Origin of the sequence: Burkholderia sp. MSMB0856 (assembly GCF_001524645.2) — a bacterium.
GTDB classification, from domain to species: domain Bacteria; phylum Pseudomonadota; class Gammaproteobacteria; order Burkholderiales; family Burkholderiaceae; genus Burkholderia; species Burkholderia diffusa.
Genome location: NZ_CP013428.1, coordinates 1,089,679 through 1,320,364, shown reverse-complemented (window position 1 = coordinate 1,320,364; position 230,686 = coordinate 1,089,679). Strand labels below are relative to the sequence as shown.

Annotated in this window: 176 protein-coding genes, 3 pseudogenes and 1 riboswitch (2 of these 180 running past the window's edge); of the genes and pseudogenes, 75 read left to right on the top strand and 104 right to left on the bottom strand. The window is 66.9% G+C overall.

Translation table 11 applies throughout. From position 1 onward, the window contains the following. Both WS87_RS23420 and WS87_RS23415 read right to left on the bottom strand, forming a co-directional pair. A protein-coding gene (locus WS87_RS23420) for a TonB-dependent receptor domain-containing protein (RefSeq protein ID WP_059819154.1) crosses the window boundary here: on the bottom strand, positions 1–1,295 show its 5' portion. Its footprint begins 634 nt before the window's first position; the window shows 1,295 of its 1,929 coding nt (coding positions 1–1,295); its start codon is at positions 1,293–1,295; its stop codon lies beyond the left edge, outside the window. A 316-nt stretch (positions 1,296–1,611) separates the two neighbouring features. After that, a riboswitch (cobalamin riboswitch) is annotated at positions 1,612–1,804 on the bottom strand. Between the two features lie 114 nt (positions 1,805–1,918). Beyond that, a complete protein-coding gene (locus WS87_RS23415; RefSeq protein WP_059819153.1) occupies positions 1,919–2,962 on the bottom strand; it encodes a helix-turn-helix transcriptional regulator in 1,044 nt (347 codons plus the stop codon). Between the two features lie 169 nt (positions 2,963–3,131). Between WS87_RS23415 and WS87_RS23410 the strand changes: the two genes are divergently transcribed. The 5 genes from WS87_RS23410 to WS87_RS23390 are packed head-to-tail and all read left to right on the top strand — an operon-like array spanning position 3,132 to position 6,889. Beyond that, positions 3,132–3,476: a hypothetical protein gene (locus tag WS87_RS23410; protein WP_059819152.1), complete on the top strand. Its 345-nt coding sequence runs from the start codon at positions 3,132–3,134 to the stop codon at positions 3,474–3,476. Further along, positions 3,466–4,098 carry a Dabb family protein gene (locus WS87_RS23405; RefSeq protein WP_059819151.1) on the top strand — a complete coding sequence of 211 codons (633 nt, stop codon included), beginning with the start codon at positions 3,466–3,468 and terminating at the stop codon, positions 4,096–4,098. The genes WS87_RS23410 and WS87_RS23405 overlap by 11 nt, the downstream gene beginning before the upstream one ends. A gap of 54 nt (positions 4,099–4,152) precedes the next feature. Continuing rightward, positions 4,153–5,145, top strand: coding sequence for an NADP-dependent oxidoreductase (locus WS87_RS23400; RefSeq protein WP_059819150.1), 993 nt, complete (start codon positions 4,153–4,155; stop codon positions 5,143–5,145). 42 nt (positions 5,146–5,187) lie between these two features. Next, positions 5,188–6,063, top strand: coding sequence for an SDR family NAD(P)-dependent oxidoreductase (locus tag WS87_RS23395; RefSeq protein WP_059690163.1), 876 nt, complete (start codon positions 5,188–5,190; stop codon positions 6,061–6,063). A gap of 1 nt (position 6,064) precedes the next feature. Beyond that, positions 6,065–6,889, top strand: coding sequence for an SDR family NAD(P)-dependent oxidoreductase (locus WS87_RS23390; RefSeq protein ID WP_059450361.1), 825 nt, complete (start codon positions 6,065–6,067; stop codon positions 6,887–6,889). Positions 6,890–6,935: 46 nt separating this feature from the next. On the opposite strand, the gene WS87_RS23385 is transcribed toward WS87_RS23390, so the two are convergent. The 4 genes from WS87_RS23385 to WS87_RS23370 form a co-directional block, all read right to left on the bottom strand. Further along, positions 6,936–7,184 carry a hypothetical protein gene (locus tag WS87_RS23385; protein WP_059819149.1) on the bottom strand — a complete coding sequence of 83 codons (249 nt, stop codon included), beginning with the start codon at positions 7,182–7,184 and terminating at the stop codon, positions 6,936–6,938. Positions 7,185–7,314: 130 nt separating this feature from the next. Next, positions 7,315–8,289, bottom strand: coding sequence for a threo-3-hydroxy-L-aspartate ammonia-lyase (locus WS87_RS23380; RefSeq protein ID WP_059690160.1), 975 nt, complete (start codon positions 8,287–8,289; stop codon positions 7,315–7,317). A 54-nt stretch (positions 8,290–8,343) separates the two neighbouring features. Further along, positions 8,344–8,982: a helix-turn-helix transcriptional regulator gene (locus tag WS87_RS23375; RefSeq protein ID WP_059819148.1), complete on the bottom strand. Its 639-nt coding sequence runs from the start codon at positions 8,980–8,982 to the stop codon at positions 8,344–8,346. Then, the gene (locus WS87_RS23370) at positions 8,979–9,500 is read right to left on the bottom strand and encodes a YbaK/prolyl-tRNA synthetase associated domain-containing protein (RefSeq protein WP_059819147.1); all 522 of its coding nucleotides are present in this window, start codon (positions 9,498–9,500) and stop codon (positions 8,979–8,981) included. Before WS87_RS23370 ends, WS87_RS23375 begins: the two co-directional genes overlap by 4 nt. A 414-nt stretch (positions 9,501–9,914) precedes the next feature. Here WS87_RS23370 and WS87_RS23365 point away from each other — a divergent pair, with 414 nt between their 5' ends. Then, positions 9,915–11,501: an isocitrate lyase gene (locus WS87_RS23365; RefSeq protein ID WP_059819146.1), complete on the top strand. Its 1,587-nt coding sequence runs from the start codon at positions 9,915–9,917 to the stop codon at positions 11,499–11,501. Between the two features lie 53 nt (positions 11,502–11,554). Here WS87_RS23365 and WS87_RS23360 read toward each other — a convergent pair whose 3' ends face one another. Together WS87_RS23360 and WS87_RS23355 are read right to left on the bottom strand one after the other, a co-directional pair. Beyond that, the gene (locus WS87_RS23360; RefSeq protein ID WP_059819145.1) at positions 11,555–12,271 is read right to left on the bottom strand and encodes an EthD domain-containing protein; all 717 of its coding nucleotides are present in this window, start codon (positions 12,269–12,271) and stop codon (positions 11,555–11,557) included. A gap of 50 nt (positions 12,272–12,321) precedes the next feature. Next, positions 12,322–12,843 (bottom strand): nuclear transport factor 2 family protein, encoded by a 522-nt coding sequence (locus tag WS87_RS23355; protein ID WP_059819144.1) that lies wholly within the window; start codon positions 12,841–12,843, stop codon positions 12,322–12,324. A 210-nt stretch (positions 12,844–13,053) separates the two neighbouring features. On the opposite strand from WS87_RS23355, the gene WS87_RS23350 reads away from it, so the two are divergent. The 5 genes from WS87_RS23350 to WS87_RS23325 all read left to right on the top strand — a co-directional run bounded on the left by WS87_RS23350 (position 13,054) and on the right by WS87_RS23325 (position 18,502). Then, positions 13,054–13,554 carry a nuclear transport factor 2 family protein gene (locus WS87_RS23350; protein WP_059819143.1) on the top strand — a complete coding sequence of 167 codons (501 nt, stop codon included), beginning with the start codon at positions 13,054–13,056 and terminating at the stop codon, positions 13,552–13,554. Between the two features lie 52 nt (positions 13,555–13,606). Then, positions 13,607–14,473: an SDR family NAD(P)-dependent oxidoreductase gene (locus tag WS87_RS23345; RefSeq protein WP_059819142.1), complete on the top strand. Its 867-nt coding sequence runs from the start codon at positions 13,607–13,609 to the stop codon at positions 14,471–14,473. Between the two features lie 9 nt (positions 14,474–14,482). Then, on the top strand, positions 14,483–15,238 hold the full coding sequence (locus WS87_RS23340) for an SDR family NAD(P)-dependent oxidoreductase (protein WP_059819141.1): 756 nt from the start codon (positions 14,483–14,485) through the stop codon (positions 15,236–15,238). 97 nt (positions 15,239–15,335) lie between these two features. Beyond that, positions 15,336–16,112, top strand: a complete 777-nt coding sequence (locus tag WS87_RS23335; RefSeq protein ID WP_059690153.1) for a glucose 1-dehydrogenase — start codon at positions 15,336–15,338, stop codon at positions 16,110–16,112. Between the two features lie 524 nt (positions 16,113–16,636). Beyond that, positions 16,637–18,502 (top strand): phosphoenolpyruvate carboxykinase (GTP), encoded by a 1,866-nt coding sequence (locus WS87_RS23325; protein ID WP_059819140.1) that lies wholly within the window; start codon positions 16,637–16,639, stop codon positions 18,500–18,502. A 138-nt stretch (positions 18,503–18,640) separates the two neighbouring features. On the opposite strand, the gene WS87_RS23320 is transcribed toward WS87_RS23325, so the two are convergent. The 5 genes from WS87_RS23320 to WS87_RS23300 all read right to left on the bottom strand — a co-directional run bounded on the left by WS87_RS23320 (position 18,641) and on the right by WS87_RS23300 (position 22,576). After that, complete coding sequence (locus WS87_RS23320; RefSeq protein ID WP_059819139.1) at positions 18,641–19,546, bottom strand: NAD-dependent epimerase/dehydratase family protein; 906 nt, start codon at positions 19,544–19,546, stop codon at positions 18,641–18,643. Between the two features lie 78 nt (positions 19,547–19,624). Then, positions 19,625–20,461, bottom strand: a complete 837-nt coding sequence (locus tag WS87_RS23315; protein ID WP_059819138.1) for an SDR family NAD(P)-dependent oxidoreductase — start codon at positions 20,459–20,461, stop codon at positions 19,625–19,627. A gap of 37 nt (positions 20,462–20,498) precedes the next feature. Continuing rightward, positions 20,499–21,257, bottom strand: a complete 759-nt coding sequence (locus WS87_RS23310; RefSeq protein WP_059819137.1) for an SDR family oxidoreductase — start codon at positions 21,255–21,257, stop codon at positions 20,499–20,501. A 41-nt stretch (positions 21,258–21,298) separates the two neighbouring features. Further along, complete coding sequence (locus tag WS87_RS23305; RefSeq protein ID WP_059819136.1) at positions 21,299–22,156, bottom strand: SDR family NAD(P)-dependent oxidoreductase; 858 nt, start codon at positions 22,154–22,156, stop codon at positions 21,299–21,301. Between the two features lie 3 nt (positions 22,157–22,159). Continuing rightward, entirely contained in the window at positions 22,160–22,576 is a 417-nt protein-coding gene (locus WS87_RS23300; protein ID WP_059525569.1) for a nuclear transport factor 2 family protein, read from the bottom strand. 452 nt (positions 22,577–23,028) lie between these two features. Between WS87_RS23300 and WS87_RS23295 the strand changes: the two genes are divergently transcribed. After that, on the top strand, positions 23,029–23,238 hold the full coding sequence (locus tag WS87_RS23295) for a hypothetical protein (RefSeq protein WP_059525742.1): 210 nt from the start codon (positions 23,029–23,031) through the stop codon (positions 23,236–23,238). Between the two features lie 292 nt (positions 23,239–23,530). Continuing rightward, complete coding sequence (locus WS87_RS23290; RefSeq protein ID WP_059819135.1) at positions 23,531–25,030, top strand: FAD-dependent oxidoreductase; 1,500 nt, start codon at positions 23,531–23,533, stop codon at positions 25,028–25,030. A gap of 95 nt (positions 25,031–25,125) precedes the next feature. On the opposite strand, the gene WS87_RS23285 is transcribed toward WS87_RS23290, so the two are convergent. After that, positions 25,126–26,790: an acid phosphatase gene (locus tag WS87_RS23285; protein WP_059819134.1), complete on the bottom strand. Its 1,665-nt coding sequence runs from the start codon at positions 26,788–26,790 to the stop codon at positions 25,126–25,128. Between the two features lie 423 nt (positions 26,791–27,213). On the opposite strand from WS87_RS23285, the gene ftsH reads away from it, so the two are divergent. Continuing rightward, positions 27,214–29,181 carry an ATP-dependent zinc metalloprotease FtsH gene (gene ftsH / locus WS87_RS23280; protein ID WP_059819667.1) on the top strand — a complete coding sequence of 656 codons (1,968 nt, stop codon included), beginning with the start codon at positions 27,214–27,216 and terminating at the stop codon, positions 29,179–29,181. 126 nt (positions 29,182–29,307) lie between these two features. Beyond that, entirely contained in the window at positions 29,308–29,775 is a 468-nt protein-coding gene (locus tag WS87_RS23275) for an OsmC family protein (protein WP_059525561.1), read from the top strand. A gap of 22 nt (positions 29,776–29,797) precedes the next feature. On the opposite strand, the gene otsA is transcribed toward WS87_RS23275, so the two are convergent. The 3 genes from otsA to WS87_RS23260 all read right to left on the bottom strand — a co-directional run bounded on the left by otsA (position 29,798) and on the right by WS87_RS23260 (position 35,777). Then, the gene (gene otsA, locus WS87_RS23270) at positions 29,798–31,204 is read right to left on the bottom strand and encodes an alpha,alpha-trehalose-phosphate synthase (UDP-forming) (protein WP_059525559.1); all 1,407 of its coding nucleotides are present in this window, start codon (positions 31,202–31,204) and stop codon (positions 29,798–29,800) included. Positions 31,205–31,699: 495 nt separating this feature from the next. Continuing rightward, positions 31,700–33,337, bottom strand: a complete 1,638-nt coding sequence (locus WS87_RS23265) for a methyl-accepting chemotaxis protein (protein WP_059819133.1) — start codon at positions 33,335–33,337, stop codon at positions 31,700–31,702. A gap of 412 nt (positions 33,338–33,749) precedes the next feature. Beyond that, on the bottom strand, positions 33,750–35,777 hold the full coding sequence (locus WS87_RS23260) for a TonB-dependent receptor (RefSeq protein ID WP_059819132.1): 2,028 nt from the start codon (positions 35,775–35,777) through the stop codon (positions 33,750–33,752). A gap of 463 nt (positions 35,778–36,240) precedes the next feature. Here WS87_RS23260 and adhP point away from each other — a divergent pair, with 463 nt between their 5' ends. Next, entirely contained in the window at positions 36,241–37,269 is a 1,029-nt protein-coding gene (gene adhP, locus WS87_RS23255; protein WP_059819131.1) for an alcohol dehydrogenase AdhP, read from the top strand. Positions 37,270–37,333: 64 nt separating this feature from the next. Here adhP and WS87_RS23250 read toward each other — a convergent pair whose 3' ends face one another. From WS87_RS23250 to WS87_RS23240, 3 genes are all read right to left on the bottom strand, one after another. Then, positions 37,334–38,794 carry a sialidase family protein gene (locus WS87_RS23250; protein WP_059819130.1) on the bottom strand — a complete coding sequence of 487 codons (1,461 nt, stop codon included), beginning with the start codon at positions 38,792–38,794 and terminating at the stop codon, positions 37,334–37,336. Positions 38,795–39,255: 461 nt separating this feature from the next. Next, the gene (locus tag WS87_RS23245; protein ID WP_059819129.1) at positions 39,256–39,687 is read right to left on the bottom strand and encodes a MarR family winged helix-turn-helix transcriptional regulator; all 432 of its coding nucleotides are present in this window, start codon (positions 39,685–39,687) and stop codon (positions 39,256–39,258) included. Beyond that, positions 39,684–40,601, bottom strand: coding sequence for an alpha/beta hydrolase family protein (locus WS87_RS23240; RefSeq protein ID WP_059819128.1), 918 nt, complete (start codon positions 40,599–40,601; stop codon positions 39,684–39,686). Before WS87_RS23240 ends, WS87_RS23245 begins: the two co-directional genes overlap by 4 nt. A gap of 127 nt (positions 40,602–40,728) precedes the next feature. Between WS87_RS23240 and WS87_RS34315 the strand changes: the two are divergent. After that, positions 40,729–40,848, top strand: a pseudogene (locus tag WS87_RS34315) (ABC transporter substrate-binding protein); the annotation flags it as partial. 42 nt (positions 40,849–40,890) lie between these two features. On the opposite strand, the gene tssE (WS87_RS23230) reads toward WS87_RS34315, so the two are convergent. The 6 genes from tssE (WS87_RS23230) to tssK (WS87_RS23205) form a co-directional block, all read right to left on the bottom strand. Beyond that, positions 40,891–41,325, bottom strand: a complete 435-nt coding sequence (gene tssE, locus WS87_RS23230; RefSeq protein ID WP_059819127.1) for a type VI secretion system baseplate subunit TssE — start codon at positions 41,323–41,325, stop codon at positions 40,891–40,893. A 13-nt stretch (positions 41,326–41,338) separates the two neighbouring features. Further along, positions 41,339–44,047 (bottom strand): type VI secretion system ATPase TssH, encoded by a 2,709-nt coding sequence (gene tssH, locus WS87_RS23225; RefSeq protein ID WP_059819126.1) that lies wholly within the window; start codon positions 44,045–44,047, stop codon positions 41,339–41,341. 134 nt (positions 44,048–44,181) lie between these two features. Beyond that, positions 44,182–44,667, bottom strand: a complete 486-nt coding sequence (locus WS87_RS23220; protein ID WP_059690140.1) for an Hcp family type VI secretion system effector — start codon at positions 44,665–44,667, stop codon at positions 44,182–44,184. Positions 44,668–44,762: 95 nt separating this feature from the next. Then, a complete protein-coding gene (locus WS87_RS23215; protein WP_059819125.1) occupies positions 44,763–46,490 on the bottom strand; it encodes an OmpA family protein in 1,728 nt (575 codons plus the stop codon). Beyond that, positions 46,487–47,227, bottom strand: coding sequence for a DotU family type IV/VI secretion system protein (locus WS87_RS23210; RefSeq protein WP_059819124.1), 741 nt, complete (start codon positions 47,225–47,227; stop codon positions 46,487–46,489). Before WS87_RS23210 ends, WS87_RS23215 begins: the two co-directional genes overlap by 4 nt. Beyond that, on the bottom strand, positions 47,224–48,576 hold the full coding sequence (gene tssK / locus WS87_RS23205) for a type VI secretion system baseplate subunit TssK (protein WP_059819123.1): 1,353 nt from the start codon (positions 48,574–48,576) through the stop codon (positions 47,224–47,226). Before tssK (WS87_RS23205) ends, WS87_RS23210 begins: the two co-directional genes overlap by 4 nt. Before the next feature lie 574 nt (positions 48,577–49,150). Between tssK (WS87_RS23205) and tssB (WS87_RS23200) the strand changes: the two genes are divergently transcribed. The 12 genes from tssB (WS87_RS23200) (at position 49,151) to tssJ (WS87_RS23150) (ending at position 67,964) form a co-directional block, all read left to right on the top strand. Then, positions 49,151–49,663 (top strand): type VI secretion system contractile sheath small subunit, encoded by a 513-nt coding sequence (tssB, locus tag WS87_RS23200; RefSeq protein ID WP_059700463.1) that lies wholly within the window; start codon positions 49,151–49,153, stop codon positions 49,661–49,663. Between the two features lie 73 nt (positions 49,664–49,736). After that, positions 49,737–51,269, top strand: coding sequence for a type VI secretion system contractile sheath large subunit (gene tssC / locus WS87_RS23195; RefSeq protein ID WP_059819122.1), 1,533 nt, complete (start codon positions 49,737–49,739; stop codon positions 51,267–51,269). A gap of 86 nt (positions 51,270–51,355) precedes the next feature. Then, a complete protein-coding gene (locus tag WS87_RS23190; RefSeq protein WP_059819121.1) occupies positions 51,356–53,695 on the top strand; it encodes a type VI secretion system Vgr family protein in 2,340 nt (779 codons plus the stop codon). 8 nt (positions 53,696–53,703) lie between these two features. Further along, positions 53,704–56,490, top strand: a complete 2,787-nt coding sequence (locus tag WS87_RS23185; RefSeq protein WP_236873235.1) for a hypothetical protein — start codon at positions 53,704–53,706, stop codon at positions 56,488–56,490. A gap of 8 nt (positions 56,491–56,498) precedes the next feature. Continuing rightward, complete coding sequence (locus WS87_RS33720) at positions 56,499–57,422, top strand: hypothetical protein (protein ID WP_159085702.1); 924 nt, start codon at positions 56,499–56,501, stop codon at positions 57,420–57,422. A gap of 444 nt (positions 57,423–57,866) precedes the next feature. Further along, the gene (locus WS87_RS23180; protein ID WP_082721914.1) at positions 57,867–58,124 is read left to right on the top strand and encodes a PAAR domain-containing protein; all 258 of its coding nucleotides are present in this window, start codon (positions 57,867–57,869) and stop codon (positions 58,122–58,124) included. A 3-nt stretch (positions 58,125–58,127) separates the two neighbouring features. Continuing rightward, entirely contained in the window at positions 58,128–59,366 is a 1,239-nt protein-coding gene (locus WS87_RS23175) for a hypothetical protein (RefSeq protein ID WP_082750653.1), read from the top strand. Then, positions 59,363–62,899, top strand: coding sequence for an ImcF-related family protein (locus WS87_RS23170; protein ID WP_059819119.1), 3,537 nt, complete (start codon positions 59,363–59,365; stop codon positions 62,897–62,899). Before WS87_RS23175 ends, WS87_RS23170 begins: the two co-directional genes overlap by 4 nt. Then, positions 62,899–64,479 (top strand): type VI secretion system protein TssA, encoded by a 1,581-nt coding sequence (gene tssA, locus WS87_RS23165; RefSeq protein WP_059819118.1) that lies wholly within the window; start codon positions 62,899–62,901, stop codon positions 64,477–64,479. Before WS87_RS23170 ends, tssA (WS87_RS23165) begins: the two co-directional genes overlap by 1 nt. Before the next feature lie 12 nt (positions 64,480–64,491). Next, complete coding sequence (gene tssF / locus WS87_RS23160; protein WP_059819117.1) at positions 64,492–66,306, top strand: type VI secretion system baseplate subunit TssF; 1,815 nt, start codon at positions 64,492–64,494, stop codon at positions 66,304–66,306. After that, positions 66,303–67,424 (top strand): type VI secretion system baseplate subunit TssG, encoded by a 1,122-nt coding sequence (tssG, locus tag WS87_RS23155; protein ID WP_059819666.1) that lies wholly within the window; start codon positions 66,303–66,305, stop codon positions 67,422–67,424. The genes tssF (WS87_RS23160) and tssG (WS87_RS23155) overlap by 4 nt, the downstream gene beginning before the upstream one ends. A gap of 12 nt (positions 67,425–67,436) precedes the next feature. Next, positions 67,437–67,964 (top strand): type VI secretion system lipoprotein TssJ, encoded by a 528-nt coding sequence (tssJ, locus tag WS87_RS23150; RefSeq protein ID WP_059819116.1) that lies wholly within the window; start codon positions 67,437–67,439, stop codon positions 67,962–67,964. A 116-nt stretch (positions 67,965–68,080) separates the two neighbouring features. On the opposite strand, the gene WS87_RS23145 is transcribed toward tssJ (WS87_RS23150), so the two are convergent. The 11 genes from WS87_RS23145 to WS87_RS23095 all read right to left on the bottom strand — a co-directional run bounded on the left by WS87_RS23145 (position 68,081) and on the right by WS87_RS23095 (position 79,376). Beyond that, entirely contained in the window at positions 68,081–69,010 is a 930-nt protein-coding gene (locus WS87_RS23145) for an ABC transporter substrate-binding protein (RefSeq protein WP_059819115.1), read from the bottom strand. 34 nt (positions 69,011–69,044) lie between these two features. Continuing rightward, complete coding sequence (locus tag WS87_RS34520) at positions 69,045–70,826, bottom strand: amino acid ABC transporter permease/ATP-binding protein (RefSeq protein WP_082750652.1); 1,782 nt, start codon at positions 70,824–70,826, stop codon at positions 69,045–69,047. 59 nt (positions 70,827–70,885) lie between these two features. Continuing rightward, positions 70,886–72,244, bottom strand: a complete 1,359-nt coding sequence (locus tag WS87_RS23135) for an LLM class flavin-dependent oxidoreductase (protein WP_059819114.1) — start codon at positions 72,242–72,244, stop codon at positions 70,886–70,888. Positions 72,245–72,251: 7 nt separating this feature from the next. Next, positions 72,252–73,301 (bottom strand): LLM class flavin-dependent oxidoreductase, encoded by a 1,050-nt coding sequence (locus WS87_RS23130; protein WP_059819113.1) that lies wholly within the window; start codon positions 73,299–73,301, stop codon positions 72,252–72,254. 38 nt (positions 73,302–73,339) lie between these two features. After that, on the bottom strand, positions 73,340–74,281 hold the full coding sequence (locus WS87_RS23125; RefSeq protein WP_059819112.1) for an ABC transporter substrate-binding protein: 942 nt from the start codon (positions 74,279–74,281) through the stop codon (positions 73,340–73,342). 63 nt (positions 74,282–74,344) lie between these two features. After that, entirely contained in the window at positions 74,345–74,905 is a 561-nt protein-coding gene (locus tag WS87_RS23120) for a GNAT family N-acetyltransferase (protein ID WP_059819111.1), read from the bottom strand. Positions 74,906–75,202: 297 nt separating this feature from the next. Beyond that, positions 75,203–75,604 (bottom strand): type II toxin-antitoxin system MqsA family antitoxin, encoded by a 402-nt coding sequence (locus WS87_RS23115; RefSeq protein ID WP_059525531.1) that lies wholly within the window; start codon positions 75,602–75,604, stop codon positions 75,203–75,205. 2 nt (positions 75,605–75,606) lie between these two features. After that, positions 75,607–75,903 carry a type II toxin-antitoxin system MqsR family toxin gene (locus tag WS87_RS23110; RefSeq protein WP_059819110.1) on the bottom strand — a complete coding sequence of 99 codons (297 nt, stop codon included), beginning with the start codon at positions 75,901–75,903 and terminating at the stop codon, positions 75,607–75,609. A 109-nt stretch (positions 75,904–76,012) separates the two neighbouring features. Continuing rightward, positions 76,013–77,047: a succinylglutamate desuccinylase/aspartoacylase family protein gene (locus tag WS87_RS23105; RefSeq protein WP_059819109.1), complete on the bottom strand. Its 1,035-nt coding sequence runs from the start codon at positions 77,045–77,047 to the stop codon at positions 76,013–76,015. Between the two features lie 231 nt (positions 77,048–77,278). Further along, complete coding sequence (locus tag WS87_RS23100) at positions 77,279–77,557, bottom strand: hypothetical protein (protein ID WP_059819108.1); 279 nt, start codon at positions 77,555–77,557, stop codon at positions 77,279–77,281. A 268-nt stretch (positions 77,558–77,825) separates the two neighbouring features. Beyond that, on the bottom strand, positions 77,826–79,376 hold the full coding sequence (locus tag WS87_RS23095) for a sensor domain-containing diguanylate cyclase (protein WP_059819107.1): 1,551 nt from the start codon (positions 79,374–79,376) through the stop codon (positions 77,826–77,828). A 502-nt stretch (positions 79,377–79,878) separates the two neighbouring features. Between WS87_RS23095 and WS87_RS23090 the strand changes: the two genes are divergently transcribed. Genes WS87_RS23090 through WS87_RS23080 form a run of 3 tightly spaced genes read left to right on the top strand, consistent with a single transcriptional unit; the run spans position 79,879 to position 84,706 of the window. Beyond that, a complete protein-coding gene (locus WS87_RS23090; protein ID WP_059819106.1) occupies positions 79,879–82,755 on the top strand; it encodes a xanthine dehydrogenase family protein molybdopterin-binding subunit in 2,877 nt (958 codons plus the stop codon). After that, on the top strand, positions 82,752–83,447 hold the full coding sequence (locus WS87_RS23085) for a (2Fe-2S)-binding protein (protein WP_059819105.1): 696 nt from the start codon (positions 82,752–82,754) through the stop codon (positions 83,445–83,447). The genes WS87_RS23090 and WS87_RS23085 overlap by 4 nt, the downstream gene beginning before the upstream one ends. After that, on the top strand, positions 83,444–84,706 hold the full coding sequence (locus tag WS87_RS23080; protein WP_059819104.1) for a cytochrome c: 1,263 nt from the start codon (positions 83,444–83,446) through the stop codon (positions 84,704–84,706). The genes WS87_RS23085 and WS87_RS23080 overlap by 4 nt, the downstream gene beginning before the upstream one ends. Positions 84,707–84,798: 92 nt before the next feature. Here the strand turns inward: WS87_RS23080 and WS87_RS34050 are convergent, their stop codons facing one another. From WS87_RS34050 to WS87_RS23070, 3 genes are all read right to left on the bottom strand, one after another. Next, positions 84,799–84,969 carry a hypothetical protein gene (locus tag WS87_RS34050; RefSeq protein ID WP_175906937.1) on the bottom strand — a complete coding sequence of 57 codons (171 nt, stop codon included), beginning with the start codon at positions 84,967–84,969 and terminating at the stop codon, positions 84,799–84,801. A gap of 228 nt (positions 84,970–85,197) precedes the next feature. Beyond that, entirely contained in the window at positions 85,198–85,689 is a 492-nt protein-coding gene (gene pal / locus WS87_RS23075; protein WP_059468012.1) for a peptidoglycan-associated lipoprotein Pal, read from the bottom strand. A 331-nt stretch (positions 85,690–86,020) separates the two neighbouring features. Continuing rightward, positions 86,021–87,277 (bottom strand): porin, encoded by a 1,257-nt coding sequence (locus tag WS87_RS23070; RefSeq protein ID WP_059819103.1) that lies wholly within the window; start codon positions 87,275–87,277, stop codon positions 86,021–86,023. A gap of 578 nt (positions 87,278–87,855) precedes the next feature. Here WS87_RS23070 and WS87_RS23065 point away from each other — a divergent pair. Further along, positions 87,856–100,194 carry an LWXIA domain-containing protein gene (locus tag WS87_RS23065; RefSeq protein ID WP_059819102.1) on the top strand — a complete coding sequence of 4,113 codons (12,339 nt, stop codon included), beginning with the start codon at positions 87,856–87,858 and terminating at the stop codon, positions 100,192–100,194. Positions 100,195–100,243: 49 nt separating this feature from the next. On the opposite strand, the pseudogene WS87_RS23060 reads toward WS87_RS23065, so the two are convergent. The 18 genes and pseudogenes from WS87_RS23060 to tssJ (WS87_RS22975) all read right to left on the bottom strand — a co-directional run. Continuing rightward, positions 100,244–100,633: pseudogene (locus WS87_RS23060) on the bottom strand (helix-turn-helix domain-containing protein); the annotation flags it as partial. Positions 100,634–100,911: 278 nt separating this feature from the next. Further along, positions 100,912–105,660, bottom strand: coding sequence for an RHS repeat-associated core domain-containing protein (locus WS87_RS23055; RefSeq protein ID WP_059819664.1), 4,749 nt, complete (start codon positions 105,658–105,660; stop codon positions 100,912–100,914). Positions 105,661–105,681: 21 nt separating this feature from the next. After that, positions 105,682–106,947, bottom strand: coding sequence for a hypothetical protein (locus WS87_RS23050; RefSeq protein ID WP_059819101.1), 1,266 nt, complete (start codon positions 106,945–106,947; stop codon positions 105,682–105,684). Between the two features lie 15 nt (positions 106,948–106,962). Continuing rightward, a complete protein-coding gene (tssI, locus tag WS87_RS23045; protein ID WP_059819100.1) occupies positions 106,963–109,167 on the bottom strand; it encodes a type VI secretion system Vgr family protein in 2,205 nt (734 codons plus the stop codon). Then, the gene (gene tssH / locus WS87_RS23040) at positions 109,164–111,836 is read right to left on the bottom strand and encodes a type VI secretion system ATPase TssH (RefSeq protein ID WP_059819099.1); all 2,673 of its coding nucleotides are present in this window, start codon (positions 111,834–111,836) and stop codon (positions 109,164–109,166) included. The genes tssI and tssH (WS87_RS23040) overlap by 4 nt, the downstream gene beginning before the upstream one ends. 12 nt (positions 111,837–111,848) lie before the next feature. Beyond that, positions 111,849–112,973 (bottom strand): type VI secretion system baseplate subunit TssG, encoded by a 1,125-nt coding sequence (gene tssG, locus WS87_RS23035; RefSeq protein WP_059819098.1) that lies wholly within the window; start codon positions 112,971–112,973, stop codon positions 111,849–111,851. Continuing rightward, positions 112,970–114,841: a type VI secretion system baseplate subunit TssF gene (gene tssF, locus WS87_RS23030; RefSeq protein WP_059819097.1), complete on the bottom strand. Its 1,872-nt coding sequence runs from the start codon at positions 114,839–114,841 to the stop codon at positions 112,970–112,972. The genes tssG (WS87_RS23035) and tssF (WS87_RS23030) overlap by 4 nt, the downstream gene beginning before the upstream one ends. A gap of 4 nt (positions 114,842–114,845) precedes the next feature. Beyond that, entirely contained in the window at positions 114,846–115,394 is a 549-nt protein-coding gene (gene tssE, locus WS87_RS23025; protein WP_059525734.1) for a type VI secretion system baseplate subunit TssE, read from the bottom strand. 16 nt (positions 115,395–115,410) lie between these two features. Beyond that, positions 115,411–115,902: an Hcp family type VI secretion system effector gene (locus tag WS87_RS23020; RefSeq protein WP_059525502.1), complete on the bottom strand. Its 492-nt coding sequence runs from the start codon at positions 115,900–115,902 to the stop codon at positions 115,411–115,413. Between the two features lie 59 nt (positions 115,903–115,961). After that, positions 115,962–117,479, bottom strand: a complete 1,518-nt coding sequence (gene tssC, locus WS87_RS23015; protein WP_059690091.1) for a type VI secretion system contractile sheath large subunit — start codon at positions 117,477–117,479, stop codon at positions 115,962–115,964. Then, complete coding sequence (tssB, locus tag WS87_RS23010; RefSeq protein ID WP_059525499.1) at positions 117,472–118,026, bottom strand: type VI secretion system contractile sheath small subunit; 555 nt, start codon at positions 118,024–118,026, stop codon at positions 117,472–117,474. Before tssB (WS87_RS23010) ends, tssC (WS87_RS23015) begins: the two co-directional genes overlap by 8 nt. Positions 118,027–118,085: 59 nt before the next feature. Then, positions 118,086–119,210 carry a type VI secretion system protein TssA gene (tssA, locus tag WS87_RS23005; RefSeq protein WP_082750651.1) on the bottom strand — a complete coding sequence of 375 codons (1,125 nt, stop codon included), beginning with the start codon at positions 119,208–119,210 and terminating at the stop codon, positions 118,086–118,088. Then, complete coding sequence (locus WS87_RS23000) at positions 119,197–121,578, bottom strand: serine/threonine-protein kinase (RefSeq protein ID WP_059819096.1); 2,382 nt, start codon at positions 121,576–121,578, stop codon at positions 119,197–119,199. The genes tssA (WS87_RS23005) and WS87_RS23000 overlap by 14 nt, the downstream gene beginning before the upstream one ends. A 65-nt stretch (positions 121,579–121,643) precedes the next feature. After that, the gene (tagF, locus tag WS87_RS22995) at positions 121,644–122,339 is read right to left on the bottom strand and encodes a type VI secretion system-associated protein TagF (RefSeq protein ID WP_107938194.1); all 696 of its coding nucleotides are present in this window, start codon (positions 122,337–122,339) and stop codon (positions 121,644–121,646) included. After that, a complete protein-coding gene (tssM, locus tag WS87_RS22990; RefSeq protein ID WP_059819094.1) occupies positions 122,321–125,950 on the bottom strand; it encodes a type VI secretion system membrane subunit TssM in 3,630 nt (1,209 codons plus the stop codon). Before tssM ends, tagF begins: the two co-directional genes overlap by 19 nt. A 1-nt stretch (position 125,951) precedes the next feature. After that, positions 125,952–127,271 (bottom strand): DotU family type VI secretion system protein, encoded by a 1,320-nt coding sequence (locus WS87_RS22985; protein WP_059525491.1) that lies wholly within the window; start codon positions 127,269–127,271, stop codon positions 125,952–125,954. 15 nt (positions 127,272–127,286) lie between these two features. Next, complete coding sequence (tssK, locus tag WS87_RS22980) at positions 127,287–128,669, bottom strand: type VI secretion system baseplate subunit TssK (protein ID WP_059819093.1); 1,383 nt, start codon at positions 128,667–128,669, stop codon at positions 127,287–127,289. Continuing rightward, entirely contained in the window at positions 128,666–129,181 is a 516-nt protein-coding gene (tssJ, locus tag WS87_RS22975) for a type VI secretion system lipoprotein TssJ (RefSeq protein ID WP_059819092.1), read from the bottom strand. The genes tssK (WS87_RS22980) and tssJ (WS87_RS22975) overlap by 4 nt, the downstream gene beginning before the upstream one ends. Before the next feature lie 632 nt (positions 129,182–129,813). On the opposite strand from tssJ (WS87_RS22975), the gene WS87_RS22970 reads away from it, so the two are divergent. Next, complete coding sequence (locus WS87_RS22970) at positions 129,814–130,200, top strand: TssQ family T6SS-associated lipoprotein (RefSeq protein WP_059819091.1); 387 nt, start codon at positions 129,814–129,816, stop codon at positions 130,198–130,200. 47 nt (positions 130,201–130,247) lie between these two features. Then, the gene (gene tagH / locus WS87_RS22965) at positions 130,248–131,657 is read left to right on the top strand and encodes a type VI secretion system-associated FHA domain protein TagH (protein ID WP_059819090.1); all 1,410 of its coding nucleotides are present in this window, start codon (positions 130,248–130,250) and stop codon (positions 131,655–131,657) included. Between the two features lie 168 nt (positions 131,658–131,825). Here tagH and WS87_RS22960 read toward each other — a convergent pair whose 3' ends face one another. The 9 genes from WS87_RS22960 to WS87_RS22920 form a co-directional block, all read right to left on the bottom strand. Next, a complete protein-coding gene (locus WS87_RS22960; protein ID WP_059819089.1) occupies positions 131,826–133,271 on the bottom strand; it encodes an NAD-dependent succinate-semialdehyde dehydrogenase in 1,446 nt (481 codons plus the stop codon). 161 nt (positions 133,272–133,432) lie between these two features. Then, positions 133,433–134,752, bottom strand: coding sequence for a c-type cytochrome (locus WS87_RS22955; RefSeq protein ID WP_059819088.1), 1,320 nt, complete (start codon positions 134,750–134,752; stop codon positions 133,433–133,435). A gap of 15 nt (positions 134,753–134,767) precedes the next feature. Further along, positions 134,768–136,990: a xanthine dehydrogenase family protein molybdopterin-binding subunit gene (locus WS87_RS22950; RefSeq protein WP_059819087.1), complete on the bottom strand. Its 2,223-nt coding sequence runs from the start codon at positions 136,988–136,990 to the stop codon at positions 134,768–134,770. Between the two features lies 1 nt (position 136,991). Beyond that, positions 136,992–137,447 (bottom strand): (2Fe-2S)-binding protein, encoded by a 456-nt coding sequence (locus WS87_RS22945; protein ID WP_059525474.1) that lies wholly within the window; start codon positions 137,445–137,447, stop codon positions 136,992–136,994. A gap of 136 nt (positions 137,448–137,583) precedes the next feature. Further along, a complete protein-coding gene (locus WS87_RS22940; RefSeq protein ID WP_059525472.1) occupies positions 137,584–137,883 on the bottom strand; it encodes a putative quinol monooxygenase in 300 nt (99 codons plus the stop codon). Between the two features lie 93 nt (positions 137,884–137,976). Then, on the bottom strand, positions 137,977–139,035 hold the full coding sequence (locus tag WS87_RS22935) for an NADP-dependent oxidoreductase (protein WP_059819086.1): 1,059 nt from the start codon (positions 139,033–139,035) through the stop codon (positions 137,977–137,979). Between the two features lie 203 nt (positions 139,036–139,238). Further along, positions 139,239–139,859: a TetR/AcrR family transcriptional regulator gene (locus WS87_RS22930; protein ID WP_059525468.1), complete on the bottom strand. Its 621-nt coding sequence runs from the start codon at positions 139,857–139,859 to the stop codon at positions 139,239–139,241. Between the two features lie 123 nt (positions 139,860–139,982). Then, on the bottom strand, positions 139,983–140,993 hold the full coding sequence (locus tag WS87_RS22925) for a DNA-binding protein (RefSeq protein WP_059819085.1): 1,011 nt from the start codon (positions 140,991–140,993) through the stop codon (positions 139,983–139,985). Between the two features lie 429 nt (positions 140,994–141,422). Then, complete coding sequence (locus tag WS87_RS22920) at positions 141,423–142,094, bottom strand: TetR/AcrR family transcriptional regulator (protein WP_179952354.1); 672 nt, start codon at positions 142,092–142,094, stop codon at positions 141,423–141,425. Between the two features lie 469 nt (positions 142,095–142,563). On the opposite strand from WS87_RS22920, the gene WS87_RS22915 reads away from it, so the two are divergent. The 7 genes from WS87_RS22915 (at position 142,564) to WS87_RS22885 (ending at position 152,639) form a co-directional block, all read left to right on the top strand. Next, entirely contained in the window at positions 142,564–143,730 is a 1,167-nt protein-coding gene (locus tag WS87_RS22915) for an efflux RND transporter periplasmic adaptor subunit (RefSeq protein ID WP_059819084.1), read from the top strand. Further along, complete coding sequence (locus tag WS87_RS22910; RefSeq protein WP_059819083.1) at positions 143,727–146,891, top strand: efflux RND transporter permease subunit; 3,165 nt, start codon at positions 143,727–143,729, stop codon at positions 146,889–146,891. The genes WS87_RS22915 and WS87_RS22910 overlap by 4 nt, the downstream gene beginning before the upstream one ends. Further along, positions 146,891–148,357: an efflux transporter outer membrane subunit gene (locus tag WS87_RS22905; protein WP_059819662.1), complete on the top strand. Its 1,467-nt coding sequence runs from the start codon at positions 146,891–146,893 to the stop codon at positions 148,355–148,357. The genes WS87_RS22910 and WS87_RS22905 overlap by 1 nt, the downstream gene beginning before the upstream one ends. Before the next feature lie 127 nt (positions 148,358–148,484). Next, on the top strand, positions 148,485–149,819 hold the full coding sequence (locus WS87_RS22900; protein ID WP_059819082.1) for a paraquat-inducible protein A: 1,335 nt from the start codon (positions 148,485–148,487) through the stop codon (positions 149,817–149,819). 39 nt (positions 149,820–149,858) lie between these two features. Beyond that, entirely contained in the window at positions 149,859–151,454 is a 1,596-nt protein-coding gene (locus tag WS87_RS22895; RefSeq protein WP_059819081.1) for a PqiB family protein, read from the top strand. 26 nt (positions 151,455–151,480) lie between these two features. After that, positions 151,481–152,086 (top strand): PqiC family protein, encoded by a 606-nt coding sequence (locus tag WS87_RS22890; protein ID WP_236873263.1) that lies wholly within the window; start codon positions 151,481–151,483, stop codon positions 152,084–152,086. A gap of 34 nt (positions 152,087–152,120) precedes the next feature. Further along, on the top strand, positions 152,121–152,639 hold the full coding sequence (locus WS87_RS22885) for a TetR/AcrR family transcriptional regulator (protein WP_059819080.1): 519 nt from the start codon (positions 152,121–152,123) through the stop codon (positions 152,637–152,639). Positions 152,640–152,679: 40 nt separating this feature from the next. On the opposite strand, the gene WS87_RS22880 is transcribed toward WS87_RS22885, so the two are convergent. Then, on the bottom strand, positions 152,680–153,429 hold the full coding sequence (locus tag WS87_RS22880) for a TetR/AcrR family transcriptional regulator (RefSeq protein ID WP_059819079.1): 750 nt from the start codon (positions 153,427–153,429) through the stop codon (positions 152,680–152,682). Between the two features lie 136 nt (positions 153,430–153,565). Here WS87_RS22880 and WS87_RS22875 point away from each other — a divergent pair, with 136 nt between their 5' ends. The 8 genes and pseudogenes from WS87_RS22875 to WS87_RS22840 all read left to right on the top strand — a co-directional run. Beyond that, entirely contained in the window at positions 153,566–153,952 is a 387-nt protein-coding gene (locus WS87_RS22875; protein WP_236873262.1) for a hypothetical protein, read from the top strand. Positions 153,953–153,964: 12 nt separating this feature from the next. Next, positions 153,965–155,035: a VOC family protein gene (locus tag WS87_RS22870; protein WP_059819077.1), complete on the top strand. Its 1,071-nt coding sequence runs from the start codon at positions 153,965–153,967 to the stop codon at positions 155,033–155,035. Between the two features lie 36 nt (positions 155,036–155,071). Further along, a complete protein-coding gene (locus WS87_RS22865; RefSeq protein WP_059525449.1) occupies positions 155,072–156,028 on the top strand; it encodes a fumarylacetoacetate hydrolase family protein in 957 nt (318 codons plus the stop codon). After that, positions 156,025–158,019: an acyl-CoA synthetase gene (locus tag WS87_RS22860; protein WP_059819076.1), complete on the top strand. Its 1,995-nt coding sequence runs from the start codon at positions 156,025–156,027 to the stop codon at positions 158,017–158,019. The genes WS87_RS22865 and WS87_RS22860 overlap by 4 nt, the downstream gene beginning before the upstream one ends. Positions 158,020–158,133: 114 nt before the next feature. Next, positions 158,134–158,871 (top strand): OmpW/AlkL family protein, encoded by a 738-nt coding sequence (locus WS87_RS22855; protein ID WP_059819661.1) that lies wholly within the window; start codon positions 158,134–158,136, stop codon positions 158,869–158,871. Between the two features lie 54 nt (positions 158,872–158,925). Then, on the top strand, positions 158,926–161,904 hold the full coding sequence (locus tag WS87_RS22850) for a molybdopterin-dependent oxidoreductase (RefSeq protein ID WP_059819075.1): 2,979 nt from the start codon (positions 158,926–158,928) through the stop codon (positions 161,902–161,904). Between the two features lie 10 nt (positions 161,905–161,914). Next, the gene (locus tag WS87_RS22845) at positions 161,915–162,784 is read left to right on the top strand and encodes a 4Fe-4S dicluster domain-containing protein (protein ID WP_059819074.1); all 870 of its coding nucleotides are present in this window, start codon (positions 161,915–161,917) and stop codon (positions 162,782–162,784) included. Positions 162,785–162,810: 26 nt separating this feature from the next. Further along, positions 162,811–162,995, top strand: a pseudogene (locus WS87_RS22840) (hypothetical protein); the annotation flags it as partial. On the opposite strand, the gene WS87_RS22835 reads toward WS87_RS22840, so the two are convergent. Next, complete coding sequence (locus WS87_RS22835) at positions 162,986–164,176, bottom strand: helix-turn-helix transcriptional regulator (RefSeq protein WP_059525725.1); 1,191 nt, start codon at positions 164,174–164,176, stop codon at positions 162,986–162,988. The pseudogene WS87_RS22840 and the gene WS87_RS22835 overlap by 10 nt on opposite strands. A 281-nt stretch (positions 164,177–164,457) precedes the next feature. Between WS87_RS22835 and WS87_RS22830 the strand changes: the two genes are divergently transcribed. From WS87_RS22830 to WS87_RS22810, 5 genes are all read left to right on the top strand, one after another. Beyond that, positions 164,458–165,396: an alpha/beta hydrolase gene (locus WS87_RS22830; RefSeq protein WP_059819073.1), complete on the top strand. Its 939-nt coding sequence runs from the start codon at positions 164,458–164,460 to the stop codon at positions 165,394–165,396. Further along, the gene (gene ribBA / locus WS87_RS22825; RefSeq protein WP_059819072.1) at positions 165,393–166,517 is read left to right on the top strand and encodes a bifunctional 3,4-dihydroxy-2-butanone-4-phosphate synthase/GTP cyclohydrolase II; all 1,125 of its coding nucleotides are present in this window, start codon (positions 165,393–165,395) and stop codon (positions 166,515–166,517) included. Before WS87_RS22830 ends, ribBA begins: the two co-directional genes overlap by 4 nt. 172 nt (positions 166,518–166,689) lie before the next feature. Beyond that, a complete protein-coding gene (locus tag WS87_RS22820; RefSeq protein WP_059819071.1) occupies positions 166,690–167,112 on the top strand; it encodes a helix-turn-helix domain-containing protein in 423 nt (140 codons plus the stop codon). A 2-nt stretch (positions 167,113–167,114) separates the two neighbouring features. Next, on the top strand, positions 167,115–168,449 hold the full coding sequence (locus WS87_RS22815) for a type II toxin-antitoxin system HipA family toxin (protein ID WP_059819070.1): 1,335 nt from the start codon (positions 167,115–167,117) through the stop codon (positions 168,447–168,449). Positions 168,450–168,553: 104 nt separating this feature from the next. After that, positions 168,554–169,789, top strand: a complete 1,236-nt coding sequence (locus WS87_RS22810) for an NADH:flavin oxidoreductase (RefSeq protein ID WP_059819069.1) — start codon at positions 168,554–168,556, stop codon at positions 169,787–169,789. 46 nt (positions 169,790–169,835) lie between these two features. On the opposite strand, the gene WS87_RS22805 is transcribed toward WS87_RS22810, so the two are convergent. Beyond that, positions 169,836–170,963 (bottom strand): 4-hydroxyphenylpyruvate dioxygenase family protein, encoded by a 1,128-nt coding sequence (locus WS87_RS22805; protein WP_059525434.1) that lies wholly within the window; start codon positions 170,961–170,963, stop codon positions 169,836–169,838. A gap of 357 nt (positions 170,964–171,320) precedes the next feature. Here WS87_RS22805 and shiA point away from each other — a divergent pair, with 357 nt between their 5' ends. The 3 genes from shiA (at position 171,321) to WS87_RS22790 (ending at position 175,178) form a co-directional block, all read left to right on the top strand. Beyond that, positions 171,321–172,628 (top strand): shikimate transporter, encoded by a 1,308-nt coding sequence (gene shiA, locus WS87_RS22800; RefSeq protein WP_059819068.1) that lies wholly within the window; start codon positions 171,321–171,323, stop codon positions 172,626–172,628. Positions 172,629–172,838: 210 nt separating this feature from the next. Then, positions 172,839–174,140 (top strand): UDP-N-acetylglucosamine 1-carboxyvinyltransferase, encoded by a 1,302-nt coding sequence (locus tag WS87_RS22795; RefSeq protein WP_059819067.1) that lies wholly within the window; start codon positions 172,839–172,841, stop codon positions 174,138–174,140. Between the two features lie 267 nt (positions 174,141–174,407). Further along, positions 174,408–175,178: an IclR family transcriptional regulator domain-containing protein gene (locus tag WS87_RS22790; protein ID WP_059819066.1), complete on the top strand. Its 771-nt coding sequence runs from the start codon at positions 174,408–174,410 to the stop codon at positions 175,176–175,178. 39 nt (positions 175,179–175,217) lie between these two features. On the opposite strand, the gene WS87_RS22785 is transcribed toward WS87_RS22790, so the two are convergent. From WS87_RS22785 to WS87_RS22765, 5 genes are all read right to left on the bottom strand, one after another. After that, complete coding sequence (locus WS87_RS22785) at positions 175,218–177,518, bottom strand: ATP-dependent DNA helicase (protein WP_059819660.1); 2,301 nt, start codon at positions 177,516–177,518, stop codon at positions 175,218–175,220. After that, on the bottom strand, positions 177,515–179,209 hold the full coding sequence (locus WS87_RS22780) for a VRR-NUC domain-containing protein (RefSeq protein WP_059819065.1): 1,695 nt from the start codon (positions 179,207–179,209) through the stop codon (positions 177,515–177,517). The genes WS87_RS22785 and WS87_RS22780 overlap by 4 nt, the downstream gene beginning before the upstream one ends. Positions 179,210–179,309: 100 nt before the next feature. Beyond that, positions 179,310–180,188 carry a MipA/OmpV family protein gene (locus tag WS87_RS22775; RefSeq protein WP_059819064.1) on the bottom strand — a complete coding sequence of 293 codons (879 nt, stop codon included), beginning with the start codon at positions 180,186–180,188 and terminating at the stop codon, positions 179,310–179,312. A gap of 206 nt (positions 180,189–180,394) precedes the next feature. Beyond that, positions 180,395–180,706, bottom strand: a complete 312-nt coding sequence (locus tag WS87_RS22770) for a hypothetical protein (RefSeq protein ID WP_044843100.1) — start codon at positions 180,704–180,706, stop codon at positions 180,395–180,397. A gap of 300 nt (positions 180,707–181,006) precedes the next feature. Then, positions 181,007–181,306 carry a hypothetical protein gene (locus WS87_RS22765; RefSeq protein ID WP_059525422.1) on the bottom strand — a complete coding sequence of 100 codons (300 nt, stop codon included), beginning with the start codon at positions 181,304–181,306 and terminating at the stop codon, positions 181,007–181,009. A gap of 141 nt (positions 181,307–181,447) precedes the next feature. Here WS87_RS22765 and WS87_RS22760 point away from each other — a divergent pair, with 141 nt between their 5' ends. The 3 genes from WS87_RS22760 to WS87_RS22750 all read left to right on the top strand — a co-directional run bounded on the left by WS87_RS22760 (position 181,448) and on the right by WS87_RS22750 (position 183,035). Continuing rightward, entirely contained in the window at positions 181,448–181,696 is a 249-nt protein-coding gene (locus WS87_RS22760) for a hypothetical protein (RefSeq protein ID WP_059819063.1), read from the top strand. A 340-nt stretch (positions 181,697–182,036) separates the two neighbouring features. Then, positions 182,037–182,468: a CBS domain-containing protein gene (locus WS87_RS22755; protein WP_059525418.1), complete on the top strand. Its 432-nt coding sequence runs from the start codon at positions 182,037–182,039 to the stop codon at positions 182,466–182,468. Positions 182,469–182,534: 66 nt separating this feature from the next. Beyond that, a complete protein-coding gene (locus WS87_RS22750) occupies positions 182,535–183,035 on the top strand; it encodes a PRC-barrel domain-containing protein (protein WP_059819062.1) in 501 nt (166 codons plus the stop codon). Positions 183,036–183,042: 7 nt separating this feature from the next. Here WS87_RS22750 and WS87_RS22745 read toward each other — a convergent pair whose 3' ends face one another. Then, positions 183,043–183,672, bottom strand: coding sequence for a DUF4142 domain-containing protein (locus tag WS87_RS22745; protein WP_082750680.1), 630 nt, complete (start codon positions 183,670–183,672; stop codon positions 183,043–183,045). A 100-nt stretch (positions 183,673–183,772) separates the two neighbouring features. After that, positions 183,773–185,740, bottom strand: a complete 1,968-nt coding sequence (locus tag WS87_RS22740) for a hybrid sensor histidine kinase/response regulator (protein WP_059819061.1) — start codon at positions 185,738–185,740, stop codon at positions 183,773–183,775. A 330-nt stretch (positions 185,741–186,070) separates the two neighbouring features. On the opposite strand from WS87_RS22740, the gene WS87_RS22735 reads away from it, so the two are divergent. After that, positions 186,071–187,108: a sigma-54 interaction domain-containing protein gene (locus WS87_RS22735; protein WP_059819060.1), complete on the top strand. Its 1,038-nt coding sequence runs from the start codon at positions 186,071–186,073 to the stop codon at positions 187,106–187,108. A gap of 54 nt (positions 187,109–187,162) precedes the next feature. On the opposite strand, the gene WS87_RS22730 is transcribed toward WS87_RS22735, so the two are convergent. Continuing rightward, complete coding sequence (locus tag WS87_RS22730) at positions 187,163–188,962, bottom strand: methyl-accepting chemotaxis protein (protein WP_059819059.1); 1,800 nt, start codon at positions 188,960–188,962, stop codon at positions 187,163–187,165. A 203-nt stretch (positions 188,963–189,165) separates the two neighbouring features. Then, on the bottom strand, positions 189,166–189,420 hold the full coding sequence (locus WS87_RS22725) for a DUF3562 domain-containing protein (RefSeq protein WP_059819058.1): 255 nt from the start codon (positions 189,418–189,420) through the stop codon (positions 189,166–189,168). Positions 189,421–189,975: 555 nt separating this feature from the next. Here WS87_RS22725 and WS87_RS22720 point away from each other — a divergent pair. Next, positions 189,976–190,386 (top strand): hypothetical protein, encoded by a 411-nt coding sequence (locus tag WS87_RS22720; protein WP_059819057.1) that lies wholly within the window; start codon positions 189,976–189,978, stop codon positions 190,384–190,386. 485 nt (positions 190,387–190,871) lie between these two features. Here the strand turns inward: WS87_RS22720 and WS87_RS22715 are convergent, their stop codons facing one another. The 5 genes from WS87_RS22715 to WS87_RS22690 form a co-directional block, all read right to left on the bottom strand. Next, on the bottom strand, positions 190,872–191,807 hold the full coding sequence (locus WS87_RS22715; RefSeq protein ID WP_059819056.1) for a universal stress protein: 936 nt from the start codon (positions 191,805–191,807) through the stop codon (positions 190,872–190,874). Positions 191,808–192,037: 230 nt separating this feature from the next. Further along, positions 192,038–193,420 (bottom strand): amino acid permease, encoded by a 1,383-nt coding sequence (locus WS87_RS22710; protein WP_059690052.1) that lies wholly within the window; start codon positions 193,418–193,420, stop codon positions 192,038–192,040. A 440-nt stretch (positions 193,421–193,860) separates the two neighbouring features. After that, a complete protein-coding gene (locus tag WS87_RS22700; RefSeq protein WP_059525400.1) occupies positions 193,861–194,886 on the bottom strand; it encodes a DedA family protein/thiosulfate sulfurtransferase GlpE in 1,026 nt (341 codons plus the stop codon). A gap of 166 nt (positions 194,887–195,052) precedes the next feature. Further along, the gene (locus tag WS87_RS22695; RefSeq protein ID WP_059525716.1) at positions 195,053–195,559 is read right to left on the bottom strand and encodes a cupin domain-containing protein; all 507 of its coding nucleotides are present in this window, start codon (positions 195,557–195,559) and stop codon (positions 195,053–195,055) included. Between the two features lie 348 nt (positions 195,560–195,907). Beyond that, complete coding sequence (locus tag WS87_RS22690) at positions 195,908–196,378, bottom strand: universal stress protein (RefSeq protein ID WP_059819658.1); 471 nt, start codon at positions 196,376–196,378, stop codon at positions 195,908–195,910. A 319-nt stretch (positions 196,379–196,697) separates the two neighbouring features. Between WS87_RS22690 and WS87_RS22685 the strand changes: the two genes are divergently transcribed. Continuing rightward, entirely contained in the window at positions 196,698–198,809 is a 2,112-nt protein-coding gene (locus tag WS87_RS22685; RefSeq protein ID WP_059819055.1) for a PAS domain-containing sensor histidine kinase, read from the top strand. Further along, positions 198,806–199,453: a response regulator gene (locus WS87_RS22680; protein WP_059819054.1), complete on the top strand. Its 648-nt coding sequence runs from the start codon at positions 198,806–198,808 to the stop codon at positions 199,451–199,453. The genes WS87_RS22685 and WS87_RS22680 overlap by 4 nt, the downstream gene beginning before the upstream one ends. Positions 199,454–199,504: 51 nt before the next feature. Here the strand turns inward: WS87_RS22680 and WS87_RS22675 are convergent, their stop codons facing one another. The 7 genes from WS87_RS22675 to WS87_RS22645 all read right to left on the bottom strand — a co-directional run bounded on the left by WS87_RS22675 (position 199,505) and on the right by WS87_RS22645 (position 207,497). Next, a complete protein-coding gene (locus WS87_RS22675; RefSeq protein ID WP_059819053.1) occupies positions 199,505–199,909 on the bottom strand; it encodes a lysozyme inhibitor LprI family protein in 405 nt (134 codons plus the stop codon). A gap of 270 nt (positions 199,910–200,179) precedes the next feature. Continuing rightward, a complete protein-coding gene (locus tag WS87_RS22670) occupies positions 200,180–200,509 on the bottom strand; it encodes a DUF4148 domain-containing protein (RefSeq protein WP_059450266.1) in 330 nt (109 codons plus the stop codon). Positions 200,510–200,736: 227 nt separating this feature from the next. After that, the gene (locus WS87_RS22665) at positions 200,737–201,612 is read right to left on the bottom strand and encodes a PilZ domain-containing protein (RefSeq protein ID WP_059819052.1); all 876 of its coding nucleotides are present in this window, start codon (positions 201,610–201,612) and stop codon (positions 200,737–200,739) included. Between the two features lie 78 nt (positions 201,613–201,690). Next, on the bottom strand, positions 201,691–204,246 hold the full coding sequence (locus tag WS87_RS22660) for a penicillin-binding protein 1A (protein WP_059819051.1): 2,556 nt from the start codon (positions 204,244–204,246) through the stop codon (positions 201,691–201,693). A gap of 206 nt (positions 204,247–204,452) precedes the next feature. After that, on the bottom strand, positions 204,453–205,460 hold the full coding sequence (gene lhpH / locus WS87_RS22655; protein ID WP_059700340.1) for a trans-3-hydroxy-L-proline dehydratase: 1,008 nt from the start codon (positions 205,458–205,460) through the stop codon (positions 204,453–204,455). A 55-nt stretch (positions 205,461–205,515) separates the two neighbouring features. After that, the gene (locus tag WS87_RS22650; RefSeq protein WP_059819050.1) at positions 205,516–206,637 is read right to left on the bottom strand and encodes a branched-chain amino acid ABC transporter substrate-binding protein; all 1,122 of its coding nucleotides are present in this window, start codon (positions 206,635–206,637) and stop codon (positions 205,516–205,518) included. 122 nt (positions 206,638–206,759) lie between these two features. Beyond that, positions 206,760–207,497 (bottom strand): FadR/GntR family transcriptional regulator, encoded by a 738-nt coding sequence (locus WS87_RS22645; RefSeq protein ID WP_059819049.1) that lies wholly within the window; start codon positions 207,495–207,497, stop codon positions 206,760–206,762. A 266-nt stretch (positions 207,498–207,763) separates the two neighbouring features. On the opposite strand from WS87_RS22645, the gene lhpI reads away from it, so the two are divergent. The 3 genes from lhpI (at position 207,764) to WS87_RS22630 (ending at position 210,086) form a co-directional block, all read left to right on the top strand. Further along, positions 207,764–208,699, top strand: coding sequence for a bifunctional Delta(1)-pyrroline-2-carboxylate/Delta(1)-piperideine-2-carboxylate reductase (lhpI, locus tag WS87_RS22640; RefSeq protein ID WP_059525712.1), 936 nt, complete (start codon positions 207,764–207,766; stop codon positions 208,697–208,699). Positions 208,700–208,881: 182 nt separating this feature from the next. After that, positions 208,882–209,289 (top strand): response regulator transcription factor, encoded by a 408-nt coding sequence (locus tag WS87_RS22635; protein WP_059690044.1) that lies wholly within the window; start codon positions 208,882–208,884, stop codon positions 209,287–209,289. Between the two features lie 17 nt (positions 209,290–209,306). Next, complete coding sequence (locus WS87_RS22630) at positions 209,307–210,086, top strand: helix-turn-helix domain-containing protein (protein WP_059525375.1); 780 nt, start codon at positions 209,307–209,309, stop codon at positions 210,084–210,086. An 18-nt stretch (positions 210,087–210,104) separates the two neighbouring features. On the opposite strand, the gene WS87_RS22625 is transcribed toward WS87_RS22630, so the two are convergent. The 6 genes from WS87_RS22625 to WS87_RS22600 all read right to left on the bottom strand — a co-directional run bounded on the left by WS87_RS22625 (position 210,105) and on the right by WS87_RS22600 (position 214,451). Further along, positions 210,105–210,458, bottom strand: coding sequence for a hypothetical protein (locus WS87_RS22625; RefSeq protein ID WP_059819048.1), 354 nt, complete (start codon positions 210,456–210,458; stop codon positions 210,105–210,107). Positions 210,459–210,628: 170 nt separating this feature from the next. Then, entirely contained in the window at positions 210,629–210,868 is a 240-nt protein-coding gene (locus WS87_RS22620) for a hypothetical protein (protein ID WP_059819047.1), read from the bottom strand. A gap of 16 nt (positions 210,869–210,884) precedes the next feature. Further along, complete coding sequence (locus WS87_RS22615) at positions 210,885–211,175, bottom strand: DUF1488 domain-containing protein (RefSeq protein ID WP_059819046.1); 291 nt, start codon at positions 211,173–211,175, stop codon at positions 210,885–210,887. A gap of 115 nt (positions 211,176–211,290) precedes the next feature. After that, entirely contained in the window at positions 211,291–211,689 is a 399-nt protein-coding gene (locus tag WS87_RS22610; RefSeq protein ID WP_059819045.1) for a DUF488 domain-containing protein, read from the bottom strand. 130 nt (positions 211,690–211,819) lie between these two features. Continuing rightward, positions 211,820–213,022, bottom strand: coding sequence for an amino acid aminotransferase (locus WS87_RS22605; protein WP_059819044.1), 1,203 nt, complete (start codon positions 213,020–213,022; stop codon positions 211,820–211,822). A 43-nt stretch (positions 213,023–213,065) separates the two neighbouring features. Next, complete coding sequence (locus WS87_RS22600; protein WP_059525363.1) at positions 213,066–214,451, bottom strand: amino acid permease; 1,386 nt, start codon at positions 214,449–214,451, stop codon at positions 213,066–213,068. Positions 214,452–214,771: 320 nt separating this feature from the next. Here WS87_RS22600 and WS87_RS22595 point away from each other — a divergent pair, with 320 nt between their 5' ends. Continuing rightward, a complete protein-coding gene (locus tag WS87_RS22595) occupies positions 214,772–215,245 on the top strand; it encodes an Lrp/AsnC family transcriptional regulator (protein ID WP_006479071.1) in 474 nt (157 codons plus the stop codon). Between the two features lie 48 nt (positions 215,246–215,293). On the opposite strand, the gene WS87_RS22590 is transcribed toward WS87_RS22595, so the two are convergent. Continuing rightward, entirely contained in the window at positions 215,294–216,205 is a 912-nt protein-coding gene (locus WS87_RS22590) for an EamA family transporter (RefSeq protein WP_059690041.1), read from the bottom strand. 347 nt (positions 216,206–216,552) lie between these two features. Between WS87_RS22590 and WS87_RS22580 the strand changes: the two genes are divergently transcribed. After that, entirely contained in the window at positions 216,553–218,226 is a 1,674-nt protein-coding gene (locus WS87_RS22580) for a phospholipase C (protein ID WP_059819043.1), read from the top strand. A gap of 101 nt (positions 218,227–218,327) precedes the next feature. Continuing rightward, the gene (locus tag WS87_RS22575; protein WP_059819042.1) at positions 218,328–219,746 is read left to right on the top strand and encodes a cytochrome-c peroxidase; all 1,419 of its coding nucleotides are present in this window, start codon (positions 218,328–218,330) and stop codon (positions 219,744–219,746) included. 24 nt (positions 219,747–219,770) lie between these two features. On the opposite strand, the gene WS87_RS22570 is transcribed toward WS87_RS22575, so the two are convergent. The 4 genes from WS87_RS22570 to WS87_RS22555 all read right to left on the bottom strand — a co-directional run bounded on the left by WS87_RS22570 (position 219,771) and on the right by WS87_RS22555 (position 224,028). Beyond that, positions 219,771–220,502, bottom strand: coding sequence for a class I SAM-dependent methyltransferase (locus tag WS87_RS22570; protein WP_059819041.1), 732 nt, complete (start codon positions 220,500–220,502; stop codon positions 219,771–219,773). A 233-nt stretch (positions 220,503–220,735) separates the two neighbouring features. Then, positions 220,736–222,070: a chloride channel protein gene (locus tag WS87_RS22565; protein ID WP_059819040.1), complete on the bottom strand. Its 1,335-nt coding sequence runs from the start codon at positions 222,068–222,070 to the stop codon at positions 220,736–220,738. Between the two features lie 178 nt (positions 222,071–222,248). Further along, a complete protein-coding gene (gene codA, locus WS87_RS22560; RefSeq protein WP_059819039.1) occupies positions 222,249–223,490 on the bottom strand; it encodes a cytosine deaminase in 1,242 nt (413 codons plus the stop codon). A gap of 73 nt (positions 223,491–223,563) precedes the next feature. Further along, positions 223,564–224,028, bottom strand: coding sequence for a VOC family protein (locus tag WS87_RS22555; RefSeq protein ID WP_059525349.1), 465 nt, complete (start codon positions 224,026–224,028; stop codon positions 223,564–223,566). A gap of 309 nt (positions 224,029–224,337) precedes the next feature. Here WS87_RS22555 and WS87_RS22550 point away from each other — a divergent pair, with 309 nt between their 5' ends. Next, positions 224,338–225,480 (top strand): porin, encoded by a 1,143-nt coding sequence (locus WS87_RS22550; RefSeq protein ID WP_059819038.1) that lies wholly within the window; start codon positions 224,338–224,340, stop codon positions 225,478–225,480. A gap of 223 nt (positions 225,481–225,703) precedes the next feature. Further along, entirely contained in the window at positions 225,704–226,006 is a 303-nt protein-coding gene (locus tag WS87_RS22545; RefSeq protein WP_059525344.1) for a DUF4148 domain-containing protein, read from the top strand. Positions 226,007–226,159: 153 nt separating this feature from the next. On the opposite strand, the gene WS87_RS22540 is transcribed toward WS87_RS22545, so the two are convergent. After that, positions 226,160–227,107 carry a LysR family transcriptional regulator gene (locus WS87_RS22540; protein WP_059525343.1) on the bottom strand — a complete coding sequence of 316 codons (948 nt, stop codon included), beginning with the start codon at positions 227,105–227,107 and terminating at the stop codon, positions 226,160–226,162. 192 nt (positions 227,108–227,299) lie between these two features. Between WS87_RS22540 and WS87_RS22535 the strand changes: the two genes are divergently transcribed. Further along, positions 227,300–229,483, top strand: coding sequence for an FUSC family protein (locus WS87_RS22535; protein WP_059819037.1), 2,184 nt, complete (start codon positions 227,300–227,302; stop codon positions 229,481–229,483). A gap of 157 nt (positions 229,484–229,640) precedes the next feature. Beyond that, the gene (locus tag WS87_RS22530) at positions 229,641–229,853 is read left to right on the top strand and encodes a hypothetical protein (RefSeq protein ID WP_059525339.1); all 213 of its coding nucleotides are present in this window, start codon (positions 229,641–229,643) and stop codon (positions 229,851–229,853) included. Between the two features lie 138 nt (positions 229,854–229,991). On the opposite strand, the gene WS87_RS22525 is transcribed toward WS87_RS22530, so the two are convergent. After that, positions 229,992–230,686, bottom strand: the 3' portion of a protein-coding gene (locus WS87_RS22525; protein WP_059819036.1) for a DmpA family aminopeptidase. The gene runs 415 nt beyond the window's last position; the window shows 695 of its 1,110 coding nt (coding positions 416–1,110); the start codon falls outside the window, past its right edge; it ends in the stop codon at positions 229,992–229,994.

The following is a 230,686-nucleotide window of genomic DNA, read 5'->3' as shown; positions in this document are numbered from 1 at the left end:
CGGGCCGTATAGACCGGCGTGATGGCCCACGACAGCGCGGCGTTGCCGGTGTTCACGGCCTTGCCGGCGATGATCTCGTGCCGCCCCGCGACGAACATCGTCACGCTGCCGAGCGTCGCCGACTGATGCAGCGAGAACGCGGAGTCGTTGCGCGTGGGCACGCCGTCCGGCACGTCGACCGGCAGGAAGGCCTGTTCGCGCGTGAAGTCGTACGCGACCTTCGTCTCGCCCGACAGCGGCAGGCCGAACAGCCGGAAGCCGTGTTCCTGATGGGTCAGCGACGTCGACGAACTGATGCGCTGCGAGTTGATCTGGTCGGTTGGAATGGTCGGGTCGCTCGCATACAGGAACTGGCGGTCGTTCGCATAACCGAACGACTGGTCGAACTGCGTGTCGGGCGTGATGTCGAGATGGAACGCGATGCCGGTCGTCAGCTGATGATCGAGCTCGCGATTCGCAAAGCCGGCGTTGTCATAGGACAGGTCGGAACGGTGATACAGCGCGAACGTCGAGATCGACCAGTTGTCGCGCGCGTAGCCGAGTCGCGCATCGAGGTCCTGCGCGTGATACGGATTGCGGCCGGCCTCGTGCCCGTATGCGAACGGCCGCGTTGCGTCGATGCCGGCCGTGTTGTAGTCGTGCAGGCCGAGCGTGTAGGTGAGGCCGCCGAGCGCGGCGAGCGGCCCCGTCGACGGCACGGTGCCCGACGTGCGCACCTGCGTGTCGAAGGTCTTGTTCGAGCCGCCGCCGAACGACACGGTCGTCTGGTTCGGCTGGCCTGCGGCGCGGCGCGTGAACAGTTGCACGACGCCGCCCATCGCGTTCGCGCCGAACGATGCGGCGGCCGGCCCCGAGATCACCTCGACGCGTTCGAACGCGTCGGTCGGCAGGTCGGCCCACGGCGCGATGCCGGTCGTCGGCGAGCCGATCCGGATGCCGTCGATGAACACCGCGACCTGGTTGGCGGACGAGCCGCGGATGCTTACGGACGCCGACGAGCCGGGGCCGCCGTTCTGCGAGACGGTCACGCCCGGCAGCGTCGCGAGCGCCTGCGTGATGCTCGGGTCGCTCGGCGACAGCCGATCGAGATCGGCGCGCGTGAGCACCTGCGTCGTCGCATAGCGCTGGTCGAACGATTCGGGCAGGTGCCGCGTGTCGGTCACGCTGATCGTCGGCAGGTCGGCGGCTGCGGCGGGTTGGGGCGGCTGCGGGAGCGCCGTGTCGCCGGCGGCCTGGGCGATCGGGGCGAACAGCGCCGTGGCGGCGGACGTGGCGAGAAGGTGGCGAAGATTCATGAGGCAATGAGCGTGATCGTGTTGCAGGTACGACGAGCGTAAGCGGGTGGCGGTGCGTACCGCCCGGGTTCGTATTGGTCTATCGCGAGACCGGACGGCATGGGCGGTCGTCGCGCGGATCGAACGACGCGGCACGGCACACGCGTGCGGACACGCCGCGCCCTTGGCTGGCGCGACGGCACGACGCTTCCGGCGAGGAAGCGGAGGCGGAAAGACTGGACATCTGAAGGGTCCTGAGGTCGGGCCGTCCATGCAACGGGGGCGACCGCCAAAGGCGGTGCCTGGCGCTCCGGGACACCCCGCCCGGCGCGGCTGCTTGGACCTCGGGTCGATGGCAGGTCTCCTGGCTCGCGGGTCGCTATTCGCACCGGCCTTCCCGGTTTCCCAGTGGCTTGGAGTAGTGCGGATTCGCCGCTCACAGTTGCGGGGGCAGCCGCAGATTCGAGGCGCTGCCTCTCCTGCGTTCCCTTTTGATCCCGTCTCCGGGAACCATCAGCGCGCAAGCGTAATGGCGAGCGCTCCGGCGCGTCAATTGGCGAAGCGCGCGGGGATGCGAAAAAACGTCAGTGCTCGCCGGATTCTTTTCCAAATCCTCGCTTGCGAGACATGAGGACCCCTTTACTTTACATCTGAGGAAAGGGCGCACTGGCCGCGCGGCAATTGCGGCGGAACCGGCTCGGCGCGACGCCCGTCCATCGCACGAACGCCCGCCGGAATGCTTCCTCGCCGCCGAACCCGAGATGCGCGGCGATCCGCGCGACCGGCCAATCGGACTCGCGCAGGCAGCGTCGCGCGACGTCGGCGAGACACTGCTCGCGCAACGCGTGATAGCCGCTGCCTTCGGCCGCCAGCCGCCGTCGCAACGTCGCCTCGCTGACGCCGAGCCATGTCGCCAGCGCCGCAAGCGCGGGCAGCGCCTGCTCGCGCGCGAGCGCCGCGTCGAGAAAGCCGCGCACCTGCTGCGCCCATGACACGACGGCCGGCGCCGCATCGATCAGACGAAACGGAAAATCGACGAGGAATGCGGCCAGTTCGCCCGGCTGGCGGATCACGCGGGCATCGAGCCGCGCGGCGTCGAATGCGAAGCCATAGGTTTTGCGGCCGACATCGACCGGCGCGTTGAACAGCCCGAGCAGCGGCATCGCGTCGTCGCGGCGCGGATGGCCGAGCCAGACTTCGTCCGGTCGAAGTGGCTGCCCGATCAGCCAGCCGAACAGCTGCAGATAGCAGAACAAGCCCGTCAGGTCGACGAGGCACGCGGCCGGGCTGCGCGTGCGGCGCAGCGAATCCATCCGGAACGTCGCGCGCCCGTCGCGCACCGCGAGCGACAGCGCGCCGGCGCGCGGCGTCAGCATCTCGCAGAATTCGGCCGCGCAGCGGATCGCGTCGGCGAGCGTCGCGCAACTGAGCAGGCAGCGGCACATCAGGTCGACTTCCTGCTTGCGCATCGGCGGATGGCCGTTGCCGCGCGCAACCTGCGCCTCGAGCCGCTCGATTGCGTCGCGGTACAGCGCGACGAAGCCGCTGGGCGTCGTCGACGCGACGTCGGCGGCCGGCGTCGTCAGTCGTTCCGCCGGCGGTGCGCCGCTACGCGTCAGCTCGTCCAGCAGGCGGGCGCCGAGGCCCGGCAGCATGCGGCCGCGTGCCGGCATTGCGCGCTGTTTCATCTCTCTCCCGATCTGAGCGTTACGACAGGGGCCGGTGAGCGGGCCGGTAGGGGTTCGCCGGCCGTCGCCACGCAAGAATGCTATCCACGCCGGCCGCTTCCGGCCTCGCCGGAACGGCGTAGGCGACCGGCATCGCATTACGCCGCGAACTTCTCGAGACGACCCGCGAATGATCCAGATCGTAGACGAAATCACCCTCGCGCCCGAGCGCATTCCCGACGTGCTGGCGCTGCTGCGCGACCGTTATTTGCCGGGCCACGCGGCGCGCGGACTGACGGCGGCCGGCCGCTGGGTGTCGCCGCCCGTCGCGGTGCCGGGGCAGTCGAGCACGCTGTGGCTGACATGGCGGGTTGCCGATGCGGCGGCGTACTACCGGATGCGCGCGCTGACCGACGGTGACGTGGTCGCGTTCTGGATGGCCGTCGACGCGCTGTGCGACGCCCGCCGCCGCCATGTGATGACGGACGCCGATGTACCGCTGCCTGCGCTGACGGAGGTCGACCATGCGGCATGACACGGCGCAGATATTCGCTTCGGCGACCGACGATGCCGGCGCGTTCGAACGTGCATTGCGCGACGCCGCGCATGCGTTGCCCGGCGCGACCCGCGTGGCGCTCGCGCGCAATCTGGACGGCTGCTGGAACGCGGGCGACTACACGCTCGACGTGCTGCGCGACGAACGGGCGGTCGACCACGCGCCGGACTTCACCGCGCTGGCCCGCATACCGGGCGTCGTGCGGATCGACGGCGCCGCATGCCGGGCGGTCGGCGGCGGCCTGCGCGAGCCGGCGCTGCGCGATGGCGTATGGCGCACGCTGATGCTGCGCGTGCGGCCGAAGGCCGACGAAGCACAGGTGCGCGACCTCGAGCGCGAACTGCTGCGCATGCCCGCGTTCATGCCCGGCATCCGCAACTGGCGGCTGAGCCGGATCGTGACGCCGGGTGCGTGGACCCACGTCTGGCAGCAGGAATTCGCGCACGTCGGCGATCTGCTCGGCGAATACCTGCTGCATCCGTATCACTGGGGCTGGGTCGACCGCCGCTTCGACGCCGAAAGCCCCGACTGGACGGTCGATGCGATCTCGCACGCGTTCTGTCCGCTCGCGTCGAGCCTGCTGGCCGACACGGCCGCGTGACGCGCGGCGCACGCGAGCTGCCGCCATGCAAACGACAACCCTGGAGACACCACCATGCGAGCCTTGCTGATCGACCGCGTCGGCCATTCCGACGCGCTGCGAATGGCCGACGTTCCCGCACCGAGGCCGGGCCCCGGCGACGTGCTGATCCGCGTCGCGTACGCGGGCGTCAATCCCGCCGACTGGAAATGCCGCGAAGGCTATCTCGGCGCGTTCATGCAGATCACGTTTCCGTTCGTGATCGGCTTCGACGCGGCTGGTGTGGTCGAGGCGGTCGGCGAGGGCGTGGAAGGTTTCGCGCCGGGGATGCGCGTGTTCGCGCAGACCGACGTCGGCGCGGGGCGCTGGGGCGCGTATGCGGAATACGTCGCGGTGCGGCACGACTCGGTCGTGCGCCTGCCCGACGTGGTCGGCTTCGCGGAAGCGGCCGCCACGCCGACGCCCGCGCTGGCCGCGTGGGCCGGCCTGTTCGACGACGGCGCGCTGCGTGACGGGCAGACCGTGCTCGTGCACGGCGGCGCGGGCGCGGTCGGCACGTTCGCGATCCAGCTTGCCGTGCAGGCGGGCGCGCGCGTCGCGGCGACATGCTCGGCCCGCAATCGCACGCGCGTCGAGGCGCTCGGCGCGGCGGCGAGCATCGACTATCGCGCGCAGGACATCGCGGCGGCCGTGCGGGCGTGGGCGCCCGGCGGCGTCGATCTCGTGCTCGATGCGGTCGGCGGCGACACGCTGCCCGATGCACTCGACCTGCTGGCACCGGGCGGCACGCTCGTGAACATCATGACGCTCGCGGCCGGCGATGCGGAGCGGCTGGCCGCGCAGGGCGCCGAAGCCGCGCGGCGCGGCCTGCGCACCGCGATGACGTACAGCCGGATGCCGAGCGGCGCCACGCTGGCGGTGATCGCGGAACGGCTCGGCCGGGGCGTGCTGCGCGTGCCGCGCTTGGACAGTTTCCCGCTCGAACAGGCGGCGCGCGCACTCGATCTCGTTCAAACGGGCGACGCGAAAACCAAGTTCGTGCTGCACGTTGCGGATATCGCGGGCTGACACGGAACGGTCCGCGCACGACACCCCTTTACCGGAGACATCATGACCGACACCCGAACCGCGACGCTCGCGGGCAAATGCGCGCTCGTGACCGGCGCGAGCCGCGGCATCGGCCGCGCGATCGCGCAGCGCCTCGCGTCCGAGGGCGCGACCGTCGTCGTGACGGCGCGCAGCCTCACGCAATCCGCGACGACCGCCGGCACGCTCGCCGAAACCGTCGCGCTGATCGAGCAGGCGGGCGGCCGCGCGATCGCGCTGGCGGCCGATCTGTCGAACCCGGCCGAGCGCGACGCGCTCGTCGGACGCGCGGCGCAGGCGGCCGGCGGCCTCGATATCCTCGTGAACAACGCGGGCGTGGCCGACTACGCGCGCGTCGACGCGATGCCGATGACGATGTTCGACACGACGATCGAGCACTATCTGCGCATCCCGTTCGCGCTGAGCCAGGCCGCGATTCCGCTGATGCGCGCGCGCGGCGCCGGCTGGATCGTAAACGTCGGCTCGGTCACGGCGCTCGCGCCGCCGCGGCCGTTCGACGATTTCTCGCGCGCGGGCGGCGCGACCGTCTATGCGGCGGTCAAGGCCGCGCTGTCGCGCTTCACGCAAGGGCTCGCGGCCGAGCTCGAAGCCGACGGCATCGCGGTGAACCTGGTCGCGCCGAGTACCGCGATCCGCACGCCGGGCGCGGCCCGCTACATCCCCGAAGGCTATCCGACCGAGGACGTCGCGTATCTCGCGGAAACCGCGCTCGCGCTGTGCAGCCTGCCGGCAAGCGAGCGCACGGGCCTCGTCGCGCACAGCCTGCATTTCCCGCTGTCGCAAGGGCTCGCGGTGCGCTCGCTCGACGGCCGCTCGCCGTTGCCGCCACCCGTGGTTCCCGCGTACGCGCATCCGCGCATCGACCCGACAGGACTTTGACATGACGACTTCGATTCGCTTCGACGGCGGTACCGCCGTGATCACCGGCGCGGCCAGCGGTATCGGCAGCGGGCTCGCGCGCCATGCCGCCGGGCTCGGCATGCGCGTGGTGCTGGCCGATCTCGACCCGGCGAAGCTCGACGCGTTCGCCGCGACGCTCGACACCGACGTGCTGTGCGTGCCGACGGACGTCAGCCGCCCGGAAGCTGTCGACGCGCTGGCCGACGCCGCATGGCGGCGCTTCGGCGGCGTCGACCTGCTGTTCAACAACGCGGGCGTGATGGCGACCGGCTTCAGCTGGGAAATCACGCCGGAACGGTTCGAGCGCAGTTTCGCGATCAACGTGCACGGCGTGCTCAACGGGATCCGCAGCTTCGTGCCGCGCATGCTCGAGCGCAACGTGCCCGCGCGCATCGTCAATACCGCGTCGGTGGGCGGGTTCCTGCCGAGCCCGTTGATGTCGCCTTACTCGGCGACCAAATTCGCGGTGGTCGCGCTGACCGAATCGCTGTACGGCGAATTGAAGATGCTCGGCGCGCCGGTCGGCGTGTCGCTGCTCGCGCCGGGCCCGGTGCAGACGGGCATCTTCAACGACCCGTTCGGCGCCGCGCACGACCGGCCCGAAGTGCAGGGCTTCGTCGACACGATGCGCGCGATGCTGAACGCGCACGGGCTCACGCCCGACGCATTCGCGGCGCGGGCGTTCGACGGCATTCGCGACGGGCGTTACTGGCTGATTCCGCAGCCGGAGACGATCGACGGCGCGCTGCAGCGGCGCACCGCGGACATCCTCGCCGCGCGCGATCCGTCGCTTCCGTCGTTGTGATGGGGGGACGCGGGCCGGCCGACCGACGCGGCCGGCTCGCGCAAGGTTACATGTGCGTGCCGGCGCGCGTGCGGCCGCCTGGTTCGCCGCCGCGGTCGGGCGGCGTATTGTTCTGATCGATCTTCGCGAGCACGAAGCCGGCATGCGGCAGCGCGGCGGGCGAACGGTGGGCGGCCTGCGCGACCGCGTCGTGCGGCAACGTGGCGGAAAGAACGGATGACGTCGCGCCCGGTTGAGCGAACGCCGTGAGGGATGCTGCCGCGAGGGCGGCGGCGACGATCGCGTGCGTGTTCATGGCGACTCCTTCTTCACGACTGACTGCGGGACAACGCATTCAGTCTAGGGCGCGAAACTTAACGCGGCGTGAAGGAGCGGCGGCGCGCGGATGACAGGATGTTCATGCGGTCATCCGCGCGCCGTGACGGTCACGCGGATGCGGCGACCAGCGCGCAGAAGTTCTCGAGATCGACGTTGCCGCCGCTGATCACGATGCCGACGCGCTTGCCTTTCAGTTCGTCCTTCATCCGGCGCGCGGCCGCGAGCGACAGGCAGCCGGTCGGCTCGACGACAATCTTCATACGGGTCGCGAAGAAGCGCATGCAGTCGACCAGTTCCGCGTCGGTCGCGGTCAGGATGTCGTCGACGTCGCGCCGCAGGATCGGGAACGTCAGGTTGCCGAGGTGCTGCGTCTGCGCGCCGTCGGCGATCGTGCGCGGCGTGTCGATGTGGACGATCGACCCGGACCGGAACGATTGCTGTCCGTCGTTGCCGGCTTCCGGCTCGACGCCGTACAGCTTCGCTTGCGGCGACAGCGCGCGCGTCGCGAGCGCCGTACCCGACAGCAGGCCGCCGCCGCCGAGCGGCGTGAACACGGCGTCGAGCGGCCCGACTTCGTCGAACAACTCCTTCGCCGCCGTGCCCTGGCCCGCGATCACGTCCGCGTGGTCGTACGGCGGCACCAGCGTGAGCCCGTGCTGCTCCGCAAGCGCGCGGCCGATCTGCTCGCGGTCCTCGGTATAGCGGTCGTAGGTCACGACGTTGCCGCCGTAGCCGCGCGTCGCGGCCATCTTCGCGGCCGGCGCGTCCTGCGGCATCACGATCGTCGCCGGGATGCCGAGAATGCGCGCCGACAGCGCGATCGCCTGTGCATGGTTGCCGGACGAGAACGCGACGACGCCGTTGCGGCGCTGCGTCGCGTCGAAGCGCGACAGCGCGTTGAACGCGCCGCGGAACTTGAACGCGCCCATGCGCTGCAGGTTCTCGCACTTGAAGAACACCTGCGCGCCGAGCGCTTCGTCGATCGTTCGCGACGTCATCACGGGCGTGCGGTGCGCGTGGCCGTCGAGCCGTGCCGCGGCGGCCGCGACGTCGTCGTAGGTGGGGAGGGTCGGAGTGTTCATGAGTCGCTCGTCGGAAGAGTCGGTCAACAGGGCGCGCGTCCGTCACGCGCAGGGTCATTTCGCATCGTTGTATACGGTGGCGCGCGATACGCCGAGGTGCTGCGACACGATTTCCATCGCGCGCCGCACCTCAAGGAAGCCGTCGGCCTTCAGCGTCTGCATCAGCTCGCGGCGCTGGTCAGTCTTCAGCTCGCGCGGCGTGGTCGCGAGGCGCGTCGCGAACGCGTCGATGCGCTGCCGGATCGCGTCCGCGCCGGCCGGGTCGAGCGTTTCGGCGACCGGCGCGCCCTCGGTGCTGCAGAACTGGTTCAGCATCCCCTGGAAACCGCGGAACAGCGTGACGTCCGCGTTCAGGCACAGCGCGGCCACATAGCGGCCGCTCGAATCCTTGATGCCGATCGACGTGCTTTTCGCGGTGCGGCCGTCGGCGAAGCGGTTCGCGTAGTTCGCGAGGACCTGCGGGAAGTCTTCGTCCTCGATGCGCGCGAGCCCGAGTTCGGTCGCCGGATCGCCGATCGCGCGGCCCGACAGGTTGTTGTGGATCGCGAGGATCGCGTGCTCCGGCGTGCGCAGGTCGTGCACGACGACTTCGGTGAACGGCGCGAACATCGCGCCGAGCCCTTCGGCGATGCGCAGCACCTGCTCGATCAGCGATGCCTGTTCCGACTGCGGCCTGGGGCGGGGCGTGGTCATGTATTGGCCTCGAGCGCGGGCGCGTCGGTCGTTTCCGGGCGCGTGATGTCGGCCAGCAGCGGGCGGGCGATCCGCACGTAGTCGGACGCGTCGAGCACGACCGAGCGGTCGAGGCGGCCCGCGTTGAACGCGATTTCGTCGTTGAGTTCGATCAGCGCGGGGTCGACGACGAGCGTCACGTTCGGGGCGAACACGAACGGCGGCACGGCGCCCATCACGCAGCGCGTGACCGTGGCGGCGAGTTCGGGCGGCGCGAGCGTCGCCTTGCGGCGGCCGACCGCGTCGGCGACCTTGCGGAAATCGATCTTCAGATGGCCGGGGATGACCGCGAGCGCGGTGATGTCGCCGCCGTCCTTGAACGTGCAGAGCATCGCCTTCGCGCCCTGTTCGGGACGCGTGCCGCGAATCGCGGCGATCACGTCGCATTTGCCTTCGGCCGGGTGGTCCAGCACGCGAAACCGCGCGCCGGAGGTGTTCAGCAGCTCGCACAGCGCGTCGAAAACGGGATAGTCGCTCATGTCGATCCGGGCAGGAGGGGGGGCGCATCGCGGTACGCGGCGACGGCGCGCTTCGGTTCGCCGTCGATGAATTGTCCAAGTATAGACGTTTTGTCATGTGCGTGGCAAAGGCCCGACGCATGGGCCGCCGTGTTTGTCATCCCACCAACTGCCGAAAGGCCGTTTCATATCGCGGAATGCGTGGGAAATTCCCGCCGCGCGGCCGTCCCGCCGCTTGAAAACCTGTTTTGCATCGCAAAACGCATTGCTTATCTCATTGAAAAACAAGCGAAATTTATATCTTATGTCTTATATAAGACTTCGCCGAAAGCGCATCGGGCGGCGTTACTATTGAGTCCATGCAGTTCGCTTCGTCACACGGAGCGGGCACGCTGAACCCTTTACTCAAATGCGCTTCGTTCCCAGGAGATTGACATGTCCCAATATCAAGACGACATCAAGGCAGTGGCTGGCTTGAAGGAAAACCACGGCAGCGCGTGGAATGCCATCAGCCCCGAGTATGCCGCCCGCATGCGTGCCCAGAACAAGTTCAAGACGGGCCTCGACATCGCCAAGTACACCGCGAAGATCATGCGCGCCGACATGGCCGCGTACGATGCCGATCCGGCCAAGTACACGCAGTCGCTGGGTTGCTGGCACGGCTTCATCGGCCAGCAGAAGATGATCTCCATCAAGAAGCACTTCAACAGCACCGAACGCCGTTACCTGTACCTGTCGGGCTGGATGGTCGCCGCGCTGCGCTCGGAGTTCGGCCCGCTGCCGGACCAGTCGATGCACGAAAAGACCTCGGTCAGCGCGCTGATCCGCGAGCTGTACACGTTCCTGCGCCAGGCCGACGCACGTGAACTCGGCGGCCTGTTCCGCGAGCTGGATGCCGCGAAGGACGCCACTGCCAAGGCCGCCATTCAGGAAAAGATCGACAACCACGTGACGCACGTCGTGCCGATCATCGCCGACATCGACGCCGGTTTCGGCAACGCCGAAGCGACGTACCTGCTGGCCAAGCAGTTCATCGAGGCGGGCGCGTGCTGCATCCAGATCGAAAACCAGGTGTCCGACGAGAAGCAGTGCGGCCACCAGGACGGCAAGGTCACCGTGCCGCACGAGGACTTCCTCGCGAAGATCCGCGCGATCCGCTACGCGTTCCTGGAGCTGGGCGTGGACGACGGCATCATCGTCGCCCGTACCGACTCGCTCGGCGCCGGCCTGACCAAGCAGATCGCCGTGACCAACGCGCCGGGCGACCTGGGCGACCAGTACAACGCGTTCCTCGACTGCGAAGAGCTGTCGGCCGACCAGCTGGGCAACGGCGACGTCGTCATCAAGCGCGACGGCAAGCTGCTGCGTCCGAAGCGCCTGCCGAGCAACCTGTTCCAGTTCCGCGCCGGCACGGGCGAAGCACGTTGTGTGCTCGATTGCATCACGTCGCTGCAAAACGGCGCCGACCTGCTGTGGATCGAAACGGAAAAGCCGCACATCGCGCAGATCGGCGGCATGGTCAGCGAAATCCGCAAGGTCATCCCGAACGCGAAGCTGGTGTACAACAACAGCCCGTCGTTCAACTGGACGCTGAACTTCCGTCAGCAGGCGTACGACGCGATGAAGGCAGCGGGCAAGGACGTGTCGGCATACGACCGTGCGCAGCTGATGAGCGTCGAGTACGACGAGACCGAACTGGCCAAGCTCGCCGACGAGAAGATCCGTACGTTCCAGGCCGATGCGTCGCGTGAAGCAGGTATCTTCCATCACCTGATCACGCTGCCGACGTATCACACCGCCGCGCTGTCGACCGACAACCTCGCGAAGGAATACTTCGGCGAACAGGGCATGCTCGGTTACGTGGCCGGCGTGCAGCGCAAGGAAATCCGTCAGGGCATCGCGTGCGTCAAGCACCAGAACATGTCCGGCTCGGATATCGGCGACGACCACAAGGAATACTTCAGCGGCGAAGCAGCGCTGAAGGCGGCGGGCAAGGACAACACGATGAACCAGTTCTCGTAATCGTCATACCCGCGGCACGACGCCAACCCGTTCATGACGGGTTGGCGTTTTTTTTATGCGCGCACGGCCTTCACGACGTACTGGCTCGTCGGCACCACGTCGATCTTGTCGAAATCGATGAAGCGTCCGCAGCTGTCCATCATCTCCGCGACGTTGCGCTGGAACTTCTCCTCGTCGCCGACCGCATCGAAGAACGCGTACGGATCGGTCATCGCCGCGGCCGGGAAGCACTCCTCGACGATCGCGTCGTAGCCGGGCGCCGCATGCGTGAGCGCACGCACGATCACGTTCTGCACGTACAGGAAGTTGTCCTGCGTATCGATCGCGACGCGTGTGTGATGGCCGTGCCATACGTCGAGCCATGCTTCGTGCGTGAGGCGCGGCGGGCGCTTCAGGAACGCGAGCTGCGAGAAGCCGCTCGTGCGCTCGCCGGGCCGCGCCGGAAAGCGCGTGTTCGGAATCGGCTGCGACTCCGTGACGAGATACGCGGCCATGTGCGGGACGATCGCGCGCACCGCGTCGTCGAACGGCTGACGGAACATCGGGTTCGCGCTGTCGATCCACATCGCGACGATGCCGTCGATGCCTGGGTGCGTGTTGGTCTGCTTCAGGCCGGCGGCCGATGCGACATCGGCGTCGGCAACGTTGACCTGCACGCCGTGCGCCCCTAGCGACAGCAGCTTGTCGGCGAGCTGAGCGCGCACGCCGCGGCTCCATTGTTCGGGCGCGGCCTGCGCATCGCGCCACAACACGTAAATGACTTTCTCCATTGCTCCGGCTCCAAAGGAAATGACGAGATCGGCGGCGCTGCCGCCGGGTTTCAGGAAGCGTTGACGGCCGGATCGGTCGCACCGGATGCGTCTTGCGCGCCCGGTGCGAAGCGGTTGGCGGTCAGCGTGAACGACGGCGGAATCGGCGACGTTACGGTTTCGAACAGGCGCTCGTGACGCGTCGCGTGAATGCGCCACACGCCGTCGCGCTTCACGTACTGGTCGTCGTAGAACGCGGTGCCGTGCAGCAGGTAGTTGTCCTCCAGATTAATCGCATGATCCTCGAGAAACCACACGCCGCACGCATGATCGGCGGACACCAGCGTGAGCTCGGGGTGGTGGCCGTGATGCATCGTCAGGAAGGTCGGCTTGCCGATCAGTTCGCGCAGGCTGGACACGAACGCGTCGCGGCCGTCGTACGCGTAACGGCCGCCGTACAGGCGCGCCTCGCAGTCCTCGGTCAGGCATTGCGCGAGCAGCGACCAGTCGTGCGTGTCGACCGCGCGGAAATACCGGTACTTCAGCTGGCGGATCTGCTCGTACTCGTGGAGCGTGCGGGTCGTCTCGTCCATCGCCGTGTCTCGTGGTGGTGTCATTCGATGGTAGGAACGAACCCGCCTGTATCACATCGTCTGTTCGGACGAACGCCGCGGGGGCTGCGTTCAACCTCGCCGATACACGGCATCGGGGTTCATCCAAACAGGTGATGGCCTGCCTTCCTTGCACCTGTAACGTGGCGTCGACGCGGCTTCGATCCGCGCACACGAGACCAAGGAGACGGCATGACCCCGATCGAACGAATGGAAGCGCGCGTGCGCAGGCTGGAGGACGCCGACGCGATCCGCCGCCTGAAGGCGCGCTACTTCACGTGCTGCGACCGGAAGGATCCGCAAGGGATGCGCGACTGCTTCGCGCACGGCACCGTGCACATCGACTACGGCCGGATCGGCACGTTCGACCACCGCGACGCGCTCGTCGACGTGTTCGAGCGGCTCGGCTGCCACCCGCACATCGTCGAGATGCACCACGGCGTGAATCCCGACATCACGGTGCTCGACGACACGCATGCGCGCGGCACGTGGGGCCTGCATTACCAGATGCTCGACACGAATTCACGCACGCTCACGCAGCTCGGCGCGACCTACGACGACGAATACCGGAAGGTCGACGGCGAATGGAAGATCGTGAGCACGCGCTGCGTCGTCACGTCGACGCTCTCTGCCCGCTACGACGGCGATGCGCCTGGCGTGCTGTTCGCCGGCGCGCAACCGCCCGCCGCGTGACGACGCGCACTACCCACGCAGGTTGAAAAGCAATCCTCAGGAGACATCGAACATGGCACAGAACAACGAGGCGCCGGTCGCCGTCGTGACGGGCGCGTCGCGCGGCGCGGGCAAGGGCATCGCGCGCGCGCTCGGTGCGGCCGGCATGAACGTCTACGTGACGGGCCGCTCGCAGAACGAAGGCGACGCACCGCTGCCCGGCACGATCCACGAAACTGCGCGCGAGATCGACGCGCTCGGCGGCCGCGGGATCGCCGTCGCGTGCGACCACGCGGACGACGCGCAGGTGAAGGCGCTGTTCGAGCGCGTCGAACGCGACAGCGGGCGGCTCGACATCCTCGTCAACAACGCGACCTACCTGCACGACCAGTTGATCGTGCCGGGCCCGTTCTGGGAGAAGTCGCTCGACCTCGTGAACATCCTCGATGTCGGGCTGCGCTCGGCGTACGTCGCGAGCTGGCACGCGGCGCCGCTGATGGCGAGGCGCCGCAGCGGGCTGATCGCGTTCACGTCGTCGTTCGGCGCGAGCTGCTACATGCACGGTGCCGCGTACGGCGCGCAGAAGTCCGGCGTCGACAAATTCGCGAAGGACATGGCCGTCGACCTGAAACCGTTCGACGTCGCGGCCGTGTCGATCTGGATGGGGCCGCTGCGTACCGAACGCACGACGCGCGTGTGGGACGAGCATCCGGATCTCTACAAGGAATTCTCGCTCGTTGCGGAAAGCCCGGAATTCACCGGCCGCGTGATTCATGCGATCCACGCCGATCCGCAGCGCATGGTGCTGTCGGGGCAGGTGCTGGTCGGCGCGGAAGCCGCGCTGCAGTATGGCATCGCGGATGTCGACGGCAAGCAGCCGCCGTCGTATCGCGAACTGCTTGGCGGGCCCGTGCAGGCTCATCCGGCGATCGTCGCTTAAGGAGTGCAGATGGGCATCCTCGAAGGCAAGGTCGCGCTCGTGACGGGCGCGGGGCAGGGCGTCGGGCAAGGCGTCGCGCACGCGCTCGCGGCCGAAGGCGCACAGGTGGCCGTGGTCGGCCGCACGCGCGACAAGCTGGTCGCGACCTGCGACGCGATCCGCGCACGCGGCGGTATCGCGGAGCCGTTCGTGTGCGACGTGATGGACGCCGCGCAGATCGCGCGCTGCGTCGATGCGGTCGTCGAGCGGTTTCGCGGCGTGCAGATCCTGATCAACAACGCGCAGGTCGTGCCGCTCGGCCGCCTGCTCGACGTGACCGACACGGATTTTCTCGCGGGCCTCGAGTCGGGGCCGATCGCGACGCTGCGAATGATGCGCGCGTGCCATCCGCATCTGAAGGGCGATGGCGTGATCGTCAATTTCGCGTCGTCGGCCGCGGTGCGCTGGGACGCGTCGGGCTATGGCGCCTACGCGGCGACCAAGGAAGCGATTCGCGCGCTCACGCGTGCGGCGGCATGCGAATGGGGCGCCGACGGCATTCGCGTGAACGCGGCCGCGCCGCATGCGCTGTCGCCGGGGCTGAAGGGCTGGATCGACGCGAATCCGGACGAAGCGGCCGCGTTCTTCCGCACGATCCCGCTCGGCCGCGTCGGCGACTGCGAGCAGGACATCGGGCGCGCGATCGTGTTTCTCGCAAGCCGCGACGCCGCGTACCTGACCGGTGCGACGCTGCCGCTCGACGGCGGGCAGGCGTACTGGGGCTGACGGCGAACGCGAAGCACATCAAGGGCCGGCACCGAGGCGCGTGGCAGTGCGTCGCGGCCGGCAAACCGGAATCGGAAAGCATCGCGGAGAGAACGACATGGGTCGACTGGAAGGAAAGGTGGCGATCGTCACGGGCGGCGCGCGCGGGATGGGCGCCGCGACATGCAGGCTGTTCGTCGAGCAGGGCGCGCGCGTCGTGATCGGCGACGTGCTCGATGCGGAAGGCGAGGCGCTTGCGCGCGAACTCGGCGACGCGGCACGCTTCATGCGGCTCGACGTGAGCGACGAGGCGAACTGGGCGCGTGTCGCCGATGCGACCGTCGAGCAGTTCGGCCGCATCGACGTGCTCGTGAACAACGCGGCCGTGCTGATGTTCGGCGCGATCACCGAATTGTCGAAACGTGATTTCGAGCGCGCGGTGTCGATCAATCTCGTCGGCACGTTCGTCGGCATTCGCACGATCGCGCCGCGCATGATCGCGCAGAAGAGCGGGTCGATCGTCAACATCTCGTCGGTGGACGGGCTACGCGGCGTGAACGCGCTGGCCGCCTACGTATCGAGCAAATGGGGCGTGCGCGGCCTGACGAAGGTGGCGGCGCTCGAACTCGGCCACCAGGGCGTGCGCGTGAATTCGATCCATCCCGGTGGCGTCAACACAGCGATGTCGAATCCGACCGGCGCGCCGCTCGACGAGATCAACAAGCACTACACGCACGTGCCGCTGCAGCGCGTCGGCTTGCCTGACGAAATCGCGCGTGCGACGCTGTTTCTCGCGAGCGACGAAGCGTCGTACTGCAACGGCGCCGAACTCTCCGTCGACGGCGGGATGGCGGCAGGCGCGTATTACCCCGGATTGCCGGGCGCGCCGTTTTGAGCGGTAGCGCACACGACGCATGCGCGATGGATGTTTGTGTGCGCAACCTAATTCAGGGTTTGCCTGAGTAGCGAAAACACGAATCTGCGCCGCGACCGTTCGCGTGCATCGCATGCGAACCTGTCGCGCGATTTTTCCGTTTTCGCGAAACCCTTGCAGGACGGACGTTCCAGCCGTTTCGTCCCCAAAGCTCACGCGTCGGTGCAATAAAAAGAACGCGCCGGCAAGCGGCATGCCGGCGTGTCGTCACAGTTGTTTCTTGTTGCAACGCAACGCCCGCCCGATAACGGCGATGGTATGCTGGCCGGCATGGAGTTGTACGGCAGGTTGCTTGCATGGCGAAACTCGCGTTCGCACGCTCATACGAGACATCACATTCTCTCGCCCGCATCGCGGCATCGACACGCGCTCCGCTCGCGTGTCCCGCCTTGCGCGTCGCTGCATCCTGCGCTCCGACCGCATTCCCCATCTCGCGGGCGCGTCCCGCATCCCCCATCCCCGCCCAATAGTCTGGAGACATTTCCATGTCGCAAAACAATCTGGCCGAAGCGACGCACGGCCCGCTGATCGCTCCCCCGGCATTCGTCAAGCATCGCAAACTGATCGACTGGGTGTCGCGTATCGCGGCGCTCACGGAGCCGGACCGCGTCGTCTGGTGCGACGGCTCGCAGGAAGAAAACGACGCGCTGTGCCAGGCGATGGTCGATCAGGGCACGCTCACGCGCCTGAATCCGGCGAAGCGCCCGAACTCGTATCTCGCGCAGTCCGATCCGTCCGACGTCGCGCGCGTCGAGGACCGCACCTTCATCTGCACCGAATCGCCCGACGACGTCGGCCCGACCAACAACTGGATCGCGCCGGAAGAAATGCGCGAGACGCTGAACGGTCTGTTCCGCGGTTCGATGCGCGGCCGCACGCTGCACGTCGTGCCGTTCTCGATGGGCCCGCTCGGCTCGCCGATCGCGCACGTCGGCGTCGAGCTGTCCGACAGCCCGTACGTGGCCGTGAACATGCGGATCATGACGCGCATGGGCCGCGACGTCTACGACGTGCTCGGCGAGGACGGCGAATTCGTGCCGTGCGTGCACAGCGTCGGCCATCCGCTCGAAGCGGGGCAGAAGGACGTGCCGTGGCCGTGCAACCCGGTCAAGTACATCGTGCACTTCCCCGATACGCGCGAGATCTGGAGCTTCGGCTCGGGCTACGGCGGCAACGCGCTGCTCGGCAAGAAGTGTTTCGCGCTGCGCATCGCGTCGACGATGGGCCGCGACCAGGGCTGGCTCGCCGAACACATGCTGATCCTCGGCGTGACGTCGCCGGCCGGCAAGAAGTATCACGTCGCGGCGGCGTTTCCGTCCGCGTGCGGCAAGACCAACTTCGCGATGCTGATCCCGCCGCAGGGTTTCGACGGCTGGAAGGTCACGACGATCGGCGACGATATCGCGTGGCTGAAGCCGGGGCGCGACGGGCGCTTGTATGCGATCAACCCGGAAGCCGGCTTCTTCGGCGTCGCGCCGGGCACGGGCGTGAAGACCAATCCGAACGCGATCGCGACGCTGAAGGAAAACGTGATCTTCACGAACGTCGCGCTGACGGAAGACGGCGACGTGTGGTGGGAAGGCCTGACCGACACGCCGCCCGCGAAGCTGACCGACTGGCAGGGCAATCCGTGGACGCCGGAGATCGGCAAGGAAACCGGCCGCAAGGCCGCGCACCCGAACTCGCGCTTCACGGCGCCGGCATCGCAATGCCCGTCGATCGACGCGGACTGGGAAAATCCGGCCGGCGTGCCGATCGACGCGTTCATCTTCGGCGGCCGTCGCTCGACGACCGTGCCGCTCGTGACCGAGGCGCGCGACTGGATCGAAGGCGTGTACATGGCCGCGACGATGGGCTCGGAGACGACCGCCGCGGCTGCCGGCCAGCAGGGCGTCGTGCGCCGCGACCCGTTCGCGATGCTGCCGTTCTGCGGCTACAACATGAGCGATTATTTCGCGCACTGGCTGAAGCTCGGCAAGCAGATCGAAGGCGCCGGCGCCACGCTGCCGAAGATCTACTGCGTGAACTGGTTCCGCAAGGACGCGAACGGCAAGTTCGTGTGGCCGGGCTTCGGCGAGAACATGCGCGTGCTGAAATGGATGCTCGATCGCCTCGAGGGCAACGGCGGCGGCGGCGACCATGCGTTCGGTGTATCGCCGGCCTATGACGACCTGCATTGGGACGGGCTCGACTTCACGCGCGAGCAGTTCGAGGCGGTGACGTCGATGAACGCCGGCGAATGGCGCGAGGAACTGAAGCTGCATGCTGCGCTGTTCGACACGCTGAAGCTGCGTCTGCCGACCGAACTGACCGACACGATGAAGAAGATCGAGCAGCGCATCGGCGGCTGACGATCCGGGTCGAAGCAACGAAGCAACGAAGCAACGACGTGGTGGCATGAACGTCCCGCAGCCGGCATGCATCGCCGGCGGCGGGACGTTTTGTTTCTGCTTCGTTTCAGCGTTGCGCGTGTCGCGCCGGCAGTGCGCCTACGCGCCGCAATGCGCGACCACTTCGTTCACCGCGCGCTGCACGTCGCCGCGCCGGTAGCGCAGCAGCGCGATATCGGCCGGATCGGGTTCGTACGACACGACGTTGCCGCGCCCCGTGTAGATCGCCATATCGGGCAGCAGCGGATGCTCCTGATCGAGCGACGGCACCGGCTGCGGATTGCCGGCCGCGCGAAAGAAGGCCGCGAAGTAGTCGGCGAAGCTCAGGTTCTCGTCGCCGACGAGATACGCCTTGCCGGATGCGCCGCGTTGCAGCGCGCCCCAGATCGCTTCCGACAGCGACTGCGTCGAGATGAAGTTGCTGCCGCCTGCCGGCCCGTACACCGGCAGGCCGGCGAGCTTGCCCTGCGCATAGCCCGTGTACGCGGCGAACATCTCGTTGCGCAGCCCAGGCACCGACCCGACGACGAACGGCGCATTGACGCTGCACACCGCGAACGACGGCGACGCGAGCGCGCGCACGCGTTCGTCGGCGAGATGGCGCGAGCGCACGTACGGCACCGTGTCGACGAGTGCCGGCGCGACCTGCGGATAGAAGCTGCCGACCAGTACCGCGCGCTTCACGCCCGCATCGCGCGCGAGCGCGAAGAAGCGCGGCACCGCGTCGACGTTCGCGCGTTCCCAGTGCGCGGCTTCGTCGGTGCCGGGCGGCAGGTGACGAATGTCGTTGCCTGCCGCGAACACGACCGCGTCGAACGGCGCGAGATCGTCGCGCGTGAAGTTGCCGGCCACATAGTCGCGCAGCAGCACGTCGAATTGCGCGAGCGCGCTGCCCGGCGCGGGCGGCTTGCGGGCGGCGAGCGTCACGTCGTTGCCTTGCGCGTGCAGATGCAGCGCGGCGTGGCCGCCGATGAGGCCGGTGCCGCCGATGATCAGGATTTTCATGGTGTCTCCGAGGGCGGCGCTGGCGCGCCGCATGAATTGAACCGACGATTGAACGAGTGAAGCCGCGCGGATCGGCGCTCAGAAGTTGAAGCCGTTGCCCGTGACGACCGGCATGTTGGTCCAGAAGCCGTTCGGGTCGCGATACCAGCCGGCCGCCGCGAGCGCGCCGCCGTCCACGTGCAGCGTCGTGCCGGTGACCCACGCGGCGAGCGGGCTCGCGAGGAACAGCGCGGCGCCCGCGATGTCGCCGGCCGCACCGAAGCGCCCGAGCGGAATCCAGCGCGGGATGTGCGCGCGATGCTCGGCCGCGACCATCGCGCTCACGGGCACCTGCGGCGTCTCGGTGGTCTCCGGCGCGATCTGGTTCACGCGAATGCCGGCCGGCCCGAGTTCGAGCGCGAGGCTTTTCGTGAAGCCGGTCAGCGCGGCCTTGAACGACGCATAGACGCTGCAGTTCGGAATCGCGCGGAAGCCTTCAATCGACGACACGCCGACGATGCTGCTGCCCGCGCCGCGCTTGCGCAGCAACGGTAGCATCGCGCGCGTGACGACGAACACCTGGCGCAGGTTCACGTCGAACAGCCGCGCGATGTCGTCGTCGGTATGGTCGTCGAACGGCTTCGCGATCTGCAGGAAATCGCCGACGTTGTTGACGAGCACGTCGAGGCCGCCGAAGCGTGCGTCGATCGTTCGCGCGAACGCGTCGACCTCGTCGCGGCGCGTGACATCCAGGGTGTCGACGAGCGCATCGACGCCCGCGGCTTCGAGCGCCTGGCGCACGTCCTGCGCGCGAGCGGGGTCGAGCTCGGCCACCGCGACGCGCGCGCCTGCCGCGCCGAATGCTTCCGCACACGCGCGGCCGATGCCCGCACCGCCGCCGGTGACCAGGATCGTCTTGCCGGTAAACGAAATCATCACAACACTCCTTCGAACGGAAAAGCCGCGAGCCGCATCACAGCGACGAAACGAGTTGCGCGTTGTCGATCCGCAGCTCCGCGCCGTTCACGAAGCGCGACTCGTCGGATGCGAGAAACAGCACGAGATTCGCGACGTCCTGCGGGTCGCACATGCGTGCCATCGGATCGTTGCCGATGCCGAGTTCGGCCGGATCGAGGCCGGGCATCAGCGCCTGCGTCATCGGCGTCCAGATGCCGTCCGGGTGGATCGAGTTGCAGCGGATCCGGTAGCCGCTGCGCTTGCAGTGCACGGCGACGCTGCGCGCGAGCGCCGTCACCGCGCCTTTCGAGCCGGTGTATGCGCACATCATCGGCAGGCCGCCGAGCGCCGCGACCGACGACATCATCACGATCGAGCCCGGCGTGTCGTTGTCCTTCATCGCGCCGATCGCGTACTTGCAGCCGAGGAAATAGCCGTCCGCGTTGACGCGCAGCACGCGCCGCCAGGTGTCGAGGCTCGTGTCCTCGATCGAACCGACCGGGCAGATCGCCGCGTTGTTGACGAGTACGTCGAGCCGGCCGAAGCGATCGAGCGTCGACGCGATCGCGTTCCGCCAGCCGTCCTCGTCGGCGATGTCCTGGCGCACGAACAGCGCCGTATCGCCGATTTCGCGCGCGAGCGCGCGGCCCGCATCCTCGTCGATGTCGGTGAGCACGACGCGCGCGCCCTCGGCGGCCAGCAGCAGCGCATCGGCGCGGCCGACGCCGCTCGCCGCGCCGGTGATCAGCGCGACCTTGTTTGCGACTCGATTCATCTTTGGGTCGATTTCCTGTGACGTTGAAAGAAGGCGGGCGGTCATGCGGCGCCCGGCGCGCGGCCGGCCTTGACCGCATCGAGCGCGGCCGCGCCGTAGATCTGCGCGATCGTGTCGTCGACGCGCGGGTTGGTGCGCAACTCGTGGCCGCCGTCGACCGCGAAGCTCTGGCCGGTGACCCAGCCCGATTCGGGGCCCGCGAGGTAGCGCACCGCATGCGCGATCGCATCCGGTTCGCCGAGCGTGCCGAGCGGAATCTGTTCCAGGAAGCTGTCGACCAGCGCACGGTTGTCGAACATCGGGGCGGTGGCTTCGGAGCGCGTGAGGCCCGGCCGCACCGCGTTCACGCGGACCTTCGCGCCGGCGAGTTCCTCGGCCGCGCCGCGCACCAGCGCCTCGAGCGCGGCCTTCGCGGTGCAGTACGCGGACAGCCAGCGGAAATTGATCTGCGCGGCCGTCGACGAGATGCAAACGATGGAGCCGCCGCCGCTGTCGGCGAGCCGCGGCGCGGCGTGACGGATCGCGGCGAACGCGCTGTGCAGGTTCAGGTCGATTTCCGCGCGGAAGCTGCCGGCGTCGTGCATCAGCAGCGGGCGAAACCCGGCACCGCCGACGGTCGGCACGACGATGTCGAGACGGCCGTCGAGCGCCCACGCGGTATCCAGCGCGGCCTGCAGGTCGGCGTCGTCGCAGGCGTCGCCGGCGTGGATCGCGACGCGGCTGCCGGGCACCGTGTCGGCAAGGCGCCGCTGCGTGCGTTCGAGCGCGTCGCGGCGGCGGCCCATCAGCGCGACGGCCGCGCCATCGGCCGCGAGCGCGTGCGCGCAGGCCGCGCCGATGCCGCCGGCGCCGCCCGTGACGAGCGCGGTGCGGCCGGCGAGGGGAAGGGGCGAGCGCATCGTTCAGCCCTCCAGCGGCAGGTCTTGCGACCAGTCGACGTGCAGCGTGCGCGCGGCGAAGCGCCAGGTGCCGCCGTCGAACACGCAGCGGTCGCGATAGCGCAGCCCCCAGTCGAGCTTGCGCTTCACGCCGTCGCGCACATACACGTGACACGCGACGCCATAGGTCTCGACATCGGCTTCGCCGCCGTCGAGCGTGACGAGCTGGTTGTGCACGTGATGCTGGGTCGTCTCGTAGCGCTCGATCACGCTCATTCCGGCGACGATCGCATCGCGGTCGTCGAAGCGGAAACCGGGGCCGTCGAGCTGCGCATCGGCGGTGAAGAGGGTGGCGAGGCGCGGCCAGTCGCGCCGGTCGACGGCTTGCGCGTAACGGCACGCAAGTTCGTACAGCGCGTGGCGGGGATTCGAATCGGTCATGCGGTACTCCCGTGAGTGAACGGAAAGCGTCTGCCGCGCCGCGAGCGCGGACGCGGCGGCATTGCGACGTCGACGCGCAGGTTCGCATCTGACCGATCGATCCTCATCATCCATACGGAGCAGGGTAAGGATCGGGGAAAACACCGGGACCGACGGCGCCGCAGCGTCCGATGCTGCGATGCAGTAGCGGATGCGCGGCATGCGCCCGACGGTGATGCGGCTGATCGCATCAAGCCAGGGCGGCCGGTTTGCGGGTCCCTCGGTCGGACCGGCCGCGCGGTAATGCTGCAACGCGACACGCCGCATAAAGCCTGCTTCGCGTTTGTCCCTAGTCGAAACGGACGATGGCCGGCGAGCCGGCGCTGGCTACCGTGCAGTCATCCGGTGCCGCTGCATGTGGCCGGTCGCCGGACACGAACCGCGATAGCGGCCAACCGGAGGGGACGACGATCATGAGACTCACGATTCGCAAGCTGTGCGTATTGGCGATGGGCACCTTCGCGGCCATGGCAATGGCGCGATATGGCGCCGAGCAGGTTCCGTCGCCGCCGTATGCGGCCGGCATCCTGCAATGCCGCTCGGTCGATTCGAACGGCCTGCCGACCGGTTGCGTACCGATCGATCCGTCGCACTTCGGCTTCGCCGCGCTGCGCGGCATGTGACGCCGGCGCGGCCGTGCGCCGCGCCGATTCGATGTCGCCCGGAAGCCGTCGCGATGCGGCGGCGTCCGGGCGGACACACCGGGGGGCACCGCGATACATGCGTCGCGTGGCGCGTATCCGGTTTTCCGTCGTCGTTCGAATCTCCCGCCCGCAACACCACGCGCGGCTCGCCTGCGCACGCTCGAACGCTCGCATCGACAACGCGCCGAGGTCCGCGTCGGGCCGCCTGCCCGCGGCGCTTCGCCGCGACCACCGTCTTTCACCGATTCCCTTCACGCAGAACCATTACGCGATGTCATCCGACTATTCCCTGACCCGCCCCCTGAACATCCGCGACGTGCCTCGCTGGGATGCCGAACACGACGTCGTGATCGTCGGCTTCGGCGCGGCCGGCGCGTGCGCGGCGATCGAAGCCGCGAGCGCCGGCGCCGATACGCTGATCGTCGAGCGCGCATCGAGCTACGGCGGCACGAGCGCGCTGTCCGGCGGCGAGATCTACCTCGGCGGCAGCGGCGGCACGCCCGCGCAGCGGCAGGCCGGCTTCAGCGACGATACCGAGGACCTGTACCGCTACCTGATGCTCGCGGGCGGCCGGGACGCGGACGAGGCGAAGGTGCGGCTCTACGCGAACGAGAGCCTCGCGCATCACGACTGGCTCGTCGCGCAGGGCCTCACGTACAAGAACACGTTCATCGCCGAGCGGATCGTCGAACCGGAAACCGACGACTGCCTGATCTGGTCGGGCAGCGAGGAGGCCTGGCCGTTCAGCGAGGCCGCGAAGCCGTGCCCGCGCGGCCACACGCCGCAATGGCCGGGCTGGGGCGGCGGGCAGATGCTGATGCGCGTGCTGGCCGAGCGCGTGCAGGCGCTCGGCGTGTCGACTCGCTACGACACGCGCGCGCTGGCGCTGATCGTCGACGATGCCGGCGCGGTGCGCGGCGTCGTGCTGCGCGCGTACGGCGAGACGGCATGCGTGCGGGCGCGCCGCGCGGTGATCCTGTGCGCGGGCGGCTTCGCGATGAACCGCGACATGGTGCGTCGGCACGCGCCGCAGTTGTTGCGCTCGGACGAACCGATCGGCAGCCCGGGCGACGACGGCTCGGGCATCCTGCTCGGCCAGAGCGCGGGCGGGGCCGCGATCCACATGGACCAGGGCTTCGTCAGCCTGCCGTTCTACGCGCCCGAATCGCTGATCCACGGGATCTTCGTGAACGCGCGCGGCCAGCGCTTCATCAACGAGGACGGCTATCACGGCCGCACCGGCCATCACGCGTTCCACCAGGCCGACGACCGGATCTACCTGCTGGTCGACCAGGCGACCTACCAGGAGCCGCCCGCGATCGCACGGATCGGCATCGCGGCGGCGGGCGAGACATGGGAGGAAGTCGAACGCGACCTGCAGATGCCGGCCGGCACGCTGACGGCGACCGTCGACGTCTACAACCGCCACGCGGCCGAAGGCGTCGATCCGCTGTTCCACAAGGCGAAGAAGTGGCTGAAGCCGCTGATCGAGCCGCCGTTCGTCGCGCTCGATTGCCGGATCGACTACGCGTTCTATCCGCATTTCACGCTGGGCGGGCTTGATACGCTGCCGACCGGGCAGGTGCTCGACGCCGCGCGCGTGCCGGTGGTGGGCCTCTATGCGGCCGGCCGTACGAGCTGCGGGCTGCCGCGCTGGGGCGCGGGGTACAGCTCGGGGCTGTCGCTGGCCGACGCGACGTTCTTCGGCCGGCAGGCCGGCCGTCATGCCGCGCGTTCGGGGGCGAGCGAGGCGCTGCGCAGCGCGGCGTAGCGTCGCCTGAACGGGAAAGCACGACGCCCCGGGCAACCGTGTTGCATCGGGGCGTCGTCGTTTCGGGCGGATGTCGGCGGAGCGTCGGCCGGCCGTCAGCCGAGATCGAGCGCGTTCGTCAGGTCGCCGGGCGGCGGCGCGCCGCGCGACGCGAATGCCTTGTCGCGCGCGGCGACGCCGTCGAGCGGCGCGAGCCCGTGCACGCGGCTGATGAAACGCAGGATCGAGTTCGTGTCGTACATCGTGTGGTCGACGTAACCCTTCTTCGCGAACGGCGAGATCACGAGCGCGGGAATCCGCGAGCCGGGGCCCCAGCGATCGCCGACCGGCGGCGCGACGTGATCCCACCAGCCGCCGTTCTCGTCGTGCGTCATCACGATCACGGTGTTCGCCCACTGCGGGCCGCGCCGGATGCGTTCGATCACGTTCGCGATGTGGCGATCGCCGGATTCGACATCCGCATAGCCCGCGTGCATGTTCAGGTTGCCTTGCGGCTTGTAGAACGCGACGGCCGGCAGGCGGCCCGCGTCGACGTCGGCGATGAAGTGGTTGGTCGACGGCTCGTCGCCGAGGCCCGCGTCGCGCAGGTGCTTGCGGCGCGCGTCGGTGCCGGGCGCGTAGTTCGCGAAGTAGTTGAACGGCTGATGGTGGTACTGGAAATCCGGCACCATGCCCGTATCGCGGTGCTCGACCGCGTATTGCCACGCGCCGCTGTACCACGCCCAGTCGACGTTCTTCTCCGACAGGCGGTCGCCGATCGTCGCATGGCCCTGCGGCGGGATCACGCGATGGTCGGCCGGATCCGCGTATGCGGCATTGCCAGGGTCGGCCGGCGGCACGTAGCTCGGCTGGTACGGCGGCGCCATCGTGTTGACGCCGTAGCCGTCGGGCGTCAGCGGCCCGTCGACCGCGAACTTCGGCGGGCCGTCGAGCGCAGAGGCCGGCGAATCGGCGGCGAGCGTCAGCCGCGTGCCGGCCGGATCGTCGCCGTCGACCTTCGACAGCAGCTTCGCCGCGTGCGAATGCTTGTGCGCATCCGGATAGATCGGCGGCTGCGCGGAAATCAGGAACATGTGGTTCAGCCACGAACCGCCGAAGGCCGCCATGAAGAAGTTGTCGCACAGCGTGTATTGCCGCGCGAGGTTCCACAGCCGCAGCGTGTCGGCGGAATTGCGGTAATGGCCCATCACGAGGCCGCCCGAATCGGCCCACGCGGCGAACTGGTTGTTGCGGCCCGCGGCGATCTGCATCTGGTTCTGATAGAAGCGATGCCACAGGTCGCGGGTGATCACGCCGTTCGGCAACGGCTTGCCTTGCGCGTCGGCGATCCGGAACGGCGCGTTCGGCAGTTTGTCGATGTCGCGCTCGGCGATCGCGTAGCGCTTGCCGTCCACTTCCTGCGCCTGCGGCACGAGTCCGCCCCAGATTTTCGGCAGGACGGGCAACGGCGTCTTGCCGTCGCGATCGAGCTGCTGCGCATGCTCGGGCCGCACCTCGCTCAGCGGGTAGCGCACACCGGGGAAGTCGCCGTACAGGTTCGCGAAGCTGCGGTTCTCCGCATAGATCACGACGATGTGGCGCACCTGCCGGCGCAGCGCTTCGTCGAGCCGCAGGTCGGCGGCGGAGCGCGGCGCGCTGCCCGGCGTGGTCTCGCAGCCGCCGAGCGCGACGCCCGCGCCGAGCGCGGCGAGGCCGCCGAGCATGCGGCGGCGGTCGGGATCAACGGGAAGGTCGTCGGGGCGATCGGGGGTGTCGTTCACGTCGTGAGCTCCTCGGATGGGCAGTTGTCGTTCGATGCGCGGCAGCGTCGCGCGGCCTGCCGCGACGCGGGACGGGACGCAACGGCCGGCGTCGCGCCCGGGCAGGGCGATGCCGGCTGTCACAAAAATGTCATGAGCGCGACTATAACGCGCCGGGCCGCCGCGACGAAAGCTGTTTGTCGGACGATGCGGGACGCCCGCGCGCGAACTAGACTTGAATCACGGGCGGCGCATTGCCGTGCGTCGTCCGCGCGAACGGCGCGTGGCGCGCCTTCGCGGTGTCATTCATGCGACGAAACGAGGCGACGATGACGCGAATGCATTCCGTATGCGCGTGGCTCCCGATGCCGCGTGCCGGCCCGGCGCGCGGGCACGCATAAGCGCGCAGCGGCGCGCAGCGGCGCGACCGGCCGGCCCGATGCCATGGACAGGAAATTCGACTTCGCAGGATTGTTGATCGCGGCGGGCTTCTTCGTGCTGTTCGCCGCGCAGTTGCTGATGCTGCGTCCGGCGTCGACGCTGATCGCGTACAGCGATTTCCATCGGCTCGTCGCCGCGCGGCTCGTCGACGATCTCGAGATCGGATCGACGACGATCACGGGCACGCTGACGATGCCGCAGGCCGGCGCGATGCTGCCGGCGTCCGATGTCGCGGCCGTGAAGTCGGGCGGCACGCCGCCGCGTTTCGCCACCAACCGCGTGACCGACCCGCAACTGATCGACACGCTGAGCGCCGCTGGCATCCGCTTTCACGGCGCGTCCGACACCGGCTGGATCGCGTCGCTCGCGTCGTGGCTGGTGCCGCTCGTCGCGTTCGTGTTCATCTGGAACCTGATGCTGCGCAAGCGCGGCGGGCTGCAGGATTTCACCGGAATGGGCAAGAGCCGCGCACGCGTATACGTGCAGCAGGAAACCGGCATCACGTTCGACGACATCGCGGGCATCGACGAAGCGAAGGCCGAGCTGCAGCAGCTCGTCTCGTTCCTGCGCGATCCGGATCGCTACCAGCGGCTCGGCGGCAAGATTCCGAAGGGCGTGCTGGTCGTCGGCGCGCCCGGCACCGGCAAGACGCTGCTCGCGCGCGCGGTGGCGGGCGAGGCGGCCGTGCCGTTCTTCTCGATCAGCGGCTCCGCGTTCGTCGAGATGTTCGTCGGCGTCGGCGCGGCGCGCGTGCGCGACCTGTTCGAGCAGGCGCAGCAGAAGGCGCCGTGCATCGTGTTCGTCGACGAGCTCGATGCGCTCGGCAAGGTACGCGGTGTCGGCCCGATGTCCGGCAACGACGAGCGCGAGCAGACGCTCAACCAGCTGCTCGTCGAGATGGACGGCTTCCAGGCCGGCTCCGGCGTGATCATCATGGCCGCGACCAACCGGCCGGAGATTCTCGATCCAGCACTGCTGCGCCCGGGCCGCTTCGACCGTCACATCGCGATCGACCGGCCCGACGTGAACGGCCGCCGCCAGATCCTCGGCGTGCACGTGAAGCGCGTGAAGCTCGCGGCCGACGTCGACCTCGGCGAACTCGCGTCGCGCACGCCGGGCTTCGTCGGCGCCGATCTCGCGAACGTCGTCAACGAGGCCGCGTTGCATGCGGCGGAACTCGGCAAGCCGGCGATCGGGATGGACGACTTCGACGAGGCGATCGATCGCGCGCTGACCGGCCTCGAGCGCAAGAGCCGCGTGATGAACGCGCAGGAGAAACTGACGATCGCCTATCACGAGGCCGGCCATGCGCTTGTCGCGGAAAGCCGCGCGCATTGCGATCCGGTGAAGAAGGTGTCGATCATTCCGCGCGGCGTGGCCGCGCTCGGCTATACGCAGCAGGTGCCGACCGAGGATCGCTACGTCCTGCGCCGCAGCGAGCTGCTCGACCGGATCGACGCGCTGCTCGGCGGGCGTGTCGCAGAAGAACTCGTGTTCGGCGACGTGTCGACGGGCGCGCAGAACGATCTCGAGCGCGCGACGGCGATGGCGCGCCACATGGTCATGCAATACGGGATGAGCGAGCAGATCGGGCTGGTGAGCTTCGACGACGGCGATGCGCGCACCGGCATACCCGGCGCATGGCATGCGGGCGAGGCGCGCTGCAGCGAGCACACCGCACGGATGATCGACGACGAGGTGCATACGCTGCTGACCGATGCGCATGCGCGCGTCGCGTCGACGCTCGGAGAACGTCGCGATGCGCTCGAGCGCATCGCACGACGGCTGCTCGCGTGCGAGGTGCTCGAACGCGATGCGTTGCAGGCGCTGATCGACGGGCGCGAGGTGCCTGATGCTGAGCCATCCACGACCGATCTCGGGCCGGGCTCGGGCGCCAATGCGCCGGAGCAGGCGTCGGCGATCGAGCGCGATTTCGTCGCATACGGGCCGCCGCGCGAACCCGAACGCTGAAGTGCGAGCCTGTCGCGCAGCCGGCGGATGGCCACGAGCGTGCCGCGCCGTCGCTGCGATTCAATCTCGCCGGCGAGGCGTTGTGCCGGCGTTTCGTTTCCCTTTTTTTCCAGTCACGGAGTCGCCATGAGCGAGGCGCACGTATCGGTCGATGTCGCGCAGCATGCGCGTTTCAGTTTCGAAGTCACGTTTGCGGGCACGGAGCTTTCGCCGGTGCTCACCGACGAGCCGCCGCCGCTCGGCGCCGGCCGCGGTCCGAATCCTGTCCGGCTGCTGGCCGCGGCGGTCGCGAGCTGCCTCGCGGCGAGCCTGTTGTTCGCGCTCGAGAAACAGCGCGTCGATCCGCAGCCGGTCACCGCGCATATCGACGTCGACATGGTGCAGAACGAAGCGGGCAGGGTGCGCGTGGGCGCGATGGCCGTGACGCTGTCGGTCGGCAAGGCGTGGGCCGATCTCGCGGCGGCGACGCGCATGCTCGACCGGTTCGATGCGTATTGCGTGGTGACCGAGAGCATGCGCGAAGGCATTCCGATTTCGGTCGCGGTACGGGATGTGAACGGCGCGGTGCTCGACCGCGAGACGACCGGCGTGTGAGCGTGCGTCAGGACGTGATGCGTCAGGACGCGGTCGCGGCGGCGACTTCCGCTGCTTCGGCGAGCGCGTCGAGAAAGCGCGTGCGCCACCAGTGCACGTCGGTCTTGCGCACGATCGCCATCAGCGCGTCGTGACGCTGGCGGCGCTCGTCGAGCGGCATCGTGAGCGCGCGCTGGATCGCCTGCGCGGTGCCTTGCGTGTCGTATGGATTGACGAGCAGTGCGGGCTTCAGTTGTTCGGCCGCGCCCGCGAAACGCGACAGCACGAGCACGCCCGGATCGGCCTCGTCCTGCGCGGCGAGAAACTCCTTCGCGACCAGGTTCATCCCGTCGCGCAGCGGCGTGACGAGCGCGACGCGGCTCGCGCGGTAGAGGCCCGGCAAGCGCTTGCGCGCGACCGTGCGGTGGATGTAGCGCATCGGCATCCACTCGAGTTCGCCGTAATCGCCGTTGATCGCGCCGCACAGGCTGTCCATCTCGCGCCGCAGGTCGTCGTATGCGCCGAGATCCTCGCGGCTCGGCGCGGCGATCTGGATCAGCGTCGCGCGGTCGCGGTTCTCCGGATATTGTTCGAGCAACTGACGGAATGCGTGCACGCGCTGCGGCAGCCCCTTCGTGTAGTCGAGCCGGTCGACGCCGACGAGCAGCTGGCGGCGCGAATATTCGTCGCGCATCCGCTCGAACATGTCGATGCCGTCGCGATTCTCCGCGAGCGCCGCGAATTCGTCGACGTTGATGCCGATCGGGAACGCACCGGCCGACAGCGTGCGGCCGAACGCGTGCAGGCGGCCGTCCGGCAGCCGCGCGGCGCCGGCTTCGGCCTCGACGTAGTGCTCGAAGTGAAGCAGATCCGATTCGGTCTGGAAGCCGACGAGATCGTAGGCGAACAGCGAGCGCATCAGCCACTCGTGCTCCGGAATCGCGGCCATGATCGGCGGCGGCGGCATCGGAATGTGCAGGAAGAAGCCGATCGGATTCGTGCAGCCCGTCGCACGCAGTTCGGCGGCGAGCGGAATCAGCTGGTAGTCGTGGACCCAGACGACGTCGTCGGGACGCAGCAGCGTGCTCAGCTTGCGCGCGAACAGCTGGTTCACGCGCCGGTAGCCGTCCGCGAAGCGGCGGTCGAACTGCGCGAGATCGAGGCGGTAGTGGAACACCGGCCACAGCACGTTGTTCGAGTAGCCGAGGTAGTACGCGTCGTAATCCTGCGGATCGAGATCGATCGTCGCGAGCTGGATGCCGCCGACATTCTGGATCTGCACGTCGTCGCCGTGCGCGGGGCGTTCGCCTTCGCCACGCAACCTGCCGCTCCACCCGAACCAGACGCCGCCCGATTCCTGCAGGCTGTCTTTCACGGCCACGGCAAGCCCGCCTGCCGCGGCTTTACGGGGATCTGCAATACGATTGGATACGACGACGAGTCGGCTCACCAGCTCTCCTGCGAATGGTTGGGGAAGGTTCGTGCGGCCAGGGCGCGAGGCGGACGCCGCCATCGACGCGTGGCGCGATGGGGCCGCGATACGAGCGGACGGGAATCAGGGCATGCGATTCGCCGTTCGAACGTGGAGTGCTTTTTTAAGCATACTCGTCATTCGGCTGATTTAAAAGTGCATGACCGCGATCGGCGAATTCGCACGGCGGTTCAATACATGCTGTGTCGCGTATGGGGCGGGACCGGAAATTGCGCGGCAACGTGTGCAACGGGAAGCGGCGATTCCGGAGAAAGGGATCGTATTCGGCGTCGATCGAAATTGCTTCGATTGAGCGCGATGCGCGTGGTCGACGCGCGAGAGAATGCGTGCCGTGCGACGCCTGCCGTTTCAGGTTCGAACGAGCACGACGACCGTCGCACGCAGGCGGGGCGATGCGCGGCCGGACCGCGTACCGCGCGGCCGCGCATCGTGTTTCGAGCGACGCGTGACGCGTTACGCGGCGGCAGCTTGCCAGTGCGATGCGCTGTCGGCCGCATGCGTGCGCGCGCGCGCCGACGCTGCATGTTCGCCGGCCGGCATCCGGAACGCGGACACCGTCTCCGACAGATCGCGACCCTGCGCCTCGAGCGATTTCGACGCGGCCGCGGCCTGTTCGACGAGTGCCGCGTTCTGCTGCGTCGTCTCGTCCATCTGCGTGATCGTCAGGTTCACCTGATCGATGCCGCGGCTCTGTTCGGCCGATGCGGCCGCGATTTCACCCATGATGTCGGTGACGCGCGCGACGGCTCGCGTTACGTCCGACATCGTCTTGCCGGCCTCGCCCGCGAGCGCCGAGCCGTCCTGGATCGTCTGTACCGATGCCGAGATCAGTTCCTTGATTTCCTTCGCGGCGGTGGACGAACGTTGCGCGAGACTGCGCACCTCGCTCGCGACCACCGCGAAGCCGCGGCCCTGTTCGCCCGCGCGTGCCGCCTCGACGGCCGCGTTCAGCGCGAGAATGTTGGTCTGGAATGCGATGCCTTCGATGATCCCGGTGATGTCCGCGATTTTCGACGAGCTGTTGCCGATCTCCGTCATCGTATCGACCACGCGGCCGACCACCGCGCTGCCGCGCAGCGCGACGTCCGACGCATTCGCGGCGAGCGTGCTCGCCTGCTGCGCGTTCTCCGCGTTCAGGCGCACCGTCGACGTGAATTCCTCCATCGTCGCGGCGGTTTCCTGCAGCGATGCGGCCTGTTCCTCGGTGCGCTGGCTCAGGTCGAGATTGCCCGATGCGATTTCGCCCACCGCATGCGCGATGCTGTTCGACGAATCGCGCACGCGCCCGACGATGTCGATCAGGCGCGCATTCATCGTGCGCAGCGCGTCGAGCAGGTCGCGCGTCTCGTCGTTGCCGCTCACGCTGATGCGGCTGCCGAGATCGCCGTTGGCCACCGTGCGCGCGACGTCGACCGCCGCGACGATCGGTGCGGTGATCCTGCGCGTCAGCCACAGGCCGCCGCCAGCCGCCACCACGATCGCGATTGCGCAGATGGCGAGCAGCAGGTTGCGCTCGATCGCGTAGCGATCCGCGAATGCCTGCGCGATCGCGACTTCGCGCTCGTGCGTATAGGTTGCGTACGCATCGGTTGCGCGAACCAGTTGCGCGAGCAACGGACGGCAGCGATTGTCGATATCGGCGGTTGCCTCGTCCTTCTTGCCGGCCTGCGCGAGCCCGACGATATTCAGCGCAACCGGCCCGTAGCTCGCTTCGACGCGCCCGATCTCGGCGACCAGCTCACGTGCGCGATCGGTCGTGTCCGTCGCGTTCGCCATCATGTCCTTCAGCTTCGCGAGACGGTCCTGCACGTCCTTGTGCGCCTGCTGCACTTCGGCCAGTTCGAGCTGGATGTCGGCAGGCGTGGTCACGAGCACCAGGTTGCGCGCGGCGATCGCGCGCCGGTCGACCGCCGTACGGATTTGCGCGGACAAGTTTGCGCGCGCATTGACGCCGTTCATGTACCGGGAAAACTCGTCGTTCGTATCGGACAGCGCTTTCAGCGCCATGCCCGACACGATCACGACGACCACGGCGAGCAAACCGAAGCCGCCAAGCAGTTTTGTCTTGATGGTTATTCTGGCGATTTTCACGATGTGCCCCCGTGCGAGTGGTTGGTGATGGGAATTTATTGTTCGACCGCGTGCAGGCCCGTGCCGTCATTAACGGGAATGCCGGATATTTCTTTACCCATCGAAAACCCTGATATTTATTCTTTTTTCGCTGGAATCCCCGCCGGTCGGGCGTTCCCGATCCGGAGAAAGGCTCGGGAATCACCGATGATCGTCGCGTTCATACGCGGATATAAATATCGCCTTTTGGCGAAAGTTAATAAGTTCCGGTCGGTTTCCCAAATCGTCCGATTGGCATGTTTGTCGATTTACGGGTGAATCGCATATTTACGGCCGGACGTTCGGGAACGCCCGATTCGGCCCCGTAAAACTGGTGTACGAATGCGTGCCCGTTCGATCCGGCCCGCGGCCGTCGCCGCGGGCCGTCCGGCGATCAGAACGTCGTGCGCAGGCCGGCCATCACGCTGCGGCCGCCTTGCGGCGCGAAGCCGCGCACGACCGAGGTCGCATAGCGGATCTCCTGGTTCGTCAGGTTGTCGCCGCGCAGGTACGCGAGCCAGTGCGTCGCGCCGACACGGAACTTGTACGTGAGCATCACGCCGAGCGACGTGTAACCGTCGGTCGGAAAGTCGTTGTCGGGCACGCGGTGCTGCGACCACGCGTGCGTGACCTGCGCGCGCGCGCCGAACGGGCCGTAGCCATAATCGGCCGCGAGCGTCGCGCGCAGCGGCGCGATGCGCGGCAGCGGCTGGCCGGTGTCGACGTTGCGTGCATGCGTGTAGTCGGCGGTCAGTTCCAGGTCGACCGTGTGACCGCGCCGCGAGAACGCGCGCCACTTGCCGTCGAGTTCGACGCCGTAGAATTCGGCGCGCACGCCGCGATAGACTGCTTCGTCGAGCGTATCGCCGGCGCCGGGTGCGACCGGTTCGCCGTCGTCGTTCACGATGCGGCCCGTGTTGTACTCGGTCAGGTAGTTCGAGAAGCGGTTGTAGAACACGCCGACGCTGCCGCGGTTCGGGCCGCTTGCATAGCGCAGCGACAGGTCGGTCGACACGGCCTTTTCCTTCGACGCGTTCGGGTTGCCGATCAGGAACTGGCCGGTCGCGTCGTGCGGGCCGTTCGAGTACAACTCGTAGAAGGTCGGCGCGCGTTCCGTGTACGCGACGTTCGCCGCGATCGACCACACGGGCGTCAGCGAAAACAGCGCGCCGGTCGATACGCTGCCGGCATTGAAGTCGCGCGACTGCGCGAGCGCGAATTTCTCGACGCCGGCCGGATCGGGATCGACCTTCACGTGCTCGAAGCGCCCGCCGAGGCTCAGCTTCAGCGCGGGGGCGACCTGCCATTCCTCGAGGCCGAACAGCGCGACGCTGTTCGTGCGCGTGGACGGCACGAGCAATTCGTCGCCGAGCGCCGAGAACGTGTTCTGGCCGAACTGCACGCCGATCGCGCCTTCGAACGGGCCGATCTTGCGATGCCGCGCCTCGATGCGCGCCTCGTAGCCGCGGTTGCGGAAAGTGGTGGCCGTCGCGCCGTTGTCGACTTCCTTGTGGCGATAGTCGGTGTACGCGAAGTCGAACTTCAGCTTCGTGAACGGACCGCTCAGGTTGCGCACCTCGGACGCGAGCGCGAGGCGTTCCTGGCGCATCCGCAAGCGCACGTCGTCCTCGGCGACGGAGCCGTAGTTCGACTCGTAGCCGCTGTACGACAGGCCCGCGAAGCCATCGGCCCACGTGTACGACGCGCCGAGCGCGCCGCCATGCACGCGGCCGTCGCTGTTCGGCACGTTGCCGTACGGTTGCGGCGTGTCGGGGCCGTCGATCGCCCGTTGCTGGCTGCTGCGCGCGTAGCCGGGAATGCGCAGCTTGCTCGTTTCCCGGTCGAATGCGTCGACATGGAACGCGAAGCGGCCGTTGCCGCCTTCGACCTGCGCGGCGCCCGCGCGCATCAAATTGGCCCCGCCGTAGCGCGCGTCGAGCGCGCCCGTTACGCCTTCGATCGCCTCGCGCGGAATCCGGTTGTCGATCGTGTTGACGACACCGCCGACCGCGTTGCCGCCATACAGCAGCGCGGCCGGCCCGCGCACGATCTCGACGCGTTCGATCGACAGCGGATCCTGCGGCACCGCGTGGTCGTACGACAGCGACGACGCGTCGTAGGCGGCGACGCCGTTCTGCAGCAGCCGGATCCGGTCGCCGTCCATCCCGCGAATGATCGGGCGGCCGACCATCGGGCCGTAGGTGGTGGTCGACACGCCGGGCAGGCCATCGAGCGTTTCGCCGAGCGAATCGGCCTGGCGGCGCGTCAGCGCGTCGCCGGACAGTTGCACGGTCGGCGAGATCAGCTCGGTGTCGCCGAGCGGGTTCGCGGTCACGAAGATCGGCGCGAGCGGCGTGGTGTGCGTCGGCGTTGACGAGGCGGGCGTATCGGCTTGCGCGTGCGCGACGGCGGCGAACAGCATCAGCGAAACGGGCGGGAGCGGGCGAAGCGGTAGACGAGGGAGGTCGCGCATGGTCGGTGAATCGGTTGGAATCGGATCGGGAAACGAGTCATGTGGGTCACGGCTGGATACGATATATTGTTGCGTCTGTGGCGCGAAGTGACCCGTTTGGATATGACTCGGCGTAACCCGGCCACCCGGATGGAACGGCTGCAGGTGGACGAGCTCGCGAAATGATATGTTATATCATTTCGAATTCCAAGCGGAATGACGGTGGGCCACGGGGTTTCCGACAACCTGCCGAAATGGCTGAGAAAACAGAGGCGGTACGTCAAACCGGCAGCGGGGCCGGTGACGCGAGGAACCATGTCTCGCGATGAATCCGCCGCGGGCGCGCACGATTTCTGCCCCGTTGATGCGTATCAATGCGTTGCGGTTTCGAGCCCGGATACTGGCGCGGTCATCGACCAGACAGGAGCGACGCATGACTCAAACCATGAAAGCGGCCGTGGTGCACGCGTTCGGCGAACCGTTGCGCATCGAGGAAGTGCCGATCCCGACGCCGGGCGCAGGCCAGATCCTCGTCAACATCAAGGCGTCGGGCGTCTGCCATACGGACCTGCACGCAGCCGACGGCGACTGGCCCGTGAAGCCGACGCTGCCGTTCATTCCCGGACACGAAGGCGTGGGCGTCGTCGCGGCGGTCGGCGCGGGCGTCACGCACGTGCGCGAGGGCGACCGCGTCGGCGTGCCCTGGCTCTACACGGCATGCGGTCACTGCGAGTACTGCCACACCGGCTGGGAAACCCTTTGCCACGGGCAGCAGAACACCGGCTATTCGGTCAACGGCAGCTATGCGGAATATGTGCTGGCCGATCCCGACTACGTCGGCCATCTGCCGGCGCAGGTCGCGTTCGACGAGATCGCGCCGATCCTGTGCGCGGGCGTGACGGTCTACAAGGGCATCCGCGTCACGGACACGCGTCCGGGCCAGTGGATCGCGATTTCCGGTATCGGCGGGCTCGGCCACGTGGCCGTGCAATACGCGCGCGCGATGGGCCTGCACGTCGCGGCGATCGACGTGTCTCCGGCCAAGCTCGAACTTGCGCGCCAGCTTGGCGCACAGCTGACGATCGATGCGTCGACCGACGATCCGGCGAAGGTCATCCAGAAGGAGATCGGCGGGGCGCATGGCGTGCTGGTCACGGCCGTGTCGCGCAGCGCATTCGCGCAGGCGCTCGGGATGGTGCGGCGCGGCGGCACGGTGGCGCTCAACGGCCTGCCGCCCGGCGATTTCCCGTTGCCGATCTTCTCGACCGTGCTGAACGGCATCACGGTGCGCGGCTCGATCGTCGGCACGCGTCGCGATCTGCAGGAATCGCTCGACTTCGCGGCGGACGGACTGGTGCGCGCGCATATCCATCGCGACCGGCTCGGCAACATCAACGACATATTCGCGCGGCTGCGCGACGGGAAGGTCGACGGCCGCATCGTGCTGACCGACATGCATTGACGCGCATGCGGGCACGCTGCCGCGACGCGAGGGGCGTCGCGGCAGCGCTGCGCTCATGCGCGCATCACGGCGCGAAGAACACGTCGGTGCGGTTCGTCAGGTTGCCCGCGTTGGTCTGGACGAAGAACGGGTGGAACGACGACGACGGCAGCACGTCGAGCCCCTGGTAATCGCCGATGAAGAAACCTTCCGCGTTCGGCGCGAGCTTCATGTCGAACGGGCCGCCGACGCGCCGCTCGTCAGCGAACGTGGTGCCGCCGTCATGCGAGATCTTGCGCCAGAACCCGGTCGGCAGCGTCGTTGTATTGCCGGCCTGCAGGTCGCGGAAGTCGTAGTGGGTGACCATCACCGAGCCGGCATTGTCGACGCGCACCGACGGATTGAACGCGGCACGCCCGGTCGGCGTGTTCACTTGCAGCGGCGCGCTCCAGCTCGCGCCGCCGTCCTTCGACGTCGACAGCGCGATCTCGTCGTAGTTGCCGCCGTTGAAGCGGCTGTCCTGCCAGACGACGTACAGCTGCCCCGATGCCGGATCGATCGCGGGTTCCGGAATGATGTCGCCGGTGCGTACCGGTTCGCCGGTGTTCGGATCGGTCACGCCGACCGTCTGCAGCCCGGCGATCACCTGCGGCTTCGTCCAGGTCGCGCCGTCGTCGGTCGACTTGATGAACGCGACCTTGCCGGCCGCCTTGCTGAACGGCGGCTGGATCAGGTCGAAGAAGTCGTAGAGCGTACCGGTCTTCGGGTCGACGACGATCTGGTTGCCGATCGTCTGCTGACGCGACGGCACATTGACGATGACCTTCGCTCTGCTCCACGTCTTGCCGCCGTCGACCGTCTTCGAGAAGAACGTCGGCCCGCGATATGCCTGTGTGTGCAGGTTCGCGTACGGGTTGCCGTTCGGCAGCTCGAGGCGGTCCCACACCGCGTAGGCCGTGCCGGCCTTCACCGGGTTCGCCGTCACCGATTCCTTGTCGTTGAAGAACTGCGTCGTCGGTTCGTCGTTCGCGATCAGCACGGCCGGGCTGCTCCACGTCTGTCCACCGTCGGTCGACACCGAGGCCGCGACCGCATTGCCGTTGTTCGACTGGTTGAACGAGATCGATACCGAATAGGCGGTGCCGTCGGGCCCGAACGACACCCACGGATCCGACGCGCGCTCGTACTTGAGCCCGCCCGGCGCGCAGGCGCTGAACGGTTGCGGCGTGCGCGCCCAGGTCGCGCCGCCGTCGAACGTATAGCCGGCGACGAGCCCGTGGGCACCGCCGTTCGACCAGCGATCCTGCTGCCACACGCCGATCATGTTGGTCGGGTTCGCCGGATTGACCGAGAGCCATGGTTCGACCTCGGCGTTCACGTAGTTCGTGCCGGGGCCGCCGATGGTGCAGGCGGCGAACGGGCTCGGGCCGGACACGACCACGGGGTCGGCATGCGCGGCCGCGGCGGCGGCCATCGCCATTGCCGTCGCGGCGGACAGGCGGGTGAGGCGGGTGACAAGCGAGTGGGACACCATCGTGCGTCGCATGGGACTGCTCCTCGTTCACGTGCGGCGGCGATGTCACGGCACAGCGGCACGTCGCGCGCCGGTACGCGGCGGCAAGGGATGCCGTGCCACGCGTCGGATCGTGTCGTTCAGGAAGCCGCTTCAGTCATCGCACTCCGCGTGTGCTGGATGCCGCCAGCACGTCGGTCAAGACACCTGTTCGTTTTCGTTACTTGTCGGGTGCGTCCCGGGATACGGACGCGACGGGAAGGCCAGTCCGTGCATACGACGAATGCGTCGAAGTGGATAGCAATGTAGGCGATCGATATGCGGCGCGGGAGGCAATTTTTTGTAACAGGACGTAGCCGGAAAGCGTTGCCGAAGCGGCGGATCCAGAACGCAAAATTTGCCGCCGGAAAGTTCGGAAACCGAATCGAAAGCGCGAATCGGAATCGCTATCGATTACGCTGCATCGTGCCAATGCAGCGCACCGCCGGCGCCGTTCAGCGATCGGCCGGAAAGCGGTCCTGCAACGCGTGCAACCAGCGCGCGACGACGTCGAGTTCCTCGTCGGAAAACCCGTCGCACAGCTTGCCGTTCAGCTCGCGCAGCGCCACGCGCGCACGCTTGAGCGCCGCGTGCCCTTCGTCGGTCAGGAACAAACGCGTTGCCCGTCCGTCGTCCGAATCGGCGTGCCGCGCGAGCAGGCCGGCCTTCGCCATCCGGTCGGCGAGCCCCGTCATCGCGGACGGCGCCAGTTGCAGCGCCGCGCCGACTTCGCCGATCAGCGCGCCGTCCTGCCTCGCGAGGCAGAACAGCACGCCGGCCTGCGCGGCGCTGGCGCGCGCATCGGTTTCGGCCTTGCGGTCGACCCAGCGCTGCACGCGCCGCTGGCCGATGTTCAACAGGAAAAACAGTCGTCGGTCTTCGCTCAAGCTCGGTTCCCGGCTGCAATGGAAAGGGACGGTCGACCCGCGGCGCGCGGCGCGTCGAGCGCCTGCGCGAGCCAGTCGGCGACTGCTGGCCACAGCACGGTGCCTGGCCGGCTGCGGAAGAAGCCCATGTGTCCGACCGGTCCGCTGCCCGCGGCGTTCGGATCGATCTGGCGGCGTTCGACGGCCGCCCGGGTCAGGTAGCTTACCAGCAGGTCGATCGCGGGCGGGTTTGCCCACGGATCGTCGTCGAAGCCGAGCGCGAGAATCGGCAACTGCTGCTTCGAGAAGCGCTCGGCTGCCCCGAGCGTCGGATCGTCAAAGAAGTAGCGCGGCAACGTGGTCCAGCGGCTCCACTCGCGGAACACGCCGGCGGGGAGGTCCTCACCGAGCCCGAGCCGCTTGCCGGGCACGTAGCCGAGCAGTGCGGACGCGAGCGGGCCGAGCACGCGCAGGATCAGCCGCACCTTCAGCCGTTCGGCCGCGCGGGAAATCAGCCGCGTGCTGCCCGCGTGCGCGGCGACGAGCACGGCCGCGCGCAGGTGCGCGGTGCCGGCCGACAGCCCGATCGCGTGGCCGCCGACGCTGTGCCCGACCGCCAGCAGCGGCAACCCCGCGTACGCATCGCGCGCCCACGCGATCGCGGCACCCACGTCGAGCTCAACCCAGTCGCGCATGCTGGCCTGCAGCGCGCTGAGCCGCGCGGGCCGCGACGCGCCGATGCCGCGATAGTTGTAAGTCAGCGCCGCGAAGCCGCGTTCGGTCAGGAAGCGCGCGAAGCCCGCGTACAGCCGCTCCGGCACGGCGGTGGCCGGATGGATCAACACCAGCGCGCGCGGCGGCGCGTCCGGCGACCACAGCGTGCCGCGTAGCGTATAGCCGTCGGCGGCGCAAAACTCGACAGGTTCCGACGTCATGGCCGTCCTCGTTCGGGTAGGTATTTCGTATGCGAAATATAGTCCGGGATTTATTTCGTGAACGAAATATCTATCGAGGAATCATTCGAACGACTTGCCGTGATGCCCGGTGGACGGTGTGGTTCCCGGCGTGCTGAAGGACCTGCCTTACACGATTGAGTGGAAGCATTTCCAGGCGGCCGCGCCCCTCGCCCAAAGCCTGAACGGCAACGCGATTGACGTCGGCGTCGTCGGCCGCTCCTTACTGGAAGCAGGCCACACTTTGGTGATGTCGCGATTTGTGGAACGGTCAATAACTGCCGGATTTCGCCTGTTGCATTCGCTCCAACCGCATCCGCCCGGGCGGCTCGAAGTACGTGCCGAACCGAACGAGTCCGGCCTTTTTCAGATGGCATGTCATTTCGAAACTCACGAGCACGCCGGGATCGTCGTTCTCGAGGATCTCGACGTCGATCGAACGGATGCGTGGCTCGAATTTCAGCAGCGTCGCTTCCATTTGCTCCTTGAGCATGTGCGCGGACGCAGGCAGCGCCTTGTAGATGTTCGTCAGGTCCGGCAGACCGTAGTCAGGCAGATGCTTGAGCGCGCCGGCGCGCGTGTTCAGGATGCGCCGCACGTTTTGCTGCACGCTCAAGCATTCCAGCGTTCGGTCGTCGTACGCATCGAGCGGTTCGCCACCGATCTGCCCGAGCAGCATGTCATAAAGGGATGGGCCTGCCGGCACGGTGTCGCTCCTGTTATGCGATCATCGCCGCGGGCGCCGGATGGCCGACGACAGTGTTGTTGTCGCGATCGACGAAGTCGATCGTCACGTTGCCATCGGCCGAACTCGCGAGCAAGATCCGGGCCGGCGTGTTGCCGGCAGCCATGCGCGCAAGCAACTCACGGGACACGGCGGGCAGAATGCGCTGATTGAGGAATGCATCGACATTGCGCGCGCCGGATTCGCGAGCAAGGCACAGCTCGGCCATTGCGCCGATCAGCGGGTCGTCGCACGTGAGCTCGACCTCATGCTGCCTGCGCAAGCGGTCGGCGACCTTGGCGAGCTTCAGACGTACGATCGAAGCGAGTGCGGTCACGTCGAGCGGCCGGTAAACCAGTGTCTGGAAGCGCGCGAGCAGAGCCGGCTGGAAGTGCGACACGAGTTGCGGATGAATGGCCTGGATCAGGTCGGCTTGCGATGTTTCGGCATCGTCGGCAGTCGCCTCGTCGATCTGGACGCTACCGAGGTTGGACGTCATCAGGATCACGCAATTGCGGAAATCGATCTCGCGCCCTTCGCCGTCGCGCATCATGCCGCGGTCGAACACCTGATAGAACAGGTCGAGCACGTCGCGATGCGCCTTTTCGACTTCGTCGAGCAGCACGACGCTGTACGGGCGTTGCCGCACGGCCTCGGTCAGGATCCCGCCGCGACCATAGCCGACATAGCCGGGCGGAGAGCCCTTCAACTGCGACACCGTGTGCGATTCCTGGTACTCCGACATGTTGATCGTCGTAAGCGCACCTTGCCCACCGAACAGCAGGTCGGCCAGAGCCGACGCCGTTTCGGTCTTGCCGACGCCCGATGGCCCCGTGAGCAGGAAGACGCCGAGCGGCGCATGCTCGTTCTTGAGTCCCGCTTTCGCGGTACGCAGGCTTTCGGCCAGTGCAGCCAACGCGTCGTCCTGTGCGACCACGCGCGTGGCGAGCTGAGCTTCGAGCGCGAGCAGGCTCCGCAGTTCATCCTCGACCAGATTGCCGACCGGCACGCCGGTCCACTCGGCGACCACGCGCGCGATCGCCTGGGCGTCGACGTCGGCGAAAATCAACGGCGCCTTGCCCTGCACGCTGGCGAGCGCGTGGCGTGCGTGCGCCAGCGACGCGTCGTCGCGCTTGGATGGATCGAGGTCGCGTTGTTCGTGCAGCGCCTGAACGAGCTTGCACTCCTGCTCATAGCGCGCGCGCAAATCAGCCAGCGTTGCCTTCGCGTTTGCGAGCGCTGCGTCAAGCGCGGCACGGCGTGCGTCCGCGCCGTCGATACCGGCTTGCTGATCGGCATCGAGCATGTCGACTTCCAGTTCCAGCGCGGAGACCGCGGCCCGGGCGCGCTGCAGCTCCGCCGGCGGGGATTCCAGACCCATGCGTACGCGGGCGGCGGCCGTATCGATCAGGTCAACCGCCTTGTCCGGCAACTGCCGCGCGGGAATGTAGCGGCGCGAGAGCTTGACCGCGGCGACGAGCGCCTCATCCCTGATGTGCACATTATGGTATGTCGCGTATCGGCTCTTGAGCCCTCGTAGCATCAGGCACGCTGTGTCGTCGTCGGGCTCATCGACCTTGATCATCTGGAAACGGCGCTCGAGCGCGGCGTCGCGCTCGAAGTATTCCTTATACTCGGACCACGTAGTGGCCGCGATCGTGCGCAGCTCGCCGCGCGCGAGTGCGGGCTTGAGCAGGTTCGCTGCGTCGGCGCCGCCGGCGGCATTGCCCGCGCCGATCAGCGTGTGCGCTTCGTCGATGAACAGCAGGATCGGCACGGGCGACGCCTGCACCTCGTCGATCACGTTCTTCAGGCGCTGCTCGAATTCGCCCTTCACGCCGGCGCCGGCCTGCAGCAAACCCAGGTCCAGCGTGAGGATGCGTACATTTCGAATCACGTTCGGCACGCTCCCCTCTGCGACGCGCAACGCGAGGCCTTCGACGAGCGCGGTCTTGCCGACGCCGGGCTCGCCGACGAGGATCGGATTGTTCTTGCGCCGCCGCGCGAGCACGTCGACCATCTGCTGGATCTCGCGATCGCGGCCGAACACCGGATCGATCTGGCCGTTGTGGGCCTTGTCGGTCAGGTCGATCGCGAAGCGGGCGAGTGCGTCGCCCTCGGTCGTCCGTCGGGGCGCATGGGTTTCGGTAGCCGTGGGCACGCCCGCACGCGCATCGTTGGACATCGCCGTGACCGGCTCGCCGGCATCGGCTTCGTGTTCGTCGAGCCTGCTTTCGCAGGAGCGGTGCGCGAGACGCGGCAGGAGCCGCTCAATCTGTGCGCTGCTGATCGACAGCAGCGGCCATGCATTCTGCGCGCGCAACACGTGCGGCGCGTCGACGATCGCTTGCAACAGGTTACCTGACCGGATCGACGCATCGTCCCCCTCGGGCGATGCGCGAAGCCACGCATCCTGCAGCATCGTTGCCAGTTGTGGCGAAAGCGCCGGCTTGCCGCGCAGGTTGCGGGGCAGGTGCTCGATCGCGGCGATCAGCGCATTCCAGACGGCATCGATGTCGATCCCGTAGTGTCGCAGGACCGCCGAAATGTCGCCGTCGCCTGCCTCGATCAGCTTCAGCAGCCAGTGTTCGACGGTGATTTCGTCCGAAAGCCGACCCTGGCATAGGCTCGCGGCCGCCTCGAGTGTTTTCGCGCAGTGCGGATTGAGCTGGCGGAGCAAGTGAGTGGTGTCTCGCAGAGTCATGACAGGGCGGTCGGGATTGGGGCGGCGGCAGCCGTTGGGCGCGCCACCCGCGGATATAAAAAGGCCAGCCTGAATCGGTCAGGCCGGCAAAGGAACCGCCAGGGAGCCAGTCGGTTCCGACCAATCGGTCAGGATCAGGAACGCTCGCTCCACGTATCCTTGTGGATGATGTTGCCGTCCTTGTACGACCAGGTGATCGTCTCGTAGCGCAACTCGACGTTCTCGAGGTGGTTGTGCTTCTCGTAGTCCGGGTTCTTGATGTCGTGCATCACCGGATTCACGGCGACGACCTTCACGTTGTCGAGCTTGGTGTTGAAGTACTCCTTTTCCTTGCCCGCGTCGTCGATCTTGTACCACTTGATCTCAACCGACTTCAGCGTTTGGCCGCTTGTTACCGCCTTGTACAGGTACGGCGTCGACGCGTCGGTTTCCTTGGTCAGCGTGATCGGTTTGTGAACGCGCGTCCCAGTCAGCTTGCCCGTGTTGCCATCGGTCGGGATGTGCACGCCGTGACCGAATTCGACGAGCTCGACGCTGCCTTCGCGGCCCTGAACCGTCACCGAGCCCTTGATGTCGGCGCCACCGTCGTCCTTGAGCCACATATATGCCGGAATTGCCATCTTTCACTCCATTTTTTCGTACTGCTACCAATACTCGGAGTCAGCCCCCGAGCCTCAGAATCCCGAAGTGGTTTGCTCCGGGGGTAAAACTGTTTCTATTTGCCGACGTCCGGGATCAGCGTGATCTCGACGCGTCGGTTTCGCGCGCGCCCGTCGGGCGTGTCGTTGTCCGCTATCGGTCGCGTCACGCCGTAGCCCTGGATGGCGAACTGCGTGGCCGGAATACCAGACGCGTCAATCAGCCAGTCGCGCACGGCTTGCGCGCGCGCCGTCGAAAGTTTGAGGTTGCTATCCGGATTGCCGACGTTGTCGGTGTAGCCCGCGACGAGAATCCGTTTGTCGGGATGCGCCTTGATCATGTCGAGCGCGCCGACCATCGCGCGCGTGGTGCCTGACTTCAGTCGGGACTTGCCGCTGTCGAACAGCGACATGCTGTCCAGCGTGACGACGGCGGGCGGCGGCGGGGCGGGGGGCGGTTCGTAGGAGGCGATCGCGTCGTTCAGCGCCGGCATCACGTGCATGCCCCGGTACATGCCGAACGACAGGCGCAGCGGAACACCCGTGCGCGCATACAAGTCGAGCCGGTCGCGATCGGCGATGAGGACCTTCAATGCGTCGCGCTTCGCGGCATCGTGCGCGGCCGGGGTCATCGAATACCGATCGAGATCGGTGCTGATACGCGTCAGCAACGCCTCATTATTTTTTGAGGCGCCCCAGAAGGCGACAGCGGCCGTACACGCCAGCAACGCGAGCGCATGAGCGATGGCCGCCATGCGTGGCGATATCCAATGCCGATGAGGCATCGCCTCGATCAACGGCTGCGGCAGCGGCCACGGCAGTGGCGAGGCGCTGGCATCGGCCCGCATCACCCGGGTCTGCATCTCGACGTCACGTTCCCAAGGGTTCCCCGTTCCGCTCTCGGGGCCGCAGTCGATCCAGCCGGCGCCGAACAGTGTCGAGGGCGTCGCCGGATGATGACGATCCGTCAGTGCGCCGATCACGACCCGCTGCGTCCATCCGATGATCGATGCGAGGGCCGCGGTGCGAACCGCCGTGGTCTGTTCTCCGGCCGCGTGTTGCATCTCGTTCTCGGCGGCACGGATCACCGGTTCGAAACGGCCCGCGTCCACCAGGTGGGTAGCGGAAGACACCCCGTACCACTGCGGTATCGCGGGACTGGCGGGGCCGGTCGTAAGCCGCTGGTAGATCGCAACATACCCGGGCAATCTCACGCCGAGCATGCGCGCCGCATCGGCGAACGCCTGCCGTACGGCACGCAGCTGTTGTGTCAGCATGTCCGTTCCCGTATGCAGGGCGGGCGCGACCGTCAGCACGACGCCGTCCGGCGCGCGTCCATCGCGCCACTGCCTGACCGCCACGGCCAGCCGTGGCAGATCCTGCACGCGATCGACGCGCAGCCAGATCCCGCCGTCGCCGACGTGCGCATGTCGTGCCTCTCCAGCTCGGTTGAACAGCGCCGACAAGCCGTCGCCCGTCACGAGCACCAACGGCATGCGCGTGCGAAGTTTGACGGGGATCTCCGCGGTCGCCTCACCGAGCGCCGCCAGTATGTGTGCGCTTTGCTCACGCACGCGGAATAACTGGTGGCTGCGCCAACCGATGAGCGCGACGGCAACGAGCCCGATGATCGCCGTGAGCGTCCAGACCATGCCGCGCTCGAGCGGCAGCACAAGCCAGATCAACGCAAGCGCCGACGCGGTCGCGAACACGGTCATCACTCGGAACGGGTAGCCGAGCCCCTCGTGAGGATGGTCGGGTGCCGGCGCCGATGTCGCGGACAGGACAGGCAGGTCGGATTTCACGGCCGGGCGACCTTTGCGGATACGAGTTGCGCAACCTGCATGTCGAGCCCCGTGGCCCATGCGCCCCAGACGATCGCCGCGGCTACGCAAGCGAAACCCGCGATCGCCCACGGGGACAGCCGGTAGAACCAGTCGGACAGGCGCAGGCCGGCGCGATCGGTGATGAACGGCCGGTCCGACGATGGGCGGAGCTTGTTCAATCGGGCATCCAATGAATCGATCAGCGCCGCGCGCTTTGCGTCCCCCTCGAGCGCGTCACGGGCGTAGCGGCCGACGAAACCGCACCCGAGGATGGCCGAATAACACTCGAGCAGATCGGTCTGCGGCGGTGTTTCTCGCATGCGCTCCTCGAGCCGGTCGAACACGCGCTCGCCGGCATCGTGCAGGTCGAAGCGCTCGACCTGCAACGGCTTCCCGGCCCATTCGGACCTTACGTCGAGCGACAGATGCCGCAGCGCCACCTCGTCGAGCAAGCCGCATTGCGCGATCAGCGCCTCATTGCGTACGTCGTCCGGATAACCGCGCTGCTGCAGCGCGGTCGAGAATTGGTTGATGAGCTGTCCGCAGTGTTCGCGCAATTCGTCCGCATCGCGCGTCCGGCCGCCGGGCGCAAGCGTCGTGACGAGCAGCGCCGTATTGCTCAGCAGGTCCCGGATACCGCTGCCCGGCACGCGGCCTGCGCCAGGCGCTTCCTGCGGGAGGGCCGCTTCACTACGGCCAGAAGTCAGGGCGTTCATGAGCGAAGCACCGCGTAGAGTTCGAGCGAGGCGTCGGGCACGGACGCCGGCAGGTAGATCTGACAGGCGCGCGCGGCGAGCATGCGCGCATGCGCCGGATCATTCGAATCGAGCGCGAAATACTGGTTGTCGAGCCGCACCGGAATCGCGGCCGGTACACGCTGTACGGCCTTGAGCGGAATGCCGAGGAGCGCGGAATTGACGATGTGTTCGACTTCGTCCGGCGCGCCGATCTTGCAGAGCCGCGGGAACTGCTCGACGAGCGTGAAGGCGGGTGTCGGCGCATTGACCGACAGGTACCAGTCGGCAGCGTCTTCGACGATCCGCTCGTCGAGGAACTGCCCGGTCCACGTCGTCGGGCTCTGGCGGGTGAGGCCGATCGACACGACGCGCGACGGAATGATCGCGTCGAGCAGGTCGCGAATCATCGCTTCGAGCTTCGTGAACACTTTGTCGGCACGCGCGTGGTCGTACGCCGGAATGTCCGTGAGATCAGACGAAGTCGAGAAGGTCATCAGCGCGCTGGCCAGTTGCGCGAGCGTGGCGTACAGGTGCTCCGGCGATCGGCCGGGGTGGGAGGCGAACAACCTCAGTTGCGGCCAGGCGGCATGGATGCAGTGAAGCAGCCAGAAGAGCTGCACATCGGCGACACCGTATTCGGCGACCTGATCGATGCGCTCGCTGCGGCGCACGCCGAGCGCGAGGCTCTTGGCATGCAGGATGTCCGCCAGGCGATTGATGCGCTCAAGGTGCAGTGGATGACTGCCGAGCGTCAGGCACGGCGGCACGAACCGCTGATCGATCTGGAACTGGCCATTTGTTCCTCGCGTAAGCCGTGCGATCGCGCAAACCGTGTCGTCCGCATGCGACTCGAAGTCGAACAGCAGGCGCACAGCGTGGCGCTCGGCCGCGATCTCCGTTTCTCCCGTCCCGTTCAGGTCCGTGACCTTGACGAACTCCCGGTACGAGCGGCGTGGGCGCGCGAGTGTGGCCTCGTCGAAGCGGCAGTTGTTGCCGTTCGCATTCGGCAGTGCGAGCGCGGCGAGCACGACAACGCTCTGCAGATCGGCGGGGACGCCTTGAGTCAGATCGCGCGCGGAAGGCAGTGGATCGGCGAGGGTCGTATCGATCGGCGTGCCGTCCGTAAACCGAAGCTTAAGTCGCGTGAGCTTGATGCGGCCAGTGGCCAGCGCTTCCTCGTCGACCTCGACGCCCAGTGTGCCCCACGGTTGCGCGAGCGCAGCCGTCGCGAATTGATGGAGCGCAAATTCGGCCCAGCGCGCCTGCTGCTGGAAGTGCTGCTGCGTCAGGATGAGCCCCTCGTGGAACAGCGGTTTATCGATCCGCATGAGTATGGTCTGTTTGTTCGTTATCGGTTCAAGGGCGTAAGCCTATACATGATCCTGATCGAGCAGTGCAATAGCCAAGTAGTTTGGTTTACTAATTGGAATCGTGGCGGATCGTGAGATCGTAAAAACCACAAAGGCACATTTTTTTGGATTTTTATTATTGAGATTACGAAATTGTGGTTATTTTGAGATTCTGGTGTGGCCGTTGTATGGCGGGCATATGGTGCGATATGAAATACCGAGATAATTGATCGAAGATGTGATTGCATCAGGAACTGTATGAATTGATGTTGATAAACGTTAAATCCAGAAAAATAGACATGAAATTTGACATTTTATTGAGCTTTTGTTTCGAGGCTAATACGCAACAAGCTTTGACGTGTGCCGTGTTTACCATGTATAAGTCCCGTTCGATTTCGCCGTACGAACGGAGACCACACGATGAATAATCGATCGGGACACACCGTGCATCAGGTGCTTGGCACACGTGCGCAAGGTAGCGACCACGTCGACATCGTGCCGGATGCGGTGTGCGTCTGCGCCGTGCTCGACCATTAACAACTAAGGATTGCAAATGGATAGCTTCCAGAGAGAAATTCCGAAAAGTCGCGTTTCAATTACCTTGGATCTGCATACGGGCGGCGCCCAGAAGAAGATCGAGCTGCCGCTGAAGCTGCTCGTGGCGGGCGACTTCAGCGCGGGCCGCGAGCAGGCGCCGCTGGCCGAGCGCAAGAAGGTCAACATCGACAAGAACAACTTCGATGCGGTCCTGGCGGACTATGCGCCCGATCTCAAGATCGCCGCGGAGAACACCCTGGCCGGCGATGGCTCGGAATTGCCGGTCAATCTGTCGTTCCGCTCGATGAAGGACTTCGAGCCGGAACAGGTTGCGCGCCAGATCCCGGAACTGCAGGCGATGTTGGCGATGCGCAATCTGATGCGCGATTTGAAGAGCAACCTGCTCGACAACGGCACGTTCCGCCGCGAGTTCGAGAAGATCCTGAAGGACAAGCGCCTGTCTGACAAGCTGCGCGGCGAGTTGTCGCAGATCGCGACGGCAGCGACGCAACCGGAAGGCCATGCCTGAACGCGGCCGGCCCAAGCGAGCCTTTACCGCATTCCGCAACCAGATCGCGTTACATACGCAGACAGGACAAGCAATGAAACAGAACGAATCCCGTCAGGGGGCAGCCGAGACCGTTGTGCTCGAAAACGACAGCGTCTACGCCGCGCTGTGCAACAAGATCAACCTGAAGACGGTCGCCGAGGCGCGTCCGCTCGAAGCGTTCCGCGATAACGACACGCTGTCGGAGGCATCGGCCGACGAACGCGTCGCGCGCGGCATGGACGCGCTGCTCAACCTGATCGCGAAGGAAAGCAAGCCGGTCGACCGTCTCGACAAGTCGTTACTCGATTTCCATATCGGTCAGCTCGACCGGCAGATCAGCCGCCAGCTCGACGCCGTGATGCATACGCCGGAATTCCAGGCGCTCGAGGGCCGTTGGCGCGGTCTCAAGATGCTCGTGTCACGCACGGACTTCCGCAAGAATGCGCGTATCGAAGTGCTGGACGTATCGAAGGATGCGCTGCAACGCGATTTCGAGGACACGCCGGAACTGATTCAAAGCGGCCTGTATCGCCTGACCTACATCGAGGAATACGACACGCCGGGCGGCCAGCCGATCAGCGCGATGATCAGCGACTTCGAGTTCGAGAATTCGCCTATGGACGTGGCGCTCCTGCGCAACATCTCGAAGGTGGCGGCCGCCGCGCACATGCCGTTTATCGGCTCGGTCGGCGCAGCGTTCTTCGGCAAGCAGTCGATGGAGGAAGTGGCGGCCATTCAGGACATCGGCAATTACTTCGATCGCGCCGAATACATCAAGTGGAAGAGCTTCCGCGACACCGATGACGCACGCTATGTCGGCCTGACGATGCCGCGCGTGCTGGGGCGCCTGCCGTACGGCAAGGACACGACGCCGGTACGCGCGTTCAACTACGACGAAGCCGTGAAGGGCCCGGACCACGACAAGTACCTGTGGGTCAACGCCTCCTTCGCGTTCGCCGCCAACATGGTGCGCAGCTTCGTGAACAACGGCTGGTGCGTGCAGATCCGCGGCCCGCAGGCTGGCGGCAAGGTTGAGGACCTGCCGGTCCACCTGTACGACCTCGGCACCGGCGTGCAGCCGAAGATCCCGACGGAGGTGCTGATTCCGGAGACGCGCGAGTTCGAGTTCGCGAATCTGGGCTTCATTCCGCTGTCGTTCTACAAGAACCACGACTTCGCGTGCTTCTTCTCGGCCAGTTCGACGCAAAAGCCTGCGCTGTACGAGACCAAGGAAGCGACGGCCAACAGCCGCATCAACGCACGCCTGCCGTACATCTTCCTGCTGTCGCGGATTGCCCACTATCTGAAGCTGATCCAGCGCGAGAACATCGGCACGACCAAGGATCGGCGTCTGCTCGAGCTCGAGCTGAACAACTGGATCAAGGGGCTCGTGACCGAAATGAAGGATCCGGGCGACGAGCTGCAGGCCTCGCACCCGCTGCGCGACGCGAAGGTGACCGTCGAGGACATCGAGGACAACCCGGGTTTCTTCCGCATCAAGCTCTTCATCATCCCGCACTTCCAGGTGGAGGGCATGGACATCGGGCTGTCGCTGGTGTCGCAGATGCCGAAGGCCAAGAGCTGATTTGACGTTTGTCGCATGAGCCGCCGGGGCCGTTGTGGCCCCGGCGTTGTTGTCCGTCCCTCTCGCGCGTTCATGAGAATTCCTGCATGTCGATGATCCTGCCTACCCAGGCTTATGAATTGAAGCTGGCGCCACATCCGGCGCCAACGTCCGTCCTCAAGTTCGCGGGGCGGGATGCCGTGAGCGAGCTGTATCGCTACGACATCGAGTTCACGAGCCCGATGGCCGGTATTCCGATGGACCAGATGGTCGGTCGCCCGGCAAAATTCATCATCGCCCCGGTCGATCCGAACATGGACTACTTGCGCAGGATGTTCGGCGAGCGGGCGGCGCAATTCAGCAAGATGCCGCCGGCATACACGATCCACGGCGTTATCACGGAGTTCGATGAGCTCGGCACCTCGGCGGACGAGACGCACTATCGGGTCCGGCTTGAGCCCACGCTCGCCGATCTGAATCGGGGCGTGACGAGCCGGCTGTTCCAGAAGCAGTCGGTCGAGGAGATCGTCACCGATACGCTGCGCCATTACGGCTACCGGGCCGGCGTCGACTTCCAGTTCCAGCTACGCGGGCAGTACAAGCGGCACGAATACATCACCCAGTATCACGAGACCACGTTCGCCTTTATCCGGCGCCTGTGCGCGGAAGAGGGAATCTGGTTTCGCTGGGAGCAGAAGAAGGATCACGCGGTGCTGGTGTTCGGCGACGACCTCGATGCGTACGCGCGCAAGCAACGTACCGTGTCGTATCGGCGCGACTCGGGGCTGGAGAGCGCCGGCCGGGACGCGATCAAGACGCTCGAGAAGCGGACCCGGCGCGTGCCTGAAGCCGTGCGGCTGCACGATTACAACCACCGGCAGGCCGGTGTGTCGCTGCTCGTCGAGGAAAACGCCGCGCGAGCGGACAAGTCGACGAACGGCATCGACTATCGCTGGGGCGAGCATTACGAGACGCCGGAGGAAGGTCAGCAGATCGCTCGTCGGCGCCACGAGGAGTATCTAGCGGCGCAGATTACCTTCAACGGCACGGGCAATCCGTTCTGGCTCGAAGCGGGCGAGGTGATGCGCGTCGACCCGGTTCAGGCAGATGCGAAGCACGGGATCTTCATCACGTCGGTCGAATCGCGCGGCGGGCGCAGTGAATCATTTTGGGTGAACTTCGAGGGAATTGCGTCGGACCGGGTCTGGCGTACGCCGATGGCCTCGATCGAGCGACCGGCCATCGACGGCATCCTGCCGGCCCGCATTACGTCACCGGGCGACTACAAGTACGCGTACCTGACGGAGCAGGGCTGGTACGTGATTAAGCTGCCGTTCGACCTCGATGAGTGGAGTCCGGGTGGCACGAGCCGGCCGGTGCGGTTCGCGAAGCCGTATAGCGGCGACAACTATGGGCATCACTTCCCGCTGATCGACGGGGCGGAGGTGGCGATCGTCTTTACGGACGGCCATCCGGATCGGCCCGTGATTATCGGCGCGATGCACGACAGCCTGCATCCGGATCTCGTCAACAACCTGAACCACACCCGGAACCTGATCCGCACGGCCGCGCAGAACGAGTTGCGGATGGAGGACAAGGAAGGTGTCGAGCATATTCACCTGACGACGCCGTTTCAGACCAGTGAGCTCAATCTCGGGCATATGGTCGATGGGGAGCGCAAGGAGCGAGGTCGAGGTGCCGAGCTTCGATCAGACGGCCACGTCGCCGTGCGCGGCGCGAAGGGGATGCTGTTCAGTGCCGAGGCACAACCTGGCGCGTCTGGTCAACAACTCGCCATGCAGGACGGAGATGCAACGTTTGAGCAGGCTGAACAAATCCTGCGTTCCCTCAATGACACAGCGAATGCTGCGAAGGCGCTTCAGGCCGAAGTCGAGCAGCAGCGCACCCTGATCGAACAGAAGCTAAGCAATCTTCAGAAGTCGGTCATCGTCGCAACCGCGCCGGAGGGCGTCGGTATCGCCAGCGGTCAGCACGTGCAGGTCGCCGCGCGCAGGCAGATGTTTGTGACTGCCGGTGAGGGGCTCGACATCGGCGTCATGAAGCGCATCACGATGGCCGCCGGCGAAGCGCTTTCCTTTTTTGCGGCAAAGCTGGGCATCCGGATCCTGGCAGCGAAGGGGAAGGTCCAGGTTCAGGCTCAGGGCGATGGGATGGAACTGATGTCGCTGCAGAATCTTGTGGCGAGTTCATCAGATGGCGAGGTGATCGTCACGGGTCGCAAGGGTGTCACGATCGGCGACGGGGCTGGAGCATACATCAAGCTCTCGGGCGGCAAGATCATCCTCGGCAGTCCAGCCGGAGAAATTGAGCTCAAGGGCAACCTGAAAGTCGACGACCCGGGCGGCGGCAGTTTCAAATTTCCGATGTGGTCCGACGCGCCACTCAACGACGTGAAGAACACCACGAACTTCGGATTCTCTGAATAAGCTCATCCATGACAACTCAACCCGCACCGAAGAAGCCGCAAGCGCCTACGCCGGCACCAGCCAAGCTGAAGTCACTGCCGTTCGCGTTTCCGTTCCTGCGCAAGGGGCAGGGCCAGTCCAAGGCCTCCGCGCAGTTCACCGACGAGCACGAGATCTATCGGCTGCTAGCCGAGCATGAGCCGGCTGGCACGTATCTCGTGGGGCGCAAAGGCATGTGGCACGGTGGAATTCACATCACGGAAGCGGGCGCCGGACAGTCGCTGGATCTCGAGGCGGGATTGCGTTGCATTGCCGACGGCGTACTGATCGCGTATCGCGCCGACAAGACCTATCCGCTCAGCGAGATAGCCGCGATCGGGAGCGAATCGCCCGATCAGGCACCGTACAGTACCGGCTTTGCGCTAGTGCGGCACACGATGGAATTTCCGCGGGGCAGGAAGCTGACGTTCTACAGCCTGTACATGCACCTGATGTCGTATGAAGACTACGCGAACTTCCCGAAGCGGGAGAAGCCGTCATATTGGCCGCGACAATGGCGAGTGACACAGTACGCGCAGGATAAGCCGTCGCCTGGTCGAACCGGGCAGCTTCCCGATCCGGCGCAGCAGGGGCTGCGCGTTCGCAAGTCGCCGAACGGCACTCCGATTGGCATTCTGCCCCAGGGGGCTTCAGTCGGCATCGGGAAGATCGAGACGAAGCACGGAAAGCGGTGGGGGCAGTTGACGAATCTTCACGGAACATCACTGTATCCGCAAGAAGCAGGCGGATACGTCGAGCCGTCAAGTGCAATTGATCAGTGGGTCTATCTCGGTCAGGAAAACGGTGGGCCGGTTGTCGAGGAGACTATCCAGGACTCGATTTTCGATCGGGTGATTGTGGTGACGGACCAAACCAAGCCAGGCGACACACCCGGCATTCCGATCAAAGCGGGTGAGTTGGTCGGTCACCTTGGTCGATACGACTCGCTGAACCAACGCACGTCTGGAACCCGGATGGCGCATATCGAAGTGTTTTGCGACGACAGTATCCAATCGTTTCTCGAACAAGGCCGGGCATGGGTCAACGAGCACGGCCCGCATAAAGAGGACTGGGCGGCATTGGGCCTGCCATCCGAGCCAACAATCCTGCGGATCGCGCCAGGCACGGTGCTGTATCAACGTACCCAGAATAACAAGTTCGTTCCAGGCGCTGATCCGCAGTCGAGAAAGACGGACGCGGTTCAGGTGTATTCGCTCGCCGAACTGGCGCGTGACCCGAAGCGACGAATCCCCGAGCCGCATCCGAATCCTAATCCGGGTTACCAGGTGAGCTGGTGGCACGTCGACGGCGTGAATGCACAAGGTCAACCAATCGACGGCTGGGTGTGCGACTTCAATCATGCAAGTGGGCGGGTGACGCGGGAATTCGCGCAGAAGTGGATCGACTTCGAGTGTATAGAGGATACCCATGATCCGGCGCATACGATCTTTGCGACAACCCCAAAGTGGGTCGACTGTGAGCGCGGCGCCAATGTTGCCGACATCGCTTCGCGTTCGAATCTCAGCCCGTTGATGCTCAAGGTGTACGACACCCTGTTCACGAGAGGGGATGGCAAGCGGGCGGCTAACGAACTATGCACGCTGGCGCAGGCCGGGCGCGGGGGATATCCGTGGTTGATGCAGGCCGCGTCCCGACTGATCGTCAAGCACGAGAGCGAGTGGGCGAACCCGTCGAAATGGACGCAACTAATTGCCGAGCTAGAAAAGAAGACGGGATCCAAGCCTCAACATGGGGAAGAGCAAAAGCGGATCGAAGCGCTCACCTGGTGGGACGAGGTGAAGACAGCGGTGCCGGGTTTCCCGACGCCGGAAGTATTTCATATTCATCCGATTGCGTTAGGGGGCAATTTTCTCAAGGGCGATACTTGCGTCTGCGGATGTTGTCTTGGCAAGGTATTTAGCCGCTATCGTTGGGTAAGACGTCGGCGTCACTATCCGCCTCAGACATACCACGGCCCGGTTTTTGCGGGGACAAAGAAACTGGACAAGTTCACAGGGTGGGGCGATCTCATTGCTAAGTCCAAGGCTACCGAGGACGAAAAGGCGATCGTGATCGCCATGTCGTCCAACGAAGGCAATATGGATGCTGTGCAGGCTTGGGATTGGCAGACATTCAGTGCCGGTGCCATGCAGAAGACCGTGACACCAGAAGGCTACGGAGAACTCCCACAACAGATCTGGGAATTTCGGAACGAAAATCCTAGTCTGTTTGAGGAAATTTTCGGCCGATGCGGATGGTCTGTTGTACAGGAAGGTGACCCTAGGATTTACTATTCATCCGATGATACTGGAAGCAGGAAAATTACTGGACAGGAACTCTATGACTTCATCAAGAAGGGGTTTCAAGAAGCAGACAGTGGATTCCCAAAGGAGTCGAAACCATTGGCTTCCATTGCACACGCGATGATCAATGAGGAGTATCAGAAGAAGCAGGTTGTGGATTTCATCGGTCGTTTGCACATTGCCATCGCCAAGAAGCCGAGTGGCTATAGAAATTCCGCAAGTGACTTCTTTCTATCACGGTTAGGTCGCGCACTTGTTCTTGATCACGACGTCAACGCACCCGGTAATGTCTCTAAAGATCTTGGAACATCGATTAATACACTTCGGGCCCGGCACACGGGATTGGGCGCAGACCCGGCACAATGGGGTGACAGTAGGTCACAATATGAAGCCGAGCTTATCCAGATCTATGGCCCATCACGCCATATGAACGATGCTGTCGGACGTTACAACCACCTTCGTGGGTTGCTGTAGGACTTCAAATGATTCGTAGATCCCTATTTTTGTTCTTGGCCGTGCTGTCTGCCCACGTTGAGGCCCAGGTGAGTGTACCCGAAGAATCGAATGCTTTGCAGTACACCAATCGCGAGCAAAATTCCTACCGAACGCTTCGATTTAAGCGGCAAGATGGCACGATTTTTACCCCTTTCGATGAGGGATTGAGATTTTACGAGCCTGATGCGAACAGCTTGTCTCCGGACAAACAGTACTCGATCGTGAATTTTTCTGCAGAAGGAGATCTCGCTGATTCCAGCGGTGTGTCGGTGCATTCCGAGTATCTGTGTGCCTTCGTACGTATGAAGGACGGTTGCGTTGTGCATGTGGCGCAAGATGCTGTTTGTGGTGGCGAGTGGCACCCGCCTCATCAATGGTCCGTCAACATTGAGCCAATCTTCGATAATCCACCTAATGTAACCGACATCTATGCTGGTTATTCGTCGAAGCACAAAAGCGGATATCAAACTTCACAGCCACCGATCCTAGCATATCTGGCGGAAGGTACCGCGTTTGACAATTTACTTGCATGCGATCCACCCAGCGCAGGGAATAGGAATGTTTATTCGAAACTATTTGCCCAATTACAGAGGGACGGAGATGCCGAAAACGCCGCCAAGCTGAAGAGGATTCTGATTCTCGGCCGAAATGGCACATCTATTCACGCAGCGCCAGTTGAGTCGGGCACCTGGGTTGGACATACGGTGATTTCAAAGAAGGCATATCTGTATGCAATGCCCGAGAAATCATCAGTTACTAGAGCATATCTTGTGCAAGGTGATTTGGTATTGTTGAATGAATCTAGCTTGTCGAGGGGATTTGTGGTTTCAAGGTATCGTCAGAAGAGTGGAAATATTATAGAGCGATGGGTTCGCTGTGAGGATGTAAATGTGTGCTCTGCGGGAAATTGAATCGTCTAGTTTTGATTTTCTTGGAAATATTTTTTGAGGTCCGTGATGTTCCGTTGAGTTGTGGCGTAAATCCAGCGTGAGAGCTGGGTCGGATATATGTTCGTCATGAAATGAAGCGAAGAAATTATTATAATTTTGAATCTCGCTATATTAATTTGAGGTGTCGGGTCGAATTGGCATTTTTTCTGGGTGTTGCTAAAAGTGTCGGTGATGTGGCGGATTATGGAATTGTCTATTCGGATTGGAAGGCGGTAAGCGGTGGCGAAATTTTGGTTTCCAGAGCTGATTGCGGGCGGCAATGTTGTCCCATATTTTGTTGATTGCTAAACAATTGGGTGGCGGTTTTTTCGTCAAAGCATTCTGGGCTCGATTTGCATGGAAACTTTTGGCATGAAATGCGGAAGTGTGGTGCTGTACGCAATATCAATTAAAAGATAATAGTCAATGAAAAATCTCGTATATGAAGGTGACGCAACGAGTCATGGCGGCAAGATTCTGACCGGCTCGGATCGTATCAAGGTAAAGGGGCGACGGGCCGCCCGTGTTGGCGACAAGGTCTCATGTCCGATCCACGGCGATAATGAAATCGCCGAAGGCAGCAGCAGGATGAAGGATGGCACGACGCCGCTATCGCGCGACGGCGATCACACGCGGTGTGGTGCGGAACTCATTGCGTCGACCGGCGGGGCACGGGTCCGGTAAGCGATGCCTGTTGATTTCAATCGCGTGCCGCCGCGAGTGGTGGTGCCGCCTCCGCCTCGGGTTTCGATGATCGTATGGACGATCCTGCTGGTGCTTGTCATGGGTGCGGGAGCGGGGCTGACGATCATGCTCTGGCCCCCGGGTCGACCAACCAACACGCTGTGGTTCTGGTTTTGCGTTGTGGGTTACCCCTTTCTGGCTTGGGCTTTTGGGCTGTTCGCATGGCTCGGGTACGGGTACGCCTGCCGGAATCAGGCGCTTGCGACGAACCGCGTCAGCGACGAAGCGGAGCAAGCCTGCCATGCATTGGCGGCCAGACCGCTGGCGATACTGGGCCATGCCTGGTGCTTCACCGCGAACGATGCGGAGAACGCGCTTGACGGTATCTTGAACGGCACCGAACTGTCAACACTACGGCCAAGCAGTGCAGTCGCGGATAGCGACGTCCATGCACGTTGGCTCGACATTCCCGATCAGCCTTTTTATCCGGGGAACGAACTCGCTGAACATGCGCGTCATCATGCAGTGGGCATGTGGCTGCTTGAACGCTTGATCGACGCTCTGCTGCCACAGCTCAGCGCGCTTCCACCACGAACACGGCTTCAGATCGAGCTTCAGCACCGGTCAAGAGTGAAACCGGAGATCGTCGAGGCTCGGATACGGGAATTGATCGCGGAACGGGCCCCTGTCTTAACGGTCGACCTGAAGCCCGGAGAGCACACATCGTCGCTCTTTCGAGCGGACGCGTGGCTTGACAATCGAGCCGTCAATACGGTCCACCTGCTCATTGCCGTTGAGCTTCGCGATGCCATCAGTACCGTCCTGTCAGGTGGCGTCGCAGAGGCGGGCGTGGCCCTGCTCGTGGGAAGTCCGCGCCTCGTTTCACAGGCGAATCCCGCCGGGCTACGGTTGCATCGTCCTGCCAAGGACTCGCTAGATGCCGCCGCACGAACGGTCGGGCTGGCTGCCCGTTGGGGGTACGCGTTGCGCAATTGTCCGCGCACAGTGTGGGCACACGGCCTGACCGATGACGGCGTCGGTGCGGTTCGGCGAGCCGCATCATTTCCGGACGAGACCCGTTGGAACCTGATCGAGACGTCCGTGGGCGATTGTTCTGGCGCGGGACCGTGGCTGGCTGTCGCCCTTGCCACGGAAAATGCCCGCACAACGGGTGACTCGCAAATGGTGCTGTGTGGAGAAGATCAAGACCTGATCGCCCTCGTGTGCAGAAAACAAACATGAACGACAACAAGACTTTACCTGCGGGCCTCTTCATTGCCATTGCCGCCGCCATCGTGTTCCTCGCGCTTGGTATCGCAGTATGGGTGGAAGGCCCTCGTTACGGGTGGTCTCGCGACACGCGGATCATCATCGAGTTTTCGCTGTGTTTTATCGTGGTAGTGGTGGTCCTGCTGGTTAAGTACTTCGAGGGCGTACTGCTCTGGATCGCGTCGCTGGGGGCTTCCCGCTGGTTTGCTAGATATGACGCCGGCAAGCGCGCCGCAACTGCTAAACCCGACGGTCAGGACCAACCGCTCGAACATGCCGACCGGGCTGCAGCGCTGCGCGATGCGCTACAGGATCGCAACGGCTGGCGCTGGCACTACCGGGATCGCTGGGTGCTGGTTGCCGGCGACGAACCGCTCGTCAAGCGCCTGGCACCAGGCCTCGCCGACACCGGCTATGCGATCACCGGCGACACCGTCCTGCTCTACGCGAAACAAACGAGCAACACGCTCGACACGGATTGGCTCGAGCAAATCCGCCGCCTGCGCCGTCGCCGCCCCGTCGACGCGATCGTCGCGGTGACGCGTAACCGCAGCACGGCCCATGCGCCGTTCGACGCCGAGAATCTCTCGCAGCGGCTCGCCCGTCACGCACGCGCACTGCATTGGGCCGCGCCCGCATATCTACTCAACGTCACGGATTTCGGCGACGAAACGTCGAGTCTCGACGAGGCGATCGGCTTCACGTGGGCGAACGCGCGCATCAAGGCTGACGAGATCGACGCTTCGTTGGGCGACCTCGCCTACGACCTCGCGGACGTGGGCGTCGTGCGTTTGACGAAGGATGCGGGTGACCGCTATCCCGCCGAACTGTCGCGGCATATTTCGGATCTGCGCGTCGCGTTGTCGGGATTGGTGCTGCAAACCGCCCAGTCCCGCGTCTGGCGGCACGCGGTTCATGGCGTCCTGTTCGCACCGTTGTTCAAGGCGCGGGAACTGGCACCTCCGGCATCCGGCGCCCCGGAAGACGACGAGTTGCCGCTCGGCCCGCAACATCGAACGATCTGGCAGATGGTCGCTGAGCACAGTCGCAAGATCCACGGCCGCCGGGTCGGCTTCTCGCTGTCGACGACGGCCGCGTGGCTCACCACGACCCTGATCGGCTTGTGGATCGTCGGCACGATGGTGTCCGGCTTCACGAACCGCGCGACGATTCAGGCAGCCGGGGACACGCTCACGAAGCTGTCGGGAACGCAGGATCGCACCCTGGCGATGTTGACGCTGGACCGTCTCGACAAGCAGATCGACACGCTCGAAGTCCATCGGCGCGACGGTGCCCCTTGGCTGACCCGTTTCGGCCTGAACCGCGACGGCGCGCTGCTCGACGCACTGTGGCCGCGCTACGCCAACGTGGCGAGCCGCATCCTCGTTGCACCGATCCGTCAGAAGCTCGAGGAACGCCTGCATCAGCTTGCGTCGCTGTCGGATGCTGAGATCGCCAGCGGCGGGAATGCGCAGGTGCAGGCCGCCTACGACACGCTGAAGGCCTACCTGATGCTCGCGAAGCCCGAACGCGCTGTCGCGTCATTCCTGACACCGCAGCTCGCTGCAACGGCGGCGCCCGTGCGACCGGGCAACTCGCCGCTATCGTCGGGCGCCTGGGAAGACCTTCGCCAGCACACGATTGCCTTCTTTGCGGACCATTTGGGCCGCGGTGGGTTGCCGGCAATCACCCCGGATCTCGGCCTCGTTGCTTCGACCCGCCAGACGGTCATTGGCGTGCGCGGCATCCAGAACTCGACCGACGCTGTGTACCAGCAGATCCTCGACGACGCGAAGGCGAAATATCCGCCCGTGTCGCTCGCGACACTGCTGGGCGATACGACCAGCCGCGGCCTGTTCAACACGACGGCGACGGTCCCGGGCGTGTTCACACGCGCCGCATGGGACGAACGGATCGCGAAGGCGATCGACGAAGCGAGCGAGCGGCAAAACGCTGCGGGCGACTGGGTGTTATCCGACGTCAAGACTACCCAGGCCACCCCGTCGACCTTGAAAGCCGACCTGCGCCAGCGTTACTTCGACGACTACGCGCGTGCCTGGGCGCGGTTCCTCAACGGCCTGCGCTGGCAACCCGCCGCAACGCTGTCGGCCACGGCCGACCAGCTGACGCTGCTTGGCGACCCGCAACGCTCGCCGCTCGTCGCGTTGATGAACGCGATCGTCTATCAGGCTGGCACGGGCGCGAATGCGCAGTCGCTGGCCGACAACCTGATCAACAAGGCGCAGCAACTTGTCGGCGGCAGCGAGAAGGACCCGTCGAAGCAGGCTCAGCCGCAGCTTGCGCCGCTTGCCACGGCGTTCGGCCCGATCTTGCGCCTGACCGGCAGTGATCTGGTGTCAGGTGCGCCAAGCAACGGCAAAGCCGCCGCGCAGCTCGCCGCGACTGGAGACCTGAGTCTCGCGCGCTACCTCGAGCGGGTCACTGCGATGCGGCTCAAGGCGTCGCAGATCGTTTCCGGTGCCGATCCGGACGCGATGGCGCGTCTGGCTGCGCAGTCGGTGCTGCAGGGCAAGACATCCGACATCGCCGACAGCCGCGACTACGCAAGCCGGTTGGCCGCCAGCCTGGGCGAGCTGTGGTCGGGGTTCGGCGAACTGTTCCGCGCGCCGTTCGATCAGTCGTGGCAGGTCGTCGTGCAGCCGGCCGCCGCGAGCCTGAACGAGATCTGGCGCACCGCAATCCTGGCCGACTGGAACAGGGCATTCGGCGGCCGCTATCCGTTCGCCGACTCCGACAACGATGCGTCGTTACCCGAAATGGCACGCTTCATGCGCCCCGACAACGGCGTGATCACGCAGTTCGTCACGACGCAGCTGGCTGGCGTCATCGAGCGACAGGGCGACCGGTGGGTGGCCGCGCAGGGCGCCGGCCACGGCGCGCTGACGATCGATCCGGGCTTCCTCGCCAGCCTGAACAAGCTCACGCGAATCTCGACGGTGCTGTTCCCGTCCGGCGACGCGCGCGTGCGCTATGAGTTGCAGGCGGTGCCGACACCGGGCGTCACCGACATGCGGTTCGTGCTGTCCGGACGCGAATTGCACTACTTCAACCAGAAGCAGGAGTGGACGCCGTTCGAGTGGCCGGGCCAGTCGCTGGAAAATCTGTCGCACATCGAATGGCAGACCGAGCAGGGTGGCTTGCGTACCGCGCTGGATTCGCAGGGCCGATTCGGCCTGATCCGGCTGCTGGAGCGTGCGAAGGTGTCGCAGCAGGACGGCGCGCGCTATCTGCTGAGCTGGACGCCGGACACGAGCCAGGGCATTCCGCTCAGGGTGCAGCTACGCAGCGAGGCGGGCGCGGGGCCGCTGGACGTGCTGCAGTTGCGCAACTTCACGCTGCCGAAGCGAATCTTCGTGACAGGCTCGACAAAATCGGGACCGAAGCTTTCGTCCAGCAATCCACCGCCGTTACCGGCATCGATGATCGCGGCGGCGAAGCACGCCGCGGTGCCCCTGCCGCGTGGCACGTTTTCGGAGGCTGAATAATGCTGGGTGGACTGTTCAAGAGCCTCTTTCCGGCGCGCGACGACGCCGAGCAACTCGTGCGTGCACGGCTCGACACATGGACTGCATGGTTGCAGCCGCTTGCCGGCGAGGGCGGGGTCGGCCGCGATCCCGGCTACGAGGACGTATTCTTCGCGCTTCGGGAAGAAACGCAAAAGCTTTCCGGTATCGATGACGGACTGATCGTCAGATCCTGCGAACAGCTGCTCAAGGAAACCGGCAAGGATCTGCGTCTGGCGGGCTACCACGCGTTTGCGCGGTTGCGGCAGGACGGCCCCGCCGGTTTCGCGGACGGACTCGAGCTGGCGGCCGCGCTCGTCGATCGGTTCGGAGAAGCGGTGCTGCCCGCGCGCGCCGAGGCAAAGAAGGGCGCGCTCGAAATGCTGGCAACCGCGCGCGTGCTCGAGCTGCTGGAAAGCCGCGGCGAGTTCGCGCCCGCCGATCTCGAGCGGGCGCTCGCCGCGCTCGATGTGCTGGTGGCCATCACCGGCGCGTGGCCAGACGCAGCGCGCCCGAACCTGCAACCGCTCGTCTCCCGTTTCGAGCGCAATGGCGAAGCGCCGCGCAGCATGGAAACCGAGACGGTTGCGTCAACAACCACAACCGCGTCGACGACGTCTGGCGCGATAGCGTCGACACGCGATTTGCTGGAGCAGGCGCGCACGATGGCGGTATGGCTGCGCAGCCAGGAGAACGGCTACCTGCCGTCGGTGCGGCTCGTACGCAGCATCCGCTGGGACACGCTGCACGAGGTGCCGCCGGCGGACGCAGCATCGCATACACGGCTCGTACCACCACGCGGCGAACTGAGGCAGCAGATGAAACGTCTCGTGCTGCAGAAGCAGTGGCACGAACTGCTCGAACGCGTCGAAGGCGCGTTCATGGAAGGCGTCAATCACCTGTGGTTCGACCTGCAGTACTTCCAGCATGTCGCACTCGACCACGTCGGTGCGCCGTACAGCACATGGCGCGAACTGCTGCGCGCGGACTTCGCGCTGTTCCTCGAACGCTTGCCGGGCATCGAGCGGCTGGCGTTCAACGACGGCACACCGTTCGCCGACGACACGACGCTCGAATGGATCGCGCGGCACGCGGTTGTGCGAGACCTCGAAGCGGGTGAGGCCGTCGTCCCCCTGCCCGTATCGGCCGACAGCGAGGGCGATGCCGCCGGCGACTGGCCGGAAATCGAGGCGCAGGCGCGCGACGCGACCGCGCGTGAAGGCGTCGAGGCCGCATTCGCGTGGCTCGAAGCGCTGCCGGGCATGAAGACCGAACGTCACCGCTATCTGCAACGGCTCGTGATGGCGCGCGTTGCCGATCATGCCGGTCGTCCTGATACGGCGCTCGCGCTGCTTGCCGAGCTCGATACGTCATCCCGGTCGCTGCCGCTGATGCGCTGGGAGCCGGCGCTGGTGTTCGAGGTCAAGCAACAGCTCGTTCGTGCATTGAAAGCGATGAGCAACCGCAAGGATGCCGACAAACCGGCACTTGCGCGCCGCATCGGCGAACTGCAGGCGGAACTGACCGTGCTGGACCCGGCGCGCGCCCTGACCCTCTCATAAGAACGAAGATCAATGCAAAACGACGACCCGATTCTGCGCTACTACGAAGCGGAAATGCGCTACCTGCGCGAGTCCGGCAAGGAATTCGCGAAGGCGCATCCTGATCGCGCACGCCTGCTCAACCTCGATCGCGTCGGCGATCGCGACCCCTATGTCGAGCGGCTTTTCGAAGGCTTTGCATTCCTGACCGGCCGGCTTCGGCAGAAGCTCGACGACGAACTGCCGGAACTCACCGAAGGGCTCGTGAGCCTGCTCTGGCCGCATTATCTGCGGATGATCCCGTCGCTGTCGGTGGTCGAACTGATCCCGCTCGCGGAAAAGCTTCAGAAGACCGAGGTGGTGCCGGCCGGCGTGCCCGTGCGTGCCGCGCCGATCACCGTGCCGCCTGCACCCGGCGCCGAGGGCACGACACCGAGAACCGTGCAGTGCCAGTACCGAACCACGCAGGCCGTCGCGCTACAACCGGTCGCCGTTACGCACGCCGGACCGTTCGTCCGTTACGACGGACGGTCGGTGCTCCGGCTTGGCTTTGCGCTGGACGGCTCGGCACTTCGCAAGGAAACGGATTTGTCGCGGCTGCGCCTGCACCTGAATGCGGATCTGCCGACCGCGTTCGCGATGCATCTCGCGCTCACGCGGCAGGTCGATGCGATCCAGTGGCGCATTCCGGAAGTCCGCGACGGCGAAGCGGTGCCGCTCGCCGGCGTGACGATCGAGCCGGCCGGTTTCTCGGCCGAGGAGCGGTTGTGGCCCAAGGCCGATGCGGCCTTCTCCGGCTATCAGATGCTGCTCGAATACTTCACGTTCCGCGAGAAATTTCTGTTCGTCGACCTGTGCGGACTGGACATCGCGAAGCTGCCCGAAAGTTCGACCCGCTTCGAGCTGGAGATCATACTGACGCATGCCTATCCGTCGGACCAGCGCTTCACCGCGGAGAACGTGCGGCTGTTCTGCTCGCCCGTGATCAACCTGTTCGAGCTGGATGCGGAGCCGATCGAGATCGACCATCACGAAACCGAATACCGCGTGGTGCCGGCCGGCCACCAAGGCGAGCACGTCGAAACCTATTCGGTCGACGCGATCGCGACGTTCGACCACGACTCGGCCGAACGATACGAATATGTGCCGTTCGCGACGTTCCGGCACCGCGGCGGCATGCTGCGACACGAGGCGCCGGAGCGCTATTTCCACACGCGCGTGCGACCAGGGGTGTCGGGGCTGCATGAAACCTGGGTGATTCTCGGCGGACACGCGTGGGAGACGATGGACACGCTGCCGGAAGAAAGCCTGTCGCTGCGCGTGACGGGAACGAATGGCCTGTTGCCGCGCAAGGGGTTGCGTGAAGCCAGTCTCGACGAACTCGCGGCCAGCACGCCGAACGTCGCGGGCGTGCGCAATCTCGTGTCGCCGACGCTGCCGCTGTATCCGCCGACGGAGGACCGTTTCCAGTGGCGCGTGCTGTCGCATCTAGCGCCGAATTTTCTGTCGATGATGAACGCGGAAGTGCTGCGCGGGGCGCTCGCGCTGTACGACTGGACCGACGATGAGCTGAACCGCCGGCGGCTGGCGGGCATTCGGTGGGTCTCACAGGAATTGCTCGAGGAAGTAACCGGTGGCTCGGTCGAGCGCGGCGTGCTGATCGAGGTGACGCTCGATTCGCATGCGTTCGCGGGCGAGGGTGACGTGATGCTGTTCGGCGAGTTGCTGCATCGCTTCTTTGCACAATACGCGGAGATCAACCTGTTCACGAAGCTGTCGATCATCAGCCTGCCGTCGCAGGCCCGGACCGTGTGGCCGCGCAGCAAGGCGCAACGGGCGCCGCTATGAAGCCGCACGCCCCGCAGGAAGTCCCCTCGGGGGACGCGTTGCCGAATCTCGAGCCGCTGGTCGCGTCGCTGCTGGCCCGCGCGCCACGCATGAACTTCATGCAGCTTTGCAGGCTGCTCGAGGTGCGGGTGCCTGACTCGCCGGGCTTGGGCACGCAGGACACGGCCGAGCATGAGCGCGTGCGCTTCCGGCCGCGGCCGCGCGTCGGCTTTCCGGCGGGAGAAATCTCGGCGGTAGAGTTTGACGACGAGCGTCCCGATGCACCGCCGACCGTACGCACGACGTTCATGGGCCTGTATGGTGTCGACGCGGCGATGCCGCCGCACATGATCGACGAGATCGTGTTGCGCGAGGAGGGGCATGAGGTCGTCGAAGCGTTTCTTGACCAGTTCAATCACCGGTACGTCACGCTGCTGTACCGCGCGTGGAAGAAATACCGCTATCCGGAAAGCTTCCGCCCGGGCGGCAGCGACGCGCATTCGCGCAACCTGCTGTGCCTGGCCGGCTTCGGGTGGGGCGACAAGCCGCGGCGCGCCGGCCTGCCGGATTCGCGATTGCTCGCGCTGCTGGGGTTGCTGATCCAGCACACGCGCACGCCCGAAGGCCTGACCGGCGTCATCGCACTGGCCGTACCCGGTATCGAGGTTCGCGTCGACGAGTTCTTTCCAGTGGCTATGCGCGTCGGACAAGCGCAGCCGCTGACGTCGGCCGGTCAGTTTGACGGTTCATCGGCGGAGGGCAGGCACCGGGGCCTCGGCGGCGGCTACGTGCTGGGCAAACGGATGGCCTATCGCAGTCGCGCGGTGCGTGTGACGCTGCGGCCGGCGGATGCGCAGCAGGCCCGCGATCTCCTGCCTGGCGCGTGGCTGCATCGTGAGTTGATGGCGTTCGTGCAGTTGTATGTTGGCGTCAAGGCCGACGTGCACCTGCGCATGGAATTGTCGTCACGTCATGCGCCGCAACCCGCGATCGGTCCGGCACATGCCGATCAGGCGCCGCGCCTCGGCTGGACGACCGTGCTGCCCGCCGACGAAGAGCGCGTGATCAACATCGCGCTCGGCGTCTATGAAGCGTTTCCTGCGCCCGGGACCAATCCATACCTGACACAACATGTTTGACCAGAGAAGACTATGACTATCCGCTTCGCCGTTTCGACCCTTGCATCCGTTCTGCTGCTGTCGGCATGCGGCGCATGGCAAACCGTCTCCGATGCCTCGTCGAGCGCCTACCGCACTGTCTTCTTCAAGCAGGTCAAGGTGCTCAACATCGATTTGTCGGCACGCGAGGCGTTGAATCCGGACGACGCCGGCCGCCCGACGTCGGTTGCTGTGCGCGTGTATCAGTTGAAGGACCGCAAGATGTTCGATGGCGCGTCCTACAACGACTTGCTGAAGAGCGATCGGACCGTGCTCGCGCAGGATCTGCAGGCTAACCTGGCGACGGTACTGAATCCGGGCGCGGCTGCGAGCCTCTCGCAGCCGATGCAGGTCGATACGAAGTATGTCGCGATCGTTGCGTTCTACCGCAACCCTGGAAGCGGCGATGACTGGAAGGTCGTGATCGAGAAGAAGAAGCTCGACGCAGACAAGCCGTTGAAGCTCGAACTGGTCGATCAGCTTCTTCTTTCTGCCAGTGCATCTGAGAATGCATCCCGGTGATCAATTGCATGTGAACGGCAATCAGGTGGCGACGACGGACTTGAAACTGGTCGTGGCGCAACGTTGTCCGTGACAGGTTCGGGACCGCACGGTGTGCCCGCCATGACGCCGCCCCGTCAAAACGACGGCAACCCCGGCGGATTCGTCTCCGCGCGCGCGACCGCCTCGCTCTGCAACCCCCAGCGCGCCAGCGCCTGCCCGTAGCGACCGTTGCCGATCAGCGCGTTCGTTGCGAGCGTCAGCGCCGGTGCGAGCCCGCTGCCGCGACGCGTCGCTATCGCGACATCCGCATTTGCCGGCCAGCCCGCGTTGACGACGCCGACCCGGCGAATCCTGCCGTCGCGCGCGGCCTCGTATGCCAGCGACGCATTCGGGTTCAGCTCGGCATCGGCGCGGCCCGACAGCAACGCGACGCGGGCTGCCGCATCGTCGTCGAAATAGAGCAGTTCGGTCGCCCTCAGCCCTTGCGCGACGTTGCGTCGGCTCCATTCGAGCAGGATGCGCTCCTGGCTCGTGCCCGCACCCGTGATGACGCGCAGGCCCGCGACGTCCTTCGGCTCGGCAATCTTCGCGATCGGGCTCGCGGTGCGCACGTAGAAGCCGTGCAGCCCGAGCCGATAGGTCGTGAAATCGTATTTCTCCTTGCGCTTCTCGGTCACGCCGACGTTCGAGATCACGGCGTCGTACTTGCCCGACGTGAGCCCGAGCGGCCAGTCGGCCCACGCGATCGGCACCAGCACCAGCGTGCGGCCGAGCGCGTCCGCGACGAGCTGCGCATAGTCGGGATCGGCGCCCACGACCGTGCGCGCGTCGGTCGCATAGGTCGACACCGGCGGTGCGTGCGGCGAAATCGCAACCGTGAACGCGCCGTCGCGTACCCAGCGATAGTTGCCTGCCGCGCGAATCGCTGCATCGTCGCGCGACGCGCGGATCCGGCCGGACTGGCGCGGATCGAGATCGGCGGTCGCGGCCGCGTCGGCCGCATGCCACCGGAGGCCGGCGGCGGCCGCGAGCGCGGCGGTCATGAACTGGCGTCGGTCGATCATCGTCGGGTGCCTCGGAGGTCGTGAGCGGCGCGCATCAGAGCACCCGCGACAGGAACGCGCGCGTGCGCGGATGGGCCGGCGCGTCGAGCACGACGGCGGGCGGGCCCGACTCGACAATGCGGCCGCGCTCCATGAACAGCACGGTGTCCGCGACCTCGCGCGCGAAGCCGATCTCGTGCGTGACGATCACGAGCGTGGTGCCCGAGCGCGCCAGCTCCTTGATCACGTCGAGCACTTCGTTGACCAGTTCGGGATCGAGCGCCGACGTCGGCTCGTCGAACAGCAGCACCTTCGGGCGCAACGCGAGCGCCCGCGCGATCGCGACGCGCTGCTGCTGGCCGCCGGACAGCTGGCGCGGGTAGGCATCGGCCTTGTCCGCGAGGCCGACGCGCGCGAGCAGCGTGCGCGCGGTGCGCTCGGCGGCCTCGCGCGTGACGCCGCCGACGGCGACCGGCGCCTCGATCAGGTTCTCGAACACCGTCAGGTGCGGAAACAGGTTGAAGTTCTGGAACACCATTCCGACCGCCGTGCGCCGCTTCAGCACGTCGCGCTCCTTCAGCTCGTGCAGCACGTCGCCGTCGCGCCGATAGCCGATCAGCTCGCCGTCGATGTCGATGAAGCCGTCGTCGACGCGTTCGAGATGGTTGATCGTGCGCAGCAGCGTCGACTTGCCCGAGCCGGACGGCCCGACGATCACCGTCACGCTGCCGCGCGGCGCGACGAACGACACGTTGTCGAGCACGCGCTGCATGCCGAACTGCTTCGACACGTTGTGCACGGCGACCTCGCCGCCGGTGCGCGGCACGGGCGCATCAGCGTTGCCCTGAAACGTCGCATCGGCCGTCGCGCTGTGTGTCGCCGCACGCCGCCGCAGCGCACCGATGCGCGCCAGCACGAACGTCAGCGCCGACGGCGGCGGATTGCGCAGCGCACCGCGCGCATAGTGGCGCTCGACCTGCACCTGGATCGCGGACAGCACGGTCAGGATGATCAGGTACCAGACGGTCGCGACCATCAGCAGCGGAATCACCTCGAGATTGCGGCGATAGATCACCTGCACCGTGTAGAACAGTTCGGGCATCGCGAGCACGTAGACCATCGACGTGCCTTTCGCGAGCGTGATCAGGTCGTTGAACGCGGTCGGCAGGATCGCGCGCATCGCCTGCGGCAACACGATGCGCGTGGTCTGGCGGCCGCGCGGCAGGCCGAGCGCGGCGGCCGCTTCGAGCTGCCCCTGGTCGACCGCGAGAATGCCGCCGCGAATCACTTCCGCGGAAAACGCCGCGTGGTTCAGCGTGAGGCCGAGTACGGCCGCGAGGAACGGGCTGATCAGGTCGGTGGTCGGCGTGTCGAACCACACGATGTCGGTGAACGGCACGCCGAGCCGCACGTGTTCGTACAGGTAGCCGAGGTTGTTCAGGATCAGCAGCAGCACGATCAGCGGAATCGACCGGAACAGCCACACGAACGTCCACGCGCTCGCGGCGAGCAGGCGCGAGCGCGACAGCCGGGCCAGCGCGACGAGCGCACCGAGCGCGAAGCCGAACACCGCGCCGAGCAGCGTCAGCACCAGCGTGCGCGCGAGCCCGGACAGCACCGGCGGCGACAGGAACCATTCGGCGAACACCGGCCAGCCCCATTGCGGGTTGCCGAGAATCGAATGCAGCGCGAGCGCGATCAGCACGAGCGCGAGCACGGTGCCGACCGTGCGCGACCGGTGCCGGGCCGGCACGATGCGCGGGCGCGTGCCGGCGTCGCGGGCGGGGGAGGAAGTGAGCGGCGGCAGTGCGCCGCCGAGATGGGTCGTGTCGCTCATGTCGGTGAGGGTCCTCGATCGAGTTGGCCGGATGCGCCGCGCGAGGCGGCGCGCAGGCGTCAGGCATGCGCTTCGGCCGCGTCGCCCTGTTTGCGCACCGCGCCGGGCGCCGCATGGCGGCTCGCCTTGCGCGGCAGGCCGAGGTGGTCGCGCAGCGTGCTGCCCGGCAGGTCGCGGCGGTAGCGGCCGCGCGCCTCGAGCACCGGAATCACGAGTTCGACGAAGTCGTCGACGCCCTGGGCCTGCACCGGGAAGCCAAGGATGAAGCCGTCGCCGGCTCCGGCGTCGTGCCAGCGGATCAGCTCGTCGGCGACGTGCTCGGCCGTGCCGATGAAGTTCGGGCGCGGCGTCGCGACGGCGAGTGCCGTCTCGCGCAGCGTGAGGCGCTTGCGCTTCGCGTCGGCCTTGATCCGGTCGGTGGTCGAGCGGAAGCTGTTGCGGCCGATATCGCCGAGTTCGGGGAACGGTGCGTCGAGCGCGTACTGCGTGAAATCGTGGTGATCGAAATAGCGGCCGAGATACGCGAGCGCCTCGTCGATCGTCAGCAGGTCGCGGATCGCCTGGTACTTGTCTTCGGCCTCGGCGGCCGTGCGGCCGACGATCGGCCCGACGCCGGGGAAGATCTTCACGTCGCCCGGCTGCCGCCCGTGCTCGACCGCGCTTTGCTTCACGCGTCGCGTGAACGCGGCCGTTTCGTCGAGCGACGGCGAATGCGTGAACACGGCGTCGGCGTACTTGCCCGCGAGCCCGATGCCGGTGTCGGACGAGCCGGCCTGGAAGATCACCGGCTGCCCCTGCGGCGAGCGCTGGATGTTCAGCGGGCCGGCAACGTGGAAGAAGCGGCCGTGATGATCGAGCGTATGGAGCTTGTCGCGATCGAAGAAGCGCCCGCTCGCGCGATCGCGCACGAACGCGTCGTCGTCCCAGCTGTCCCACAGCCCCTGCACGACGTCGAGGTATTCGTCGGCGATTTCGTAGCGCAGTTCGTGATCGGGATGCGCCTTGCCGAAATTCTTCGCGGTGCCTTCGAGCGGCGTCGTGACGACGTTCCAGCCCGCGCGCCCGCCGCTGATCGCGTCGAGCGACGCGAGCTGGCGCGCGACCGTGAACGGCTCGCTGTACGACGTCGAGATCGTGCCCGCGAGGCCGATCTTCTTCGTCGCGACCGCGAGCGCCGACAGCACGGTGAGCGGCTCGAAGCGGTTCAGGAAGTGCGGGATCGACTTCTCGTTGATGTAGAGGCCGTCCGCGACGAACGCGAACGCGATGCCGGCGGCTTCCGCCTTGCGCGCGATGCCGATCGCGAAGTCGAGGTTGATGCTCGCGTCTGGCGGGTTGCTCGGATGCCGCCACGCGTTCATGTGGCTGCCTGCGCCTTGCAGCATCAGGCCGAAGGGAATCGATCGTCGGGTCGTCATGGGAGCGTCACACGTTCTGGTCGGGGGAAGGAAAACGTTCGGCGGCCAGGGCCGCCTGCACGGGCGTGATCGACTGCGCGCCGCCGAGCCATTCGGCCGACGCGAGCCGCGCCGCGTAGTCGGTCACCGGCGAGTCGATCACGAATGCATCGACGTCGAGCCGCCGGCTCAGCACGTCGAGCGCGCGGTGCACGCGTTCGGGCGTATCGGCCAGCACGGTCGGGCGCAACTCGTCGATGCGGTAGTCGGACGCGCCGCTCTGCCGCGCGAATTCGGCGGCGGCCTGCGCGCTCGCAAGATTGAAGCTCTGGCCGCCGGCGAATTGCAGCTTGAAGATCTTCAGCGGCCCGATCAGTTGCTCGGCTTCGTCGCGGGTCGGCGCGGCGACGGCGTACAACGCGACGATCGGGCGTGTGCCGCCCGCGTCGCGGTACGCGGCCAGCGAGCGTTCGAGGTTCGCGTCGTCGCCGTTGAAGTGCCCCGCATAGCAAAAGCGCCAGCCGTGGCGGGCGGCAAGCGCGCCGCTGTCGGGCGAGCCGCCGAGCAGGATGCGTTCGGGCGCGTGCGGCGGCACCGGCATCGCGACCGCGCCGGCGAGCGGATGATCCTCGGCGACGCCCCAGCCGAGGAACGCGTCGAGTTCCGCGAGTTGGCCCGCGAAGTCGGGCTTCTTCGCCTTGTCGTGAAACCACTGCAGCGCGCGCGTGGTCAGCGGCAATCCGCCGGGCGCCTTGCCGATGCCGAGATCGACGCGGCCCGGCCCGAGCGCGGCGAGCAGCTTGAACGACTCGGCGACCTTGAACGGGCTGTAGTGCTGCAGCATCACGCCGCCCGAACCGACGCGAATGCGCGACGTGTGCGCGAGCAGGTGCGCGACGACGATCTCGGGCGCGGAGCTCGCGAAGCCCGGCGCGCCGTGATGCTCGGCGACCCAGAAGCGCTCGTAGCCGAGCTGTTCGGCGCGCCGTGCGAGGGTCGTCGTGAAGCGCAGCGCGTCGGCGGCGGTCGCGCCGTCGGCGATCGGGCTTTTGTCCAGCAATGAAAGCGAATAAGACATGGTGTCGGCGTTCCTGCGAGGGCGTGGACGGGCGGCGCTCAGCTCTTCGGCAAGCCCGGCGGATTCGTGCGCGACTGGTCGATCGCTTCGGAGGCGAGGTTCCAGCGGTCGAGGATCTGCTGATAGCGGCCGTTCCGGATCAGCCCGTTCAGCGCGACCGTCAGCGGATCGGCGAGCCCGCTGCCGCGGCGCGTCGCGATCGCGATGTCGGCCGTGCGCGGCCAGCCGCCGCTGATCGCGCCGACGAGGCGCGTCTTGCCCTGCTGCGCGCTCTGGTAGGCGAGCACCGAGTTCACGCTGAACACGGCATCGGCGCGGCCCGACTGCACGGCGACGATCCGCATCGCCTGGTCGTCGTAGTACTGGACCTGAACGGGCTTCAGGCCGTGCGCGACGTTCTCGCGATCCCACGCGAGCAGGATCTTTTCCTGGTTGGTGCCGGCATCGGTGACGATGCGCAGCCCCGCGACGTCCTTCGGCTCGCGGATCGACTGGATCTTGCTGTCGTTGCGCACGTAGAAGCCGACCTGATCCTTGCGGTAGGTCGAGAAATCGAACTTCTGCTTGCGCTCCTCGGTGACGGTGACGTTCGAGATCACCGCGTCGACTTTCCCTGATTCGAGCGCGAGCGGCCAGTCGGCCCATGCGAGCGGGACGATCTTCAGCTTGCGGCCGAGGCTGTCGGACACGAGCTGGCCGACGTCCGCGTCGAAGCCGATCACCGTGCGCGCGTCGGTCGCATACGAGCTGATCGGCGGCAGGCTCGGCGCGACGCCGATCGTCAGCGTGCCGGCTTCGGCGAACCTGAACGACGCGGGCACCGCGCGCTCGACGGCCGCATCGGCCGCACCGCGCGGGCGGCCACGTTGCTCGGGGCTGAGGTCGAAGGTCGCGGCGGCCGCGGCGATCGCGGTCACGCCGATCAGCGCGGCGGCCAGCGTGCGGAGCGCACGCGGCGTGAAGGGTACGGCTCGTTGCATGGATGTGTCCTGTCGTTTCGTGTCTTGGGGAACGGGAGAGCGGAATCGGGCGGCGCGGGGCGTTCAGCGCGGCAGCACGGCTTCGGGACGCGGCGCCCACAGGTCGGCGAGCGTCGACGTGCGCGACGGATCGGCGAGATCCTTGCCGAAGCGCAGGTGGAAATACGCTTCCGGATCGATCGACGAATCGAACAGCCGCGTATAGCCGGTGCGGTCGTACAGCGCCCACGCTTCGGGCTGGCGAAAGCCGGTGGTCAGGTACACGCGTCGATAGCCCTGCTGCGCGGCACGCAGTTCGAGCGCATCGACGATCAGGCGCGCGAGCCCCTGGCGGCGCAGGTCCGCGCGGGTCCAGATGCGTTTGAGTTCGGCGGTCTGCGCGTCGTAGCGCTTGAATGCGCCGCCGCCGATCGTTTCGCCGTCGCGCAGCAGCAGCACGAACGCACCTTCGGGTGGCGCGAACAGCTCGGCCGGGTAGCGCGCGAGTTCGTCGCGTGCGGACGCGCGGCTGTCGGGGCGATACGCGTCGTATCGCGTCGCGTATTCGTCGATCAGCGCGTCGACCAGCGGCTGGGCGCGGACGTCGAGCGGTGTCGTGTCGATGAGGCGGTCGTTCGTGGCCATGGGCATCGCGAAGGGCGCGCGATGCGGACGTTCCTGGCGGGGGCCTGCCACACGGCCCGTCCGGTCTGCTCCGTTATCGCGACGCGGTTGTCGTGATGACGGCGGCCGCGGTGCTTCCTGCGCTGCATCCGGCGTGCCGCCGCCGTTTCGAACACGTTAGCGGCGCGGCCGGCAAAGACGAACGAAGCAATTTCGATAAGGATTTCGCGGGGAGCGTCAGAAGGCTTGCAGGGGGAGCGGGGTGGGGAGCGCACGCGTCGAATGTTCGTCGCATGCGCAATGCCGGAGGGGGTATGGCTAGGCTGCGCGTACTTCCGCGAGCAGATCCGGATGACGATCCAGAATCTTGAGCAACTTCACGAGGGCAAGCGGCGGGTTCGTCTTGCCGGTTTCGTAGCGCGAGAAAGCATTGACGCCGCCACCGAATATCTCGGCCGCCTCGCGTTGATCCAGCATCAGCTTCTTGCGTACCTTCGCGATGAACTTCGGGTCGACGATGGTCGAATTTACTTGCTTGTTGAACTCGCCGATCGCTTCACCGAGCCGGGTTGCCTCGTCTATATCCAGCACCGATTCGCCGCAGGCCGGACAGAAGTCGCCGGTTATATCGCGAACGACGGTCGAGCGACCCTTGTATGTGTAAGGGATGTCTCGTGTATCGCGGACCAGTTTCGCGCCACCGCACGCAGGACACTTCATTTTCATCGCTCCTTGAACGACACGATCAGCACGTCGTCGATCACGGTCAGTTTCAGATATATGTCGCCATTCTCGGTGCGACGCCGATAGACGTCCTGCCAGATCGTGTGATCGGCGTAGGTCGTCATGCTTTTGTAGAAATCGGTGGTATCCAGGGACATCACGACACCGATCGCCTCCGTTTCCGTGAAACCCAGTTGCCGCGCCCCGAACACCGCGCTCGTCGTCAACCGGACGTTGCCGGTCCCGATGAGTGTCTTGACCCGCGACAGCTTGCAATGAGGCGCGTTCTTTTCCATCCGCGATCTTAACCAAAAGAGTTAATTTGTCAAGTTGGTTAATGGCGAACGCATCCGGTCCGCCATCCTTGGCAGACTGCACGGAAAAGATACGGGTCGGTAACTCGGCCTATCGGCCAACGCGCGGAGGCGTCGACGCCTCCGCCAGCTGAAACAGGCAATCGCCACGCCGCACCTGCGCGGGCACGCGCTTGCACACCACTTCGCCGTCGCCGTTGAAGCGGTGCAGCACCGGTTCGCGCAGCGGCGTATCGGGGAAGTGCACCCACGCGGCCGGCTGGCCGGCCTTCACCTGGTCGCCGAGTTCGACGAGCGGTTCGTACAGCCCGCGCTCGTACGCGTAGACGAAGTGGCGATCGCCGTCGACACGCAGGAAGCGCGTGACGGTCGGCGGCGCGTCGGGCACGAGCGCGCCGTGCAGCAGGCCGATATGGCCGAGGTAGTGCAGCAGCCCGTGGCGGCCGAGCCGGATCAGCGACGGATCGGCCATCCCCGCGCCGCCGAGTTCGGTCACGATCGAGATCGCGCCCTGCCGACGCGCGGCCGATGCCGAGTGCACCGGGTTCGGCGCGTGCAGCAGCGCGTTCGGCAGCCCGAACGCGACCAGCAGGCCGTTGAGCTTCGCGGCCTCGTCGTCGTCGAGCGGGTCGATCGCGAGCATGTTGCCGCCCTGGTACAGCAGCGAGCTGCCGCCCGAATGCAGGTCGACCAGATACTGCGAGCGCGACAGCAGCGCATGCTCGATGTAATGCGCGATCATCTGCGTCGGCGTGCCGGCCGGGTCGCCGGGGAAGCTGCGATTCAGGTTGCCTTCGTCGAGCGGCGACACGCGCAAGCCGGCGTCGGCCGCGGGGAAGTTCGCCATCGGCAGCAGGATCAACTGCCCGCTGACCATCTCCGGATCGATCTCGCGCATCAGCTGCGACACGATGATCTGGCCTTCGTATTCGTCGCCGTGATTGCCGGCCATCACGAGCGCGACCGGGCCGTCGCCGTTGCGGATCGACGCGATCGGGATCGGCAGCCAGCCGTATGCGGAGCGATGCACGGAATGCGGCAGGCGCAGATAGCCCGCATGCTTGCCTTGCGCATCGAGATCGATTTCGCAGTGGATGGGATTTCGGTGGGAGGAGGAGGCGGTCATGGCGGCATCGTTCGATGAACGGAATCTGCCATCTTATCGGGAAACGACCGCCGCGCGGCGTGCGCGGTGCGGGCAATGCCGGACGCCGTCAACCGGCCCGCGTGCGAACCCGCGACATCCGCAACGCGAGCAGCCGCACGCGATGTTGCAGCGCTGAAACGCATGCCGGCGCGCACATGCCGTGTGGCGCGTCGGCCCCTTGTCGCGACGGGGCCGGCGCGCGCGATCGCGTCAGCGACCGGAGGTTTCAGCTTCGATACGGCCTTCTTCCCACAGCGCCCAGAAACGGCTGCCGGCGCGATACGGATTTGCGCGTCGCGCCGCGTGATCGGTGACCCCCTGGCGATATGCGCCGTACAGCGTCAGCGGCGGATTGTCGACGACGCACGCGGCTTCACGCGCGGCGGGCGCGCGGTGCTCGGAAACGAGCCGTCGGATCAGCGAGGCGCCGTCGATCACGTCCAGTTGATCGCTCGCTTCCGCATGGCTGAGGACTTCGACGGTATTCATGTTTGGGCTCCCTGACATCCTGTTTCCCAGTCAAGGAGCAATAAGGGTGCCAGCGATGAAATACCGCGCGCCGCCCCGATCGTGCGGGCTTCTGCGGCGAACGTGACGCGCGGCGCGGGCCGATGTTACGGAACACGTCACGTGACACGGGCGCGCGCGGCGGAACACCTGCGCGTATGCGCGAAGTCACGCAAAGCGTTTCGGGAATGAATCGCGGAAAGCGAAGGGACGCGCGGAGGCCGCCGGCGTCAACGCGAACGGCGCGCGCTCAGCTCGTGGTCGCGGGCGTCACGCGGCTGCTTCCGGCCGAATAGAAGCGGTAGATTCCCTTGCCGGCCGACTTCGCGTCGTACAGCGCGCTGTCGGCCTGGCGGATCAGTTCATCGGGGGAGCCGTGCCCGTCGTCGAGGGCGATGCCGATGCTGATCCCGAAGCTGACGGTTTCGCCGATCGACAACGTGTACGGCGCCGAGATCTGCCGGATGATCCGCGCGGCGAGGAGCGAGCAGGCGTGCATCGTGGTGGCGTCGAGCGCGACGACGAACTCGTCGCCGCCGATCCGCGCCGCCAGCTCGCCGGGCGGCAGCGTCTTGCCGAGCCGCTCGGCGACCTGCGTGAGCACTTCATCGCCGGCCTGATGGCCGAACCGGTCGTTGATTGCCTTGAAGCCGTCGAGGTCGAGATACATGACGGCGAGCGTGGCGCTCGGCAGGTGCGGCCGGTGCGCGAGCATCCGCTTGAGTTGCGCATGCAGTTCGTGGCGGTTCGGCAAACCCGTCAGCGCGTCGTGTCGCGCGAGGTGCCGGATGTGCTGCTCGCTGCGGCGGCGCGTGGTGACGTCCTCGACGATGATCACCGCGTTGCCGTCCGGCACGCGATGGCGCGTCAGTTCCAGCTGTCGGCCGTCGGCGAGCGTGATGTCGAGCGGCACCGGTTCGTCATGGTTCAGCCAGACGTCGCATTGCGCTGCGAGACCTGCGCCGTCGGAATCGGCCACCGCGTTCACGCCGAGCGCCGCGACGACGTCGGGCAGTGGTGTGTCGAGCATGATCTCGCGCGGCGAGCCGAACAATTGCGCGGTGCGGCGGTTCGCGACGATCACGCGGCTCTCGCCGTCGATCATGCACAGGCCGTGCGGCATGTAGGTGAGGGCGGCGTCGAAGCGCGCGACGAGCTCGGCGTTGCGCTGGCGCGCGGCGATCAGCGCGACCAGCACGCGGTAATGACGCTGGACGACCGTGCGCATGGCCGCGAGATAGATCGCGAGCGGCGGCAGCAGCAGCCAGGCGCCGGGCCGGTCGACCAGCACCGCGCCGAGGCCGATCGGCAGGACGCCGAGCGTGACCTGGGTCATCGCGAGCCGGGGCAGCGCCGAATTGCGCGACGCGATCCCGCCGAACACGCCGCCCGCGACCATCACCGACAGCGTGCCGAGCTCGGCGTCGGGCGCCTCCACGCAGCCCATCACGCCGAGGCCGAGCACGAAGCACGCAGCGAGCGACACAGGCGCATAGCGCCGCGCCCAGTATTCCGCGCGATCGTCGCCGGCAGCACGGCGTACTGCATACGCGCGCGCGATCGCGAGCCGCGCGGCGAGCAGGCCGACGTCGACGACGAGCCACACGAAACACCAGAGTTGTTGCAGCCGGATCAGCGCGATCGCCGCGACGAACGCGCTGGCGAGGCCGGACAGCGCCATCGGGCGCACGTCCTCGAACAGCGTGACGAGCATCGACGGGCGCAGCGCGGCCGTCACGCGGTGATTGCCGCAGGGGGGAGTGGCGAGAACGGCATTCAGGAGGCTTGCCTTGACTGCCATGGCTATTTTGACCTCGACACGATGCGGCGCATTGCCGGCCGCCCCGCACGGCACGTGGCGGAGTGACCGGCGAGCCGGATGCGCACGACATTACCATGAAACGTCGGCCGCGCGTGTCGTGCGGGGGCGCCGGCGAGTCGTCGTCGACCACGCCGGCGCGCGCCTTGCGCACTCGCCGACGCGGGGGCAGGCGTCGTTGCCCACGGGACGATCTCGGGCGGCCGCCCGCGGACTGGTTTCAGCGCGCCGCACATGGCTCGCCCATGGCGGCGATCGGCCCGCGGCGATCGATGCGCCCGCCGTGACACCGCCGGATCGCGCCCGTATGTCGCCCGCGACCGGACGCCGCAGCCCGTCTGAATCCCGTTATAAGAAATTCAATAAGTAATTCATGTGGGAAATACTATAGGCGATATATCGAAAACAATGCCAGAATGCGCGCCGCTCCGAACGCCGCGACACCCGATCGCCGTCCGAGCCGCATCAGGAGGTTCCCCCCCACATGAAAAACCACGGCCTGTCACGGCGGGGTTTTCTGAAAGCCAGCGTGCTGGCGGGCGTCGCGGTCTACGTCGCGCCCATCGGCAGCCGCGCGTTCGCGGCGCTCTTCGAAGAAAAACTCCTCACCCCCGTCAAATGGGATAGCGTCACCGGCATCCCCCAATTCCGCATCGACGGCATCGCGAAGGTCACGGGCTCGAAAGTGTTCGCCCGTGACGTGCGCGCAGCCGACATGCCGCACTGGCCGCAGCAGCAGTCGCACGCGCTGATCCTCCGCGCCACGCAGGCCGACCGCATCTACGAAGGCTTCGACCTGTCGCTGCTCGGCGACGAACTGAAGCCGGACCGCGTGGTCACGGCCGACGATCTCGCACGCGACGGCGTCGCGTTCCCGACGTTCTACGGCGACGACATGCTGTTGCCCGCCGGCAAGACCCCCGCGTATCTCGGTCATGCGGTCGCGATCCTCATCTATCACGACTTCGCGCGCTTCCGCTTCGCGAAGAACGCGCTCAAGTTCCGCGACGACGTGATCCGCTACGGCGCGGTCACGGGCCCGCTCGAGCGCGATCCGTGGGGCACGTTCCGCTACGTGCGGGTGGGCGGCAAGACGGCTTACGATGACGATGTCTATTCGAGCCTGAAGGATGCACCGATCTTCCCGAGCATGATGCGCAAGCACCTGCCGGTCTGGCCGGACGGCAAGGAGCACGGCAGGCTCGACGAGCAGGGGATGTTCCTGGCCGGCCAGATCGCCGCCGAGCTCGATCGTCCGTCGGCCGACTGGCTCGTGTTCGATCGCGAGTACAGCACGCAGTCGGTCGATACCGCCGCGCTCGAACCCGACAACGCGAACTGCTGGTACGACGCCGCGACGCAGTCGATGCATCTGGTCGTGCCGACCCAGTCGCCGCTCGAAGTGGCGGAGAACGCGGCCGCGATGGTCGCGAAATGCCGCTTCCCGGTGAAGAAGCTGTTCGTGCATCCGTGCTACACGGTCGGCTACGGCTCGAAGGATCACTGCAACGTGCCGTTCTACGGCCTCGTCTGCGCGCTGTACGCGGACGGCCGCCCGGTGCGGTTCGCGAACGACCGCTACGAGCAGTTCCAGACGTCGCTGAAGCGCCACGCGTTCAAGATGCATTACCGGATCGCGGTCGATCGCAACACGGGTCTCATGCAGTCGTTCAAGGGCGACTTCGAGGCGAACGGCGGCGGGCGCTCGAACTTTTCGCCGTCGGTGGCGATGGTCGGCGCGACGGCCGCGCAATCGATCTACTACTTCCCGAAGAGCGACCTGGCTGCGGTCGCGATCGCGTCGCGCGCGATCGACGCCGGCTCCGCGCGCGGCTACGGCACGCTGCAGAGCATGGCAGCGACCGAGATGGCGGTCGACGAGATCGCCGCGCAACTGAACCTCGATCCGATCGAGTTTCGCCTGCGCAACGCGCTGCGTTCGGGGATGAAGAACACGCAGGGCGCGATTCCCGCCGGCGCGCTGCGCGTCGACGAAGTGCTGGAGCGCGCGAGGCAGCATCCGCTATGGACGCGCCGTGCGGCGCGCAAGGCCGAATTCGAGGCGGCGAACCCGGGCAAGCGCTACGGCGTCGGCTTCGCGTGCGTGCAGAAGGATTTCGGCACGGGTGCCGAGGCATCGTTCGCGAAGGTCGAATTCGACGAGAACGGCAAGGTGTCGCTGCATCACACGGCGGCCGAGATCGGCACGGGGATGTCGACGTCGCAGGCCGTCGCGGTCGCGAAGTGGCTCGGCCGCCCGGCGACCGAGGTGCGCGTTGCCGTGACCGAATGGCCCGATCTGCCGGTCGAGACGAGCGGCGATCCGTACCTGATGTCACAGGCCGACCAGGACCGGCTGAGCGCGAATCCACGCTGGTCGCCGGGCTATGCGTCGCCGTCGAGCGCGACGAACTCCGCGTACTACTTCACGCACAGCACGCGCGAAGCCGCGCGCGCGGTGTTCCGCTACGGGCTGTGGCCGGCCGCGATGTCGATCTGGACGCGCGGCCTCGGCGGCGGCCAGGCCGCGCCGTACACGATCCGCATCGAGGACGCGCGCTGGGTCGACGGCAAGCTGACCGCCGACGGCCTCGAGCCGCTGACGTTCGAGCAGCTCGCGAAGCAGGCGCATGCGCTCGGCCTGCCGACCGGCGCCGTCGTACACGTGTTCAACCGCTGGCAATGGACCGACGCGGAGTTCGACGTGGGCGGCGCGGTCGATCGTCTGCCGATCGACGGGTTGTCGCTGCGGGTCGGCGCGCCGAAGACCGGCGACGACGGCCCGATGCCGGGCACCGCCGCGCCGGCCGGCGCGACCGCGATGCACGGCACGCTGGCGCCGACCGCGAACGGCTATCGCGTGCTGGACCGCAAACGCGTGTTCATCCCGCCGACGAGCCGCAACAACGCGGCCGTCACGTACTACACGGCGGTCGGCACGCTCGTCGAGCTGGCCGTGCACGAAGCGACCGGCAAGGTCGAGCTGCTCACGCATCATTCGGTCATGGAGTGCGGCAACCAGATCTCGCCGCAACTCGTGTCGGGCCAGTTGCAGGGCGGCCTCGCGATGGGCATCGGCCATGCGCTGCACGAATACCTGCCGCTTTACGAAGACGGCCCCGGCAACGGCACGTGGAACTTCAACCGCTACCAGCTGCCGCGCGCGACCGACGTCGCCGTGTGGTCGCAGACGGGCGACATCCTGCCGCCGCTGTCCGAGACCGATCCGCCGAAGGGTGTCGCCGAGGTGGTGATGATCCCCGTCGTCGGCGCGATCGTGAACGGCATCGCGCACGCGATCGGCCATCGTTTCACCGACTTGCCGGTGACCCCGCAAAAGATTCAGGAGGTGCTCGCATGACGACCGCCCAAACCGCCGCGTCGGCCGCGAGCGCCAGCGCGGCCGCGACCGGCGCATCCGCGCCGAATGCGGCTTCGGCCACCCCGGCATCGGCACCCGCGGCACCCGCTGCCGCATCGGCCGCCGTCGAGCGTCCGCTCGTCCGCTTTCAGCAGAAACCGCTGTCGGTGAACATCAACGGCAAGTCCGTCGGCCCGATGCAGGTACCCGAAGGGCTGATGATGATCGAGTTCCTGCACGAGTATGCGGGCCTCACCGGTTCGCGGCTCGGCTGCGGGCAGGGCATCTGCCACGCGTGCGTCGTGATCGTCGACAAGCCGGACGGCACGAGCGAGGAAATGCGCACGTGCATTACCGGCGCGCACTTCTTCCACGGCCGTTCGATCCGCACGATCGAAGGCCACGCGAAGCGCAACGAAGCCGGCGAAGTGGTGGAGCTGTCGCCGATCCAGCAGAAGTTCCTCGAGCACTTCAGCTTCCAGTGCGGCTACTGCACGCCGGGTTTCGTCAACGCGGCGACGGTGCTGATCGAACGCCTGAAGCGCGAGCCGGTCGCGAAGGCCGACGTCGAGCGCACGATCACCGACGCGCTGAACGCGCACATCTGCCGCTGCACCGGTTACGTCCGCTACTACGAAGCCGTGAAGGACGTGATTTTGACCACGCCGGGACTCGTGAAGGACGCCGCATGAAACGCACATTCGCCCATCGTGCCGCGCGGGCCGCGGGCCTGCCCGCACTCGCGGCCGCCTGCGCGCTGATGCTCGCCGCCTGCGGTGGCCATGACGCGCCGGCCTCGAGCGCGGCTTCCGGCGCGCCCGGCGCCGACCAGATCGCGCGCGGCCGCTATCTCGTGAAGGCCGCGGACTGCGCGGCGTGCCACACCGCGAAGGACGGCGCGCCGTTCGCCGGCGGTGCGCCGCTCGAATCGCCGTTCGGCACGTTCTACGGTTCGAACATCACGCCCGACAAGGATCACGGGATCGGCGGCTGGAGCGCGGACGACTTCTACGCCGCGCTGCACGACGGCAAGGCGCCGGGCAAGCGTCTGTATCCGTCGATGCCGTACACGTCGTACCGGCAGCTCACGCGCGCCGATACCGACGCGATGTACGCATACCTGAAGACGGTGAAGCCGGTCGCGCAGGAAAACCGCGCGCACGAACTCAAGTTCCCTTACAACCTGCGCTTCGGCATGGTGTTCTGGGACATGGTGTTCCTGAAGGACAGCCTGCCCGACGCATCGACCGGCCAGTCCGCCGACTGGCAGCGCGGCCGCTATCTGGCGGGCGCGCTCGGCCACTGCGCGGAATGCCACACGCCGCGTGCGTTCACGGGGCAGCTCGACGGCGCGAAGCCGTTCGCGGGCGCCGCGCTCGGCCGCGTGGCCGCGCCGGACATCACGCCGGCCGGCCTCGCCGCGCGCGGCTGGACAGGCACCGACCTGCAGACGTTCTTCGGCGTCGGCATCGCGCCGCAAGGCTCGGCGTTCGGCGAAATGTATCCGGTCGTGCATCTGAGCACGCAATACATGACGAAGGACGATCTGCGCGCGCTGTCCGTGTACCTGCTCGGCGATACGCCGCCGGCGCCGCAGCCGGTGAAGCCGGTGTCGGCCGATGCCGCGCAGCTCGCGGCCGGCCGCTCGGTGTATCTCGCGGTGTGCGCGGGTTGTCACGGTTTCGACGGCGAAGGCAAGCCGCACGTGGCGGTGCCGATGAACGGCAATTCGACGCTGCGTCAGGGCGATGCGCGCAACCTGCTGGTCGCGATGCTCGACGGCATCGACGAGCAGAAGTTCGCCGGCGTCGAGAACCTCCAGCCGATGCCGGGTTTCGCGCACACGCTGAGCGACGACGAACTCGCGCAGCTCGCGAATTACCTGCGCGCGACGTGGGGCGGCCAGCCCGCGAGCGTCACGCCGGCCGACGTGAAGGCCATGCGTCAGTAAGTCGTGCGACGAAGCGGGGCGTCACGCGCGAGGCGGCCGGTTTCCGGCTGCGCTCGTGCGTGACGCCCCGCTCGAGCCTTTCCGGCGGCGCTTCAGTAGCCGCCGCCCCCTCCGCCGCCACCGCCACCTCCGCTACCGCCCGCGCCGCCATACCGGCTCATGCCGGGACCTTGCGACATGCCGCCACCCGACGACGTACATCCGGCCGACAGCACCAGCATCAGCGCCGCGAGCAGCGCCGCGGCCAATCTTGCGGAACTCATTTCACTCTCCTTTCGCCGAGAAGGCCGCGCGGCAGGGCGGTTCGCGTGAACCGGCGACCGCGCGATGACGAAACGTTTCCGGCGGGCGGTTTATTCCATGCTTTTTGCGTTCGGCACAAGGCGAAACGGAGCGGCGCACGCGCACGCCGCCGGGGCGCGGCGCGCCCCCGCAGATTCGCTACATCACGGGATACGTAGCCGGAATGCCGCCGTCGCGGCGGCCTCCGGTCAACGATAGACGAGATCGGCGCGGCGGTTCTGCGCCCACGAATCCTCGTCGTGACCGAGCGCGACGGGCTTTTCCTTGCCGAGGCTGACCGCTTCGAGTTGCGAGGCCTGCACGCCCAGCGTTTCGAGCGCGCTCATCACCGCTTGCGACCGGCGTTGGCCGAGCGCGAGGTTGTATTCGGACGTCCCGCGTTCGTCGGTGTTGCCCTGGATCAGCACGCGGCGCGACGGGTGGCTGCGCAGGTAGTCGGCGTGCGCCTGCAGCAGCGTCTGGTATTCCGGCTTCACGGAGTACTGGTCGAAATCGAAGTAGACGCTGCGCTTCGCGAGCGGGCTGTTCGGATTGTTGAGATCGTCGGCCGCCACCGTCGCGACCGCTTCGCTCGATGGCGCCGGCGCCATCTCGGCATTCTCGGGCGTTTTCGCCGCGTGGTGACAACCCGCCAGCAGCGCGAAGGCTGCCATGACCGCAAATCGGTTCGTTTTGCTCATCGTGCGTCTCCTGCGGTTGACTGCGAGGAAAGCGTGGTGCGCGCGAACTGCCGCGTCACGCATCCGGCGAGACGGCGCGAAAGTGCCGGCTTCCGTGCGCGATGCGCTTTCGTAAGCCGGCGATGCGCCATATGAAAGATTGTCTCGGCCGGAACGCCGAAGCACGGCGCCGCTGCAACTAGATTAGGAAAAATGTCACAGCGTGACCAGTTTCTCTCATTTTTCACACGGGAACGACGCAGGACGCATTCTTGCTTGCGCGGAAACCGCGGCATGCGCGGCGATGCGTGATGTGCCATGCCGGTGCGGGCGTGTCACGCATCGCGGGGCGTCAGAACTTGTGCCGCAACCCGAGCGCGACCACCAGCTGGTTGCTGTTGGCTGAAGGCGTCATCGTCCAGACGGTCGCGTTGAACGCGGGATTGCCGTTGCCGCCGCTCACGCTTTGATAGACGGCTTCGAGATACGCGTCCGTGCGTTTCGAGAACGCATAGTCGGCCTGCGTGACCACGTGGTTCCATTTCGGGCGCGTCTGGCCCGTGCGCGTGTCGAAACGGCCCATCGTATACGTGTACGCGGCGGCCACGCTGAATGCCGGCGTGACGAAGTAGCGGCCATCGACCGAGAAGTTGTCGAAGACGAGCGATTCGCCCTTCAACGGGGTGATGCCGCTGCCCTGAAGCACGCCGCTCACGCCGTCGGTGGCCGAGTGCGACCACGCGGCGCCGACCGAATGCGGGCCGAACGCATAGCGGCCGGCCACGGCCCAGATCTGCTGGTTGCCGCCCGTGATCGTCGCCGAGCCGTCGACCGTGCTCAATGCGCCGTCCGGATTCGGCGCATTGCGGTCGCGGCTGATCTTCAGGTAGCCGGCGCCGAGCTTCAGCGGCCCGTTCGCATACCCGAGCCCCGCGCTCCACACGGCGTTGTTCGAGAACGCGCCGGCCGTGTTCGAGAATCCGAACATCGCGCCGAACGTCAGCCCGCGATACGTCGGGCTCGTGTACTTCACCGCGTGGTTGATGCGCAGGTTGCGGTTCGAGTCGTCGTTGTCGTACGGATGCACCGCGAGGTTGCCGCCCCAGCCGGGGCCCGACGCGCCGAGCGGCGTCACGAAATCGAGGATCAGGTCGTACTGGCGGCCGAACGTGAGCGTGCCGGCCGTGCGCGAGCTTATGCCAAGCCATGCCTGACGGCCGAACATGTCGACGCCTTTCTGCGACAGCTTGCCCGTCGTGCCCGAGAAGCCGTTCTCGAGCGTGAAGACCGCCGCCATCCCGCCGCCGAGATCCTCGCGGCCGCGCAGCCCCCAGCGCGACGCGTTCAACGCGCCGCTCGTCAGCCCGACGCTGCCGCTGCCGGGCGAACCGGCGCCTTGCGTACGCTGGTTGGTCGCGTAGGTGATCGACGTATCGATCAGGCCGTACAGCGTCACGTTGCTCTGCGCATGCGCGACGCACGGAATCAGGCCGGCCGCGCAGGCGGCGAGCACGGTCCCCGGGAGCGTGCCGGTACGACGGCCGCGGCGGACGGCATGCGGCGTGGCAACGCGCGCGTTGGCGGGCTGGATGGTTTTATAGGAATGCATAGGATTTTTTATCGTTGGTCTCCGGCCCGATCGCCGGTGGGTCGCGTCGGCGCGCCGGCCGACGGATCGAGCGGCCATTATTGGAGATCGCGCGACCGACGATTAAGGCGCTGCACAGGAAAGGTCCTCTGCGAAATCGCGTGGAATCGCGGCGGTTCGAGGCAGGGTGTTTTCGTCGAATCGGCACGGAATGGAACCATCGCGTGTGGGGAAGGATTCGGCATTTACGAGGCGGTTCAGCGTGAGCGTCGGCATTTTCAGGAGCCGGCCGCGGATGCCGTCCGCGTGATGTTGCAGCGCGCAAGGTCGTGCATTGCCGCGTTGTCCGTTGGAGGCGCCATGTATTTCTGACGTCGCGCGCGACGACCAGCAAAATTTTCCGCCCGAAACGGCAAGGGCCGAATCGCCGCGTCGGGCTCATTGCGTTCGTAGCATGAACCTTCCCTTGCCGCCGCAACCCGACCGGCGACTACGTAATGCGCGACTTTTTCACGCGCGGCCGTTCTGCACAATGGACTATTGCGCGTGGCCCGCCTGCCGCTGTGCCGGCACGTCACGCATGCCGCGGGAGAACGAATATGGTGTTGATGGCTGTGGGCGGGGGCGGACCGGTGAACGTGCCGCAGCCGCAGAATGACGACAATCCGGCACCGACGAACGGGGCCGGCAGCGCCCCGCCGGCCCAGACGCCGGAGCAGCAGGCCCTCGCGGCCGCGCAGGCCGAGACGCAGCGCCTGCTGCAGCTCGCGCAGGCCGAAATGGCGGCGCTCAAGCGTCTGCACGACCATGGCGCGTCGCAGGCCGATCTCGACAACCAGGTGAAGAAGGCCGAAGCCGCATGGGGCTCGGTGCAGGCGGCGGTCGAGAACCAGATGCGCGTCGCGGCCGACGGCGGCGGCGACACGAACAAGGCGATCGCGGGCGTGGCATCGGATCTGCGCAATGCGTCGCCGAACGATCCGGTGCTCGGCTCGGTGCTCGACGATGCGCAAAAGGCGGTGTCGGCCGAATCCGTGCCCGAGCGGGCGACCAACGTGAAGGCGTTCCAGTTCGCGGTGGCGATGCAGAAGGATCAGGACGCGAACGCCGACGTGCAGCGCTACAACGCGTTGCCGGGCGGCATCCGGCGCGCCGATCCCGACGCCGGCGCGCAATTGCGCCAGGCGGCCACCACGGCCGACACGAACGCCAACGACGCCTACACGGCGCTCACCACCGCATTGCGCCACGAATACAGCACGTCGGCCGCGACGCTGCGCCTGAACGACGCGAAGGCCGACTATGCGGCGTGGCAGAAGGAGCCCGGCGGATTGCGCCGCGCCGACGAGGCCGACATCACGCAGGCGTTGTCGCAGGCGCAGAACCAGTACGACAAGGTCGTGACGGGCGGCGACGACACCGCGCTGACCTACGTGACGGCCGACGAGCAGAAGCAGGTCGTCGCGTCGGTGAAGCAGAATCACGACGGCATGTGGTACACCGGCCTCGTCGACGCGCTGGGCGAGGAGAGCCAGCTCAAGCGCACGATCGCGACGATCAATCCCGACGATCCGTCGCTGTCGCCGCAGATGAAACAGCTCGCGCAGTCCGACCCGGTCACGTTCGCGCTGATGCAGGACACGGGTGTGACCGTCGATCCGAACGATCCGAAGCTGTCGTCGCAGGAGAAGCTCCTCGTCCAGCAGAATCCGCTCGCCGAGGCGTTCGTCAAGCTGACGGGTATCAAGGTCGGCACGGACGGCCTGAGCGACGCGGACGCCAACGCACTGAACGCGCAGATCAACCAGGCGGGCGGCGTGTTCGCGTATGCGATGGCGAAGGCGCAGGCGGACAAGAACAATCCCGGTTATCAGAAGATCCAGACGCTGCTCGCGGCGGCGCCCGAGGTGCGGCTGCAGTACACGAAGCAGCAGGTCGCGCGGCTGATGGAGAATCCGGGCAGCAATCCGGGCGCGGCGCTTCAGGTGCTGAAGACCAACATGAACGCGTCGTTCTCGCTGGACGAACGCCAGGCGCTGTGGACGCAGGCGGGCCAGCCGCATTTCAACGCGAACTTCATCCATTCGCAGATCGATCCGCTGATGCAGAAGCCTGATTCGCAAGCGACGGACCAGGCCAGCATGCAGGCACGTGTCGACGGCCGGATGAATGCCGACAAGGCCGGCAAGTGGATGCAGGACATCCTTGCCAATGCGCCGCCCGAATTCGCGGGCGTCGTGCTCGATACGGTCGAGAAGGATTTCGGCAACAAGTGGACGCAGTCGAACACGGGCAGGCCGCAGCCTTACGGCGACGGCATCGAGTTCTATAAGGGCCTCAGCACGGCGGTCGGGCTCGCCGATCAGCAGCCGACCGCGAGCGGCGCGCCCGTGCATCGCGAGGACGACGTCGCGAGCTGGCTGCTCGACGCCAACGGCAACGCGAAGACGATGATCTATACGCTGCGCGGCGGCGACGCCGGCTACGGGTTCGACGGCGTGCGGCAGGCGCTGTCGTCGGGCGTCGACCCGACGTTGTCGAAGGCGCTGCTGTCGAAGATGCAGAACGACGACCGGTTTCGTTCCGGCTTCGCGAACGACTTCCAGCTGCGTTACGACCAGGGCACGAAGAATGCCCAGGACAAGCAGAACAAGGACACCGCCAACGCCAGCTACAAGCTGTTCCAGGCCGATCCGGACAAGCAGCTGAAGGCGTATTTCGACGACTTCCAGAAGCACTTCGACGACAAGTCCTATACGTTCACCACCGGCTCCAATCAGATGACGAACTTCGTCGGCGCCGGGCTCGGGATTCAGCCGGACGACCCGGGCGTGACGCCGACCGACCGGAACGACGTGCCGTCGATGGCGATGCTCGAGCAACTGATCGTCGGCAACGGGCAGTTGCAGAATGGCACGGCGGTTAACAGTCAGTCGCTGTACGCGAGGAATTCGGCCGCGACTCAGATGATCCAGACCGTCGTCGATCAGATCCGCAAGGTCGGCGGCGACCACGCGGTTGTGTCGCTGGTGCCGATCTACTACGTGTCGAAGGGGACCGGCACCGCGCCGAGCGCGCTGTTCAAGGTGCAGGTGGAGGGGCATCCGGACCAGTACAAGCTGATCGACGATCGCGGCTGGAAGTACGACTCCGTCGACGACTATCAGCACAACAATGCGCTGTCCGACGACGGCAAGCTGTACGTGCCGAAAAGCCTGACGAACGGTCCGGCGTCCGGCGGTTTCTCGCAATACCAGCCGATCGATGCGCACAAGACGGAGTGGTACCAGCACGCCGAACACATCCTCGAAATGGGCGCCGGCATTCTTGCCGCGGCCGGTGGCGTCGTGCTGGTCGCGAGCGGCATCGGGGCGCCGGTCGGCGGCCTGATGCTCGGTGCCGCGTGGACTGCCGTCGGCGCGGGCATGGCCGTCGGCGTGCCTGCCGCGATCGGCGACCTGAAGAACCTGAGCGATCACGGCCAGTCGATCGGCTTCGGCAACGAACAGGCGCGCGGCGACTGGATCAGCCTGATCGGCAGCGGCGCGGGCATCGCCGGCGGCGGGCTCGGCGTGGCGGCGAAGTCGCTCGCGGAGGCATCGTCGCTGCTGCGCACGACGGGGCGGGTCTCCGACCTGTTGACGGTCGCATCGCGCGGCGACGGCGCCGCGGCCGACGTGGCCGGTCTCGGCCGTTTCACGCAGGAAGCCGACGCGTTCCAGTCGCTCGCGCAGACGACGGGCAAGACCGCCGGCGTATTCAATGTCACGGGCGGCGTGATCGGCGGCTACCAGATGGCCGATCAGAGCGTGTCGCTGGTCAAGAACTGGGACGCGATGTCCGATTCCGATCGCGCGCAGCAATTGCTCAACCTCGGCATCGGCATCGCGCAGATGGGGCTCGGCTCGCACACGCTGATGGAGCGGCCGATTCGCGCGATCACGAAGACGCCCGCACCGTCGACGATGTCGCGGCCGGTCGCGATCAACGTCGTCGATACGTTGTACGGCAACGGGCTGGCGAACCAGCGTCTCGCGGTCGGCGAGATCGGCAATCCGTGGCAGCACGCGGAGGAGCAGGCGAACAGCTTCGGCGAACCGGTCGACGACGGCGGCGCGGTCGCGCCGGCCGACAAGGGGCTGCGGGCGCGCATCGCGTCGTGGTTTCGTGCACACCGCATGCAGGGCACGCCGGACGATGCCGCGATCGTGCCGCGGCTCGCGCCCGACGGCGAAGCGACGCCGGCCGTCGCCGATGCGCTGGCTGGCGACGTTGCATCGACAGCCAGGGCCGGCATGCCGGCAAACGGCGCGCATCCGGCGTCCTGGGAGATCCCCGCGCATGTGGCGGCCGATCCGGCGATGCTGAGCGAGGTGGTCGGTGGAATCATCGAGAGCGGCAACCGGCTCGAGGACGTCGAGTACTACGTGTACGCGCTGGAGGACCCGGAAGGTAACGTACGCAACCCCGAGGAACACGGGCTGCCCGCGACCGAAAAGGGCAACATCGTCGACGACCTGAGCGCGGCGCGGGCGGACCAGCGGCGCGCGAACGCGGCCGACGATGCAAAGGCGCGGGCGGCGATTGCGCCCGACGAAGGCGGCACGATCGGCGTGACGCGCTACACGACGTATCACGACGCGCTGATGGTCGGCGCCGACGGCGTGGCGGGCGGCCGCTACCGGATTGCGCTGGTCGATCACGGCGCGCTCGCCGCGGACGGCTCGGTGCCGCCCGAAGCGGTGGTCGGCCACGTCGGGCTGACCGACGCCGGCGATGCATTCAAGCTGTCGATGAACGATGCGTACGACCGCGCGCTGCGTGTGGTGTACCCGCGCGGCTTCGATCCGCAGAAGCCGTTGATTCGCTACGAGGGCGGCCGGCGCGTCGACGTGATCAACGCGCCATTCGGCATGCGCGAAACGCAGTGGGCTGCGTATCCGCGCCGCGAAGCCGACCTCGCGATCTATTCGGACAACCCGAGCCAGCCCGAGAACCGGCTGCCGGCGGGCGAGCGGCCGTTGATGCCGGTGCCGCCCGGCTACTTCGCCGTGTACGCGCATGCATGGGCCGACGCCTTCGCGAGCGCGACCGGCAAGGCGATGAGCGCCGAAGACATGGCCGCGCTGATTCGCCAGAGCGGCTGGGACGGCAAGTCGCCGGTCATTCTTTATGCGTGCGGCGCCGGCACGCGCGTGAGTCCGCTCGCGCAATTGCTCGCGAACGTGCTGGGCGTGGACGTGTACGGCGCAAGCGGTTTCGTCGCATGGCGTTCGCCGCGCTATCGGGCCGACGGCAGCCCCGACTCCGGTTATACGGGCGGCATCCTGATCGAGCCCGGCGCGCCCGATCAGGCCGGCGTGCCGGACCATTCGGTCAGCGGCGAACCGCGTACGTACCGGTTCTCGCCGGCGCTGGCGGTCATCGACCAGGGGGCGCATCCGGTCAACTGGAGCAGCGTCGCGCCGCGGCCGGTATCGAACCAGTGGGGCGGCAGCGCCACCACGGGCGATGCGCGCGTGCCGATCGGCGTGTACGTGTGGCGCCTGTTGACGAAACGCGGCTCGATCATCAATCCGCGCAGCGGCCGGTCGGCCAGCGCGCTCGAGATGACGCATGCGTTGGAAGAGCTGGCGTGGAAGGGCTATACGCCGGGCACGCCGATCGCGCTGGAGGGGCCGCACAGCGGCGCTAATCCCGAGTTGCTGCAGGAATTCGCGGATCTGATCCAGGCGCCGGTATTCGGCCGGTTGGGCGACGACGACGCGGCCGGATGGCGGCGGGCGCTGCCCAATCCGGGCCGCCGGCTTGCGCGCTTCGAGATCGAGCCCGACGTGAACGGGAAGTTCTCGCCGGGCGGCGCGCAGCCGATTCGGATCAATCCTCTGGAACTGCGACCCGTGCCGGGTTCGAGCATCGTGAACCTGCTCGGCCATGCGACCGCGCGCCAGTTCCTGAAGGTGTCGGGGTTCGACATCGCCGAGTCGCACGGCACGGCGCCGCGCGACGTGACGCTGGACAGCGCGGCCGCCGTCACGGAAGGCGGCAAGACGATTTCGCCGCGGCAATTCGCGCGCAAGCTGCTCGACGATCCGGCCTATACGGAAGGCAACGGCGTGCTGCTGACGGGCTGCTATCTCGGCGCCGGCGGCTATTCGTTCGCGCAGGAACTCGCGTACGAACTGCAGGTGCCCGTGATCGCGTCGATCACGTCCAACTCCGTGCGCGGCACCGGTGCGCTGGAACTGTATCCGATCGACGACAAGATCATCCTGCCGGCAAACGATCCCGACGTCGCGACGCGGCTCTATCTGCATTTGCCCGAGGCGCCCGACGCGAGCGATCCGCCGATGGTGTTCGCCCAGCGTGGCGAACCGGTGGCGCGCACGGCCGTGCATGGCGATGCACCGGTCGAACCGGTGCGCGCGATCGACGCGCAGATCGATCCGGACTCGGACAGCGGCCGACGCGGCGCCGGCGGTACGCAAGGCGATGGCGGACGCCAGGGCGTGACGCCGGGCGGGCCCGCGCATCCGCGGCTGGCCCCGGATGCGGAACCGGGCGAACCGCCCGTCTACGAGCCGACTCCGATCGTCGAAGTCGGGCCGGGGCAGATCTTCACGGCCGACGAATGGGCCACACACGTCGAGCAGGCCGCCGAAGCCGAGGCCGACGACGGCCTGTCGGGGAAAACGCAGAAAATCTATCCGAAGATCAGCCGCGTCTATACGGACCGCCGGATCGCCAACGACGGCGTCATCACGACGACGGTTCATGGTCAGTCGGTGCTGCAGCCCGGGTTCGACGACGTGACCGGCGTCGACGCGACGCAACATCCCGAGTTCCTGCGTCCGGCCGATACGCTGCTGATGCCGCCCGACGATCCGCTCCATCCGATCGGCGCGCGCGGGCTGATGTCGCCGCCCGGCCATCACGTCGTGTTCGGCCACGGGATATCGGCGGACGCGATGCTGGGCCCGGAAGGCCGTCCGCTCACGCCCGACGAGGTGGCCGAGCGCGTGGCGCCGCATCTCGAACCGGGGCAGGACGTCACGCTGTATTCGTGCTTCGGCGGTTCGAACAAGCACGATCCGTTGCGCATCGCGCCCGGGCAAGTACGAGCGGCCAGCACGACCTTCGCGGCGGCACTCGCGCAGCGCCTGTCCGAGCTGACCGGACGGCCGACATCGGTCTGGGCGCCGCCGGACATCCTGCTCGTCGAGCCCGACGGTTCGACCACCGTGCGTGGCACGCGACTGACCGGCCAGGTCGACAAGGATCGCCTGCCGATGCAAAGCTTCCGTGGCGATCCGGCTCGCGTGGGCCGGCCGGCGCTCCCCGCGGGCCGCGACGCGGAACCGGCCGCGACGACCGCACGTACCGCGTCGCGCCCGCTCGGCGATCCGCCGCCGCGCCCGACGGTGCCGCGCGTGGCCGATCCGACGTTTGCCGATCCCGACTACGATTTCACCGCGATTCCGGACGACACGTTCGAATCGGTCACGCTCGATCATCCGTTCCGCACCGCGCTGGCCGACCGGCCCGGCGTGATCGGCGACGCGGCGCGCGTGACGCAACCCGGCGGCACGGTGAGCCAGCGCTGGCCGAGCTACTTCCTCGACGGCCCCGAACCGACCCGCGTGATCGACGGGGTGATGCAGGCGTTCGACGCGGCCGGGCTGACCAACCTGCGCGTGGAATTCGTGACGCACGACGGCAGCATCGAACTCGGCAGCGGCACCGATTTCGGCGCGCTCGATCCCGAGGACGGCTGGTTCCGGTTCAGCGGCACGGTGCCCGATGCACCGGCTACCGCCGCTACGCACGCGCCGGTCCGTTCGGCGGCCGATGCCCGGCTCGCGTTGCCGGAAGGCGCGCGGACGGTCGCGCACGACGATCTCGGGCAGGCAATCGATGCCGCGCATACCGGCCCACGGAACCACGCCTACGTGCAAACCGACGCGTTGCCGGACGGCACCGCGCTCGCACAGGGCAACCTGACGCCGCAGGAGCGCGTCGCGGCCAGCGCGTCCGCGAACCTCGCCGCGGTCGAGGGCGCGGCACCGACCGACGTGGTGCTGCTGTCGGCGCTCGGCCACGATCCGGCTCGCGCGCTGCGCATCACCACGCCCGATGGCGGCGAACTGGTCAAGCCCGCCGGCGTCGACATGTACGTCGTGCGCACCCGCGACGCGGCGACCGGCGAGGTGTCGTACCGGCTCGTCGGCATCGATCGCTCGGGCTTGCCGGAAGGCTATACGGCCGTCCACGCGGGCGGCATGCGTGCGGTCGGGGCGACCGACGGCCGCCCGACCTGGCCGACGATCGGCCACGCGGGGCCGGCGGCCGGCCGCCTTGCGGGTACGGCCGGCGAATCGTCCGGCGCGGCGGCGCCTGCCGCCGTATCCGGTCATGCGAACCCGCCGGCCGTGCCGGAGGGCGCCGCGGTGGCCGAAGCGAGCGACCCGCAGGCGGTTGCCGCGACCTGGCTCGACAGCCTCGGCCGGCGCACGCTCACGCGCGTCGACGGCCAGCGCGCGCCGACGCTCGACGGGTTGGGGCGCCAGCTCGGCCCGAACGCGCACGTGCTGATCACCGCGCATACCGACGCGCCCGCCGCCGACGCCGAACACGCGGCGCCGGCATTCGTCGCGGTGCTCGAGACGGACGAGCACGGCGCACTCGGCCCCGTGCGGATGCTGGACGGCAAGCGCGTGCCGCGCGCGCTGCGCAAGGCGCTCGTGAAGACCGGCAGCAGCGGACGCACGGCACGCCGTCAGTTCGATTTCTTCGTGTCGCCGGTCGCGCACGACGAGCTGATGCAGTTCGGCGGCGCGTCGAAGATCGAGACGCGGGACGGCAAGTCGTCGTGGTCCGTGACCGCGTCGGGGCATCCGGTCGACACCGCGCTCGCCGCAGAGGTGGCGAAACTGCACGACGCACCGGGTTTCAAGCGGCCGCGTCAGGCCGTGCGAGCCGTCGAAGGAGAGCAGCGCTGGATTCACGTGGTCGAAGACGAGACGGGCAAGGTGCTCGGCTACGCGGAGCGCAACACGAACCACGAATGGAAGTACTACGAGAAGGCGCCGCTCGGCGATACCGAGATTCCCGAGCAGGATCTGCGCACGGTGTTCCGGCGACGGCGCAGGGGCGGCATTCCGGTCCTGCGCTCACCGCGACGCGGCATCCGGTTCGTCGTCAGCGACGTCAAGCCGGAAACCGTCGATCGAATCGGCGGCTTCCGGCCGGTGAAGGAAGCCACCGCGGCAGAGAAACCGCCGCACCGTTCGCTCGGCGATCTTTTCCAGTCGAAGGTGCCGCTTCGCCGGCCGCTCACGCAGGCGGAGCAGGGGAGTGAAAGCAACACGGCAACGCGGCCACCGGTCGATCCGCACTTGCTGCCGTCGAGCACATCCGCGCTCAACGCGGTCGATTTCAGCGGCAACAGCGTGCCGCACCTGCTGACCGCGATCCGGAACGGTGCGGTCGACGGCAACCAGCACGTGATCTACGTGTTCAGGACGGACAGCGCCGTGGCCGAGGCGCTCGACGATCCGGTCGGCGTGATCGCCGCGCGCAACGGCGAGATGCGGTGGTTCGACGCGGTCCGGCACGCGAACAACCCGAATCATCAGGGCATACCGCTCGACGAAATGCCGATCGGCAACGACCGGTTCGGCACGGACGTGCATTTCTTGCTCACGCAACTGCCGCCGCGCGCGTTCATGCGGAGTGCGCGGCCGACGCGTGTCGCGGCGCTCGAGGCGCGCGCGAAGGCGTTGCGCGAGCAGTTGACCGACGCGGAAGCGCGTGGCCAGCATTCGGCGCCGTTCAGGGCGCTCGCGGCCCGGACACGGCACGGTTACAACGAGGTGCTGAACGACTTGCAGCGCTTGCGGCGCAGCGGCACCGCACCCGCGCCGCTGTCGATCGAGCCGTACCAGCCCGGGCTGTCGTCGTCGACCGTCGTCGCGTTCAACCTGCGCAACGGTGCCGCGAAGACCGAGCACTATTTCGCGACGCACGACCAGATCGAGGCCTACAACAAGCAGGCACAGCGCGCCGGCAACGTGAATCTCGTGCTGAAGGGCGAGCCGCAGGCCGTGATGGTCGACCCCGGCATGTGGCGCACGCTGCTCAACAAGCTGTATGTCGGGCGCGACGTGTCGACGTCGGCGTCGCGCTTCCTGCCGGTGCCGGGCAAGCTGCGCGCGCGCACCCGGCGCTTGGGCGCGGCCACCGTCGCCGATCAGCGGATCCGGTATTTCTTCACGCGCTCGAGCGAAGCGTTGCAAGACCGCATGGTGCCGATGGCACGTTCGCTGTCGCTGAGCGACGATCCGGCGCTGATGCGCAAGATCGTCGAGCAATACGGCGGTGTGACGCCGGTCGTCACGCTCGTGGTCGATCCGCATCTGCTCGCGGCCGTGCTCGGCAAGGCGCACGATCCGGATTTCCTGCGCGCGGTGAAGGCGCTCGGCGACCAGAAGCACGCCGTGTTCGACGGCGAGAACGGGATGATTCATCCGGCGCCCGGCACGGACGGGACGGCGCTCGCGCTCGATCATCTCGCACACCTGAATCGCTGGCTCGACGAGGCGGCGCGCACCGGCTTCGCGATCCGACTCGAAACGGCGCCGTCGCGCGCGCTCGTGTCCGGCACCGACTACCGGTACCAGTCGGGCACCAACGACGCATACCACGACTACGTGCGCGTCATGACGGCGCTCGAGAAGTGGTCGAACGAACATCCCGACACGACGGCGCCCAACGTGATGGTCACGTTTCACGGCTGGGACGCGGTGCCCGAATCGGTGCCGGGCGCAGGGCACGAGAAGCTGTTGCGCGCCGTGCTCGAGCGCGAGGGGCTCGAATGGGTCCACGTCGGGCTGTCGCTCGGCACGCACGGCGCCGACTTCATCGGCAACCAGGACCTGACCGGCGCGCTCGCGAAACTGATCGTCGAGAACCGCGCGCGACCGGAAATCATCGATCGCCTGCACGGTGCCGATGCGCTCACGCGCGTGTTCGAGCGCGTCGACCGGCAGACGCTGGCGAATCAGCATCAGCTGCTGTTCGCGGAGGTCGAGCGGATCGGTGCCGCGCAAGGGATGACGCCCGCCGAAGTGGCCGCGCTGCGCCAGAAGCTCTACGAAGGCAACACGACCGTATGGCTGAACCAGGCGCGCAAGGCGACGATCGAGCATGCGACCGAACACTGGAAGGGCGACGGCAACGGGCCCGGCAACAAGACGGAGAAGGGCGCGCGCACGTTCTCCGCACGCTGGCTGAAGCAATACGGCGACAGCGTGCCCGACCGCATGACCACGCGCGCGCAGCCATCCGCCGCGGACCCGGCCGAACACTGGCGCGCGGTCGTGCGCGATCCCGCGCTGATCAACGATGGCACCAAGCCGATCGGTACAAGCCGGCGGGAGACCGCACAGCTCGCCAAGGTCGAGATTCCCGACGCAAAGCGCGCGCAGGCGGAGCTGCACGCACTGCGCGTGCACGACGAGCCGATCGGCACGACCCGACGCCCGCCGTCGCGACGGCGGGTTGCCGGCGAAATGACCACGGCCACACTGACCGGCGGGACCGCCGCGGGTGCGCTCGTCGCGACGGGCAACGAATTCGTGGGCACCGCGACGAATTCGCTGTACGCCGGCCTGCGGGTCGGTCGCGTGTTCCAGGCGCTGCATCACGGCGCGGTCGCCAGCCTGAAGAACGGTGATCCGCGCGCGTTCGATCGGGCCGTCGACCGCCTCGTGCGCGGGCTGCAGAAGCAACTCAAGGCGAACGGGTTCGACGCCGCCGCGCGCGGCACGCAGCTCGAACAGATTGCACACGAAGGCAAGGCTGCCGCCGCGCAGCTGCGCGCGCTCAACGAGGACGGGACGCTGTCGTTCGACGAAACCGCGACGCATACGCAGGCGATCGCTGCCGACATGCTCGCGCAGATGCAGGGCGTGGTCGGCGGGACGTCGCTGAAACTGCTGCACCATGGCAGCCCGCGGCACTCGGTTGGCCGGGTCGGGCGGCTGCTCGCACTGGGAGGGTACGGCGGCTCGATCACGATCAACGGCGCCAAGTTCCTCCATGGCGACGGGCTGGCCGGCGGGCAGGCTTTGGGCGGGATCATCAGCGCCATCTCTACCGGCATCGTCTACAAGGGCGGTTCGCGCGGCGTGAATGCGGAGAATCGCAGTCAGCTGGCGCGGATCGCGAGCGCGACCGGCGACTACGTGACATCGGCCGTCGGTCTGGCAAGCGGTATCCACGGCGCAATGGCCGCGCATACGTTCGGCGAGGGGATGACCGGCATGCTCGGTGCAATGTCCGGCGCGCTGCTGGGCGCCGGGCGTCTGCATACGCAATTCCCGAATGCCACGCCGTGGCTCGCGCGCTTGCCGACCGGCATCGCGCTGTTCCCGGTGGCGATCTTCGGGATCATGCAGGGGTACGGCGTGATCTCGGCGTTGACGGGATCGGACGATAAGAACAAGCATCCTGGTTCCGGTCCGTCGCCGGCGCCTTCGGGTTCCAGCAGCACGACGCCGACGCCCGGGGCCTCGCTCTCACCGACGCCCGGGGCGACGACGGCGCCGGCGGCTCAGCCGAGTCCGTCCGCGTCATCGACGCCGAATGGGCAACCGTCGGGGACGCAATCTTCACCGGCGCAGCCGTCGACGGGTTCGCCGAGCCCGACGCCAACTCCGCTGACGGTGAACGTCGTCGCCGGCGATTCGTTGTGGACCATTGCGGAAACTCACGAAGGATCGTTGCTTGCAGCCGCTCGCATACCGGCCGACGAACAGCAGCGGATGTCGGACGGTCAGAGGATCAACGTCGCGTTGAACGAGATCCTGCAGCTTAACCGGAACCTGGCGAGCAATCCGGGGGAGATCAATCCGGGGCAGCAGGTGATTGTCGGGTGAAGGGGCGGGTGGAACGCGGGTGGTGTCTTGCCGTCGCACGGCGCATATGCGGTCGCTGTCGACGTGGGAGCCACAAGCCAGCGCCCGTCATCAGCCTCCTGACCGTTTCCTGGGCGAGCCGGATTTCGTGGGATTCCCAGAGCTTCTCGCAGGCCAGCGTCGGGCCAAAATCGGCGTAGCGATCACGGATGATCGACTGCACCCGGTCAGCCGTCGTGCTGTCCAATCGATTGTTGCTGGGCTTCGCGCGTCGTTGAGACACGAGACCTCGCGGCCCGTGCTCACGCAGTCGGCCGACCAGTCGCCGAATCTGCCGCGTTGTCAGCCCGAGTCGCTCGGCTGCGCGCCACGGCTGAAGCTTGCCGTCCGCGACGTCCTGAATGACCTTGAATCTGTCCAGCTCGCGCATCGTCATCGTGATCCGTTCCGTTGCAGCCATCAAAGCCTCCGGCGCTGGATTCCCAGCGGCCGATCAGCTTACGATGAGTCGAAAAGCGGACATTTGAACTTGGCTAGAAGCGGACATTACAACTTAGCCACTACAACAAAACTTATCGATAATTCACGTTATGTAAACTTAAATAACACTGCATCGTATTGTGGTAAGTCCGGTACGTCAGATCAGCCGCCGTACGGCTCCCGCCTGAGTACTTTCGAGTCCTGCGTCTCTCAACCTCTTTGATTTGACCGCTCTCCGCTTAAAAAAATCGACACATTTCAGGAGGGGCCAAGCTTTTCATAAAAACCGCGTTCGACGAACCAAGCCAACTGATCGCGGGCCGCACAACGTCCTCGTACCATTTTGTAGTTTTTAGTTTCTTCAGAAATTCGTTCTATGACGCTTTTATTGATTGCTACCATCTTTTTGTGGGCCTCTTGCAGTGCTTCTCCCGGCACAGTTATAATCCCCCGCAACTCGTGAGATGTGATTTGGGGAAACTCCACCTCTCGCGCATCCAATTCGCTAAGTGAATGAAAGATCGCGGGCCTGCATACCATTGTGCAAACCCCTGTAGCCAACCATTCTTCTGTTCTATCGCCGTTTTTCTTCGAGCCTTTTCCATAAAATCCTTCAATATCTTCAAATCTGACTGTGTTTTTTGGAATTTGATTTGAATGATTTGCCATTCCAACTAACTCGGCATGTTCTTCTGAATTCAAACTTTCGTAAGTTCCCCCAGATATTGACGCTCCTCCGGGACTTAGAATAGAGATCGTTGCTTTTACTTTATTCGGGGGTGATGAGTATCCATCTTCCCATGGCGTCAATCCCAAAGGGTCAACCCAGTTGAGGGTACTTGGAGAAAATGCGTACAGGTTTACCCCCCCCAATAGCCGAATCGGATCCTGGGATATAAATGCGCCTTGGTCTGGGTCATAGTAACGATGTAGGTTGTAGTGAAGCCCATTTTCAGGATCGAAATATTGGCCCTGCAAGCGTAACGGCTGCTCCAGGTTTCCCCGTTGATCATGGGTTTGCCCCCAGGCAGCGTATTTCGTTTCCCACAGGATATCGCCGAAATCGCTTACGACTCGCAAAGGTGCACCATTGCAATCGTTATAGAAGAAATGAGATAACTCTTCCAAAATGGATAGCTTTCCAGTTGGCATCGACAGATTATGCGGCAATGTTGAGAGTTGCCGTGCATGAATGGTATAAGGGCAGCGAATCCATATGAACGGCCTATGCGATGTCGGATAGTAAACCCACTCTCTAGCTTCGCCCGAGACAATACTGCGTGTCGGCGATGGGATATCCTGAACTTTGAGAGAGCGCTCGGCCAAGAGCACCTCGCCGTCCCAAAAAAAACGACTGGAACACATAAGCCGCCAATCTCTAGTTTGTATGCGATTGTTCGTTATATCGGAATTGGGTTCATACGTGAGCTTACCTATTCGTCTTCGCAACGGATCATAAATATATTCCGCGCGAACTGTAGATGTCACCCCTTGGGAGGCAAGCGAATTTGCACTCGTTGCAATTGTTTCGGTGAGCAGTTCATCACTATTCCATCGAAGCGTCATATCGAATGTGTCATTGCATTTGCGCACCATGTTGCCATTTCGATTAAATGTACACCTCCAGAAGGAGGATATTTTTTTTCGTTCCCACGCAGAAATTGGAGCACTCGGTGATGTAATCTCATTTGGATTGACGGGGTTGCTCCCGATTTGTAATAAATTCCCGCAGAAGTCGTAGTGAAATCGATGAATTTTTCCCAGTGAGTCGAGATGCGTCGACAACCTTCGCATCGGATCATACTCGAAGCGCTCTATAGCAAGACCTGCATCCCGTTTTTCAATTACATCGCGATTATTGTCATAGGAATATTCTGTTGTGAACATGCTTCCAGACTCAGCAAACAATGCTTGCTTGACCAGCAATCCATCGGATGAATATGATTGCTCTCGTCTTAACGTGGCGCCGAGTTGCTCTACAATTTGGTGTCCGTCGGCACTTTGCTCGATAGTTATTGGCGCACCGTGATCAACTTGAATAGTCTTAAAATTTCCTTTTTCGTCATAACCGTAACGAACTGAATGAGCAATGACCTTATCTCCAAGGTCGAGGCGTGTTCGACGCAAAATTCGATTCCCGGCAGAATCATATGTATTTTTTATCGTAAAATCGCCCCCCTGCCTTTCCTCAATAATTCGCCCGACTGAATCGCGGATAATTTCGATTCGGATATCGGAATTCTCTGCGGCAACTAAATTTCCGGTGATGTCGAATTCGAAAATTTCGACCTTTAATTCGTCACCCTCCAGCGGCCCGATAATCTGTTTTTTTATCACGCGATTGAATGGATCGGTTTCGTACTTTACTTCGTCCCCGGATGGGCAAATACTTTTTGTTATTGCCCCTCCGGGGCTATATTCGTAAGTCGTACACTGCCCCCAGTAGTCTATTTCCTTTACAATTTTGCCTAATGCATCGCGCTGCAGTTGATATGACTCACCACATTCGTTGCTTACGCCAATTAATTGAGCCTCCGTGTCGTAGTTGTAATTTATGGCGCTGCCGTCGGGCATGATGAATTTACTTATTTTTCCAGCTGCGGTGTATTCGAATTTGGTGGTTTTTCCTGACGGATCGCGAAACATTATCAGGTTATCGTCAACGTCGTAGCCAAAAAATACTTCACGACCACTGGATTCAATTATTCTCAGGATGTTTCCGTTTGCGTCGCGCTGGTAGGATTTCATCCTGCCATTAGCATCGGAGACTTGCAGTACATTTCCGAATTCATCACATCGATATTCAAATCTGTTTTTTAGATGATCTACGATGGCAGATACATTTCCGTTTTTATCATATTCAAAACTGGTAACTGCCCCGCCTGGACCTCGATATGCTACGAGTTGACCAGTTGCGTCGTATTCGTAACGTGAAACGGAACCCGAAGGATCTTTTATGGTGCGTAGATTTATAAATTCATCCCACTCGTAATGCCATTTCCGTTTGTCAGGATATTCCACGCACATTGACCTTCCGTCGGCGCGAATGCCACAACGAATGCCGCTGCCATCCACCAAGGTTCTTTCTAATAGGCGACCTTGCCGATCATATTTCCACATATTTATTCGCCCAGCCGGATCAATTTCTGCACTCGTGCGCCATTGAGCATCGTATCGATAGCTTGTTATTCCTCCAAGTGCATCGATCTGAGCCAAAGGAATTTCGCGATCATTCATTTGTAGTATGGTCAAGTATCCAAGTGAATCAGTTACTCTTGTTTCCATTAGCGCCCGATCATAAGTAAAGTTATAATCCAAAAGCCCATCATCACCCCAGGCTCGATCGACACGCCAAACATTGTCATCGCCTCGTCGGTAACTGTAATTGAAAGAAATGCCTGCGGCACTAGTGTGGCGAATCATTCGATTTTCGTCGGTGTATTCGAATTCGCGTGAATGCGCCATTGCATCAACAGTGGCAACCAGATTTCTGGCGCTGTCATATTGATAGCTCGCAAGTAAGTATGCTTTGCCATCCCCGACATTAAATATTAGTGATTCGATTAAATTTTCATTAAATTTTGTGCATGAATTACAGCGAATCCATCGCTTTGTTGGGGCGCCATTCGCCCACTCGATAATGCGCGCGAGTTTATCATTCCGTTGCCGCTCAAATTCCCATGCATTACCATTTAGATCTGAAATGCGAGAAATCGGTGACGTCAATATTGGATCATCGGTTGATTCTTTGATAAGGGTGGGAGGTTTTTTTCTGCAAACAAATTCATATTCGATTCCATCTTGTTTTCTCAGTACAAATCGATCTTCGAGGTAATAGAGTGCATCCCCCCGTTGCCAATCGTAGACTCGTGCCGACCAGCCATGATTATCAGGTAATGTGTCAAAAGCAGATGTGCAATCAGTGAAATGAACAGCCGCCCCAATCCCAGTCTCCTGCCTGATTAGATCGAGTCGGATGTCGGCAGGTGTTTGCCAACGAGCACCGATGACTCCGACACGTTGCGCATGACTCGCGTAATGTCTATCCCAGGACAATGACAGTCGTCCCTTTATTACAAAATCGCATTGTTGAACTACAACCTCACCCGTCGTTACTTGAACTGGTTCCGCCTTCAACACATTGCATCGCAAAAACCCCGGCTTCAATTTCAGCTTATCCGCCAGCGCCTTCGCCCACTTCGATCCCTGAAACGCCTTGAACAAGCCCTTCGCCGCAGCGGCCATATTCATGATCGGCGGCCCGCCCACAAAAACCGGCCGCCCTGCCGGAATCGGCAACATCACCGAACTCGGCATCGACGGATAAGTCCGATCGGTATGCGCGCTGTTATGCGGCGGCGGCTCCATTCCGACCGACCAGCAACTCAACGCCTCTAGCGCCATGTACGACATCGGATCGTTGTTGGCGAGCACCGTCTTGCTGCCCATGAACGATTCCCCGTCGTTCGACGGTTCAACTTTGTCGGGCGGCGCAAACGATTCCCCGAGAGGAAAATGCAACCCGGGAACGTGATACACATGCGTCCCGGCCGTGGCCCGCATCATCCCGTTCACAAAAATCGGCCTGCCGCTGCTCCCCCCCGACCCGACGTTCGAACCAAGATCATCGCTTATGCGGTTCTTGATCTTGTTGGCCTCTTTCGCCAGCCGCATCCCCTCAGCGACGTTGGGGTCGTCCTTGAAGTCCGGCAGCTTGCCGCCGCCCATCAAGTCATTGACCTGCTGGTTCGCCTCATCGGCCAGATGCGCCAGCTTCTCCACATCTTCGGGATGATCTTCGATGTATTCGGTCACCTTCTCCTGCACGATCATCATTGCAATGCAGCCGACCACGGCCTTTGCCGCTTGAACGTACTCACGCAGATCGAGCATGAACCCGACATGAGGGTGCGGCAGGAACACGGGTGGCGTACCGGGCGTGACCAGTACCGAATGAACGTCGACGCCAACGACTGGATCGAGATGCTTGACGGCCGGGAGTGCCACGATTTCAGCCCTCGTTCGCGCTCAGCGCCCACCACGCAACGCCGCGACTTTCTCGCTCAACGCGTTGCGCCGGCGGTCCTGAGCACCCAGCCGCGACACCATCCATTCGACGACCATCGGCAGATTGCTGTTCGCCCGCATCGGCTCGTCGATCATCAATCCCGCATCGAGCGCATTGAATCCGGCCTCCAGCGCATGTTCGCGCTCCCCTGCCCGCTCCCAGCACACGGCGCTCATCCGCCACGCCTCGACCGTCATCAGTCCATCCTTCGCCGCCGTGGTCGACGCGACCGCACGCTCGTAGCAATAAGCCGAGTGCGCATAGTCCTTATGCGTCAAATGCACGCTCGCCTCGCCGAACAATCCGTTCGCGATGAGCTTGTGTCCGGCCGGATGCCCAGCCTCAACTGCACGCATCCCGCTGCTGGCCGCGCTCCGATACGCATCGATCGCCTGCTCCCGATCCCGCCACTTCAGATAAGCCGCCCCCGCAATCAAATGCACGACAACACACTGATCAAACCACTGCTCGCGCTCAGCAACCTTCAGCGCAGCCGCGCGTAATTCCTCCAGCCGAGTCGGATTGCCGCGTTCGATCATCTCGGTCAGCAACACGAAATGCCGTCGAAATTCACCGCTCGGCCCGCGCTCGCCCGATTCCGCCAGCAATTCGCGCGGCACGCTCGCCATCGAGTACTTGCCGTGCACGACCCGCACCGCGGCACGATGCCGTTGCATCAACGCAGCAAACGGCTCGATATCCATATGCGGCACGACAAAACGCACGCGCTCGGCAAGCTGCGGCGCGACCGCAATGATCGACAGCAAATCGTCGAGCCATCGCACCCATGCCGTGTCATCCCGCACTTTCGTCGGCTCCAGTACGAACACCATCGCCGGAAAAACGTCCGGATGGTGCTGCATCAAGCTGTCGGCAACCGCGAACAGATACAGCAACGGATTCTTGCCACCGTCGTACGGCGCTTGCCAATCGGCACGCACGCCATGCGCATCGGATCCTTCACGCCGGCTGTCATAGAACGCAATGAGTTCGTCCGTCAGCGCCTTCGCATAACACGCTTCATTGACGAACGACGCGCGCATCGTCCTGACCGCACACGACGTCTCGTCCTGAACCTGAAAATAGAGCCGCACGAGTTCCGCATCCGTCTCGTCGGTCTGCCAGATCATCAAGCGCGCATCCTGCTCTTTTGCGAAACTCATCCAGTCCGTATGCGCATCCATGAACCTGCGTTCTATCGGATTGGTCGGCTGCCAGTTCTGCATTCGTGCGAGCCTCCGTTATGGATTCAGTTTCAGGATCGTCCCTTCGACCGTATGCTCGACCGACGCAGACGACGTCACCTTCTTGCTGTTGACTGTGTGGCTTTCGGTGCCAGCCGACGCGACGTTGACGCCCTGGATCGTGATCGTGCCGTCGCGCTTCATCACGATGCTGGACATCCCGCAGACGAGCGAGAGCTGATCTCCGGCGTTGACGGTCACCTGATGCTGCACGTTCGTCGTATGGTTCGCGCCGACGTTGACGGTGTGTTCGCCGCCGACCGTGTGCGTATGGGCTTTGGCGATCGTGGAGGTCCGCGTGCCGATCTCCTCGGTATGCGACGACGCAACCAGCGTCTTCATGTCCTGCGACGTCGTCTGATACATCTGTCCGACATTCAGCGTCTTGCCTTCGCCGATCGTTTCAGTCTTGGCTTTCGCAACCGTCTCGGTATGTATTCCACCAATGGTCGCGTCGCGATTCGCGGCGATCGTCACGGTTTCGTTCTTGCCGACCGTTCGCGTCCGGTTTCCCCCCACCCCATGCGTCTCGTCCACCCCGATCTGCGCGACCCGGTTCTGCCCGATATTCACTGTCTCGTTCTGCCCGACACTCCGTTGCCGGTTGTTCTTCACCTGCATCGTTTCGTCGTTCCCGACGGTATGCGTATGGTTGTTCCCGACGGAAAGTGTGTGATCGGCCTCCGTCTCCGCGTCGAAATTGCGCTCGGCATGCATCCACAGCTGCTCGGCGCCCTTCTTGTCCTCGAACCGGAACGCATTCGCATGGTCGGTCGTCCCGCCCGGTGACGAGCGCGACAGCAGCCCGCTCTGCGTCGCGCTGCCCGGCAATCCCCACGGCGGCATCTTCTCGCCGTTGTAGACCCGCCCCGTCACGATCGGCTCATCCGGATCACCGTTGAGAAAATCGACGACAACCTCATCGCCGACACGCGGAATCTGCACGCCACCAAACCCACCGCCGGCCCAAGGACTCGACACCCGTACCCAGCACGATGAATCCTGATTGCTCTGCCCGTATCGGTCCCACCGGAACTGCAACTTCACCCGCCCATACTGATCGGTCCAGATTTCCTCCCCCGGCGGCCCGACCACGGTAGCCGTCTGCGGCCCGTTCGTCCGCGGCCGCGGCGTTTCACGCGGCGATCGATAAGGCAGGCTCGACGGCTGCACGAGCATCATCGTCTGATGCACCACAGCCTCCGCGCCCTGATCGCTCGCATACGCGTTCTCCTGGAAACGGTACCGACATCGCACGATCAGGTACTCGCGGTTCTGATCGGCACGAGGGCAATGCGCAAGCGTGAACAGATAACCCGGCGCGGCGCCGCGCACGTCGGTATCCGCACTCGCCCGCTCATGTTCGGCCTGCTGCTCCTCGAGCCGCACGCGGCTGTAATGCGCACCAGGCGCATCGTCGCGATACCCGCCCGGCCATTCGAACGACGCGAAGCTGTCGTGATCGTGGCCGCGCGGATCGACTTTCTGCGTGGAAAGATCCGCACGCGGCTTCGTATAGTCGTAGTCGGTGGTCTGATGCTTGCCAACGCTCACCTCCTGCGCGGGCAGCCAGCCGTCGATGTGCTCCTCGTCGGCGATCGCGGTGCGATCCTGCGCGATGTACGGGATCGTTTCGTAGCTGGGCAACGCGACGTGCGACGACATCGCGTCGCACAGCACGAGCGTGTGACTGTCGGCCGCGTGCCGGAAATAGAAATAGATACCTTCGAACTCCATCAATCGCATCACGAACGCTGTGTCGGTCTCGTTGTATTGCACGCAGAACTCACGCGGCACGTACGCATCGGTCAGCTTGTTCTCGATCGGAAAGCCGTAAGGCGCGAGCACCTCCTGCACGATGTCGGGCACGGTGCGGTTCTGGAATATCCGGCAATCGGAGCGACGCGTCGCGAGCCACAGCCACGGCCGCACGACGAGTTCGTAACCGTAGTGCCGCTCGGCACGCCGGCCGGCTAGCGTCGCCCGAACGACGATTCCGTTCAGATAGCGCGTCGACAGGTCCTGCTGTTCGATCCGCACGGTCACGGGCTTGCCGAGCATGTCCTTCAGCGACAGGCTGTGGCTGTCAGCCAGTGCCTCGATCCGGAATTCGAACAGGCGGCCGAGTTCGTCGCTGCCGTCGAGCGTGTGGAACTTCAGGTCGTCACCGTGCGGGCTGTCGAGTGTGAATACGCGATTCACGTCGTTCCCTCCTCGTCGAACCGGTAAGCGAATTCGCCGCCGGCGGCGCTTACCTCGATCGACGTCAGCGCGCGGCCTTCGAGCGTGGCCTCGAGGATCGCGCGGCCGATGCGCGGCATCACGGTATGCGTGAGGATCGCGTCGACCATGCGGCCGCCGGATTCGATCGTCCGGCAGCGCGCGACGATCAGCGCGGTCGCCGAATCGGTGCAGCGCAGCCGGATTCCGTGATGTTGGTCGATCCGCTTCTCGAAGCGCCGCAGCTGCAACTCGACGATGCGCGCAAGCGTTGCATCGGTCAGCGGGTAGTACGGCACGACGGTCAGCCGGCCGAGCAGCGCGGCGGGGAACACGTCGAGCAGCGGCGCGCGCAGCGCATCGGCAAGCGTCTGCATGTCGGGCAGGCGCTCGGGGTCGCGGCACAGCTGGATCACGCGATCGGCGCCGACGTTCGACGTCAGCAAAATCACGGTATGCCGGAAGTCGATGTCGCGCCCTTCGCCATCTTCCATCCAGCCCTTGTCGAACACCTGGAAGAAAATCTCATGCACGTCGCGATGCGCCTTCTCGATCTCGTCGAGCAGCACGACGCTGTACGGCCGCCGGCGCACGGCCTCGGTGAGCACCCCGCCCTGTCCGTAGCCGACATAGCCAGGCGGCGCGCCCTTCAGCGTCGATACCGTGTGCGCCTCCTGGAATTCGCTCATGTTGATCGTGATCGCGTTGCGCTCGCCGCCGTACAACGTGTCGGCCAGCGCGAGCGCGGTCTCGGTCTTGCCGACGCCGGACGGCCCGCACAGCAGGAACACGCCGTGAGGTTTGGTCGGGTCGTCGAGCTTCGCACGTGCGGTCTGAATCCGTTCGGCGATCAGTTCGACCGCATGGTGCTGGCCGACGACGCGTTCGCCGAGCGTCTCGGCGAGCTTGAGCACGGCCTGCGTCTCGTCGCGCACCATCCGGCCGAGTGGAATGCCGGTCCAGTCGGCGACGACGGCGGCGACCGCATGCGTGTCGACGGCGGGCAGCACGAGCGGTGCGTCGCCCTGCATCTCGGCGAGCGCCTGCTGCGCGGCGGCGAGGCGCGACAGGACATCGGCGCGTGCGTCGCCGGTGAGCTCGCTCGACGGCGCGTCGTCGAGCAGCGCGGCGCGCGATTCGACGATCGAGGCCAATGCGTCGCGCTCGGCTTGCCAGCGCGTATCGAGCCGATCGAGCTCCGTCTGCACGGCGGCAAGCTCGGCATCGATCGCGTCGCGCCGCGCGGTATCGCCGGTGCCGAGCGCACACTCGCGCGCGATCCGTTCCCGCTCCACGCGCAGGCCGTCGATGCGTCGGCGCGCGTCCTCGATCGGCGCGGGCACCGCGTGCTGGCTGACGGCGACGCGCGCGCAGGCCGTGTCGAGCAGGCTGATCGCTTTGTCCGGCAACTGCCGCGCGGGAATATACCGATGCGACAACGTCACGGCGGCCTGCAGCGCATCGTCGAGCACCAGCACGCGGTGGTGCGCTTCGAGCTTCGCGGCGAGGCCGCGCAGCATCGTCACGGCGGCGGCCTCCTCGGGTTCGAGCACGTGGACGAGCTGGAAGCGCCGCGTCAGCGCGGGATCCTTCTCGATGTACTGCTTGTACTCGGACCACGTGGTCGCGCCGATGGTGCGCAGGAGGCCGCGCGCGAGCGCCGGTTTCAGCAGGTTCGCGGCGTCGCCGGTGCCGGCCGCCCCGCCCGCGCCGACGAGCGTATGGACTTCGTCGACGAAGAGGATCGTCGGCCGCTCGGACGACATCGCTTCGTCGATCACGCCGCGCAGGCGGCTCTCGAATTCGCCCTTCACGCTCGCGCCGGCCTGCAGCAGCCCGATGTCGAGCAGGTACAGCGCGACGTCTCGCAGAGACGGCGGCACGTCCCCGGCGGCGATGCGCAGCGCGAAGCCTTCCGCGACGGCGGTCTTGCCGACACCGGCCTCGCCGACCAGCAGCGGGTTGTTCTGCCGGCGCCGCAGCAGGATGTCGACGATCTGGCGGATCTCCGCGTCGCGCCCGACGACGGGGTCGATCTCGCCTGCCCGCGCACGGGCGGTCAGGTCGACGGCGAAGCGCGCCAGGGCCGCGCCTTCCATGGCTGGCACACCGCGCATCGCGGCGTCGCCGGAGTCGGTGCCCGAGCCCGGATCGGCGCGCACGGCCGGTTGCGCCTCGGGAGAACCGTCGACGATCGATGCGAGTTCGTCGGCGAGCACGTCGGGCACGATGCGCTCGAACTCGCGTGCGATCGCGTACAACACGTTGCGCAACTGCGGCGTCTTCAGGATCGCGAGCAGCAGAACCGCGCCGCGAATCCGCGTCGCGTCGTATTTCAAGGTCGCATAGACCCACGCGCGCTCGACCGCGTCGTCGATGTGCACGGACAGGTCCGACACCGATCCCGCGCCACGCGGCAGCCGATCGAGCGACGCGACGAGGCCGCGCTCGATCGCGGCCTCGTCGATCTCGAACCGGCGCAGCACGCGCTGCAGGTCGCCGTCGGGCCGCTGCAGGAGCTGCTTGAACCAGTGCGCGAGCTCCACGTATGGATTGCCGCGCAGCCGGCAGAATCCGGTCGCCTGCTCGAGCGTTTCGTAGAGGAGCGGGTTGAGCTTTCCGAACAGGTTGACGCGGCCGATATCGGACATGACGGTTCCCGTTTAGGCGGTTTCGCGATGAGGGACGGCGCCGGTGCGCGGCGGCCCGCCACGGCGCGCGTCGTAACGGACGACGAGATCGCGCGCGGGCCCCGCGTCGAGCCGCTGCCCGAGCCACGCGGTACGGCCGAGGCCCTGCGGCGCGCCGAGCGCGATCGCGGGCACCGCGTCGGCCGCCAGTTCGAGCTGGACGTCCCAGTCGAACTCGATGCCGACGTATTCGCGGACCCAGTGCGCGAGTTGCCGCGCGTGCGGGCCGCCCGGCAGGAAGCGCCGGTACGCGTCGAGCGACAGCGGCCCGAGCACGATCCGGAAATGGGACTGCGCGTCGCGCACCGCGATGCCGAGCGCGACGCCGCCGACGCGCAGGGTCGGCCGCGTCGCACGGATCACGCAGCGCTGCGTGCGCTCGATCGCGACCCAGCGCGGCACGTGCTCGACGATGCGCGCGTCGACGCCGAAATGGCTGCTCAGGATCTGCACGAGCCCTTCCGGGTTGCGCGTGTGCCGCACGAGATGACCCGCGTGGAAATAAAGCGCATGCGGCGCGAGCGTGTCGGCGGCCGTGCGTTCCGCATCGGCCTGCGCGGCCGGCCTGTCGTCATGCGCGGCGCGCCCGATGAGGCTCGCGACATACGCGTCGAACCGTGCGCGCCCGGGACGATCGAGGCTCACCGTCGGTTGCGCGTCGGCCCATGCGCGGTAGAACAGCAGGATCAGCCGGTGATGAAACAGGTCCGCGAATGCGGCGAACGTCGGGTCGTCGTGCTGGGCCGCGCGCTCGTGCGCGTATTCGGTCAGGTGGGTCGGCAGCGGACCGTTCGGTCCGAACAACCCGAAACCGTGGATCGCGATGCGCGGCCGCGTGGCGCCGCCGTCGCCATCGTATGCACCGGCCACCATCGACGCCGCGAACGCCAGCGACGGCTGTTGCCCGAGCCGCACCGGTTCGTCGCGCGGCCGCGCGGCATGGCCGAGCGGTGCGCGGCCGGACGACAGCGCATCGAGCCAGCGCAACGCCTGGAACAGGTCGTAACCATGCGGCGCGGCGCGCAATCGCGCCCACCACGCATCGCGGCGGGCGGATTCGACGGCCGATCGAGCGCCGGGTGGCGTGCCGTGCTTCATATCGCGGGCCGCCGGCCGATGCGCGCGGGCCAGTGCGCGAGCGTGCCGCGCTGCACGCTGGTCAGCACGCATTCGGCGAACGCATTGATCGAAACATGCCGCGCGAAGAACTGTTCGAGCACAGCGCCGAGCAGGAACGGGCTGTCGCCGGAAAACGCATGATCGTCGACGGTCACGTCGACCTGCACGCCGCGCCCGAACATCAGCGGGCCGAGCGCCGGCAGCCGCCGGAACACCGGCGAGAACGCGACGCGCCGCACGCCGTCGATCTGCCGGCGCATCGCGGCATCGGCCGGGTCGGCATGCAGGCCGAGCAGCTCGCGTAGCGCATGTGCGCCCTCGTCGTCGTCGAGATCGGTCAGCGTCTGCCGGGCGAGCCCGAGATGACGGACGAGCCGCCAGGCCGTCTGCGCGTCGGCGATCGGCGGGCGCGGGCGCGACGGGCCGCGAATCGCGACGATGCGCTCGACGGGCGCCGAAATGCGCAGCGTAAACGCGTTCGAATCGCCCGGCGGCAGCAGCAGCGCGAGATCGCGGTTCGTGCACAGCGTGTCGACGGACAGATAGCGCATCGTCTCGTCGTACGGCGCGCACTGACTGTCGACGAGCGACACGTAGGTTTCGCTGCCGACGTAGCCGGTGCGCGTGCCGTTCGCGCGTGCCTGCGCGGACACCAGCCGAGGCTCGCGCCGTACCGTGTAGTACGCGCCGTAGTTGCCGTCGTCGCGCGCGAACGACGCATGAAACGGCCGGAATTCGCGCGACTGGCCATCGTCGCGCTGCTCGCTCGCGAGCCGCTGCACGGCATAGACCTCGTGATCGAGCGGCCGGCTGCGGTCAACGACGACATGATGCTCGCGCGCGCCCGGCTGCAACAGGATCCGGTCGCCGCGACGTGCGAACAGGTTCACGGCCGGTGTGCAGTTCAGCGCCAGATGCCGCGCATCGACGGCCGCTTCGAGCGCGGCGTCGTGGCGATCGAACAGCACGGTCAGCTCGCATTCGTCGCCGGTGGCGCGCGCGAGCGCGGCGCGCAGCCCGCCGATACTGAAGAACAGGAAGCGCGCCGGAAACGCGAAATACTCGCGCAGCAGCCGGTAGCCGTGGAAACTGCGCCCGTCGTCGGGCAGGATCGCCTGCGCCGGATCGAAACCCTCATGGACGATCGCATCGGCGTCGAGCGCATGCAGCCAGCGCGGCGGCTGCCCCGGGTCGTGGCAGACAGCGCCGAGCGCATGCGCGGCGATCAGTTCGAGCAGGTGCAGCGCGTCGCGTTCCGGGCCCGCGAGATGAAAGGTCAGTTGCTCGAGCGGCAGTTGCGACAACCTGGCGCCGCCACGCGCCTTGAGCCGGATGCGCAGCGCGCCGCGCACGTCCTGGCGCGCAGGCACGGCGCCGCGCGGCAGCCACGACGGCGCGCCGGTGACCGCCGCATCGGTCAGCTCGAGCGGCCACAGCGTCAGGTCGTGCGCGGTACGGAATTCGCACGCGGTCTGCTCGGACGCGGCGGCCCGCGCGCGCAGCGCGGTGCCGGCCGGCAGGCGCCAGCCCTGTGCGAGGCTGCCTTCGTTGAGCATCGGCGCGAACCGCACGATCGCCATCGACGGCAATGGCGCGAGATAGCCCGGATACACCGCGTCCAGCAGCGCTTGCGTGAAGCGCGGAAACTCGGCGTCCATCTTCAGCTGCACGCGCGCGGTGAGGAAACTGAAGCCTTCGAGCAGCCGTTCGACGTACGGATCGGGCGGCCCGGATTCGGTGAGCCGCAGCCGTGCGGCGACCTTCGGAAACTGCTGCGCGAATTCGTCGCCGAGCTCGCGCAGGTACGCGAGCTCGCGGTTGTAGTAGTCGAGCAGGCGCGTATCCATCGTGTCAGTTTCCCGCCGCCGACCGCAGCGACATCGCGCCTGTCTCGAGATCGAGGTCGGAGCGCAGCACGAATTCGACCGGATGCGGGATCGACCACAGCGTGCCGCGAATCTCGAACAGCAGCACGTTGTGACGCCGTTCGCCGGCACGCCCGTCCGATGCATCGGCGACGCTGCGGACCTCGACGCTGTCCGGCGCGATGCGTGGCTCGAAGCGCACGATCGCGTCGCGGATCGACGCCTCGACCGACATCCGCTCGACGCCCGACATCGGCTTGCCGACGAGCGGCCGCATTCCGTAGTTGAGCACCGAGGCCTGCGCGTGCGCGAACGCGGCCCAGTCGACGAAGCCGTCCTCGGCATTGCGCGTATTGAGCAGCCACGCGAGATCGCGCAGCACGGCCGCACGCAGGCGCTCGGCGCCGATCCCTTGCGTGCCGGGCGGATCGGCCGTGCGCTGCGGCGCGTCGTCGGTCAGCCGGTCGAGCAGCGCGGGCTGCAGCCGGTCGCGCACTCCGGCGTGGCGGCCGGCGCGGGCTTGCGGGTCGTCCATCGTCATCGCTCCGCCGTCACATCTCGGTGTTTTCCTTGATGTTCCAGCCGACCGACACCTCGGCGCCCTTGCCACCGTTGTCGTTCTGCTGCCAGTACTGCTTCTTCACCTTCGCGGCCTGGAAGCCGTAGTGCATCATCAGCCGGTCGGCCGCGTCGCCGGGGTCGATGCCCGCGACCTGAGCGGACGTGACGAGCACTTCCTGCAGCGTCACGCGCATGAACTCGACCTGCGTGCCGCCGGTCTTGCACGCGGAGATCTCGACCTTCGGCAAGTGCTTGCCGCTCGCGCAGTTCTTGACGATTGCCGGCGCGCCCTTGTCCATGTACGCGGCCACGACGAGATCGTTGAAACTTGCCTTGCCCGCGTTGCCGCCGCTGCCGCTCGCCATCGCGCCCGGCTGGCTCGCGCCCCACGTGAACGATTCGATGTCGGTCCAGCCCTTGTGCTGCGCGTCCGCCGATTCGCCGGTCACGCCGTCCACCTTCATAAACATTGCCACGCCCATTGCCGTCTCCGTTTCGGTGCGAAATCACGTTGAATGCCGTATCGAATGCCGCGTGCCGCTCACTCGTTCGCCGCCTTCGCCGATGGCAGCCGCGAGATCAGCCGCAGCGACACGGTGAGCCCTTCGAGCTGGTAATGCGGTCGCAGGAAGAATTTCGACGTGTAGTAGCCGGGGTTGTCCTCGACCTCGTCGACGACCACCTGCGCGGCCGCCAGCGGCTTGCGCGCCTTGGTTTCCTGGGACGAGTTCACGGGGTCGCCGTCGACGTAGTTCATGATCCAGTCGTTGAGCCAGCGCTCCATGTCGTCGCGCTCGCGGAACGAGCCGATCTTGTCGCGCACGATGCATTTCAGGTAGTGCGCGAAGCGGCAACACGCGAACAGGTAAGGCAGGCGGCCGGACAACCGCGCGTTCGCGGTCGCGTCGGGGTCGTGATACTCGGCCGGCTGATACAGCGACTGCGCGCCGATGAACGCCGCGAAATCCGAATTCTTCCGGTGTACGAATGGCATGAAGCCGTTCTTCGCGAGTTCGGCTTCGCGGCGGTCGCTGATTGCGATCTCGGTCGGGCATTTCTGGTCGACGCCGCCGTCGTCGGTCGGGAACGTGTGGCTCGGCAGCCCTTCGACCGCCCCGCCCGACTCGACGCCGCGAATCGACGAGCACCAGCCGTACAACTTGAACGAGCGATTGATGTTCGCGGCCATCGCGTAAGCCGAGTTCGCCCACGTGTAGCGGTCGTGATTCGCGGCGTCGGTGTCTTCCTCGAAGTCGAATTCGTCGACCGGATTGGTGCGCGCGCCATACGGCAGCCGCGCAAGAAAACGCGGCATCGCGAGGCCGACGTAGCGCGAATCCTCCGACTGCCGCAGGCTGCGCCAGCCCGCGTATTCGGTGTTCTGGAAGATCTTGGTGAGGTCGCGCGGATTCGACAGCTCCTGCCACGAATCCATCTGCATCAGTTCCGGCGACGCGCCCGCGATGAATGGCGCGTGCGCGGCCGCCGCGATCTTCGACAGCTCGCCGAGCATCTCGACGTCCGGCGGGCTGTGATTGAAGTAGAAGTCGCCGACGAGGCAGCCGAACGGCTCGCCGCCGAACTGCCCGTATTCCTCCTCGTAGATCTTGCGGAACAGCGGGCTCTGGTCCCACGCGACACCCTTGTAGCGCTTGAGCATCCGCGCAACCTCGTTGCGCGACGCCGGCAAGGCCTTGATCTTCAGCAGCTCGTCGGTCTCGGTATGCGTGACGAGGTAATGGAGGCCGCGCCATGCACCTTCGAGCGTCTGGAATTCGTCGTGATGCAGGATCTGGTTGATCTGCTCGGACAGCTTTCGGTCGATCTCCGCGATGATCTGCTTCACGCTGCCGTATGCGTCGGTCGTCATGCCGACCGTATGTTCAAGCGCCTGCTGCGCGAGCGTGCGCACCGCGCGCTCGACCGACTCGCGCGCCTCGGCGGTCTTCGGCTTGAACTCCTTCTGCAACAGCGCGGCGAATTCGCCGTGCGCGACGGCCGGCTGCGCGGCGTCGCGGGTGTTGCGAGTTTCTGCGCGGGACTGGACAGGGTCATTCATCGCGGGCCTCCGGTTGGGTCGCGTCGCCGGCCTGCGCGTCGGCGCGCGGTTCGCGCACGAGCGTCTTCAGCAGGTCGGGATCGTTGATCGCGCGCTCGATCAGCTGCTCGGCGCCGTGCTTGCCGTCCATGTACGACAGCAGGTTCGACAGCTCGGTGCGCGCATCCAGCAGCCGGCGCAGCGCGTCGACGTTGCGCGCGATCGCCGCCGGCGAGAAATCGTCGATCTGCTCGAACGTCATGTCGACGTTGAGCATCCCTTCACCCGTCAGCGTGTTGGGCACCTGGAACGCGACACGCGGCGCGACCGACTTCATCCGCTCGTCGAAGTTGTCGACGTCGATCTCGAGGAACTTGCGCTCCGGTAAATCGGGCAGCGGCTCGGCGCGCTTGCCCGCCAGATCCGCGATGACGCCCATCACGAACGGCAGCTGCACCTTGCGCTCGGCGCCGTAGGTCTCGACGTCGTACTCGATCTGCACGCGCGGCGCCCGATTGCGCGCGATGAACTTCTGTCCGCTGCCTGCCGCCTTGGTTCTGTCCGTCATCGTCCGCTCCTTCACATCGATCAGATTGCGTGTACGTCGCCGCCGCCGGGCGGCTTGCCTCATTCGCTCCGCTCGCCGCTCAGCAGGTCCAGCTTCGGCAGGCTCTCTGGAGCGAGGTCCCGGATGATTTCGTAGAAGTCGAGCGCGAGCAGTCGCTGCGCACGCCGCAGCAGCAGCGGCGCCGGGTGGCTCGGCTCGTGCAGTTCGAAATAGCGGCACATCTTGTCGATGCCGAGCCGCACGTCGTCGCGGCTCGCGACCTCGGCATCGCGCCAGGCCTGCCCGTTCGGCAACGCGGCCGGCGTGGACGCGGCGTGCGCGGCGCCGGATGCAGCCGGCGCCGCCGGAATCGAACCGTCCGCCGGCCGTGTCGCGTGCATCGGCACCGGCTCCGGCATTTCGTGCACGATGCGTTGCAACGCCTTTTCCGTGTCGCTCGCATCGGGCGACCATTCGCTGCCGAGCCGGTCCGTGACGTGCGCGCGGATCGCATTCAGCGCACCCAGCACCGCGCGCACCGCGTCGATCGGCACGCGGCCGTCGTCGCGTGCGGTCGACAGCGCGGCGACCAGGCCGTCGCGGCTGACTGTGGCCGGGCCGCCCGCTTCGTCGCGCCCGTCGAGCGCGCGTTCGGCGTCGCGCACGCTCGGGCCGCCGTCGAACAGCGGCTGGCGCCGCGCCGCGCGCGCGCATTCGTGTGCGCCGGCGACATCGGCGAGCGCGTTCATCCGCAATGTCGGATCCGGTTCGCCATCGGCGTCGAGGCGCGGATGCAGGTCGTCCCACCAGCGCCCGATCAGGCCGGCGACGACCGCGAGCCCGTCCGCGTAGCCCGGGATGCCGTGCTGCTCGGTCCAGCTGCGCGCGAGATACGCGGCGACACGCAAGTCCTTCGTCCGCTCGCCCAGCGCAAGCGCAAGGCGCTCGACCGCGCGCCAGTCGGGCGTCTCGGCCGGAATCACGGTGTCGCCGTATTGCTGCTCGGCGCGCGGTGTCGCCCGCTCCTGAAGCTGCAGGAAGTCGGCGTCGTATTCGAGGTTCGGACCGCACGGGGCTTCGGGCGAGACCTCCGCCAGCAGCCGGCCGATCAACTCGGCGCGCGGCGTCGCGGCCGGCAAACCGGGCGACGGCGAGGACAATGCGGCGGCAGCCAGCGCCGCCTGGCTGACGTCATTCGAATGCATAGTCGATGTTGACCGGTTTGCTGCCGAAGTCGATCGCCACGGTGCGGTGCAACGGCGGCAGCGAGCCGTTGCGGATCTCGATCTGATAGACGCCCGGCGTCAGCGACACCGAGCGCAGCGGCGGGCTCGCGCCGCGCCGTGCGCCGTTCACGTACACGTCGCCCCACGGACGCACGTTGAAACGGACCTGGACGGTCTCCTGTTTCGGCGGGCGCTGCTCGACGGCCGGCGCGTTGATCGCGGCAACGGCCGTCGCCGCTTCCGATGGCGACGCCGGCGCGGGCACTGGTGCGGTCGACGGCGGCGCAGCGGCCTCCGACGGCGGCACGTTGACGACGCGCTCCGATGTGTCGAGGCTGCCGGCCGGTGCGATGGTCGCGCTCGAGCCCGCTTGCGACGGTGTGACGCCGGCGATGTCCGTGGCGGTCGTCGCGACCTGCGGCGCGGGCACGGCCGCCCCCGCAGCGGGCGTGCTGGCCGGCGCGGCGGCCAGCGAGGGCGGAGGCACCTGCGCGGACGATCCGGCCGGCAGGCTCGACGGAGGCACGACGATCGGCGTCGGGCCGCGCTGCGCGAGCATCGCGTCCGACGCCGCGCCCGAGGACGCAACGCCCGCCAGCGGCTGGCTTGCCCCCGCTTCCGGTTCGCCCGCGACTTTCGCGGGACGCGACAGATAGGTCGCGGCGATGCCAACGACAATCATTGCTGCCAGCGCGCCACCCACGTAGGTCTTCGTGCGCCGGTTGCCCGCCGCGATGAACGATGGGCGGCGCGGCGGGTGGATCGGAGGCGATGCACCCGGCGACGGCGTGGATGTGGAGGCGCCAGCAGCGCCAGCAGCGCCAGCAGCGCCAGCAGCGCCAGCAATTGGCACTGCCGTTCCGTTCAGGTTTCCTGTATCCGTTGCACGGCCCTGCCCGCTGTCCGCCCCGGCGCTTCCCGATCGCACGCCGGCATCCTCACGCGCTTCAGGCGTCGAAGCCGACCGCTCGTCGTTCGCCCCTTCCTTTGCACGCCCCTCATCACCTTCACGTCCGTCGGATCGCCCGGTTTTCTCGGAAGCCGACAACGCCTGCGATACGGATGACGAAGCAGTTGCAGACGTGGGCGAGGCCGATGAATGCAGGGCTTGCGCAGCCGCCGTCGACGCCAAAGGCCCGCCATCGTTCGGCTTGTCGCCAGCCCCGGCGGACGCGATAGACGCCGTATCGGAAGTGCTCGTCCGGCCTTCCGCCCGCTCAGGCTGCGACGACCGCACATCCGATGTTGCATCGCCCGACGCCGTCCCGCGCTCACCGGCCGACGTATTTCCCGTCACCGCTGCCGCCCCCAAAACACCGGAAGCCACCTTCCCTGCTCCACCGCCGCCGGCATCGGCGGCCGGCGGCGCAACGGCCGCACCATACCCGCCGCCCGGCCGGTCGAGATTGCGCAACCCGAGTTCCGCCGCGAACGCCGCGACCGACTCCGGCCGATCCGGGATCCGCAACTGCAACGCGTGATCGATCGCCGCGAGGAACGCCGGGCTGTACACCTCGCCGGCCGGCAACTCGCGCGACGCGAGCGGCCGGTACGTGTCCTTGATGCTGCGCACGACGGCCGCGGGCGGCAGTTCACCTGTGATCAACGCGTGCATCACCGCGCCGAGCGCGTAGAGATCGGTCCACGGCCCCTGGCTGAACGCGGGGTCGTCGGTGTATTGCTCGATCGGCGCGTAGCCGGGCTTGATCATCATCGCGCCGTCGTCGACGAGATCGCCGATCCGCTTGCGCGCCGCGCCGAAGTCGAGCAGGATCGCGCTGCCGTTCGGGCGGATCAGCACGTTGTCGAGCGCGACGTCCCGATGGAAGCACTGCGCGCGATGCAGCGTGTCGAGCGCGCCGAGCAGCGCGCCGACGATGTTGCGCAATTGCGTCTCGCTCATCCGCGCACCGCCGTCGAGCAGCTGCTTGAGCGTGCGCCCCTCGTAGAACGGCATCACCATGTATGCGGTGCCGTGGCTCTCCCAGAAATGCAGCACCTTCACGAGCCCCGGATGGTCGAATTGCGCGAGCAAGCGCGCCTCGTTGAGGAACGCGCCGCGTCCCGCGTCGAACGCCTGGGCGAACCGCTCGGAGCGCAGTGACACCGTGTAGTCGCCGCCGCGCGTCGCGAGCATCGACGGCATGTATTCCTTGATCGCGACCGCGCGCCGCAACGTGCGGTCGAACGCGCGATAGACGATGCCGAAACCGCCGATGCCCAGCACCTCGTCGAGCTGCAGCTCGCCCAGGCGATGACCGAGCGGCAGCGGCCGCACCGTGAATTCGGGCGCGTCGCCGCGGGTCGCCGTGTCGTGCTCGTTGTCTCTCGATGAAGGGTCCTTCATGTCTACCTCGCGATACCGCATCCGTATTGCCTGCGTTGCCAGCCTCCGACCGCCGACCGGCACCGTCAGCTACCGCCGAACAGCGTCAGGAACAGCGCGTTGTCGGGTGTGCCCGTATGCGCATGCGTGCGCAGCGGCGAGCCGTCGGCGCGATTGGTCCACCAGAAGCTCGTCCCGCCGTGGGGATCGAAATAACCGGACAGCCCGGGCCACGCGGCGAGCGCCGGTCGTTCGGGCAGCGTTGCCGGCATCCCGTCGACAACTTCCGCCGGCGGCCCGCCGCCCGGCGCGAGCCGCACGCGGTCAAGCGTCTCCTCGAGGTCGACTGGCGCGCGCGCATGCCGGATCGCATCGAGCAACGCATGGCCGATCTGCCAGTAGAACGCGTCGGCGGCGTCCGGCAGCCCGTTCCAGTAGTCGGCCGCCGGCATCGGCAGCGTGACGATCACCGGGTAGTAGCGCCCGACGCGGTCGCAGCTCGGCGCGAGACAACCTGCCTGCACGCACGACGCGCCGGCGCCCGCCGGCACCAGGAAATTCCAGACCGGCGCGACCGTGTAGTGGCGCGCGATCTCGTCCGGACCGCGCTGGCGCATCGCGGCCATCCCCTGCTGAAGCCAGCGTTCCCACCACTGTGCGAGCGCATGCGGCAGCCGGCTGTTCACGAAGTCGCCGGCGCCGGGAATCTTTCCGTACCAGGCCGGGGCGTCGCCGTCGGCGCGCGTGAGCGGCGGCAGGCGGCTCATTGCTTCGGAGGGCATGTAAAGGACTCCATCTGGGGCAGCCTGAACGGATTGCGGACACTGCCCGCATTCACCTGCAGCACGAGCGGTTTGCCGTCGACGGTGAAGCGCGCGACCATCTGGTCCGACCCGCGCCCGGCCGACACGGCCGCGCGGTCGAACAGCCGGTGCAGCGCCCATGGCCCGTTGGTCGTGAAGCCGTCGGTCGCGCCGGCCTGCCCCGACACCTGCAGGCGCACCTGGTTGCTGCCGCGCGTGCCCGGCCAGTCCACCGCGCTCTGCACGAGCGGGCCGTGCGCATAACGGACGATCTGGCCGTCGACGTCGAGCACCATCTCCGTGAGCGACGGGTCCATTTCGAGCGGCTGGATCTGCACCTTCAGTTGCGCCGTGCGTGCACCGCCGCCGAAATACACGTCGCGGATCACCGCGGCCTTCTCGAACGACGAAAGCATCGCGGCGGCCGCCGGATCGGCGTCCGCATTGCGGTTCGCGAAACGCCACGGGTGCGACGTCGTATCGACGATCGACTGCAGGTTCTTCTGGAAGAAGTCGTCCATCAGGCCGCCCGGCGCGAACATCTGCGCGAAATCCGCCGGTGCGACGTCGCGCGACGATCCGCGCGCGAACGGATAGCGGCCCGCGATCGCCTGCCGGCAGAAATCGCCGACGTTCGCGCCGGCCCGTTGCGCGACGCTGCGCTGCTCGACGGTCGCGACGCTGCCGTTCGCGACGTTCGACAGGTCGTCGAGCACTTCGCGGAACGGCGTCGGCAGCCGCCCGGCCTGCGCGCGCAGCCGCGCGGGCGCGTCGGACGGCGGCGGCTGGGCGCCGCTGCGCAGCGCATCGTCGGTGGCCGTCAGGTACGTATAGAGCGCGTCGATCGACTTCAGCACCGCGTCGAACGCCTGCGCCTGATCGCCGCCTCCCGGCGCGAACGCGCGCAGCCCGGCGAAGTGGCTGTCGACCACCTGCTCGGGGCTCGCGGGCGCCACGGCTGACGGATTCGCGTCGCTCGCGCCCTGCCCCGCGAAGATCTGCGACAGCGAACTGCGCGCCTCGTCGACCTTGTCCTGCGCGCGCGACGCGAGATTGCGCGCGCCGCCCGGCGCATCGCCGAGCGCCGTGTCGCGCGCGAGCGCGATCATCAGCCGGGTGAGCGGCGAATCCGCCGACGACAGCGCGCGCGCGACCTGGATGCTCTGCGCGAGCGTCGCCGTGCGCTGCAGCTTGATGTCGGCGAGATAGTCGTCCCAGATCTTCAGATAATCGTTCAGGTACAGCTGGCGGATGTCGCGCGCCCATGCGGCGGCGTCGTTCGGCCCGGGGATCTCGGACAGCCCGAGATTCAGCACCCACACCTCCTCGCGCCCGTATGCGTCGACCTCGCCCGCGAGGCGCGGCGCGAACACGTTCCGATAGCCGTTGCGCGTATACAGGCCCGGCACGCCCTCCGACAGCGGCTTGCCGCTCTGGCGGCGGAACACGAGCGACGCGTCGGGCCCCACCGCGCGCGCGACGCTGAAATCGAATGCGGACGTCGCCGGCCGCAGCGTGCGCGTGAGCTGGCGATACAGCCGCTGCGAGAACGGCACTTGCCGCAGCCTGTCGCGCACGTCGGCCACGAGCCGCTCGTTCATCGGATACGGCGACACGGCCACCCGGTTGCCGAATAGCGCGGCGAGATGCGCGCGCAGCGCCGAGCGTTCGGCCGGCGAGAAATCGGGCGGCAGCGAGCGCTCCATTTCCAGGTCGACGACGGCCTGCACGAATGCGGGATCGTAGTGCGCGCTGTCATACAGCATCAGGTAGGCCTTCAGCGCCGCATACGCGTAGTCGGTTTCATCCGGCCGCGCATCGCTCAGCGCGGCCTCCATCCGGCGCGCGGCGATCGGCAGCAGCACGTCGTCGAGCGCGCGCCGGTACACGGCGTCGACGGCCTCGTCGATCTTCTCGCCCTGAAACAGCCCCCAGCGGTACGCGAGCGGCGGATGCGAGCGGTCGACGCCGCCGGCATTCGCGAGCCCGCCGAGCGCATCGAGCACCGGCAGCAACCGCGCGATGTCGGCCGCATCCGAGAACTTCGCACCGGCGATCTGCGCATCGACGGCGGGCACCTGCTGCGCGATCCGGTCGAGATACGCGCGATTGTTCGCATAGCTGCGCAGCCAGGCGGCCAGCACGACCATGCTCGCGAGCGCGAGGAGCGCATAGCCGGCGATCTGCAACACGCGCCGCTTCTGATGCCAGCGCAGGTCGCTGCCGGCGAGCGCGGCTTCGCGAAAGATGTGCTCCTGCAGCAACGACTTCAAGAAGAAGCTGCGCCCGGTCGAGCCGACCTGGGCAACCGGCGGCACGCCCTCGATCTTCAGGAAGCGCTTGATGCCGCTCATCACGCGGTCGAACGCGGTGCCTTCCTGCGTGCCGCTCGTCAGGTACACGCCGCGCAGCATCGGCATCGGCTCGAAGCTGGACAAGGAAAATACTTCGGCGACGAACTGGCCGAGCATGTCCTGCAAGTCGGCGACCTGCTGCGGCAGCAGATACGCCATCTCGCGCTGGCGCGCGTCGGTCTGTGTGGCGAGCAGCTCGGGCAGCCCGTCGTTTAGCCGCTGGTGCAGCAGCCGGTATTCGCGGTCGAAGGCGGCACGCAGGTCGAAGCCCGGCGCCTCGCTTTGCGCGAGCGGGAACGTGAAACCCCACACCTGCGCGCATTCCGCGCGGCCGAAGCCGCCGAAATACTCGGCGAAGCCGGCCAGCAGGTCGGCCTTCGTCACGAGCAGGTAGACGGGAAACCGGATGCCGAGCTGCGCCCGCAGCTCGAGCAGCCGCTTGCGCAGCACCATCGCGTGCTGCGTGCGCTCGGCTTCCGACGCGCCGACCAGGTCGGCGACGCTGATCGTCAGCATCGCGCCGTTCAGCGGCTGGCGCGTGCGGTACTTCTTCAGCAGTTCGACGAAGCCTTTCCACTCGGCTTCGTCGAGTGCGCGGTTGCCTTCATGGGTCGTGTAGCGGCCGGCCGTGTCGATCAGCACCGCGTCGTTCGTGAACCACCAGTCGCAGTGCCGGGTGCCGCCCACACCGCGAATCGCGGCACGGCCGAACTGCTCGGCGAGCGGAAAACTGAGCCCGGAATTGACGAGCGCGGTCGTCTTGCCCGAGCCCGGCGCGCCGATGAACACGTACCACGGCAACTGGTACAGATACTGGCGCGACATCCGGTCGAACCAGCGCGCCAGCCCCTTGCGCGCGGTGTCCGCCTGCCCGAAGCGGACCTTCTTCAGCAGCGCCGCGGCCTCGTCGAAGCGGCTGCGCAGCTCGTCGAGCTGGGCCTTGGCCGGATCGTCGGCGTTCGCCGGCCCGGGCGCGGCCTCGCGCAACTGGTTCAGCAACTGCGCGTTCAAGCGGCTTGCGTGCCAGCTTCGCCATGCCACGCGTGCGCCCCACGCGGCGAACAGCACCGCGATCGTCACCGCGCGCGCCCAGCCGCTCTCGAGCGGGCGGATCTCGGCGAACGCGAACAGCGGCCCGGCGAGCCACACGAAACACGCGAGCACGACGAGACCGGCGAAGGTCCAGATCTCCCGCGACGGCAACGGCCGGACGAAACGCGCGACAGCCTGGTTCATGTCAGTGCGCTCCCTGCGTCGCGCCGACGGCGGCACTGCCGGGCGCCGGCAGCAGCGTGATCTCGACGCGCCGGTTCAGCGCGCGGTTCGCGGGCGTATCGTTCGGCGCGACCGGATCGAGCGTGCCGCGCCCCTCGGCCGCGAGTCGCTCCGGATGGTCGAGGCGCGCGGCGATCATGCCGCGCACAGCCTCCGCGCGCTCGCGCGACAGGTCCCAGTTCGACGCGAAGCGTGCCGTGTGCACCGGCGTGTCGTCGGTATAGCCGGTCACGCGCACGTTGCCGGGCACCTGGTTGAGCGCATCCGCGACGCGTGCGAGCACCGGCGCGTAACGGTCGATCACCGACGTCGAGCCGGACTTGAACAGCCCGTCGCCGCGCAGCACGATGACGCTGCGATCGGCGTCGTCGCGCACCGACACGAGGCCGGCCGCGATCTCCGGCGCCAGGAACTTCGCGACGCGCGGCGCCGCCGCCGGGCGCGGCGGTGCCTGAGCAGGCTGCAGCTTCGGCACGTGCAGCGCGTCGATCGACGCGAACAGCCGGTCCGAATGCCCGGCCAGCGCAATGCGCAGCCCGACGAACACGCCGAAGCCGATCAGCAGCGCGAGCGCCACGCAGACCCAGAGCGGCACGACGAAGCGACGCGACACGTCGCGCGTGACGACGTCGCGCCAGTGCGGCGACAACGCGGGCTCGAATTCGCCGCGCACCGAGCGGATCGTGTGAGCCAGTTGCCAGCGCAGCGCGTCGAGTTCCGCATGACCGTTGTCGAGCACCCGATAGCGGCCCTCGAAGCCGAGCGCGAGACAGAAATACAGCAGCTCCAGCAGGTCGAGGTGCTGGCGCGGCTGCTGGGACAGGCGTTCGAGCAGATGAAAGAACTTCTCGCCACCCCACGTTTCGTTGTGGAACGACACGAGCAGGCTGTGCGACGACCACACGCTGCCGCCCCACGGCGTCAGCGCGGCTGCTTCGTCGAGCGCCGTGCACAGGCAGTAGCGCGCGCCGATGATCGCCTCCGACGGCACGCCGGCTTCCTGCGCGCGCGCCTCGAACTGACGAATCTCGACGACGAGATGCTCGCGCAGCCACGCCGGATTCGGATGATGGACGGTCGAGCGAATCTGGGGCACGAGATTGAGCAACGGGTTGGCGGCCGCGACGAGCGGATTCGTGCCGCTTGCGGCCCAGCGGCCGGGGCGCGGCTGCGTGGCCGTCGGCCCGGCCGCGCCGGACGCGGCCGATGGATGCATGCCGCCCGGATTCGGCGGCACGAATCCGCCTGCGCCGGCGGAAATCGAATCGGAGGAAGAATTCATCGCGCTGCCCCGCCGTCACCCGCGAATCGCCCAGAACTCCATCGAGAGCCCCGGAAATTCGCCGGCGAAATGAAATGCGAGACCGCCGGAGCGCGCCAGCTGCTTCCACAGCTCGCTGCCCTTGTCGATCTCGAAGTACGTATGACCCGCGTGATACGGGATCTGCCGCGGCGCGACCGGCAACTGGCGCATCGTGATGCCCGGCAGCTGCAACTGCACCAGGTCGCGGATCCGCTCAACCGGGCCGAGCTTCGCCTGCGCCGGAAACCGCGCGCGCAGGCTGTCGGCCGGCACGTCCGCGCGCACGGCCAGCACGAAGCCGGCCGTGTCGCGCAGCGCGGGATCGGCGAGCGTCGCGACCCGGATGCCGTTGCCCGCGTCGCGCAGCTCGATCTGGATCGCGTTTTGCTCCAGCACCGTCGACAGCGACCGGCGCAGTTCCGTCATCAATTCGGCGAAGCTCGTGCGCAGGTCGTCGTGCACGTAGACTGCGAGCGATTGCGGGCGCCGGCCGGCCGCCGTGAACGTGCTGAGGTCGCATGCGAGCTTCAGCCAGTCGCGGAACAGCGCCTCCGGATGCGTCGCGACGTCCTGTTGCGCGTGCCAGGTCAGCGCCAGATAGCGGTTCACCAGTTGCAGCAGCAGGAAATCCGCGACTTCCGATACGCCGCCGCGCCCCGGCTCCGACAGGCGCTCGGCCAGCGCGTCGCTGCGCTGCGTCAGCAATCCGTGCAGCTCCCGCGTGTATGCCAGCAACGCCGCGTCGCGCTGTGCGACCAGGCGCGGCGGAATGTAGCCGTCGTCGACGAGCAACCGCGCGTCGGTGCGCCGCTCGACGATCCGCACGACGCCGAGCGCATGCCAGTCGCCGGTCAGCTCGGTGTCGAGCATCAGCCGGACGTTCAGGCGCCCCGTTTGCAGCAATGCGGGGCCGAGCGCGACCGCGTTCGCATCGGCCACTTCGTATTCGCGAACGACGTAGCGCGCGACGTCCGCGCCGCCGTTGCCGCTTGCGCTCCCGCCGAACGACACCTCCTCGCCGCCGCCGCGCCACAACGGCAACGCGAGCACGACGAGCTGGTCCTTCGCATCCGGCGGCACGTCGAGCGGCTCGGGCAGATCGTCGGGATGCGACAGGTCGAACGGCGTGCCGTCGCGCATCACGCCCGCCGCCGCGCGAAGCGCGACCTTGCCGAGCGCGAGCTGCTCCCGGTCGATCTCGAGCGTGTCGAAGCCCCAGTAGAAGCCCTGCAGCGGCAGGCAGCGCAGCGCGACGTAGCGCTCCCAGTGCCGTTCGAGCTGTTGGAAATGCTGCGGCCGAAGGAACATTCCTTCGGTCCACACCACGCGCTGGCGCAGTGCGGCGACCGGCGTCGCGGACATCGTCGGTTCGGTCATGGGCGCCCCCGCGTGTCGTTCAGCGCGAGACCGCCGTTCCTGACCGCGATCGACAGCTTCAGCTCGCCGGGCGACGTCTGCCAGAACTTGTATACGTTGAGCTGCTTCGCGCGCGGTAGCGGCACCGCGAGGCGCCAGCGGTTCTTGTCGAGCATCCGGTACTCGGCGATCACGCCGACCGCGCCGGCCTCGACGTTGCCGCGGTAATGCAACGTGCGCGACTCGCCCGGGCGCAGGATCACGCGGTCGGTGCCGAGCAGGTCCGCGCCGAGGATGTTCTCGGGCTTGTCCTGCAGCGAGAAGAAGTCGGCGCCGTCGAACGCCGATGCCGCGCGCAGCTGGAACACTTTCAGCACGATCGGCGAAGGCTTGCGGTTGAGGTCCGGATTGACGTCGGGCGCCACGTCGACGGTGATCGCATACGGCACAGCGGCGGCACGCTCGGTGGCGCCGCATCCGGGCAACAGCAATGCACATCCCAATACGATGAACCCGCTCGACCGCCAGCGCATATTTCATCCTCGCAGCGCAATAATTCCCCCGTCGATTTCCGTACGCGAAACCGACACCTCTAATTAAAAGGGGACAATTAATTGACCGGTAATTATGTGACTTGCATATCCTTCCGCTTAAATTTCATTCGGCAATTTATTCTTGTAAAAAGACGGGTCAAATCGCCAATTACGGAACGAGATCGAAATTGGGGAAATGGCGATGAATTGGATTGATTTCTGTCATTTTGAAAAGGCGCGTTAATCCGACCGGTTCGCTACGGCGGCCCGGTTCTATTGCAGGTTCACTTGCGATATGGACGTTGAACCCAAGCCTGACGGCCGTCGGCGGTCGGTGGCTACGCCCCTGCGGGTCATGTCACGCTGTTTGCGCTGCCCGAACGGAGGGCCGGCTTTTCCGATCATTGACCGGTGCCGGGCAAACAACTGACGAATCCCAAAAAGCACAGCGAACTATAGAATCGATTTTATGGATTAACAAGTCAAAAACCCGGAATCGATTTGAGTGAAAACTCGGGCGCAATTTCCAAAATGAAACAAAACGTAACGGCGACATCGCCCGCCTTGATTGGCACTAGAATCCAACAGCGCTTGTGCACCACCTTCCAATAACGCACATATTTCATTTCAGAATGAAAGGCCGTTCATCGATCGTGATTTTCCTCGGCGCCTTGCTGCTGGGAATCGGCGGGTGCAGCACGTCCCCCACGCAATCGGCGGCGCGCGCCGCGGTCGACAGCGCGCGCGCGGCGTATGGCGCCGGCGACTACGGACGCACGATCGCGGTCCTGAGCCGAGCGAAGGAGATCGACGGGGCCGATACCGACACGCAGATCACCGCGCACAAGCTGCTCGCGTTCAGCTATTGCGTGACGAACCGCATCGCGCAGTGCCGCGCCGAGTTCTCGAAGATTCTGGACCTCAACCCGCGCTTCGACTTGTCCCCCGCCGAGAAGGGACATCCGATCTGGGGGCCCGCGTTCGAGTTCGCGCGCCGCAGGCATGCGTCGTCATCCTGACCGAACCGGAATCCCCGCCAGCGTTTCCTTACCGAGCGACGTATGACATGCAACTGATCGTGATCGAACATGCCGGCGAGCCGGTCGAAAGCGACACCTACGACGCCGTCGTGTTCCACCCGCCCGGCGGCACCATCGGCCGGGCAACCGACAACCATCTCGTGCTGCGCGACGACACTCGGCAGATTTCCCGGCTGCAGGCCCTGCTGCAGGTCGGTGACGATGCGTGCCTGCTGAAGAACCTGAGCAGCGTGTCGACGATCGAGGTGAACCGCGAGCCCGTCGGCTATGCACAGGAGCGCCCGCTCAATACCGGCGACATCATCCGCATCGGGCCGTACGTGCTGCGTGCCGAGCGTGACGACGGACATGACGCGCCGGTCGTCGACATGCCGACCACCTCCAGCGCGAGCGCCGACCCGCGAGGCACGTCGGGAACCGCCGCACACGCGCACGTCGACGCGAAGACGACCGGCAACCGGTTGTGGGGCCTGCTGCAGGATCGCCTCGCTCCCCGCGGCAAGGCAGCGGACACCGGCACGCGATCCGGTACGGCGGCGCGCAGGGAGGCGGCGCAGCCCGCGAGCCGCGCCGCGCCGCCGGTGCCATCACAACGCGACCTGAATCAGTTGTCGACCGACCCGCTCGACTTGTTTGTACAGTCGTCGCCCGATATCGGTGGATCGGGTTCGGTGTCTCCGTCCGGACGCGGCGAGTCGGATCGCGGCGCGTCGTCCGCGACGCAAGCCGATCATGCGCCCGAGTGGACGCAGCACGTGCGTGTGCAACCGACGACGCCGCATGCGGAGCCACGTCCCGCCGACGAGCCTGCACCGCAGGCGAACCGCGCGCCGACGCCCGATGAATTGCTGAACGCGTTCTTCGAAGGCGCCGGACTCGATACCGCCGCCGAGTCGCATCAATGGTCGGCCGAACAGCTGTACATCGCCGGACAGTTGCTGGCGCTGTTCGCGAACGGCACGGTCGAGCTGCTGTCGTCGCGCAGCATCCTGAAGCGGGAGGTGAAGGCGCACATGACGATGCTGCTCGATCGCGAGAACAATCCGCTGAAGCTGCTGCCGGACGGCGGCGCCGTGCTGCGCCAGATGTTCGGGCTGCCGCTGCCGGGCTTCATGTCGCCGCAGAGCGCGGTCAGCGACGCGTTCCAGGATCTGCACGCGCACCAGATCGGCATGGTCGCCGGCATGCGCGCGGCGCTGATGGACCTGCTGACGCGCTTTTCGCCGCAACGGCTGCGCGAGCGCGACGATGCGATGCGCTGGTACGAGAAGCGCGTGCCCGCGCTGTACAAGGCGAGGATGTGGGACCGCTACGCGGCGACGCATCGCGACACGGTGTTCGCGATCGAAGACGATTTCGCGTCGGTGTTCGGCAAGGCGTTTCTCGCCGCGTACGACGCGGAGGTGGAAAGCTATCGCGGCAGCAGCCGGCATTGAGCGGCGGGTGTCGCAGGCCCCGTGCGCGACGGGAACGACCGCCATTCCCGGGCGAAGCCGACCGCCAGCGACGCAGAAACAACAAGGCCGGGCAGAACGCCCGGCCTTCGGCAACGCTACCCGCGTGCGCACCGCACAACCGGCGGCACGCGCGTGGTCGAACGGTCGTCAGACCGCCATCACCGTCACCGACTTCGTGACGAGGTACGGCTCCAGCGCTTCCGGCCCGCCTTCCGACCCGTAGCCCGAATCCTTCACGCCGCCGAACGGCATTTCCGGCCACGGCGTCGCCGGCTGGTTGATCCACAGCATCCCGACTTCGAGACGCTGCGTCAGCAGGTGCACGTTCGCGAACGAGCGCGTGAACGCATAGCCGGCCAGCCCGAACGGCAGACGGTTCGCTTCGGCGATCGCGTCCTCGAGCTTGTCGAAACCGCGGATCGCCGCGACCGGGCCGAACGGCTCGTTGTTGAACACGTCCGCTTCGAGCGGCACGTTCGCGATCACGGTCGGCGCGAAGAAGTTGCCTTCCGAGCCGATCCGTTCGCCGCCGGTCTCGATGCTCGCGCCGACCTTGCGCGCGTTCTCGACGACCGACGCCATCGCGGTCAGCCGGCGCGGATTCGCCAGCGCGCCGAGCGTCGTGCCTTCCTCGAGGCCGTTGCCGATCTTCAGCCCCTGCGCATGCTGGACCAGCGCGCGCGTGAATTCGTCGCGAATGCTGTTGTGCACGAGGAAACGCGTCGGCGAAATGCACACCTGGCCGGCGTTGCGGAACTTCGCGCCACCGGCGGCCTTCACCGCCAGCGCGACGTCCGCGTCCTCGGCGACGATCACCGGCGCGTGGCCGCCCAGTTCCATCGTCGCGCGCTTCATGTGCTGGCCCGCGAGCGCCGCGAGCTGCTTGCCGACCGGCGTCGAGCCCGTGAACGTCACCTTGCGGATCACCGGGTGCGGAATCAGGTACGACGAGATTTCCGCCGGATCGCCGTACACGAGACCGATCACACCGGCCGGCACGCCCGCGTCGACGAACGCGCGCAGCAGCGCGGCCGGCGACGCCGGGGTTTCTTCCGGCGCCTTCACGAGGAACGAGCAGCCGGTCGTGAGCGCGGCGCTCAGTTTGCGCACGACCTGGTTGACCGGGAAATTCCACGGCGTGAACGCCGCGACCGGACCGACCGGCTCCTTCACGACGGTCTGCTGCGCGCCGAGATTGCGCGGCGGGACGATCCGGCCGTACACGCGACGGCCTTCGTCCGCGAACCAGTCGATGATGTCGGCTGCCGACAGCACTTCGACACGCGCTTCCGTCAGCGGCTTGCCCTGCTCCTGCGTCATCAGCTGCGCGATCGTGTCGGCGCGCTCGCGCACCAGCGCGGCCGCCTTGCGCATCGTCGCCGCGCGCTCGTGCGCGGGCACCTTGCGCCATGCTTCGAAACCGCGCTGCGCCGCGGACAGCGCGCGGTCGAGATCGGCGATGCCCGCGTGGGCCACCTTGCCGATCGTCTTGCCGGTCGCCGGGTTCACGACGTCGATCGTCTTGCCGCTCGCGGCGTCGACCCACTCGCCGTCGATCAGCAGTTGTGTATCCGTATAAGTCACGTTAGCCATCCAGACACCCCAGTTTTGCGTCGATAAAACGCGCGCTGCCGCGTACGGCCGCACGCCGGTTGACAGAAAGCACTATGTTGCCGGGCGCCCTGCCCCCGGCAACCTTCGACAACGCGCACGCGGCACGCATGCCCGTCGTCATCCGCCACGTTCGGCCGCGCTCAGCGCGCGGCCGCCGTCGCCTTGCGGAGTTTCGCGACGTCCGCCGCCTGCACGGCCGGCGCGCCGTTGTTCCAGCCGGCGCGCATGAACGTCAGCACGTCGGCGATCTGCTGGTCGTTCAGCTGGTTCGCGAACGCCGGCATCGGATACGCGGACGGCACGCCGCCGATCACGAGCGACTCGCTGCCGTTCAACGTCACGTTGATCAGCGACGATGCATCGGCCTCGAGCACGTTCGGATTGCCCGCGAGCGGCGCGAGCAGCGGCGCGTAGCCGCGACCGTCCGCGCCATGGCAATTCATGCAGAAAGCGTTATACACCTTTGCGCCTGGATCGTTCGCCGGCCGGCCCAACGCGACCTGCGTCGGTTTCGGGTCGTAACGGTAAGGCGGCGCGCCCGTGCCACCCGCCGCCGGCAGCGATTTCAAATAGCGCGAGATCGCCGCGAGATCCTCGTCGGTCAGCTCCTGCGTGCTGTGGTTGATCACGCTGACCATCGAGCCGAACGCGGTCGCATGCTGGTTCGCGCCGGTCTTCAGGAACTGCGCGACATCCGCATCGTTCCAGCGGCCAAGCCCGGTATTGTGCTCGCCGGTCAGGTTCGATGCGAACCAGTTGTCGATCGGCGCGCCCGACAGGAACGCCGACCCGCTTTCGTCCAGCGCCTTCTCCTGGAAGCCGACGCCGCGCGGCGTATGGCACGACCCGCAATGCCCGAGCCCCTGCACGAGGTACGCGCCGCGGTTCCACGTCGCGTCCTTCGCCGGCTTGTCGGTGTACGGCGTCGTGTCGAGGAACACCGCGTTCCACAGCGCCAGCGGCCAGCGCATGTTGAGCGGCCACGGAATGTCGGACGCGCGGTTCGCCTGCTTCACCGGCTCGACGCCGTGCATGAAGTACGCGTAAAGCGCCTTCACGTCGTCGTCGCGCAGCTTTGCGTACGACGGATACGGCATCGCCGGATACAGGTGATGGCCGTCCTTCGCGACACCCGAGCGCAGCGCGCCCGCGAACTCGGCCTCGGTATAGCCGCCGATGCCCGTGTCCGGGTCGGGCGTGATGTTGGTCGTGTAGATCGCGCCCATCGGCGTGACCATCTTCAGGCCGCCGGCGAACGGCGCGCCGCGCGGCGCGGTGTGGCACGCCACGCAATCGCCGGCCTTCGCGAGATACGCGCCGCGTGCGACCAGCGCGCTGTCGGCGGGCGCCGTTTGCGCGGCATGCGCCGCCGTGCCGGCCATCGACGCGGACAGCGCGATCAACGATGCGCCGAGCGTGCGAGCGGCGCGATTCAGGCTGTTAGGGGTGAGGTTTCGCATGGTGTGTCTCTCCCCTCAAGCCGTCTTCAGCTGGTTGCCGACCGGGAGCTTGCGCAGCCGCGTGCCGGTCGCCGCGAAGATCGCGTTCGACAGTGCCGCCGCGGTCGCGGCGGTGCCCGGTTCGCCGATTCCGCCCGGCGCCTCGGCGCTCTTCACGAGATGCACGTCGATCGGCGGCGTCTCGTTGATGCGCATCATCCGGTAGTCGGTGAAGTTGCTCTGCACGACGCGGCCGTCCTCGATCGTGATCTCGCCATACAGCGCGCCCGTGATCCCGAAGATGATGCCGCCCTGCACTTGCGCCTCGATCGTGCCCGGATTCACGGCCATCCCGCAGTCGACCGCGCACACGGCACGCTTGACCTGCACCTCGCCGCCCTCCACCGCGACGTCGATGACGATCGAGAAGAAGCTGCCGAACGCGTGCATCACCGATACGCCGCGTCCTTGCCCTTTCGGCAGCGGCGTGCCCCATCCTGCGGCCTTCGTCGCGACGTCGAGCACGTTCAGCGCGCGCGGCGTCTTGCCGAGCAACGCGCGGCGGTACTGCACGGGATCGGTCTTGGTCTGCGCGGCCAGTTCGTCGATGAAGCTCTCGACGACGAAAGTGCTGCGCGTCGGGCCGACGCCGCGCCAGAACGCGGTCGGTACGTGACGCGGCTCCTGCCGCACGTAATCGATCAACTGGTTCGGCAGGTCGTACGGCAGGTCGGTCGCGACTTCGACCGCGTCGGGGTCGACGCCGTCCTTGAACGCGGGCGGTGCGAAGCGCGCGAGGATCGACGAACCGACGATGCGGTGCTGCCACGCGACCGGCTTGCCGTTCGCGTCGAGGCCGGCCGAAATCCGGTCGTAGTAATACGGCCGATACATGTCGTGCTGGATGTCTTCCTCGCGGGTCCACACGACCTTCACCGGCGCATTGACCTGCTTGGCGATCTTCACGGCCTGGCCGATCATGTCCGTTTCGAGCCGCCGGCCGAAGCCGCCGCCGAGCAGATGGTTGTGCACGACGATCTTTTCCGGCGGAAAGCTCGTGAGTTGCTGCACGGTATCGCGCGCGCGCGTCGGTACCTGCGTGCCTACCCAGATCTCGCAGCCGTCGGCACGCACGTGCACCGTGCAGTTCACCGGCTCCATCGTTGCGTGCGCAAGGAGCGGCTGTTCGTAGATGGCGTCGATACGCGTCTTCGCATTCGCGAACGCGTGGCCGACGTCGCCGTCCTTGCGCGCGACCGCGCCCTTCCCGTTCGCGGCGGCCTGCGCAAGATCGGCGACGATATCCCTGGTCGATACCTTCGCGCCCGCACCTTCGTTCCACTTCACGACGAGCGCCGACGCGCCGCGCTTCGCGGCCCACGTGTGATCGCCGACCACCGCGACCGCGTTGTCCGCGCGCACGATCTGGCGCACGCCCGGAATCTTCCGGGCGGCCGACTCGTCGACGCTCGCGACGGTGCCGCCGAACACCGGGCTGTTCACGATCACCGCGTACAGCATGCCGGGCAGACGCACGTCGAGCCCGAACTGCGCGGTGCCGTCGACTTTCTCGGGCGAATCGAGCCGCTTCACCGGCTTGCCGATCAGCTTGAAATCGGCCGGCTGCTTCAGCGCGACGTCCTTCGGCACCGGCAGCTTCGACGCGGCGTCCGCGAGCTGGCCGTACGATGCGCGCCGGCCGCTCGGCGGGTGCCGCACTTCGCCGTTTTCGGCCCGGCAGGTGGCCGGATCGACGTTCCATTGCTTCGCCGCAGCGGAAACCAGCAGCGTGCGCGCGGTCGCTCCCGCGCGGCGCAGCGGTTCCCACGCGTAGCGCACCGACGTCGAGCCGCCCGTCAACTGGCCGCCGAGCAGCGGATCGAGGAACAGCTTCTCGTTGGGCGGCGCGTGGTCGAGCGTGACGTTCGACAGCGGCACTTCGAGTTCCTCGGCGATCAGCATCGGCAGCGCCGTGTAGACGCCTTGCCCCATCTCAACCTTCGGCATCACCAGCGTGACCTTGCCGCTGCGGTCGATCTGCACGAATGCGTTCGGCGCGAATACGCCGGCGCGCGCACTTTCGTCCGCATCGCCGCCGATCACCGAGCGCCGTGCGTCTTCGCCCGCCGCCGGCAGGCTGAAACCGAGCAGCAAGCCGCCGCCCGCCGCCGCGCCGAGCGACATGCCCGCCTTCAGAAACGAACGGCGCGACACGCCCGCGCCGGCCGCCTTACCTGCTTCGATGAGTCCTCGCGACATGTCACGCCCCCTTCGCAGCTTGCTTGACGGCCGCGCGAATCCGGTTGTACGTGCCGCAGCGGCAGATGTTGCCGGCCATCGCCGCGTCGATGTCGGCATCGCTCGGGTTCGGATTCGACGCGATCAGCGCCGTGGCCGCCATCACCTGCCCGGACTGGCAGTAGCCGCACTGGACGACGTCGAGCTCGCGCCACGCTTCCTGAACCTTCTGCCCGGCCGGGGTCGCGCCGACGGCTTCGATCGTCGTGATCCTGCGGCCCGCGACGGCCGCGACCGGCAGCACGCACGAGCGCGCGGCGACGCCGTCGAGATGGACGGTGCACGCGCCGCATTGCGCGATCCCGCAGCCGAATTTCGTGCCGGTCAGACCCACGACGTCACGCAGGACCCACAGCAGGGGCATGTCGTCGGGGGCGTCGACCGTGCGGTTCTCGCCGTTGATATTGAGGGTGACCATTCAGACTCCGGGGCCGATGTATTGGGGAAGCGGCGCGAACGATGCACCGCGTTGTCGTTGTCATTGCCGCCGCGTCATGCGTGACGGCTGCCGCGCGGCCGGGGCGGGAGCGAGCCGCGACGACGGTGCTGCGTCGTTACTCGGCCACGTCGATGCCCGACAGCACCTTGATGACGGGCGGCGCCGCGAACCAGTCGGCCGACTTCACGCGGAATTCGGCGAAATACGGGCTGGCGAGGTGCGCATCGAATGCGGCCTGGTCGTCGTAGATTTCGTACAGGTGCAGGTTCGGCGAACCGTCCTGCTCGCGGAACAGGTCGTAGCGCCGGTTGCCCGGTTCGACGCGCGTCTTGGCGACCATGCTGCGCAATTCGGCCTCGGCGGCCTGCGCGTGTTCGGGTTTCAGGAACAGGGAAGCAATTACGTGAAGCGCCATCTTGTCACTCCTTTCGAAACGGAATCGAGCATGCCACAAGCCGGCGTCTCGCGACGCCAGCGTGCAATCGTTGTGTGTCGTCCTGCGCCGGTGTCAGGCCAGTTCGTCCGGGCCCACGCGCACGACGACCTTGCCGAAATTCTTGCCGGCGAGCAAGCCGATCAGTGCTTGCGGTGCGTCAGACAGGTCGGGGACCACATCTTCGAGCGTCTTCACCTTGCCCTGCGCGACCCACTCGCTCATCTCTTTGAGGAACGACGCATAACCGGTCGCATAGTGATCCAGAATGATGAACCCCTGCATCCGGATGCGCTTGCGCAGGATCGTGCCCATCAACGCCGGCACGCGGTCGCGGCCGCTCGATACCGCGGTGTCGTCGTACGCCGCGTCGTTGTAATGCGCGATGATTCCGCACACCGGCACGCGCGCATGATCGTTGAGCAGCGGCCACACCGCGTCGAACACGGCACCGCCGACGTTCTCGAAATAGACCTCGATGCCGTTCGGGCAGGCGTCCTTCAGCCGGGCGGCAAATTGCGGATCGCGGTGATCGACGCACTCATCGAAGCCGAGCGTGCCCTTCACGTACGCGACCTTGTCGGCGCCGCCCGCGACGCCGACCACGCGGCAGCCCTTCAGCTTCGCGATCTGGCCGACCACCGCGCCGACGGCCCCGCTCGCGGCGGCCACGACCACGGTTTCGCCGGCCTTCGGCTCGCCGATCTTCAGCAGCCCGGTGTACGCGGTGAACCCCGGCATGCCGAGCACGCCGAGCGCATGCGACGGATGCGGGAAGTCGCGGCCGAGCGGAATGAGATCGCTGCCGTCGGACAGCGAATAGTCCTGCCAGCCGCCGCCGGCGACGACCAGGTCGCCTTCGCGATACGCGGGCAGGTTCGACGCCACGACACGGCTGATCGTGCCGCCGACCATCACGTCGCCGAGTTCGACCGGCGGTGCATACGACGGCGCGTCGCTCATCCGGCCGCGCATGTACGGGTCGAGCGACAGCCAGACCGTGCGCAACAGCACCTGGCCGGCGCCGGGCACCGGCACGTCGCCGGTCTCGGTACGGAAGTCGTTCGGGGTGGGCGCGCCGACCGGGCGCGCGTTCAGGATGATTCTGCGGTTTGCTGCCTTGCTTTGCGGCATGGGAACCTCCGTCAACAGGAAGGGACGTGCACCGGGCACGATCGGATCAACTTGGACAACCGTGATGCGCGAGGCTGCAGGCCGTGCCGGCCAATCGGCCGGCGGCGCCGCAGCCTCGCGGGTAAAGCAACGGGATTTCAGCGTAAGTAGACCAGTCGTCTAGTGTTCATTCAAAAAACAAGGCGCGCCCGCGCGCGCCCACGTTACGACTGCGCTCCGTCTGGCTCGAAGGACGGCAGGTTCAGCATCCGCCGCGTTTCGAGCATCGCGCGTTCGAGCGGCTTGCGATTCCGGTGAATCTTCTCCAGCAGCGTCGCACCCAGCCACAGCTCGTAAAGGATCGCGGCCGTATGCGCCGGATCGTCGACACCGCTCAGCGAGCCGTCGGCCAGCCCGGCCTCGATCCCGCCCGCGAGCCGCTCGATGATCTGGCCGGTGCCGCGCCGTAGCACCGCGCGCATCGCCTCCGACAGATCGGACACTTCCGCGCCGAGCTTCACCGCGAGGCACTTGCCTTCCGGATCGTCCGCGCACTGCGTGTGCAGCCAGTTGCCCCAGTACGTCATCAGGCGCTGCGCGCCCGTGCCGGCCTGATGCCCGAGCAGGTTGTCGAGATGCGCGAGATAGCCTTCGAAATACGATTCGAGCAGCGCCTCGCCGAACGCCTCTTTCGAGCCGAAGTAATGGTAAAACGAGCCCTTCGGGATGCCCGCCGCGGCGAGAATCTCGTTCAGACCGACCGCCGAGAACCCCTTGTGGAGCATGATCGGCTTCGCGATATTCAGGATGTGCTGGCGGACTTCCGCGCCTGAAGATGCATTCATGATGGCGTATCTTAGCAACGATTAGACCGGTCGTCTAGCAACGTCGAGCCGGCAAGTTGAGCGGCACTTTACCCGAATCGCGCCGCGTCGCGGATACGCTGTCGCCGCACCGTGGCGTCCATGTCACGCAGGTTTGGGAATGCGCTTCCTGGCGACCGGTTTCGCCGCGCGCAGGCTGCCGCCCGCCGGCCGCCCGGGCGCCCTGCGCACGGGCGGGCGTGATGCGCGTTCGGCACGCAATGCGTCGAGCTCGCCGACATACGCGACGTTGGCCGCGCGGGCGCCGTCGAGCTGACCTTCGAGCACGCCGCAGCGGTGCTGCGTGTCGGCCAATTGCGCTTGCAGCGCCGCGATGTCCTTGCGGTACTGCGTATCGCGCTGTTCAGCGCGCGTCGCGGCCGCGTCGAGTTCCTTTTGAACGCGCGCGGCCGCGAGCCGTTCGCGGTCGATCTCCTGAAGCGCCCGCTTCTCCGATGCACGCAAGCGTTCCTCCGCCCGGCCCGCGTCGTCGCGCAACCGGTCGAGCTGCGACGTGAAGTCGGCGCGCGCCTGCGCCAGCGCACGATCGGCGTCCGCATTGTCGGACTTCAACCGTTCGACCTCCGCCTGCAGCGCGCGGCGCGATGCTTCGTCGGCCGCCCTCGCCTGCTCGAGCTCCTGGATGCGCACCTGGGCCGCCAGCAGCGCGCTCGTGCGGTGCTCCAGCGCGGTTTCCGTGCGGGACAGGTCGGCCTGCGATGCGACGACTTCCGCCTTCGCTGTCGCCCGTTCAGCTTCGACTTCGGCGCGCAGTGCATCGAGCGCTGCGGCAGCATCGGTCGTCGAGCGGCTCCACAACGCGGCGACGAGCTCGCCGGCCGCAGCCTGCAGGTCGGCCGGCAGGTCTGGATGCTCGATGCGCACCCGGCTCTTCTCCCGCAACTCGGCCCAGAACTCGCCGAGAACCGCCGTCGGCGTGCTCATGCTGCCCTTGCGCACGAGCTGGTACAGGCGGTTCGCGGTGGGCGTGATGCCGAAGCGGAAGAACATCAATGCGCAGACCTCGCGATACAGCTCGCGGGTTTTCGGGAAATCGGCCTTCAGGCGGTCGATTTCGGCGATCAGGCGGGAGTCGTCGGGGGTGAGGTCGGGCATGGCGGGTTGAGTCGACAGTTTCGTGAATAATATAACGTAAACCGTCAAATATCCAATCATGCGCCCCTTTTGGTTTGACATTATTTCTATAATGTTGAGGTCTTGTGGGCGCACTTCGTTATTTCCGAATGTGGCGTTCGTTTGCTCAAATTTGTAACTATTCTCACTCTCTTGCCGCGATGCCCACGGAAGCGCATTACCGCGAACACGACGAACGACATCACGCACTCCATGACGCACGAGCGAATTGCTACGCGGCGTGTGCAATTTTTTCTGACCAGGGTGGCTAACCCATCAAACGCCGACCGGCGCCTGGGTTTTTGATTAAATTTTCATCATCTCGCCCCTTGGGAACGAGAAAAACGACTCGAGTCTTGGTCTCGTACTGTCACGAAGACGAGCGGCCATCGTGCGGAACCCGCCAAACATCTATCGTTGCTGCGACGGCAAGGTTGAGCCTTCAGGCGAGGCGGATTCTCTTATCTGATGGGCGAAGTCACCGGGCGGCAATGGTCGGTTCGCCACGTCTAGTGCCTCGACGCACGTCAGGCCGAGCGTCTGCAATACCATCGCCGCGGCTCGCTCGGGGAACCTGCCCTCGTCCGCCACCGGCTTTCGCGCCGCGCCCGCAGCCGCGTCGGCCGCGCAGGATTCCGCCGCGATCACCGCCAGGATCGTTCCCATGGTCGCAAGCACGCTCATGAACGGATCGCCGACGACAAAGCGGCGTGCCGAGATTCCTCGCTCGCCGTCCCGCCGCAAACGCTGGCCCAGCCCTTGGCCAAGCGCGCGCGCCGAAAATCCCTCCCGCATCAGGAAGCGCGCCCAGAGCCGCTCGCGGCGCGCGCGCATCAGCGTATGACGCACGCAGACGGAAACGACCTCGGCAGGATCCGACAATCCGCTCGTCAGACGCTCGAGCCCGTCCGCGAAATCGTCGAACACCCACTCCGTCAGCGCGGCGAAGATGCCGTCCTTCGATTCGAAGTGGTAGTAAAACGAGCCGAACCCCACATCCGCCGCCTCGGTGATCTCGCTGATCGCCACATTGTCCCTGCCCTTTTCCGCCATCAGGCTGAACGCCGCCTGAAGCAAGCGCATGCGCGTCGCCTGCTTGCGCCGGGCGCCGCGCGGCTGGCGATGCTCCGCTTCGCCCGCTGATGCGTTCGAGCAGCGGGGCCGGACCGGTGCGTCGTCCATGAGCGCGCCTCCCTTTTTCGAAAGAACTTTTTGCATGTCGCAATTCTAGATTTTTCGCTCATACTTGACAACATTATCAGTTATGAGTCTAATCTCGGAAATCGCAGAACCGGTTCCGGTCCAGACACCGTCCGACCCTCGCTAGCGAGCGTTGGCGACGTGCACGGCCGCGTCAGCGTACGCGCGTCTATCGCCAGGCGGAGCCGCGTCATGTTGGCAAATGGAATGGTCTGCACCCGGAACATTGGAGTCCTGATTGATCGTCCGGCGTACCGCCGCGGAGACGCTCGCGTGCGCTTGCATAAACCAGGGCGGCCCGTCGTGGTCGTCGAACGCTTCTTAGTTGACCCTCACTTGTCTTGGAAACATCGTGAAATCACCCGGTCCTGACGCGCGGACATCAACGCGCCCGTTTCTGACACGCATCGCATCGCCAGTTCGGCGAGCCCCAATCGCGTTCGCGTGCTGTGCGATTCTCCTCACGGCCTGCCACTCGCACGAGGCCCCCGCGCCCGAACTGCAGCCGGTGATCGCGCTGCCGGTTCATGCGGACGACGGTGCGGTGCAGCGTGCGCTACCCGCACAGGTTCAGGCGCGATATTCGACGCCGCTGTCGTTTCGGGTCGGCGGCAAGCTCGTCGAGCGGCGAGTACGCATCGGCGACACCGTCAAGACCGGCCAGACCCTCGCGATGCTCGATCCGGCGGATCTGCACAACACGCTGCTGAACGCACGCGCCCAGCTCGATGCCGCCGAGCATCGCGTTGCCTATGCGAAGCAGCAGCTGGATCGCGACCGCGCCCAGGCTCAGGCCAACCTGATCGCACCCGCGCAACTCGAGACGACGCAGGACGCGTATGCGTCGGCGGTCGCGCAACGCGATTCCGCCCTTGCGCAAATGGCGCTCGCGGGCGATCACCTGCGCTACGCGACGCTGATTGCGGATCACGACGGCGTCATCACGTCGGAAGACGCAGATACCGGGCAGAACGTTGAACCCGGCCAGGCGGTGTTTCATCTGGACTGGAGCGGAGACCTCGACATCGTCTGTGACGTCGCGGAGCGCGACCTGCGCGATCTCGCGGTCGGCCGCACCGCACACGTCAGCCTGACGGCATTGCCGGGCAAGGTGCTGGACGCACGCGTGCGCGAAGTCGCGGCGGCCGCTGATCCGCAAAGCCGTACCTGGCGCGTGAAGCTGACGCTGCTCGCACCGGGGCCGGACGTGCGCTCCGGGATGACCGCCAGCATCACGTTCGACGGCGCCGCCGACATCGCCGCGGACCACGCGATCACGCTGCCGGCCACCGCTCTCTTTCATCGCGGCGACGCGCCGGCCGTCTGGGTCGTCCGCAAGGGCAGCGATACGCTGGAGCTGCGGCCGGTGTCGGTCGGACGCTACGACGAACGCACGATCACCGTCACGTCGGGGCTCGCGGACAACGAACGTGTCGTGATGCAAGGCGTTCATACGGTCAGTACCGGCCAGCACGTCCGCGTCGTGCCGCCGCTGCATGCGGAGGACTTCGCGTCATGAATGCTCCCGAACACCGGCCGTCGACCGACGGCGCGCTCGGAACCGGCGCGGCATCGCACGACGACGGCCGTTTCAACCTCTCCGCATGGGCGTTGAAGCATCAGCAACTGGTGATCTTCCTCATCGGCCTCGCGACGATCTTCGGCGTGATCGGCTATACGCGCCTCGCACAATCGGAGGACCCGCCGTTCACGTTCCGTACCATGGTGATCCAGACCTACTGGCCCGGCGCCACGGCGCGCGAGGTGCAGGAACAGGTCACCGACCGGATCGGCCGCCAGCTCCAGGCCGCGCCGTACGTCGACAACATCAAGAGTTATTCGCGGCCCGGCGAGTCGATGATCTTCTTCGCGATGAAGGATTCGGCGCCGGTCGACCAGGTGCCGGAAACCTGGTACCAAGTGCGCAAGAAAGTCGGCGACATCCGTGCAACGCTGCCCAAGGGCGTCGTCGGCCCGTTCTTCAACGACGAATTCGGTGACGTCTACACCAACATCTATGCGCTCGAAGGCGACGGCTACTCGCCCGCGCAACTGCACGACTACGCGGACAAGCTGCGCACCGTGCTGCTGCGCGTGCCGGGCGTCGCGAAGGTCGACTACTTCGGCGATCCCGCCCAGCACGTGTTCGTCGAAATCTCGAATGCGCAACTGACACGCCTCGCCATCACACCGCAGCAGCTCGCGCAGGCCATCGACGCGCAAAACGCCGTCGCCCCGGTAGGCACGGTCACGACGGCCGACGATCGCGTGTTCGTACGACCGAGCGGTGCATTTAAGGACACGCAGGCGCTCGCCGACATGCTCGTCACGGTGAATGGCCGGACGTTCCGGCTCGGCGACGTCGCAAAGGTCACGCGCGGTTACGACGATCCGCCCGTCACGCAGATGCGTACGAACGGTCACGCGGTGCTCGGCATCGGTGTGACGATGCAGAAAGGCGGTGACGTGATCGACCTCGGCAAGGCGCTCGATGCGAAGGCGGCCGAGTTGCAGGCCGGCTTGCCGGCCGGTCTGAAGCTGACCGCGGTGTCGAGCATGCCGCATGCGGTCAAGCATTCGGTGGACGACTTCGTCGAAGCGGTCGGCGAAGCCGTCGCGATCGTGCTCGTCGTCAGCCTCGTGTCGCTCGGCTTGCGCACCGGCATGGTCGTCGTCATCACGATTCCGATCGTGCTCGCCGTGACGGCGCTGTGCATGCACGCGTTCGGCATCGGCCTCGACAAGGTGTCGCTCGGCACGCTCGTCCTCGCGCTCGGGCTGCTCGTGGACGATGCGATCATCGCCGTCGAGATGATGGCGGTGAAACTCGAGCAGGGCTGGAGCCGTGCACGCGCCGCGGCATTCGCTTACACGAGCACGGCGTTCCCGATGCTCACGGGGACGCTCGTCACCGTGTCGGGCTTCCTGCCGATCGCACTCGCGAAATCGAGCACCGGCGAATACACGCGCTCGATCTTCGAGGTATCGGCGATCTCGCTGATCGTGTCCTGGTTCGCGGCGGTCGTTCTGGTGCCGCTGCTCGGCTATCACATGCTGCCGGAGCACGCGCATCGCGACGGTCACGCGCATGGCGACGAGGTGTACGACACGGGCTTCTACCGCCGGCTGTCCGGCTGGATCTCGGTCTGCATCGAGCGCCGCTGGGTGGTGCTCGGCGTCACCGCCGTGCTGTTCGCGATCGCGATGGCCGCGTTCTCGCGCGTGCCGCAACAGTTCTTCCCGAATTCCGAGCGGCCCGAACTGCTCGTCGACATGCGCTTGCCGGAAGGCGCGTCGTTCGATGCGACGCTACGTGAAGCAAAGCGGCTCGAAAAGGTGCTCGACGGCCGGCCTGAAATCGGCCATGTCGTCGACTTCGTCGGCACCGGTGCGCCGCGCTTCTATCTGCCGCTCGATCAACAGCTCCAGCAGCCGAACTTCGCTCAGTTCGTGATCACGGCCAAGGATGTCGAGGCGCGCGAGCGGCTGTCGCACTGGCTCGAAACGACGCTCGCAAGCCGCTTCCCGACCGTGCGCACGCGCGTCGCGCGGCTCGAGAACGGGCCGCCCGTCGGCTTCCCGATCAAGTTCCGGGTGAGCGGCGACGACATCACCACCGTCCGCGGCATCGCCGAAAAAGTGGCGGACAAGGTCCGCGCCGACGCCCGCACACGCAACGTGCAATTCGACTGGGACGAACCGGCCGAGCGGTCGGTCTCGTTCGAGATCGACCAGCTCAAGGCACGCCAGCTCGGCGTGACGTCGGAGGACGTGTCGGGTTTCCTTGCGATGACGCTGTCCGGCTACACCGTCACGCAGTATCGCGAGCGCGACAAGCTCATCGACGTCGATCTGCGCGCGCCAAGGAGCGAACGCATCGATCCGTCGAAGCTCGCCGGCCTGGCGATCCCGACGCCGCACGGTCCGGTGCCGCTCGGCACGATCGGTCACGTGCGCGACACGCTCGAATATGGCGTGATCTGGGAACGCGACCGCCAGCCGACGGTTACCGTGCAAGCTGACGTGCGCGGCGAAGCGCCGAGCATCGGCGTGACGCGCGACCTCGACGCCGCGCTGGCGACGCTGCGCGCCACGCTGCCGGCCGGTTACCGGATCGAGGTCGGCGGCGCGGCCGAGGAAAGCATGAAGGGCCAGACGTCGATCAATGCGCAGATGCCGCTCATGATCGTCGCGGTGCTGACGCTGCTGATGATCCAGCTCAAGCGCTTCTCGCGCACCTTCATCGTCGTGCTGACGGCACCGCTCGGCCTGATCGGCGTCGTGGCCGCACTGCTGCTGTTCGGCAAGCCGTTCGGCTTCGTCGCGCTGCTCGGCGTGATCGCGATGTTCGGGATCATCATGCGCAATTCAGTGATCCTGATCGATCAGATCGACCAGGACATCGCAGCCGGGCAGCCACGCTTCGCCGCGATCGTGGGTGCGACCGTGCGCCGCTTCCGGCCGATCATGCTGACCGCCGCCGCCGCCGTGTTCGCGCTGATTCCGCTGTTGCGTTCCGGCTTCTTCGGCCCGATGGCCACCGCGCTGATGGGCGGCATCACGATCGCGACGGTGTTGACCATCTTCTTCCTGCCGGCGCTCTACGCGACCTGCTTCAAGGTGCGCGCCGACGAACGCGAGTCGCGCGCAATGGACGTCGCGTCCTCGGAGACATGCTGATGAAACTCTCTCGTATCACATCGGTGCTGGCCGCCAGCGCGGCGCTTGGCTTGGGCGGCTGTGCGATGGCCCCGACCAGTACGCCGCCCGCGATGCCGTCGCCGGCGCACTACGGCGCGACGCCTCAGGCGCCGCGCACCGCCGAGGCGGCCGGCGTCGCGCAGCAATTCGACGTCGGCGCCGCGCCCGTCCCGCAATGGTGGAGCCTGTATCGCTCCAGCGTGCTCGACGCGCTGGTCGATGAAGGCCTGCGCGCGAACCCGACGCTGGCCGCGACGGAAAAGACGCTCGCCGCCGCGCAGGAGGAACTGCGCGCGCAGATCGGCGCGTCGACGCTGCCGTCGATCGACGCGAACGCGCAGGTAGCCCGCACGCGCACGCCGGACATCTCCGGCGCAGGCGCGCAAAGCCTGCGCTACAACGTATTCGTCGGACAACTGCAGGCGCATTACACCTTCGACCTGTTCGGCGCCACGCGATATGCGAACGAAGCGAGCGCCGCGCGCGTCGACGTGCGCGGTTGCGAGCTCGAAGCGGCAAGGCGTGCGCTGGCGGCCAATATCGTCGGCACCGCCATCCGCGCCGCGACGCTCGACCGCCAGATTCTGCTGACTGAGCGCCTGGTCGCCGTCGCCGAGGCATCCGCATTCGAAGACCAGCAGCGTTACGCGTTCGGTGCGGTATCCCACGTGCAGGCGCTAGCGTCGACGCAGGGCGCGGCGTCGCTTGCCGCGACGCTGCCGCCGCTGCGCCAGCAACGCGCGAGCGCGGTTCACGCGCTGGCGATCCTGCTGGGCCGCACGCCCGACGCACCGCCACCGGTCCCGTCCTTCACCGGGCTGACGCTGCCGGAACATGTGCCCGTGGCGGTGCCGTCCGACCTGCTGAGGGCACGTCCGGACATCCGCGCGGCCGCGGCAGCCGTGAAGGCGGCATCAGCGGACGTCGGCGAGGCGACCGCCCAGCTGTTCCCAAGCCTGTCGCTCACCGCGACGATGGGGCGCGGCGGCTTCAGCTGGCCGGCGCTGTTGTCGGGTGCGGGCGGGCTATGGGCCGTCGGCGCCGGGCTGTCGCAGCCGATCTTCCACGGCGGCGCATTGCTGGCGCACCGGCGGGCGTCGCGCGATGCGTACGACGCCGCAGTGCTGCAGTACAAGGCGGCGGTGCTGTCCGCGTTCGGTGACGTCGCGGATTCGCTCGCCGCGCTGGACAACGACGCGCAAGCGTTGGCCGCGAACGAACTCGCGGCGCGCGCCGCAGGCGAGGCGTTCCAAGAAACGGCGCAACGCCGCACGCTGGGTGCCGTTCCGATGTCCGCGCAACGATCGAGCGAGCAGACCTATTTGAACGCGGAGCTCGATGCGGTGCGTGCCGCGAGCCGCCGGATGACCGATACGGCGGCGCTGCTGCAGGCAATGGGCGAACTGCCGCCCGGCACCGGCACGACGGTCGCGGCCCGGCAGTAGCCGCTGATTGCGTCCGCGGACCGGCCCGCGCCTTCGGGCCGCACCGGTCCGCAACCCCGAAGCTCGATGCCCGGCGTACCGTGCATCGCGCGGTGCCGGCCTTCGTTACCCGCATGATTGATTCCCGATGAAATCCGACAACCTGGTCGCCTGCCACGAATGCGACCTGCTGCTTCAGCGTCCGCCGCGCCTGCGCGCACTGACGGCACACTGCCCGAGATGCCGCGCGCGCGTGAGCGGCGCGGCGCACGACCGCCGCGCCCTCGACCGGATGTGCGCGTTGACGGTTGCCGCGCTGGCGACGTGTTGCATCGCGCAGGCCTTCCCGATCGTCGCGCTCGATGCTGCCGGCATTGCGTCGCACGCGACGCTCGCCGACGCGGTTCGCGCGCTATGGTCGAACGATCAGCCGCTGGTGGCTGCGCTCGTGTTCTGCACGACGATGCTGTTTCCGATACTCGAGCTGGCCGCATGGCTGTACCTGCTCGTGCCGTTGCGTGCGGGCCGCGTACCGCGCCAGTTCGCGCCGGTGCTGCGCGGCATTCACCGATTGCGGCCGTGGAGCATGGTCGAGGTGCTGATGCTCGGCGTGCTCATCACGATCGTCAAACTGATGAGCCTCGCACACGTACTCGCCGGGCCTGCGCTATTCGCGTTCGCCGGGCTTACCGTGATGCTCTGCGTGCTGTCGACGATCGAACCGGCCCGACTGTGGGAGGCGCACGACGAACTCGCCGCTCTGCAGCCGGGCGACGCCGACCATACGAAACCGCGCCGCCCCGACATGACGCGGCATGCGCCGCCCCGGACAACCGAAAGCAGCGGATCGGCGGGCATGACGGCGCGCACCGCGGGATTGATCGTCTGTCACCACTGCGCGCGCGTGCAGCCGGTCCACGCGGGCGGCCAGCGCTGCACGCGCTGCGGTTCGCCGCTGCATGCACGCCGCCCGCGCAGCGCCGCCCGCACCGGCGCGCTCGTCGCCGCCGCCGCCCTGCTTTACATCCCGGCGAACCTGTTGCCGGTCATGCACGCGACCTCGCTCGGCCGAGCCGAGGACGACACGATCCTCGGCGGCGTCGCGTACTTCTGGACGTCCGGCGACTGGCTGCTCGCCGCGATCGTGTTCATCGCGAGTGTGCTCGTGCCGATGCTCAAGCTCGCGATCCTCGCATTTCAGGCAGTCGCCGCCCATCGCGGCGTGCAATGGCGGCCGCTCGAACGCGCGCGGCTGCATCGGCTGGTCGAGCGCGTGGGCCGCTGGTCGATGCTCGACGTATTCGTCGTCGCGCTCACGATCGCACTCGTGCATTTCGGCTCGTTCGCCGACATCACACCCGGCCCCGGCGCGCTCGCGTTCGGCGCCGTGGTCGTGCTGACCATGTGTGCGTCGATGCAGTTCGATCCGCGGCTCATCTGGGACGGTGAGCCGCGCCCGGCCGCCGCTCCCCCCCAACCCTGAACCGGCTCAAGCGCCCGCTTTCTCGCGAATTCCAAAACGATGTTTCCGTTCGATTTTCCTCCCCCTGAGATCCGGCCGCGCAGCCGCTGGATTCCGTCTCTCGTCTGGATCGTGCCGCTCGTGTGCGCGCTGATCGGGCTGTCGCTCGTGATCCGGACCGTTGCCGCGACCGGCCCGACGATCACGGTCACGTTCGCCAACGCCGAAGGCCTCGAAGCCGGCAAGACCAAGGTCCGCTACAAGGACGTCGATATCGGCTCCGTCCAGACCATTACGCTCACTCCCGACTTCAAGCGCGTGGTCGTCAGCATTCAACTGACGCGCGATGCCGCACGCTTCGCGAACCGCGACACGCGCTTCTGGGTCGTCCGACCGCGCGTCGGTGCCACCGGCATTTCCGGCCTCGGCACGCTGCTGTCCGGCGCATTCATCGGCGCGGATCTCGGCCGCTCGCCGCAGAAGCAGACAGATTTCACCGGCCTCGAGACGCCGCCTGCCGTCACCGCAGACCAGCAGGGCCGACGCTACGTGCTGCACGGCGACTCGCTGGGCTCGATCGACATCGGTTCGCCCGTGTTCTATCGGCATCTGCAGGTCGGTCAGGTCGTCGGCTTCTCGCTCGACAAGGACGGTACCGGCGTCGATGTGCAGGCGTTCGTGAAGGCGCCCTACGACAAGTACGTCAGCGTCAATACGCGCTGGTGGCACGCAAGTGGCGTGGATCTGCGGCTCGATTCGAACGGCCTGAAACTCAACACGCAGTCGCTGGCGACCGTGATCGTCGGCGGTCTCGCGTTTCAGGCTCCACCTGGACAAGCGGACGCGCCGCAGGCCGCCGACAATGCACCGTTCCGGCTCGCCCCCGACGAAGCCGACGCGATGCGCGACCCCGACGGCACGCCGCTGATGGTCGTCATGCGCTTCGACCAGTCGCTGCGCGGGCTGTCGGTCGGCGCGCCGGTCGATCTGCGAGGCATCGCGCTCGGTCAGGTCACGAACATCGGCATCGAGTACAACGAACACTCGCGCAACTTCAGCATGAAGGTCACGATGGCACTGTATCCGTCGCGACTGAGCCGGCACAGCGATACGGCGCTTCCCGCGCCCGATACGGCCGGCGGCCACGAACTGATTGAGCACCTGGTGGTCCAGGGGCTGCGCGGACAGTTGCGCACGGGCAGCCTGCTGACCGGTCAGCTCTACGTAGCGCTCGACATGTTCCCGAAGGCGCCGCGCGCGACCGTTGACGCGCGCCGTACGCCGGTCGAGCTACCGACCGTGCCCAATACGCTCGACGAACTGCAGGTGCAGATCGCCGACATCGCGCGCAAGCTCGATCAGGTTCCGTTCGACCGGATCGGCAACAATCTGAACGGCGCGCTGACGCATGCGAACCAGTTGTTCGGCCACCTCGACGAGCAGGTCGTGCCGCAGGCGCGTGACACGCTCGCCGCCGCGCAACGCACATTCAATGCGGCGGAGTCGACGTTGCGCCAGGATTCGCCGATGCAGTCGGACGTGCATGAGGCGATGCAGTCGCTCACGCATACGCTGCAGTCGTTGAACGCGCTCGCGGACTATCTGGAGCGTCATCCCGAATCGCTGCTGTTCGGTAACAAGGGGGACCACCAATGAAATCGCGTTCTTTTGGTCGGCTTCGCATGTCGGCGCGCATCGCGACGTGCGTCGTACTCGCGGCGCTGAGTTCGTGCGGTTCGCCGCCGGTGCATTTCCATACCCTCGCGGTGGCAGACGATGCGGGTGTCGAGGCCACCGCCGCACATCCCGCATGGCTGATCGACATTCAGGCCGTGCACGTCGCGGCGCCGGCGGACGGCAACCGGCTCGTCGTGCAGCGCGGCCCCCAGCGGGCCGACATCCTGGAGCAGGAGCGCTGGGCCGCGCCGCTCGGCGACGAGATGCGCGGCGGACTGTCGACACGCATCGCGTCCGTGCTCGGCACGATCGATGTTCACCGCGTCTCCCACCCGGACGGCACGCCCGTCTACCGGGTCGCGGTGGACATGCAGCATGTCGAGTCATGGCCGGCGTCGCACGTGTTGCTCGATGCGGCCTGGAGCGTGAATTCCGCGGCCGGACAGCCGGCGCTGACGTGCCGCAGCATCGTTCGGGCCGATACGTCGGCGGGCTACGATGCACTCGTCGATGCGTATCGCCGCGCGCTCGATTCGCTTGCACTCCGGATCGCCGCAGGGATCCGTGCGGAAGTCTCGCACGTTGCGCCGCCAGCCGGATGCCGCACGTGAACGCTCGAATTTCCGTCAACATGGACAACGCAGGATGAAACGCACGCGCCTCACTCGCGAGCAACGCAGGCTCGACACCCGCGAACGACTCATCGCCACCGCTCGCGCACTGTTCATCGCGAAAGGCTTTGCCGATACGAGTGTCGAACATATCGCAGAGGGCGCCGGCTACACGCGCGGCGCGTTCTATGCTCACTTCGAACACAAGCGTGAACCGTTGATCGAGATCCTTCGCCGTGACCATGATCGAATGATCAAGAGGCTTCGGCTGGCGGAGCCGGAAGGCGACGGTTACTGCACCGTCACCGCCGCCGCGGATATCGCCGCCGGCTGGGAATGTTTCCCGCTGTGGGTCGAGGTGTATCTGTACGCCCTGCGCGATGCCGGATTCCGGCAGATCATGGACAGCATGCACGTCGAACGGGTCGCGCCACCGAACGCGGAAAGCGGCGCGGCGGGCCCCTCCGACCGCATATCATCGTCGGACGAACTGGCGGCGGTGCTCGGCGTCACGCTGTTGCGTAGAGGCGCCCGGCGCGACGAGCCGACGTAGTGCGCCGCGATGCGCATGCCCTGCTGCCCGTCTTCGACACTCACTGTGCAGTTTCGGCCGCTTCCACGACCGGCAGCGGCCGGCTTGCAATCTTCTCGGCTTCCGCACGCTTGAGCCCCAGCGTATGCAGGAGCATCGCAGCCGTGCGCTCCGGGAAATGCTCTCCGCTGAAGCCGAGCTCCTTGAGAACACCGGCCGCCGGCGCGCCCGGAGCGACAAAATTAAGCTCGGCGGCAATTGCAGTCAGCACCGTACCGCCAACCGAAAGGAAGCCGATGAATGGGTCGGCGACCACGAAGCGCTTCTCGGCGATACCGCGCTCCATGTCCCGCAGCAGGCGTTGCCCCAGGCCAAGCGTCAGGACGCGCGCCGAAAAGCCCTCGCGTATCAGGAAGTGTCCCCATACCGGCTCACGCCGCGCACGTATCAGCGTATGCCGCACCGAGACGGAAATGATTTCCGCCGGGTCGGACAAACCGCTGGCCAAGCGATCGAGTGAATCCGCGAACTCCTCGAATACCGATTCCACAAGGGTCGCGTAGATCGCCTCCTTCGATTCGAAGTGGTTGTAGAACGAGCCAAAGCCGACGTCGGCGGCCTCGGTGATTTCATTGATGGCGACGCCTTCCATGCCCTTCTCCGCCATCAGTCTGAGCGCGGCGTCCAGCAGGCGGGCGCGGGTCTCCCGCTTGCGGCGCGCGCCACGTGGCTCACGCTCTTCGGCGACCGCTGGACTGGATGCTTCCGGAGCGGAGCGCTTTGAAGTCCGGCGACTCGGTGTATTCGTCATGACGTTTCCGATGCTTGTTCGTGCCCAAGTATAGATTCAAATGTCTACATTGACAAAATTATCATCTATGACTTTAATGTCACCAAAGGTGGCTGACAAACCCTCACGAACCGATCGAACGACGAATGGAGATACGGTGGAGACACAACTGCACACGGGCGCCCGCGCGTCCATTGACAACAACTCGCGCGCCTCAACGGAGCGTGCGCTGCCTTTGGCGCTCGGCATGCTGATCACAGGATTCGAGGCAGTCGGCGCCACAGGGGCCAATCGGCGGCCCCGTCACGAAGTCGACGTCTCGATCGTCGCCCCACGCGCGATCGCACGCGGCGACGAAGCGCTGCGGACTCCCGGCATCTGCGACGAGGCGCCCCGCCTCCATGCGAAATCGACGATCGACTTCGCCATATTCACGGGCCGGCCAGTCACGCCGTGCCGCGATTCAGTTGCATGCCTGCCGTCGCGCGGCAAGCCCCTCGGTGCGACGGCGTGTGCCTTCGCGAGCGTCATTCGATCTGCCTGATTGTCATCCGCCATGAAACTGACCACGACACAACCGGCTCGCCACCCTCATCCCACAACGAAGGCATCGGCGCTCGCCTATTTGATCTTCGATCGCCCCGATCTCGGCGAGGCAGAGCATTTTCTCAATGACTTCGGTCTCCGAACGGTGCTGCGGGATGACACGCAATTGCTGCTGCGCGGAACGGGCGACGCACACTTCTGTTATGTCGTTCGCCGCGCGCCGAAAGCCCGCTTCGTAGGCTTCGGATTGCGGGTCGACAGTCGTGCCGATCTGGAGGCGCTCGCCAAAGTCCCTGGCGCGTCGGAGATCGAGGCGTCGGATTGGCCAGGCGGCGGCCTTCGGGTGCGACTCGCCGATCCGTCGGGTTTTCGGGTCGATGCGATTGCTGGCCAGACACGGGCCGACACGTTGCCGCATCGTGCTCCGCTCCCATTCAACTCGGTCGACGCACCCGTCCGGATCAACGAGACGCAGCGGCCACCCGCAAACGCACCCGAGATCATTTGTCTTGGGCACGTCGTACTCGAGCTGGCCGACTTCCAGGAAACCTGCGCGTGGTACACGCGACATTTCGGGTTCATCCCCAGCGATGTCCAGGTGCTGCCGGACGGCTCCCCTGCCGTTGCGTTCATGCGGCTCGACCTCGGCGACAGGCCGGCCGATCACCATACGCTCGCGCTCGCCCAAGGGTTCGTGCCGACTTATAGCCATAGCGCGTACGAACTGGTCGACGCCGATGCCGTCGGCATGGGCCAGCGCGTGCTTCGCGACAACGGGTGGGCGCACGCGTGGGGTATCGGCCGGCACATTCTCGGCAGCCAGATCTTCGACTATTGGCAAGACCCATGGGGCGACAAGCACGAACACTATTGCGACGGCGACCTTTTCACGGCCGACGAGCCGACGGGCGTGCATGCGGTCAGCCGCGAAGCGATGGCGCAGTGGGGCCCGACGATGCCGCGCAGCTTCACGAAACCCCGGTTCACGCCGTCGAGCCTCGCGGCGCTGTTTCGCAACCTGCGCCGCAGTCCCGATCTGACGATCCGCAAGCTGCTGACCCTGGCGAAGCTGTTCGCCTGACCCCATCCGCCTGTTCGACTCACGAGAGACACATTCATGTCACTGCTTGTCCTGCACTTCCGGCATAACGGCCGCGCCCAATGGGGTGTGGTCGCCAACGGCGCCGTCACGCCGATTCCCGGCGACTTCGAAACGACCGCGAGCTTTCTCGCGGCGAATCCGGTTGAGCGACTCATCACGCTCGACGGATCGACTATTCCGGAGTCGGACGTGGAGTGGCTGCCGCCGGTGACCGCCAACCAGCAATTCGTTTGCCAGGGCGCGAACTATCGTCGGCACATGATCGAATCGGGCATGGATCCGGACGCGAAAAAATTCAACATGATCTTCACGAAGGCGACGAGTTGCATCGTCGCTGCCGATTCACGGGTCGTGAAACCACGGCACGTCCGGTTTCTCGACTACGAAATCGAGCTCGGCCTCATCCTCAAGCGCGACATCACGTCTCACCAGCAGATCACGGACGCGAACCTGCACGACTATGTCGCCGGCACCGTGATCGTCAACGACTATTCCGCGCGCGATGTCCAGATCCCGCAGATGCAGTTCTACAAGGGCAAGAGCTTCCGGACGTTTGGCCCGGTCGGCCCCTATCTGTGCCTGCTCGAGCGGCGTGACTTCCCGAAGCTGAAGGCGCTCGACCTGACGCTGACCGTCAACGGCGCGGTGCGTCAGCAGGACTCGACATCGAACCTCGTCTATGGCCCGGCGGAAACGTTGACCGAGTTGTCGGGCGTGCACGACCTTCACGCCGGCGATCTCCTCGCGACCGGCACGCCGGCTGGCTGCGCACTCAGCATCCCATCGCCGCTCAAGCAGCGCGCTGTCGCGCTTTTTCCCGAATCCGTCAAGTGGAAGATGTTCATGAAGGTGCAGGCAGGACGCGCGCAGTATCTGAAAGCCGGAGATATCGTCGAAGCCCGAATCGCGAGCCGCGACGGAACGATCGATCTGGGCGTACAACGTAACGAAATCGTGGACGAAGCAGCATGAACGGCATCGCGACCCGGGACGACGTACTGGCGATCGAAGCGCAGGGCCTTCCGCGCGACCTTCCGACCAGCACGTACGAGATGATCTGTGCCGGTGCGGCCATCGATCCGTCCGCCCCTGCCCTCTCCTTTTTCATGACCGCCGACGCGCACCGCGACGCGGAGTGCTGGACCTATCGCGAACTGGTCCGTGACATCACGCGCACGGCCAACATGTTCGCGCGCATCGGCGTGAATTCGCAGTCGGTGATCGCTTATTTGTTGCCCAATCTGCCCGAAACGCATTTCGTGATCTGGGGCGGACAGGCGACCGGCATCGTATGCGCGATCAATCCGCTGCTTGAACGCGAAGCAATTGCCAATCTGCTCAAAGCGGCCGGTGCCAGCGTGCTCGTCACGCTCGCGCCGTTTCCCGGGATCGATCTCTGGCAAAAAGTCGCGGATATTCTTCACGACATCGAACCGCTGCGGCATCTCGTGCTGGTCAATCTGGCCGATCGCGTGCGGGGCACCGCGCAGTCGGCGGTACGCACGCTCCAGCATGCCGCGTGTACGCAGCTATACGGCGATGGCGGTTTGCGCAGCGCCGTGCCTGCACACATCCAGATCCACGACTTCGGTACGGCAATCGCGCGGGAATCCGGTACAGCGCTAGACAATGCGCGCCGCATTCAACCTGGCGACATGTCCTCTTACTTCTGTACCGGCGGAACCACCGGTTTGCCGAAAATCGCGATGCGCAGTCACGGCAACGAAGTGGCGAACGCATGGAGCGCCGCGCGGTTCTTCGGCGACAGTATCGGCCCCGGCAAAACGACTTTCTGCGGCTTGCCGCTCTTTCACGTCAATGCTGCGATGGTGACCGGCCTGCTGCCTTTCTCGCGCGGCGCCCATGTCGTGCTCGGCACACCGCAGGGTTACCGGGGCGACGGCGTCGTCAAACGTTTCTGGGAAATCGTCGAACATCATCACATCAATTTCTTCAGTGGCGTCCCGACACTTTATGCTTCGCTGCTCGACATTCCTGTCGACGATCATGTTATCGACTCGCTCGAATACGGCCTGTGCGGTGCCGCGCCGATGCCGGTCGGCGTCTTCAGGGCCTTCCAGGAAAAGACGGGCATCCGGATTCTCGAAGGTTACGGCCTGAGCGAAGGAACGTGCGTGAGCAGCGTCAACCCGACGACCGGCGAGCGCCGGCTGGGATCGATCGGGCTGCGCATTCCCTTCCAGGCGATGAAAGCTGTCGTCGTGGACGACGCGGGACGGTATCTGCGCGACTGCGCGGCCAACGAAGAGGGGCTGCTGGTCATCTCCGGGCCGAACGTCTTCACCGGCTACACACATCCCGACCAGAACAAGGCCCTCTGGCTCGATCTCGGCGATGGCAAGCGCTGGCTCAACACTGGCGACCTCGGCCGTTGCGACGTCGACGGGTACTTTTGGCTGACCGGCCGCAAGAAGGATTTGATCATTCGCGGCGGACACAATATCGACCCGGCGACGATCGAGGAGCCGCTGCATCGGCACCCGGCGGTCCAGATCGCCGCGGCAATCGGGCGCCCCGATGCGTATGCCGGTGAATTGCCGGTCGCCTATGTTCAACTCAAGCCGGGCATGACCGCTACCGAGCACGAGCTGGAGGTGTTCATGCAGCGGGAGATCGCTGAACGCGCCGCCCTGCCCAAGCATGTCCGAATCGTCGAATCGATCCCGCTCACAGGCGTCGGCAAGATATTCAAACCGGAACTCAAGCGCCGCGAGACAAGTGACGCGATACGCGCCGCATTGGACCAAGGCGGGGCCCCAGGCGCATCGGTCGACGTCACGACCAACGAGTCCGGCGGAATGTCGGTATCGGTCGAGCTGAACGATCCGGCGCACGAGACCCCGGCACGCTTTGTACTGGGCCGATTTCCGTTTGCGTTCTCGATTTCGATCGCCGCGCAGCCGATACGGTCGGCTGGATCGACAGCGACAGATCTGCGGTGACTCAGGAGCGCCACTAGCCGCGATAACACGAATTCATAAAGCGGCTTGTCATGATCAATCAGTTATCCAAATTAGTTTTATTCATGAATCGGATCGAGACAGAGGAGACACATGATGAATTTCAGGCGAATGACGAATTTCGCAGGCGTGGCGGTTTTTGTCTGCACAACTGCACTTGTCGACAATGCGGATGCACAGACGGCCGGAAGCGTCACTACATCGGTTGGATGGCTACACATATCGCCACAGGGCAACGCAACCCCGCTGACCGTGGAAAGTGTCGGTGGCGTAACGGTGAATCAGCAAATGGCGGGTACCGGGGCGCATGCCAGCTCGACGGATACGATGGGAATCACCACCGAGTACTACGTCACCGACAACATTGGTGTCGCCATGCTGTTTGGACTGCCACTGACAGTCAATCTGGTCGGTGACGGGACGTTGCAGAAGTACGGAACCCTCGGCACGACAAGGCCGATGCCGCCCGCCATCGAACTTCGATATCACCTGTTTTCAGCTGAATCGAAATTCCGTCCGTACGTAGGACTTGGTGTCAACTACACGTGGTTCACCCAGGTTCGGGCGACCAATCGCCAGTTCGTCTCCGACAGCTTCGGGCCGGGCGGCTCAGCGCGCGCGACACTCAGTTCATCGTGGAACCCGGTGTTCGAGCTCGGGGCGAGTTACGCGATGACCAAACACTGGTCGGTCGGTGCTTCCGTCGGCTACATGCCGGTGAAGACCCACCTCACGTTATACGGACAGACCGCGACCGGGACGCAGATCGTTTCCACATCGACGCTCCGACTCAATCCCGTCAACGTTTTCCTGAACGTCGCTTATACGTTCTAGCGCGTGCGACCCGATGCCAGCCCCTTGCATGGAAGCAACACTTTGGATCGAACGATGAAACGACAGGCTCTCAAGACCATTCTTTTTGCATTGCCCAAGGTTCTGGACCTGACGGCGCGCCGCTTCCCCGCCTATCGCGATCGCCTCAAGGAGCGCAATCTCGTCGCGTGGATCGGGCTCATGGATCAAAGCATCGGTCGCGCCATCGAGTTCAGGAATGGCCGCATTCGGTCGCGTGCCGGCAAGCATGCGCGGCCCGATGTACGCATAGCCTTCAAGGACGTCGCCACCGCCCTGAAGTTCCTTTCCCCGAACCCGGACCAGGGCGAGATCGTCCACGCCGCCAAGAATTTCAAGGTGGTCACCGAGGGCGAGGACGAACTGCTGGTGTGGCTCATGCAAACCCTGAGCATGATGCGCACCGTCGGTCTGCCAATGGGCACGCCCATGCGTGACGGCACCCGACGCTACACCACCTGTACCAACGGCGGGCCCCTGTTCGTCTATGTCAAGGATGGCCGCATCGTCCGCGTGACCCCCATCGAGCTGGACGATACGGATGCATCAAGCTGGGTAATCGAGGCGCGTGGACGCCGCTTCAGTCCATCACGGCGTGGACTGGTTGCGCCTCACGCGTTGACACTCAAGTCGCTCGTCTACTCGGACAAGCGCATCCTTCACCCGATGAAACGCGTCGACTTCGACCCTGACGGCGAGCGCAATCCGCAGAACCGCGGCAAGTCCGGCTATGTGCGTATCAGCTGGGACGAGGCCCTGGACATCGTTGCCAAGGAAATCAACCGGCAGAAGCGTGTTCACGGCCCCGGCTCCATCACGTTCCCGATGTCGTCCCACCATCAGTGGGGTAACGTGGGCTACTACCTCAGCGCGCTGACGCGCTTCGCGAACCTGATCGGCTTCACCCGGGTCGCCGCGAATCCGGACAGTTGGGAAGGCTGGTACTGGGGCGCCATGCATCATTTCGGCAACTCGATGCGCGTCGGCGTGCCCTCCGGCTATGGCGGCCTCGAGGATGGTCTCAAGGAAGCCGAAATGATCGTCTTCTGGTCCTGCGACCCCGAAAGTACCAACGGAGCCTATGCCGGATTCGAAGGAACGCCGCGCCGCCTATGGGCCAAAGAGCTCGGCATCGAGTTCGTTCACATCGACCCGCACTGCAATCCGACCGCACAGCTGCTGGGCGGCCGCTGGATCCCGATCCGGCCGCAAACCGATGCCGCCCTGGCTACCGCCATCATGTACGTCTGGGCCGTGGAGGGCCTGTACGACAAGGATTACGTCGCGACGCGCACGACCGGCTTCGACGATTGGAAAGCCTACCTTCTGGGCGAGACCGACGGTACCCCGAAGACTCCCGAGTGGCAGGAGAGCGAGACCGGCGTGCCGGCCAAGGACGTTCGTGCGCTTGCGCGCCTGTGGGGCAAGAAGAAGGTGCATCTCGCCGTCGGGATGACCGGCGCGGGATTCGGTGGCGCGGGCCGCGGGGCGACCGGGGCGCAATGGGCGCGCTGCATGATCATGATGATGTCCATGCAGGGCTGGGGCAAGCCGGGAGTGAATTTCGGCTGCCTGGAAATCGGTGTCCCGCACGACCTCCAGTTCTATTTCCCCGGCTACGCGGACGGCGGAATTTCAGGCGATCTGGCGTGGACCGCCAATGCGGTGGACAACTACCAGCGCATGCCACACATCCTGACCATGAATCCCGTCAAGCAGATGGTGCCGCGACAGCAGATGCCCGATGCGATTCTCAACGGTCACGCCACTGGTTATCTCTGGGACGGCATGTCCCAGGAAGCCCAGTTCGCGCCATTCACCTACCCGATGCCCGGTTATTCGCCGATACACATGATCTATCGCTACGGCGGATCCGCGTTCAGTACCGTGACGAATGCCGGACGCTGGACGGAGGCCTACCGGCACTCGAGTATCGAGTTCGTCGTCAATCAGTCAATCTGGATGGAAGGCGAAGCCCAGTTCGCGGACATCATCCTGCCCGCGTGCACGTCGCTGGAGCGCTGGGACATCGGGGAATGGGCGAATTCGGGTGGCTACGCCCTCCACGGGTATGGCACGGTCAACCATCGCATGCTGACGCTGCAGCACAAATGCATCGAGCCCTTGGGCGAGTCCCGCTCCGACTACGACATTTTCACCGCGATCCTGACCCGGTTGGGCCTGGGTGGCATTTTCACCGAAGGGTGTGGCGATCTCGACTGGGTCAAGCGCGTCTTCGATTCGTCGGATCTGCCCGATCACATTTCGTGGCGCGCATTTTGCCGCAAGGGCTACTTCGTCGTGCCGCCCGAAAAGCCCGAGCTGCGCCATCCCGTGGACATGCGTTGGTATGCGGAAGGCAGGAAGAAGGACCTGCCGGAACCTCATCCGCTGCCGTCACAGTTCTCGAAGCAGTTCGGCAAGGGCCTGCAGACGCCGAGCGGCAAACTCGAGTTCGTGCCCGAGTTGCTGAAGCGACACACTGCGGACAATCCGGAGCGACCACCGCTCAACCGATATATCCCCTCCTGGGAGGGGCTACGCTCGGACCTGGCCCGGCGTTACCCGCTTCAATTGATCGCCACCCACAGCCGCTACAGCTTTCATACCTATTGTGACGGAAAGAATTCCGCCGTTAATGGCATCGAGGATCATCGCGCGCTGATCGCGGGACACCGATTCTGGCTCCTGAGACTCAATCCGGCTGACGCCGCTGTTCGACGCATTGCCCATCGCGATCTCGTCAAAGTACACAACGACCGCGGCGCTGTGATCTGTGCGGCCGATGTCTCGCCGTTGGTGAACGCCGGAGTGGTGAAATCGTACGAGGCGAGCGCTGAATTTCAGCTGATCGAAATCGATGGCGAGCAGGTCGAGATCGGCGGTTGCATGAACATGCTTACCCCCGACCGGCCGCAGACCTCCGGCACCAGCAGCATGAGCCCGAATTCCTGCCTGGTGCAGGTCGAGAAATGGCGCGGTGCCGAAGCTTTCATGCTCGGTCGCGCAGCGTGAGGAATTTCAAATGAGCAAGTGGAACCTGATTATCAATGTCGGCCGTTGCGAGAACTGCCAGAACTGCGTGATCGCCGCGCGGGACGAGCACGTCGGCAATGACTTCCCCGGTTACGCGGCACCCGCTGCGGCCAGCGCCGAAAGCCCGATCCGCATCCTGCGGCGTGTACAGGGTGCCTCGCACATGATCGAGACCACTTATCTGCCGGTCATGTGCAACCACTGCGACGACGCGCCCTGCATGCGTGTGGGCGGCAGCGCCATTCGCAAGCGCGCCGATGGCATCGTCATCATCGATCCGGACAAGGCACGAGGCCGAAAAGACATCGTGAAGGCGTGCCCCTACAAGGCGATCGTCTGGAACGAAGAACTGCAACTGCCTCAGATCTGGATCTTCGATGCTCATTTGCTCGACCAGGGGTGGTCCCGTCCGCGTTGCCAGCAGTCGTGCCCCACCGATGTTTTCGAGACGATCAAGCTCGATGACGCGGAGATGGCCCAAAAGGCCCGACGCGAGGGACTCAAGGTATTGCGGCCCAACCTGAGCACGAAACCCCGCGTGTGGTACAGCGGCCTTGAGCGCTGGGAAACGTGCTTCGTCGGCGGAAGTGTCAGTGCCCAGGCAGGGGACGTGGTCGAGTGTGTCGCGGGTGCTGTCGTCACCTTATATGGAGGCAAACGGCTGGTGGCCGAAACCGTCTCGGACGCCTTCGGCGATTTCCGGTTCGACGGCCTGGCCAGGGGTAGCGGCCTCTACCGAGTCAAGATCCGACATGCCCTCGGCATCGCTTGGCGCGAGTGCGAATTGGGGGAAAGCGCCTACCTGGGCGAGATCAGGCTCAGTCAATCGACAAACGCCGTGGCGGTCGAATGCTCATGAGCCGACCAAGGCTGGCCGCCGTCATCGTGCTGCACATGGCGCGCGAAACCGGCTCGGCACTGCTCGAAGCGCGCGGCTGGTATGCGCGCGGCCGGCCGCGCTCGCGATCGGTGCGATCGTGATCCGGACGGGCGTCGGATGCATCCGGCGCGGCTGCGTGCAATGGCCGGCATTGCCAGCGTGGACGACGTGCCGCTCCGATCAACCGAGCGGCACCACGCTCCCGAGCAGGATCCGCACGAGCGTCGCCTGGCGCGTCACGCCCGTCTTCGAAAAGATCGCGCGCAGGTGCGTGCGTGCCGTGTTCTTGCTGATCCCCGACTCCTCCGCCGCCTCCTCGAGCGTCAGCCCGTTCGTCAGCAGCAGCGCGAGCGACGTCTCGGCCGGCGTCAGGTCGAACAGCTTGCGGATGATTTCCTGCGCGCCTTGCGGCTTGCGGTCGGGGTCGCGCAGGAACAGCGTGACCGCCGGCCGGCGCTTGTTGTCCTCCGACCAGTCGGACAGCAGCACGGTGCGCACCAGCAGCCCGAGACGCGGCTTGTCGAAACTGCGCGTGATCGGCATCGCCTCGACGGTCGCCGCCGCCGTGCCGTGATGTCCCATCACCGCGTGGCGGATCAGCCGCTTGAGCGTGCGGTTCTCCTGCGCATCGGTCGCCTCGATCGTGCCGCGCGCAATCGTCAGACCGTTGTTCTGCTTCAGGATCTCGTCGGCGACGCTGTTCATGTCGATGATCGTGCCGTTCTCGTCGAGCGTGATCGTGCCGATCTGCATCCGGTTGATCGCGTTCGCGTAGATCGACCGCTCGACCTCGGCCGTGTCGAGCCGCGAATGGAGCTCGACCGCGCGCTTCAGATGCGGCAGCAGCAGCGCGCAGATCGCCTTGTCGCGCGCGGAGAACTGCTTCGACGCATGGTTGCGGCACACGCGGAACCGGCACTCGACGCCCGACGGCGTGCGCAGGTCCGCGCCGAGGATGTAGCGCACGTCCTGCGGCTTCAGGAACTGCTTGTACAACTCGCTCGACAGCCAGCCCGTGTCGCCGAACACGTCGTCGACCGTGACCACGCGATCGGCCGGCAGGCCGACGAACGGATCGAGCGAATAGTAGTAGTTGTTGTACGACGCCTCGCCGTCACCCGGCACGACCGGGCCGTATTCCGAAGCGTGCACGGACAGCGGCGCGCGGCGGTCGCTCGCGGCCGCGCGCAGGATCAGCGTCACGTAGTTGGCCTGCAGCAACCGGCGAACCAGCTCGAGCGCCCCCGCCCACGGCGGCGTTTCCAACGGTCCCTGGTAGATGCGCGCCATCAGCTCGCTGAAATCCGCGACGCCGATGTCGGCCTCCTCGCTTGTTGACTGGCTCTCTTGCGGAGCCCATCTCGTCTCCATCAGCACGCTCCATCCTCCATGCAACTTGTGGTCGGTGCGATTCATCCGCGCCGCCATGATTAAGACGCGTCTTAATTCCGGCGTCATCGGGACATTCACTGAATGGTGAGCTTTGGCCAATCGGACGCGCGAACCATCGTCCGATCGGATGATGTGGCGCCCTGCCCGCTGCGCTGGAATGCCCGTCAGGCCGTGCCGACAAGCGTCCGGCGCGGGCTCAGGGAAAACCGCGATGCGGGTTTACCTGATTCAGACCGCATCCGATTCAGACAGGAGTTCCAATGCCGCTCGACCCTCAGGCGCAGGCGCTGCTCGCCGCGCTCGCCCAAGCGCCCGCGATCGATTTCGATCAACTGACCGTGCCCGCGTACCGCGCGAGCCTCGCTGGCGGCAGCGCGTTCGCGCCCGGCGATGCGATTGCCGCCGAAGAGGACTGGCAGATCCCGGCACCGGGTCGTCAGTTGTCCGCTCGGCTGTATCGGCCCGATGCCGACGGGCCGTTGCCGCTGACCGTGTTTTTCCACGGCGGCGGCTTCGTCGCGTGCGGTATCGACTCGCACGCGAACCTGTGCCGCAGTCTTGCCGGACGGGCGCGCACGCTCGTGCTGTCGGTCGATTACCGGCTCGCGCCCGAAGCGCGCTTCCCGGCGGCCGCGCAGGACGCATGCGATGCCGTGCGCTGGGCCGCCGCCAGTGCGCGCGATCTCGGTGCGCGCGCCGGTGCGATCGCCGTGGCCGGCGATAGCGCCGGCGGCAACCTGGCCGCGGTCGCCGCATTGCAGCTGCGCGGCTCGGGCATCGCGATCGCGCACCAGTTGCTGCTGTATCCGGTCGTCGATTGCGCGACCGAGCATCCGTCATACGAATCGCTCGGAGAAGGCTATTTCCTGACGGCAGACGCGATGCGCTGGTTCAAGCAACAGTATTTCGACGACGACGCCGACCGCGCATCGCCGCTCGCGAGTCCGCTCGCCGTGGCGGACCTGTCGGGCGCGGCGCCGGCCACGATCGTGAGCGCGGAATTCGATCCGTTGCGCGACGAGGCCGAAGCGTATGCACTGCGTCTCGCGCAGGCCGGCACGCCGGTCTCGCTCGTGCGCTGGCCGGGCCAGCTGCACGGCTTCGCGAGCATGCTCGGCGCGGTCGACGCGGCCGATCGCGCGCTGACCTTCGGCGCCGATGCGCTGCGCCGCGCATTCGACGCGACGGAGGTGCAATGACGCTCGCCAGCACGTTGGAAATCGTCGACGAGCTGCGCGCGGGACGGATGGTCCTGCTCGTCGACGAAGAGGATCGCGAAAACGAAGGCGACCTCGTGATCGCGGCCGATCACGTGACGCCCGACGCGATCAACTTCATGGCGCGCTTCGGGCGCGGGCTGATCTGCCTGACGCTGACCGCCGAGCGCTGCGAGCAACTGCGCCTGCCGCCGATGGCCGATCGCAACGGCACGCCGTTCGGCACCGCGTTCACCGTCAGCATCGAGGCGGCCGAAGGCGTGACGACCGGCATTTCCGCGGCCGATCGCGCGCGGACGATCCGCGCGGCGGTCCGCGCAGGCGCGCGCCCCGACGATCTCGTACAGCCCGGCCACGTGTTTCCGATCGCCGCGCGCCCGGGCGGCGTGCTGGTGCGCGCGGGGCATACCGAGGCCGGCTGCGATCTCGCGGCGCTTGCCGGGCTCACGCCCGCGTCGGTGATCTGCGAGGTGATGAACGACGACGGCACGATGGCGCGGCTGCCCGAGCTGAAGACGTTTGCCGCGCATCACGGGCTGAAGATCGGCACGATCGCGGACCTGATCCATTACCGCCGCGAGCACGAGTCGCTCGTCGAACGTGTCGGCGAACGGCCGCTGCATACGCCGTGGGGCCGATTCCGCGCGATCGAATATCGCGACACCGTGCATGGCGCGCCGCATCTCGCGCTGGTGCGAGGCGAGCCCGATCCGTCGACGCCCGTGCTGACGCGCGTGCACGAATGCCACTCGTTGCTCGACCTGCTCGACGCGGAGCCGTCCGCGCATTCGTGGCCGCTGCACGCGGCGCTGCAGCGGATCGATGCGGCTGGCTGCGGCGTCGCGGTGCTGCTCGACTGCGACATGCGCGGCGACGCGATGCGAACGCCCGCCGGCCACGCACGCCGCGACGGCCGCGTGACGGGGATCGGATCGCAGATCCTGCGCGACCTCGGCGTACGGCGGCTGAACGTGCTGTCGAGCCCGTTCCGGCTGCCGGCGCTGTCGGGGCACGACCTGGAAATCATGGCGTTCATCCCGCTCGGCGACGACGATCCGGAAAGCGCGCGCGCCGCCCACGCCAGCCCGCTGCAGGTGGCGTGATGGCGGGCTGACGAGCGCACGCCGCAGGCCCTTTCACCGATCCACGGGTTTCCGCGTGACAGGCTATCGTTTGTTTTTATGAATTACAGTCTTGGGTTTGTATTTTGACGATACATACCATAGACTGTATTTTTCGATTACAAGCGATCGCCTGTCATTTCGCGGAGAGCCCATGGCATTCCCAGTCCAGACCTTGAGCCAGTTGCGCCCGATCCTCGTCGGCTTCCGGAAGTCGGCGGGGCTCACGCAGGCGCAACTCGCCGCCCGCCTCGGCGTGACGCAACAGTCGTATGCGCAGCTCGAAGCCAATCCGTCCGCGGTCAGCATCGAACGGCTTTTCAAGGTGCTGAACGTGCTCGGCGTTCGCCTGACGCTCGTGCCGGGCACCCCGGACGACACAACGGCGCCCGACGACACCGCGCCGGCGCTCAAGCGCGCACCGGCCGCGCGCGGCCGGTCGTCCGGCTCCTCCGGTTCGTCGGATGTGCCGGCCCGCCCGCCGGCCGCCGCGAAGGCTCCATCCGCCGCCGCGCGGAAACGGCCTGCCGCGGCGACGCCCGGCAAGTCCCGGAACCCCACGCGGGAGGACTGGTGACGATGGCCCGCCGCCCCCGCCACGACCGCCTCGACCTCTGGATGAACGGCATCCCGGTCGGATACTGGGAAGTCCGGCGCGGCGTCGAGCGCCTCGTCTATCTGCCGGCGTGGGTCGACGATCCGCAAGGCCGTCCGCTGTCGCTGTCGTTGCCGTTCACGCCGGGCAACCAGCCGCATCAGGGCGCGATCGTCGCCGATTACTTCGACAACCTGCTGCCGGACAGCCAGCCGATCCGCCGCCGCATCGCGCAGCGCTACCGGCTCGGGTCGACGGCGCCGTTCGAACTGCTCGCGTCGATCGGCCGCGATTGCGTCGGGGCGCTGCAGTTGCTGCCGCCCGACGAAACCCCGGTCGACCTCGAATCGATCGACGGCACCGCGCTCGACGACGCGGCCGTGGCCGACGTGCTGCGCCACGCGACCGCCGCGCCGCTGCCCGGCCACGCGGAGCCGGACGGCGAGCTGCGCCTGTCGATCGCCGGCGCGCAGGAAAAGACCGCGCTGCTGCGCGACGGCAAGCGCTGGCTGCTGCCGGCGGGCAGCACGCCGACCACGCATATCTTCAAGCTGCCGCTGGGGCGTGTCGGAAACATGCAGGCCGACATGCGCACGTCGGTCGAGAACGAATGGCTGTGCTCGAAGATCGTCGCCGCGTACGGCCTGCCCGTCGCCGCGTGCGACATCGGCCGGTTCGACGACCAGAAGGCGCTGATCGTCGAGCGCTTCGACCGCCGCCCGTCCCGCGACGGCACGTGGATCCTGCGGCTGCCGCAGGAGGACATGTGCCAGGCGACCGGCACGCCGTCGGGCGCCAAATACGAATCCGACGGCGGCCCGGGCATCGCGACGATCATGGGCATCCTCGCGAATTCCGCCGATGCCGCGCAGGACCGGAGGAATTTCTTCATCACGCAGCTCGTGTTCTGGGTACTCGCGGCCATCGACGGCCACGCGAAGAATTTCAGCATCGCGCACCTGCCGGGCAACACGTATCGCAGCACGCCGCTGTACGACGTGCTGTCCGCGCATCCGATCATCGGCACGCGACGCAACCAGTTGCCGCCGCGACGCGCACGGCTCGCGATGGCCGTGTGCGGGAAGAATCGCCATTACGTGATCGGCGACATCCAGCCGCGTCACTGGATCGCGCAAGGCGCGCGCGTCGGTCTGACCGAACACGACGTGCGCGCGGCCATGGCCGATGTGGCCGCGCGCACCGAGCCGGCGATCGCCGCCGTCGCGTCGCGGATTCCGGCGGATTTCCCGGCGGACGTCGCCGATGCGATCTTCGACGGGATGCGTCGTCAGGCGAGCAAGCTGAGGACGGCCGAGTAGGCGGTGCGGGCACGGCCCCGGCGGCGGGTCGTCCACGTGGACGATGCAGCCTCGCACCGACTCAGCACAATGGTCGCCGAGCCCATTCCCGATGCCCGCCCGACATGGAACCCGCCACGCTCGATACCGCATTCAGCCCGCTGCAGATCGGCCCCCTGACGCTGCGCAACCGGCTGATCAAATCCGCGACCAACGAAGGGATGACGCCGAACGGCGTGCCGTCGCGCGCGCTCGTCGGGTTTCACGAGCGCATCGCCGCAGGCGGCGCCGCGCTGACGACCGTCGCGTACTGTGCGGTCAGCGACGACGGCCGCACGTTCGTCGACCAGGCGCGGCTCGATGCGCCGACGGTCCGGCAATTCCGCGCGCTGACCGACGCGGTGCATCGTCACGGCGCGGCGGCGTCCGCGCAGATCACGCATGGCGGCTGCTTCACGTTCCTGCCGTCGCTGTCGACGAAACGGCCGTTGAGCGCATCGGGCGGCTTCAACAAGGTCGGCGTGATGAGCGGCCGTTTCCTGAAGCAGGCGATGACGCGCGACCAGATGACCGCGATCGCCGACGAATTCGCCCGGGCGGCGCGACATGCGCGCGACGCGGGCTTTGACGCGGTCGAGATCCACATGGGGCACGGTTATCTGCTGAGCCAGTTTTTGTCGCCGCTGTACAACCGTCGTCGCGACGCGTACGGCGGCGATGCGGCGCGCCGCGCGGCGTTTCCCGTCGAGGTGCTGGGCCGCGTGCTCGACGCGGTCGGCCGCGATCTCGCCGTGGTCTGCAAGATCGGCGTGACCGAAGGCGTGCGCGGCGGCGGAACCGCCGACGACGCGTGCGAGATCGCGCGGCGGCTCGAGGCCGAAGGCGCGCATCTGCTCGTGCTGAGCGGCGGGATGAACGTCGAGTCGGTGTGGCAACTGTTCGGCAACCCGCTGCCCGGCGATGCGCGCGCGAACGCCGACAACGCGATCGTGCGCGCCGCGATGGCGCTGCAGAAGCTCACCGAGCCGAAGATGGGCGCATTTCGGGAGATGTATTTCCTCGAGCATTCGAAGCAGGTGCGTGCGGCCGTCCGGATGCCGCTCGCGTATCTCGGCGGCGTGCGTTCCCGCGAGAACGTCGCGCTGGCGATGCGCGAAGGATTCGACGCGGTGGCGCTTGCCCGCGCGCTCGTGTTCGAACCGGATTTCGTGAACGGCCTGCATGACGGCCGGCTCGCGCAGTCGGGCTGCACGTCATGCAACCGCTGCGTCGTGTCGATGTACACGCCGGGCGGCACCGCGTGCGTGCTCAAGGCGCCGAACGACCCGGCGCCGAACCGCATGCCGGCCGTGGGCGCCTAAGCTTACGCGCCGGCTGATTCCGCGGTCACGATCGTGCGCCTGCCGCTCAGCCGGCGTCGCGGGCGCGGGCCAACGCCGCGAGGTTCCCTTCCCCGAATCCGTGGTGCCCCTGCCGCTGCACGATCTCGAAGAAGATCTCGCCGGGCCGGCGCTTCACGAAGGTCTGGAAGAACAGGCGCGGCACGCCGTCGCTGCCGATCTCGCCGTCGACCAGCACCGCGCGGCGGCGCAGCGCATCGAGATCGACGCCGTGCCCCGGCAGCCGCGCATCGACTTCGTCGTAATAGCGCGCAGGCGGCTCGATGAATTCGACACCGTTCGCACGCAGCGCATCGACGCTCGCCAGGATGTCGTCGGTCGCGAGCGCAACGTGCTGGACGCCTTCGCCCGGGTGGTCGGGCAGATATGCGTGCATCAGCTCGGTGCGCCGCGTGCCTTCCTCGTAGACCGGAATCCGCACCGCGCCGCACGGCGACACCATCACGCGCGATTCTTCCGACACATGCCAGTGCGCGTCGATTTCATGGATTTCGCGGAAGTGCAGCAGGTCGTGATAGAAGTCCAGCCACTCGCGCATGCGCCCCGCGCCGACCGTCTGCGTGAAGTGGTCGACCTGCTGCAGGCCCGTGCCGACGCACTCGACATCGGTATGGGCAGTCGCGATGTCGATCGGCCGGAAATCGATGTCGAAGATCGAGATGTCGCCGACGCCGCCGCGCTGGCCGTCCCGCCCGCGCCAGCGGTCGACGAAATAGAGGTGCGAATCGCCGATCCCCTGAATCGCGGGAATCTTCAGCTCGCCGACCCCGATCCGCTCGCCCTCGAACGCCCACGCGCCGAGCTCGATCGCACGCTCGAACGCGCGGCGCGCGCTCGCCACGCGCAGCCCGATCGCGCAGACGCCCATCCCGTATTCCTCCGCATAGCGCGCGGCGAACGAATCGGGCTCGGCATTGATCAGGAACTGCATCTGTCCCTGCCGGTACAGCGTGACGTTCTTGCTCACATGGCGCGCGATCGCCTTGAACCCGAGTTGCTCGAAACGTTGCGCGAGCGCGTCCGGCACCGGCGCCGCGAACTCGACGAATTCGAGTCCGGCCATCCCGAGCGGATTGGCGGCCGGATCGGCAACGGGCGGCGTATCGCTGGACAGGGGGTGGGAATTGCCGGGCATTCCAGTCTCCGGAGGCATGCGGTCGATGGGGATGACGCCCGGCTCGCGCGGCACGCCCGGCCGATGTGACGGCCGGACATCCGCCCGATTCGGGCGAGGTTTTGATGGTCCCGATTTTAACCAGATCGTTCACGGCGGCACACCCTGGCTGAACGGGATATGGGTGCCGCGCCTAGTGCAAACCCGGAAAGCGTTCGATAATCGCACACAACTGAACGATAATCGCGCATTTTGGCCGATCGGCCAATTGCCGCCGTGCGGCGTGCGCCCTATTCTCCGTTCACTCATCGACTTCAATGCAGCATCGGACGCGGCGCCGCCACGATTCCACGATGCGCCGTGCCAGGAGACATCGCCATGACCCCAACCTTCGACACCCTCGACGCCGCTGCCGGCGCCCGCGCGCGCAGCCAGGCGCGCAAGGCCGCGATCGGCAGCTTTGTCGGCGCCGTCGTCGACTGGTACGACTTCCTGCTGTACGGGATCGTCGCCGCACTCGTCTTCAATTCCGAATTCTTTCCGAAGGTCAGCCCGACCATGGGCACCCTCGCGGCGTTCGCGACTTTCGGCGTCGGTTTCCTGTTCCGCCCGCTAGGGGGCGTCGTGTTCGGCCATTACGGCGACCGGCTCGGCCGCAAGCGGATGCTCGTGCTGACCGTCATGCTGATGGGGCTGTCGACCGTCGCGATCGGTCTGCTGCCGAGCTTCGCGACGATCGGCTGGTGGGCGCCCGTGTTGCTGGTGCTGATGCGTGCGATCCAGGGCTTTGCCGTCGGCGGCGAATGGGGCGGCGCGGCGCTGATGGCCGTCGAGAGCGCGCCGAAGCAGAAGAAGGCGTTCTACAGCAGCGGCGTGCAGGTCGGCTACGGCGTCGGCCTCGTGCTGGCGACGGGGATCGTGTCGATCCTGAGCCATACGCTCGGCGAGGCCGCGTTCAAGTCGTGGGGCTGGCGCCTGCCGTTCGTGTTCAGCATCGTGCTGGTGCTGATCGGGCTGTGGGTCCGCAAGAGCATGGACGAGTCGCAGGAGTTCGTCGAGAAGGTCGAACACGGCAACCGTAAGCTGCGCCTGCCGGTGCTGGAGGCGCTGACGCGTCATCCGAAGGCGTTCCTGCTGATCGTCGCGCTGCGGCTCGCCGAGCTGTTCACGATGTATATCGTCACCGCATTCGCGCTCAGCTATTCGACGTCGAACCTCGGGATGTCACGCGACCTGTTCCTGAACATCGGCCTGCTGGTCGGCGCGGTGAGCTGCGTGACGATCCCGTGCTTCGCGTGGCTCGCCGACCGCTTCGGCCTGCGCCGCATCTACCTGATCGGCGCGCTGATCGGTCTCGCGTCGGCGGTGCCGTTCTTCGTCGCGCTGGAATCGCGCTCGATCGCGTGGATCGTGGTCTTCTCGATCCTGCTGGCGAACGCCGCGCACGACATGGTCGTGAGCGTCCAGCAGCCGCTCTTCACCGAACTGTTCGGTGCGGAATACCGCTACAGCGGCGCGGGCGTCGGCTATCAGTTCGCGAGCGTCGTCGGCGGCGGGTTCACGCCGTTCATCGCGGTGGCGCTGGTCAGCATGGCCGGCGGTTCGTGGCACTTCGTCGCCGGCTATCTCGCGGTGGGCTGCCTGATCTCGCTGGTGGTCGCCGCGCGGATGCGGGCGACGCAGTGATGCCATGACCGGATGGCCGGCCGCGATACGCGCCGGCCGTTTCCGCACCGGCTGCCGTCGCCGGCCGAGCAAGGGGATCGCGCCTCGCCCAACGTCAAACACGGTCAATCCCGCGGGCAGAAGCCCCTTTTCCCCTCTGAACATTCCACGCCACCCGCCGACCAATGGCATCATATGGGCCTACGTCAGTCACAGATACGCCCCCATATCATGTCGAATCTCATCGTCCACGGCGGCACTCCGCTGCGCGGGGACATCAAGCCTTCCGCGAACAAGAACGCCGTCCTGCCGATTCTGTGCGCCACCCTGTTGACCGATCAGCCGCTGCGCCTCGTCGGCGTGCCTGACATCACCGACGTGCGCAAGATCCTCGACATCTTCCGCACGCTCGGCAGCGACGTGTCGGTCGACTTCACGACAGGCATTCTCGATCTCCACCATCGCAACACGACGTTCGACCCGGCCGTGCACCGCCTGCCCGAGGCGATGCGCTCGTCGATCATGCTGATTCCGCCGCTGCTCGCGCGCTTCGGCGTCGCGCGCCTCGAGAACGACGTGAAGGGCTGCACGCTCGGCGTGCGCGAAATCGATCCGCACGTCGAAGTGTTCGAGCGCTTCGGCGCGCACATCCAGCGCACGCCCGATTCGCTGATCGTCCGTGCCGACGGCCCGCTGACCGCCAACGATCACTGGCTCGACTACGCATCGGTGACCACCACCGAAAACTTCGCGCTGTGCGCGACGGCGGCAGGCGGCACGTCCACGCTGATGAATGCGGCGTCCGAGCCGCACGTGCAGGAGTTCTGCCAGTTCCTCGCGATGATCGGCGTCGCGATCGAAGGCATCGGCACGTCGCGCCTGTGCGTGACGGGCGGCGGCAAGCTCGGCGGCGGCGAATTCCGCTTCGCCGAGGATTTCCACGAAATCGCGACGTTCCTCGCGCTCGGCGCGATCACGGGTGGCGACATCACCGTGCGCAACTCGTCGCCGGAGCATTTCCCGCTGATCGACCGCACATTCGCGAAGTTCGGCGTGACCGTCACGCACCGCGACGGCTGGTCGCGCGCGGAACGCGACGGTCCGCTGCGCGTGCGGCGGCCGTTCACACAGAACATCCTGACCAAGGTCGAAGCCGCGCCGTGGCCGTACCTGCCGGTCGACCTGCTGCCGATCTTCATCGCGCTCGGCGTGCGCGCGGAAGGCAGCGCGATGTTCTGGAACAAGGTCTACGACGGCGCGCTCGGCTGGTCCGGCGAACTGTCGAAGTTCGGCGCGCACGTGCTGCTGTCCGATCCGCACCGGCTGATCACGTTCGGCGGGCTGCAGTTGACGCCGGCGCGCGTCGAGAGCCCGTACATCATCCGCGTCGCGATCGCGCTGCTGATGGTGGCCGCGAGCATCGAAGGACGCTCCGAAATCATGAACGCGCTGCCGATCCGCCGCGCGCACCCGCATTTCGTCGAAAACCTGCGTTCGGTCGGGGCGAACGTCGAGTGGACGAGCAGCGAGTAACGTCGATCCGGATGCGGCGTGGACAATGTCCGCGCCGCGTATCCTGCCTCCCCCGCATTCACCGGACGCCCCGGCAATCCGCCGCGCACCCCTGACGAACAAGGACAGCGGCCACCGGTTCCAACCGGCCGTACCGTCGCCGCCCGGCACATTCCCCCTCTTCGTCGCCCATCGCACGTCCGTCGATCGCTTTCGCGCGATTTCGGACTGCGCGATAATCGCGCAGTCCCGCGCGAACACCGCGCGCCCACCCGTGCGCCACCGACGATGAAAAAGCCCGACCTCGACCGACGCGACTGGATTGCCGGCCTCGAAAAGGGCCTGATGATCCTCGAAGCATTCGACAGCCAGCACGCGCGGATGACGCCCACCCAGGCGGCCGCCCGCACCGGTCTCACGCGCACGGCCGCACGACGCTACCTGCTGACACTCGAATCGCTCGGCTACGTGTACACCGACGGCAAGCTGTACGGCCTCACGCCGCGCGTGCTGCGGGTCGGCTGGTCGTACTTCGACTCGGCGCGCCTGCCGCGCACGGTCCAGCCCTATCTGCAGCAGCTGAGCGCGTCGCTGAACGAATCGGCGTACGTGAGCGTGCTCGATGGCTGGGAACTCGTGTTCATCGCCCGCAACGGCGTGTCGCGCGTAATGACGACCGGCTTCGTGCTCGGCGCGCGCGTGCCCGCCCCGCTGACGTCGCCGGGCGTCGTGCTGCTCGCGCATCATCCGGATCGCGAGGCCGTCCGCGCGTGGCTCGACGCCACCGAACTCGCGCCCTTCACGCCGCACACCATCACCAACAAGGCACGCCTGCTCGAACAGGTCGACCACGCGCGCGACGCGGGCTTCGCGGTGATCGAGCAGCAACTGCAGGTCGGCGTGCGCGGCATCGCGGTGCCGCTGAAGAACCGTCAAGGCGAAGTCGTCGCCGCGCTGAGCACGAACATGCCGATCGGTGCGGAGTCGACCGACGCGGCCGTGCGGCGCGTGCTGCCGCATCTGCAGGAAGCCGCGCTCGCGATGCTGAACGTGCTTTAGGAATTCGCGCAAGCGGGCGCACGACGCCCGTCCGGCAGGTCACCCGATCCGCCACCACCTCGGCAACAGATCGCGCACCTCGCGCCGCCGGTAACGATCGTCGATCAGATGCACGACGCCCTCGTCGTGTTCGGTGCGGATGACGCGCCCGGCCGCCTGCACGACCTTCTGCAGGCCGGGGTACAGATACATGTAGTCGTATCCGTTGCCGAAACGCGCCTCCATCGCGCGCCGCATCTGTTCGTTGACGTCGTTGACCTGCGGCAGCCCGAGCGTCGCGATGAACGCGCCGATCAGCCGCTCGCCGACGAGATCCACGCCCTCCGAGAACGCCCCGCCCAGCACCGCGAAGCCGACCCCGCGCCCGCCCGCGTCGAAGCGCGCGAGAAACGCGTCGCGCTCGCTTTCGGCCATGCCGGGCGCCTGGGCCCATACGGGCACGTCCGGGTGGCGCGTCTGCATCAGCGCGACGACGCGCCCGAGATAGTCGAAGCTGCTGAGAAAACCGAGGTAGTTGCCGGGCCGCGTCGCATACTGCGCGGCGATCAGGTCCACGATCGGTTCGAGCGAACGGTCGCGGTCGCGCCAGCGCGTCGACACGTGGCTCGCGACGCGCACGGTCAGTTGCTCGGCACGGAACGGTCCGTCGACGTCGAGCCAGCCCGTGTCGGCCGGCAGTCCGAGCGTGTCGCGATAGAAATGAAACGGGCTCAGCGTGCCGGAAAACAGCACGGTTGCGCGCGCGGCTTCGTAGCGCGACGCGAGAAACCCGGCCGGAATCACGTTGCGCACGCACAGCGTCGACTGGATACGGCGTCGGCGCGCGGCCGGCGCGACGCCGTCGAGCCCGGACTGACGCGGCAGCGGCTCGCCGTGCAGCGTCGCGTCGAAGATCGACGCGCTGTCGAACGCGTCGGCGAGCACACCGAACTGGATCGCCTCGAAATGAAAGCGCAACAGCGCATCGCCGTTCGCACGCGGCGCATCGGTCAGGTGTTCGCCGATCGCCGCGACGAGGTTCTGCACGGCCGTCACGATCGGCCCCGGAATCTCCGGATACGCCGCGTAGCGCTCGGCCTGTGCGCGATTGAGCGTGCCCCACGCGCGCGCGAGCCGGTCGAACGCCTTGCGCAGTGCCGCGGGCGCAGCCTCGCGCGCGGCCGCGAACGCGAACGGGTCGAGCGATGCGCTGTACATCTTGCGGGCGCGATCGAGCAGGTTGTGCGCCTCGTCGACGAGCACGCCGACGCGCCACTGGTTCTGCAGCGCGAGCGTATGCAGCATCGCGCTGCCGTCGTAGTAGTAGTTGTAGTCGCCGATCATCATGTCCGACCAGCGCGCAAGCTCCTGCGCGAGGTAGTACGGACAGACGTCATGCGCGAGGGCCGCCTCGCGCACGGTGTCGCGATCGAGCAGCCCGGCGCCGATCGCCGCGTCGCGCGCCGCCGGCAACCGATCGTAGAAGCCTTGCGCGAGCGGGCACGATTCTCCGTGACACGCGCGATCCGGATGCTCGCACGCCTTGTCGCGCGCGACCAGCTCCAGCACGCGCAGCGGCAGCGCCGGCGTGCCGGCGCCGAGCGTGGTCGCCGCTTCGAGCGCGAGCGCCCGGCCGGGCGTCTTCGCGGTCAGGAAGAACACGTGATCGAGCTCGCCCTCGCCGCATGCCTTCAGCAGCGGGAACACCGTGCCGAGCGTCTTGCCGATGCCGGTCGGCGCCTGCGCCATCAGGCAGCGTTCGTCGCGCGCCGCGCGATAGACGGACACGGCCAGCTCGCGCTGACCGCTGCGGAATTGCCCGTGCGGGAACGTCAACGCGCGCAGCGCCGTATCGCGCGCCGCGCGATGCGCGGTCTCGCGCTCGGCCCAGCCGACGAAGCACGCGCACTGCTCGGCGAAGAACGCGGCGAGCGCACTTGCGCCGAGCGTCTCCGTCAGCACGGTCTCGCGCTCCGACACGATGTCGAAATACACGAGCGCGACGTCGATTTCCGCGAGGCCGCGTGCGGCGCACATCAGGTGCGCATAGACCTTTGCCTGCGCCCAGTGCAGCGCGCGATGATTGGCCGGCATCGCGTCAAGGCTGCCGCGATAGGTCTTGATCTCCTCGAGCCGGTTCGCGACGGGATCGTAGCCGTCCGCGCGCCCGCGCACGGTGAGCGTGCCCCACGTGCCGGTCAGCGGAATCTCGGTTTCGTAGCGTGCGCCGCGCTTCGACGTGACGGCGCCGTGACCCGCGATGCCTTCGAGCGCGGTCGGCGCGGGCGTGAAGCGCAAGTCGAGATCGCCGCGCCGCGCGGTGAACTCGCACATCGCCCGCACCGCGACGACATAGCTCATGCGGACAACCCCGCCGCCTCGTCCTGCCGGACGCCCGCGCTCGCCCATTCGACATCGACGACGCGCACCGGCATGCCGTGCGCGATGCAGTACGCGAGCCAGCGCGTCTGGTTGTCCTGTAGCCGGTCGCCGGGCCCCTTCACCTCGATCAGTTCATAGCGCCGCTCGCCGGGCCAGAAACGGACGAGGTCGGGCAGCCCCGAGCGATTGCCGCGGATATCCGCGAGCAGGCGCGTGAACCACAGCCGCAGGTGCTCGGCCGGCAGGCATGCCAGCGCCTCGTCGAGCAGTTCGTCGGTCAGCACGCCCCAGAACACGAACGGCGATTGCAGCCCCATCTTCGTCGCGTAGTGCCGACGGATCGTGTCGCGGTACGCACCCGAATCGAGTTGCGCGAAACACGCGGCGAATGCGGCGGTGCGGCGTACCGCGAAATCGGGCGCGTGCAGGTCGGCCGGGCCGCGCTGAAACGGGTGAAAGAACGCGCCGGGCACGGCCGCGAACACGGGCTCCCAGCACAGCAACCCGAACAACGAATTGATCAGCGTGTTCTCGACGTAGTGAACCGGCGCGTCGGGCCGTGCAAGGTGGTCGCGCACCGCGTATTCGACGCTGACGAATGCGTCGGGGCGCGCAAGCACGAGCGTCTCGCGCGGCACGTCCGGCGCGCTGCCCGCGCGTTCGACCCGCTGCCCGAGACGGCGCTGCAGGCGCGGCAGCATCCGCTCGACGCGCTGACGCTCCTCGTCGCTTTCGAAGGCGTTGCGCACGTCGAGCGCCAGCGCGAGCGCATCGTCGTCGCGTCCGCAGCGTTCGAGCACGCGAATGCGCCGGTGCCGGCTGCCCGGCCACGCGCTGCGCGCATACGCGTCGAGCGCGGTAGTCCAGTCGGCGCGGCGCTCGCAGGTCTGCCCGAGCGCGAACAGCAGCTTCGCGCGGCGCGTCGCGAGCCACGGCTGCACGCAGCCGACCGCGTCGATCGCCTGCAGCAGCGCGTCGAACGGCAGGTCGTCGGGCCACGCATCGAGTGCTTCGCGGCAGGTCTGCAGCGCAAGATACGTCTCGATGTCGTCGCGCTGCTGGAACGCGCGCGACGACGGCGCGAACGGCACGCTTTCGTACTGGAACACGCCGAGATCGGCGAGCACGAATTCGCTCCAGTCCTGATGAAGATTGCCGAAGAACATCAACCGCAGCCGGTCGCACAGCGCGCCGACCGTCACGCGCAGCACGCGATCGTCGGCCTGCGCGCACCAAACGTCGAGCGGCTGTGCTATGTCATGCGCGGGCCGCAGCCGCTCGAGCCAGTCGGGTTTGCGCTCGCCCGCGTGCTCGGCGAGCGACGGGAACACCTTCAGGAGGTCGGCCTTGGTCGACAGCGCGAACAGCTCGTCGAGCGTGAGCGCGGGCGCCGGATCGACCCAGCCGAGCTCGACGAGCGGCGCGGCCGCGTCGAGCGTGCTGCCGATCTCGTCGTACACGAGCTTGCTCGCGCGGAAGTCGGACCCGCTGCGCATCAGCATCCGCACGAGCAACGCGCGCGACGTTTTTGGCAACTGCGCGAAATCCCGAAGGAACGCGTGTTCGCGCGCATCGAGCAGGTCGTCGTAACGCTCGCCGAGCCAGGCCAGCGCGCGTTCGAAATTGGTCAGGTAGTAAAACGCCGGGGGCGTCGGCGATGCAGGCGTCACGGGGATCGATCACTGTACGTTTGTACAGGTCGGAATCATATCAAATGTGACGAAAAATACCGCATGCCGCGCCGCGCACGGCTGCCCCCGCCGGTCCCGCTCAGAACTGGTAATTCACCGACATGTCGAACACGCCGTTCGTCGACTGCTGCGTGACCGGGCTGCGCCGCGCGCGGCCGACGAGCTGTTCGATCGCGCCGTCCATCGTCACGAACCAGTGCTTGTCGATGAACCAGACCATCGTCACGCCCGCGCCGAACGACTTCATCCCCGCGCCCGACGAATAGGTCGGCAGCCCCGAACGGGCGGACGCCCCCGCATTCACGCCGAACCAGCTGTTCATGTAGCGCGAATCGGCGAACGACACCGTCGGCCCGGCGAACCAGAAGAAGTGTTCGTTGCTGCCCGGCATCGGCATGTACGCGGAGAAATCGCCGACCCAACCGCTCGAGCCGCCGATGCTGCGCCGGACATCCGCGCGCAGCACGAGCGGAAATTCCTTCGAGATCACGTAATCGGCCGCGAGCTTCATCACCGGCGCCGCGTTGATGTTGTCGAGCCCGTTCAGGTGGTCGAGGTCGTCGGCCGAGCGGCGCCCGAGGTCATAGCCGACCGACAGGCTCACTCGCCAGTTGGGCCCGCGCAGCACGTTCGCGCCGAGCCCCTCGCCCGTGGACAGGAAGAACAGGTCGCGATAGCGCACGTCGACATTCGGGCCGCCCATTACGCGGTAGCGGTCGGAACCCGCGTAGCGCGGCTGGAGCGTCATCGCCGCGCCGACGCTGACCTGCCACGTCGGGACCGTCGGACTGAACAGTTTCTGCAGCGGAACGCCCGCCGAGTATTGCCATTCGCCGAGCGGCGAAGGCGTCTGCGCCGACGCGTCGCGCGCACCCGCCGCTGCGAGCGCGGCGAAGGCCGACAGGCCGGACACGAACCGGCGAGCGCCGGGCGACAACAACGGGCGGGCAACGGTCATCAAGGCGGTCTCCGTCGGTTGCATGAAACGAACCTGAGGGAAAGCGCGTCGCATCCCGATCGGCTGCAGCGGCAGGCAGCCGACGGCGCGAACGTAGCGTGCGCTGAATAGTGAACATCCTACGCGACGCGCGCGTAGCCGCAAAGCGCCCGTTGAGCACGGGCACTTTGCCGGTTTCCGGTACGAACGGGCGCAGGATTGCGGAATCAGAAACGCTCGACGTGATAGTCGCCGGCCAGCGCGGCCGGACTGCGCTTCGCCATCATGCGCGAGAAGCCGTCGGCGAGACGCCCGAGCGCGAGCTGCTTCTGGCTCGCGTCCCAGTGCGTGTAGGTGTCGTAGGCCGTGTCGTCGAACGACACGGTGACGGCAACCGGGCGCCCGCTCGCGCGAAAACCGATATGCAGCACGCCGCCCGGCAACTCCTCGATGTGATAGCGCAGCGAACGCGACTCGAAATAGCGGCCCAGAACCTGGGCGATCGCGCGCTTGTCGGGCGATTGCACGTGAATGTCCATGATGGTCCTCCTTTCAGTGATCGCGCGGCCGGCCGTGGTTGGCTGCGCCCGCCCGGCATTCGCATCGGCGGCGGCTGCGACGGCGGATCGCCTTGCGGCAGCCCCGGGGGCACGGGCGGATCGAACGGATCGTCGTGCTCGGGCAGCGCCGGGTCGGGATCGACGTCGGGCGTCGGCTCGGGTCGGTGCAGCGTGGATCGCATGCTCATGTCACTCCTGCGCGGCGGCTCGCGCATGTCGATTGGCGCGGCGAGCGCGCGCAACCGGTGTGCCTGCCCGGCGGCGCAACCGCGCACGCCGTCATGCGTCGTATGCCGCCATCACCAGCCACAAGGTGCGCCCTTCGGCGGCGAGCCGCACCGCGAGCGCGAACGGATCGGATGGCGCGCATCGCGCGACCAGCGCCCGCTGCGCGCTTTCCGGCCCCGCGTAGACGGTATGGTTCAGCTCGCGGACTTCATCCTTCCCGTCGAACACGCGCCGCTCGGGCCGATGGATCCGCGACTCACGCTTCCACGTGTCGAACCGTTCGCGCACATCGCGGAAATCGCCGCCGCACACGTTCGCGTCGTAACGTATCCTTTTCCTGGGTTCAATCATCACGATGTCCTCTCGTCCACACAGGCGGCGGGCCGCCCGCATCTGCGCCCGTCCGGCCGCCTCGACGACTGCAAGCGTCATGCCGCCCCTGCCGCACGGGCACGCCGCTTGCGGCCGTCGTACCCGTAAGGAGGTTCGATCATGACCGCATCCGCCCCCGGCAGCCGCAGCGCCGTGTCACCGGCTGCCGGCTCGCTCTCTCTGGCCGCATCGCGCAAGCCGTCCGAAGACAAGACGGAGAAACGCATCGACGAAGGGCTCGAGGAGACATTCCCGGCCAGCGATCCGCCCGCCGTCGGCGGCGCGACCCGCATCGACCCCGGCAAGCCGTCCGGCGAACGCGACCGTCGCGCGCCCGACGCCCCGCCACCGCCCCGCGATCACGGCTGACGGCGGCACCCCGGCCCGCGATGCGCGGCAGCGTGGCGACGGGCCGGCACAACCGGAGTGAAATGATGAAACGCATTGAACGTGCATGGCACGAAGTCAGCGGCGCCGCGGGCGTCGCAGCGCTGGCCGCGATCGAGAGTGCGCTGGTCCTCGCCATCGTCGTGATGACGGGGGTCGGCCACTGAGCGCGGCACGCGGCCCGGCCACGGCTGCCGCCGTGGAAGATGTACAACCCGGCTGGCAAATTTCTCCGTGGCACGGCCGCGCAGGTCCCGCGCCTGTCGATTGAACGCGGCACGCGTCCTGCTTCCGCATCGTCTCCCTCACGAAGGAGGCGTTCATGTATCGCGTCAATGAAATCATGTCACGCGACGTAGTGTGCGTCGCGCCCACCGACACGATTCGCCATGCAGCTGAATTGATGCAGCGCTTCGACATCGGCGTGCTGCCGGTGTGCGACGGCAGCGGGCTCGTCGCGATCGTGACGGACCGCGACCTCGCGATACGCGCGCTGTCGCACGGGCATCCGCCCGATACCCCCGTGAAAGTGGTCGCATCGGCGCCGGTGCAGTGGTGCGTCGAGGATGACGGCGTCGGCGACGTGCAGCAGCGGATGGCCGACATACAGCTGCATCGGATGCCGGTGCTCGACGCCAACCACCAGATCGTCGGGATGGTGTCGCTCGGCGACATCGCGACGCGCGCGGGCGGCCCGGCACGCGACGAGCTGGCGAATACGCTCGAGGATGTGTCCCTGCCGCGCCGCCGCTGAGCGGCCACCCCAACCGCGCTGCCCGCGCGCCGTGTGCGCCGCGCCGCTTCGAACAGGAGAAAAGCGATGACAACGGACAGACCGTCGCGCACGCAGGCGCGCATTGTCGGCGACCGCGGCCGTTCGGCCGGCGGGCCGGGGCCGGACGTAATGGCCGCCGGCACGCTGGAAAACGATCGCGTGCTGACGATGGACGGCGACGACATCGGCAAGGTCACGAACATCATGCTCGACATCCGCTCGGGCCGGATCGCGTACGCGGTCGTGTCGTCGGGCGGATTTGCCGGGATCGGCGACAAGCTGCTCGCGGTGCCGTGGAGCGTGCTGACGCTCGACGTCGAGCGCCGCTGCTTCGTGCTGCCCGTGCCGACCGAGCGGGTGCGCGACGCACCGGGCTTCGAGAAGGACCGCTGGCCGACGATGGCCGATCCCGCGTGGGCCGAGGCGCTGCATGCGCACTACGGCGCGTCGCCTTACTGGCTGATCGAGGAAGGCGAAACGGCGCTCGACTCGCCGCCGTACGAGGCCTCGCCGGGCGGCCCCGAGAACGACACGCGGCGGCACTGATCGCGGATCAGTGCGCGGCCGCGATCGAACGCTCGAGCGCGCGCGCGGCGCCCAGATGCGCCTTCAGCGTCGGCAGCGTGTCGGCCGCGAACGCGCGAAGCTGCGGGTCGTGGCCGTTGCGCGCTTCGGCTTCGTAGAGCCTGAGCGCCGCCTCGTGCGCGTTCGGTCCCGCCAGCGCGATGTACCCCTTGTCGAATGCGTCGCCATTCATGGTTCGCAGGGCCGTCAGCGCCGGATCGACCAGCATGCGCGTCTGCACGGGCAAGCCTTTTTGCGCGCCGAGCCGGCGCAATTCCGCGGCGACACGACCGTGATCGTCGATCATTCGGCGCGCGAACGCCTTCACGTCCGGATTCGACGACCGATCGAGCGCGAGCTGGCTCGCCTGCAGTTCCGTCTTGCCGACGATGCCTGCCTTGTCGACGAATTCCGCGTCGATGCCGTTCGGCCGCCGCGTCATGTCCGCCTCGTCGGCGGTCTCGCCGGGACGGACGACGCCCGGCGCGACATGAACGGACGATGCAGGCGGCGCCTGCGCATGCGCCGGCGTGAATGCCGACGCGCAGAACGCCGCGAGCACGCCCGATACCAGCAAGCAGGCGTTGCCGGCGAACGAGATCCGCACGATCAACGGCATGCGCCCGGCGCGCGCCGGCTTGCCGCCGGTGTCGTCGCGCCGCGTGTTGTTCGATCGCTTCATCGTGCCTCCCGGTGGGTGTTGCGGAGGCCGCCGTGCGTCAGCGGTGCCGTCCGGCGCCCGCCACGTCGACGATCACGCGGGCCAGCGTCGGCATGTCGACCGGCTTGCACAGATACGCGTCGAAGCCGGCGGCCATCACGCGGTTCCGGTCCGCCGTGCCCGCGTGCGCGGTCACCGCGACGACGGGCAGACGCCCGCTGCCGTTCTGCAAATGGCGGATGTGGTCGAGCAGCCAGAAGCCGTCGCCGTCCGGCATCGCGAGATCGGACAGCACGACGCTCGGGGGCTGCCGCACCACCACGTCGAGCGCGTCGCGCCCCGATTGTGCGGTCGACACGTGGGCGCCCAGCGTTTCGAGCGCCGCCGCGAGACTCGCGCGCGACGTCGCGTCGTCGTCGACCACCAGCACGCGCTGGCCGTCGAGCGCGACCGCCGTCGACGCGCCGCTTGGCCGTAACGGCTGGCCGGTCAGATTGTCCGCGCCCCATTCCACCGGCAGCATGACGGTCACGGTCGTGCCGCGCCCGGCGCCTTCGCTCGTGGCCGCAACCTCGCCGCCATGCAGCCGCGCGATGTTGCGCACGATCGACAGGCCGAGCCCGAGGCCGCGTTTCGGCGACGCGGACGCGCCTTCCGGCCGGTTGAACGTATCGAACAGATGCGGCAGGCGTTCCGCGGAAATGCCCTGCCCCGAATCGGCGACCGACAGCCGCACGCGCGCGCCGGCCCGGGTCAGCGACACCTTGATGTGGCCGCCCGGCGGCGTGAACTTGATCGCGTTCGACAGCAGGTTCGACAGCACCTGACGAATGCGCTCGCCGTCCGCATAGATCACGCAGTTGGACATCGCGCACGCGGTCGACAGTTCGAGTCCGTTCGCCTCCGCAGTCGCGCCGAGCTCGCGCACCGCCTCGTTCACGACGCGCACCAGATCGACGGGCGTGCGTTCGAGCCGCATCCGGCCCGTCGCGAGCGACGACGCGTCGAGCAGGTCGCCGACCATCCGCGACAGCGACCGCGCGCTTCGATCGATCGCGTCGATCGCCTGGTGCGCGAAGCTCTGGTCGTCGGCGTTGCGCAGCACCTCGACCCAGCCGTAGATCACATTGAGCGGCGTGCGCAATTCATGCGACACGGTGGCCAGCAGTTCGTCCTTCAACCGGTTCGATTCGTCGGCCTGCACGCGCGCGTCGCGCGCGCCGCGCAGCGAGCGCAGATAGCGCCGCTCGTCGCGGCGGCGTTCGCGCGCCTCGCGCAGCGTCATGGACAGGCCGGTGCAGTTGCCTTGCGCGTCGACGATCGGCGCTGCCGCGAAAGTCGCGCGAAACCGGCCGCCGTCGTGCCGCACGCACAGAACGTCGAGCGGGCCGGCGGGCGCGCGCGCGTTCGCGAACGAAGCGGGAACGGGATGCAGCCGCAGCCAGCGCGGCGCGATCAGCGTGGTGACGTCGTGTCCGATCACCGCCGCGACCTCCATGCCGAAGAGGCGCCGCGCCGCCGGGTTCCAGCTCGTGATCCGCCGTGCGGCATCGACGCCGACGATCGCGTCGGGCGATGCTTCGACCACGCGGCGCAGCAGGATGTCGTCGAGTGCACGCGGCGCGGGCGCCGGTTCGCGGCTCGGCGTGCGCGCGTCATCCCCGTCGGCATCGTCGGCCCCGCGCAGCCGGTCGCTCGCGAGCAGCGGCTTGACGGCCAGCACGAGCATGCACTCGACGAAGCCGATCGCAACGAAGACGCCGGCCCGCATGAGCAGCGCGGGCAGCGGCATGTCGCGCCACCACAACGCGCCGATCACGACCGCGCTGGCGGCGGTCGCCGCCAGACCGCCGCCGAACGAAGTCAGCCAGGCCGCAGCCGCGACACCGACGTACAAAGGCAGCGGTGCAAACGGTTCGCGCATGCCGACGACTTGAATCGCCCACGCCTGCAGCGCGGACGCCAGCCCGACGGCCAGCGCGACCCATGCGCCTTGCCGAAACAGCTCGCGGGTAAAAGTTCTCATCGTTTCCCTGCATCGCCTGCGACCGTCGCTCGAAGGCATGCCGCCGAGCGGACCGGGCGAGCCTATGAACGCCGCAATGCGCGTACCCGCCGCATCGCGCCCGGCGACTTCGCGGCAAAGTCCGGTGTGCGTGCCGTCGCGTTGCGTCGCTCAGCGGCCTGCCGGGCTTGCGGGGAACGCGATGGCAGATATCTTTCAATTTCTCATTCGTCGGCTGTAAAAAAGCACCGGCGGCGGCATCGTGCCCCAGCGATCGCATATTTCTTCCGTCATCGCGCCGGGCATTGGAAATTTCTAAATCGCGGCACCTTCCGTGCGGTTTCGCTGTCGATGATAGATATTGCAAAGAAGGGGATGCGCGGTGCCGATTTTCAAAACGGCCCGCTGACGCCTATGGCCGAATCCGCAAACCGTCCGAAGCAACGCGCCGACGCGCGCCGGCTATCCGGCCGCTCCGCGGCGATGCGCACGCTGCTCGGCCGTATCGAGAAAATCGCTCCGACCCGCGCCAGCGTGATGATTGCCGGCGAAAGCGGGGTCGGCAAGGATATCGTCGCGCGGCGGCTGCACGACCTGAGCGCGCAATGCAACGGGCCGTTCGTCCCCGTCAACTGCGGCGCGATTCCGGCGGACATCGCCGAAGCGCAATTGTTCGGCCACGAGAAAGGCAGCTTCACCGGCGCGATCGCGCAACGCGAAGGATTCTTCGAAGCCGCGTTCGGCGGCACGCTGCTGCTCGACGAGATCGCGGAGATGCCCGCGTCGCTGCAGGTGAAGCTGCTGCGGGCGCTGGAATCGAACACGATCGTGCGGGTCGGCGGCACCGAGTCGATTCCGCTCGACGTGCGCATCGTGTCGGCGACCCGCCACAATCCCGCCGAAGCCGTGCGCGACGGCCGGCTGCGCGAGGATCTGTTCTACCGTCTCGCCGCGTTCGCGCTGTACGTGCCGCCGCTGCGCCAGCGCAACGGCGACGTCGAGGCGATCGCGCACGAGTTCGTCGATGTGCTCAACGTGCGGCACCGCTCGCACAAGCGTCTGACCGACGCGGCGATCGCCGCGCTGCGCGCGTATTCGTGGCCCGGCAACGTGCGCGAATTGCACAACACGATCGAGCGCGCGTACATCCTCGCGGACGATGGCATCGATGTCGCGCTGCCGAAGCCGACGACGTTGCCCGACCATACGTCGGACGATGCGATGGCGCTGCCGCTCGGCGCGACGCTGCACCACGCGCAGCAGCGTTTCATCGCGGCGACGCTGCAGCACTTCGACGGCAACAAGCCGCAAGCGGCGAAAGCGCTCGGCATCAGCCTCAAAACGCTCTACAACCGGCTGGCGCTGATGCGCGACGGCGGCAACGGCTGAGCATCGCCGAGGGCGTCGCGCGTGGCGCGCTCGACCTGCATCAACCGATGCAGGTCACGCGACCTTGAACTGCCCGACCGTCGTCGCGAGCGCGTTCGCCTGCGTCTGCAGCGCGGTCGCGGCCGCGGTCGACTGTTCGACGAGCGCCGCGTTCTGCTGCACCATTTCGTCGAGCTGCGTGACCGCGCGGTTCACTTCCTGGATGCCGCGCGTCTGCTCGTTCGCCGCGTGCGTGATCTCGGAGATGATCGTCGTCACGTTGGCGACGTTCGACACGATTTCGCGCATCGTGTCGCCGGCCTGGCGCACCTGCCCCGACCCGGCCGACACGCTCGCCACCGTCGACTCGACCAGCACCTTCACCTCGCGTGCGGCCTGCGCGCTGCGTTGCGCGAGACTGCGCACTTCCTGCGCGACGACCGCGAAACCGCGCCCTTGCTCGCCGGCACGCGCGGCTTCCACGGCCGCGTTCAGCGCGAGGATGTTGGTCTGGAACGCGATCCCGTCGATCACGCCGATGATGTCGCCGATCCGGCCCGACGCTTCCTCGATCTTCCCCATCGTCGACACGACGTCCGATACGACCACGCCGCCGTGCGACGCGATCCGCGACGCCGCGGCCGCCCGTTCGTCGGCCTGGCCGGCGGCGGCGGCCGACTGGCCGACCGTCGCGGTGATCTCTTCCATCGATGCGGCCGTTTGCTCGAGGCTCGCCGCCGCCGATTCGGTCCGCGACGACAGGTCCTGGTTGCCCGCGGCGATTTCGTTCGCGGCCGTGCGCACCGATTCGCTCGCATCGCGAATCTGCCGCATCACGTCGTTCAGCTTGTCGACGAAGCTGTTGAACGAGCGCGCGATGTCGGCCACCTCGTCGCGGCCGTCGGCCGGCAGGCGCTGCGTCAGGTCGCCGGTGCCCGAGCCGATCGACGCCATCGCCTGACGCACCTGCGACAGCCGGCGGAACGCGGTTGCCGTGATCGCGCCGACGATCAGCGACGCGACGCCGACGATCACCACCAGCGTGATCAGCGACGCGGTCAGCAGCGAGCGCATCCCCGCCGTCGCTTCCGATTTGTCGAGCAGGACCAGCGCGTACCAGTCGGTACCGGGCACGGCCTGCGCGCGCACCAGCTTCGCGTCGCCGCCCACCTGCACCTCGACCGGCGCGACGGCTGCGGCCAGCGACGCGGCGCTCACGGCGCCGAGGTCGGGCGACACGTCGGCGACCGGCTTCAGCGTGAGCTTCGCATCCGGATGCGCAACGACGTGGCCGCTGCTGTCGATCAACATCCCGAAGCTCGCGGGCGTCGGGCGGATCGACTTCACGTTCGCGATCACGCTGTCCATCGCGACGTCGGCCGCGACGACGCCCTTCAGCGCGCCGTCGCGCAGGATCGGCACCGCGAACGTGACGACCAGGTTGCCGGTGCCGGCATCGACGTACGGCGGCGTGACGACCGGCTTGCCGGCCTGTGCGGCCTGCTTGTACCACGGGCGGCCGGTCGGGTCGTAGTCGGGCGGGATGCCGGTCGGGTCGGAGAAACGAAACACCTTGTCCGCATAGCCCGCGTAGACGTTCGTGAAGCCGCCGGCCGCGGCCATCTGCTTGAACACCGGCAGCGGATCGGGCGACAGCGCGGCGTCCTGCAGCGACGCGATCATCCGGCTCCGGGTCGCAACCCAGTCGCCGATGCCGACCACATGGCCGCTGGCGACGGATTTCAGGTTGCGGTCGATCGCATCGTCGTTGTACGCATGCGCGATGAAGTAATTGATCAGCGTGGTGGCGACGAGCGCGAATACGACGATGGCGACGCACGCTGCAAGAATGCGGGTGCGGATGGACGAGAACATGGCAACGACTCGGTAAGGGAGCGCGAACGCCCGGTGGACGGATTCACCGGGTAAACGGCATTCGCGCCGCTTACTTGAGGCCGTTGTGTCGATTCGATGAAACGTATGACGAAAAACGCCGACGGCCACAGGGGCGTTGTCCGCAAGCTTGCGCGCGGCGGTTGCCTATGCGGCATGGCGCGTCGGCCGCGGCCGGCCCCCCTTCACAGACGGCGACTGGTATTCGTGTCCGGCTCCCGGTTCGGCGTACTGGCTGGCGTGTCGCGCTCGAGGTCGTCCTGTCTGCGCATGCGTTCGCGCAAGTGGCGGATCGCGAACACGTGAATGTAGTCGTGCACGCGCGCATCGGACGACAACGCACGCACTTCGTCGTCGAGCATCGTGCGCAACTGGTCGGCGCCGATCGCGCGCGCTTCGGCGACGGCCTTCAAAGCATCAAGCAGATTGTCCTGTGACATCGACGGGCTCCTGGCGGTCGAGGAACGAAAGGCAAAGATGACTTACCGGAAGATTAGAGACTGGATAGCCGCTCGGCGTGCGATGCGCCGAAGCGTGTTTGCGCGCGATCAACGGCACGTTGCGTGCCGCCGCGCCGATCCGTCGCTGGATCGGCCCGCGCGCAGGATTCGCGGCGCGCGTGGCCCGCGAACGACTGGAAGGATTGCCCACGCCCCCCGAGGCGCGGCATCGCCGATTGCGCGGAAGACGACCGTCGCGCGACGGCGATGCACTCAGAAACTTAGACCGGCCGAAATCCTGCGTCAAGCGACGCTCGCCGGCGGCGATTCGTCTGTTCGAATGCACCGGATCGGGGCGCCGCACATCGCGTGCCGGCCGTTCTTGTCAGCGGATTCCGATACCTCGCACGCAATGTCTGACAGTGACTTCAGCGCGAGCCGATTGGCAGCGCGGCCTGTGCGGCGGATACTGACGTCATGAACAAAGCGTTCATACCCGGTCATCGCTCAGCCGGCCATCGAGCCGGCACGCGGGGTCGGGCGCAGGAGACCATCATGGCCCATCGCAACTTCCCGGCGCGGGACGGACAGCGGCGCACGCGCATGCTGTCCGCGCCTGCCGTGCCGGTCGCAATCCGCCCGCCCGACGATCTCGACGCGTTACTCGCGCTCGCGCGCGAATCGGGCTTGCTCGTCACGCTCGACGGGCAGATCGGCCGCGAGAAATACCAGAGCGTCATGGGATCGGTGCTCGCGCTGCAGCGCTTCGCCGCCGCCCTTTGCGCGCGGGCCCGTGCCGACGCACCGGTCGTCGTCAGGCCGCGCCGCAAGGCGCGCCCCGGCTGGCCACGGCTGCGCAATCGCACGCCGGGCGGACGAGGACGGCTGCATGGCGCGCGTCGGCGCGCACGCGGATGCCGCGGCGGCCGCAGTCGGCACGACCTGCGAGCGCCTCGCCTCGCGTAAAAGCCGAACGCAGCCGACGCGGCACGAGGCCGCGCGATGGTTGCGAAGGCTGTCACCTCAATCGGCGGCGACCGCCGCGCGCCGACCGCGCGCCGGCACATCGCGTGCCGCCACACGCCGTTCCGCACGGCGACATCGACCCAAAAATACCTGCGAGGAAAGTAGTCTGCACGGGGCCAGGAAGCGGACGGGGTGAAAATCACCCCGTCCGTCATTCCAAGGCAGCCGTCGGCTGCCTACCCTCGCGCCAGAGAGTTCGTGATCGGCGATGCGCCACGCGCTGCGTGGCACGGCGCCGGAAATCGGTTGAAGCGGGCGGAACCGCGTCAGATATGCGCCCGTTCGCGCGGTTCTGGACCCGACGTATCGAATCGTCGCGCCCCCAAACAGGACGACGGACGTTCTGTCACTATCTCATGCGAGGTGCACGGCGATTCTGATGCAGGTCAATGAAAGGCCGCTTCGCCACCATCGCGTCGCGACATTCACTCCGCGCCGCGCACGAGCAGCACCGGCACCTGCGCGAGATGTGCGATCCGGCGCGCCACGCTGCCGATCAGCCAGGCCGCGATGCCGCGCCGGCCATGCGTGCCGACCACCAGCAGTTCCGCATGCCAGTGCACCGCGTCGCGCATCAATGCATGGGCGACGTCGTCGCTGGTCGGACGGGTTTCGACGATGCCGCGCTTGGTCGGATTCCCCATTGCATGGAACAGCGGGCCGACGCGCGCCAGTGCATCCTCGCCCTCCGCGCGATACGCATCCTCGAGCGCGCGCACCGGCACGAGATCCGTCAGACGAACCGCCCGATCGACGACATAGGCCGCGTACAGCAGCGTCGTCGGCGCCGCGAAGCCGAGCCCGACGCGCACCGCATGCAGCGACGGCTCGCTGCCGTCCACGGCGAACATCAGGCGCTGCAGCGGTCCCTCCGACGGCCGCGCATAGTCGGCGGGTACGATCAGCAGCGCGCAGCGTGCGCGCGAGGCCAGCGTGTCGGACACCGCGCCCTCGACGAGCCGCAACAGCCCATGGTGCGGATTGGCGCCGACCACGAGCACGTCGGCGCGCGACGCCGACGTGTCGTTCGCGAGTGCATCGGCCACCGTGCCGCCCGTGACCGATGTATCGATGATCACCTGCTCGATCTCCGCGCCGCTCCCGGCGAACAGCGCCGCGATGCGCTCGAGCGTCGCCTGCGCCTCGCGCGTCATCTCCTCGCGCGCCGAGGTCAGCAGGGCGTCGACGCGCGGAATGTCGGGCAGCACGAGACGCGGATTGTCGATCGCGCAGACGATGCGCACCTGCATGCCGGGACGCAGCAGCGTGCGCATGTAGCGCGCGGCGGCCAGCGACTCCGGCGTCAGGTCGACGGCCAGCGAAATTCGGGCGAGCGGCGGGATGGTCGGGCTGGATGGCATGGCGAAGATCTCCTGGCGGACGCGTCGTCGCGGACGACGACCGGAGCTTCGCGCGGGCAGCGGCGCGCTGCGGACGAACGGCCGACGCGGTCGCAGAGATCGGCGGACGGCCACGCGAAGCGCGGACAAGCGATTCAGACAGCATATGTCGTCCGGCCCGCACGTGCATGATCGTAATCAATGCCCGTGCGGGCCGCGACGCGCGGCGCGGCGACTTTTGCCCTGCCCGCTTACGACTTCGTCGACGCGGGCGCGCCCGCGCGGTTCGCGTAGAACACCGCGTATGCGATGCCGAGCAGCACGATCCACGCCGGGCCGATCACGAGCGCGACACGCGTGTCCGGCGTGAATGCCATCAGCACGACGACGAGCGCGAGAAACCCGAGCGCGACGAACGAGCCGAGCGGATAGAACGGTACGCGGATCGGCAGGCGCGCGATCCTGTCGGCCGACAGCGTGCGGCGAAAGCGCATCTGCGCGATCAGGATCACGCACCACGTCCAGATCGCGCCGAACGTCGACACCGACGTCAGCCACGTGAACACCTGCTGCGGCGCCAGATAGTTGAGCAGCACGCCGATCAGCAGCAGCGCGACCGACACGGCGACGCCGTACACCGGCACGCCGTTGCGGTTCACGCGACCGAGGCTGGCCGGCGCCTGGCCCTGCTGCGCGAGGTTGTAGAGCATCCGCGCGGTGCTGAACAGGCCGCTGTTGCACGACGACAGCGCCGCGGTCAGCACGACGAAGTTGATGATGCCGGCGGCGGCCGGGATCCCGAGCCGCGAGAACGTCATCACGAACGGGCTGCCCTGCGTGCCGATCTGGTCCCACGGATAGAGCGACATGATCACGAACAGCGCGCCGATATAGAAGATCAGCACGCGCCAGAATACCGAGTTCACCGCCTTCGTCAGCGACTTCTCCGGATTGCGCGCCTCGCCGGCCGTGAGGCCGAGCATCTCGACGCCGAGATACGCGAACATCACGATCGGCAGCGCGCCGATGACGCCGTCGATGCCGTTCGGCATGAAGCCGCCATGGGCCCACAGGTTCGAGATGCCCGTCGCGACGCCGCCGTTACCGATGCCGAATGCGATCATGAGGCCGCCGCCGACGATCATCAGCACGATCGTGACGATCTTGATCAGCGCGAACCAGAATTCGAATTCGCCGTACAGCTTGACCGCGATGAAGTTCACCGCGCCCATCGCCGTGAGCGCCGCGAGCGCCCAGATCCAGTTCGGCACGCCTGGGAACCACATGTGCATGTAGACGCCGACCGCGGTGATCTCCGCCATGCAGGTGACGATCCACACGAACCAGTAGGTCCAGCCGGTCAGGTAGCCCGCGAGCGGGCCGAGGTAGTCGCGCGCATAGCGGCTGAACGCGCCGGCGACCGGATTGGAGATCGCCATTTCGCCGAGCGCGCGCATGATCAGGAAAATGGCGATGCCGCCCAGCAGGTAGGTCAGCAGGATGGCCGGGCCGGCCGTGCGGATCGCGGTGGCCGAGCCGAGGAACAGGCCGACGCCGATCGTCGCGCCGAGCGCCATCAGGTTGATGTGTCGCTCCTCCAGCCCGCGGTGCAGCTGGTCTTCTGGTTGTTTCAAGTCCGTCTCCTGGCAGCCGCGAACGGGCTGCCGTCATTGTGGATGTCAATGCGCGGCCGTTCATGCCGATACCGGCAAACCGAAAACGAAAAATCCCGCCAGCGTTTTCCGGCTGAAAAACGTTGCGGATACTGCGTCACTCCGATTGGAATCGCCGCTGATTATCGGCATTTTCCGGAACAATCCGGAAAATGGATCGAGCCTTTCACGGAATACGCCCGTCTAGCCCGTGCGACGCGGCTGTGCGCGTGACGGGCAGCAACGGGATCAATCGCTTTCGATGCGAACGAACGCGCGTCGAATGTGCGCAATCAAGCGCACGCAATATGCAGGCGGGATTATAAGAATAATCGGTGGTTTCTCGCCAGCCGATTTTAGCGGGAATGCGAAGCGTGAAAGCGGAGGTGAAATCGGGATGTGCGCGGAATCCCGCGCACGATTTATTTCGACAACGTCGCCCGCACCGTATATTCGCCTGCGAGCGCCGCATGTTCCGGCCGCACGAAATACCGCGATGAATCGAGATCGGCCGGAAGCGGCTCGACCGGATAGCCGTGCTTTTCCCACGCATCGAGGCCGCCCTTCAGCGCGCGGATGTTGTGGATCATCTTCTTGCGTTGCATCTTCGCGATCAGACGCTTGGCCGTGGCCTCGTTCGGGCACACGCAATACACGACGATCGGCCGCTTCAGCAGCTCTGGATCCAGCAGGTCCGGCGAATCGAGATCGACCGGCACCGCGCCGGCGATCCGGTACGGCTCGCGTTCGCGAATCGCGCGCGGTCGCGCATCGAAGATCAGCGGCGGCTCGCTCGACGTCATCATTTCGACGAGTTGCGGCGGGGAGATGCGCACCTGCGCGAGATAGCGGCGGAACTGCACGCGGCGCACCCAGCGGTACAGCAGGAACGTGATGAAGATCGCGAGGAACGCATCGAGGATCGTGCCGCCGCTCGCGCGCACCCACAGCACGAACTGCACGATCTGGTCGTGCACGGCCGCGCCGCCGACGAGCCAGAACGCAGCCCACAGCGACGCGCCGGCCAGATCCCAGAACAGGAACACGCCGATGCCGATCGCGGTCGTGCCGAGCAGCGGCGCCGACACGAGGCCGAGACCCGGCAGGAATTTGGAAAGGACGAGCAGCGGCGCGCCGTATCTTTCGAATACGTTACGTGCGAAGCGCAGCGTCGTGTCGAGCGACAGCGAGAATCGCACGAGCCCGTTCAGCAAGCGCCGGCCGCGCGTGCGGCCCATGAAGAACCACAGCGAATCGGCAAGCATCGTCGCCCCGATCGCCGCCGCGAACATGCTCGTCCAGGACGCCTGCCCCATCGCCGCCATCGTACCGCCGAGGATCAGCATCGGCACGGCCGGCACCGGCACGCCGAGCTGCGTGATCAGTACGCTCGCGAACACGGCCCACGGGCCGAGCGACGAGGGAATCGCAATGGGAAAGTGCCACACGGCGGCGCTCCTGGAAGACATGCTGACCGTGCGACGGAGGCGGCCGTCGATACGGCTGGCAGCGATCGCCGCGGTACGTCCGCGGCCGATCCCGCACCATCGTGCATTCTAAACGGGTTTGGCCGGGACCGCGCGCAACGGCTACCGTTGGAGGCGGCCGCCGCGCTCACGCGTCGGGGCGCTGCGCGAGCGCCGCGACGTATTCCGCGTACTCGGGGAACGCGGCGGCCAGCGCCGTCGCGTCCGCAAGCTCGAATTCCGCGAACTCGAACCCCGGCGCGACCGTGCAGCCGACGAGCGCGACATGCTCCGGCGACGCGCAGCGCGCACCGAACCAGCGCCCGGCCGGCACGACCGCCTGAAATACGGTGCCGGGGTGCGTGAGCGGGTTGCCGAGCCGGTGGATCGTCAGGCCGTCGTGCTCGTCGAGCACCCACACTTCGAGCGGATCGCCCGCGTAGAAATGCCAGACTTCGTCGGAACGGATCCGGTGCCACGACGAATACGCGCCGTCGCACAACAGGTAGTAGATCGCGGTCGACGCCGCGCGCGGCGCGCCGTCGGCCGGACGCACGACCGTGTCGGCCGCGCGGTAGGTTTCCCGGAAATAGCCGCCCTCGGGGTGCGGTTGCAGATCGAACTGGTGAATCAGGTCGGCGGCGGAGATCGGCATGGCGGATGACGTCGGTGAAGGAATGAACCGGGCACGCGGCACACGCCCCGGCCGTTCGGGAATCCCGTCGGCCGACGTCGCGTGCCGCTGCGTCGATCGCCGCGACCATGCACGCGGCGACTGAATCGCGCGCGAAACGCGGCGCGCGACGATGAAGCGAACACCGGCCGATGCTGCCAGAAGTGCGGGCCGCGATGCAACCGGCGCTGCGCGATCACACCATAGCGACGCCCGATATCGGCTGCGCGTCGATCAATGCCGCGGACGCACCGCCGCACCCGCCATCACACCGGCATCTGCGCGGCAACCACCTGCCCGCTTCTCACGGCTCGACGCCGCACCGCCTCGTCACGCCGATGCCGCCGCGGTCGGCTCGTCGTGGCGCACCAGCAGCACGGGCCTATCGGCCGCGCGCAGCAGCGATTCCGCGACACTGCCGAGCAACAGCCGGCGCAGGCCGTGCCGCCCGCTCGTGCCCATCACGATCAGATCGGCGCCGGCCTCGGCCGCCGTGCGCATCAGCACCGCGGCGATGTCCTCGCCGTACGCGTCGAGCGCGCGCACGGTGCCCGGCACGTTCCGCTGCGCGAGCGCCGCCTTCGCATCGTCGAGCACGGGCGTCGCCGCATCGGTTGCCGCCGCGTCGCCGTCGTGTTCGGCTGCGAAGCCCGCATCGACGTCGACGAGCTGCGGCCGGTGCTCGACGACATACGCGCACGTCACCTCGCCGCCGGACGCCGCCGCGATCCTGATCGCTTCGTTCAGCGCGAGACGCGCACTGGGGCTGCCATCGAGCCCGACGAAAATCCGCTTGTACATGGTCCACCCTCCGACCGGGCGCGCGTCGCGCATCGCGCGCACGACGCCCCCGTCATCGCAAGCCGGCCCGATGCCGGCTCGCCTGCCGAACAGTCTGCCCCACGTGCCGACACGCCGGTTGACGCGTGTCAATCGCGGCCGGGACGCCCGCTGCACCGCCCGGCTATCTCATTTTTAGCTGACCCTATTACAAAAAACGCATAAAACGCGCACAATTTCATCTTGAAAATAGACGCCGTACGCGGCCGGTGCGATTTTTCCCGGTTATGCCGCGCCGCCCGAGTGCCACGGGCGGCCCCGACACCAGAATGGCCATCGAATGACCGCCAGTGGAACCCCGCCGCGTGACGCCCGAGGGCCCACGCGCTTCCAGATCATGTTACGCCAGCCGCTCGCGGCTGGCGTCGTTACGCTGTTCGCCGGCGCGGCGCTGTCGCTCGGCGTCGCGCTGCTCGTTCGCGAGCAGTGGCAAGGCGCCGTCCATACGCGCTTCGAGCGACGCACGACACACGTGACGGCGATGCTGCGCCACGAGCTGCAAGCCGGCGTCGCCGTGCTCGAAAGCACGCGCGGCGCGTTCGCGCTCGCGCCGCAGATGACGCCCGAGCAATGGCGCCGCTACGCCGACACGCTCGAGCTCGACAGCGGGCGTTCGCCGATCCGGCAGTTCGGCTATGCGCCGCTGTCGCCCGCAGCGCGCAGCGCCCTCGCCGGTCACGCGCCGATGCCGGCCGGCCCGCTCGCGGTGGCGACGCTCGGCGCGCCCGCGTCGAGCTCGGCCGGCGTGCGCTTCGGCGCGCCGGATCGGGCCCCGCTCGCGCGCGCGCTGCGGACCGGCGATGTCGCACTCGGCATCCATTCGGCCGACGACGACACCTCCCGCGATGCGCGCACCCTCACGCTGTTCCTGCCCGCGACGGCGTCACAGCGCACGACCGCCGCACCGGCCGGCGCCCATGAAACCGGCGCCGACGGCGTGCTGTTCGCGCAAGTGAGCCCGAATCGCCTGATCGAGCGCGCGCTCGACGCGGAACGCGGGCTCGACCTGCGGATCAGCGCCGGCGACGATCCTCGGCCGATCGCGAGCGCCGAGACGACGACCGACGAGGCCTCCGCGTCGCCCGACCTGATGCGGCGCACCGACCAGCTGATTTTCGGCGGGACCGTGCTGACGCTCGCCTATTCCGCGGACGGCCGCCCGAGCGCAACCGGCGCGCAGCGCGCGGCGGGCACGGTGCTCGCGGCGGGGCTGATCGCATCGTTCGCGTTCGCGGCACTCGTCCATGCGCTGCTGCGCGGCCGCGCCGGCACCGCCGATACGGGCGCCAGCAGCCGCGGCATCCTGAACGAGGCGCGGATGATGGGCATCATCCGTTCGTCGATGGAAGCGATCATCACGATCGACGAGAAGCAGACGGTCGTGATCTTCAACCCGATGGCCGAGCAGGTATTCGGCGTGTCGGCGATGGAGGCGATCGGCGCGCCGCTGTCGCGCTTCATCCCCGAGCGGTTTCGTGCCGCGCATGCGAAGCACGTCGACCAGTTCGGCGTGACGGGCGTGTCCGAGCGGCAGATGGGCCGTCAGCGCGTGCTGTTCGGGCTGCGCGGCAACGGCGAGGAATTCCCGATCGAGGCGTCGATCTCGCAGATCCGCGACGCGTCGGGCAAGCTCTATACGGTGATGTTGCGCGACATCACCGAGCGGCAGCGCGCCGAGAATGCGCTGAAGCAGTCGCGCGAGGAACTGCGCGAACTGTCGGCGAACCTGCAGAACGTGCGCGAGGAGGAAAAGACCCGCATCGCGCGCGAACTGCACGACGACCTCGGGCAGCAGCTGACCGCGCTGAAGATGGATCTGTCGGTCATCGAGCAGCAACTGCGCACGCCGAATCGTGCGCAACCCGACGACGACGTGCTGTCGCAACTGCAGGGCATGCGTCGGCTGATCGACGCGACCGTCGCGTCGGTGCGGCGCATCGCAGCCGACCTGCGCCCCGTGATGCTCGACGATCTCGGCCTCGTGCCCGCGATCGAGTGGCTGGCGAACGACTTCACGAACCGCTACGGCATCGACGTCGAACGCCGCATCGAAACGGGCGGGCTCACGTTCACCAGCACCGGGGCGACCACGCTGTTCCGGATCGTCCAGGAAGCGCTGACGAACGTCGCGCGCCATGCGGATGCGACGCGCGTCGCGCTGCGGCTCGACATCGAGGAAGGCTTCTGCGTGCTGCGCGTCGCGGACAACGGCCGCGGCGCGGCACCCGGCGGCACCGCCCACGAGGACAAGTCGTTCGGCCTGATCGGCATTCGCGAACGCGCACACATGCTGGGCGGCAGCGTGACGATCGATACCGCGCTCGCGCGCGGCTTCTCGATCACGGTCGCGTTCCCGCTCGGCACCGTTCAACAGGAAACCACCCTCACATGATCAAGGTGCTCATCGCCGACGACCATACGCTCGTGCGCGACGGTCTGCGGCACATTCTCCAGAACGCTACCGCATTCGAAGTGGCCGGCGAAGCGTGCGACGGGCCGTCGACGATCGCGCTGATTCGTTCGACGCCCGCGCAGGTGCTGGTGCTCGACCTGTCGATGCCGGGCCGCAACGGCGTCGAACTGATCAAGCAGATCAAGGACGAGAAGCCCACGCTGCGCGTGCTCGTGCTGACCATGCATGCGGAGCAGCAATACGCGGTGCGCGCGTTCCGCGCCGGCGCGTCGGGCTACCTGACCAAGGAAAGCGCGAGCGCTGAACTGGTCGGCGCTGTGACCAAGGTTGCATCGGGCGGCGTCTACGTGAGTCTCGCGATGGCCGAGCAGTTCGCGCAGAGCCTGAACGAACCGGCCGAGACGCTGCCGCACCAGCGGCTGTCCGATCGCGAGTTCGACGTGTTCCGCCGGATCGCCGCCGGACAGACGCTGACCGAAATCGCACAGGCGCTGTGCGTGAGCGCGAAGACGGTCAGCACCTACAAGACCCGGATTCTGGAAAAGATGCAGATGCCGCACGAAGCGGCGCTGGTCCGCTACGCGATGCGGCACAAGCTGCTCGACGAAACGGACGACGTCTAGGCGCACCGTGCCGGCCGCGCGACTCGCGGGCCGGCTGGACGTTGCACGGCTTTACTTCCCCGGCACCGGACAGGCCAGGTCGCCTTCCTCGCAGGACAGATAACCCTTCAGCGTCTCGTTGCGCGTCTTGGTCAGATCGTCGAGGCAGGTCGACACGACCATCGGATACACGCTGCCGCCTTCGGCGTTCGCGCTGGAGAAGCTGCATTCGGCGTCGCGGTAGGCGATCCACGCGCGCTGCGCGTTCACGAGTTTCTCCGCGAGCGGCTTCGCATCGCGCAGCCGTGCGGTGACGGCCTGGTAAGTGCGGTTCAGGTCCGCGTCGGATTTCTTGTACGCGCGATCGGCGCACGCCGTCATCGCCGCCTGATCCGTCGCGTCCGCACAATTCGCCTGCGCATGGGCAACGTTCGCCGTCAGCGCGAGCGCGCACAGCAGACCGGTCAAGACACGCATGGATGCTCCTGTTTGTTTTCGTTGAAGTCGTGGAACGTGATGCCGGGCATGCCGCCGCGCCTCGGTGCGCGACTTCGTAAGCGACGGGCGCGACTTCCGTCGCGGCCGCCGCAGCGTGGCAATGCCGACCGCGATGCTAGCGCACGCGCAATCGATTGTCAGCCCGCGCCACACTTGCCGCGCATGCAAAAAAGCCCGCACTCGTCACGAGTGCAGGCTTTTCGGTACGGCTTTGCAGGCGGCCCGGCGGCCGCGCGGCGAACGGCTTGCTCAGTGGCCGAAGTACACCGACGAACGATCGGCTGCTGCCGGCACAGTCACGCGCTGGCCCGACTGCGACGTCGCGACCGGGTTCGAGCCGTAGCCCGTTACGTCAGCCTGCGCACCGGTGTTCTGTGCCGCGGCGATCTTCGCCTGTGCGGCCTGGATGTTTTCCGGATAGTTCATCCAGTCGTTCGGGTTGTAGCCGGCCTTTTCGAGCTGGACCAGCTCGGCACGCACTTGCGCACGCGTCAGCGGCTGCTGGTTCGATTGGGCGAACGAGACGACCGGTGCGGCCACCAGAGCGGCCAGTGCAACTGCCTTGATCAGCGATTTCATGATGCGTTACCTCCAGATTGTTTTGTCAGGCGCTTCCGACTCGGTAGTCGTTGCGCATGAATGGAAGTCTAGGAGGCCCGGCTATCAGGGTAAATACTTAAATCGCAAATTCACTGTTGACCGAATCCGTACAATTGCCGCGCATTCGGCCGAATCGTCAGAGGATTATGGCCGCATCGGAACCCAATATACGGCAGCATGCTGCCACGTTTGCCCCGTTCAACGCATCAGCGGACCTGATCCGCGTCCGTGGCGGCCATGGACAGGTCGAACAGCAACGCCTTGAGGCGAATCCGGTCGTCGGCAGCCGTTTCGTCGAACGCCGCGTGGTGAAGCGCCCAGCCCGGCACCGCCGGATCGGCATGCACCGCGCGCACCGTGCCGTCGAGCGTGAGCAACGCGACACGGTCTCCATCCGTATACGGCAACTGCACGTGCAGCGGATCGCCGGCCGCCGCGAGCGCCCGGTCGACCGCGATCGACAGCCCGTTCAGGCTGAGATCGCGAACGATCCCGATCCCCTCCGCCTGCACCGGCCCGCCCGTGCAGCGGGCCGCGATCCGTACCTGGACGCGCGGCTCGGCGCGTGTGCGCAGCCGGTCGACGAAGCCCGGCGGCGAAAGCACCATGAACGGCGCGGCCCCCGCTGCCTGCACCGCCTCGACCGTCGCACCGAAACGCGACACCGCCGACCGGCCGATCGCGACCGCCTCGACGTCGTCGCCGCGGGCAAAGTCGAGCACGACCGCCGGCTGCGGCTCGACGAACAGCGCGCCCGATGCGCCGATCCCGATCAACCGGCAGCGCTGCAGCACGCGGGTCGTGCCGACCCGTCGCCGGATACCGATCGCGGCGCCGGCCGACAGCCCCATGCGCGTGGCCGCCGGCACGGTGTCGGATGCCGGCACGGCGGGCTCGGCGTCATCGCGTCGGCGGACGGGCCGGAAATGATCGAACAGGAAAGCATGCTGCGAGGGATCGTGCAGCGTCGTGCCGGCGGGCAGCAGCGCGGCGCCGCCCGCATCGTAGAGATCGAAGCCGAGCGGAACGCCGGCGGAGACGTCATCGCGCGCAAGCGCGACGTGATCGGTGATGAGCCGCATCGGAAAGGCGCGGAGCGACCGCGCGAGCTGTCGTGACAACGGTATTACGGCAGCATCGCGCGAAATCTGAACGTCTCGTTACTCCGAACCGCTGGTCGCGCCGGGTGAAACCGGCGCCGGGGCCGGCGCCGCCGACGGAGCCGGTACGGCCGAAGGGGCGGCCGGGGCGGAGCCGAGGCCCCCGCCGCCCGTGTTGCCCGCAGGCGTCGCGCTGCCTCCCGTCGCCGGCGGCTGCGCGGCCTGCGGTTGCGACGCGCCCGCCGACAGCGCGGCGGCCGATGCCGCCACCTCGGACGCCGGAACCCACTCCTCGACGATGCCGCCGGATGCCGCCTCGGGCGCCGACGCGGCCGATGCGGCCGACGCCGCGGCGGCGTCCGCATCCGGCTGCCGCTCGATACGCTGCGTCCTGACGGGCGTCGGCGCCTGCTTCGGCTCGGGCCCGAACCAGCCGTCGAACAGATCCGTCACGCGTTCGCGCACCGACGCGAACCAGCCGGGCGACGGCTCGGTATCGAATTTCAGCTTCGTGTCGACGATCCGGGCACGTTGCGCGCGCTGGAAGAAATCGCCCACGATCGGCAGCGCGCTGTGCGCGCCTTGCCCCCAATAGTCGCTGCGCAGCGTCACGCGGCCGTCGTCGAAACCGACCCACGCGCCGGCCACCAGCCCGGGCTGCATCAGGATGAACCAGCCGTCCGCGTTGTCCTGCGTGGTCCCGGTCTTGCCTGCCACGTCGCCGCGAATGCCGAAGCGCGTGCGGATGCTGCTGCCGGTGCCGCGCGTCACGACGTCGCGCATCACGCCGAGCAGCGTCTTGTCGGTCTCGGCGTCGAGCGCGCGCTCGGGCGGCGCCGGCGCGTACTCGGCGAGCACGTCGCCCTGGCGGTTCTCGATGCGCGTCACCATCTGCGGCTCGACGTACAGGCCGCCGTTCGCGATCGTCGCGTACGACGCGACCATCTCCTTCAGCGTCACCGGGCTCGTGCCGAGCGCGAGCGACGGCACGCGCTCGAGCGGGCTTTCGCGCACGCCCATGTCGCGCGCGAGCCGCGCCACCGCCGCCGGTCCGACCTTCTCCATCACCTGCGCGGTGATCCGGTTGCGCGACAGCGCGACCGCGTCGCGCAGCGTCATCGGCTTGCCCGACGGCGGCGCGTCGTCGTTCGGCCGCCAGATCTCGCCGCCCTTCAGCGGAATCTCGACTGCCTGGTCGATGAAGGTGTCGTCCGGCTTCATCCCGTTCGCGAACGCGACGCCGTAGACGAACGGCTTGAAGGTCGAGCCCGGCTGACGCCGCGCCTGCGCGACGTGATCGAACGGCTCGTTCGTGAAGTCACGGCTGCCGACCCACGCGCGAATCTGCCCGTCGCGCGGATCGATCGCGACGAAGCCGGCCTGCACGTCGGTCTTCGCCTTGCACAGCGCGCGCATGAAACCGCGATCGGCGGCGAGCTGCTTCATCGCGACGGCATCGTTCTTGCCGGCATCCTGGGCGGCCTTGTACTCGGGCGACTCGCGCATGAAGGCGCGGAACACCTCGTTGTCGGTGCCGCAGCCGTCGCGGCCGCTCCACGCGTTGTTCGCGATGCCCTGCAACTGGTTCGCCTGCAGCGTCAGCGCCTGGGTCGCCATCTGCTGTAGCCGCGAATCGATCGTGGTGCGCACGATCAGCCCGTCGGAATAGATGTTGTAGTCGTTGCGGTCGGCCCAGCCGATCAGCCATTTGCGCAGTTGCTGCGCGAAGTGCGGCGCGGGCCCCGGCGGTTCCTTCTGGCGCTCGAAATCGATGCGCAGCGGCCGGCGCTGCAACTGCGCGAACTGCGCCGGCGACAGCTTGCCGTACTTGACCATCTGGCCGAGCACCGTGTTGCGCCGCTGCAGCGCGCGCTCGGGGTTCAGCACCGGGTTGTAGTAGCTGTTGCCCTTCAGCATCCCGACGAGCGTCGCGCTGTCGAGCACGTCGAGCTCGTCGGCCGACTTATCGAAATAGGTACGCGCGGCCATCTCGACGCCGTACGCGTTGTACAGGAACGGCACCGTGTTCAGGTAGGTCTCGAGGATCTGATCCTTGCTGTAGACGGCCTCGATCTTCAGCGCGGTGATCGCCTCCTTCACCTTGCGCGTGAGCGTCGGCGCGCGGCCGATCTCGTCCGGATACAGGTTGCGTGCGAGCTGCTGCGTGATCGTCGAGCCGCCTTGGCGGCTGCCCGAGAACGTATGGAGCGCGGCCGACGCCGTGCGCTTCCAGTCGAGGCCGTGGTGCTCGTAGAAGCGATGATCCTCGGTCGCGATCAGCGCGTCGACCATGTGCGGCGAGATCTGCTTGAGCGACACCCATTCGCGGTTCGACGGCTTGAATTCCGCCAGCACCTTGCCGTCGGCGGACAGCACCTGCGCGGGCTGGTCGACGCGCGCCTTGCGAATGTCGCCGATGCCGGGCGTGAACGGAATCAGCGCCAGCACGTACAGCACGAACAGCACCGGCACGGCGGCGGCCGCGCGCAGCACGCCGCGGCGTGTCGGATGACGGAGATGGTGCCAGGCACTGGCCAGGACACGCTTGACGGGCACGGCGGCAGCGGCCGCGACGGGTTGGGCGCGCGCGACCCATTTGGCACAGAGGTCACGCACTGACGACACGTTTCGGCGATTCACGCGGGTGGGGGATCTGCTGGAAAGGCTGCATCGTACCAAAACTCGCGCGGCCCACCGGCCGGCGGCCGTCCCGGGCCCGCGCGAACGGTGCCGGATCGCGCATTTTTACAACAAAAAAGGCGCGCGCCCCGCAACGGGACCGCGCGCCAAGCCTGGTACAACTTGGGGTCGTGCGCCGACGCTCAGCGCACGAGAAAACCGTAGGTCAGCGGATCGCGCTCGTCGACGATCCAGTTCGCGAACCCGCAGATGTGCGCGCTGCCCTCCACTTCCGGAATCACGGCCGGGATGTCGCCGACCGTCGTCTCGCGCAGCACGCGCCCCTTGAACACCGTGCCGACGATCGACTCGTTGACGAGCGTGTCGCCGGCCGCGAGCAGGCCGCGCTGGTATAGCTGCGCGACGCGCCCGCCGGTGCCGGAGCCGGTCGGCGAACGGTCGACCTCGCGATCCGCGAACACGCAGCAGTTCGCCTGCGTCGAGTCCGGATGGCGCGGCGCGTTCGCGATGATCGTGCCGTAGATATGGTTGATTTCGGGGATCTCCGGATGCACGACCGGATATTTCGCGTTCGCGGCGGCCTTCACCTCGGCACCGAAGCGGATCAGCTTTTCCACCGCCGCTTCGCGCACCGGCAGGTCGAACGGCGCGCCGTCGACGTAGAAATAGAACGCGCCGCCGTACGCGATGTCGCCGGTCACGGTGCCGAACGACGGCGTGTCGACCGACACGTCGCGCTGCCAGATGAACGACGGCACGTTGACGAAGCGCACCGGCCCCGCGTGTTCGCCGTCCCATTTCACGAACGCCTCGATGAAGCCGCACGGCGCGTCGATGCCGACGCGCGTCTCCGGCACGGTGCGCTGCACCCAGCCGAGCTCGACCGCGGCGGTCGACAGCGCGATGACGCCGTGTCCGCAATGGTCGCTGTAGCCTTCGTTGTGCACGAATATCACGCCGAAATCCGCGTTCGCCGATACCGGCTCGGTGAGGTAGCCGCCGTACATGTCGGCGTGGCCGCGCGGCTCGAACATCAGCGCCGTGCGGATCTCGTCGGCGTTCTCCTTGAGCCATGCGCGGCGCTGGACGATCGTGTCGCCGGGCAGGCGCGGCAGGCCGCTCGTGACGATGCGGAAGGCTTCGCCGCCGGTGTGGACCTCGACGGTGGAAAGGGATCGGGAAATTTTCATGGAGGATCGAAGACGTGAAGACGAAGGACGGCGCCGCGGCGCCGTCCGGTGACGGTTACTTCGCGTACGGTTCGGGCAGGCCGTTGCGGATCACGTAGACGGTGGTCGGCGCGCCCTTCAAGTCGCCGCGTTCGTCGAACGAATAGGTGCCCGCGACGCCCGCGTAGTTCGACTTCGCCAGCTGCGCGATCAGCTTCGCCTTGTCGGTGGTCGTGCCGGCCTTGACCATCGCGTCGGCGAGCAGCTTCATGCCGTCGTAGTAGTTGACGCCGTAAACCTGCGTGTCCGTGTGATAGGTGTCGTGGTATTTCTTCAGGAATTCGCGGCCGGCCGGCGTCTTCTCGAGCGCGACGCCACCCTGCGCGCAGTAGACGATCGACGCGGCCTCGCCCGCGACCTTGCCCATGTCGGCCGAGCAGATGCCGTCGCCGCCGAGCAGCTTCGCGCGCAACCCGCGCTGCTTCATTTGCTTCGCCATCGGCGCGCCCTGCGCCGCATAACCGCCGAGGAAGATCACGTCGGGATTGCTGGCCTTGATCTTGGTGAGAATGCCGAGGAAATCGGTCGCCGACGAGTTCGTGTATTCCTGGTCGACGATCTTGATCCCGTTCGCCTTCGCGACGTTCATGAACTGCTCCGCAACGCCCTGCCCGTACGCGGTGCGATCGTCGATGACCGCGGCGGTTTTCGCGTTCAGCGTCTTCGCGGCGAAGGTCGCCATCGTGCCGCCGAGCTGTTCGTCGCTCGCGCCGATCCGGAAGATGTTCTTGAAGCCCTGCCGCGTGAGCGCCGGGTTCGACGCGACCGGCAGGATCGGCACGCCCGCGTTGCTGTACACGCGCGACGCCGGAATTGCGACGCCCGAGTTGTACGGCCCGAGCACCGCGACGACGCCCTTGTCGACCAGGTTCTGCGCGACCTGCACGCCCGCCTTCGGGTCGGCCTGGTCGTCCTCGGACACCAGCTTGAACGTGACCGTCTTGCCGGCCACCTTCACGCCGGACTTGTTGAGCTCGTCGACGGCGAGGCGCGCGCCGTTTTCATTGTCCTTGCCGTTGGCGGCCTGCGGGCCGGTCAGCGGTGCCGAATGGCCGATCATCACGACTTCCTGCGCGTGTGCGGAAGTCAGCGCGCCGGCGGCAACGGCCACCGAGAGCGCGGTAACGAAGTGTCGCATGGTTGTCTCCTGATTGGTTTTGTGTGGAACCAATGTAGGACACAAGTGGTCAGTATGCAAGCAATTTCAAAATGATTTTTGCGCTTCTGGTCACTTTCAAGACCAGACTGGCGTGATACCCGTCATTTCGGCGTGATGTCGCGCCGAACACGAAGAATATGCTGTTCGACGTAGAAGGCGGCCGCATCGGCGTCGCCCGACACGATCGCCTCGTAGATCAGCCGGTGCTCGGACACGTAGAGTCGGATCCGGCCCGCGTCGTAGATGCCGTCGTCCTTCAGCCGCTTCCACAGCGGCTGGTCCATCGTCTTCGCGACTTCCTCCGCGATCTTCACGATCAGCGCGTCGCCGGTCATCAACGCGAGCTGCCGGTGGAACAGCCGGTCGCTCTCGTTCCACAGCGCCCGCTGCTGCGGATCGTCGATGTCGGCGATGGTTTCCATTTGCGCGAGATAGCCTTCGGCGACGGGATCGGCGCGCCCGTGCGCGGCGGCGAGGCGCGCGATCGCCGGCTCGAGGATGAGCCGCACGTCGAGCGTCGACGTCGGGCTGAAGTCGGCGTCGGGCACGCTGTGCATGTCGCCGCGCTGCGCGAGCACGTCGAGCGGCGCCGACACGACGTAGGTGCCCGAATTGCGCTTCGTGAACACCAGCCCCTCGTTCTGCAGCGCGCCGAGCGCCTCGCGCACGGCCGGCCGGCCGACCTGGAACAGCGCCGCGAGTTCGCGCTCCGACGGCAGCCTCGAATCGGCCGCATAGCGCCCCGCGCGGATCTCGTCGCGGATCTTCTCGGCGACCTGTTCGTAGATCTGCAACGGCCGGAAACCGGCTTCGAGCGATTCGGGACGTGCGGACATCATCTTGGGCTCCTGCCCGGTCGGGTGGTGGACGGGGAAACGGGTTCGCACTATACCGGAGCGATACCGGCGCCGGTGTATGCGACGCCCATCTGGACGGATATTAGAACCAAAATCGACCGTCTGCTGGCTTTTCCGGCTTGCCTGTCGGCGGGCAACTGGTATAGATTCGATCCAGAATGATTGCCATCTCGATATTCGGCAGCCTCCGGGGCGAGCGCGCCATGCGCACGTCGTCCCCGCCCACCGACACAACACCGACCGACACGATGACCGCTCTCTCCCGGATTCCCGCGTTCGACGCCGCCGAAACGGCCGCGCTGCTCGATTACCCCGCGCTGCTCGCCACGCTCGCACACACCGTCGCCGAATACGCGGCGGGCGAGATCGTCAGCCCCGAACGCCTGGTCGTGCCGCTGCAGGCGGGCGGCGTGATGCTGTCGATGCCGTCGAGCGCACGCGACCTCGCGAGCCACAAGCTCGTGAACGTGTGCCCCGGCAACGGCGCGCGCGGACTGCCGACGATCCTCGGCCAGGTGAGCGCGTACGACGCGACGACGGGCGCGCTGCGCTTCGTGCTCGACGGCCCGACGGTCACCGGGCGTCGCACGGCAGCCATTACCGCGCTCGGCATCCAGGCGCTGCACGGCGCCGCGCCGCGCGACATCCTGCTGATCGGCACCGGCAAGCAGGCGGCCAATCACGCGGAAGCGCTCGCGGCGATCTTCCCGGACGCGCGCCTGCACGTGCGTGGCTCGCGCGCCGACAGCGCGGCTGCGTTCTGCGCCGCGCACCGCGCGCAGGCGCCGCAGCTCGTGCCCCTCGACGGCGACGCGATTCCCGATGCGATCGACGTCGTCGTCACGCTGACGACGAGCCGCACGCCCGTCTATCGCGAAGCGGCGCGCGAAGGCCGTCTCGTGGTCGGCGTCGGCGCGTTCACCGCGGATGCCGCCGAGATCGACGCCGACACCGTGCGCCACAGCCGGCTCGTCGTCGACGACCCGGCCGGCGCGCGCCACGAGGCCGGCGACCTGATCGTCGCGCAAGTCGACTGGCGGCAGGTCGCGTCGCTCGCCGACGTGCTGCGCGGCGCGTTCGAGCGCAGCGGGCCGCTGCTGTTCAAAACGGTCGGCTGCGCCGCGTGGGATCTGGCCGCGTGCCGCACGGCCCGCGACGCGCTGGACGCGCGCGCGGCCGGCTGATTCCGCGGCAGCGGCCCACGATCCGCCCCCCCTGCGCGGGCCCCACCCGGTGTCGCTCGCACACGGACTCGCCTCTTTCCCGTACGCGTTGTAGGAAACGCCCTACAACGCGTCGCAGCGGCCTACACAAACTTCCAATTCGGCCGATTTCATTTTCGGCGGCGCAACACGATACTGCCGGCATGAATGCCAGCCTGTCGCCCGCCGTCGCACTCCGGGTGTTTCTCGTCGATCACGCCATTGCCGTCCGGCAACGGATCGCGCTGCTCGTCGGCGCGATCCGCGGCGTCGTGGTCGTCGGCGAGGCAGAAGACGGCGAGGACGCACTGACGCACATCCGCGGCAGCCACGCGGACGTCGTGATCGTCGACCTGCGGCTCGCTGACGGCAGCGGTCTCGACCTGATCGGGATGCTGTCGAAGGCTGCGCCGCGGATCGTCACGATCGTGCTGACGAACCATTCGGCGCCGGCATTCAGGGAGGCATGCGCGACGGCGGGCGCCGACTATTTCTTCGACAAGACCGCCGAATTCGACGCCGCATGCCACGTCATCGAATCCCTGGTGCGCGCTCGTGCGCACCGCCCCTGACCGAGCCGGAGTGACTCATGTCCACAGCCACCGCCTGCGCCGCCGACCCATCCGTCGCGCCTCGGCCAACGATTCCGCTTCCCGCGATCTCACGTAACGACGGCGCGAAGCATCCCGCCGCGCGCTGCTCGGCTTGCCTGATGCGCTCGCTGTGCCTGCCGCCGCACCTGACCGCCGCCGAATACGGCCGCCTGGACGCGATCATCTGTTCGACGCGCCAGGTTCGCCAGGGCGACGCGCTGTTCCGAACCGACGATCCGTTTCACAGCATCTACGCCGTGCGCGCGGGCTCGTTCAAGACGGTGATGATGCATCGCGACGGCCGCGAGCACGTGACCGGCTTCCAGATCGCCGGCGAAACGCTCGGCATGGACGGCATCGGCGGCGGCCAGCACTGCTGCGACGCGATCGCGCTCGAGGACAGCGTCGTGTGCGTCATCCCGTTCGGCGCACTCGAGGCGGCGTGCCGCGAAATGAAGCCGATGCAGCATTTCCTCTACCAGATGCTGAGCAGCGAGATCGTCCGCGAGTCGAGCCAGATGCTGCTGCTCGGCACGATGTCGGCCGAGCAGCGCGTCGCGCATTTCCTGCTGAACCTGTCGTCGCGCTTCGAGGCGCGCGGCTATTCGGCATCGGAATTCAACCTGCGGATGACGCGCGAGGAGATCGGCTGCTATCTCGGCATGAAGCTCGAGACCGTCAGCCGGATGTTCTCGCGATTCCATCGGGATTCCCTCGTCGAAACGCGCGGCAAGCGCGTGCGGATCATCGACGCACAGGCGCTCGCACAGGTGTGACGCACGGCGCGTCGCGCGTCATTGCGCGGTGGCGCCTGGCGTAGCCGCGTGCAGCGCGACCGCTTCGGATTCGCCCGCCTGCCATGCGGACAGTGCCTGCTCGGCCCGCGTGAACACGCGGCCAAGCACGTCGACCAGGTCGTCGCCGGTGCTGCACGGCAGCGATACCGGCGAGCGGCCGCGCATGCTCAGCTCGAGCCGCACGTCGTAGGCCAGGCCGCCGTCCATGCGCGGGCGCGATTCGATCACCAGACGGCAATCCTCCAGCCGTGCGCGGAATCGCTCCAGCCGCACCAACTGCACCCCCGCTTCTGCTTCCAGCGCGGCGGAACCCGCGAATCCGACGCAGACGATCTGCATGCCCACGCCCATGGCGCTCCTCCTGACGGGGTCGCCGCTCGTCGGCGGCGTTGCCTGTTCCTGTGTCTCCGTGCCTCGGTGTCCTGCGCGCGGCACGATCCTGCTTCACGCAGCGCGATGACGGCCGCGGCGATTACTGCCCTGGCAGCGTTGCATTCGCGCCGCCATCGGCACGATGCGGTTCATACGTTGAATGTCTGCGACGCCTTCATTTCGATCCATGTCATCCCGGCCCGCAACCCTTCGATCGCCGCCTCGTGCTCGGTCGGGTACGCATGACTGTGCTCGAACGTGTGGTGAAAGCGCGCCGGCCCGCTGCCGTGCTCGACCGTCACGCGGCACCGGAATTCGCCGGATTCGCACTGCCGCGTCTCGATCTCGACCGACCAGTCGCGCTCATGAATCGTGCCTTGCAGTGTCATGCATCCTCCTGCGGAATCAGTCATCCATCCGGAAGTGACCGCTGTGCAGCAACACCGGCCGGCCGCCGATTTCGTCGAGCATCCGTCGTGCCATCGCCTCGATCGCCGACCGGTGCGATTCGAACGCATGCAGCAAATCCCGTTCGAGCAGCGACGGCGCGCCGAAATGGTCTTCCAGCGCTTCAGCCGTGATCGCGCACTGCACGCAGCGGCCGTCGACCAGCGCCGAAAACGCCACGACCAGATCGCGTGCGCAATATTCGGGCGGTTCCGGTGGAAAGGCTATCTGCATCTGTCCGCCTGTCATCGTCGGGACGATTCATGACGTGAGCATAACGGCCCACGCCGCCGCACGCTTGACCCACGTCAACCGGCTCGCTGCGCCGCACGAGGCGGCTCACCGTCGCGCCGCCCGGCGGGGTTCAGCCGGCATCCGTGTCGAGCGCCGCGCCGCGCTCCGCGAGCAGTTCGCGCAGCACGCTGCGATGGCAGCGGCGCTCGTCCTCGCAGTAGCAGCCGATCGAAAACGAGCTCGTCGCCGACAGCGCGGCGAGCAGGTCCAGCACCTTCGGCGCGTCGCCATGCGCCATCTCCGCGCGGAAGTGGCGCGTGAACGCGCGCCATTCGGCGTCGGTTTCGGCGGCCTGCGCCTGCGCGACCAGCTCAGGGCTCGGCGACAGCGTCGGCAGCCACACATCATAGTAGTCGCGCGATGCGAATTCCGCCTTCGGTACGCCGCGCGGCGGTCGCCGCACCGTGCCGATCCTCAGGCCCTCGCCGGCCGCGCGCGGCATGCCGAGCCGTACGATTCGAATAGCCATGCCGCTCCTTCATCATGCGTTCGATCCGCCATCGTACCGCCGCACCGCGACCGCGCAAGAAAAAACCGGCTGTCTCCGCGAGGGAAACAGCCGGTTTCGGCGATGCGATCGTGCGCCCGCGGGCGCGCCGTCAGACGCCGCTCTTCAGCACCTTGCCGATCGCATCCGCGACGATGCCGACGTTCGAATCGTTCAGCCCCGCGACGCACATGCGCCCCGAGCGCAGGATGTACACGCCGTGCACTTCGCGCAGCGCTTCGACCTGCGATTCGGTCAGGCCCGTGTACGTGAACATCCCGCGCTGTTTCACGTAACGCGTCAGTGCTTCGCCGCTGACGTGGTCGCGCAGGCCGTCGTGGATCGACTGGCGCATCCGCGCGATGCGGCGGCACATCGCGGCGAGCTCTTCTTCCCACTGCTTGCGCAGCGCGGGCGTGTTGAGCACGGTCGCCACGACCTTCGCGCCGTAGGTTTGCGGATTGCTGTAGTTCGAGCGCACCGCGCCGGCCAGCTGGCCCAGCACGCGCTCGGCCGCGGCCGCATCCTCGCAGACGACGCTCAGGCCGCCGACGCGCTCGCCGTACAGCGAGAAGTTCTTCGAGAACGAGTTCGCGACGAGCGTCGGCACACCGCGGCGCGCCAGTTCGCGCACCGCGAACGCGTCCGCGTCGAGGCCCGCGCCGAAGCCCTGGTACGCCATGTCGACGAACGGCAGCAGCCCGCGCGCCTCGATCACGTCGATCAGCTTCTCCCACTGGCCTTCGTCGAGATCGACACCGGTCGGGTTATGGCAGCACGCGTGCAGCAGCACGATGCTGCGCGCCGGCAGCGCGTCGATCGCCGCGAGCATCGCGTCGAACTTCAGGCCGCCCGTCGCTTCGTCGTAGTACGGGTACGTGTTCACCGTGAAGCCCGCGCGCTCGAAGATGAAGCGGTGGTTTTCCCAGCTCGGATCGCTGAGCCACACCTGCGCGTCCGGGAAGTAGCGCTTCAGGAAATCGGCGCCCACCTTCAGCGCGCCCGAGCCGCCGAGCGTCTGCACGGTCGCGATGCGGCCGGCCGCACGCGCCGGGTGATCGGCGCCGAACACGAGCGCCTGCACGGCGTCGCGATACGCGGCAAGGCCGACCATCGGCAGATAGGGCTTCGGGCCGAGGTCGCGTTGCAGCGCGGTTTCGGCTTCGCGCACGGCACCCATCACGGGAATCCGGCCTTCGGCATCGAAATAAATGCCGATGCTCAGGTTGACCTTCTGATCGCGCGGATCTTTCTGGAAGTTCTCGTTGAGCGTCAGGATCGGATCGCCCGGGTACGCGTCGATGTGTTCGAACATGGCTATGTCGGTCTCGTTTGGAAGAATGGTCGTGATGCCCGTGTCAGCCGGCGGACGCGCCGTCGCGGATCGCGTAGCCCGCATTCTTCTGCCGGAAGCGATACCCGATCGCGAGCACCGCGAGCCATACGGGAATCAGGTACACCGACAGGCGGAGATCCGGCGTCAGGTACATCACGACGAGAATGCCGGCCATGAACGCCAGGCACAGGTAATTCGTGAAAGGATAGCCCAGACTGCGGAAGGAAGTCTGCTCTCCGGCGATGCGCTTGGCCTGGCGGAACTTCAGGTGGATCAGCGTGATCATCGCCCAGTTGATGATCAGCGCCGACACGACGAGGCCCATCAGCACCTCGAACGCCTTGCCCGGCATGAAGTAGTTGACCAGCACGCACGCGCCGGTCGCGAGCGCCGACGCGCCGAGCGCGGCGAGCGGAATGCCGCGCTTGTTCACCGAGCACAGCACCTTGGGCGCGTTGCCCTGCTTCGCCAGGCCGAACAGCATCCGGCTGTTGCTGTACACGCCGCTGTTGTAGACCGACAGCGCGGCCGTCAGCACGACCACGTTCAGCACGTTGGCGACCACGTTGCTGCTCAGCGCGTGGAAGATCAGCACGAACGGGCTGCCGCCGGTGACGACCTTTTCCCACGGATACAGCGACAGCAGCACCGCCAGCGCGCCGATGTAGAAAATCAGGATGCGGTAGATCACCTGGTTGGTCGCGCGCGGAATGCTGTGCTTCGGATCGTCGGCCTCGGCCGCGGTGATGCCGATCAGCTCCAGCCCGCCGAACGAGAACATGATCGCCGCCATCGACATCACGAGTCCCGACACGCCGTTCGGGAAGAAGCCGCCGTGCTGCCACAGGTTCGCGATGCTGGCTTCCGGCCCCGCATGGCCGCTCGCGAGCAGCCAGCCGCCGAAGCCGATCATCCCGACGATCGCGGCGACCTTGATGATCGAGAACCAGAATTCGGTCTCGCCGTACGATTTCACGCTCGCCAGGTTCAGGAGGTTGATCGCGACGAAGAACACCAGCGCCGACACCCAGGTCGGCACGCCGGGCCACCAGTACTGCACGTAGATCCCGACGGCCGACAGCTCGGCCATGCTGACAAGGATGTACAGCACCCAGTAGTTCCAGCCGGACAGGAAACCGGTGAAGTGGCCGACGTACTTGTCGGCGAAGTAGCTGAACGAGCCGGCGACCGGCTCGTCGACGACCATCTCGCCGAGCTGGCGCATGATGAAGAACGCGACGACGCCGGCCACCGCGTAGCCGAGCAGCACGGACGGGCCGGCCATCTTGATCGTCTGCGCGATGCCGAGGAACAGCCCCGTGCCGAGCGCGCCGCCGAGCGCGATCAGCTGGATGTGCCGGTTCTTCAGCCCCCGCTTCAGGCCGTCCTTCTCGTTTCCAGAAACCATGTCTTCTCCATTCTGCCCGCCTCCGCCGGAAGCGGTGCGGCGCGCCTCGGTGTGCCGGGCGCTGTTTTGCTGTGCCGGCGGCCGTTCGTGGAGCCGCCGGGTTGGGGGACTGCAATCTTCGCGCGGCGACACCCGTTTCCTGTCGGCAGGCCCGCCAGACCGGCCGCCGACCGTCGCCCTCGCCAGCATTGCTGCGGGCGCACACGAAAATCCGGCGTCAGTTTAGCGTCGCGGCGGCGAAATCGGGTTGCGTAACCCGCTCATGCAAACCCTACATTATGAGATAAGATTGCATCCGGGAGACAGATGAGGAAACAAAAATGCCTGAACCGGTTCTCGATCGCATCGATCGCCACTTGCTGTCGGTGCTGCAGGAGAACGGCCGCGCGTCGAACCTCGACCTGGCGAAGGCCGTCGGCCTGTCGCCCGCGCAGACGCTGCGACGCCACCGGAGGCTGGAGGAAATCGGCGCGATCCGCCGTTACGAAACCCGTCTGTGCCCCGACACGCTCGGGTTCGGCGTCACCGCGTTCGTGCACGTGACGATGGAGCGCGGGCATATCCGCGACCTGTCGAAGTTCCAGAAGCTCGTGTCGGATCTCGCGCAGATCCAGGAATGTTTCTCGGTGACGGGCGATATCGACTACGTGCTGAAGGTCGTCGCGCACGACCTGAAGGGGCTGTCCACGTTCCTGCTCGAAACGCTGATGCGGATTCCCGGCGTGAGCGGCGTGCATTCCAGCGTGTGCCTCGACGAGATCAAGTGCACGAGTGCGATGCCGGTGGAAAGCTGACACGGCGCCGCGCGACCGCCCGGGCGACGCAATGCCCGGCTGCCGCGCTCAACGCACCGCCTCGAACGCGCTGATCAGCAGCGCGCCGCCCGCGATCACCATGCATCCCGCCGCGCGACGCGGCGTCAGCCGCTCGCCGAGATACACGCGGGCGATCAACGCCGCGAACACCACGCTCGTTTCGCGCAGCGCCGACACCGGGCCCATCGGCGCGCGATCCATCGCCCAGATCACGATCGCGTACGCAAGCGCCGCGAAGACACCGCCGCATGCGGCCTTCGCCGTTTCGCCGACATCCTGCGCGAGCCGCAGCGGCCCCGCGCGCAGCCGGTAGTACGCGGCCATCAGCAACCCCGTCAGCACGAACATCCACGCCGTATAGCCGACCGTGCTGCCGCTTTCCCGCACGCCGATCCCGTCGACCACGCTGTACGCGGCGATCGATACGCCGGTGGCGAACGCGGTCGGCAACACCTGCGTCATCCGGTGCCGCGCGCCGCGGCCCCGCTCCAGCCCGATCGCCATGATGCCCGCGCAGATCAGCACGAGCCCGCATTGCGCGCCCGCGTTCAGGCGCTCGCCCGCGAACGCCGCCGCGCCGAGCGTGACGAGCAGCGGCGCGGTGCCGCGCGCGACCGGATACGCGACGGTCAGGTCGCCGTGCTCGTAAGCGCGCACCAGCAGCAGCGTATAGACGACGTGGATCACCGCCGACGCGACGACGCAAACCCAGCTCGCGGGCGTGATCGGCGCGGCGGCCGGCAGGAACAGCAGCGCGAACAGCCCGATCGCGATCTGCAGCACCGTGGCCGAGCGCAGCCGGTCGCCGCTGCTGCGCACGAGCGCATTCCACGCCGCATGCAGGAAGGCGGCGCACAGGACGGCAAACAGAACGGGGATCGGCACGCTGAACACTCGCTGACGGCCGGCAACGCGAAATCGTCGCCGCGAGCCAACCATCGTATGAATGCGTCACCCGATTGTCAAAAAGGAACGCGGCCCGGCATCCCGGACGAACCGGCCCGCCGTGCGCCATCGCCCGCCCCGCGCGACATCCGCGGCCATGGCCGTGCCGATCGCCGAATGTGTCGCCCGGGTTGCATCCGCTCCGTCCCTTTCCGCTTTCTTTCGCGCCGCGTCGCGCCGTAATGAAATCGATACCGCGGCGCAACCGTCGCGAAACCGCTCCGCCCCCATATCTTCATACCGGACTGTTTCAATGCCGGTGCTCTATCGCGAGCTTCGCGCCGAACCGACACGGCAACGGGGCCGCGCTCCACCGTCGAAAACCTACCTGGAGTTTCCCGATGTTCCGTCAAGCCTTGCTCGTCACCGCGTGCGCCGGCGCGGCGCTTGCGCTGTTCGCCTGCGGCGGCAGCGACGACCCCTCGTCGACGCCCGCCGTGTCGTCGCAGGATGCGCTGCAGACCGCCACGCCGATCAAGCACGTCGTCGTGATCTACGGCGAGAACGTGTCGTTCGACCACTACTTCGGCACCTACCCGAACGCGTCGAACCCGTCCGGCGAACCGGCGTTCACCGCGAAGCCCGGCACGCCGACGATCAACGGGCTGACGGGCACGCTGCTCACCGCGAACCCGAACTTCACGAACACGGCCAACGGCACCGACGCCGCGAACCCGTTCCGCCTGGACCGCACGCAAGCCGCGACCGCCGACCAGAACCACGCGTACACGGCCGAGCAGCAGGCCGAGGACAACGGCCTCGCCGACCTGTTCCCGAAATACACGGGCAAGGGCTCGTCCGGCGGCGCCGGCGCGTTCGGCACGAAGGGCCAGGTGATGGGCTATTTCGACGGCAACACCGTGACCGCGCTGTGGAATTACGCGCAGCGCTTCGCGATGAGCGACAACGCGTATACGACGGTCTACGGCCCGTCGACGCCGGGCGCGCTGAACGTCGTGTCGGGCCAGACCAACGGGATGCAGATCGTCAAGACGTCGAAGCAGCCGTCGACGCTCGCCGCCACGTCGTACTACATCAACGACGGCCAGGGCGGCTTCACGATGATCAACGACGTCGACCCGGGCTACGACGTGTGCTCGAGCACGACCGACCAGGCGATGATGAGCGGCAAGAACATCGGCGACCTGCTGAACGCCGCGAAGATCACGTGGGGCGGATTCATGGGCGGCTTCAACCTGTCGACGACCAACAGCAACGGCACGACCGGCTGTAGCCGCAGCACCGTCGCCACCGCCGTGAACGCCGCGACGGCCGACTACATCCCGCACCACAACTGGTTCCAGTACTACGCGTCGACTGCCAACCCGCAGCACACGCGGCCGAGCGCGGTCGCGGCGATCGGTTCGAGCTTCGAAGCCGACGGCAAGACGGCCGAACCGGCGAACCACCAGTACGACAGCGACGACTTCTTCGCGGCCGTGAAGGCCGGCAACTTCCCGTCGGTCAGCTTCCTGAAGGCACCGGCCGCGCAGGACGCGCACGCGGGCTATTCGGATCCGCTCGACGAGCAGGCGTTCGTGACGAAGGTCGTCAACTTCCTGCAGCAGCAGCCGGACTGGCAGAACACGGCCGTGATCGTCACCTACGACGACTCGGACGGCTGGTACGACCACGCATACACGGCGCCGACGCATTCGTCGTCCGACGCGGTCGACCAGTTGAACGGCAACGGCGTGTGCGGCTCGGGCGGCACCACCGGCGTGAACGGCGGCACGGTGAACGGCCGATGCGGTCCGGGTGTGCGCATCCCGCTCGTCGTGATCTCGCCGTATGCGAAGCAGAACTACGTCGACCACACGATGCTCGACCAGGCGTCCGTCGTGCGCTTCATCGAGGACAACTGGCTCGGCGGCCAGCGCATCGGCGGCGGTTCGTTCGATGCGACGGCGGGCGACCTGCGCGGGCTGTTCGACTTCTCGTCGAAGCCGAATACGGCGCCGCTGTATCTCGATCCGACGCAAGGCACCGTGCTGAGCGCGGCGCCGTCGATCTGACCGGCATCGCGTAACCGGCAGCAGCAGGCCGGCGCATCGTGCGCCGGCCGTTTCCGTTTGACGCGCCGCTTTCACGCGGCGCCCGACTTTCGACCGACAGCATGACAGCTCGTCCCGCGTTCCCGTCTCCCGACGCATCCGGCGCCGCCGCGCCGCGTTCCCCTGCCCGCGCGGTGCGCCGCGCGGCGTTCGCGCTCGGCGCGGCCGTACTCGGCTACGGCGCATTCGCGATCGCGTTTCCGGCCCGCACGCCGGCGGCGATCGGCGACGTCGTCGCCGACTGGACGGGCGCGAATCCGCATCCGGTCGTGCTGCAGCGCCCGGCCGCGCAGCCGCTGTCGGCCGTCGCGCAACTCGGGCGTGCGCTGTTCGCCGATCCGTCGCTGTCGGCATCCGGCAAGCAGTCGTGCGCGTCGTGCCACAGCCCCGACCATGCGTACGGGCCGCCGAACGGGCTCGACGTGCAGCCGGGCGGCCTCGCGATGACGCAACAGGGCTACCGCCCGCCGCCGTCGCTGATGTATCTGTATCGCCAGCCGAATTTCAGCATCGGCCCCGATGCGGGCGAAAACGACGCAGCGCCGAGCGTCGCGCAGCAGGCTGCATCGGCGGCCGGGGTCGTCAAGGCGCAAAAGGTGGCCGGCGCGTCGGCCGCGCCGCAGCTCGTGCCGCAGGGCGGGATGTTCTGGGACGGCCGCGCCGATACGCTGCAGCAGCAGGCGTTCGGGCCGCTGCTGAACCCGGTCGAGATGGCGAATGCGAGCATCGACGACGTCGCGCGCAAGCTCGCGCAGTCGTCGCATCGCGCGCAGTTCGAGCAGCTGTTCGGCGCGCGCGTGTTCTCCAGCCCGCGGCTTCTGGTGTCGGAGGCGATGTTCGCGATCGCGCGCTATCAGGTCGAGGATCCGTCGTTCCATCCGTACGACAGCAAGTACGACCGCTGGCTCGAAGGCCGTGCGCGCTTGACGCAGGCCGAATTGCGCGGGCTGCGGCTCTTCAACGATCCGGACAAGGCGAATTGCGCGGGTTGCCACCTGTCGAAGCCCGGCAAGGACGGCTTGCCGCCGATGTTTACCGACTACCAGTACGAGGCACTTGGTGCGCCGCGCAACATGGCGCTCGCGCAGAACCGCAACCCGGCGTTCCACGATCTCGGCGTGTGCGGGCCGTTCCGCGAGGATCTCAAGGACCAGACGCAGTACTGCGCGATGTTCCTGACGCCGACGCTGCGCAACGCGGCGACGCGCCACGTGTTCTTCCACAACGGCGTGTTCCACACGCTCGACCAGGTGATGGCGTTCTACAACGAGCGCAGCATCTCGCCGCAGAAGTTCTATTCGCGCGGCGCGGACGGCAAGGTCGACGAATATGACGACATTCCGCCGAAGTACCGCGCGAACGTCGATGTGACCGATGCGCCGTTCGACCGCAAACCCGGTGACAAGCCCGCGATGACCGCGCAGGACATCAAGGATATCGAAGCGTTTCTCGGCACGCTGACCGACGCGCCGGCACGCTGAGCATCGGCGGTCCGCCGCGCGTCGTCAGCGGCGCGCGCGGATGCAGAGGAACGCCGGAGCCAGCGACAGCTCCGCATGGAGCCGCTCCGACACGGCCTTCATCGCCGGCAGCGGCGTCGGTTCGACGAATCGCTCGAGCCGCCAGCCGGCGTCGGCGAGCGCGTTCAGGATGTCGGCAAGCGGCCGGCGCCATGCTTCGACATAGGGCTTCGGTTCGCCGAAACCCGACCAGTGGAAGCCGAAACGGCTCGTATCGAAGTACGTGGCGTCCCCGCGTGTGCGCTCGTCCATCCAGTCGCGCATCGGATGCGCCATCGAGAACACCAGCGGCGCGCCTGGCCGCGCGACACGCCTGAATTCGCGCAACGTCGGCGCGAGATCGCGCACGTAGTCGAGTGCGAGCGAACACAGGATCGCGTCGAACGCGTGGTCGGGCAGCCAGTCGAGCGGCGCCGCGAGATCGCCCTCGGCGACGTCGACCGCGAGCCCCGCGCAGCGCGCGCTCGCGAGCGCGACCATCTCGGGCGTGATGTCGAACGCGTGAACGGTCGCACCGTGGCGCGCGAGATGCTCGCTGCAGATGCCGGGCCCGCAGCCGGCGTCGAGGACCGTCAGGCCGTCGACGTCGCCGAGCAGTGCCATCGTTGTCGGACGCTCGTAGAGTGCGTTGTGCGCCTTGGTCGGCGCGATGTCCGCGTAGCGTTGCGCGAAGCTTGCATACACGCGGCGTGCGGATGGTTCGTTCGGATCGGTCATGCGGCATCCGTCGGCGGGAATCGGAGGCTCGATTCTGCACGATCGGCGTGCTGCTGGCGACGTTCGAGGTGCCGATCATTCATGAAAGGCTGCGAGCTAACCGCACCTTGCCACACCGGTGGCGAATTGGACACGCTGCGGCTCGTGCAGCGGCCGCGGCCGAGACCGGCGCCAGACGCTTGCGCGGAAGCCGGGAAACGGGAAACGGCAAGGATTGCGACGGCGCGCGCTGGCTACCGCGCCGCCGTCGCCGGCGTGCCGATGGTTGCGGCGGCATCCATCCGCCGCTCCGCCAGTTGCTGCGCAAATCGATACGCAACCAGCGAGCCGGCCACGGCCAGCAGCATCGGCACCAGGCTGTCGTGATTCACACGCGTGAACTCGAGCAGCAGCACGACGGCCGTGATCGGCATCTGCATCGACGCGGCAAGGAACGCGGTCGCGCCGATCAGCGCGCATCCGCCGATCGACGCGCCCGGCCACACGAGACTCCACATCCCGCCGAGCACGACACCCAGCAGCGCGCCGTTCGCGAGCCCCGGCGTCAGGAGCCCGCCCTCCGCCCCCGCGCGCAGGCTGCCCGCCTCGATCAGCACCTTCAGCACGAGCAGCGTCGCCGCGACGCCGATCGTCAGCGTGCCGTCGAAGCCCAGTGAAGCCGGCCCCTTGCCATTGCCGAGCAGCTCCGGAAACCGCATCGCGAGCACGCCGATGACCGCGAAGTTGACCAGCGCGAGCACGGGGAACAGGCGACCCTTCGGCGCATCCGCCCGCGCGCGAGTCGTGAGCCGCACGAAGCCGTAGGCGGCAAAACCGAACAGCGGCCCGCAGACGATCGACCACGCGACCAGCGGCGCGCTCAGCGCGAACGCGGGCACCGTGTACTGATGTTCGTTGCCGAGCCCGATCCATGCGACGGCCGCCGCGATCGCCGACGTGACGACGGCCGCCACCAGCGCCCGCAGTTCGAATGTGCCGAGCAGCACTTCGAGCACGAACACGGCACCGCCGAGCGGCACGTTGTAGACGGCCGCGAGGCCGGCGCCCGCGCCGCACGCGACCATCAGCCGGCAATCGGCGGGCGTGAGCCCCGCGCGATGCGCGAGCCGCCCAGCCAGCAGCGAGCCGATCTCGCGCGGCGCGACTTCGCGGCCGAGCGGCGAACCGAGCGCGACGGTGACGATCTGGAGCAGCGCGTGCACCATCGTGCTGACGAACGGCATCCGCGGATCGGCGGCACGAACGGCCCGGCGGATGCTGACGAGCGGTTGGCCGAACCGGTAAAGCGCCCACCAGCCGCCGCCCGCGACGAGCCCGCAGACGACGAGCACCGCGAGCCGGCGCAGCGGCTCGGCGCCGGTCACGCCCGCGAGGAAGCTCTCGGTCCCGACGACGTGCGCCAGGCTGTAGCCGTAGGCCACATGCTGGATCGCGTGCAGCAGCAACGCGAGCAGCATCCCGCCGACGCCTGCGCCGACGCCGGTCAGGACCGTGACGGCAGCCATCCGCGCGAACGGGCTGGCCGACGGCGAGGAAGAAGCGGGAGCGGACGGGAGATCGAGGCGCATGAGGTCGGCGAACGAGAATCGACAAGACGGCGCGCACCATGCACGCCGCCGTCAGGACCGCATCGTAGGCGCCGGCCTCTCATGAGACAAACGTATTTTTCTGATCAACTCATGCATTTTCCGAATGCGCGAGTGGCGGCGACCCGTGGCGGTGTGCGCCGCCGCCACCCCGATCGCACTACTGCGGATACGTGATGCGCTCCGGCTCCCGCCGCATGATCACCTTCCCGTGACGCACCGACAGCGTGGCCTTCGCCTGCCGGCGCACCGCTTCGTAGTCGCTGTCCGCGTCGAGCACGACCAGATTCGCCGGTCGTCCGACCGCGATCCCGTAGCCGTCGCCGAGATGCATCGTCGTCGCGCTGTGATCGGTCACGAAGTCGAGGCAGCGCTGCAGGTCCTGGTAGCCCATCATGTGGCAGATGTGCAGCCCGGCGTCGAGCACGCGCAGGATGTTGCCGTTGCCGAGCGGATACCACGGATCCTTGATCGAATCCTGTCCGAAACACACGTTCAGGCCCGCGCGGTCGAGTTCCGCGACGCGCGTGACGCCGCGCCGCTTCGGAAACGTGTCGAAGCGCCCCTGCAAATGGATGCTCTCGGTCGGGCACGACACGAAGTTCAGGCCCGCTCGCTTCAGCAGCCGGAACAGCTTCGAGCAATACGCGTTGTCGTACGAACCCATCGCGGTCGTATGGCTCGCCGTCACGCGCGCGCCCATCCCGCGCACGCGCGCTTCTTCCGCGAGCACTTCCAGAAAGCGCGACTGCGGATCGTCGGTCTCGTCGCAATGCACGTCGACGAGGCAGCCGGTGCGCTCGGCCAGTTCCATCAGGAAGCGGATCGAGCTGACGCCCTGCTCGCGCGTGTTCTCGAAATGCGGAATGCCGCCGACGACGTCCGCGCCAAGCTCGATCGCCTGCTCCATCAGCGCGCGGCCGCCGTCGAACGACTCGATGCCTTCCTGCGGAAACGCGACGATCTGCAGGTCGATCAGCCCGCGCACCTCGTCCTTCACTTCGAGCATCGCCTTCAGCGCGGCCAGCGTCGGATCGGTGACGTCGACATGGGTGCGCACGTGCTGGATGCCGTGATCGCGCAGCATGCCGATCGCCGCATGCGCGCGCGTCTTCGTGTCCGCGTGCGTGATCGTCGCCTTGCGCTCGGACCAGCGCTCGATTCCCTCGAACAGCGTGCCGCTCATGTTCCAGGCCGGCTCGCCGGCCGTGAGCACCGCGTCGAGATGGATGTGCGGTTCGACGAGCGGAGCAATCGCGAGCCGGCCGCCCGCATCGACATCGCCGGCGCCGACGACAGCCACCGGCGCGGCTTGCGCGTCGATCCGCGCGATCCTGTCGCCGTCGATGCCGATCGTGAACAGCCCGTCGCGACCGCGCAGGCGTGCATTGAAGAGGTTCATGTGGGTCCAGGCGTCATGCGGCGCCAGCGCGCCGCGTGGTGGGGAAAACCGGCTCCGGCGATGCGTGCCGCGCTTAGTTGAAATCCTCGATCGTCAGGCCGGTGGCCGCGCGCATCTCGTCGTTCGTCACGTCGCGCACGTGCTTGCCGAACGTCCACACATGCCGGCCGGGGTCGCGCGCGCGATACATGCGATCGCCGTAGAACTGGTCGGCCGGCGCCTGCAGGATCTCCGCGCCGGCCGCACGTGCGCGCTCGCAGTGCGCGTCGATGTCCGCGTCGTCGGGAAGGTGCACGTGGACGTGCTGCGTGTTGCGATCGCCGATGTCTTCCGGCGACGCGATGAAGTCGGCCCATGCGCCGCCGATCATGACGAGGCCGTCGCCGAACTTCATTTCCGCATGCGCGATGTCGCCTTCCGGCGTAGTGACGACGATCGAGCGCTCGAAGCCGAATGCCCGTTCGAGCCATGCCAGCGCGGCTTTCGGGTTGCGGTAGCACAGCGCGGAACTGAACGACGGACGGCGAGGCGTGGTCATCGGATGTCTCCGGATCTCGGCATGGGTCCGCTCATTCTCCACGCGCGCGGCGCGGCAATCAACTCCCGCACCGGTGACGCCCGTGTTGTCAATGCGCGACACGGCGAACGCCGCTGGCCTGCATCTCGCGTCGCGCCGTCGACGAAAACTCACGCCATCCGGCCTCCGCATCGATTTGTGAACGCCATGTGACGCACTCTTGCGCAACTCGCAACGGTGCACTCGCGCGCCGGCGGCCGCAATCGCGCGACCCCGCCCCTACACTTGCGCCGAACTTTGGTCACTCGTCCCACACGCAGGAGCAGTTACATGAACAAAACCCTGATTGCCGCCGCATCCGCCACCGCGCTGTTCGCCCCGCTCGCGCATGCACAGAGCTCGGTCACGCTGTATGGCCTGATCGATGCCGGCATCGCGTACACGAACAACGCGGGCGGCGCATCGCTGTGGCGCATGACCAGCGGCACCGTCAACGGCAGCCGCTTCGGCCTGCGCGGCACGGAAGATCTCGGCGGCGGCGTGAAGGCGCTGTTCGTCCTCGAGAACGGCTTCAACGTCAACAACGGCGCGCTCGGCCAGGACGGCAAGCTGTTCGGCCGCCACGCGTACGTCGGCCTGACCAGCAGCGGCTACGGCACGCTGACGCTCGGCCGCCAGTACGACACGATGGTCGACTTCGTCGCGCCGCTGTCCGCAACGTCCGGCGACTTCGGCGATACCGGCTTCGCGCACCCGTTCGACAACGACAACCTGAACCACTCGGTGCGCATCAACAACGCGGTGAAGTACACGAGCGACACGATCGCGGGCTTCAAGATCGGCGCGCTGTACGGCTTCTCGAACTCGACGAACTTCGCCGGCAACCGTGCGTACAGCGTCGCGGCGAGCTACACGAACGGCCCGCTGAAGCTGGCCGGCGCTTACCTGCAGATGAACGGCACGAAGGGCTCGACGAGCGCGAGCCCGGGCGCGACCGACGTAGCCGAAGCGAAGAGCGTGAGCCAGGGCGGCTGGTCGGTGGGCGCGGACCGCATGCGCAGCTACGGCGGCGGCGTCAGCTACGTGTTCGGTCCGGCGACGGTCGGCTTCGTCTACACGCGTTCGCAGTACGACAACTCGGGCTCGTTCGGTTCCACGGGCCAGGTCGCGTTCAACAACTACGACGTGAACGTGCGCTACGCGGTGACGCCGGCCGTCAGCCTCGGCGCCGCATACGTGTACACGGACGCCAGCGTGTCGAACCCGGACAGCAAGCACGGCACCGATCCGAAGTGGCACCAGGTCGACCTGCAGGCGGTGTACAAGCTGTCGCGCCGCACCGATCTGTACGCGGAAGCGATGTATCAGCACGCGTCGGGCCGCGGCTACCAGGCGTTCATCAACACGTCGGGCGGCGCATCGAGCACCGCGAACCAGATCGTCGGCACGATCGGCATGCGCACGCGCTTCTGAGTTCGGCGCCGCAGGACCGCATGTCGCCCGCCTGCCGCGAACCTGTCTTGACGGACAGGTTCGTGCAACGCGGGCGACGTGCATCAATGTTGTTCCATCTGGAAATCTGCTTGCCTGGAATCGGGGTTTTTGCGCCCGCGTGCGCTGCATAGACTGGCATCGATGGTTCGGATCACACATCGATCGCCGGACCGGCCTCACACCCCGTCTACAGGAGAACATCGTGAAATCGCTCGTCGTTACCGCCGCCGCTGCCGTCCTGCTTGCCGCACCGGCCCTGTCGTTCGCTCAGTCCGCCAAGTCGCCCGTCACGCGCGCGCAGGTGCTGCAGGAGCTCTACGACCTCGAATCGGTCGGCTACAACCCGTCGCTCGGCGATGCCGGCAACTATCCGGACGACATCATGGCCGCGCAGGAACGCCTGGCGGCAAAACGGCTCGCCGAGCACAAGGCCGCGCATGCCGCATATGGCCCGGCCGGTGCGGGCGCAACCGAATCGGGCGTGGCCGTCAAGCCCGCGCTGTGAATGCATGACGCTACGCCGCGCCCGCATGACACGTGTCCTGCGGGCGCGGCGTAGTTCGCGCGAACCGGTCCGTGACGACGGATGCGGCCGGACCGCGTGCCGTCGGGCACGCGGCCGTCTTTTTACGTAGTCGCATATTCGGCGTATTCGCCCTCAGGCGGCCTGCGGTTCCCGCTCGATCGCGTTCAGCATCTCGACGTCGTGCGCGATCATCCCCGGCACCTGCGCACGCAGCATCTCGACCCAGGTGCGCACCTTCGCGTCGACGAAGCGGCGCGACGGATACAGCGCATACACGTTCATCTTCTGCAGGATGTGACCGGGCAGCACACGCACGAGCGTGCCCTCCTGCAACGCGTCGATCGCCGCGTACAGCGGCAGCATGCCGATCCCGATGCCGTCGCGAATCGCGAGCGCGAGCGATTCCGCCGTGTTGGTCTGCACCGGCCCCGCGACATGGATCTGCTCGACGCCCTCGGCGCCTTCGAGCACCCATTCGTGGGTCGGAAACGCCGGCGTGCAGAGCGTCAGGCACGCATGCGCGCCGAGATCCTGCGGCCGCGCCGGCGTGCCATGGCGCTTCACATACTCCGGCGACGCGCACAGGATGCTGAAGGTCGAACCGAGCAGATGCGACACGAGCTCCGAATCGGGCAGCGACGACGCGGTCACGACCGCCATGTCGCTCGTGCCGTCGAACAGGTCGGGCATGCGCTGCGACAGCGACAGCTCGATCGATACGTCCGGATATTGCGTGTGATAGCGCGTGAGCGCGGGCATCACGTAGTGATGGCCGACGCTCGCGAAGCTGTGCATGCGCAGCACGCCGGCCGGCCGCTCGTGCGCGCAGCTCGCCTCTTCCTCGGCGCGATCGACGTCGGCGAGGATCTGGCGGCAGCGCCGCAGATAACTTTCGCCGGCCGACGTCAGCGCGAGGCGGCGCGTCGAGCGATTCATCAGACGGGTGCGCAGGCGCGCCTCGAGTTCCGACACCGCGCGCGACATCGCGCCCGTCGTCGAATTCAGCGATTGTGCGGCCGCGGTGAAACTGCCTGTCTCGACGACGCGCGTAAACACCCGCATGTTTTGTAGGGTATCCATTCCTGTGAGCCACCTGTAGCGGAGCCGCTATTTTCCTCCAGCGGATGCGACAGATTGTTACGCGCCCTGCAACTATCGTTTCCCTGCAGCTGCGTTAATGCCCGCGCGCCGCACTCCTACAATCGGCGCCTCATCAGTCGAATGGACCCGTCCGGACGCGCCGCGACACCGCACGCGCCCCCCTCTTTCTTCATGAAGCCAGAACCTGCGATCGAGCGACCTTCCATCGAACCGGCACGATGGAGAACCTGGCTCGATCCACTCGGCGGCGCCGCGCGCGACTGGGCCGCGAGCGACGGCCTGATCTGGCTGCATCTCGCCAAAACGGTGCTCGCCGCGCTGCTCGCGATGGGGATCGCGATGCGGCTCGAGATGTCTCAGCCGCGCACGGCGATGACGACCGTGTTCGTGCTGATGCAGCCGCTGTCGGGGATGGTGTTCGCGAAGAGCTTCTACCGCGTGCTCGGCACCGCGGCCGGCCTCGTCGGCGCGCTCGCGCTCGGCGGGCTGTTCGCGCAGCAGCCGGAGCTGTACATGGCCGGCATCACGCTGTGGATCGGCGGCTGCATCGCGCTCGCGGTCCGCAACCGCCATTTCCGCTGGTACGGGTTCGTGCTCGCCGGCTACACGGCCGCGCTGATCGGCCTGCCCGCGGTGATGACGCCGCAGACGCTGTTCCAGTCCGCGCTCACGCGCGCCGCGGAAGTCGCGCTCGGCATCGCGTGCTCCGGCGCGGTCAGCGCGCTGATTCTGCCGCTCAGTTCCGCGAAGGCGCTGATGCGCTCGCTGACCGCCCGTCATGTGAAGTTCGCGGCATTCGCGGCCGGCGCGCTGTCGGGCGATCTCGCACGCGGCGATTTCGAGCGGCGCTTCGCCGATTTCGTCGACGAGATCGTCGGCTTCGAGGCCAACCGCGCGTTCGCGTCGTTCGAGGATCCGCACATACGCGCGCGCAGCCGCCGGCTCGCGCGCCTGAACAGCGAGTTCATGAATGCCTGCACGCGCCTGCATGCGCTGCACCAGCTCGTCAAACGCTTGCGCGCGAACCGGTCCGACGCGGTGCTCGACGCGCTCGCGCCGCACATCGATGCGCTCGCGCAGCGGGTGACCGCGTTGCGCGACGAGCGGCAGCGCGGGATCGCGTCGACCACCGGCGCGCTGCTCGAACTGCGCCGCTTTCACGGCGCGCTGCCGAAGGCCGCGCGCGCGTCGCGCCGCGAGATCGAGGATCACGCGGCCGGCGGCCTGCTCGACTTCGACACGGCGATCGAACTGATGTATCGCTTCATCGGCGAGTATCTCGGCTATGCCGACACCAACGCGTCGCTCGACCGCGACGATCACGCGTTCGAACGCTCGGTCACGCACTACGCGGTGAAAACCAATGCGTTCTTCGTCGGCTTCACGTTCCTGCGCACGCTCGTCGCCGTCGGCGCGATGAGCGCGTTCTGGATCGCGTCCGAATGGCCGAGCGGCTCGCTCGCCGTCATCGCCACCGCGATCGCGTGCGCGCTGAGCTCGACGTCGCCGCGTGCGCCGAAGTTCGTCGCGCAGATGGGCGTCGGCGCGGCGTTCGCGACGGCCGTCGGCTATGTGTTCCTGTGCTACGTCTATCCGAACATCGACGGCTTTCCGCTGCTGTGCGCGGCGCTCGCGCCGGTGCTCGGCCTCGGCGCGTTTCTCGCGATGCGTCCGGGCCTGTCCGGCTACGGGATTGGCTTCGCGGTGTTCTTCTGCCTGCTCGCCGGCCCCGACAACGCGATCGCGTATACGCCCGAGGTGCTGATCAACAACGGTTTCGCCATCGTCGTCGCGATGCTCGCGTGCTCGATCGTGTTCGCCGTGGTGTTTCCGACCCACATGCCGTGGCTCACGTCGCGCATCGCGCACGACCTGCGCCGCCAGGTCACGCTCGCATGCGAAGGCACGCGCGACGGCCTCGCCGCACGCTTCCAGTCAAGCACGCACGACCTGATGGCGCAGTTGCGCACGCTGCTCGTCAAGCGCACGCGGCAGCATCGCGACGCGCTGCGCTGGATGCTGTCGACGCTCGAGGTCGGCCATGCGGTGATCGACCTGCGCGACGAGTTGCACGGGTTCTGCGAATCGAAACCGCCGCAGACGCAGCACTGGACCGCATCGATCGATGCGGTGCTGCGCGAGCTGCCGCGCTTCTTCGACGATCCGACGACGGGCCACCATGCGCGCACGCTGAAATCGGTGAATCTGGCGATCCGCGCCGCCCAGCACACGCTGCACGCGTGGTACGCGGTGCCCGAAGAACGCCGCCGCATGCAACGCATCGTCGGCTGCCTGCACTTCATCCGCAGCGCACTGCTGGACAAGGACGCACCGTTCAATCGCCATCGTCACTGACCGTCGACGGCGGTCGGCGGCGATCGATGCGCGCGCAACGTCATCCTTGTTCCGATTGGAAATAAGCTCTGCACCCGCGATGATTAATCTCTAAGCAGTGCGAGCCTATAGTTTCCTCACTGCCAGCGAGACTGGCACTGACCCAGGAGAAACCCAAATGAAGCCGCTGCACCTCGCCCTCGTTGCCCTGTCGCTCACCGCCGCCGTCGCGCATGCCCAGCCCGCGCCGGTCGACGCCGCGCAGCAACCGGCGAACCGCGCCGAAGCCGTCCAGGCCGCGGGCCGCGTCGATCGGGCGCAATCGAAGCAGGAAGACCCGAACGCATGCGTCGGCCCCGTCAGCTTCTGCAACGTCTATTTCGGCAGCTGAGCATGACGCCGCGTCGCCACGGCCAGGCCCGCCGCGCACGCATCGCACGCATTACATGCGCGCGCGCACGACGCGCCGGCCGATCGCCGCTACGACACTGTCCGCCACGCCGCTTCGATTGAAGCGGCGCATGCCGTTTCAGGCGCCGCGCCCCGGCCGCCACCCCACTTCGCGCAACGCATCCAGCAAACGCGCCTGCCCCAGCCCTTCGACCCGCGCGCCGCGCGATTCGACGTCGTTCCCCGCGACGAGCGCATTCACGATCGCTTCCTCCACCGCTTCCGCCGCCGCGACGAACAGCGCGGAGATGTGGTCGTTGTTCACCATCTTCACGGCCGTCGTCGGCACGCCCTTGCTGCCGTAGTTCGCGGCCGGAAGCCCGTCGTTGCCCGTCGCGAACGCCAGGAAGATGTCGCCGCTCGAATCCTCGGTGCCGCCGCCGACGCGGGCCAGCCCGACGCTCGCCCGCTGCGCGAGGCGCGTGCACTGATGCGGCAGCAGCGGCGCGTCGGTCGCGATCGTGACGACGATCGAACCCATCCCGGCCTCGCCTTGTGCATCGGGCGCGCGAAATGGCGAATGCACGTGCCGCAACACCTCGCCGACCGGATAACCGGCCACGCGCAGCATCTCGCGCACGCCGTAGTTTGCCTGCACGAGCGCGCCGACGGTCCAGCCGCCCGCGTCGGCCGCGACCACGCGCGACGCGGTGCCGATGCCGCCCTTGAACTCGTGGCAGATCATCCCGGTGCCGCCGCCCACGCCGCCTTCGGCGACCGGCCCCGACTGTGCGGCGGCCAGCGCGCGCAGCACGTGCGCGGCGCTCACGTGTT

What these genes read in the sequence shown, in the direction of transcription:
- WS87_RS22575 (WP_059819042.1), top strand. Translation starts at nt 218,328, where the DNA reads ATGACAGCTCGTCCCGCGTTCCCGTCTCCCGACGCATCCGGCGCCGCC.
- WS87_RS22830 (WP_059819073.1), top strand. Translation starts at nt 164,458, where the DNA reads ATGCCGCTCGACCCTCAGGCGCAGGCGCTGCTCGCCGCGCTCGCCCAA.
- WS87_RS22895 (WP_059819081.1), top strand. Translation starts at nt 149,859, where the DNA reads ATGTTTCCGTTCGATTTTCCTCCCCCTGAGATCCGGCCGCGCAGCCGC.
- tssB (WP_059525499.1), bottom strand. Translation starts at nt 118,026, where the DNA reads ATGACGGACAGAACCAAGGCGGCAGGCAGCGGACAGAAGTTCATCGCG.
- WS87_RS22530 (WP_059525339.1), top strand. Translation starts at nt 229,641, where the DNA reads ATGAAGCCGCTGCACCTCGCCCTCGTTGCCCTGTCGCTCACCGCCGCC.
- WS87_RS23180 (WP_082721914.1), top strand. Translation starts at nt 57,867, where the DNA reads ATGAAAAATCTCGTATATGAAGGTGACGCAACGAGTCATGGCGGCAAG.
- ribBA (WP_059819072.1), top strand. Translation starts at nt 165,393, where the DNA reads ATGACGCTCGCCAGCACGTTGGAAATCGTCGACGAGCTGCGCGCGGGA.
- WS87_RS22625 (WP_059819048.1), bottom strand. Translation starts at nt 210,458, where the DNA reads ATGGGCGTGGGCATGCAGATCGTCTGCGTCGGATTCGCGGGTTCCGCC.
- WS87_RS23065 (WP_059819102.1), top strand. Translation starts at nt 87,856, where the DNA reads ATGGTGTTGATGGCTGTGGGCGGGGGCGGACCGGTGAACGTGCCGCAG.
- WS87_RS23355 (WP_059819144.1), bottom strand. Translation starts at nt 12,843, where the DNA reads ATGGACGAGACGACCCGCACGCTCCACGAGTACGAGCAGATCCGCCAG.
- WS87_RS23295 (WP_059525742.1), top strand. Translation starts at nt 23,029, where the DNA reads ATGAGACTCACGATTCGCAAGCTGTGCGTATTGGCGATGGGCACCTTC.
- WS87_RS22910 (WP_059819083.1), top strand. Translation starts at nt 143,727, where the DNA reads ATGAATGCTCCCGAACACCGGCCGTCGACCGACGGCGCGCTCGGAACC.
- WS87_RS23290 (WP_059819135.1), top strand. Translation starts at nt 23,531, where the DNA reads ATGTCATCCGACTATTCCCTGACCCGCCCCCTGAACATCCGCGACGTG.
- WS87_RS23400 (WP_059819150.1), top strand. Translation starts at nt 4,153, where the DNA reads ATGCGAGCCTTGCTGATCGACCGCGTCGGCCATTCCGACGCGCTGCGA.
- WS87_RS22870 (WP_059819077.1), top strand. Translation starts at nt 153,965, where the DNA reads ATGAAACTGACCACGACACAACCGGCTCGCCACCCTCATCCCACAACG.
- tagH (WP_059819090.1), top strand. Translation starts at nt 130,248, where the DNA reads ATGCAACTGATCGTGATCGAACATGCCGGCGAGCCGGTCGAAAGCGAC.
- WS87_RS22905 (WP_059819662.1), top strand. Translation starts at nt 146,891, where the DNA reads ATGAAACTCTCTCGTATCACATCGGTGCTGGCCGCCAGCGCGGCGCTT.
- WS87_RS22580 (WP_059819043.1), top strand. Translation starts at nt 216,553, where the DNA reads ATGTTCCGTCAAGCCTTGCTCGTCACCGCGTGCGCCGGCGCGGCGCTT.
- WS87_RS23070 (WP_059819103.1), bottom strand. Translation starts at nt 87,277, where the DNA reads ATGCATTCCTATAAAACCATCCAGCCCGCCAACGCGCGCGTTGCCACG.
- WS87_RS34520 (WP_082750652.1), bottom strand. Translation starts at nt 70,826, where the DNA reads ATGAGCGACACGACCCATCTCGGCGGCGCACTGCCGCCGCTCACTTCC.
- WS87_RS23130 (WP_059819113.1), bottom strand. Translation starts at nt 73,301, where the DNA reads ATGTCTTATTCGCTTTCATTGCTGGACAAAAGCCCGATCGCCGACGGC.
- WS87_RS23135 (WP_059819114.1), bottom strand. Translation starts at nt 72,244, where the DNA reads ATGACGACCCGACGATCGATTCCCTTCGGCCTGATGCTGCAAGGCGCA.
- WS87_RS22635 (WP_059690044.1), top strand. Translation starts at nt 208,882, where the DNA reads ATGAATGCCAGCCTGTCGCCCGCCGTCGCACTCCGGGTGTTTCTCGTC.
- WS87_RS23395 (WP_059690163.1), top strand. Translation starts at nt 5,188, where the DNA reads ATGACCGACACCCGAACCGCGACGCTCGCGGGCAAATGCGCGCTCGTG.
- WS87_RS23145 (WP_059819115.1), bottom strand. Translation starts at nt 69,010, where the DNA reads ATGATCGACCGACGCCAGTTCATGACCGCCGCGCTCGCGGCCGCCGCC.
- WS87_RS22750 (WP_059819062.1), top strand. Translation starts at nt 182,535, where the DNA reads ATGACAACGGACAGACCGTCGCGCACGCAGGCGCGCATTGTCGGCGAC.
- WS87_RS23210 (WP_059819124.1), bottom strand. Translation starts at nt 47,227, where the DNA reads ATGAACGCCCTGACTTCTGGCCGTAGTGAAGCGGCCCTCCCGCAGGAA.
- WS87_RS22690 (WP_059819658.1), bottom strand. Translation starts at nt 196,378, where the DNA reads ATGTACAAGCGGATTTTCGTCGGGCTCGATGGCAGCCCCAGTGCGCGT.
- WS87_RS23170 (WP_059819119.1), top strand. Translation starts at nt 59,363, where the DNA reads ATGAACGACAACAAGACTTTACCTGCGGGCCTCTTCATTGCCATTGCC.
- WS87_RS23340 (WP_059819141.1), top strand. Translation starts at nt 14,483, where the DNA reads ATGGGCATCCTCGAAGGCAAGGTCGCGCTCGTGACGGGCGCGGGGCAG.
- tssJ (WP_059819092.1), bottom strand. Translation starts at nt 129,181, where the DNA reads ATGCGCTGGCGGTCGAGCGGGTTCATCGTATTGGGATGTGCATTGCTG.
- WS87_RS22920 (WP_179952354.1), bottom strand. Translation starts at nt 142,094, where the DNA reads ATGCGCTTGCTTCAGGCGGCGTTCAGCCTGATGGCGGAAAAGGGCAGG.
- tssJ (WP_059819116.1), top strand. Translation starts at nt 67,437, where the DNA reads ATGACTATCCGCTTCGCCGTTTCGACCCTTGCATCCGTTCTGCTGCTG.
- WS87_RS33720 (WP_159085702.1), top strand. Translation starts at nt 56,499, where the DNA reads ATGATTCGTAGATCCCTATTTTTGTTCTTGGCCGTGCTGTCTGCCCAC.
- WS87_RS23100 (WP_059819108.1), bottom strand. Translation starts at nt 77,557, where the DNA reads ATGAATACCGTCGAAGTCCTCAGCCATGCGGAAGCGAGCGATCAACTG.
- WS87_RS22890 (WP_236873263.1), top strand. Translation starts at nt 151,481, where the DNA reads ATGTCGGCGCGCATCGCGACGTGCGTCGTACTCGCGGCGCTGAGTTCG.
- WS87_RS23260 (WP_059819132.1), bottom strand. Translation starts at nt 35,777, where the DNA reads ATGCTGTTCGCCGCCGTCGCGCACGCGCAAGCCGATACGCCCGCCTCG.
- WS87_RS22820 (WP_059819071.1), top strand. Translation starts at nt 166,690, where the DNA reads ATGGCATTCCCAGTCCAGACCTTGAGCCAGTTGCGCCCGATCCTCGTC.
- tssH (WP_059819126.1), bottom strand. Translation starts at nt 44,047, where the DNA reads ATGACTCTGCGAGACACCACTCACTTGCTCCGCCAGCTCAATCCGCAC.
- WS87_RS23345 (WP_059819142.1), top strand. Translation starts at nt 13,607, where the DNA reads ATGGCACAGAACAACGAGGCGCCGGTCGCCGTCGTGACGGGCGCGTCG.
- WS87_RS22695 (WP_059525716.1), bottom strand. Translation starts at nt 195,559, where the DNA reads ATGCCGATCTCCGCCGCCGACCTGATTCACCAGTTCGATCTGCAACCG.
- WS87_RS22765 (WP_059525422.1), bottom strand. Translation starts at nt 181,306, where the DNA reads ATGATTGAACCCAGGAAAAGGATACGTTACGACGCGAACGTGTGCGGC.
- WS87_RS23300 (WP_059525569.1), bottom strand. Translation starts at nt 22,576, where the DNA reads ATGACCGATTCGAATCCCCGCCACGCGCTGTACGAACTTGCGTGCCGT.
- WS87_RS23020 (WP_059525502.1), bottom strand. Translation starts at nt 115,902, where the DNA reads ATGGGCGTGGCAATGTTTATGAAGGTGGACGGCGTGACCGGCGAATCG.
- WS87_RS22785 (WP_059819660.1), bottom strand. Translation starts at nt 177,518, where the DNA reads ATGAGCTATGTCGTCGCGGTGCGGGCGATGTGCGAGTTCACCGCGCGG.
- WS87_RS23000 (WP_059819096.1), bottom strand. Translation starts at nt 121,578, where the DNA reads ATGAAGGACCCTTCATCGAGAGACAACGAGCACGACACGGCGACCCGC.
- WS87_RS22805 (WP_059525434.1), bottom strand. Translation starts at nt 170,963, where the DNA reads ATGCCCGGCAATTCCCACCCCCTGTCCAGCGATACGCCGCCCGTTGCC.
- WS87_RS22985 (WP_059525491.1), bottom strand. Translation starts at nt 127,271, where the DNA reads ATGAATTCTTCCTCCGATTCGATTTCCGCCGGCGCAGGCGGATTCGTG.
- WS87_RS22670 (WP_059450266.1), bottom strand. Translation starts at nt 200,509, where the DNA reads ATGAAATCGCTGATCAAGGCAGTTGCACTGGCCGCTCTGGTGGCCGCA.
- WS87_RS22720 (WP_059819057.1), top strand. Translation starts at nt 189,976, where the DNA reads ATGGCCCATCGCAACTTCCCGGCGCGGGACGGACAGCGGCGCACGCGC.
- tssA (WP_059819118.1), top strand. Translation starts at nt 62,899, where the DNA reads ATGCTGGGTGGACTGTTCAAGAGCCTCTTTCCGGCGCGCGACGACGCC.
- WS87_RS23275 (WP_059525561.1), top strand. Translation starts at nt 29,308, where the DNA reads ATGAGCGAGGCGCACGTATCGGTCGATGTCGCGCAGCATGCGCGTTTC.
- tssK (WP_059819093.1), bottom strand. Translation starts at nt 128,669, where the DNA reads ATGACCGAACCGACGATGTCCGCGACGCCGGTCGCCGCACTGCGCCAG.
- WS87_RS22570 (WP_059819041.1), bottom strand. Translation starts at nt 220,502, where the DNA reads ATGACCGATCCGAACGAACCATCCGCACGCCGCGTGTATGCAAGCTTC.
- WS87_RS22645 (WP_059819049.1), bottom strand. Translation starts at nt 207,497, where the DNA reads ATGATGTCCGCACGTCCCGAATCGCTCGAAGCCGGTTTCCGGCCGTTG.
- WS87_RS23105 (WP_059819109.1), bottom strand. Translation starts at nt 77,047, where the DNA reads ATGACCGCCTCCTCCTCCCACCGAAATCCCATCCACTGCGAAATCGAT.
- WS87_RS22740 (WP_059819061.1), bottom strand. Translation starts at nt 185,740, where the DNA reads ATGAGAACTTTTACCCGCGAGCTGTTTCGGCAAGGCGCATGGGTCGCG.
- tssG (WP_059819098.1), bottom strand. Translation starts at nt 112,973, where the DNA reads ATGAAGCACGGCACGCCACCCGGCGCTCGATCGGCCGTCGAATCCGCC.
- WS87_RS22865 (WP_059525449.1), top strand. Translation starts at nt 155,072, where the DNA reads ATGTCACTGCTTGTCCTGCACTTCCGGCATAACGGCCGCGCCCAATGG.
- WS87_RS23410 (WP_059819152.1), top strand. Translation starts at nt 3,132, where the DNA reads ATGATCCAGATCGTAGACGAAATCACCCTCGCGCCCGAGCGCATTCCC.
- WS87_RS22940 (WP_059525472.1), bottom strand. Translation starts at nt 137,883, where the DNA reads ATGGCGCTTCACGTAATTGCTTCCCTGTTCCTGAAACCCGAACACGCG.
- WS87_RS22675 (WP_059819053.1), bottom strand. Translation starts at nt 199,909, where the DNA reads ATGCGTGTCTTGACCGGTCTGCTGTGCGCGCTCGCGCTGACGGCGAAC.
- WS87_RS23080 (WP_059819104.1), top strand. Translation starts at nt 83,444, where the DNA reads ATGAAACGCACATTCGCCCATCGTGCCGCGCGGGCCGCGGGCCTGCCC.
- tssE (WP_059525734.1), bottom strand. Translation starts at nt 115,394, where the DNA reads ATGGACGACCCGCAAGCCCGCGCCGGCCGCCACGCCGGAGTGCGCGAC.
- WS87_RS23050 (WP_059819101.1), bottom strand. Translation starts at nt 106,947, where the DNA reads ATGCAGAACTGGCAGCCGACCAATCCGATAGAACGCAGGTTCATGGAT.
- tssF (WP_059819097.1), bottom strand. Translation starts at nt 114,841, where the DNA reads ATGGATACGCGCCTGCTCGACTACTACAACCGCGAGCTCGCGTACCTG.
- WS87_RS23305 (WP_059819136.1), bottom strand. Translation starts at nt 22,156, where the DNA reads ATGCGCTCGCCCCTTCCCCTCGCCGGCCGCACCGCGCTCGTCACGGGC.
- WS87_RS22815 (WP_059819070.1), top strand. Translation starts at nt 167,115, where the DNA reads ATGGCCCGCCGCCCCCGCCACGACCGCCTCGACCTCTGGATGAACGGC.
- WS87_RS22810 (WP_059819069.1), top strand. Translation starts at nt 168,554, where the DNA reads ATGGAACCCGCCACGCTCGATACCGCATTCAGCCCGCTGCAGATCGGC.
- WS87_RS23190 (WP_059819121.1), top strand. Translation starts at nt 51,356, where the DNA reads ATGTCGATGATCCTGCCTACCCAGGCTTATGAATTGAAGCTGGCGCCA.
- WS87_RS23325 (WP_059819140.1), top strand. Translation starts at nt 16,637, where the DNA reads ATGTCGCAAAACAATCTGGCCGAAGCGACGCACGGCCCGCTGATCGCT.
- WS87_RS22790 (WP_059819066.1), top strand. Translation starts at nt 174,408, where the DNA reads ATGAAAAAGCCCGACCTCGACCGACGCGACTGGATTGCCGGCCTCGAA.
- WS87_RS22535 (WP_059819037.1), top strand. Translation starts at nt 227,300, where the DNA reads ATGAAGCCAGAACCTGCGATCGAGCGACCTTCCATCGAACCGGCACGA.
- WS87_RS23095 (WP_059819107.1), bottom strand. Translation starts at nt 79,376, where the DNA reads ATGGCAGTCAAGGCAAGCCTCCTGAATGCCGTTCTCGCCACTCCCCCC.
- WS87_RS22665 (WP_059819052.1), bottom strand. Translation starts at nt 201,612, where the DNA reads ATGCGGCTCATCACCGATCACGTCGCGCTTGCGCGCGATGACGTCTCC.
- WS87_RS34050 (WP_175906937.1), bottom strand. Translation starts at nt 84,969, where the DNA reads ATGAGTTCCGCAAGATTGGCCGCGGCGCTGCTCGCGGCGCTGATGCTG.
- WS87_RS23110 (WP_059819110.1), bottom strand. Translation starts at nt 75,903, where the DNA reads ATGGAAAAGAACGCGCCTCATTGCAAGCTGTCGCGGGTCAAGACACTC.
- WS87_RS22595 (WP_006479071.1), top strand. Translation starts at nt 214,772, where the DNA reads ATGCCTGAACCGGTTCTCGATCGCATCGATCGCCACTTGCTGTCGGTG.
- WS87_RS22945 (WP_059525474.1), bottom strand. Translation starts at nt 137,447, where the DNA reads ATGGTCACCCTCAATATCAACGGCGAGAACCGCACGGTCGACGCCCCC.
- tssH (WP_059819099.1), bottom strand. Translation starts at nt 111,836, where the DNA reads ATGTCCGATATCGGCCGCGTCAACCTGTTCGGAAAGCTCAACCCGCTC.
- WS87_RS22760 (WP_059819063.1), top strand. Translation starts at nt 181,448, where the DNA reads ATGACCGCATCCGCCCCCGGCAGCCGCAGCGCCGTGTCACCGGCTGCC.
- WS87_RS22565 (WP_059819040.1), bottom strand. Translation starts at nt 222,070, where the DNA reads ATGCGCCTCGATCTCCCGTCCGCTCCCGCTTCTTCCTCGCCGTCGGCC.
- WS87_RS23090 (WP_059819106.1), top strand. Translation starts at nt 79,879, where the DNA reads ATGAAAAACCACGGCCTGTCACGGCGGGGTTTTCTGAAAGCCAGCGTG.
- WS87_RS22650 (WP_059819050.1), bottom strand. Translation starts at nt 206,637, where the DNA reads ATGCGACACTTCGTTACCGCGCTCTCGGTGGCCGTTGCCGCCGGCGCG.
- WS87_RS23370 (WP_059819147.1), bottom strand. Translation starts at nt 9,500, where the DNA reads ATGAGCGACTATCCCGTTTTCGACGCGCTGTGCGAGCTGCTGAACACC.
- tssK (WP_059819123.1), bottom strand. Translation starts at nt 48,576, where the DNA reads ATGCGGATCGATAAACCGCTGTTCCACGAGGGGCTCATCCTGACGCAG.
- WS87_RS23360 (WP_059819145.1), bottom strand. Translation starts at nt 12,271, where the DNA reads ATGGAGAAAGTCATTTACGTGTTGTGGCGCGATGCGCAGGCCGCGCCC.
- codA (WP_059819039.1), bottom strand. Translation starts at nt 223,490, where the DNA reads ATGAACCTCTTCAATGCACGCCTGCGCGGTCGCGACGGGCTGTTCACG.
- WS87_RS22550 (WP_059819038.1), top strand. Translation starts at nt 224,338, where the DNA reads ATGAACAAAACCCTGATTGCCGCCGCATCCGCCACCGCGCTGTTCGCC.
- WS87_RS22735 (WP_059819060.1), top strand. Translation starts at nt 186,071, where the DNA reads ATGATAGATATTGCAAAGAAGGGGATGCGCGGTGCCGATTTTCAAAAC.
- tssC (WP_059690091.1), bottom strand. Translation starts at nt 117,479, where the DNA reads ATGAATGACCCTGTCCAGTCCCGCGCAGAAACTCGCAACACCCGCGAC.
- lhpH (WP_059700340.1), bottom strand. Translation starts at nt 205,460, where the DNA reads ATGAAAATTTCCCGATCCCTTTCCACCGTCGAGGTCCACACCGGCGGC.
- WS87_RS23310 (WP_059819137.1), bottom strand. Translation starts at nt 21,257, where the DNA reads ATGAATCGAGTCGCAAACAAGGTCGCGCTGATCACCGGCGCGGCGAGC.
- WS87_RS22885 (WP_059819080.1), top strand. Translation starts at nt 152,121, where the DNA reads ATGAAACGCACGCGCCTCACTCGCGAGCAACGCAGGCTCGACACCCGC.
- WS87_RS22775 (WP_059819064.1), bottom strand. Translation starts at nt 180,188, where the DNA reads ATGACCGTTGCCCGCCCGTTGTTGTCGCCCGGCGCTCGCCGGTTCGTG.
- ftsH (WP_059819667.1), top strand. Translation starts at nt 27,214, where the DNA reads ATGGACAGGAAATTCGACTTCGCAGGATTGTTGATCGCGGCGGGCTTC.
- WS87_RS22755 (WP_059525418.1), top strand. Translation starts at nt 182,037, where the DNA reads ATGTATCGCGTCAATGAAATCATGTCACGCGACGTAGTGTGCGTCGCG.
- tssG (WP_059819666.1), top strand. Translation starts at nt 66,303, where the DNA reads ATGAAGCCGCACGCCCCGCAGGAAGTCCCCTCGGGGGACGCGTTGCCG.
- pal (WP_059468012.1), bottom strand. Translation starts at nt 85,689, where the DNA reads ATGAGCAAAACGAACCGATTTGCGGTCATGGCAGCCTTCGCGCTGCTG.
- tssB (WP_059700463.1), top strand. Translation starts at nt 49,151, where the DNA reads ATGGATAGCTTCCAGAGAGAAATTCCGAAAAGTCGCGTTTCAATTACC.
- WS87_RS22605 (WP_059819044.1), bottom strand. Translation starts at nt 213,022, where the DNA reads ATGTTCGAACACATCGACGCGTACCCGGGCGATCCGATCCTGACGCTC.
- tssM (WP_059819094.1), bottom strand. Translation starts at nt 125,950, where the DNA reads ATGAACCAGGCTGTCGCGCGTTTCGTCCGGCCGTTGCCGTCGCGGGAG.
- WS87_RS22880 (WP_059819079.1), bottom strand. Translation starts at nt 153,429, where the DNA reads ATGACGAATACACCGAGTCGCCGGACTTCAAAGCGCTCCGCTCCGGAA.
- WS87_RS22615 (WP_059819046.1), bottom strand. Translation starts at nt 211,175, where the DNA reads ATGACAGGCGGACAGATGCAGATAGCCTTTCCACCGGAACCGCCCGAA.
- WS87_RS23085 (WP_059819105.1), top strand. Translation starts at nt 82,752, where the DNA reads ATGACGACCGCCCAAACCGCCGCGTCGGCCGCGAGCGCCAGCGCGGCC.
- WS87_RS23240 (WP_059819128.1), bottom strand. Translation starts at nt 40,601, where the DNA reads ATGACGTCGGAACCTGTCGAGTTTTGCGCCGCCGACGGCTATACGCTA.
- WS87_RS23415 (WP_059819153.1), bottom strand. Translation starts at nt 2,962, where the DNA reads ATGAAACAGCGCGCAATGCCGGCACGCGGCCGCATGCTGCCGGGCCTC.
- WS87_RS22970 (WP_059819091.1), top strand. Translation starts at nt 129,814, where the DNA reads ATGAAAGGCCGTTCATCGATCGTGATTTTCCTCGGCGCCTTGCTGCTG.
- WS87_RS22540 (WP_059525343.1), bottom strand. Translation starts at nt 227,107, where the DNA reads ATGGATACCCTACAAAACATGCGGGTGTTTACGCGCGTCGTCGAGACA.
- WS87_RS23335 (WP_059690153.1), top strand. Translation starts at nt 15,336, where the DNA reads ATGGGTCGACTGGAAGGAAAGGTGGCGATCGTCACGGGCGGCGCGCGC.
- WS87_RS23125 (WP_059819112.1), bottom strand. Translation starts at nt 74,281, where the DNA reads ATGCAACGAGCCGTACCCTTCACGCCGCGTGCGCTCCGCACGCTGGCC.
- WS87_RS23375 (WP_059819148.1), bottom strand. Translation starts at nt 8,982, where the DNA reads ATGACCACGCCCCGCCCCAGGCCGCAGTCGGAACAGGCATCGCTGATC.
- WS87_RS23405 (WP_059819151.1), top strand. Translation starts at nt 3,466, where the DNA reads ATGCGGCATGACACGGCGCAGATATTCGCTTCGGCGACCGACGATGCC.
- WS87_RS22935 (WP_059819086.1), bottom strand. Translation starts at nt 139,035, where the DNA reads ATGCCGCAAAGCAAGGCAGCAAACCGCAGAATCATCCTGAACGCGCGC.
- WS87_RS22950 (WP_059819087.1), bottom strand. Translation starts at nt 136,990, where the DNA reads ATGTCGCGAGGACTCATCGAAGCAGGTAAGGCGGCCGGCGCGGGCGTG.
- WS87_RS23220 (WP_059690140.1), bottom strand. Translation starts at nt 44,667, where the DNA reads ATGGCAATTCCGGCATATATGTGGCTCAAGGACGACGGTGGCGCCGAC.
- WS87_RS22555 (WP_059525349.1), bottom strand. Translation starts at nt 224,028, where the DNA reads ATGACCACGCCTCGCCGTCCGTCGTTCAGTTCCGCGCTGTGCTACCGC.
- WS87_RS22745 (WP_082750680.1), bottom strand. Translation starts at nt 183,672, where the DNA reads ATGCCGTTGATCGTGCGGATCTCGTTCGCCGGCAACGCCTGCTTGCTG.
- WS87_RS22795 (WP_059819067.1), top strand. Translation starts at nt 172,839, where the DNA reads ATGTCGAATCTCATCGTCCACGGCGGCACTCCGCTGCGCGGGGACATC.
- WS87_RS22610 (WP_059819045.1), bottom strand. Translation starts at nt 211,689, where the DNA reads ATGGCTATTCGAATCGTACGGCTCGGCATGCCGCGCGCGGCCGGCGAG.
- WS87_RS23185 (WP_236873235.1), top strand. Translation starts at nt 53,704, where the DNA reads ATGACAACTCAACCCGCACCGAAGAAGCCGCAAGCGCCTACGCCGGCA.
- WS87_RS22590 (WP_059690041.1), bottom strand. Translation starts at nt 216,205, where the DNA reads ATGGTTGGCTCGCGGCGACGATTTCGCGTTGCCGGCCGTCAGCGAGTG.
- adhP (WP_059819131.1), top strand. Translation starts at nt 36,241, where the DNA reads ATGACTCAAACCATGAAAGCGGCCGTGGTGCACGCGTTCGGCGAACCG.
- WS87_RS23120 (WP_059819111.1), bottom strand. Translation starts at nt 74,905, where the DNA reads ATGGCCACGAACGACCGCCTCATCGACACGACACCGCTCGACGTCCGC.
- WS87_RS22730 (WP_059819059.1), bottom strand. Translation starts at nt 188,962, where the DNA reads ATGTTCTCGTCCATCCGCACCCGCATTCTTGCAGCGTGCGTCGCCATC.
- tssA (WP_082750651.1), bottom strand. Translation starts at nt 119,210, where the DNA reads ATGCATTCGAATGACGTCAGCCAGGCGGCGCTGGCTGCCGCCGCATTG.
- WS87_RS23390 (WP_059450361.1), top strand. Translation starts at nt 6,065, where the DNA reads ATGACGACTTCGATTCGCTTCGACGGCGGTACCGCCGTGATCACCGGC.
- WS87_RS22725 (WP_059819058.1), bottom strand. Translation starts at nt 189,420, where the DNA reads ATGTCACAGGACAATCTGCTTGATGCTTTGAAGGCCGTCGCCGAAGCG.
- WS87_RS22855 (WP_059819661.1), top strand. Translation starts at nt 158,134, where the DNA reads ATGAATTTCAGGCGAATGACGAATTTCGCAGGCGTGGCGGTTTTTGTC.
- WS87_RS23115 (WP_059525531.1), bottom strand. Translation starts at nt 75,604, where the DNA reads ATGAAGTGTCCTGCGTGCGGTGGCGCGAAACTGGTCCGCGATACACGA.
- WS87_RS22835 (WP_059525725.1), bottom strand. Translation starts at nt 164,176, where the DNA reads ATGGAGACGAGATGGGCTCCGCAAGAGAGCCAGTCAACAAGCGAGGAG.
- WS87_RS22925 (WP_059819085.1), bottom strand. Translation starts at nt 140,993, where the DNA reads ATGCCCGACCTCACCCCCGACGACTCCCGCCTGATCGCCGAAATCGAC.
- WS87_RS23380 (WP_059690160.1), bottom strand. Translation starts at nt 8,289, where the DNA reads ATGAACACTCCGACCCTCCCCACCTACGACGACGTCGCGGCCGCCGCG.
- WS87_RS23385 (WP_059819149.1), bottom strand. Translation starts at nt 7,184, where the DNA reads ATGAACACGCACGCGATCGTCGCCGCCGCCCTCGCGGCAGCATCCCTC.
- WS87_RS22630 (WP_059525375.1), top strand. Translation starts at nt 209,307, where the DNA reads ATGTCCACAGCCACCGCCTGCGCCGCCGACCCATCCGTCGCGCCTCGG.
- WS87_RS23320 (WP_059819139.1), bottom strand. Translation starts at nt 19,546, where the DNA reads ATGAAAATCCTGATCATCGGCGGCACCGGCCTCATCGGCGGCCACGCC.
- WS87_RS22845 (WP_059819074.1), top strand. Translation starts at nt 161,915, where the DNA reads ATGAGCAAGTGGAACCTGATTATCAATGTCGGCCGTTGCGAGAACTGC.
- WS87_RS22900 (WP_059819082.1), top strand. Translation starts at nt 148,485, where the DNA reads ATGAAATCCGACAACCTGGTCGCCTGCCACGAATGCGACCTGCTGCTT.
- WS87_RS22930 (WP_059525468.1), bottom strand. Translation starts at nt 139,859, where the DNA reads ATGAATGCATCTTCAGGCGCGGAAGTCCGCCAGCACATCCTGAATATC.
- tssC (WP_059819122.1), top strand. Translation starts at nt 49,737, where the DNA reads ATGAAACAGAACGAATCCCGTCAGGGGGCAGCCGAGACCGTTGTGCTC.
- WS87_RS22715 (WP_059819056.1), bottom strand. Translation starts at nt 191,807, where the DNA reads ATGCCATCCAGCCCGACCATCCCGCCGCTCGCCCGAATTTCGCTGGCC.
- WS87_RS23365 (WP_059819146.1), top strand. Translation starts at nt 9,915, where the DNA reads ATGTCCCAATATCAAGACGACATCAAGGCAGTGGCTGGCTTGAAGGAA.
- WS87_RS22960 (WP_059819089.1), bottom strand. Translation starts at nt 133,271, where the DNA reads ATGGCTAACGTGACTTATACGGATACACAACTGCTGATCGACGGCGAG.
- WS87_RS22620 (WP_059819047.1), bottom strand. Translation starts at nt 210,868, where the DNA reads ATGACACTGCAAGGCACGATTCATGAGCGCGACTGGTCGGTCGAGATC.
- tssF (WP_059819117.1), top strand. Translation starts at nt 64,492, where the DNA reads ATGCAAAACGACGACCCGATTCTGCGCTACTACGAAGCGGAAATGCGC.
- tagF (WP_107938194.1), bottom strand. Translation starts at nt 122,339, where the DNA reads ATGCCCTCCGAAGCAATGAGCCGCCTGCCGCCGCTCACGCGCGCCGAC.
- WS87_RS22850 (WP_059819075.1), top strand. Translation starts at nt 158,926, where the DNA reads ATGAAACGACAGGCTCTCAAGACCATTCTTTTTGCATTGCCCAAGGTT.
- shiA (WP_059819068.1), top strand. Translation starts at nt 171,321, where the DNA reads ATGACCCCAACCTTCGACACCCTCGACGCCGCTGCCGGCGCCCGCGCG.
- WS87_RS22685 (WP_059819055.1), top strand. Translation starts at nt 196,698, where the DNA reads ATGACCGCCAGTGGAACCCCGCCGCGTGACGCCCGAGGGCCCACGCGC.
- WS87_RS22955 (WP_059819088.1), bottom strand. Translation starts at nt 134,752, where the DNA reads ATGCGAAACCTCACCCCTAACAGCCTGAATCGCGCCGCTCGCACGCTC.
- WS87_RS23175 (WP_082750653.1), top strand. Translation starts at nt 58,128, where the DNA reads ATGCCTGTTGATTTCAATCGCGTGCCGCCGCGAGTGGTGGTGCCGCCT.
- WS87_RS22680 (WP_059819054.1), top strand. Translation starts at nt 198,806, where the DNA reads ATGATCAAGGTGCTCATCGCCGACGACCATACGCTCGTGCGCGACGGT.
- lhpI (WP_059525712.1), top strand. Translation starts at nt 207,764, where the DNA reads ATGACCGCTCTCTCCCGGATTCCCGCGTTCGACGCCGCCGAAACGGCC.
- WS87_RS23315 (WP_059819138.1), bottom strand. Translation starts at nt 20,461, where the DNA reads ATGATTTCGTTTACCGGCAAGACGATCCTGGTCACCGGCGGCGGTGCG.
- WS87_RS22600 (WP_059525363.1), bottom strand. Translation starts at nt 214,451, where the DNA reads ATGGTTTCTGGAAACGAGAAGGACGGCCTGAAGCGGGGGCTGAAGAAC.
- WS87_RS22770 (WP_044843100.1), bottom strand. Translation starts at nt 180,706, where the DNA reads ATGGACATTCACGTGCAATCGCCCGACAAGCGCGCGATCGCCCAGGTT.
- WS87_RS23250 (WP_059819130.1), bottom strand. Translation starts at nt 38,794, where the DNA reads ATGCGACGCACGATGGTGTCCCACTCGCTTGTCACCCGCCTCACCCGC.
- WS87_RS22860 (WP_059819076.1), top strand. Translation starts at nt 156,025, where the DNA reads ATGAACGGCATCGCGACCCGGGACGACGTACTGGCGATCGAAGCGCAG.
- WS87_RS23350 (WP_059819143.1), top strand. Translation starts at nt 13,054, where the DNA reads ATGACCCCGATCGAACGAATGGAAGCGCGCGTGCGCAGGCTGGAGGAC.